The 218,820-nt window shown below is 55.7% G+C and carries 239 protein-coding genes, 2 tRNA genes and 2 pseudogenes (2 of these 243 running past the window's edge); 133 read left to right on the forward strand and 110 right to left on the reverse strand.

Features of this window, described 5'->3' with window-relative positions; genetic code table 11:
• The 4 genes in view from A3L10_RS02690 to A3L10_RS02700 are tightly spaced (at most 5 nt apart) and all read right to left on the reverse strand, a layout consistent with a single transcriptional unit that may run on beyond the window.
• Positions 1-101: the beginning of a DUF4097 family beta strand repeat-containing protein gene (locus A3L10_RS02690; protein ID WP_088866283.1), read on the reverse strand. It extends 553 nt beyond the left edge of the window; only the first 101 of its 654 coding nucleotides appear in the window; its start codon is at positions 99-101; the stop codon falls past the left edge of the window.
• Positions 98-235 carry a hypothetical protein gene (locus A3L10_RS10290; RefSeq protein ID WP_157726873.1) on the reverse strand — a complete coding sequence of 46 codons (138 nt, stop codon included), beginning with the start codon at positions 233-235 and terminating at the stop codon, positions 98-100. Before A3L10_RS10290 ends, A3L10_RS02690 begins: the two co-directional genes overlap by 4 nt.
• A 5-nt stretch (positions 236-240) precedes the next feature.
• On the reverse strand, positions 241-1,542 hold the full coding sequence (locus A3L10_RS02695; RefSeq protein WP_088866284.1) for a hypothetical protein: 1,302 nt from the start codon (positions 1,540-1,542) through the stop codon (positions 241-243).
• A complete protein-coding gene (locus A3L10_RS02700) occupies positions 1,539-1,952 on the reverse strand; it encodes an ArsR/SmtB family transcription factor (protein ID WP_014011957.1) in 414 nt (137 codons plus the stop codon). The genes A3L10_RS02695 and A3L10_RS02700 overlap by 4 nt, the downstream gene beginning before the upstream one ends.
• A 122-nt stretch (positions 1,953-2,074) precedes the next feature.
• On the opposite strand from A3L10_RS02700, the gene A3L10_RS02705 reads away from it, so the two are divergent.
• From A3L10_RS02705 to A3L10_RS02715, 3 genes are all read left to right on the forward strand, one after another.
• A complete protein-coding gene (locus tag A3L10_RS02705) occupies positions 2,075-2,956 on the forward strand; it encodes an AEC family transporter (RefSeq protein ID WP_088866285.1) in 882 nt (293 codons plus the stop codon).
• A 49-nt stretch (positions 2,957-3,005) separates the two neighbouring features.
• Positions 3,006-4,025: a M42 family metallopeptidase gene (locus A3L10_RS02710; protein ID WP_088866286.1), complete on the forward strand. Its 1,020-nt coding sequence runs from the start codon at positions 3,006-3,008 to the stop codon at positions 4,023-4,025.
• A 234-nt stretch (positions 4,026-4,259) separates the two neighbouring features.
• On the forward strand, positions 4,260-5,537 hold the full coding sequence (locus A3L10_RS02715; protein ID WP_088866287.1) for an AAA family ATPase: 1,278 nt from the start codon (positions 4,260-4,262) through the stop codon (positions 5,535-5,537).
• A 12-nt stretch (positions 5,538-5,549) separates the two neighbouring features.
• On the opposite strand, the gene A3L10_RS02720 is transcribed toward A3L10_RS02715, so the two are convergent.
• The 6 genes from A3L10_RS02720 to serK all read right to left on the reverse strand — a co-directional run bounded on the left by A3L10_RS02720 (position 5,550) and on the right by serK (position 10,534).
• A complete protein-coding gene (locus A3L10_RS02720) occupies positions 5,550-6,560 on the reverse strand; it encodes an SPFH domain-containing protein (protein WP_088866288.1) in 1,011 nt (336 codons plus the stop codon).
• On the reverse strand, positions 6,535-7,056 hold the full coding sequence (locus A3L10_RS02725) for a hypothetical protein (RefSeq protein ID WP_088866289.1): 522 nt from the start codon (positions 7,054-7,056) through the stop codon (positions 6,535-6,537). The genes A3L10_RS02720 and A3L10_RS02725 overlap by 26 nt, the downstream gene beginning before the upstream one ends.
• A gap of 10 nt (positions 7,057-7,066) precedes the next feature.
• Positions 7,067-7,960 (reverse strand): hypothetical protein, encoded by an 894-nt coding sequence (locus A3L10_RS02730; protein WP_088866290.1) that lies wholly within the window; start codon positions 7,958-7,960, stop codon positions 7,067-7,069.
• 5 nt (positions 7,961-7,965) lie between these two features.
• Positions 7,966-8,982: a hypothetical protein gene (locus A3L10_RS02735; protein ID WP_088866291.1), complete on the reverse strand. Its 1,017-nt coding sequence runs from the start codon at positions 8,980-8,982 to the stop codon at positions 7,966-7,968.
• A gap of 81 nt (positions 8,983-9,063) precedes the next feature.
• On the reverse strand, positions 9,064-9,717 hold the full coding sequence (locus A3L10_RS02740; RefSeq protein ID WP_088866292.1) for an HAD family hydrolase: 654 nt from the start codon (positions 9,715-9,717) through the stop codon (positions 9,064-9,066).
• An 88-nt stretch (positions 9,718-9,805) separates the two neighbouring features.
• Positions 9,806-10,534 (reverse strand): L-serine kinase SerK, encoded by a 729-nt coding sequence (serK, locus tag A3L10_RS02745; protein WP_088866293.1) that lies wholly within the window; start codon positions 10,532-10,534, stop codon positions 9,806-9,808.
• Between the two features lie 99 nt (positions 10,535-10,633).
• On the opposite strand from serK, the gene A3L10_RS02750 reads away from it, so the two are divergent.
• Positions 10,634-11,779: a DUF763 domain-containing protein gene (locus tag A3L10_RS02750; protein WP_088866294.1), complete on the forward strand. Its 1,146-nt coding sequence runs from the start codon at positions 10,634-10,636 to the stop codon at positions 11,777-11,779.
• A gap of 45 nt (positions 11,780-11,824) precedes the next feature.
• Positions 11,825-12,913 carry an AAA family ATPase gene (locus A3L10_RS02755; protein WP_088866295.1) on the forward strand — a complete coding sequence of 363 codons (1,089 nt, stop codon included), beginning with the start codon at positions 11,825-11,827 and terminating at the stop codon, positions 12,911-12,913.
• Between the two features lie 731 nt (positions 12,914-13,644).
• Here the strand turns inward: A3L10_RS02755 and A3L10_RS02760 are convergent.
• The 5 genes from A3L10_RS02760 to A3L10_RS02780 all read right to left on the reverse strand — a co-directional run bounded on the left by A3L10_RS02760 (position 13,645) and on the right by A3L10_RS02780 (position 17,918).
• A tRNA-Val gene (locus tag A3L10_RS02760) sits at positions 13,645-13,721 on the reverse strand.
• 38 nt (positions 13,722-13,759) lie between these two features.
• Positions 13,760-15,502 carry a tRNA guanosine(15) transglycosylase TgtA gene (tgtA, locus tag A3L10_RS02765; RefSeq protein ID WP_088866296.1) on the reverse strand — a complete coding sequence of 581 codons (1,743 nt, stop codon included), beginning with the start codon at positions 15,500-15,502 and terminating at the stop codon, positions 13,760-13,762.
• A 41-nt stretch (positions 15,503-15,543) separates the two neighbouring features.
• Complete coding sequence (locus tag A3L10_RS02770) at positions 15,544-16,452, reverse strand: inorganic phosphate transporter (RefSeq protein WP_088866297.1); 909 nt, start codon at positions 16,450-16,452, stop codon at positions 15,544-15,546.
• Positions 16,453-16,545: 93 nt separating this feature from the next.
• Entirely contained in the window at positions 16,546-17,595 is a 1,050-nt protein-coding gene (locus tag A3L10_RS02775; RefSeq protein ID WP_088866298.1) for a glycosyltransferase, read from the reverse strand.
• A 44-nt stretch (positions 17,596-17,639) separates the two neighbouring features.
• Positions 17,640-17,918: a hypothetical protein gene (locus A3L10_RS02780; RefSeq protein WP_088866299.1), complete on the reverse strand. Its 279-nt coding sequence runs from the start codon at positions 17,916-17,918 to the stop codon at positions 17,640-17,642.
• Between the two features lie 90 nt (positions 17,919-18,008).
• Between A3L10_RS02780 and A3L10_RS02785 the strand changes: the two genes are divergently transcribed.
• Positions 18,009-20,609 carry an ATP-dependent helicase gene (locus tag A3L10_RS02785; RefSeq protein ID WP_088866300.1) on the forward strand — a complete coding sequence of 867 codons (2,601 nt, stop codon included), beginning with the start codon at positions 18,009-18,011 and terminating at the stop codon, positions 20,607-20,609.
• Here the strand turns inward: A3L10_RS02785 and A3L10_RS02790 are convergent.
• The 6 genes from A3L10_RS02790 to cytX form a co-directional block, all read right to left on the reverse strand.
• A complete protein-coding gene (locus A3L10_RS02790; RefSeq protein WP_088866301.1) occupies positions 20,601-21,305 on the reverse strand; it encodes an RAD55 family ATPase in 705 nt (234 codons plus the stop codon). The two genes, A3L10_RS02785 and A3L10_RS02790, sit on opposite strands and share 9 nt — an antisense overlap.
• A gap of 84 nt (positions 21,306-21,389) precedes the next feature.
• The gene (locus A3L10_RS02795) at positions 21,390-23,234 is read right to left on the reverse strand and encodes a prolyl oligopeptidase family serine peptidase (RefSeq protein WP_088866302.1); all 1,845 of its coding nucleotides are present in this window, start codon (positions 23,232-23,234) and stop codon (positions 21,390-21,392) included.
• Positions 23,235-23,288: 54 nt separating this feature from the next.
• Positions 23,289-24,362, reverse strand: coding sequence for a bifunctional hydroxymethylpyrimidine kinase/phosphomethylpyrimidine kinase (gene thiD / locus A3L10_RS02800; protein ID WP_088866303.1), 1,074 nt, complete (start codon positions 24,360-24,362; stop codon positions 23,289-23,291).
• A gap of 4 nt (positions 24,363-24,366) precedes the next feature.
• Positions 24,367-24,990, reverse strand: a complete 624-nt coding sequence (gene thiE, locus A3L10_RS02805) for a thiamine phosphate synthase (RefSeq protein WP_088866304.1) — start codon at positions 24,988-24,990, stop codon at positions 24,367-24,369.
• Entirely contained in the window at positions 24,980-25,780 is an 801-nt protein-coding gene (gene thiM / locus A3L10_RS02810; protein ID WP_088866305.1) for a hydroxyethylthiazole kinase, read from the reverse strand. The genes thiE and thiM overlap by 11 nt, the downstream gene beginning before the upstream one ends.
• A 4-nt stretch (positions 25,781-25,784) precedes the next feature.
• Positions 25,785-27,068, reverse strand: coding sequence for a putative hydroxymethylpyrimidine transporter CytX (gene cytX / locus A3L10_RS02815; RefSeq protein ID WP_088866306.1), 1,284 nt, complete (start codon positions 27,066-27,068; stop codon positions 25,785-25,787).
• Positions 27,069-27,187: 119 nt separating this feature from the next.
• On the opposite strand from cytX, the gene A3L10_RS02820 reads away from it, so the two are divergent.
• Positions 27,188-29,107 (forward strand): GNAT family N-acetyltransferase, encoded by a 1,920-nt coding sequence (locus A3L10_RS02820; protein WP_088866307.1) that lies wholly within the window; start codon positions 27,188-27,190, stop codon positions 29,105-29,107.
• Here A3L10_RS02820 and A3L10_RS02825 read toward each other — a convergent pair.
• From A3L10_RS02825 to A3L10_RS02835, 3 genes are read right to left on the reverse strand one after another with little or no spacing between them, the layout of a single operon-like run.
• Entirely contained in the window at positions 29,073-29,819 is a 747-nt protein-coding gene (locus tag A3L10_RS02825) for a heparan-alpha-glucosaminide N-acetyltransferase (RefSeq protein ID WP_088866308.1), read from the reverse strand. The genes A3L10_RS02820 and A3L10_RS02825 overlap by 35 nt on opposite strands.
• Positions 29,820-29,857: 38 nt before the next feature.
• Positions 29,858-30,460: a CPBP family archaeomyxosortase MrtA gene (mrtA, locus tag A3L10_RS02830; RefSeq protein WP_088866309.1), complete on the reverse strand. Its 603-nt coding sequence runs from the start codon at positions 30,458-30,460 to the stop codon at positions 29,858-29,860.
• Between the two features lie 33 nt (positions 30,461-30,493).
• Complete coding sequence (locus A3L10_RS02835; protein WP_088866310.1) at positions 30,494-31,549, reverse strand: FKBP-type peptidyl-prolyl cis-trans isomerase; 1,056 nt, start codon at positions 31,547-31,549, stop codon at positions 30,494-30,496.
• Between the two features lie 175 nt (positions 31,550-31,724).
• Here A3L10_RS02835 and cysS point away from each other — a divergent pair, with 175 nt between their 5' ends.
• From cysS to A3L10_RS02850, 3 genes are all read left to right on the forward strand, one after another.
• Positions 31,725-33,155 (forward strand): cysteine--tRNA ligase, encoded by a 1,431-nt coding sequence (gene cysS, locus A3L10_RS02840; protein WP_088866311.1) that lies wholly within the window; start codon positions 31,725-31,727, stop codon positions 33,153-33,155.
• Between the two features lie 90 nt (positions 33,156-33,245).
• Positions 33,246-33,893 (forward strand): phosphoribosyltransferase, encoded by a 648-nt coding sequence (locus A3L10_RS02845; RefSeq protein ID WP_088866312.1) that lies wholly within the window; start codon positions 33,246-33,248, stop codon positions 33,891-33,893.
• A gap of 21 nt (positions 33,894-33,914) precedes the next feature.
• A complete protein-coding gene (locus tag A3L10_RS02850) occupies positions 33,915-34,232 on the forward strand; it encodes a hypothetical protein (RefSeq protein WP_088866313.1) in 318 nt (105 codons plus the stop codon).
• Here the strand turns inward: A3L10_RS02850 and A3L10_RS02855 are convergent.
• Positions 34,211-36,019 (reverse strand): DUF4932 domain-containing protein, encoded by a 1,809-nt coding sequence (locus A3L10_RS02855; RefSeq protein WP_088866314.1) that lies wholly within the window; start codon positions 36,017-36,019, stop codon positions 34,211-34,213. The two genes, A3L10_RS02850 and A3L10_RS02855, sit on opposite strands and share 22 nt — an antisense overlap.
• Before the next feature lie 92 nt (positions 36,020-36,111).
• On the opposite strand from A3L10_RS02855, the gene A3L10_RS02860 reads away from it, so the two are divergent.
• Positions 36,112-37,092, forward strand: coding sequence for a metal ABC transporter solute-binding protein, Zn/Mn family (locus tag A3L10_RS02860; protein ID WP_088866315.1), 981 nt, complete (start codon positions 36,112-36,114; stop codon positions 37,090-37,092).
• A 41-nt stretch (positions 37,093-37,133) separates the two neighbouring features.
• Here the strand turns inward: A3L10_RS02860 and A3L10_RS02865 are convergent, their stop codons facing one another.
• From A3L10_RS02865 to A3L10_RS02880, 4 genes are read right to left on the reverse strand one after another with little or no spacing between them, the layout of a single operon-like run.
• Positions 37,134-38,027 (reverse strand): ABC transporter permease, encoded by an 894-nt coding sequence (locus tag A3L10_RS02865; protein WP_088866316.1) that lies wholly within the window; start codon positions 38,025-38,027, stop codon positions 37,134-37,136.
• Entirely contained in the window at positions 38,024-39,076 is a 1,053-nt protein-coding gene (locus A3L10_RS02870) for an ABC transporter permease (RefSeq protein ID WP_088866317.1), read from the reverse strand. The genes A3L10_RS02865 and A3L10_RS02870 overlap by 4 nt, the downstream gene beginning before the upstream one ends.
• On the reverse strand, positions 39,057-40,595 hold the full coding sequence (locus A3L10_RS02875) for an ABC transporter ATP-binding protein (protein ID WP_088866318.1): 1,539 nt from the start codon (positions 40,593-40,595) through the stop codon (positions 39,057-39,059). The genes A3L10_RS02870 and A3L10_RS02875 overlap by 20 nt, the downstream gene beginning before the upstream one ends.
• A gap of 44 nt (positions 40,596-40,639) precedes the next feature.
• A complete protein-coding gene (locus A3L10_RS02880) occupies positions 40,640-41,869 on the reverse strand; it encodes a BMP family lipoprotein (RefSeq protein WP_088866319.1) in 1,230 nt (409 codons plus the stop codon).
• Between the two features lie 123 nt (positions 41,870-41,992).
• Here A3L10_RS02880 and A3L10_RS02885 point away from each other — a divergent pair, with 123 nt between their 5' ends.
• Both A3L10_RS02885 and ftsY read left to right on the forward strand, forming a co-directional pair.
• Positions 41,993-42,442: a hypothetical protein gene (locus tag A3L10_RS02885; protein WP_088866320.1), complete on the forward strand. Its 450-nt coding sequence runs from the start codon at positions 41,993-41,995 to the stop codon at positions 42,440-42,442.
• Positions 42,443-42,581: 139 nt separating this feature from the next.
• The gene (gene ftsY / locus A3L10_RS02890; protein WP_088180304.1) at positions 42,582-43,487 is read left to right on the forward strand and encodes a signal recognition particle-docking protein FtsY; all 906 of its coding nucleotides are present in this window, start codon (positions 42,582-42,584) and stop codon (positions 43,485-43,487) included.
• Here the strand turns inward: ftsY and surE are convergent.
• On the reverse strand, positions 43,484-44,257 hold the full coding sequence (gene surE, locus A3L10_RS02895; RefSeq protein WP_088866321.1) for a 5'/3'-nucleotidase SurE: 774 nt from the start codon (positions 44,255-44,257) through the stop codon (positions 43,484-43,486). The genes ftsY and surE overlap by 4 nt on opposite strands.
• A 60-nt stretch (positions 44,258-44,317) precedes the next feature.
• Here surE and A3L10_RS02900 point away from each other — a divergent pair, with 60 nt between their 5' ends.
• The 9 genes from A3L10_RS02900 to A3L10_RS02940 all read left to right on the forward strand — a co-directional run bounded on the left by A3L10_RS02900 (position 44,318) and on the right by A3L10_RS02940 (position 51,351).
• Positions 44,318-45,292, forward strand: a complete 975-nt coding sequence (locus A3L10_RS02900; protein ID WP_088866322.1) for an archaeosine biosynthesis radical SAM protein RaSEA — start codon at positions 44,318-44,320, stop codon at positions 45,290-45,292.
• A gap of 150 nt (positions 45,293-45,442) precedes the next feature.
• Complete coding sequence (locus tag A3L10_RS02905) at positions 45,443-45,715, forward strand: 2-oxoglutarate ferredoxin oxidoreductase subunit delta (protein WP_088180301.1); 273 nt, start codon at positions 45,443-45,445, stop codon at positions 45,713-45,715.
• Positions 45,716-45,717: 2 nt separating this feature from the next.
• A complete protein-coding gene (locus A3L10_RS02910; protein WP_088866323.1) occupies positions 45,718-46,908 on the forward strand; it encodes a 2-oxoacid:acceptor oxidoreductase subunit alpha in 1,191 nt (396 codons plus the stop codon).
• Positions 46,908-47,762: a 2-oxoacid:ferredoxin oxidoreductase subunit beta gene (locus A3L10_RS02915; RefSeq protein WP_088866324.1), complete on the forward strand. Its 855-nt coding sequence runs from the start codon at positions 46,908-46,910 to the stop codon at positions 47,760-47,762. The genes A3L10_RS02910 and A3L10_RS02915 overlap by 1 nt, the downstream gene beginning before the upstream one ends.
• Before the next feature lie 5 nt (positions 47,763-47,767).
• A complete protein-coding gene (locus A3L10_RS02920) occupies positions 47,768-48,280 on the forward strand; it encodes a 2-oxoacid:ferredoxin oxidoreductase subunit gamma (protein WP_088866325.1) in 513 nt (170 codons plus the stop codon).
• Positions 48,277-49,425: a 2-oxoacid:acceptor oxidoreductase subunit alpha gene (locus A3L10_RS02925; RefSeq protein ID WP_088866326.1), complete on the forward strand. Its 1,149-nt coding sequence runs from the start codon at positions 48,277-48,279 to the stop codon at positions 49,423-49,425. Before A3L10_RS02920 ends, A3L10_RS02925 begins: the two co-directional genes overlap by 4 nt.
• A complete protein-coding gene (locus A3L10_RS02930; protein WP_088866327.1) occupies positions 49,426-50,271 on the forward strand; it encodes a 2-oxoacid:ferredoxin oxidoreductase subunit beta in 846 nt (281 codons plus the stop codon).
• Positions 50,268-50,828: a 2-oxoacid:ferredoxin oxidoreductase subunit gamma gene (locus A3L10_RS02935; protein WP_088866328.1), complete on the forward strand. Its 561-nt coding sequence runs from the start codon at positions 50,268-50,270 to the stop codon at positions 50,826-50,828. The genes A3L10_RS02930 and A3L10_RS02935 overlap by 4 nt, the downstream gene beginning before the upstream one ends.
• Positions 50,829-50,877: 49 nt before the next feature.
• Positions 50,878-51,351, forward strand: a complete 474-nt coding sequence (locus A3L10_RS02940; RefSeq protein ID WP_088866329.1) for a DUF192 domain-containing protein — start codon at positions 50,878-50,880, stop codon at positions 51,349-51,351.
• Here A3L10_RS02940 and A3L10_RS02945 read toward each other — a convergent pair.
• The 3 genes from A3L10_RS02945 to A3L10_RS02955 are packed head-to-tail and all read right to left on the reverse strand — an operon-like array spanning position 51,348 to position 52,379.
• On the reverse strand, positions 51,348-51,677 hold the full coding sequence (locus tag A3L10_RS02945; RefSeq protein WP_088866330.1) for a HepT-like ribonuclease domain-containing protein: 330 nt from the start codon (positions 51,675-51,677) through the stop codon (positions 51,348-51,350). The genes A3L10_RS02940 and A3L10_RS02945 overlap by 4 nt on opposite strands.
• Positions 51,674-51,973: a type VII toxin-antitoxin system antitoxin protein adenylyltransferase MntA gene (gene mntA / locus A3L10_RS02950; protein ID WP_232461007.1), complete on the reverse strand. Its 300-nt coding sequence runs from the start codon at positions 51,971-51,973 to the stop codon at positions 51,674-51,676. Before mntA ends, A3L10_RS02945 begins: the two co-directional genes overlap by 4 nt.
• 58 nt (positions 51,974-52,031) lie before the next feature.
• Positions 52,032-52,379 (reverse strand): 6-pyruvoyl trahydropterin synthase family protein, encoded by a 348-nt coding sequence (locus A3L10_RS02955; RefSeq protein ID WP_088180293.1) that lies wholly within the window; start codon positions 52,377-52,379, stop codon positions 52,032-52,034.
• Positions 52,380-52,539: 160 nt separating this feature from the next.
• On the opposite strand from A3L10_RS02955, the gene metG reads away from it, so the two are divergent.
• Positions 52,540-54,774, forward strand: a complete 2,235-nt coding sequence (gene metG / locus A3L10_RS02960; protein ID WP_088866332.1) for a methionine--tRNA ligase — start codon at positions 52,540-52,542, stop codon at positions 54,772-54,774.
• Positions 54,775-54,785: 11 nt separating this feature from the next.
• On the opposite strand, the gene A3L10_RS02965 is transcribed toward metG, so the two are convergent.
• From A3L10_RS02965 to A3L10_RS02980, 4 genes are all read right to left on the reverse strand, one after another.
• The gene (locus tag A3L10_RS02965) at positions 54,786-55,625 is read right to left on the reverse strand and encodes a helix-turn-helix transcriptional regulator (protein WP_088866333.1); all 840 of its coding nucleotides are present in this window, start codon (positions 55,623-55,625) and stop codon (positions 54,786-54,788) included.
• A 32-nt stretch (positions 55,626-55,657) separates the two neighbouring features.
• Positions 55,658-56,866 carry a hypothetical protein gene (locus A3L10_RS02970; protein ID WP_088866334.1) on the reverse strand — a complete coding sequence of 403 codons (1,209 nt, stop codon included), beginning with the start codon at positions 56,864-56,866 and terminating at the stop codon, positions 55,658-55,660.
• A gap of 61 nt (positions 56,867-56,927) precedes the next feature.
• Positions 56,928-57,209: a hypothetical protein gene (locus tag A3L10_RS02975; RefSeq protein ID WP_088866335.1), complete on the reverse strand. Its 282-nt coding sequence runs from the start codon at positions 57,207-57,209 to the stop codon at positions 56,928-56,930.
• A gap of 30 nt (positions 57,210-57,239) precedes the next feature.
• Positions 57,240-57,992, reverse strand: a complete 753-nt coding sequence (locus A3L10_RS02980; protein WP_088866336.1) for a sulfite exporter TauE/SafE family protein — start codon at positions 57,990-57,992, stop codon at positions 57,240-57,242.
• A gap of 99 nt (positions 57,993-58,091) precedes the next feature.
• Here A3L10_RS02980 and A3L10_RS02985 point away from each other — a divergent pair, with 99 nt between their 5' ends.
• Positions 58,092-58,652 carry a hypothetical protein gene (locus A3L10_RS02985; protein ID WP_232461008.1) on the forward strand — a complete coding sequence of 187 codons (561 nt, stop codon included), beginning with the start codon at positions 58,092-58,094 and terminating at the stop codon, positions 58,650-58,652.
• Here the strand turns inward: A3L10_RS02985 and A3L10_RS02990 are convergent.
• From A3L10_RS02990 to A3L10_RS03000, 3 genes are all read right to left on the reverse strand, one after another.
• Positions 58,594-59,358, reverse strand: coding sequence for a sulfite exporter TauE/SafE family protein (locus A3L10_RS02990; RefSeq protein WP_088866337.1), 765 nt, complete (start codon positions 59,356-59,358; stop codon positions 58,594-58,596). The two genes, A3L10_RS02985 and A3L10_RS02990, sit on opposite strands and share 59 nt — an antisense overlap.
• Before the next feature lie 240 nt (positions 59,359-59,598).
• The gene (locus A3L10_RS02995) at positions 59,599-60,594 is read right to left on the reverse strand and encodes a M42 family metallopeptidase (RefSeq protein WP_088866338.1); all 996 of its coding nucleotides are present in this window, start codon (positions 60,592-60,594) and stop codon (positions 59,599-59,601) included.
• A gap of 9 nt (positions 60,595-60,603) precedes the next feature.
• Positions 60,604-61,605, reverse strand: coding sequence for a 2-hydroxyacid dehydrogenase (locus A3L10_RS03000; RefSeq protein WP_088866339.1), 1,002 nt, complete (start codon positions 61,603-61,605; stop codon positions 60,604-60,606).
• 124 nt (positions 61,606-61,729) lie between these two features.
• On the opposite strand from A3L10_RS03000, the gene proS reads away from it, so the two are divergent.
• A complete protein-coding gene (gene proS / locus A3L10_RS03005) occupies positions 61,730-63,178 on the forward strand; it encodes a proline--tRNA ligase (RefSeq protein ID WP_088866340.1) in 1,449 nt (482 codons plus the stop codon).
• 50 nt (positions 63,179-63,228) lie between these two features.
• Here the strand turns inward: proS and A3L10_RS03010 are convergent, their stop codons facing one another.
• A complete protein-coding gene (locus tag A3L10_RS03010) occupies positions 63,229-63,624 on the reverse strand; it encodes a pyrolysin (RefSeq protein ID WP_088866341.1) in 396 nt (131 codons plus the stop codon).
• Positions 63,625-63,713: 89 nt separating this feature from the next.
• Between A3L10_RS03010 and A3L10_RS03015 the strand changes: the two genes are divergently transcribed.
• Positions 63,714-65,324, forward strand: coding sequence for a carbamoyltransferase family protein (locus A3L10_RS03015; protein WP_088866342.1), 1,611 nt, complete (start codon positions 63,714-63,716; stop codon positions 65,322-65,324).
• A 1-nt stretch (position 65,325) separates the two neighbouring features.
• On the opposite strand, the gene A3L10_RS03020 is transcribed toward A3L10_RS03015, so the two are convergent.
• Entirely contained in the window at positions 65,326-65,748 is a 423-nt protein-coding gene (locus A3L10_RS03020; RefSeq protein WP_157726875.1) for a hypothetical protein, read from the reverse strand.
• 27 nt (positions 65,749-65,775) lie between these two features.
• On the reverse strand, positions 65,776-66,069 hold the full coding sequence (locus A3L10_RS03025) for a hypothetical protein (RefSeq protein WP_088866344.1): 294 nt from the start codon (positions 66,067-66,069) through the stop codon (positions 65,776-65,778).
• Positions 66,070-66,242: 173 nt separating this feature from the next.
• Between A3L10_RS03025 and A3L10_RS03030 the strand changes: the two genes are divergently transcribed.
• Positions 66,243-67,412 carry a pyridoxal phosphate-dependent aminotransferase gene (locus A3L10_RS03030; protein ID WP_088866345.1) on the forward strand — a complete coding sequence of 390 codons (1,170 nt, stop codon included), beginning with the start codon at positions 66,243-66,245 and terminating at the stop codon, positions 67,410-67,412.
• Here A3L10_RS03030 and A3L10_RS03035 read toward each other — a convergent pair.
• From A3L10_RS03035 to A3L10_RS03045, 3 genes are read right to left on the reverse strand one after another with little or no spacing between them, the layout of a single operon-like run.
• Positions 67,409-68,053 (reverse strand): metallophosphoesterase, encoded by a 645-nt coding sequence (locus tag A3L10_RS03035; protein ID WP_088866346.1) that lies wholly within the window; start codon positions 68,051-68,053, stop codon positions 67,409-67,411. The genes A3L10_RS03030 and A3L10_RS03035 overlap by 4 nt on opposite strands.
• Positions 68,054-68,064: 11 nt before the next feature.
• Positions 68,065-68,925, reverse strand: coding sequence for a M48 family metalloprotease (locus tag A3L10_RS03040; protein ID WP_088866347.1), 861 nt, complete (start codon positions 68,923-68,925; stop codon positions 68,065-68,067).
• Positions 68,926-68,927: 2 nt separating this feature from the next.
• On the reverse strand, positions 68,928-69,470 hold the full coding sequence (locus A3L10_RS03045; protein ID WP_088866348.1) for an adenylate kinase family protein: 543 nt from the start codon (positions 69,468-69,470) through the stop codon (positions 68,928-68,930).
• A gap of 140 nt (positions 69,471-69,610) precedes the next feature.
• Between A3L10_RS03045 and A3L10_RS03050 the strand changes: the two genes are divergently transcribed.
• On the forward strand, positions 69,611-69,826 hold the full coding sequence (locus A3L10_RS03050) for a hypothetical protein (RefSeq protein ID WP_088180276.1): 216 nt from the start codon (positions 69,611-69,613) through the stop codon (positions 69,824-69,826).
• Between the two features lie 33 nt (positions 69,827-69,859).
• On the opposite strand, the gene A3L10_RS03055 is transcribed toward A3L10_RS03050, so the two are convergent.
• On the reverse strand, positions 69,860-71,077 hold the full coding sequence (locus tag A3L10_RS03055; RefSeq protein WP_088866349.1) for a methionine adenosyltransferase: 1,218 nt from the start codon (positions 71,075-71,077) through the stop codon (positions 69,860-69,862).
• Positions 71,078-71,403: 326 nt separating this feature from the next.
• Here A3L10_RS03055 and A3L10_RS03060 point away from each other — a divergent pair, with 326 nt between their 5' ends.
• The 5 genes from A3L10_RS03060 to A3L10_RS03080 are packed head-to-tail and all read left to right on the forward strand — an operon-like array spanning position 71,404 to position 74,029.
• Entirely contained in the window at positions 71,404-72,024 is a 621-nt protein-coding gene (locus A3L10_RS03060) for a translin family protein (protein WP_088866350.1), read from the forward strand.
• A 28-nt stretch (positions 72,025-72,052) separates the two neighbouring features.
• Complete coding sequence (locus tag A3L10_RS03065; protein WP_088866351.1) at positions 72,053-72,628, forward strand: endonuclease V; 576 nt, start codon at positions 72,053-72,055, stop codon at positions 72,626-72,628.
• Positions 72,625-73,263 (forward strand): DUF120 domain-containing protein, encoded by a 639-nt coding sequence (locus tag A3L10_RS03070; protein WP_088866352.1) that lies wholly within the window; start codon positions 72,625-72,627, stop codon positions 73,261-73,263. Before A3L10_RS03065 ends, A3L10_RS03070 begins: the two co-directional genes overlap by 4 nt.
• Positions 73,260-73,778 carry a hypothetical protein gene (locus tag A3L10_RS03075; protein WP_088866353.1) on the forward strand — a complete coding sequence of 173 codons (519 nt, stop codon included), beginning with the start codon at positions 73,260-73,262 and terminating at the stop codon, positions 73,776-73,778. Before A3L10_RS03070 ends, A3L10_RS03075 begins: the two co-directional genes overlap by 4 nt.
• Positions 73,779-73,819: 41 nt before the next feature.
• Positions 73,820-74,029: a PRC-barrel domain-containing protein gene (locus A3L10_RS03080; protein WP_088180270.1), complete on the forward strand. Its 210-nt coding sequence runs from the start codon at positions 73,820-73,822 to the stop codon at positions 74,027-74,029.
• Here the strand turns inward: A3L10_RS03080 and A3L10_RS03085 are convergent, their stop codons facing one another.
• A complete protein-coding gene (locus tag A3L10_RS03085; protein ID WP_088866354.1) occupies positions 74,030-75,493 on the reverse strand; it encodes a DHH family phosphoesterase in 1,464 nt (487 codons plus the stop codon). It abuts the gene before it with no gap.
• A gap of 108 nt (positions 75,494-75,601) precedes the next feature.
• Between A3L10_RS03085 and A3L10_RS03090 the strand changes: the two genes are divergently transcribed.
• Entirely contained in the window at positions 75,602-77,362 is a 1,761-nt protein-coding gene (locus A3L10_RS03090; protein WP_335755144.1) for a hypothetical protein, read from the forward strand.
• 106 nt (positions 77,363-77,468) lie between these two features.
• Here the strand turns inward: A3L10_RS03090 and A3L10_RS03095 are convergent, their stop codons facing one another.
• Positions 77,469-78,209, reverse strand: a complete 741-nt coding sequence (locus A3L10_RS03095; RefSeq protein WP_088866356.1) for an RAD55 family ATPase — start codon at positions 78,207-78,209, stop codon at positions 77,469-77,471.
• Positions 78,210-78,375: 166 nt separating this feature from the next.
• Between A3L10_RS03095 and A3L10_RS03100 the strand changes: the two genes are divergently transcribed.
• The 7 genes from A3L10_RS03100 to A3L10_RS10340 all read left to right on the forward strand — a co-directional run bounded on the left by A3L10_RS03100 (position 78,376) and on the right by A3L10_RS10340 (position 85,345).
• Positions 78,376-79,146 carry a helix-turn-helix transcriptional regulator gene (locus tag A3L10_RS03100; protein ID WP_257789366.1) on the forward strand — a complete coding sequence of 257 codons (771 nt, stop codon included), beginning with the start codon at positions 78,376-78,378 and terminating at the stop codon, positions 79,144-79,146.
• A gap of 19 nt (positions 79,147-79,165) precedes the next feature.
• Positions 79,166-80,089 carry a UbiA family prenyltransferase gene (locus tag A3L10_RS03105; RefSeq protein WP_088866358.1) on the forward strand — a complete coding sequence of 308 codons (924 nt, stop codon included), beginning with the start codon at positions 79,166-79,168 and terminating at the stop codon, positions 80,087-80,089.
• 57 nt (positions 80,090-80,146) lie between these two features.
• Entirely contained in the window at positions 80,147-81,016 is an 870-nt protein-coding gene (locus A3L10_RS03110; RefSeq protein WP_088866359.1) for a DMT family transporter, read from the forward strand.
• A 262-nt stretch (positions 81,017-81,278) separates the two neighbouring features.
• Positions 81,279-81,851 carry a CBS domain-containing protein gene (locus tag A3L10_RS03115; RefSeq protein WP_088180263.1) on the forward strand — a complete coding sequence of 191 codons (573 nt, stop codon included), beginning with the start codon at positions 81,279-81,281 and terminating at the stop codon, positions 81,849-81,851.
• 95 nt (positions 81,852-81,946) lie between these two features.
• On the forward strand, positions 81,947-83,158 hold the full coding sequence (locus A3L10_RS03120; RefSeq protein ID WP_088866360.1) for a hypothetical protein: 1,212 nt from the start codon (positions 81,947-81,949) through the stop codon (positions 83,156-83,158).
• Positions 83,159-83,247: 89 nt separating this feature from the next.
• A complete protein-coding gene (locus tag A3L10_RS03125) occupies positions 83,248-85,113 on the forward strand; it encodes an ABC transporter substrate-binding protein (protein ID WP_335755145.1) in 1,866 nt (621 codons plus the stop codon).
• A gap of 64 nt (positions 85,114-85,177) precedes the next feature.
• Positions 85,178-85,345, forward strand: a complete 168-nt coding sequence (locus A3L10_RS10340; protein ID WP_168169231.1) for a hypothetical protein — start codon at positions 85,178-85,180, stop codon at positions 85,343-85,345.
• Here A3L10_RS10340 and A3L10_RS03130 read toward each other — a convergent pair.
• From A3L10_RS03130 to A3L10_RS03140, 3 genes are read right to left on the reverse strand one after another with little or no spacing between them, the layout of a single operon-like run.
• Entirely contained in the window at positions 85,339-86,052 is a 714-nt protein-coding gene (locus A3L10_RS03130; protein ID WP_088866362.1) for an ABC transporter permease, read from the reverse strand. The genes A3L10_RS10340 and A3L10_RS03130 overlap by 7 nt on opposite strands.
• Positions 86,049-86,990, reverse strand: a complete 942-nt coding sequence (locus tag A3L10_RS03135) for an ABC transporter ATP-binding protein (protein ID WP_232461009.1) — start codon at positions 86,988-86,990, stop codon at positions 86,049-86,051. Before A3L10_RS03135 ends, A3L10_RS03130 begins: the two co-directional genes overlap by 4 nt.
• Entirely contained in the window at positions 86,987-88,132 is a 1,146-nt protein-coding gene (locus tag A3L10_RS03140; protein ID WP_088866363.1) for an outer membrane protein assembly factor BamB family protein, read from the reverse strand. The genes A3L10_RS03135 and A3L10_RS03140 overlap by 4 nt, the downstream gene beginning before the upstream one ends.
• A 267-nt stretch (positions 88,133-88,399) precedes the next feature.
• Here A3L10_RS03140 and hydB point away from each other — a divergent pair, with 267 nt between their 5' ends.
• The 5 genes from hydB to A3L10_RS03165 are packed head-to-tail and all read left to right on the forward strand — an operon-like array spanning position 88,400 to position 92,967.
• A complete protein-coding gene (hydB, locus tag A3L10_RS03145) occupies positions 88,400-89,503 on the forward strand; it encodes an NADPH-dependent hydrogenase/sulfhydrogenase 1 subunit beta (protein ID WP_088866364.1) in 1,104 nt (367 codons plus the stop codon).
• A complete protein-coding gene (gene hydG, locus A3L10_RS03150) occupies positions 89,500-90,384 on the forward strand; it encodes an NADPH-dependent hydrogenase/sulfhydrogenase 1 subunit gamma (protein WP_088180257.1) in 885 nt (294 codons plus the stop codon). Before hydB ends, hydG begins: the two co-directional genes overlap by 4 nt.
• Positions 90,385-90,394: 10 nt before the next feature.
• The gene (gene hydD / locus A3L10_RS03155; RefSeq protein WP_088180256.1) at positions 90,395-91,186 is read left to right on the forward strand and encodes an NADPH-dependent hydrogenase/sulfhydrogenase 1 subunit delta; all 792 of its coding nucleotides are present in this window, start codon (positions 90,395-90,397) and stop codon (positions 91,184-91,186) included.
• Positions 91,183-92,472 (forward strand): NADPH-dependent hydrogenase/sulfhydrogenase 1 subunit alpha, encoded by a 1,290-nt coding sequence (hydA, locus tag A3L10_RS03160; RefSeq protein WP_088866365.1) that lies wholly within the window; start codon positions 91,183-91,185, stop codon positions 92,470-92,472. The genes hydD and hydA overlap by 4 nt, the downstream gene beginning before the upstream one ends.
• A 45-nt stretch (positions 92,473-92,517) precedes the next feature.
• Entirely contained in the window at positions 92,518-92,967 is a 450-nt protein-coding gene (locus A3L10_RS03165; RefSeq protein ID WP_088866366.1) for a hydrogenase maturation protease, read from the forward strand.
• Positions 92,968-92,988: 21 nt separating this feature from the next.
• On the opposite strand, the gene A3L10_RS03170 is transcribed toward A3L10_RS03165, so the two are convergent.
• The 4 genes from A3L10_RS03170 to lonB form a co-directional block, all read right to left on the reverse strand.
• The gene (locus A3L10_RS03170; RefSeq protein ID WP_088866367.1) at positions 92,989-93,282 is read right to left on the reverse strand and encodes a hypothetical protein; all 294 of its coding nucleotides are present in this window, start codon (positions 93,280-93,282) and stop codon (positions 92,989-92,991) included.
• Between the two features lie 111 nt (positions 93,283-93,393).
• Positions 93,394-94,731, reverse strand: coding sequence for an SUF-like minimal system protein SmsB (locus tag A3L10_RS03175; RefSeq protein ID WP_088866368.1), 1,338 nt, complete (start codon positions 94,729-94,731; stop codon positions 93,394-93,396).
• The gene (sufC, locus tag A3L10_RS03180; RefSeq protein WP_088866369.1) at positions 94,724-95,470 is read right to left on the reverse strand and encodes a Fe-S cluster assembly ATPase SufC; all 747 of its coding nucleotides are present in this window, start codon (positions 95,468-95,470) and stop codon (positions 94,724-94,726) included. Before sufC ends, A3L10_RS03175 begins: the two co-directional genes overlap by 8 nt.
• A gap of 104 nt (positions 95,471-95,574) precedes the next feature.
• Positions 95,575-97,482, reverse strand: coding sequence for an ATP-dependent protease LonB (gene lonB, locus A3L10_RS03185; protein ID WP_088866370.1), 1,908 nt, complete (start codon positions 97,480-97,482; stop codon positions 95,575-95,577).
• A 117-nt stretch (positions 97,483-97,599) separates the two neighbouring features.
• Here lonB and A3L10_RS03190 point away from each other — a divergent pair, with 117 nt between their 5' ends.
• The 7 genes from A3L10_RS03190 to A3L10_RS03220 all read left to right on the forward strand — a co-directional run bounded on the left by A3L10_RS03190 (position 97,600) and on the right by A3L10_RS03220 (position 101,419).
• Entirely contained in the window at positions 97,600-98,403 is an 804-nt protein-coding gene (locus A3L10_RS03190) for a DUF2666 family protein (protein WP_088866371.1), read from the forward strand.
• Positions 98,404-98,490: 87 nt separating this feature from the next.
• Positions 98,491-98,874 (forward strand): RidA family protein, encoded by a 384-nt coding sequence (locus tag A3L10_RS03195; RefSeq protein WP_088866372.1) that lies wholly within the window; start codon positions 98,491-98,493, stop codon positions 98,872-98,874.
• 26 nt (positions 98,875-98,900) lie between these two features.
• Entirely contained in the window at positions 98,901-99,272 is a 372-nt protein-coding gene (locus tag A3L10_RS03200; protein WP_088866373.1) for a Mov34/MPN/PAD-1 family protein, read from the forward strand.
• A 57-nt stretch (positions 99,273-99,329) separates the two neighbouring features.
• Positions 99,330-99,707 carry an ArsR/SmtB family transcription factor gene (locus A3L10_RS03205; RefSeq protein WP_088866374.1) on the forward strand — a complete coding sequence of 126 codons (378 nt, stop codon included), beginning with the start codon at positions 99,330-99,332 and terminating at the stop codon, positions 99,705-99,707.
• Between the two features lie 4 nt (positions 99,708-99,711).
• On the forward strand, positions 99,712-100,008 hold the full coding sequence (locus A3L10_RS03210; RefSeq protein ID WP_088866375.1) for a MazG nucleotide pyrophosphohydrolase domain-containing protein: 297 nt from the start codon (positions 99,712-99,714) through the stop codon (positions 100,006-100,008).
• 170 nt (positions 100,009-100,178) lie between these two features.
• Complete coding sequence (locus A3L10_RS03215; protein ID WP_088866376.1) at positions 100,179-100,628, forward strand: Lrp/AsnC family transcriptional regulator; 450 nt, start codon at positions 100,179-100,181, stop codon at positions 100,626-100,628.
• Between the two features lie 77 nt (positions 100,629-100,705).
• Positions 100,706-101,419 carry a DUF92 domain-containing protein gene (locus tag A3L10_RS03220; protein ID WP_088866377.1) on the forward strand — a complete coding sequence of 238 codons (714 nt, stop codon included), beginning with the start codon at positions 100,706-100,708 and terminating at the stop codon, positions 101,417-101,419.
• Positions 101,420-101,548: 129 nt separating this feature from the next.
• Here A3L10_RS03220 and A3L10_RS03225 read toward each other — a convergent pair whose 3' ends face one another.
• From A3L10_RS03225 to A3L10_RS03245, 5 genes are all read right to left on the reverse strand, one after another.
• The gene (locus A3L10_RS03225; RefSeq protein WP_088866378.1) at positions 101,549-102,604 is read right to left on the reverse strand and encodes an SPOUT family RNA methylase; all 1,056 of its coding nucleotides are present in this window, start codon (positions 102,602-102,604) and stop codon (positions 101,549-101,551) included.
• Positions 102,605-102,688: 84 nt separating this feature from the next.
• Positions 102,689-103,291: a 30S ribosomal protein S3ae gene (locus tag A3L10_RS03230; RefSeq protein ID WP_088180240.1), complete on the reverse strand. Its 603-nt coding sequence runs from the start codon at positions 103,289-103,291 to the stop codon at positions 102,689-102,691.
• A 15-nt stretch (positions 103,292-103,306) separates the two neighbouring features.
• The gene (locus A3L10_RS03235; protein ID WP_088180239.1) at positions 103,307-103,567 is read right to left on the reverse strand and encodes a KEOPS complex subunit Pcc1; all 261 of its coding nucleotides are present in this window, start codon (positions 103,565-103,567) and stop codon (positions 103,307-103,309) included.
• Entirely contained in the window at positions 103,557-104,984 is a 1,428-nt protein-coding gene (locus A3L10_RS03240; protein WP_088866379.1) for a DHHA1 domain-containing protein, read from the reverse strand. Before A3L10_RS03240 ends, A3L10_RS03235 begins: the two co-directional genes overlap by 11 nt.
• 28 nt (positions 104,985-105,012) lie before the next feature.
• Positions 105,013-105,468 (reverse strand): 30S ribosomal protein S15, encoded by a 456-nt coding sequence (locus A3L10_RS03245; RefSeq protein ID WP_088180237.1) that lies wholly within the window; start codon positions 105,466-105,468, stop codon positions 105,013-105,015.
• Between the two features lie 135 nt (positions 105,469-105,603).
• Here A3L10_RS03245 and A3L10_RS03250 point away from each other — a divergent pair, with 135 nt between their 5' ends.
• On the forward strand, positions 105,604-106,431 hold the full coding sequence (locus tag A3L10_RS03250) for an LAGLIDADG family homing endonuclease (RefSeq protein ID WP_088866380.1): 828 nt from the start codon (positions 105,604-105,606) through the stop codon (positions 106,429-106,431).
• Between the two features lie 31 nt (positions 106,432-106,462).
• On the opposite strand, the gene A3L10_RS03255 is transcribed toward A3L10_RS03250, so the two are convergent.
• From A3L10_RS03255 to A3L10_RS03265, 3 genes are all read right to left on the reverse strand, one after another.
• Positions 106,463-106,537, reverse strand: a tRNA-Met gene (locus tag A3L10_RS03255).
• 107 nt (positions 106,538-106,644) lie between these two features.
• Positions 106,645-107,352, reverse strand: coding sequence for a hypothetical protein (locus A3L10_RS03260; protein ID WP_088866381.1), 708 nt, complete (start codon positions 107,350-107,352; stop codon positions 106,645-106,647).
• 13 nt (positions 107,353-107,365) lie between these two features.
• Positions 107,366-107,815 (reverse strand): hypothetical protein, encoded by a 450-nt coding sequence (locus tag A3L10_RS03265; RefSeq protein ID WP_157726879.1) that lies wholly within the window; start codon positions 107,813-107,815, stop codon positions 107,366-107,368.
• Positions 107,816-107,959: 144 nt separating this feature from the next.
• Between A3L10_RS03265 and A3L10_RS03270 the strand changes: the two genes are divergently transcribed.
• From A3L10_RS03270 to A3L10_RS03280, 3 genes are read left to right on the forward strand one after another with little or no spacing between them, the layout of a single operon-like run.
• Positions 107,960-109,120, forward strand: coding sequence for an aconitase X catalytic domain-containing protein (locus A3L10_RS03270; protein ID WP_088866383.1), 1,161 nt, complete (start codon positions 107,960-107,962; stop codon positions 109,118-109,120).
• A gap of 9 nt (positions 109,121-109,129) precedes the next feature.
• Positions 109,130-109,522 (forward strand): DUF126 domain-containing protein, encoded by a 393-nt coding sequence (locus tag A3L10_RS03275; RefSeq protein ID WP_088866384.1) that lies wholly within the window; start codon positions 109,130-109,132, stop codon positions 109,520-109,522.
• A gap of 41 nt (positions 109,523-109,563) precedes the next feature.
• Complete coding sequence (locus A3L10_RS03280; protein ID WP_088866385.1) at positions 109,564-110,814, forward strand: site-2 protease family protein; 1,251 nt, start codon at positions 109,564-109,566, stop codon at positions 110,812-110,814.
• Here A3L10_RS03280 and A3L10_RS03285 read toward each other — a convergent pair.
• Positions 110,804-111,229, reverse strand: a complete 426-nt coding sequence (locus A3L10_RS03285; protein ID WP_088866386.1) for an HTH domain-containing protein — start codon at positions 111,227-111,229, stop codon at positions 110,804-110,806. The two genes, A3L10_RS03280 and A3L10_RS03285, sit on opposite strands and share 11 nt — an antisense overlap.
• Positions 111,230-111,487: 258 nt before the next feature.
• On the opposite strand from A3L10_RS03285, the gene A3L10_RS03290 reads away from it, so the two are divergent.
• The 5 genes from A3L10_RS03290 (at position 111,488) to prf1 (ending at position 114,175) form a co-directional block, all read left to right on the forward strand.
• The gene (locus tag A3L10_RS03290; protein ID WP_088866387.1) at positions 111,488-111,661 is read left to right on the forward strand and encodes a class III signal peptide-containing protein; all 174 of its coding nucleotides are present in this window, start codon (positions 111,488-111,490) and stop codon (positions 111,659-111,661) included.
• A 61-nt stretch (positions 111,662-111,722) separates the two neighbouring features.
• Complete coding sequence (locus A3L10_RS03295; protein WP_088866388.1) at positions 111,723-111,911, forward strand: class III signal peptide-containing protein; 189 nt, start codon at positions 111,723-111,725, stop codon at positions 111,909-111,911.
• A gap of 51 nt (positions 111,912-111,962) precedes the next feature.
• On the forward strand, positions 111,963-112,523 hold the full coding sequence (locus A3L10_RS03300) for a HEAT repeat domain-containing protein (protein ID WP_088866389.1): 561 nt from the start codon (positions 111,963-111,965) through the stop codon (positions 112,521-112,523).
• Between the two features lie 92 nt (positions 112,524-112,615).
• Positions 112,616-112,852, forward strand: a complete 237-nt coding sequence (locus A3L10_RS03305; RefSeq protein ID WP_088180226.1) for a pro-sigmaK processing inhibitor BofA family protein — start codon at positions 112,616-112,618, stop codon at positions 112,850-112,852.
• Positions 112,853-112,927: 75 nt separating this feature from the next.
• Positions 112,928-114,175, forward strand: a complete 1,248-nt coding sequence (prf1, locus tag A3L10_RS03310; protein ID WP_088866390.1) for a peptide chain release factor aRF-1 — start codon at positions 112,928-112,930, stop codon at positions 114,173-114,175.
• A 2-nt stretch (positions 114,176-114,177) separates the two neighbouring features.
• Here prf1 and A3L10_RS03315 read toward each other — a convergent pair whose 3' ends face one another.
• Both A3L10_RS03315 and A3L10_RS03320 read right to left on the reverse strand, forming a co-directional pair.
• Positions 114,178-115,059 carry a dihydrodipicolinate synthase family protein gene (locus tag A3L10_RS03315; protein WP_088866391.1) on the reverse strand — a complete coding sequence of 294 codons (882 nt, stop codon included), beginning with the start codon at positions 115,057-115,059 and terminating at the stop codon, positions 114,178-114,180.
• A gap of 96 nt (positions 115,060-115,155) precedes the next feature.
• Positions 115,156-117,084 (reverse strand): arginine--tRNA ligase, encoded by a 1,929-nt coding sequence (locus tag A3L10_RS03320; RefSeq protein WP_088866392.1) that lies wholly within the window; start codon positions 117,082-117,084, stop codon positions 115,156-115,158.
• Between the two features lie 69 nt (positions 117,085-117,153).
• Between A3L10_RS03320 and A3L10_RS03325 the strand changes: the two genes are divergently transcribed.
• Positions 117,154-117,432, forward strand: a complete 279-nt coding sequence (locus A3L10_RS03325; RefSeq protein WP_088866393.1) for a lipoate protein ligase C-terminal domain-containing protein — start codon at positions 117,154-117,156, stop codon at positions 117,430-117,432.
• 10 nt (positions 117,433-117,442) lie between these two features.
• Positions 117,443-118,012, forward strand: coding sequence for a stage II sporulation protein M (locus tag A3L10_RS03330; RefSeq protein WP_088866394.1), 570 nt, complete (start codon positions 117,443-117,445; stop codon positions 118,010-118,012).
• Here the strand turns inward: A3L10_RS03330 and A3L10_RS03335 are convergent.
• A pseudogene (locus tag A3L10_RS03335) lies at positions 117,944-119,079 on the reverse strand (DUF354 domain-containing protein). The gene A3L10_RS03330 and the pseudogene A3L10_RS03335 overlap by 69 nt on opposite strands.
• A gap of 284 nt (positions 119,080-119,363) precedes the next feature.
• Between A3L10_RS03335 and A3L10_RS03340 the strand changes: the two are divergent.
• Positions 119,364-120,650, forward strand: a complete 1,287-nt coding sequence (locus tag A3L10_RS03340) for a UDP-N-acetyl-D-mannosamine dehydrogenase (RefSeq protein ID WP_088866395.1) — start codon at positions 119,364-119,366, stop codon at positions 120,648-120,650.
• Positions 120,647-121,780, forward strand: a complete 1,134-nt coding sequence (gene wecB, locus A3L10_RS03345) for a non-hydrolyzing UDP-N-acetylglucosamine 2-epimerase (RefSeq protein WP_088866396.1) — start codon at positions 120,647-120,649, stop codon at positions 121,778-121,780. Before A3L10_RS03340 ends, wecB begins: the two co-directional genes overlap by 4 nt.
• Here wecB and A3L10_RS03350 read toward each other — a convergent pair.
• Together A3L10_RS03350 and A3L10_RS03355 are read right to left on the reverse strand one after the other, a co-directional pair.
• A complete protein-coding gene (locus A3L10_RS03350) occupies positions 121,777-122,370 on the reverse strand; it encodes a hypothetical protein (RefSeq protein WP_157726881.1) in 594 nt (197 codons plus the stop codon). The two genes, wecB and A3L10_RS03350, sit on opposite strands and share 4 nt — an antisense overlap.
• A gap of 245 nt (positions 122,371-122,615) precedes the next feature.
• Positions 122,616-123,875, reverse strand: coding sequence for a radical SAM protein (locus A3L10_RS03355; RefSeq protein ID WP_088866398.1), 1,260 nt, complete (start codon positions 123,873-123,875; stop codon positions 122,616-122,618).
• Positions 123,876-124,063: 188 nt separating this feature from the next.
• Here A3L10_RS03355 and A3L10_RS03360 point away from each other — a divergent pair, with 188 nt between their 5' ends.
• The 16 genes from A3L10_RS03360 (at position 124,064) to A3L10_RS03435 (ending at position 135,987) form a co-directional block, all read left to right on the forward strand.
• The gene (locus tag A3L10_RS03360) at positions 124,064-124,564 is read left to right on the forward strand and encodes a hypothetical protein (RefSeq protein ID WP_012571457.1); all 501 of its coding nucleotides are present in this window, start codon (positions 124,064-124,066) and stop codon (positions 124,562-124,564) included.
• Positions 124,565-124,831: 267 nt separating this feature from the next.
• Positions 124,832-125,338, forward strand: coding sequence for a Na+/H+ antiporter subunit E (locus A3L10_RS03365; RefSeq protein ID WP_088180214.1), 507 nt, complete (start codon positions 124,832-124,834; stop codon positions 125,336-125,338).
• Positions 125,335-125,589 carry a monovalent cation/H+ antiporter complex subunit F gene (locus tag A3L10_RS03370; protein ID WP_088866399.1) on the forward strand — a complete coding sequence of 85 codons (255 nt, stop codon included), beginning with the start codon at positions 125,335-125,337 and terminating at the stop codon, positions 125,587-125,589. The genes A3L10_RS03365 and A3L10_RS03370 overlap by 4 nt, the downstream gene beginning before the upstream one ends.
• Positions 125,586-125,987, forward strand: coding sequence for a monovalent cation/H(+) antiporter subunit G (gene mnhG / locus A3L10_RS03375; RefSeq protein WP_088866400.1), 402 nt, complete (start codon positions 125,586-125,588; stop codon positions 125,985-125,987). The genes A3L10_RS03370 and mnhG overlap by 4 nt, the downstream gene beginning before the upstream one ends.
• Entirely contained in the window at positions 125,984-126,268 is a 285-nt protein-coding gene (locus tag A3L10_RS03380; RefSeq protein ID WP_088866401.1) for a DUF4040 domain-containing protein, read from the forward strand. Before mnhG ends, A3L10_RS03380 begins: the two co-directional genes overlap by 4 nt.
• A gap of 2 nt (positions 126,269-126,270) precedes the next feature.
• Positions 126,271-126,978: a Na(+)/H(+) antiporter subunit B gene (locus A3L10_RS03385; protein ID WP_088866402.1), complete on the forward strand. Its 708-nt coding sequence runs from the start codon at positions 126,271-126,273 to the stop codon at positions 126,976-126,978.
• Entirely contained in the window at positions 126,975-127,319 is a 345-nt protein-coding gene (locus A3L10_RS03390; RefSeq protein WP_088866403.1) for an NADH-quinone oxidoreductase subunit K, read from the forward strand. The genes A3L10_RS03385 and A3L10_RS03390 overlap by 4 nt, the downstream gene beginning before the upstream one ends.
• Positions 127,316-128,803, forward strand: coding sequence for a proton-conducting transporter transmembrane domain-containing protein (locus A3L10_RS03395; RefSeq protein ID WP_088866404.1), 1,488 nt, complete (start codon positions 127,316-127,318; stop codon positions 128,801-128,803). Before A3L10_RS03390 ends, A3L10_RS03395 begins: the two co-directional genes overlap by 4 nt.
• Positions 128,800-130,644 carry a proton-conducting transporter transmembrane domain-containing protein gene (locus A3L10_RS03400; RefSeq protein WP_088866405.1) on the forward strand — a complete coding sequence of 615 codons (1,845 nt, stop codon included), beginning with the start codon at positions 128,800-128,802 and terminating at the stop codon, positions 130,642-130,644. The genes A3L10_RS03395 and A3L10_RS03400 overlap by 4 nt, the downstream gene beginning before the upstream one ends.
• Positions 130,645-131,538: a respiratory chain complex I subunit 1 family protein gene (locus A3L10_RS03405; protein ID WP_088866406.1), complete on the forward strand. Its 894-nt coding sequence runs from the start codon at positions 130,645-130,647 to the stop codon at positions 131,536-131,538.
• 10 nt (positions 131,539-131,548) lie between these two features.
• Complete coding sequence (locus A3L10_RS03410; RefSeq protein WP_088866407.1) at positions 131,549-132,139, forward strand: NuoB/complex I 20 kDa subunit family protein; 591 nt, start codon at positions 131,549-131,551, stop codon at positions 132,137-132,139.
• Positions 132,130-132,729 (forward strand): NADH-quinone oxidoreductase subunit C, encoded by a 600-nt coding sequence (locus A3L10_RS03415; RefSeq protein WP_088866408.1) that lies wholly within the window; start codon positions 132,130-132,132, stop codon positions 132,727-132,729. The genes A3L10_RS03410 and A3L10_RS03415 overlap by 10 nt, the downstream gene beginning before the upstream one ends.
• Before the next feature lie 10 nt (positions 132,730-132,739).
• Positions 132,740-133,924, forward strand: a complete 1,185-nt coding sequence (locus tag A3L10_RS03420; RefSeq protein ID WP_088866409.1) for an NADH-quinone oxidoreductase subunit D — start codon at positions 132,740-132,742, stop codon at positions 133,922-133,924.
• 5 nt (positions 133,925-133,929) lie between these two features.
• Entirely contained in the window at positions 133,930-134,676 is a 747-nt protein-coding gene (gene nuoI / locus A3L10_RS03425) for an NADH-quinone oxidoreductase subunit NuoI (protein WP_088866410.1), read from the forward strand.
• A gap of 51 nt (positions 134,677-134,727) precedes the next feature.
• Positions 134,728-135,345, forward strand: a complete 618-nt coding sequence (locus tag A3L10_RS03430; protein WP_394335109.1) for a DUF996 domain-containing protein — start codon at positions 134,728-134,730, stop codon at positions 135,343-135,345.
• A 57-nt stretch (positions 135,346-135,402) separates the two neighbouring features.
• On the forward strand, positions 135,403-135,987 hold the full coding sequence (locus tag A3L10_RS03435) for a DUF996 domain-containing protein (protein WP_232461012.1): 585 nt from the start codon (positions 135,403-135,405) through the stop codon (positions 135,985-135,987).
• 42 nt (positions 135,988-136,029) lie between these two features.
• On the opposite strand, the gene A3L10_RS03440 is transcribed toward A3L10_RS03435, so the two are convergent.
• Positions 136,030-137,331 carry a uracil-xanthine permease family protein gene (locus A3L10_RS03440; RefSeq protein WP_088866413.1) on the reverse strand — a complete coding sequence of 434 codons (1,302 nt, stop codon included), beginning with the start codon at positions 137,329-137,331 and terminating at the stop codon, positions 136,030-136,032.
• 76 nt (positions 137,332-137,407) lie between these two features.
• The gene (locus tag A3L10_RS03445; protein WP_088866414.1) at positions 137,408-138,751 is read right to left on the reverse strand and encodes a leucine/methionine racemase; all 1,344 of its coding nucleotides are present in this window, start codon (positions 138,749-138,751) and stop codon (positions 137,408-137,410) included.
• A gap of 117 nt (positions 138,752-138,868) precedes the next feature.
• Here A3L10_RS03445 and A3L10_RS03450 point away from each other — a divergent pair, with 117 nt between their 5' ends.
• Positions 138,869-139,330: an Lrp/AsnC family transcriptional regulator gene (locus tag A3L10_RS03450; protein ID WP_014012145.1), complete on the forward strand. Its 462-nt coding sequence runs from the start codon at positions 138,869-138,871 to the stop codon at positions 139,328-139,330.
• Here A3L10_RS03450 and A3L10_RS03455 read toward each other — a convergent pair.
• Entirely contained in the window at positions 139,327-140,403 is a 1,077-nt protein-coding gene (locus A3L10_RS03455) for a M24 family metallopeptidase (RefSeq protein ID WP_088866415.1), read from the reverse strand. The genes A3L10_RS03450 and A3L10_RS03455 overlap by 4 nt on opposite strands.
• Positions 140,404-140,413: 10 nt before the next feature.
• On the reverse strand, positions 140,414-141,754 hold the full coding sequence (locus A3L10_RS03460; RefSeq protein WP_088866416.1) for a DUF438 domain-containing protein: 1,341 nt from the start codon (positions 141,752-141,754) through the stop codon (positions 140,414-140,416).
• Between the two features lie 159 nt (positions 141,755-141,913).
• On the opposite strand from A3L10_RS03460, the pseudogene A3L10_RS10365 reads away from it, so the two are divergent.
• The 4 genes and pseudogenes from A3L10_RS10365 to A3L10_RS03475 form a co-directional block, all read left to right on the forward strand.
• A pseudogene (locus A3L10_RS10365) lies at positions 141,914-142,006 on the forward strand (DUF1858 domain-containing protein); the annotation flags it as partial.
• A gap of 220 nt (positions 142,007-142,226) precedes the next feature.
• On the forward strand, positions 142,227-142,343 hold the full coding sequence (locus A3L10_RS10370; RefSeq protein ID WP_232461013.1) for a hypothetical protein: 117 nt from the start codon (positions 142,227-142,229) through the stop codon (positions 142,341-142,343).
• A 26-nt stretch (positions 142,344-142,369) separates the two neighbouring features.
• A complete protein-coding gene (locus A3L10_RS03470; protein ID WP_088866417.1) occupies positions 142,370-142,756 on the forward strand; it encodes a transcriptional regulator in 387 nt (128 codons plus the stop codon).
• Between the two features lie 71 nt (positions 142,757-142,827).
• Positions 142,828-143,640: a hypothetical protein gene (locus tag A3L10_RS03475; RefSeq protein WP_088866418.1), complete on the forward strand. Its 813-nt coding sequence runs from the start codon at positions 142,828-142,830 to the stop codon at positions 143,638-143,640.
• A 40-nt stretch (positions 143,641-143,680) separates the two neighbouring features.
• On the opposite strand, the gene A3L10_RS03480 is transcribed toward A3L10_RS03475, so the two are convergent.
• Both A3L10_RS03480 and A3L10_RS03485 read right to left on the reverse strand, forming a co-directional pair.
• Positions 143,681-144,409 (reverse strand): cytochrome C biogenesis protein CcdA, encoded by a 729-nt coding sequence (locus A3L10_RS03480; RefSeq protein ID WP_088866419.1) that lies wholly within the window; start codon positions 144,407-144,409, stop codon positions 143,681-143,683.
• A 61-nt stretch (positions 144,410-144,470) separates the two neighbouring features.
• Positions 144,471-145,052 carry a CGP-CTERM sorting domain-containing protein gene (locus A3L10_RS03485; protein ID WP_088866420.1) on the reverse strand — a complete coding sequence of 194 codons (582 nt, stop codon included), beginning with the start codon at positions 145,050-145,052 and terminating at the stop codon, positions 144,471-144,473.
• A gap of 92 nt (positions 145,053-145,144) precedes the next feature.
• Between A3L10_RS03485 and A3L10_RS03490 the strand changes: the two genes are divergently transcribed.
• Positions 145,145-145,609, forward strand: coding sequence for a hypothetical protein (locus tag A3L10_RS03490; RefSeq protein WP_088866421.1), 465 nt, complete (start codon positions 145,145-145,147; stop codon positions 145,607-145,609).
• A gap of 100 nt (positions 145,610-145,709) precedes the next feature.
• Entirely contained in the window at positions 145,710-145,958 is a 249-nt protein-coding gene (locus A3L10_RS03495; protein ID WP_088180190.1) for a hypothetical protein, read from the forward strand.
• A 3-nt stretch (positions 145,959-145,961) separates the two neighbouring features.
• Here A3L10_RS03495 and A3L10_RS03500 read toward each other — a convergent pair whose 3' ends face one another.
• Complete coding sequence (locus A3L10_RS03500; RefSeq protein ID WP_088866422.1) at positions 145,962-146,429, reverse strand: YbhB/YbcL family Raf kinase inhibitor-like protein; 468 nt, start codon at positions 146,427-146,429, stop codon at positions 145,962-145,964.
• 170 nt (positions 146,430-146,599) lie between these two features.
• Between A3L10_RS03500 and A3L10_RS03505 the strand changes: the two genes are divergently transcribed.
• The 5 genes from A3L10_RS03505 to A3L10_RS03525 are packed head-to-tail and all read left to right on the forward strand — an operon-like array spanning position 146,600 to position 149,755.
• The gene (locus A3L10_RS03505) at positions 146,600-147,328 is read left to right on the forward strand and encodes an SDR family NAD(P)-dependent oxidoreductase (protein WP_232461014.1); all 729 of its coding nucleotides are present in this window, start codon (positions 146,600-146,602) and stop codon (positions 147,326-147,328) included.
• A 36-nt stretch (positions 147,329-147,364) separates the two neighbouring features.
• Positions 147,365-147,826, forward strand: coding sequence for a DUF2284 domain-containing protein (locus A3L10_RS03510; protein ID WP_088866424.1), 462 nt, complete (start codon positions 147,365-147,367; stop codon positions 147,824-147,826).
• 12 nt (positions 147,827-147,838) lie between these two features.
• Positions 147,839-148,294: a hypothetical protein gene (locus A3L10_RS03515; protein WP_088866425.1), complete on the forward strand. Its 456-nt coding sequence runs from the start codon at positions 147,839-147,841 to the stop codon at positions 148,292-148,294.
• Positions 148,288-148,770 (forward strand): hypothetical protein, encoded by a 483-nt coding sequence (locus A3L10_RS03520; protein ID WP_088866426.1) that lies wholly within the window; start codon positions 148,288-148,290, stop codon positions 148,768-148,770. Before A3L10_RS03515 ends, A3L10_RS03520 begins: the two co-directional genes overlap by 7 nt.
• On the forward strand, positions 148,751-149,755 hold the full coding sequence (locus tag A3L10_RS03525) for a PIN domain-containing protein (RefSeq protein WP_394335110.1): 1,005 nt from the start codon (positions 148,751-148,753) through the stop codon (positions 149,753-149,755). The genes A3L10_RS03520 and A3L10_RS03525 overlap by 20 nt, the downstream gene beginning before the upstream one ends.
• 4 nt (positions 149,756-149,759) lie before the next feature.
• Here A3L10_RS03525 and A3L10_RS03530 read toward each other — a convergent pair whose 3' ends face one another.
• The 7 genes from A3L10_RS03530 to A3L10_RS03560 all read right to left on the reverse strand — a co-directional run bounded on the left by A3L10_RS03530 (position 149,760) and on the right by A3L10_RS03560 (position 155,281).
• The gene (locus A3L10_RS03530) at positions 149,760-151,085 is read right to left on the reverse strand and encodes a RuvB-like helicase (protein WP_088866428.1); all 1,326 of its coding nucleotides are present in this window, start codon (positions 151,083-151,085) and stop codon (positions 149,760-149,762) included.
• Between the two features lie 62 nt (positions 151,086-151,147).
• The gene (locus A3L10_RS03535) at positions 151,148-152,095 is read right to left on the reverse strand and encodes a zinc ribbon domain-containing protein (RefSeq protein ID WP_088866429.1); all 948 of its coding nucleotides are present in this window, start codon (positions 152,093-152,095) and stop codon (positions 151,148-151,150) included.
• Entirely contained in the window at positions 152,092-153,123 is a 1,032-nt protein-coding gene (locus A3L10_RS03540; protein ID WP_232461015.1) for a zinc ribbon domain-containing protein, read from the reverse strand. Before A3L10_RS03540 ends, A3L10_RS03535 begins: the two co-directional genes overlap by 4 nt.
• A gap of 122 nt (positions 153,124-153,245) precedes the next feature.
• Positions 153,246-153,686, reverse strand: coding sequence for a hypothetical protein (locus A3L10_RS03545; RefSeq protein ID WP_088866430.1), 441 nt, complete (start codon positions 153,684-153,686; stop codon positions 153,246-153,248).
• Between the two features lie 9 nt (positions 153,687-153,695).
• Complete coding sequence (locus A3L10_RS03550; protein ID WP_088866431.1) at positions 153,696-154,457, reverse strand: 7-carboxy-7-deazaguanine synthase QueE; 762 nt, start codon at positions 154,455-154,457, stop codon at positions 153,696-153,698.
• 9 nt (positions 154,458-154,466) lie between these two features.
• Entirely contained in the window at positions 154,467-154,727 is a 261-nt protein-coding gene (locus tag A3L10_RS03555) for a hypothetical protein (protein WP_088866432.1), read from the reverse strand.
• Positions 154,728-154,780: 53 nt separating this feature from the next.
• On the reverse strand, positions 154,781-155,281 hold the full coding sequence (locus A3L10_RS03560; protein ID WP_088866433.1) for a hypothetical protein: 501 nt from the start codon (positions 155,279-155,281) through the stop codon (positions 154,781-154,783).
• 600 nt (positions 155,282-155,881) lie between these two features.
• Between A3L10_RS03560 and A3L10_RS03565 the strand changes: the two genes are divergently transcribed.
• The 10 genes from A3L10_RS03565 to A3L10_RS03615 all read left to right on the forward strand — a co-directional run bounded on the left by A3L10_RS03565 (position 155,882) and on the right by A3L10_RS03615 (position 161,996).
• Positions 155,882-156,142, forward strand: a complete 261-nt coding sequence (locus tag A3L10_RS03565) for a 50S ribosomal protein L37ae (protein WP_014012168.1) — start codon at positions 155,882-155,884, stop codon at positions 156,140-156,142.
• A gap of 33 nt (positions 156,143-156,175) precedes the next feature.
• Positions 156,176-156,325 (forward strand): DNA-directed RNA polymerase subunit P, encoded by a 150-nt coding sequence (locus A3L10_RS03570; protein WP_012571411.1) that lies wholly within the window; start codon positions 156,176-156,178, stop codon positions 156,323-156,325.
• Between the two features lie 52 nt (positions 156,326-156,377).
• Entirely contained in the window at positions 156,378-157,010 is a 633-nt protein-coding gene (locus A3L10_RS03575; protein WP_088180173.1) for a ribosomal biogenesis protein, read from the forward strand.
• Positions 156,962-157,231 carry a KEOPS complex subunit Pcc1 gene (pcc1, locus tag A3L10_RS03580; RefSeq protein ID WP_088866434.1) on the forward strand — a complete coding sequence of 90 codons (270 nt, stop codon included), beginning with the start codon at positions 156,962-156,964 and terminating at the stop codon, positions 157,229-157,231. The genes A3L10_RS03575 and pcc1 overlap by 49 nt, the downstream gene beginning before the upstream one ends.
• Positions 157,232-157,332: 101 nt before the next feature.
• Complete coding sequence (locus A3L10_RS03585) at positions 157,333-158,118, forward strand: type II CAAX endopeptidase family protein (RefSeq protein WP_088866435.1); 786 nt, start codon at positions 157,333-157,335, stop codon at positions 158,116-158,118.
• 58 nt (positions 158,119-158,176) lie between these two features.
• Positions 158,177-158,527 carry a prefoldin subunit beta gene (locus A3L10_RS03590; protein WP_088180171.1) on the forward strand — a complete coding sequence of 117 codons (351 nt, stop codon included), beginning with the start codon at positions 158,177-158,179 and terminating at the stop codon, positions 158,525-158,527.
• Positions 158,528-158,556: 29 nt separating this feature from the next.
• Complete coding sequence (locus A3L10_RS03595; RefSeq protein ID WP_088866436.1) at positions 158,557-158,889, forward strand: DUF3194 domain-containing protein; 333 nt, start codon at positions 158,557-158,559, stop codon at positions 158,887-158,889.
• Positions 158,867-159,850, forward strand: a complete 984-nt coding sequence (locus A3L10_RS03600) for a DHH family phosphoesterase (RefSeq protein ID WP_088866437.1) — start codon at positions 158,867-158,869, stop codon at positions 159,848-159,850. Before A3L10_RS03595 ends, A3L10_RS03600 begins: the two co-directional genes overlap by 23 nt.
• A gap of 1 nt (position 159,851) precedes the next feature.
• Complete coding sequence (locus A3L10_RS03605) at positions 159,852-160,178, forward strand: hypothetical protein (protein WP_088866438.1); 327 nt, start codon at positions 159,852-159,854, stop codon at positions 160,176-160,178.
• Positions 160,179-161,270: 1,092 nt separating this feature from the next.
• On the forward strand, positions 161,271-161,996 hold the full coding sequence (locus A3L10_RS03615) for a tRNA-binding protein (protein ID WP_088866439.1): 726 nt from the start codon (positions 161,271-161,273) through the stop codon (positions 161,994-161,996).
• Positions 161,997-162,054: 58 nt separating this feature from the next.
• On the opposite strand, the gene A3L10_RS03620 is transcribed toward A3L10_RS03615, so the two are convergent.
• The 4 genes from A3L10_RS03620 to A3L10_RS03635 form a co-directional block, all read right to left on the reverse strand.
• Entirely contained in the window at positions 162,055-163,914 is a 1,860-nt protein-coding gene (locus tag A3L10_RS03620; RefSeq protein WP_088866440.1) for an aldehyde ferredoxin oxidoreductase family protein, read from the reverse strand.
• Entirely contained in the window at positions 163,914-164,738 is an 825-nt protein-coding gene (locus A3L10_RS03625) for an aldo/keto reductase (RefSeq protein WP_088866441.1), read from the reverse strand. The genes A3L10_RS03620 and A3L10_RS03625 overlap by 1 nt, the downstream gene beginning before the upstream one ends.
• A 95-nt stretch (positions 164,739-164,833) precedes the next feature.
• A complete protein-coding gene (locus A3L10_RS03630; protein ID WP_157726883.1) occupies positions 164,834-165,745 on the reverse strand; it encodes a hypothetical protein in 912 nt (303 codons plus the stop codon).
• Between the two features lie 64 nt (positions 165,746-165,809).
• The gene (locus tag A3L10_RS03635; RefSeq protein WP_088866443.1) at positions 165,810-167,045 is read right to left on the reverse strand and encodes a 2,3-bisphosphoglycerate-independent phosphoglycerate mutase; all 1,236 of its coding nucleotides are present in this window, start codon (positions 167,043-167,045) and stop codon (positions 165,810-165,812) included.
• A gap of 128 nt (positions 167,046-167,173) precedes the next feature.
• On the opposite strand from A3L10_RS03635, the gene A3L10_RS03640 reads away from it, so the two are divergent.
• A complete protein-coding gene (locus tag A3L10_RS03640; RefSeq protein ID WP_088866444.1) occupies positions 167,174-167,680 on the forward strand; it encodes an HIT family protein in 507 nt (168 codons plus the stop codon).
• Here A3L10_RS03640 and A3L10_RS03645 read toward each other — a convergent pair.
• The 5 genes from A3L10_RS03645 to A3L10_RS03665 form a co-directional block, all read right to left on the reverse strand.
• Positions 167,667-168,122, reverse strand: coding sequence for a hypothetical protein (locus A3L10_RS03645; RefSeq protein ID WP_232461016.1), 456 nt, complete (start codon positions 168,120-168,122; stop codon positions 167,667-167,669). The genes A3L10_RS03640 and A3L10_RS03645 overlap by 14 nt on opposite strands.
• 329 nt (positions 168,123-168,451) lie before the next feature.
• Positions 168,452-170,080 carry a Na+/H+ antiporter NhaC family protein gene (locus A3L10_RS03650; RefSeq protein WP_088866445.1) on the reverse strand — a complete coding sequence of 543 codons (1,629 nt, stop codon included), beginning with the start codon at positions 170,078-170,080 and terminating at the stop codon, positions 168,452-168,454.
• Positions 170,081-170,313: 233 nt separating this feature from the next.
• Complete coding sequence (gene thyX, locus A3L10_RS03655; RefSeq protein ID WP_088866446.1) at positions 170,314-171,051, reverse strand: FAD-dependent thymidylate synthase; 738 nt, start codon at positions 171,049-171,051, stop codon at positions 170,314-170,316.
• A gap of 92 nt (positions 171,052-171,143) precedes the next feature.
• Positions 171,144-171,818 carry a DUF996 domain-containing protein gene (locus A3L10_RS03660; RefSeq protein WP_157726885.1) on the reverse strand — a complete coding sequence of 225 codons (675 nt, stop codon included), beginning with the start codon at positions 171,816-171,818 and terminating at the stop codon, positions 171,144-171,146.
• A gap of 100 nt (positions 171,819-171,918) precedes the next feature.
• Positions 171,919-172,452, reverse strand: a complete 534-nt coding sequence (locus A3L10_RS03665; protein ID WP_088866447.1) for a DUF996 domain-containing protein — start codon at positions 172,450-172,452, stop codon at positions 171,919-171,921.
• A gap of 233 nt (positions 172,453-172,685) precedes the next feature.
• Between A3L10_RS03665 and argF the strand changes: the two genes are divergently transcribed.
• A complete protein-coding gene (gene argF, locus A3L10_RS03670; RefSeq protein WP_088866448.1) occupies positions 172,686-173,633 on the forward strand; it encodes an ornithine carbamoyltransferase in 948 nt (315 codons plus the stop codon).
• Between the two features lie 69 nt (positions 173,634-173,702).
• Positions 173,703-174,632, forward strand: coding sequence for an NOL1/NOP2/sun family putative RNA methylase (locus A3L10_RS03675; RefSeq protein ID WP_088866449.1), 930 nt, complete (start codon positions 173,703-173,705; stop codon positions 174,630-174,632).
• Here the strand turns inward: A3L10_RS03675 and A3L10_RS03680 are convergent.
• Complete coding sequence (locus tag A3L10_RS03680) at positions 174,629-175,603, reverse strand: hypothetical protein (RefSeq protein WP_088867534.1); 975 nt, start codon at positions 175,601-175,603, stop codon at positions 174,629-174,631. The two genes, A3L10_RS03675 and A3L10_RS03680, sit on opposite strands and share 4 nt — an antisense overlap.
• On the reverse strand, positions 175,603-176,181 hold the full coding sequence (locus tag A3L10_RS03685; RefSeq protein ID WP_088866450.1) for a metallophosphoesterase family protein: 579 nt from the start codon (positions 176,179-176,181) through the stop codon (positions 175,603-175,605). The genes A3L10_RS03680 and A3L10_RS03685 overlap by 1 nt, the downstream gene beginning before the upstream one ends.
• A gap of 23 nt (positions 176,182-176,204) precedes the next feature.
• Between A3L10_RS03685 and A3L10_RS03690 the strand changes: the two genes are divergently transcribed.
• The 4 genes from A3L10_RS03690 (at position 176,205) to A3L10_RS03705 (ending at position 179,933) form a co-directional block, all read left to right on the forward strand.
• Positions 176,205-177,329, forward strand: a complete 1,125-nt coding sequence (locus tag A3L10_RS03690) for a saccharopine dehydrogenase family protein (protein WP_335755148.1) — start codon at positions 176,205-176,207, stop codon at positions 177,327-177,329.
• On the forward strand, positions 177,307-177,966 hold the full coding sequence (locus A3L10_RS03695) for a 16S rRNA methyltransferase (protein WP_088866452.1): 660 nt from the start codon (positions 177,307-177,309) through the stop codon (positions 177,964-177,966). The genes A3L10_RS03690 and A3L10_RS03695 overlap by 23 nt, the downstream gene beginning before the upstream one ends.
• A gap of 103 nt (positions 177,967-178,069) precedes the next feature.
• A complete protein-coding gene (locus A3L10_RS03700; RefSeq protein ID WP_088866453.1) occupies positions 178,070-179,449 on the forward strand; it encodes a sodium-dependent transporter in 1,380 nt (459 codons plus the stop codon).
• Positions 179,450-179,522: 73 nt separating this feature from the next.
• Positions 179,523-179,933: a translation initiation factor IF-5A gene (locus tag A3L10_RS03705; protein WP_088866454.1), complete on the forward strand. Its 411-nt coding sequence runs from the start codon at positions 179,523-179,525 to the stop codon at positions 179,931-179,933.
• Positions 179,934-179,982: 49 nt separating this feature from the next.
• Here A3L10_RS03705 and treT read toward each other — a convergent pair whose 3' ends face one another.
• The 5 genes from treT to A3L10_RS03730 form a co-directional block, all read right to left on the reverse strand.
• Complete coding sequence (gene treT / locus A3L10_RS03710) at positions 179,983-181,221, reverse strand: trehalose synthase (protein WP_088866455.1); 1,239 nt, start codon at positions 181,219-181,221, stop codon at positions 179,983-179,985.
• Positions 181,222-181,284: 63 nt separating this feature from the next.
• Positions 181,285-182,358 (reverse strand): ABC transporter ATP-binding protein, encoded by a 1,074-nt coding sequence (locus tag A3L10_RS03715; protein ID WP_088866456.1) that lies wholly within the window; start codon positions 182,356-182,358, stop codon positions 181,285-181,287.
• Positions 182,358-183,206 carry a carbohydrate ABC transporter permease gene (locus A3L10_RS03720; RefSeq protein WP_088866457.1) on the reverse strand — a complete coding sequence of 283 codons (849 nt, stop codon included), beginning with the start codon at positions 183,204-183,206 and terminating at the stop codon, positions 182,358-182,360. Before A3L10_RS03720 ends, A3L10_RS03715 begins: the two co-directional genes overlap by 1 nt.
• The gene (locus A3L10_RS03725) at positions 183,203-184,144 is read right to left on the reverse strand and encodes a carbohydrate ABC transporter permease (RefSeq protein ID WP_088866458.1); all 942 of its coding nucleotides are present in this window, start codon (positions 184,142-184,144) and stop codon (positions 183,203-183,205) included. The genes A3L10_RS03720 and A3L10_RS03725 overlap by 4 nt, the downstream gene beginning before the upstream one ends.
• Before the next feature lie 9 nt (positions 184,145-184,153).
• A complete protein-coding gene (locus A3L10_RS03730; RefSeq protein ID WP_088866459.1) occupies positions 184,154-185,515 on the reverse strand; it encodes an ABC transporter substrate-binding protein in 1,362 nt (453 codons plus the stop codon).
• A 159-nt stretch (positions 185,516-185,674) separates the two neighbouring features.
• Here A3L10_RS03730 and A3L10_RS03735 point away from each other — a divergent pair, with 159 nt between their 5' ends.
• The 4 genes from A3L10_RS03735 to speB are packed head-to-tail and all read left to right on the forward strand — an operon-like array spanning position 185,675 to position 190,606.
• On the forward strand, positions 185,675-186,733 hold the full coding sequence (locus tag A3L10_RS03735; RefSeq protein WP_088866460.1) for a TrmB family transcriptional regulator: 1,059 nt from the start codon (positions 185,675-185,677) through the stop codon (positions 186,731-186,733).
• Positions 186,734-186,743: 10 nt separating this feature from the next.
• The gene (locus A3L10_RS03740; protein ID WP_088866461.1) at positions 186,744-187,448 is read left to right on the forward strand and encodes an HAD family hydrolase; all 705 of its coding nucleotides are present in this window, start codon (positions 186,744-186,746) and stop codon (positions 187,446-187,448) included.
• Complete coding sequence (locus A3L10_RS03745) at positions 187,445-189,688, forward strand: glycoside hydrolase family 65 protein (RefSeq protein WP_088866462.1); 2,244 nt, start codon at positions 187,445-187,447, stop codon at positions 189,686-189,688. The genes A3L10_RS03740 and A3L10_RS03745 overlap by 4 nt, the downstream gene beginning before the upstream one ends.
• A 51-nt stretch (positions 189,689-189,739) precedes the next feature.
• A complete protein-coding gene (gene speB / locus A3L10_RS03750) occupies positions 189,740-190,606 on the forward strand; it encodes an agmatinase (protein WP_088866463.1) in 867 nt (288 codons plus the stop codon).
• A gap of 5 nt (positions 190,607-190,611) precedes the next feature.
• On the opposite strand, the gene A3L10_RS03755 is transcribed toward speB, so the two are convergent.
• Positions 190,612-191,301 (reverse strand): hypothetical protein, encoded by a 690-nt coding sequence (locus A3L10_RS03755; protein ID WP_088866464.1) that lies wholly within the window; start codon positions 191,299-191,301, stop codon positions 190,612-190,614.
• Positions 191,302-191,598: 297 nt separating this feature from the next.
• On the opposite strand from A3L10_RS03755, the gene A3L10_RS03765 reads away from it, so the two are divergent.
• From A3L10_RS03765 to A3L10_RS03775, 3 genes are all read left to right on the forward strand, one after another.
• The gene (locus A3L10_RS03765; RefSeq protein WP_232461023.1) at positions 191,599-192,099 is read left to right on the forward strand and encodes a CBS domain-containing protein; all 501 of its coding nucleotides are present in this window, start codon (positions 191,599-191,601) and stop codon (positions 192,097-192,099) included.
• Complete coding sequence (locus A3L10_RS03770) at positions 192,087-193,406, forward strand: cation:proton antiporter (RefSeq protein ID WP_088866467.1); 1,320 nt, start codon at positions 192,087-192,089, stop codon at positions 193,404-193,406. The genes A3L10_RS03765 and A3L10_RS03770 overlap by 13 nt, the downstream gene beginning before the upstream one ends.
• Positions 193,407-193,508: 102 nt before the next feature.
• Positions 193,509-195,092, forward strand: a complete 1,584-nt coding sequence (locus tag A3L10_RS03775) for a right-handed parallel beta-helix repeat-containing protein (RefSeq protein ID WP_088866468.1) — start codon at positions 193,509-193,511, stop codon at positions 195,090-195,092.
• A gap of 16 nt (positions 195,093-195,108) precedes the next feature.
• Here A3L10_RS03775 and A3L10_RS03780 read toward each other — a convergent pair whose 3' ends face one another.
• The gene (locus tag A3L10_RS03780; protein WP_088866469.1) at positions 195,109-195,579 is read right to left on the reverse strand and encodes a hypothetical protein; all 471 of its coding nucleotides are present in this window, start codon (positions 195,577-195,579) and stop codon (positions 195,109-195,111) included.
• Between the two features lie 75 nt (positions 195,580-195,654).
• Between A3L10_RS03780 and A3L10_RS03785 the strand changes: the two genes are divergently transcribed.
• Positions 195,655-197,373: a chloride channel protein gene (locus A3L10_RS03785; RefSeq protein WP_088866470.1), complete on the forward strand. Its 1,719-nt coding sequence runs from the start codon at positions 195,655-195,657 to the stop codon at positions 197,371-197,373.
• Between the two features lie 9 nt (positions 197,374-197,382).
• Complete coding sequence (locus tag A3L10_RS03790; RefSeq protein ID WP_088866471.1) at positions 197,383-198,657, forward strand: TIGR00375 family protein; 1,275 nt, start codon at positions 197,383-197,385, stop codon at positions 198,655-198,657.
• On the opposite strand, the gene galT is transcribed toward A3L10_RS03790, so the two are convergent.
• On the reverse strand, positions 198,650-199,633 hold the full coding sequence (galT, locus tag A3L10_RS03795; protein WP_088866472.1) for a galactose-1-phosphate uridylyltransferase: 984 nt from the start codon (positions 199,631-199,633) through the stop codon (positions 198,650-198,652). The two genes, A3L10_RS03790 and galT, sit on opposite strands and share 8 nt — an antisense overlap.
• 88 nt (positions 199,634-199,721) lie before the next feature.
• Here galT and A3L10_RS03800 point away from each other — a divergent pair, with 88 nt between their 5' ends.
• The 8 genes from A3L10_RS03800 to A3L10_RS03835 all read left to right on the forward strand — a co-directional run bounded on the left by A3L10_RS03800 (position 199,722) and on the right by A3L10_RS03835 (position 208,325).
• Positions 199,722-200,687, forward strand: coding sequence for a thiamine-phosphate kinase (locus tag A3L10_RS03800; protein WP_088866473.1), 966 nt, complete (start codon positions 199,722-199,724; stop codon positions 200,685-200,687).
• A gap of 40 nt (positions 200,688-200,727) precedes the next feature.
• Positions 200,728-201,609, forward strand: coding sequence for a lysylphosphatidylglycerol synthase transmembrane domain-containing protein (locus tag A3L10_RS03805; protein ID WP_088866474.1), 882 nt, complete (start codon positions 200,728-200,730; stop codon positions 201,607-201,609).
• Entirely contained in the window at positions 201,585-202,808 is a 1,224-nt protein-coding gene (locus tag A3L10_RS03810) for a glycosyltransferase family 4 protein (protein WP_088866475.1), read from the forward strand. The genes A3L10_RS03805 and A3L10_RS03810 overlap by 25 nt, the downstream gene beginning before the upstream one ends.
• Entirely contained in the window at positions 202,808-203,530 is a 723-nt protein-coding gene (locus tag A3L10_RS03815) for a polysaccharide deacetylase family protein (RefSeq protein ID WP_088867535.1), read from the forward strand. The genes A3L10_RS03810 and A3L10_RS03815 overlap by 1 nt, the downstream gene beginning before the upstream one ends.
• Before the next feature lie 24 nt (positions 203,531-203,554).
• Complete coding sequence (gene amrS / locus A3L10_RS03820) at positions 203,555-204,601, forward strand: AmmeMemoRadiSam system radical SAM enzyme (RefSeq protein ID WP_088866476.1); 1,047 nt, start codon at positions 203,555-203,557, stop codon at positions 204,599-204,601.
• Between the two features lie 2 nt (positions 204,602-204,603).
• Positions 204,604-205,428 carry a hypothetical protein gene (locus tag A3L10_RS03825; protein WP_088866477.1) on the forward strand — a complete coding sequence of 275 codons (825 nt, stop codon included), beginning with the start codon at positions 204,604-204,606 and terminating at the stop codon, positions 205,426-205,428.
• A 200-nt stretch (positions 205,429-205,628) separates the two neighbouring features.
• Entirely contained in the window at positions 205,629-207,500 is a 1,872-nt protein-coding gene (locus A3L10_RS03830) for an S-layer protein (protein WP_088866478.1), read from the forward strand.
• Between the two features lie 45 nt (positions 207,501-207,545).
• Positions 207,546-208,325 carry a hypothetical protein gene (locus A3L10_RS03835; RefSeq protein WP_088866479.1) on the forward strand — a complete coding sequence of 260 codons (780 nt, stop codon included), beginning with the start codon at positions 207,546-207,548 and terminating at the stop codon, positions 208,323-208,325.
• Here A3L10_RS03835 and A3L10_RS03840 read toward each other — a convergent pair.
• Positions 208,315-210,060, reverse strand: a complete 1,746-nt coding sequence (locus tag A3L10_RS03840; protein WP_088866480.1) for a radical SAM protein — start codon at positions 210,058-210,060, stop codon at positions 208,315-208,317. The genes A3L10_RS03835 and A3L10_RS03840 overlap by 11 nt on opposite strands.
• An 86-nt stretch (positions 210,061-210,146) precedes the next feature.
• Here A3L10_RS03840 and A3L10_RS03845 point away from each other — a divergent pair, with 86 nt between their 5' ends.
• Positions 210,147-210,689, forward strand: a complete 543-nt coding sequence (locus tag A3L10_RS03845; RefSeq protein WP_088866481.1) for a ferritin-like domain-containing protein — start codon at positions 210,147-210,149, stop codon at positions 210,687-210,689.
• On the opposite strand, the gene rsmA is transcribed toward A3L10_RS03845, so the two are convergent.
• From rsmA to A3L10_RS03870, 5 genes are all read right to left on the reverse strand, one after another.
• Entirely contained in the window at positions 210,690-211,511 is an 822-nt protein-coding gene (gene rsmA, locus A3L10_RS03850; RefSeq protein WP_088866482.1) for a 16S rRNA (adenine(1518)-N(6)/adenine(1519)-N(6))-dimethyltransferase RsmA, read from the reverse strand.
• Positions 211,508-212,128 (reverse strand): DUF655 domain-containing protein, encoded by a 621-nt coding sequence (locus A3L10_RS03855; protein ID WP_088866483.1) that lies wholly within the window; start codon positions 212,126-212,128, stop codon positions 211,508-211,510. The genes rsmA and A3L10_RS03855 overlap by 4 nt, the downstream gene beginning before the upstream one ends.
• A 69-nt stretch (positions 212,129-212,197) precedes the next feature.
• A complete protein-coding gene (locus tag A3L10_RS03860; RefSeq protein ID WP_088866484.1) occupies positions 212,198-212,560 on the reverse strand; it encodes an RNA polymerase Rpb4 family protein in 363 nt (120 codons plus the stop codon).
• Between the two features lie 2 nt (positions 212,561-212,562).
• Positions 212,563-212,859 carry a 50S ribosomal protein L21e gene (locus A3L10_RS03865; RefSeq protein WP_088866485.1) on the reverse strand — a complete coding sequence of 99 codons (297 nt, stop codon included), beginning with the start codon at positions 212,857-212,859 and terminating at the stop codon, positions 212,563-212,565.
• Between the two features lie 143 nt (positions 212,860-213,002).
• On the reverse strand, positions 213,003-214,163 hold the full coding sequence (locus A3L10_RS03870; protein WP_088866486.1) for a tRNA pseudouridine(54/55) synthase Pus10: 1,161 nt from the start codon (positions 214,161-214,163) through the stop codon (positions 213,003-213,005).
• A gap of 45 nt (positions 214,164-214,208) precedes the next feature.
• On the opposite strand from A3L10_RS03870, the gene A3L10_RS03875 reads away from it, so the two are divergent.
• The 3 genes from A3L10_RS03875 (at position 214,209) to gatE (ending at position 217,815) form a co-directional block, all read left to right on the forward strand.
• On the forward strand, positions 214,209-214,502 hold the full coding sequence (locus A3L10_RS03875; protein ID WP_088180129.1) for a transcriptional regulator: 294 nt from the start codon (positions 214,209-214,211) through the stop codon (positions 214,500-214,502).
• 104 nt (positions 214,503-214,606) lie between these two features.
• Positions 214,607-215,926, forward strand: coding sequence for a Glu-tRNA(Gln) amidotransferase subunit GatD (gene gatD / locus A3L10_RS03880; RefSeq protein ID WP_088866487.1), 1,320 nt, complete (start codon positions 214,607-214,609; stop codon positions 215,924-215,926).
• A 5-nt stretch (positions 215,927-215,931) separates the two neighbouring features.
• Positions 215,932-217,815, forward strand: coding sequence for a Glu-tRNA(Gln) amidotransferase subunit GatE (gatE, locus tag A3L10_RS03885; RefSeq protein WP_394335111.1), 1,884 nt, complete (start codon positions 215,932-215,934; stop codon positions 217,813-217,815).
• A gap of 15 nt (positions 217,816-217,830) precedes the next feature.
• Here gatE and A3L10_RS03890 read toward each other — a convergent pair whose 3' ends face one another.
• Positions 217,831-218,475, reverse strand: coding sequence for a hypothetical protein (locus A3L10_RS03890; protein ID WP_157726887.1), 645 nt, complete (start codon positions 218,473-218,475; stop codon positions 217,831-217,833).
• A gap of 294 nt (positions 218,476-218,769) precedes the next feature.
• Between A3L10_RS03890 and A3L10_RS03895 the strand changes: the two genes are divergently transcribed.
• Positions 218,770-218,820, forward strand: the start of a protein-coding gene (locus A3L10_RS03895; RefSeq protein ID WP_088866489.1) for a hypothetical protein. The gene runs 561 nt beyond the window's last position; only the first 51 of its 612 coding nucleotides appear in the window; its start codon is at positions 218,770-218,772; its stop codon lies off the right edge, out of view.

Here is a 218,820-nt window from a genome sequence, read left to right on the forward strand (position 1 = left end):
ACGGTGTAGTTCACCTCAACGTAGTCGTTTTCCCATCCCTCGATCTCGATCTGGCCGTTGGTGGCCTTTATATCAACTTCCCGGACGTTTTCAAATATCATATCAAACCCTCCAGCGGATGAAATTCAAAATCGAAAAGGGGCCTCTCGTGTCCCACCCTAGTTTCGCGGCCTTCCTCCCGCCCATCGGCGATTGTGATGGTATCGGGAGCCGTTGAGATTGCCGCGGTCTCCATCCCGCTCACCCCAGATAGGCAGTCAGCTCGTCGAGGAGCTCCTTCACGCGCCTGTTGAGCAGGGTTCTGTCTATGCCGAGGCCCTCTATCAGCTCGGCGCTCTGCTCTTCCACTATCTCCTTCGCCTTCCTGACCACCAGCCTGTAGGCGTCGCCGTTCTCTATTGTGTACGTTTTGCCACCGGTCCTTATGCGAACCGTGCCGTCTCTGGCGGAGATTACGACGTCCTCTATGCGTATCTTGGCTCTCCCTCTGCCAACGCTGACCGAGACGTCGCCCGAGCGCAGGGATACAGTCTCGCCAAGGCTGAGGCTCTCGTTTCCGCTCCTGTAGGTTACTCTCTCACCGTCGACCTCGATGGAGTACTCGTCCGTCTGAATCTTCAGCCTGTCCCCAACCCTGGTCAGCTGGAAGCCGTTGCGGAGCTCCCTGATGGTCAGCATGTCCGCTGGGGGCATCTCGGGGTTGCCCTCGCGGAACCTCATCGGGCCTATCTTGACCTCCTCACCGCTGGGCGTCTCTATGACCTCGATGAAGGGCAGCTTCACGTACTCGAAGCCTTCGCCCTCGTAGACCTTGATGAATCCCAGGTCAACCACGCTGTCCCTCTTGCCCTTCTGGTAGAGCCTCTCTGGGTTCACGAGGTCGTTCACCCTTGAGACAAAGCCGGGATCCGCGGAGGTCTTCCGCCCGGCTATCTTCTCCTCGGTCCACACGATGACCGGGCTGAGGAGCCTCTTCGTTATCCTTCCGAGCGGCGTGTCAGCCTCGACCGTTACCTCTCCATCTATCACCCAGGCAACGTTCTTCCTTCCGAACTTCACGGGATAGGCCTTGCCGGTCCCCTTGAGCCTCACCCCGCCGAAATCGGCGCCTTCGAACTCGTATGCCTTGCCTTCAACTTTGATGTCGAGTCTCCTCTCATCGAACTTCGCCAGCAGGATTCCCGCTATGACGAGGACAACTGCGTAAGCGAAGGCCGTTCCCGAGTAGTCGTGAAGAGTCTCGGACATTCCCAGCCACCCTCCGAAAAACAGGAAGACGCTCGTCCAGAAGAAGCCCTTGGCTAGAGCGAAGACTATTCCGCTTATCGTCACCCCGAACCACTTGCCAACCGAGAGCAGCTCAAATGCAAACAGGAGCGCCACGATGGCGTAGACCAGCTGGTCGTTGTAGGCCTCAAGCCTCAGCGGCCCCTTGAACAGCCAGACGATGAGCAGTATCGCCGTGAGGGCTTTGATGTACTCCGCTATCCTGAACCTTGGACCTTCATGAGGAACGGCCCGATACTTCCAACCAAAACTCATTCTTCCACCTCCTCAAGGGCAGTTATTATCTCAAGCAAGCGCAAAAAGAGACGTCCGTCGGGCGATATTTCGTACCTTTCTCCCTTTCTCACCATCCGGGTTTTCACCAGGAGCTTCAGGTGGTGGGAAACGGTGGGGCTTTCCACCCCAAGGGCATCCTTTATCTCTTTGAAGCCCATCGGCCCCTCGGAAAGCATCTTCAGGATCCTTATCCTGTCCGGGTTGGCGAGGGCCTTGAGGGTTTTCGCAGCTCTCTCCTCGTCTATCTCGGGCAGGCTTCCGCCTTCGAGCTTTCTCCTGAGGCGGGCCTTTATCGAGAGCATGACCTCATCAACGGGGTCAATGCTTTCCTCCAGCACCTCCAGCCTCTTTTTCAGCTCTTCGAGCTGAACCTTCAGGTCGTTCTCCATGGTACCACCAGGTACAGATTTTTGTAGTACATTTTTCTGTACCTAACTAGTGCACTAGGTATATAAAAGTTTATCGGTTCGGATGCCAAAAACGTTTTAACGCTTAAACCCCAGTCTACTCCATGAACATCGCCGAGATGCTCGCCCTCATAGCGGTCGGCTACGTCCTCAAGAGGCTGGTTAAATCGGAGAAACCCTTCAACTACCTCCGAATCCTTGTGAACGACTTTCTCCTCGCCCTGTTCATCTTCGGAAACGTGGCGAGCAAGGACCTGAACTACCTCCTGAGCATAAAGACTGTCTTCCTCTACGTCTTCCTGATAATCTCGATAAGCCTCGGGTTTTCGTACATCTACGGCCGTGTCGTCCTTAAGAACGACCCCTGGGCCGGTGCGCTGATGGTTCTCTCAGTCTACCCCAACACGGCCGCCCTCGGCTTTCCGATAGCGAGCCTCTTCCTCGACGACATAACGCCGGCCATACTCTACTCCACGACCAACTCGATGATAGTCATCCCAATCGTCACCTTCATAGCGGCCCACTACTCCAGCGGCGGCGCGAGCGTTAAGGACAGCTTCATCAAGGCCCTCAAGTTCCCGCCGACGGTGGCGAACCTCGTCGCTCTTGCACTTGTCATAGCCGGCGTTCATCTTCCTACCCAAATCCTTGAGCCGATAAGAACCGTCGGCTGGCTCAGCATTCCCCTGCTTATCATCTACTTCGGCTCGCGGATAACGCTGAAGAGTTTCGACTGGCGCAAGCTCGCAGAGGTCGGGGCCTTCAGGATAGCGATTCCATTCACCTTTGTTTTTCTCACCCTCCGGTGGGCGGCCCCGGGCGTCTTCTACTCGGTCCTCGTCGAGGCCTCGATGCCCCCGGCCATAGCGGCCAACGCGATTCTAGCCCAGTACTGCCTGAAGGCCGAGGAGGCTATAAGCGTCACCTTCGTGCTGACCCTGCTCGTCATAGGGCTCTTCATGGTTCTCAGCGCGCTGATGGGCTGAGACCGATGCCCTTTTTAACCCTTCGACCTTTCTTTTAACGGTGGTCACGATGGAAAGGATGATTGAGATTCTCAGGGAAATTTTAGAGATACCGTCCCCAACGGGCTACACGAAAGAGGTTATGGCCTACATAGCTGGACTCCTCAACGAAAACGGCGTGAAAACCTACTTCACCAACAAGGGTGCCCTGATAGCGGGCAACCATCCGGAGCCGGAGCTCGTCATAGCGGCCCACGTTGACACCCTCGGCGCGATGGTTAAGGGGATCCTGTCGAACGGGCACCTGAGCTTCACGAGGGTAGGCGGCCTCCACCTTCCTGCCTTCGAGGGCGAGTACTGCACGATAATCACCCGCTCGGGGAAGAAGTACCGCGGAACGCTTCTCCTCAAGAACCCCAGCGTCCACGTCAACAAGGAGGCCGGAAAGAAGGAGCGCAAGGAGGAGAACATGTACATCCGCCTGGACGAGCTGGTAGAGAAGAAGGAAGACACAGAGAAGCTCGGCATAAGGCCTGGTGACTTCATAGCCTTCGATCCGAAGTTCGAGTACGTCAACGGCTTCGTTAAAGCTCACTTCCTCGACGACAAGGCGAGCGCCGCGGTGATGATAGACCTGATGCTCGATTTAGGTGCCAAGACCCTTGAAAAGCTCCCGGTGGCGTTCTTCTTCTCGCCCTACGAGGAGGTCGGGCACGGCGGTTCGGCAGGCTATCCAAGGAGCATGAAGGAGCTCCTCGTCGTCGACATGGGCGTCGTCGGCGATGGCGTCGCGGGCAAGGAAACCGCGGTATCGATAGCGGCCAAGGATTCGAGCGGTCCGTACGACTACGAGATGACGACTAAACTCATCGAGCTGGCCGAGAAGCACGAGATTCCCCACGTCGTAGACGTCTTCCCCTACTACGGCTCCGACGGCTCGGCAGCGCTCAGGGCAGGCTGGGACGTTCGCGTGGCTTTGATAGGCCAGGGCGTCCACGCAAGCCACGGCATGGAGAGGACGCACGTCAAGGGTATGCTCGCGACGAAGGACCTCATCAGGGCCTACATCGAAGACAGGTTCGGCGTTTGACCTCTTCTTTTTCCTCTAACTGGACCCCTAGAGATTCTTCGGAGAACATATACGAGCAGCCGCTCTTGGGTTTGTATGAGGGTAAAGGGATTAAAAAAAGTGAACGAGAGAGCTCACTCAATCTTCGCACCGCAGTTGGGAAAGACGGAACTATGGAGCATTAGAGTTCAAACCACTAGGGCAAAATGAGCAAAGCCCGAAACCTTTATAACGATTCCTGCAAGAATTATTCTCATGAGAATAATTCCTCGAAGAATTGAACGTGCCCTCCTAAAATACACCGGCTGGAAGATGCTCTATGGAAGGAGAAAGACGGGCAAGACCTTCCTCGTTGAGCACTTCCTCGACTACGACGAGTTCTTCTTCGTGAACAAGGACGGCACTGTCCACGACAGGCTGAGCAACGACAAAATGACCTATCAGGAGTTCATGAGGCTCTTTCCAAGGCTGGTTAAAGAAAAGAGAAGAATCGTCATCGACGAGTTCCACCGCCTTCCCGAGGGCTTCCTCGACCTCCTGCATGCCTACTCCACGGAGCAGGACAGTCAGGTGATACTCGTAACCTCAACCATGTGGCTCGCCCAAAGGCTGCTCTCGATGAGAGAAAGCCCTCTCCTCGGGATAGCTTTCCTCGTGAAAATCGGACTCATAGACGAGCGCGAAATTCTGGTGGAGCTGTCGAAGGAAGTGAAGGGTAAGGAGCTGATAGAGGCGTCCACCTACCTGAGAGAGCCCATGCTCGTGCCTGCCTACAAACCCCCGCTGAGGGACTTTTTAACCGGCTTCTTTTCGTCCTCCGGCTCCTTCGTGAGCGAGCTCGTTGGCGAGACCTTCAATGAAGAAGGCCACGAGCTGACGAGGGTTTACCTCGGGATAATGATGGAAGTCGCCAACGGAAAGGGGACGAGCACTGAGCTTTCTTCAGCGTTGTTTTCCCGCGGCCTGCTGAAGAAGGACAACCCCGGGACGCTCCAGAAGTATCTCACAATCCTCACGAAGATGGGCATCCTGCGCAAGTTCCTGGTTCAGGGCAAGAGACGCAAAAAGTTCGTTTACAGGCACGCCTCACCCCTCCTCGACCTGCACTTCTACCTTGAGGGCAAGTACGCCTACACGGAGCTTGAAACGTCTGTGGAGTTCATAAGAAAGGCGGTAGACTACAAGCTCCCGAGGCACGTTGAGGACTTTATAGCTGACTTACTGGCCAAGGCTTACGGCCTGAGAAGGGTCAGCGTGGAGCTCCCGGAACTTGAGCTTGACGTTGCTTTACAGGGGTTCAACAGGCTCGAACTGGTTGGAGAGGTCAAGTGGAAGGAGCGGGTGAAGAGGGAAGAGCTGCGGAAGATTGAGGAGAAGCTCTCCCGCTTCGACTGCCGCAGAGTGCTCGTGGTTCCGAGCGAAGACGTCCTTGAGCGTGAGCCCGAAGGAATAGAGGTTTTAACCCCTGAAGACCTGGTGGAAATCGCGAGGGAGAGCCTCGAGAAGACGTTAAAATCTGAAGGAGAAGAGTAAAAATTAAAACCCTCACTCAATCTTCGCACCGCAGACGGGGCAGAACTTCGCCCCTTCCGGAACTATGTGCCCGTTGGGGCAGCGCTTTATCTCATGGCCGCAGTAGGGGCAGAACCTCGCCCCCGGTGGAATCGGTTTGCCACAATAAGGACATATCTCCTGTTGCTGTGCCGCAGGAGCCGCCTGCTGGGCTGGTTGCTGTGGGTTCTGATATCCGGCCGGCGGGACGCCTCCACCGGCGTAGGGCTGGGCCGGCTGTGCGGGCTGAGCAGGTTGCTGGAGGAGCTGGGGCATTATCACCATTCCCGTGCCGAGGCCGGCGCCTTCGCTCTTTCCAAGCTCAGCGGCAACCTGCTTTGCCGTGTCCATCTGCATGACAGCCTGAGCGTTGCCGGTCTGCATTATCCAGAAGAGCCTCTGGCGCCACTCGTCGGTGGTGTTGACGCCCTCAATCTTGACATCGACCAGCTCAAGACCGAGCCTGCGGAAGTCCTCCATGAGTTTGACCTTTACCTGCGTGCTGACCATGTCGAGGTTCTGGAAGAGGTCAACTATCGAGTAAGCGCTGAGGTGCTTCATCATGCCCTCGTTGAAGTATGCCCTGATGAACTTGGTGACGTCGCTCGTGTCGTAGAGGCTCTGGCCGCCGACGACCTCGGTGATGAAGAGCACGGGGTCTGCCACTTTAAACCAGTAGACGCCGTAGTACTTGACTGGCGCCAATTCTCTCGTCTGCGTCTCCCCACCGTAGCGCCCCTGGAACTGCTTCATGCTGACGAAGATTACGGTGGCTTTGAATGGACTGTTTGAACCGCCGACGAGCCTGTAGAGGAGGGGTAGGTTCTGCGTAGTCAGCGTATGCCTTCCCGGCCCGAGGACATCGTAGATTTTGCCGTCGCGCATGAAGACGGCAACCTCGTACTCATGGACTATCAGCTGGGCACCCCACTTTATGACCTCGTTGGGGTAGCGCCAGATTATCTCGTCCTCTCCGGGGTTAACCCATTCTATGACCTGAACCATCCCACTCACCCGCCGCGAAGCTCATCCTCTTGCTCAAAATCTCCTCGAAGGAGTTGAGCTTGTCATCAAGGTTCAGAACCGCCATGCCGAGGGCCTGAGGGTTCGCTATCTGACCGTTCAGGGCCTTGACCTCGTTGAGTACCTCCTCCGCCAGCTCTATCATCTTGGCGTCGTACTCCAGGAGCCTGTTTAGCTCCTCCTCCTTGAACTTCACCCTGTCGAAGTAGCCGCGGTAACCGGCTTCCGCGTGCCTTACCCTGCTCTCAAGGGCCATGAGCTTCTTTCTCAGATTGTCTATGGCAACCATCTGGGCGCAGCCCACCATGGCGCACCTCTGAAGGGCACGCTCCATCTCCCTCCTGGCGAGGGCGAGCGTATCTGCCACCTTGCCCCGGACGAGCCTGTCATCCTCCCTTATGAGCTCCTTCTTCTTGTAGCCGTGGAAGCCGGGAATTACGAGCTCAAGCTTCTCAACTATCGAAGTTTCCTTCCCCATAAGCAACACCTCACATAGGCTTGAAATACAGGTTGCCCTTGTTGAGCCTCATAACCTCACTGACCTTTCTCTTCTTGACGGCACCTTTCCGGAATATGCCGAAGGCCCCTGCTCCCCCGGGGATGAGCCCGCCTATGAGCCCCCAGGCGCTCCCGTATACACCGGCCGCAATTATACCAATTACCAGCCCTGCCGCAAGAACCCCTGCTCCCAGGAGGCTGGCCTTCTTTCTGGCACCGCTCATGAGGGGATACTCCGCCTGGACAACCCTCCCATCGGTTCCGTCAATGTATCCCGCGAAGCTCTGCCCCCCGTATTCGTAGTGAACCTCCCAGAGGGGGTAGTGCACGAGCCCCTGGTACTTCACCTCAATCTCAACGCCGCCGAGGGATTTGTCCTCCTGGCTCGCTTCACTTCTGAGGGCGCTCTCCATGATGCTCCTCGCCATCGCTTCGGCCTCCTCTCTGGACATCTTGGGCTCGTAGTACTTGCCCTTTCCGACAACTGCCTCATCGAAGAAGCGCTTGCCCCTTATCGGGAACGGATAGTCCTTGAGCATCCCCTGGAAGGGTGAGCCTGCGGGGATTCCGACGAAGCGAACCTCCTCTATCGTTGACCAGCGTGTGCTCCTACCGTGGAGGTAGAAGAAGTAAACCGGCACCCAGTGGAGCTCCTTTTTCGTTATCTTCGCCCCGGTTATGTCCGCCGGAGCGCCGTACTGCCTGGAGAGAAACTTGAGCAGAACCCCCCCGGCGTCCTTCCTCATCGGCGGGAAGAAGAAGTGTTCGCCTACTTCCTCCCTCGTTTCGAGCTTGAAGGTCGTTCCGCAGTAGGGGCACGTTGCCACGCTCACGGTGTCTGGAACCTTAAACTTGGCCGAGCAGGTTGGGCATTGAACCTCCATGGCGATCACCTCTTAAACGCCCCCGTAAAGTGCCCCATGATGCCGGTGCTCCTCTCGGTTCTCTGTCCCTCCAGGACCAGCGACCCGAAGTAGCCGCTGGCTCCAGCTCCAAGTATCAGCGAGAGCACCGAAACCAGAGCCGAGCCGTTTGCACCGCCGTAGGCGGCTCCAGCCGCTCCTATGATGACGCCAAGGACGACGCCGGCCATGTACTGGGCGCGCCTCCAGATGGGCATGGGCTCGGTGGCGGCAACGTCCCTTCCGTCCCAGCCGGCGAAGACGGCATGGAATATCGAGTTCTCATGCTTGTAATAGACGGTCCACATTGGCAGAAGAATCAGAGAAACGTTCTGGGGCTCATCGGCGGTTATATCAAAACGCTCTATCCTGTCTGCCTTGGCTGAGTAGCGGTCCCTTATGACGTCTATCGCATCCTCGCGCATTATCATCTTCGCTTGAGTCTCGTCTATTTCAGTGTTGAGTATCTCCAGCTTTATCTTTCCCCACTGATCCTCGTCCAGCTCAAGGAGCTTTTTCCCCTTGGGCTTTGCCCTCGAGTAGTGGACGATGATGTCATCAACGCCGAAGCTCTTAATCTGCCTCCTCGCGGAGCCGATGAGGCTCAAAACCTCGTCAACGTAGTCGTGGTAGTGCCTCTCGACGGTATGGCAGTGGGTTTCGCCCTCCGAGTCCGTGTGGCACTCCTCCTCGCGCACCATGTACTCGACGTCACCCTCGACGTGAACGCTGCCCACCCAGTACGGGGCGTAGTGGCCTTCGATGTCAACTATCTCGATTTGCTCCTTCATGCGCTTGAGGTCGAAGTCCCTGTTGACGCGGTCCCAGAAGGCCTTGGCTATGGCGTTTTTATCGATGGTCGGGACGATATAGATGTTCTCCGTCTTCAGGTTTCCACTCACGTGGTTCGGAAAACCGCAGTACGGGCAGATGGCCACGATGGTTTCCGGGGATACTTCGAGGGGCGCACCGCACCTCTCACATTTAAATTCAATGGCCTCCATGAATCACCACAGTGCACATAACTACCTTGGAGTATTTAAGAGTGCCGGAGATTTTTATGAACCGTGGTAATATTGGAGGGCCTACAGCATTTTTCTTACCAGCCCCACAAGCTCCCGGAGGTCACTTACGTAGTAGTCGGCACCCTCGATTTTATCAAAGCGAGTTACGTTAACCACCTTCATGCCGGCGCGCTTTCCAGCGAGCACATCGTGACGGCTGTCGCCTATCATCAGCGCTTCCCTCGGCTTCAGATTGAGGGCTTTCAGGGCCTTTTCAACGAGATAAGGGCTAGGCTTGACGCCGTCCAGATTTGAATAGTCCTTTCCGTAAACAACCTCGAAGTGTTTTCTCAGATCGAAGAGGTTCAAAACGAACTCCGTGCATTCCTGGGAGGCGTTGCTCACTGCGGCGAGCCTCAGACCCATCGCCTTCAGCTCTCCAAGGGCATCAACGTCTGGGAAGGGCCGTATTTTTCCCCGTTCGGCCATCCACCGGCGGTACTCAAGGTTCACGCCGTCGACAATTTTCCAGAACTCCACGTGGTTTATGCCGAAGCTCTCAATGTAGCTCCTCGGCAGCTCGCCGGTTACGGTCTTTCTGTAGGTCTCGTAGTCCAGCTCGATGCCTCGCTCCCGAAGGGCCGGCATAACCCACTTCTCATACCATTCCCTGTGGTCGTAGCCCTCGTAGTAAACAAGGGTCTCGTCAACGTCGAATATCAATCCTTTGAGCATGCCTCGGCCTCCTGGACTGGTCATCATCCTTCAGCCGGTTGATCCTTCGTCATCGGCGTAGAAAGTAGGGAAAAGGAGTTAAAAACCTTCAGAACAGCTCCTCAAGCTTGACGTCGATCTTGTCCGGGTTGAATGGCAGGACGTGCCTGGTGGTCTTCGGGGAGTAGACCTCGCCGCGCTTGACGAGCTCCATGACCTCTTCTTTGCTCGGGGCCTTCCTGATGAAGACGTAGTCGATCTCGCCCTTACCCATGTCCTCCCTGGCGTCTTCCTTGAGGCCGTAGTAGATGAGCTCGATTTTACCCTCGACGCTCATCTCGTCGAGAACCTTGCTGACCTTCTTCTGCTCTTCGAGTCCGCCGGGGATGGAGAAGCTCTTCTCGCCGACGAGGGCAAAGGCTATCTCGCCCCTCTCGGCCTTCTCCTCGGCCTCCGGGTCCTCGATGACCTCGAGCCCCTCGGCCTTGAGCCTCTCGAGAACCTCCTCGAGGCTTCCCTTGAAGGCCGGGTACCAGGTGTAGACCTTGACATCGTCGCTGAAGTAGTCGAGGATGACGGACGGAGCCTTCTTGGCACCGAGCTTCTGGAGGCCGGCCCAGCGGTGGTGACCGTCAACGATGAGATACATGTCCTCACCGGGAACCTTGGCAAGGAGCATGGGCTTCCAGAAGATTCCACTACCGGTAACACTCTCGATGAAGGCCTCAAGCTCCTTCTGAACGAGCTGCTCGTGGGGCTTCATCTTGTCGAGCTCGATAAAAACGTAGTCAACCTTCTTGGTGGGAATGTCGTACTTCGGGACCTTTTCAACTCCCATGAGCATACCTCCCGTGGGTTTACGATGAGGGAAACGCGCCAGGGGATAAAAAGGTTGTGCCGGGCAAAGGTTAAATCGTTTCGAGACCAATAACCAACGATGAGAAACGTAGCGGATTTGCCCCTCCACGGCGGTCACGTTCCGGCGTGGCTGGCCCAGAGGATGAGGAAGCTCACCCGGTTAGTGCTGATTCTGGCGGTCGAGGAGTACGGAACGAAGGGTCTCCTTGAAAGGCTCTCCGACCCGGTCTGGTTCCAGGCCTTCAACAACGTCATCGGAATGGACTGGGACTCCTCGGGTTCAACCACAGTGACGGCTGGCATGATAAAGGACGCCCTCTGGAGGGAGGAGCTGGGGGTTAAAGCTGCAGGCGGGAAGGGCAAAAAGAGCCGGGCAACACCGGAGGAGCTGAAAACCATAGCCGAAGTTTACGAACTCGATCCAGAACCGTACGTGAGAACCTCGAGGCTGGTCGCGAAGGTGGACACCGTCGCCCTCCAGACCGGCTACCAGCTCTACCACCATGTCTTCTTCCTCGATGAGGAGGGCAACTGGGCGGTGATACAGCAGGGCATGAACGAGGCCGAGAGGATGGCAAGGCGCTTCCACTGGTTCGACGCTGAGACCTTCACCCTCGATCCCCACAAGGCCATCTCCGGGCTTAAGAGGGAGTTCGCCCTCAACACGGTCTCGAAGGAGTCGAGGGAGTACCAGAAGACGCTCCTCGACGTGGTGCAGGAAAAGCCGGGAAAGATAGAGCGTGAGCTGGAGAGCCTGAAAGCCATAGCCAAAGGCTACCGTCCGCTCGTTTACTACAAGCCCCGCGACGTCGATGAGGTCTCTCTGCTGAAGCGCTACGAGAGCCTCGGAAGGTTCGAGCTGAACAGAAAAGCCCTGGAATTCGCCCGTGAGCTGAGCGTGAATAACTACGAGGAGTTCCTCCTTCTGAAGGGCCTCGGCCCGAGCACTTTGAGAGCATTATCGCTCGTCCTTGAGCTGGTCTACGACGTCCACCCGAGCTGGAAGGATCCAGTAACTCACCCGCCAGATCCGTTCAAGTTCACCTACGCCGTCGGCGGCAAGGACCGCGTTCCCTTCCCGATAGACAAGCCCGCCTACGATGAACTCATCTCCTTCCTCGAGGAGCTCGTCTCAAGACACCCGGAGGAGAAAGCCCTCGTGAGAAACGTGACGAAGATAACCAAAAACTGGAAGTTCCCGGAGGGGGAGAAGAGGCCAACCTAAATCCTTTTAACTATCGGGGTGATAGTATACTATCGGGGTGGTAGTTTGTACTTCGATGAGAGACCCAAGGCCAGGAGAGAGGACCTATATGACAGGGAGAGGGAGTTAGAAGAGCTACTGAACTCCATAAGCTCACGGAAGCCCCTTATACTGCTCAAAGGGATACGCAGGCTTGGGAAGACCTCCCTCCTAAGGGTGGCCCTCAACGAAGCGAAACTCCCTCACGTTATAGTTGACCTTAGGGGAGTGAACCCCAACTCAAGGCGCGACCTCTACCTCCGCTTTCAGGCGGCACTCAACGAATACCTCTCGAAAAACGCGCCCCTCCTCAAAAGATTGAAGGACAAGATAAGGCTCATAGACGGCGTGAGGATCTCCGGTGTGGGAGTCTCGCTCTCGTGGAAAAACCCCGAAACGTTGTATTCCCTGATTTCTGCCCTTGAAAGCGAGGGGTTTGTAATAGCGTTCGATGAGGTTCAGGAGATTAGAGGGCCGGCTGGAAAGGAGCTGGCTTCATTAATAGCCCATTTCTATGACTACGGAGAGACGAGCTTCATATTGACCGGGAGTGAGATTGGACTGCTCTATGAATTCATAGGTATTGAGGACCCCACTGCTCCCCTCTATGGGAGGGTTTTTCACGAGATAGAGCTTTCACGGTTCTCAAGAGAGCAGAGCATCGATTTTCTACGTAAAGGCTTTGAACAGGCAGGGATAGAAGCCCCCGATGAAATTCTGGAAGATGCAGTCAACAGGCTTGACGGCATAGTTGGATGGCTCGTTAAGTTTGGGATAATCTCCCTCAGAGAAGGACTGGGCAAAAAAACGGTAGATATAGTTCTTGAAGAGGCTTCAAAGATGGCTTTGGGGGAGCTTGACCGCTTCCTTGAGAAGAGACCCCTCGCAAGAAAGCGATATTTGACGATTCTCCATGCAATAGCCCGCGGAAGGAACACTTGGAGCGAGTTGAAGACGGAACTCGAAAAAGCGGAAAAGCGCGAGATAACGGATGCAACCCTTGCAAGACTCCTCGACGCCCTCCTAAAGGCCTCGTTTATAGAGAAAAATGTCAACGGCAGGAATATTACCTACCACATAGCCGACCCCGTACTTGAATTTGCACTGCAGAGATAAAAACTGGTTATTGTGGAAACTGATTCATTGCGTCAAATCGAGCGAAGTTCAACATCATAAACGTGAAGTTTTCGGGGGAGTGAGGGCGTCAGCCCCCCAGCAACCTTTGCTTCGCAAAGCTTGACCAAAATGTCTCGGCCATTCAAAAGAGGGACGTGAGAGTCCGCATGCATCTTGATTGAGCATTTTGGATAGGGTTTACCACACAATCTAACACTTTAGGCGTGTTTTACTCCAAGTCAGCGCCCGAAGGGCGCTAAGAACAAGAAAACACACTCAAAACAGGCAAGTTAAAGTACAAACCCTCGTTAGAACCCGCCACCACAACAAGGCATGCCAACTTTGATGAAACTTTGCGCAGGCAAAGTTTCCTAACGTGGAGCCAAGCCCCACTGCGGGGGTTTGAGAGTACAGGAAACTTTGTCCAGCAAAGTTGCCCGATAGAGTTTATCAAAGTTTGTGATTCTTTTCCCCAAAAGTGTAGCTGGAAATGGTTTGCACTACCAAACTGCCATTTTAAGCTGGAATTCACATTTCACAAGCCTTAAAACAAGGGTTTAAACTCTTAAAGCGCTCCAACGGAGCGCGGGGAAAGTAAACCCACTCAAAAAAGCAACTTAAACTGGAATTACCTTATCAAACTCCCATTCAAAAAGGCAAACCCTCTCAAGGAAGCATATTAGAAGGGAATCACCGACCTTGATCAAACTTCGCGAAGGCGAAGTTTGTATTGGTGGGCCCGCGGGGATTCGAACCCCGGACCTCCACCTTGTAAGGGTGGCGTCATAACCATCTAGACCACGGGCCCGCCCGAAATAGGAGAAGGGGGGGATGTTATAAAATTTTCTACTTCCCGACGCCCCTGCGAACCTTCACGGCGAGGCCGCTCTGGAAGGTCTTCAGCTCCTCGCCGTTGAGGAGAGTCTGACCGGTCGCGAGGAGTTCGTCGTTCTCGTTCACCACCAGAACCTCGTCGTAAGACCGTATAGCCGGGTCGGCATCGACCACGAACTTGGCGAAGACGTTCTTGCCCTTCCTCGCGAAGGGCTCCGCGTCTTCGTTAACCACAACGCGCATCCTCGGGAACGGCAGAACCTCGTGGAGCCTTCCGGCACCTTCGATGCCGAGGGTCAGAAGGCCGTCCTCAGCCCTGAAGGTCGCGAGGTGCTTGCCTTTGGCCTTTATCTGCCTCGGCATGCCAGTCTTCCGGGAAAGCTCGACAAAGGCATCCTTGAACGCTTCTCCGGCACCTTCCCCGAACTGGTACTCCGCTATGGCCATGATGTAGCTCCTCGCTTCTCCCTTGGCGGGCTTGGTTATGGTGAAGTCCTCCTCGCCCTCGCTCTGGGCGAAGGGATAGCTGAGGCTGAGGTACTTCGGAATCTCTCCGAAGATTGGGTGGTTTACTCTCTCCGGGAATTTTTGAGCAACACGCTCGGCCCTCTCTTTGGCGCGCTGGACGATCGGCCAGCTCATCGCTTCCTCGCTCACCTTGAAGAAGGCACTCGCCTTGGTCACCGGCTCGTTCCTCTCAAGGTAGTCCCTGTACTCCAGCAGTCTTTTGTAGGCGGCGAACATCTTCGGGTGGGAGCGGGCACGCTCATCGACGAGCTCCCAGAGTGTTCCCTCCTTTATCGCCTGCTTGACCCGGTTGAGCTCCTCGCGGATCACCCAGAGGTTGTGAAGAGCTAAAAGCCTCGTTCTCTCTTCCTTCGGCATCTCGCGGAGCTCCTGCGGAGTGTAGCGGGAGCAGACCGGGCAGGAGCAGGGAAAGTACTCAAGCTCTTCGAGCCTCTTGGTGCCCTCGGGCGTCAGGTAGCGGTCGTCCTTTGCGTAGAGGGCATAGCTCGCCGAGTCGAAGAGGTCGATTCCCATCGCGACCGCTAAAGCGAAGATCATCGGGTGTCCTGCACCGAAGAGGTGAACCGGTCTGTCGGGCCTTAAACCGAGTTTTGAGGCTATTACAACGTCCACCAAATCGCGATAGCGGTAGCTCTCCATCAGCGGAACGACTGCCCCTACCGGGTGAATCTCGAAGTTCATCTTGCTAAGCTCCCTCGCGGCGTGGGTTCTCAGATCCGGGTACGTTGAACCCTGAACGGCGGCATTCATCGCGATGTTCTTGACCTCTTCGGCTTCCTTCGCCCTTTCGAGGGTTATCCTAAGGTCTTCCTCTGCTTTCTCCCTCGGAGCATCCGGTGGAGTCGGAATGTCGAGGAATGTGCCTATGTCAACGCCAATTCTCTCCTGAAACTCGATAATTTCGCGGTTCGTAACGTCCACGCCGCCGTAGCGCATGAGCTGGAAGGAGCCGGAGTCAACCTCGATTATGCCGTCGTAGTCGAGGAGCCTGTGGATTCCCACATCGAGGGCTTTCTCCCTGAGCTCGGGCGTCTTGTATATGATGTACGAGTTGGTGATCACCATTCCAAAGCCCATCTCCTTGAGTTCCCTCGGCGTCACTATCAGCTGCTTTGGGTTGATGACCGGCATTATCGCCGGTGTCTCTATCGTTTTTCCGTTAACGGTCAGCTTTCCTATCCTTCCGGCGGCGTCTCTCGCCTTGACCTCGAACTTAAACTCGACCATCTCTCAACACCGCTAAGCCCTTCGGTGGGGGGTTTAAAAGCCTAAGCTAAGAACGTTATGAGAACGTAGGATATCGCACCCGCGAAAACCGGCGCGATTACCCAGCCCTTCACGATTCCCACGAGGAGTTTGAGGTTCACGCGCTCGCCCTTGTAGAGGCCCAGACCGCTTATGGCCCCAACTATGGCCTGACCCGAGCTGACGGGCAGGCCTATCAGGTTGGCCGCGCTGACGGCCAGAGATGCCCCGAACTGGCTTGAAAAGGCCGAGGTTGGCCCGAGGGGCGAGATGTCCCTTCCAACCGTCATCATCACGTCGTAACTGAAGGTCAGCGCTCCCAGGGTTAGGGTAAGCGCCAGGAGGAGCTTAAACGGACCGTCTATTCCGAGGCCTTCCATCACTCCGGCCACGTTCGAAAGCTCGTTGGCGCCGAGGTTGAAGGCCGAAAATGCCGCCGCGGTGAAGACGAGCCACTTCTGGGTCAGCTCGAGGTTCCGCAGACACTTTATCCTTCTCAGCAGAGGCTTGTAGAGCCTGTAGACCGCCACCGCGAAGAGAGCGGCGACGATCGGTGAGAGAACCCACGCCGATGCTATTCTGCCAACCGTCCACCAGTCAACTGGCAGTCCGAGGGCGAGGGAAGCTCCGACGAGACCGCCTATTATGGACTGGGTCGTTGAGATCGGCCTTCCCCAGAGGCTCGCGAGGGTTACTGCAGAGGCGGCGCTGAAAAGGACGAGTCCGACCTCGCCCGCGGACATGCCCTCGGCGAGCCCGGAGACCGTTCCGGAAACGCCGGAACCTCCAAGGAAGACCCCTAGAGTGGTGAATATCCCTATGATGAGCACGGCTCTCTTGAAGCCGAGTACGCCTGAGCCAACGGCCGTTCCGACGGCCTTTGCGCTGTCGTTTGCGCCTATCGCCCACGCCATGAAGAGCGCCGTTATCATCGTCATCACTATAGTCTATTTGTTGCCCCATAATCTATATAGTCTATGTAGTACGGAAGTGAGCACTTAAAAGGGTTTCGCCCGGTATCCCCCTCATACCCTCCGGAGGAGCACCGAGAGATAGCCGTAGACGTGGAGAGTAAGGTAAAAGGCCGCCCAGAACCAGAGTATAATCGGAAACAGGAGCGCGTTTATCAGCCTTCCGCCCTCGAAGAGAGTCGGTAAAAGCATCGTGAAGGTCTCGAAGAACCACCAGAGGGCAAAGAGCTCGAACTGGCCGGTGAGCAGGAGAAGCGGGGGAACTATCACATCGAAAAACGCCACAACATCGGAGAGGAGCAGAAAGGCCAAATCCTTCGTGAAGCCTCCCCCGAGGTTTTTCAGGTCGCCGAGAAACCAGCGCTTCCTCTGGCGCCAGAGGACGGCAAGGCTCTTGGGCATCTTCGTCCATACCCTCGCGCGGGGAGCGTAGACAACCTTCCCAAACTCCTTAACGGCCTTCGTCGTGGCATAATCCTCAACGATGTCCTCAACGAAGCCGCCGATTCTCTCAAGGGCCTCCCTGCGGAAGGCAGCTATCGGTCCAGGGGCGAGGCTCAGATCGTCCAGCTCCTTGGCCCTGCGGAACATCGCTATCCGGAGATGTTCCGCGTCCTGCGCCATCTCAAGGAAAGAGCCTCCAGCGACGCGAACCTGGCCGCCGACACCGAGGACTTCATCTGAGTAGAAGCGCCTCACAAGCTCCTTAACCGCATCGGGTTCGAGACGGCTGTCCGCGTCGGTCGTCACTATAACCTCGCCGGAAGCCTTCGAGAGGCCGAAGTTCAAAGCCTTTGCCTTTCCGCCGTGCTCCACCCTGTAAACCTTCAACCTGGCGTTTGTGACAGATGAAGCGGCCTCAAAGGTGTTGTCCTCGCTCCCGTCATCGACCACTATGACCTCAAAGTCAGGGTAATCCTGGGCAAGGGCCGATTCTATGGCTCTGAGAACTCGCTCCCCCTCGTTGTAGGCGGGGATTATAATGGACACCTTGGGCTCCCATTCATTAATCCTGTAATTGCGGAAAAGGCTAATTATGTAATTGAAGAAAAAGTAGCCGTCCCAGAGGAAGATGACGATGAGACCAAGGAGGAGCGGGTTCATGTTGGGAATTCCGGTAGGGAGCTTTTAATCTTTATCCGGGAGTTCTAAGGAGAAGGATTCCCAATCCTGTACCTCACTACGTACCTGCCGTGCTCGAACTCGTCTTCCTCGGCCTCCAAAACCTCCACGGGCTCGATTTCCAGGCCGAAGTCCAAGGCTTCCCACTTGATATCATCGAAGTAGTCATAGAGCCCGCACGTGGCGCAGAAGGAGCCGGAGAACTCGATGATGACCTCGTCCCCATCAACTCGCAATATCCTTGCTTGAGCCTCGCTTCCGTGAAGCCTGTTGAACTCCTCTATGACGCGCCTCAGGGATTCCATGTTCCCACCGATTTTAGTTCTCAATTGGCACTTAAAAAGTTTGTTAAGATAACCGAATAGCTTAAAAATCGAAAACCGAACCAACCTTCGATGAGCGAGGAAAGGATACGCTACGCCGAAAGGGAATACACGGATGAAGAGATATTCGAGATCCTTACTGAGCCGGTTAGGGAGTGGTTTAGGCGGAAGTTTGGAACCTTCACACCGCCGCAGCGCTACGCGGTTATTGAAATTCACAAAGGCGAGAACGTGCTCATCTCATCTCCAACCGGTTCAGGAAAGACGCTCTCGGCCTTTCTCGCGGCCATAAACGAACTGATACTTTTGGCCAAGGCCGGGAAGCTTGAGGATAAAATCTACGTGCTCTACGTCTCCCCCCTGAGGGCGCTCAACAACGACATCAAGAGGAACCTTGAGGGCCCCTTGGCCGAGATAAAGGAGGTGGCAAAGGAACTCGGCTACGAGATTCCGGACATAAGGGTGGGCATAAGGACGAGCGACACATCGAGCTACGAGAAGAGCAAGATGGTGAGGAGGCCGCCGCATATACTAATCACAACCCCCGAGAGCCTTGCCATAGCCCTGAACGCCCCGAAGTTCCGCGAGAGGCTCAAGACGGTCAAATACCTCATCATAGACGAGGTTCACGCGTTAGCTGAGAATAAGAGGGGAACCCACCTCGCGCTCAGCGTTGAGAGACTCGCCAGCTGGTCGGAGAACGAGTTCGTGAGGATAGGTCTGAGCGCGACGATACACCCCCTCGAAGAGGTCGCGAAGTTCGTCTTCGGTTTTGACGACGATGGGAAGCCGAGGCCGGGCCTGATAGTTGACGTCAGCTTCGCCAAGGAGACGAAGATATGGGTCGAGAGCGTGGTTGACGACCTCGTTTACACGGACGCCGGAACACTCAGCAATGCCCTGTACAGCCGCCTGGCGGAGCTCATCAGGGAGCACAGGACAACGCTCATATTCACAAACACGAGGAGCGGCGCTGAGAGGGTCGCCTACAATCTGAAAAAGCGCTATCCGGAGTTCGAGGGGTTGATAGAGGCACATCACTCAAGCCTTTCGAGGGAGGTTCGGTTGGACGTTGAGGAGAAGCTCAAGAGGGGGGAGCTTAAGGCGGTTGTCACCTCGACGAGCCTTGAGCTTGGAATTGACATCGGTACAATTGACCTTGTAATCCTTATCGGTTCGCCAAAGAGCGTCAACAGGGCTCTGCAGCGCATTGGCAGGGCTGGCCACAGACTCCACGACGTCAGCAAAGGAGTGATCCTCGCCCTCGATCGCGACGACCTGGTCGAGGTTATCGTCTTGGCACACAACGCGAGGAACAGAAGGCTCGACCGGATAAGGATTCCCAAGAACCCCCTCGATGTCCTCGTCCAGCATCTCCTCGGGATGGCGCTCAATCAGGTGTGGAACGTTGAAGACGCATACAGGCTTGTGAGGCGCGCTTATCCGTACCGTGACCTGCCCTTTGAAGACTTCATGAGCGTTCTCCGCTATCTCGCCGGGGAGTACGCTGGCTTAGAGGAGAGGAAGGTTTACGCCAAGATATGGTTTGAAGACGGCCGCTTCGGAAGGCGCGGCAAGATGACGAGGGCCATCTACTACATGAACACAGGCACGATACCGGACGAGGCAAAGATCAGGGTTTACACCATGGACAAGCAGATGATCGGAACCGTAGAGGAAGAGTTTGCCGAAAGGCTGATGCCCGGCGACATCTTCGTCCTGGCGGGCAGAACATATGAATTCGTTAAAAGCAGGGGCAACAAGATTTACGTGATTCCCCGCGAGGGGGCGAAACCGACAATTCCTGCCTGGTTTTCGGAGATGCTTCCGCTCAGCTTTGACCTTGCCCTCGACGTGCAGCGCTTTAGGAGAGAGGTTGCCAGCTTAGTGGACAACCGCCGCGCCAAGAGCCTGCTCATGAGGAAGTACGGTATAGACGAGAGGGCCGCTAAGGCGATTTTGACTTATTTCCGCGAGCAGGCAAAGTATTCAACGGTTCCGGACGACGAGACGGTTCTCGTTGAGGAAGTCCTCGGGGAGAAGCGCAACCGCTACTTCTTCCACACACTCATCGGGAGGCGCGCGAACGACGCCCTGAGCAGGGCCTTCGCCTATCTCGTGAGCAAGTGGAAGAACTGCAACGTTGGGATAGCGATAAACGACAACGGCTTCGCCCTGCTCCTTCCGCCCGAGAAGAGGTTGAGCGAAGAGGAGATAAAACAGCTTTTCGAGCTTGAAGACCTCCGTGAGACTCTCAAGAGGGCACTCGACAACACGGAGCTCCTCAAGAGGCGCTTCAGGCACGTCGCCAACCGTGGACTGCTAATACTTAGGAGGTACATTGGAAGGAGCAAGCGCCTCGGCAGACAGCAGGTTATGGCAGTTGCACTGCTCAAAGTGCTCAAGGAGAACCACCCGAACTTTCCGCTACTCAAGGAGGTCTACCGCGAGATAATGGAGGACAAGATGGATGTTGAGGCTGCCGAACTCTTCCTCGGCTGGGTCCGGGAGGGAAGGATAAGGGTGGTGGTCGAGCACAACGAACTCCCAAGTCCATTCGCCTTCAACCTTGAGGTGATAGGCTCAAGCGACGTGGTCCTCATGGAGGACAGAAGGGAGATGATAAAGCAGCTCCACAGAAAGATAATGGCGATGATAGAGGCGTCAGGGTAGTGAAATGACGCGATCGTGGTGGACGACTATTCCCCTGTCGGTTATCTCGTAGGGGCGCATGCTGGAATCGAAGCCGCTTCCCCTGAACTTCAGTATCTTCAGTCCGCGGTAGAGCGTCCCCTGAATGTCAAACATCCTCAGCTCTATCAGCCCGCTGACAAGGTACTCCTCGATGTCGGTCTTCTGGAGCTCGGACGTCATCAGGACGGTGGCCCTCATGCGCATCATTGATTTTATGAACCCCAGGAACGCCTTTCGGTACTCCATCTCGTTGGAGGCGGTGAGCTTCAGCATGGTCACGGGGTCGAGCACGACCCTGGTGTAGTGCCTCTCCCTTATCTGCTCCCTTATCGCGTTTGTCATCTTCTCCAGACTGCCTGCGAACGACTCGAAGAAGTCCTCCACGAGGACGTACCTCTCCGAGGTCGGCGTCGCATCTATCAGAGTGAATCGGCTGTCGTTGATTCTAAAGCCCATCTTGGCCATGTCCGCCCTAAGGTTCTCGGCCGGCTCTTCGAGCGTCACGTAGAGAACGTTCTCACCGTTGGCGATTCCCGCCATTGCGAAGTGCATTGCGAGCGTTGTTTTACCCGTGCCGGGAGCACCTTTTATCAGGTACGTCCTTCCGGGTATTAAACCGCCCCTGAGCATGACATCGAGTCCTGGGATACCCGTTGATATCCTTTTGCCGTACATGATTCCGCCCCTAGTTTATTACTCTCATTCCTAGATATAAGAACTTTTCGAGCTTCACGGAACAAAATGGAAATGGTTGGGATATCAAACCGTCCTGATGACGAAGGCCACGAGGTCGGTCAGCTCCCTCGCCCTCGTTTCGGGTGAGGCACCCATGTGGCCGCTCTTGGTCTCGACGCGGAGGTAGACGGGAGCGCCTACCTCCTTCATCATCATGAAGAACTTGAGCGCGTGCGCAGGGTGAACGCGGTCGTCGTGGAGACCGGTATAGATGAGCGTCGGCGGATACTTGCCGGGCTTTACGTTGTGGTACGGGCTGTACTTAAGCAGGAACTCCCTGTCCTTCGGGTCGTCGGGGTTTCCGTATTCGGGAACCCACACGCTGCCAATGTAGAGCTTGTGGAACCGAAGCATGTCGATGACGGGGTAGCCTATCAGCGCAGCGTCCATGACGTCCGGCCTCTGGGTGAGCGTTGCCGAGACCAAAAGTCCGCCGTTGCTCCTGCCCCACGCGGCAACCCTATAACCTTCGGCCTTGAGCTTGCCGAGAACCGCTATGAAGTCGTCGAAGACGTTCTGCTTGTTCTCCCTCATTCCGGCGCGATGCCACTCCTCACCGTACTCGGAACCGCCGCGGAGGTTGGCCATCGCAAACGTTCCGCCGCGCTTTATGAAGGGTATCGCCTGTGGGAAGAACCTCGGGGTTAGGGCTATGTTGAAACCGCCGTAGCCGAAGACCCACGCCTTCTTCTCGTCCCTCTCACCCTTCACGAGGAAGTAGTGAACCCTCGTCCCGTCCTTTGAGACCACAAAGTCCTCCTCGACTTTGAAGTCCCCTTCAACCTCCTGCCCCTCTACGAGTTTAAGCTTCCCATCGAACTCGTAGAGCCTGTACGGAACCGTGAAGCTCTCGTATCTTATGAGCGCCTTCTTTCCATCGGTATCGAGGGGATGGGCGCTTCCCGGAAGGTCGAACTTCACTTCATCCAGCTTTTCACCGTCCAAGGAATAGATCTCAAGGCGGTAGCTCGCGTGGACGAGCCTGCCGGCGAGTATTTTCCCGTCCACGATGATTGCCCACTCTAGCGGGAATTCACCTTCAGGAATAATCTCGGTAACTTCGCCGTCTCGGACTGCCACGACCTTTCCGAGGCCTTTCCCCTCCCTCGTGAGGACGTAGAGCTTTCCGTCGATTACATCGATCGGCTCGGCGGGCACCTCCGCTGAATATGCCTTCTCCCACCTATCCGGCTCCCCTACCGGCCCGACGTATATCTCCGCCCTGTTCCAGCCGAAGGTCACAGTTACCATCGCCGTTTCCCCGTCGGCGCTCTTCCTCAGCGAGATGAAGTAGCCGGAGCCGAGCCCCTCGCCGAAGACCATCCTCTCCCCACTGCCGTCCTTCCAGAAGAGCCTCACAGCAGGGGCCTTAACCCCGTCAGGCGTTTCACCGTGCCGATAGAAGCGGGAGAAGTAGTAGCCGTCCCCAAGGAAGGTCACGTTCCAGACTGAGGGCTTCATCTCGTCGATGAGCTTTCCGGTTTTGAGGTCTATGATTCGGGTTATCCCCTCGTCGGCGCCGCCTATCGAGAAGCTGTAGGCGAGAAACCTTCCCTTCCCGTCGGCGGTGAAGCCCTGGAGCAGAATCTCGTCGTTGAGCTCCTCCTCAAGGGCTTTGGAGTCAACTATGACATCGCCACCGAGCCATCTGATGAGCTGTCTTTCCCTCTCCTTGTACATCGCTATGATGCCCTTCTCGGTGAGCTTCGCACCGTAGAGCGTCGGCATTGAATAGTACTCCCAGACCTCCGGAAACAGTTCGTCGCTCAGCTCTCCAATGAACTCCCTAAAGCGCTCGTTCTCTTCCTCAACGAGCCTGAGAACCCGCTCATCTTCGAGGTTTTCCATCCAGGCGTAGGGGTCTTTCATGAAAATCACCATTAAGATGGTAGCCTTAACGCTAATAAGGGTATCGGTGGGAATTCACAGCCCTACCTTTTTCACCACCTCCCACGGAGAGGTTCCGAATACCTGTTCTCCATCGTGAATCAGCAGACACCTGAACTCTGACCGTTCCAGCATTCTCCGGAGCAAAATGCCGGCGATGTCCTCCGGAGCGCCGAAGGTTATTTCTCCGTTCCTCAGAACGGCAATGTTTTCCCCCTCGGCACCGTAGGGCAGTGGGAGTGCGCAGACAAGAACCGCGTTCTCAGCGCCGCTTAGGGCATTCCTCACCGAGTTCAGCTCCTCGTAAACCTTCCATTTCAAAGCGGGAACGTCCCTCCACGCGTTCTGGTTTACCGGGCAGTGTCCGCGGCCGAGGCTCACCCCGTACCTGATGCCCATCGTGATGAACCTCTTAGCTTCCCCAACGGCCTCCTCCAGGGGTTTTCCCTTGGCGAGGTTTGCCGCTATTGCAGCCGAGAAGGAGCAGCCGGTTCCGTGGGTGCACCCCTTCACGAACTCCGCCCGGTACTCCCTGAATCTGCCATCGTAATACAGCACGTCAACGGCCTCACCGAGCTTCAGGTGGCCGCCTTTGACCACCGCCGCCCCCGCTCCGAGCTCCTCCACGATAAGCTTGGCCGCCCTTTTAGCGTCCTCGAGTGTTTTTATCTTGATCCCCGTCAGACGCTCCGCCTCTGGAACGTTGGGGGTTACAACGGTGGCGAGGGGAATTATCCGGCTCACGAGGGCATCGATTGCATCCTCCCTGAGCAGAACCGCGCCGCTCTTGGCTATCATCACCGGGTCGACGACGAGCGGAAAGCCGTACCTTTTGACGGTCTTTGCCACGGCCTTTATTATTCCCGCGTTGCTCAACATTCCAGTTTTTGCCGCATCGACCCCGATGTCGTCTGCGACGGCCTCTATCTGGCTCACCACCACCTCGGGCGGGATATCGTGGATCGCCCGCACCTCAAGGGTGTTCTGGGCGGTTACCGATGTTACCGCCACGAGCCCGTGGACACCGAAGGAGGCGAAGGTTTTGAGGTCCGCCTCTATCCCGGCACCTCCTCCGCTGTCGCTTCCGGCTATCGTGAGAGCGGTTCTCATACCATCACCCCAAATATTCGTCTATTATCCTCCTCATCTCAAGGGTGGCGCGCTTAACGTCGGGGGCCCCAACTATGGCTGAGATAACCGCTATCCCATCAACCCCGAGCCTCAAAACCTCCCGGACGTTTTCATGGTTTATTCCCCCTATCGCCACCACGGGGATTTTTACGGTCTCCAAGACTTCCCTAAGGCCATCGAGACCGAGATAGCGTGCGTCCGCCTTTGTCTTCGTTGGGAACACGGCCCCGACACCCAGATAGTCTGCCCCATCTCTCTCGGCTTTCATCGCTTCCTCAAGGCTGTAGACTGACGCTCCTATCAGCAGGTTTGGGGCGATTTCCCTCACCAACTGGACGGGCATGTCGTCCGGCCCCACCTGAACGCCGTCTGCATTCACCGCGAGGGCAACGTCCACCCTGTCGTCCACGAAGAAGAGGGCGCCGTACTCGTCGGTGAGCTTCCTCAGCCGTTTTCCGATCTCGACCATTTCCCTGGTCGGGGCGTCCTTTATGCGCATCTGTATCGCCGTTGCTCCACCTTCCAGAGCAGCCTGCACCGTCGATACCTCATCCCTGAACCGTCTGTCGGTTATGACGTAGAGCCTGAGCCTTTCCCTAAGGCTCAACTTGCCTCACCCTGGCCACTTTTTTCACCAGTTCCCCGTCGATCCGGTAGAGCCAGTCGTAGAGCTTCACGTGGAAGGTTCCGGGATAGGGGGCTTCATCGTAAGCCTTTTCGGCGGCAACTCCGAAGACCACGAGGGCAGATACGGCGGCTCTAAGGGGCTCCTCAACAGCTGCAAAGGCGCCGGTGATGGCCGTCACCATGCATCCCGTCCCGGTAACTCTTCCGAGCATTTCGTGCCCGTTTTCAACGGCGTAGGTTTTTTCTCCGTCGCTCACGTAGTCGACGGGTCCCGTCACGGCAACCACCGTGCCGAATTCCCTTGAGGCCTCGATGGCAAGTTCTCTCGCCTCATCCGGGCTGTACGCCGCGCTGTCAACACCTCTGGTCTTCCCGTGCTCCCCGAGAAGTGCGGCTATCTCCCCGAAGTTGCCCCTCAGAACCGCTATCTCTCCCTCCTCAAGAAGCTGCAACGCCGTCTCGGTTCTGAGCCTCGTCGCACCTGCCCCAACGGGATCGAGAACGACGGGCTTTTTCAGTCTCTTTGCGGTTCTGACGGCTTCCATCATCGAGGCGATCCAGTGCTCGTCAAGCGTGCCGATGTTGACCACCAGTGCATCCGCTATCCCGAGCATCTCCTCAAGCTCTCCCCTAGCGTGGGCCATTACGGGCGAAGCCCCAAGGGCGAGGAGCGCGTTAGCTGTGGTGTTCATCACGACGAAGTTGGTTATGTTCTGCACCAGCGGGCGTTTTTTGCGCATCCTATCCAGACTTTCGGCTATCCACTCCATAGGATCACCTCCTCTCCACCAGGTAGTAAAGCAGGGAGACGAGAAGGAAGGTCGGAATGCTCGAGCCGAGTGCAGAGCCGATTCCGCTCAAGATCGGCACGTGGATTCCTAGCAGCCCCTCAACGGCGAGTCCGATGTAGAATGCAAAACCCAGACCCCAGACGGAGAGGGCCCTCCATCTGTAGCCCGCCAAGGGGCCGCTTTCGTCCAGGAGCTCCTCCGGGTCGTAGCCCTTCCTCACCACGAAGTAGTCCGTCAGCATTATGGCCGTGAGGGAAACGAAGGCTCCGCCGATGAGGATTAGGAACCCCTCATACCTGTCGACCGGGAAGACAAGAGCCAGGAGCGTTCCCAAGGCGCCAACCAGGAGCACCTGCTTTTTGGCATCCGCCCTGGGCGAGATGTTCTTGTAGGTTATTGCCGCCGAATAAACGTCCAGGAACGTGGTGGTCAGCGTTGAGAGTATGATTATCAGCATTGCGGGGATTCCAAGGCCGTAGGCGAGGATTATTCCTATGGGATCGCTCTCCCCAACGGCAACGTTGGTGAGGGCACCGACGAAGTAGAAGAGGCTCGATGCTATGAAGTAGCCGAGGTACGTTCCCCAGAATGCCCCTTTCTTGGTCTTCGCAAACCTTGAGTAGTCCGCCACAAGGGGTGCCCACGAAAGGGGCATTGCTATGACGAGGTCGAGCGCAAGCATGACCCCGACTCCTCCGGTTCCCGGCCTGCTCAGGAGCTCTCCAATGGGGAACTTCTTCACCGTCACGTATGTCAGCCACAGGCTCAGAATGAGGAGCAGAAGCGCCGAGATCTTCTCCAGCGCCTCCCACCTGCGGGGCCCCACGTAAGTCCACAGGGTGACGAGGGTTCCGAGGAGGATTATCCACAGGGGATAACCCTCGAAGCCAAAAGTTGCCGAGAGGGCGTTCATGGCGTTTGCACCGACGATGAGCATGACCGCGGTCCAGCCTATGAGCTGGAGATAGTTGAGAGCCGATGGCAGAATGGAGCCCTTTATTCCGAGAGCCCCTCTCGACAGCACCATCGTTGGAAGCCCCATTTCGTAGCCTTCCACCGCTATCAGGCCCATTACCGCGTTGCCGATGATGTGTCCAACGATTATCACACCCACCGCCGCCCACAGGGAGAGAGCCGGAGTCAGCAGTGCCCCGGCCCAGAATTCGGCGATGCTTATCCCGGCGCCGAACCACACCGCGAACAGCATCAGGAGTGAGAACTTCCGCCTTTCCTTCGCAACGGGAGTTATTTCATACCCCTCCTCCATGGCTCCCACCGGGGGAGGTTCCGTTCAAGCTTTTATAACTCTTTTGTTGAATTCCATAACTCAGTTATTAACGGGCTAACGTTATAACCTTTCGCGACGAATTCATGGAGGTGGTTCTCATGATGATACGCGGGAAAGTTGTCGGAAGCGAAATCCCGCGCTTCAAACACCGCTGGTTTGGAATCCTTGAGGTCGAGAGCGGTGGGGAAAGGCTCAGGCTCTACATGACCGGCACCGTGGCCCAGTGGTTTTTGACGGGCGACGAGGTGGAGGTAGAGGTTCTCAACGAGCCGAAGGAGAGAAACGGGGTCAAAGTCCTTGACTTCGATGATTACCGGCTCTGGAAGTTCTACGAGGGCGATAAGATTCCGGTCTGGCCCCTCTGGGAGAAGGAGCTTGAGGCAAAGCGCTACTCACCGCTCACCGGAGAGCTCCTCTACACCTACAGGCTCAGGGCGAGGGAGGCAAAGTACGAGAGCGATTTTGAAGCCATAGCGGAGCTTGAGCAGTATCACTACGCCAGCCAGAAAGAGAAGGTCGCCCTATGGCGCTGCGAGAACGGGCACATCTTCGAGGCGAACACGAGGGAAGCCTGTCCCGTCTGCGGAAGCGAGGAAGTGCACATACTCGAGATAAAGGGATCGACTCCTGCTTCGAGGTTTCTCATAATCGAACTGGTGGAGAGGGAAGAATATGAGCCGAGGATTCTGAGCTACGTCCGCATTGATCCCCCAATACCCCTCATGCACCGCAGACTGCCCAACGGTGACCTCGAAAGAAACATCCGTGAAAAGGTATTTCCGGAGGACTGGTTCCATCCGGCCTTCTGGCCCGAGAAGATAATGGAAGAGCTCTACGATGAGCTCAAACGGAAGTACAAAAGGAAAATCGCCCGCTCGTACCTCTGGGAAGAGGCCAAATGGAGGGCTTTAGCCGAGACCAACACCTCTGGAGCGAGGATTGCGAGGGTTGTAGTTCACCCAGACTACCGCTCCGACGGCCTCGGTCAGCTGAGCGTTAAATCCGCCCTTGACTGGGTCGCCGAGAGGAGAATCCCCGAGATGAGGAAGAGAAAGCACCTCGTCGAGACCATAGCCCAGATGGCCCGCTACAACCCCTTCTTCGAGAAGGTCGGCTTTAAGTTCCTCTGGGAGACCGCCAGTGGAAGGCCGGTTCTCTTCTATCCGCTGACCGAGGAAGCGAGGGAATACATCGAGAGGTTTCTGAGGGAGGACGCCTACGCGCCGGAGGACGGAAGGCTCTGGAGGCCAAGCTACGGGAAGGTTGAGCCCCTGACCGGGCCGATAAGGTTCATCAACGTGAGCAAGGTCTTCGAGAGCGAGCTCGACATTAAAGGATTGCCTGAGGAGATTCAGGAACTTCTGAAGGCCTTTGGAGTTAGGCATCGCGTCATTCAGAGACCCGTCCTGAGGAACCTCAACTTCGAGATAGAGCCCGGGGAGCTGATAGCGGTCGTAGGTGCAAGCGGTGCAGGAAAGACGACGCTCCTGAGGCTGATCCTCGGAGCGGCCAACGGGTGGTGGGAGGAGAGGTTCCGGCCCACCGGCGGGGAGATAGAGGTTCCAGAGAATGTAAAAGCCTCAGTTCTGATACCCGGCGAGTTCGAGCCTAACTTCGGCTCCGAGAGCATACTGGAGCACGTTTATCGGAAGATTAGGGACATAAACGCCGCGGTGGAGATACTCAACAGGGCTGGCCTGAGCGATGCTGTGCTGTATCGGGCCAAGTTCTCGGAGCTGAGCACCGGACAGAAGGAGAGGGCAAAGATAGCCTCGCTTTTGGCCGAGAAGCCCAACCTCCTTCTGATGGACGAGTTCGCGGCCCACCTAGATACGCTCACTGCAATGAGGGTGGCCAAGAAGGTTGCGGAGATAATAAGGGAAGCGGGCATAACTGCTCTCATAATCACCCACAGGCCTGAGGTTCTAAAAGCGTTGGACCCGGACAAGGTGCTCTTCGTCGGCTACGGGACGGCGAGGATATCTAAACCGGAAGGCCGGGAAGGGGACCGTAAATGAGCCTGAGCAGACCCACGAGGATCGGCTGGTGAACCACGTAAATTAAGAGGGTGTGCCTCCCGGCGAAGGCAACGAAGTGAACCAGCGGATTCGATGAAAGGGCTATCTCCTTTTTTCTCCTCCCGTCCGGATAGAAAACGCTCCCCGCAGTCATCCCGAGGAGGAAGACCCCGAACCAGGGAAATATCGGGAAGTAATCGGGAGCGAAGTAGTTCTCCGGCATGATTCCAATCGGCAGAAGCCAGAGTCCATCGTGGAAGTTTCTAAGGACGAGGTATCCAAGGATAAAGAACGCCGCCCAGAGTGCGTTGAGACGTCCAAACCTGTAAAAAAGCATCCCGAGGAGCGTCGCAAGGCCAAGGAGATGGAGGATTCCAAAATGTATGGTCATTCCCAGTGAATACGTGGTGGCCGTAATCAGCAGGCCTAGCCCAAAGAGCTTGAAAAAGCGCCTGAGGTACTTCCCGTACGGCCTCTGAGTTTTCTCCAGCGTTCTGGAGTAGCTTATCCACATTGAGAGGCCCGAGGCGAAGACGAATACCGTGGCTGTGGTGACGGCAAACGCCATCCAGAAAGTCCGGTGGGAGGAATATCCCAGAAAGAGCTGAAGGTCCGTGACGAAGTTGGAGACCACCATCATCGTTATTCCGACGCCACGGAGCAGGTCTATCTCCCAGTAGCGGCGGTCGGTGTACACCTCGGAGCCGAACATAGGATGGGTTTCCACCTCCTACTAAATAGGGCTTTCGCTCAGAGGAGAACGCAGAGCAGGTCGAAGAGAACCGACCCGAACCAGTGGAGTAGAAAACTGGGGAGGAAGCTCTCGCTCTTGAGGTCGAGCTTGGCGAAGATTATCCCCGCCACGAACGAGTATGGAACCTCTATTCCCGGCTTGCCGATGTGCACGAGCGCGTAGGGGATATCCTGTGCTAGTATGCCGAGCCACTCGTTCTTCCTGGCTAGCGGAAAGAGAATAATCCCGCGGTAGAACGCCTCGTGGGAGAACATTATCACCCCAACGGCCAGCTCCTTGAGGAAGAAATCGCCCCAGCCGGAGTACTCGAATATCGGGTAGTACTCCTTCATCGAGGGTACGTTTGCGCCGTAGAGGCTCAGGGGAATCGTCAGCAGAAACAGTATCAGCGCCCATTTGTAGCCATCTTTCTTTCCAATCCTAATCCCTAGTTCGGAGGGTTTAAATCCAAAGAGCCTCGCGAAGAGCAGGGGCGCAGCGAAGTAGAAGAGGAAGTTGTAGCCTGCCCACCGGAAAATTCCGCCCCCACTGTAGCGGACGATGAGGATGAAGGGCATCAATGCAACGTACAGAATCCAGGGGTTCCTCTTGAGCCTCATGGAGAAAAGTTGGGGGAGGAGAATAAAAGCCTTTCACTCCTCCTTCTTCTCACCGGCTTCTTCGGCCGCCTTGGCCTTCTTCTTGCTGGTGGTTTTCTTGGTCGTCGTTCTCCTGGTCTTCCTGCCCTTGGTGCTCTTCCTGGTGGTCTTCCTCTTGGGCTTCTTCTCCTTCTCAGCCTCTTCTGTCTCCTTGGTCTCCTTCGGTTCTTCGGTCTTCTCCTCGGTGACTTCTTCCGGCTTCTCCTCGACCTTCTCGGCCTTGGGCTCTTCTTTGACCTCTTCAGGCTTCTCCTCGGTCTCCTCCTTCTCCTCAGCCTTCTCCACGAGGGGCTCGCTGACCTCTTCCTCGAGCTCCACGACCTCCTTCTCCTCCTCGGGCGGCTTGAGGAGCTCGTCAACGGAGGGCTTGAAGGTAACCTCCTCGTAGCCTATGAACTTAAGGTCGCTCTCGAGGAGTATCTCGCCGAGGACGAGGGTGTTCTTGTCGACCTCGTTGAGGAGCTGGCCGAAGTCAACGGTAACGTCCTTCTCGCCGACCTCAATGATGACCTTCTCGGTGTCGACCATCGGCATGCGGAGCTCTATGAGGGCCTTGACCTTCTCGATCGGGTCTTCGATCTTCTCGACTATCTCGACCTCGTAGACGAGGTGCTTGCCCGCGTAGGGGTGGTTGAAGTCAACCCTTACTCTACCTCCGCTGACGGTCATGACCTTGCCCTTGAGCTTCCTTCCACTCTCGGTCTCTATCTCAACCGGCATTCCAGGGAACGGGTAGATGCCCTGCCTCCTGAACTGTCCGAGGGTGAAGGTCTTTATGAGCTTGGGGTCGCGCTTTCCGAAGCCCTTCTCGGGCGGGACTATTATCTCGTACTTCTCCCCGACCTCGAGTCCCTCGAGCTGCTCGTCGAGGCCCCCGAGGACGTGGCCCGCTCCAACGGCTATCGGAACCGGACCGTAGATTCCCTTCTCTGAGTATATGCCCGCTTCCTTGGCGACATCCTCAAAGGTGGTGTCGAATATCTCACCGGTCTCCTTGACCTTTCCGGTGTAGTGGAGCCTTATGACGTCTCCCTTCTGAACCTTCATCATCGTAACCTCCTTTCACTGCTCTAACCCCGATTGAAGGGGTCGGTTTTTAAGCTTTTGCCGAGGCGCGGGGGCGGCAAAGGGTTCGGAAACAATCGAAAGCCATGCCCAAATCTGCCCAGAGCGAAGGCGATAACCTAATAAAAGGGCTTTGCAAAGTTCCCCCGGTGGTGAGAAGATGGCCATAAGAGTGTACAACACCCTAACGAAGCAGAAGGAGGAGTTCAGGCCCATTAGAGAAGGCGAGGTCAGGATGTACGTCTGTGGGCCGACGGTTTACGATTACACTCATCTCGGTCACGCCAGGACATACATAGCCTTCGACGTTATCCGGAGATACCTGGAGCACCGCGGCTATACAGTTCTCATGGTCATGAACTTCACGGACATAGACGACAAGATAATCCGGAGAGCCAACGAGACCGGTGAGGACCCGAAGGAGCTGGCCGAGAGGTTCCTCCGCTACTTCCTCGAAGACATGAAAGCTCTCAAGGTCAAGCCGGCCGACATATACCCCCGCGTTACCGAGCACATCGAGGACATCATAGACTTCGTGAGGAAGCTCCAGGAGAAGGGTTACGCCTACGAGGGAAGCGACGGCGTTTACTTCGAGGTCCAGAGGTTTAAGGACTACGGAAAGCTGAGCGGGATAAAGCTCGAGGAACTCAGGAAAGGCGCCCGCGTTGAGCCAGGTGAGGGCAAGAAGAACCCAGAAGACTTCGCCCTCTGGAAGAAGGCCAAGCCAGGAGAGCCAAAATGGGAAAGCCCGTGGGGCGAGGGAAGACCGGGCTGGCACATAGAGTGCTCCACGATGAGCACCAAGTACCTCGGCGAGACCTTTGACATCCACGGGGGCGGCAACGACCTGATATTCCCGCACCACGAGAACGAGATAGCCCAGACGGAGGCATGCACTGGACAGCAGTGGGTTCGCTACTGGCTCCACACCGGCTTCCTGATGGTGAACGGCGAGAAGATGAGCAAGAGCCTCGGCAACTTCGTGACGATAAGGGAGATGCTCGAACGCTACGACCCGGAGGTTATCAGGCTCTTCGTCCTCCAGAGGCACTACCGCTCACCGCTCGACTACACGGAGGAGGGCATGGAACACGCCAAGAACAACCTCGAGAGGCTCTACAACACCCTCGAGAACATCCGCGTGGCCATGGAGAGGGCAGAGATTTCCTTCAAGTGGGATCAGGAGGAGTTCGACGCCTACGAAGCGATAAGGAACGCGAGGGAGAAGTTCTACGAGGCGATGGACGACGACTTCAATACCGCTGAAGCCATGAAGGCAGTCTTCGAGGCCAGCAATGCCGTCAACAGATATCTGACGAAGGTTGAGAAGCCGAAGGAGAGCATCCTCCGCAAGGCGATGGAGTTCTTCAGGATAGTCAGCGAGGTCTTCGGCATCTTCGAGGACTACTTCAGGGAGCAGAGGGCCGGCGAGGAGGAGGCGCTCATCAGACTGCTCATCGACGTCCGCGCCCAGCTCAGAAAGCAGCGCAACTTTACTCTGGCCGACAAGATAAGGGCCGAGCTTAGAGAGATGGGCATCCAGCTCGAGGACACGCCCCAGGGAACGATATGGAAGCGGGCCAGGCTCTGATTTTCCCACTCTCTTTTGTCATCTTCCAGTCAAATCCCAGAGCGTAACGCTTAAATATAACCTTCCCTTTGCTCCGTTAAGGGAAATGCAATGAAGAAGTTTCCGGCTTATCTCGCTTCTTGGGACGACATAGAAAGATGGGCAAAGGAAGGTGCCTGGAAGGTTCTGGAGGACGGATGGAGGCCGGACGTTATAGTCGGCCTCGCGAGGGGCGGCTGGATTGCTGCAAGGCTCTACTGCGACTACCTGGGAGTCAAAGACCTCGTCAGCCTCAAGGTCGAGCACTGGGGCGTTACGGCGACCCCTGACGGAAAGGCCAGGCTCAAGTACGGAAGCAACTACGACCTGGGCGGCAAGAAGGTTCTCATAGTGGACGACATCAGCGACACCGGCGAGAGCCTAACGCTCGCGAAGAACTACGTCGAGGGACAGAAGCCGGCGGAGATAAAGGTCGCGACGCTCCTCACCATAAAGGGCTCGCGCTTCAAACCGGACTATTACGGCGAGGAAATCGACTGGGCCTGGATAGTCTTCCCGTGGAACTTCGTCGAGGACATGATAAACCTCGTTGGCAACCTCTTCGAGGAGAAGGATGCTTTAACCACGGATGAAATCATCGAGCTCTTCAAGGAGCTCCATGGGATGGAAGTCCCGAAGGGCAAGCTCGAGGAAGCCCTCCGCATGGCTGAAAGAAGGAAGGTTTTTAAATTCCGGGAGGGTGCCTGGCGCAGGGCATGATGAAGTCCGGGAAGTGATAGTTTGAATAAGGAGAAAAAGGTCGAGGAGATCAAGAATCACAGCATTTACGCTAGGGAAATCTACGACATGCACAGCGACAGCATAGACAGGGTTCTCGAAGACTACGACGACCTCAAGGAGGACTACCTGAACGACCACTCGCGGGCGAGGATAGTGCGCATAGTCTTCAACGAGGACAACGGCCTTCCGCTGGCGATAGAGTTCAACAGAAAGGACGACAGCTTCAAGGGGTTCACGATAGCCATCGGCAAGCCCCACATCAAGAGCAACGGGAACGGAAAAGAAGAAAACTCCCCTCATGGGGATGCCAGCGGCTGAACATAAAAGCCCATCTCCATCTCTTTTCCTGTAAATATTTCGTAGCTTGACAGGTAGTAGGTCGGATTTCTGAAGAGCCTCGTACCGTAGCGGTCCGCCCCTGCTATCCAAACGATGTAATTCTCGGGGTTGTTGGGGTTTCTCACCGCAAGCAGGAGCGCGGCGGTGAGGTCATCGGACAGATCAAGCTGCCCTTTCAGCACTGGGTCGCTCTCGTTCTCCGTTATTATGAACGAATCGACGCTCCAATTGATGTTGTGGTCAATCACCCAGTAGTCCCCTTCCTTCACAAAGTGCAGCGGAAAGTGCTCCTGCATTTCAGCGACAACCGAGTTCGCCGCCGGACCTCCAACAAGAACAAGGTTCTCCCCAAGCTCATCCTCCGTTACATTCACGTCGGCCTTAACGACTATCTCCACGCTCCCGTTCCACTGGGAGTAGAAGATCTTTAGGTTGTCGGCTATGAGTTCAGCGGTTTCTCTGTCGTATTCCTTTCCCTTCGGGTCGGGATTTTGCGTTCCGTAGACCACCACGACTTTTCCAGTAACGGCGCCCCTGTCAAACGTCCTCAGCGGGGTTACAGGAACGCGCTGCTGGTAGAGAATGGAGGCGTTTTCCTCAGGGATTCTTTCCTTAAGCTCCTCAGCAATATTCTGGATGTACATCCGGATATCCCTGTTGTTCTGAGCTGACTCGTTGGCATATTTTTCGTAGAGCTCTATCATATCATCGATCCAGAACTCCCCCCAGCCCCTCTGCATCCACATAGCGAGTTCGGCGTATTCTGGATCAACGTTCATAATCGCGAAATCCTCCCAACCATCGGCAAAACCCTCGTATATCATCCCGTAGTCGCCCCAGAAGTGAATGTCGTAAACGGCCAGATAGGGCATGTCATCCTCAATGGTGCTCTCAAGGTAGCTGAGCTCCCTCGGAAGGTAATCGTAAAAGTTAAGCGTGGGATTGGATATGTCGTGACCCAGCTCGTGGTAAACCATTCCCAAATAGTTGAGCCTGTCCAGTCCGGGGTTATCGAGGTAGTCCTTGTTGAGGGAGAGTCCAAACATCGTGTCCCTCGCGGTTCTGTAGCTCCACAGCGTTCTCTGGGGAACACGCCTCACAAGAGGTTGAATCCCTGCGAGGCCATAAACACCCCTCGGCCTGTATGCGTGGGCATGAAAAGCGACGAGGTACGAGTGAACGAACCTGAATTCAATCTCCGTTAAGTCCATGTACCTGTCCATGAAATCCTTGGGAGGCAGCAATTCCAGGGCATCCGCATAGAGCTCTATATCTTCTTGGTAGAACTCCTTGTGGGAGTTATAGAATTCCATGAAGTCCGTTTTCTCCGCAAAGTCCTTCAGGGCGGTGAGAAACTCGGACATCCATCCGACGTCGACATCAAGGAAACGGGCAAGGGCCTCAACTTGAGATTGAGAAACGCCCACCTGCATGCCAGCGGGCAAAGAGAGGGCAACCTGATCCAAGTAAAGGAGCTTGTAGTCCCTCTCAGATATTGAATTCGCATCGGCTAAGTATTCCTTCAGCATCTCAACGGCTTTGTGGTTCTGGTATTGACCAAACCACGATTCGACATCATGCAGATACTGACCCCTGTAGATTATAAACGGGTCCTGGGAGCCGTAGGCGAGGTAGTAGAGAACTCCGAGCAACTCGTAGTTGGAGTGCACCACAACGGTGGTCTTTGAATCAATGTCGTAGGAGCTGGCCGGAACTGCCGTACTTACGAGAAAGACCAAAATTATCAATGCCGTCAGTCTCCTCATGACGACACCCAGGAGTGTTAAGTTTTACACTCTTATAAATCTTCCGACAACCTTTAAAGGCTGCCATCCTAACCAGATTAGGGTGACCGAAAATGAAGAGGTTCCTAATCATCGTGATTATCCTGATTGGGACGTTGACACCCCTCACCAGCGCCGCTGAAGAAAAGCCGCTGGTTGTGGCCAGCATCGCACCTCTGGCGGCAATAGTTCAGGATGCGTTCGGTGATTCGGTGAATGTGGTCTACCTGATCCCGCCCGGTGCTGACCCTCACGAGTACCAGCTCACGGCGAGTCAGATAGAGCTCCTGAGGAAGGCAAGCGTCATCGTGACGACTGGCGGCCATCTCCCGGTGGAGAAGAAGATAGCCGAGCTGAAGGCGGAGGGCACCATAACGGGTGAGACGCTCTTTCTTGAGGATTACAAACGCGAGGGCTTCAGGTATCTCCCGGAGTACTGGTACGGGAACAAGGACAATCCCCACGGCGTCTGGCTTGACCCCACGAACGCGCTGGCGATCGCAAGGGCCACCGAAAAAGCCCTGGAGAAAGCAGACCCCCTCAACGCCGAGACGTATCTGGCAGGATACGAAGACTTCGAGGTGAGGGTGAGGACGATAATGGAGGCGTATCGCGTCCTCGTTGATGGGAACCACACCGCGGTGATCCAGATGCCCCCTGACCAGTACGCTCTGGAATGGCTCGGAATCAAGGCAATCGCCTCGATAAAGCCGGAGGAAGAGGTGCCTGCCATAGGCGTGGATGAGCTCGTTCCCACCGCGGCCAAGGCGGACGTTGTGGTCTACGCCGTGGACAGCCCCGACCAGCTCAAAGACGCGGCGAGGGAGCTGTCCTCCAAGAGTGGGAAGCCGTCCGCCGAGATAAGGGTCTTCTGGAAGGACGAGCCGTACACCGAAGTTCTCAGGGAGAACAGCGCCGCGATAATCCGAGCCCTCGGAGGGAAGGCACCTGAGGAGGGGCCTGCGACGAAGACCGATGTGAGCCGCTACGTTGCGGTCTCCCTCGTGGTTGGAATCGTTCTGGGGACGGCGTTGGGCGTAGTTCTCAAGAAGTGACGCTTTTCTTTTTTGCAAAATTCAAAAGGGGAAAAGGGAGATCACTCCCTCTTGTAGGGCCTTCCGTCCCACTTCGGCGGCCTGGCCTTGCCGATGATTCCCGCCACGATGATGATGGTCATTATGTAGGGCAGCATGAGGATGAACTGCCCGGGGATTATGTGCTTCGGTGCCAGCCATGTGGCGAGGGCGTCGAAGAATCCGAAGAGCCAGCCACCTATCAGTGAGACTAGTGGGTTCCAGCCGCTGAAGACCATGTTGGCCAGCGCTATGAAACCCCTGCCTCCGGACATCGTCTTGTGAACCAGCCCGAGCCAGTCAACGCTCATGAAGGCTCCGCCGAGTCCCGCTAGGGCGTGTCCGTAGACCGTTGACCAGAACCTGTACTTCTCGACGTTTATACCCAGCGCATCGGCGGCCTCCGGGTTCTCACCGACGGAGCGGACGCGCAGACCGAGCGGGGTCTTGAAGAGCACCCACCAGGTTACGATGGCTATCACGATGGTCACGAAGACCATCGGGCTCAGCTCGCCGTAGGGGGTCCTGATGTGCCACATCTGCGCATCGTCCGGGAGCTGGTGCTGCCCGGCGGTTCCCCAGTAGGCCAGTATACCGAAGGGAACCACACCAAGGGCCAGGAGGTTGATGCCTATACCCGGGATGACGTGGTCGCCCTTGAGGTAGACGGTGAGGGCGCCGTGGAGCATTCCGAGCAGGACGCCTACGAGTATTCCGCCAATGAGGCCAACGACGGCGTTGTGTGCAAGCTCAGCGAATATCGCGCCGAAGAATGCGCTCATCAGGAGAACGCCCTCGTAGCCGATGCTGACCACACCGGCGCGCTCGCTCCAGGCGGCCCCAACGCTGGTGAGCACTATCGGCACCATGGCCATGAGGGAGGTGAACAGTATAGTGAGGACGTCACCAACGTTCATTGGGCAGCCCCCCTGTGGATGGCTTTTCTAATCAGGTCGTACAGGCTCGGGATGGCAACGGTTATGACTATGATTCCCTGTATGACCTTGATGATTTCGAGCGGAACCTGTGCCTGTGCCTGCATCAGCGCCGTTCCAGCACGGAGCATTCCGAAGAATATTGCCGCGAGGATGATTCCGAGCGGATGGTTCCTGCCGACCAAGGCGACACCGATACCGTCGAAACCGAAGCCGTAGATGTTCGCCCCTCCCTGGCTGATGGCATAGGTTGGACCCTCACCCATTATCTTCATGGCACCGCCCAGTCCGCTGAGCAGGCCACCGATGAGGAACGACCACATGACGGCCATCTTCGGGTTCATTCCGGCGTAGCGTGCGGCTTTCTCGTTCATTCCGCTGGCGCGCATTCCAAATCCCATGGTCGTGTGCCAGAGCAGGAAGTACGTCAGCAGTGCGGCGATTACCGCAATTATGATGGCTATTGAAAGGCCGTAGCCGATTTCGGGGAGTCTAGCTGCCACCGGGATTCTGATGGTCTTGTTGGGGTCGTTGGGGTTGGCGTACGGCCCGACTATGAGCCAGAGCACGAAGAACCAGCCTATCCAGTTGAGCATTATCGTGGATATGACCTCGTGGACGCCGCGGTAGACCTTGAGAACCGCCGCTGGAAGCGCCCAGAGTGCTCCGAGGAGCATGCCCATGACGAGGCCGAAGAGCATATTGTCCCAGATGTTGGTGAATATCACCGCCGCTATGGCGCCGAAGTAGAAGGAGCCCTCAGCACCTATGTTGAATATTCCCGTCCTGGTGCCTATCGCGAAGGTCAGTGCCGTGAGCATTATCGGGGTTGCGTATCTGAGGGTCGAGGCTATTCCGTAGGTGCTTCCGAGGGCGCCCTGGAAGAGCCAGTAGTAGGCCTCGAAGGGGTTGTAGCCGAAAGCCAGGAGGACTATTGCACCTATGAGGAAACCGACGAATATGGCTATAAGGCTCTCGATGAACGGACGGACGTTCAAGGATTTGATGAGCTCACTTCCTGATTTCTTCATAGCGGATACCTCCCATCATCATACCGATCTCTTCCGTGGTGACCTCTTCGGGCTTCACAATGCCCATGAACTCGCCCTCGTAGATTATTCCCATCCTGTCGCTGAGCTGGACAACCTCGTCGAGGTCTGCCGAGACGAGGAGAACGGCTTTGCCTTCGTTTCTGAGCTTCACGAGGTAGTTCCTGATGTATTCGGTTGAGGCGACGTCAACACCCCTCGTGGGCTGGGAAGCCACTATGAGCACGGGCTTCTTGCTGACCTCCCTGGCAACGATGAGCTTCTGCTGGTTGCCGCCGCTGAGGCTCTTGACCGGGGCGTCAACACCGGGGGCGACTATCTCGAACTCCTCTATGAGCCGTCCGGTGTGCTCTCTGGCCTTGTTCCAGTCTATCGTTCCCTTCCAGCGCTGGAACTCTTTCATCCACTGGAGACCGAGTATCGCGTTCTCCGTGACGGTCATGTTGAGTATCAGTCCCATGCGGGTTCTGTCCTCGGGGATGTGAGCCATTCCCGCCTCGTAGAGTTCCTTCGGGCTTCTACCAGTTATCTCCGCCCCATTCAAAATCACATGGCCTTTCTCAGGCCTCCTCAGTCCGGTTATGGCCTCGATGAGTTCCGTCTGACCGTTGCCCTCGACGCCGGCTATTCCGAATATCTCGCCGGCCCTTACCTCGAAGGACAGCCCCCTAACGGCGTCCTCGCCCCTGTCACCCTTGACCCAGAGGTCTTTGATCTCAAGTATAGGCTCCCCTGGCTCCTTGGGCGGCTTCTGTATCCTGAGAACCACATCCCTTCCAACCATCATCCTCGCGAGTAGCTGCGGCGTTGCCTCACTCGTGTTGACGGTTCCTATGACTTCGCCCTTCCTGATGACGGTGACACGATCGGTGAGCTCCATGACCTCGTTGAGCTTGTGGCTGATGAAGATTATCGTCTTCCCCTCGGCCTTCAGCTTCTTGAGAACGGCGAAGAGCTCCTCGACCTCGAGGGGCGTCAGTACCGCCGTCGGCTCGTCGAGTATGAGGACGTCAACGTCCCTGAAGAGCATCTTGAGGATTTCAATCCTCTGCTGGACTCCAACGGGCAGGTCCTCCACCGGGACGTCCAGGGGGACCTTGAAGTTCAGGTCCTCCATGAGCTTCTGAAGCTTCTCGGTGGCCCTATCAACATCAATCTTTGAAAACAGTCCGTGGCCCTCCATGCCAAGGATTATGTTGTGGAGGGCATCGAAAACCTCAACGAGCGTGAAATGCTGATGAACCATACCGATGCCGTGAGCGATGGCATCGGAGGGGCTCTTGAACCTGACCTCCTCGCCCCTTATGAAGATTTTACCCGAGGTCGGATGGAGCATGCCGAAAAGGACCTTCATGAGGGTGGTCTTTCCGGCGCCGTTCTCACCGAGGAGACCCAAAATCTCGCCTTTATACACGGTAAGGTCAACGCCCTTGAGGGCCTTAGTGCCGTCCGGATACACCTTGACGATTCCCTTCATCTCGATTATTGGCGTCCTCTCCATTGCAGCACCCCCTTTTAAGTGGAGAAAAGAAAGGGGTTAAGAGCTCACTTGGCGAGCTCCATCATTTCCTGCCAGGTCTTGGCGGCGCGGACCTTCTCTATGCCTTCCTTGTCCATCGGAGCTGGGACCTTGATCACACCGGTGGTGATCTTGCCCTGAAGCTCCTTGACCGCGTCCCAGATCCAGTCGGGAACCTGGGCCCTGGTGTCCTCGAGGTACTTCTTGAGTTCGTCCTTGCTGTTGAAGCCGAGGTCCTTGAGCTTCTGCTTCTGGGTGTCCTCCGGGAGCGAGTCGAACATGGCCATAACGTCGTCAACGCTGCTTATGCCGACACCGCCCTCCTTGAGGCCGAGCTCGACGATACCGCCCTTGAAGTTGCCCTCAACGGCATCCTTAACTGCGGTGTAGACACCGACGTCAACACGCTTCATCATGCTGGCTATGATAACGCCTGGTTTGATCCAGTCCTGGGCGGAGTCAACACCGATGGCGAAGGGCGGACCCATCTTCTTGCCCTGGGAGTCAAGGACCTCTGAAACGGCGTCGAAGACACCGAGACCGGTTCCACCGGCGACCTGGTAGATGACCCACGCGCCCTGGGCGAGCTGGGCCCTGGCGGCCGCCTTACCCTTGGCGGCGTCGTTGAAGGTTCCGGTGTACTGGTAGATGACGTCTATGCTGACGTCCTTGCCCTCGTGCTTCTTGTAGTAGTCCTCGGCCCACTTGACACCGAAGCGGTAGCCGGCCTCGAACTTGTAGAGAACCGGTATCTCCATACCGAGAACAATGCCGACCTTGTCCTTGCCGCTGTTGGCCGCTATAAGGCCAGCGAGAGCACCGGCAAGGGCAGAACCTTCGTTCTCCTTGAAGAGGATGCTCATGACGTTGTCCTTGTCAGGGATGTAACCGTCGATGATGGCGAACTTCTGGTCCGGGTACTCGTCGGCAACCTGCTTGACGGCATCGGTCATCATGAAGCCGACGGCTATGATAACGAGGTACTTCTTCTGGCTTGCGAGGGTCTCAAGGTTCTTGACGTAGTCGTCCTCGCTGTTGCTCTGAAGTTCAACTAGGTCCAGGTTGAAGTCCTTCGCGGCCTTGGAAGCTCCGAGGTAGGCCATGTCGTTGAAGCTCAGGTCACCCCTGCCACCAACGTCGTAAACGATGGCAATGGCGCCCTTGGTGGATTCGTTCTCACCTGGAGAAATGCAGCCGCTGGCCACTACACCGAGAGCCAAGAGGCCAATTAAAAACAAGCTAAACAGCTTCTTCATGCTAACACCCCGCGAGTTTTCAAAGTTATACCCGTAAAGCGCAATATATACTTTATGGTTCTCTGAAAGCCGAAAATTTGAGAAAGAATTTTAACCTTGGAGTAAAAGTTTTTTGTGATGACCATGCTGAAGAAAATAGCCGAATTAAATTCGGGAGCGGTTTTAATTACCGGCGACGGGAAGAGACTTGCGAGAATATACCTGAACGCATGGGGAAAAGCAGGGAGGCGCATACTTGCTGAGTATCTGCCGTTCCAGGTCGACGGTGACGTTTACATAGGCTCCCCCTTCGAGAGCGACGACTTCGAGGTGTACCTCATAGTCAACCCGCTCTCACGCTCCAAGGCGGAGAGGGAAAAGCTGAAGGACTGGCTGGGGGAGCACAGGGACAAGCTCGTTCTGCTCTATGAGCACAAGTACGTGAAGGACTCCATAACCCGCTATGGGATAAGGGAATTCATCGATTATCTAATCGCTTACAAGAGGGAAACCGTTGGCTTCGAAAGGCTGGACGTCATGCGCCTTGAGAACGGGAGGGTAGTGGAGAGCAAGACCTACGTCCGGAGGTACTGAGTTTATAAGAGATAGAGCGGAGTTAAACCCGCCCGATGACGAGCGGTTTCGGGTCTGAGGTGTGATGACACCAGCTATCGCCGAGGGCACTTCATAATTATTATATAGGCATAAGTCGCTCGCTCATGGGGTGGTAAAGATGCTGGGAAAACTCAAGGAGAAGTTAGGCTCATTCGTGGACAAGGTCTCGCAGACTGAAATAAGCGAGAAGGACGTTGAAAACGCTCTCTGGGATCTGGAGATAGAGCTCCTCGAGGCTGATGTCGCCCTCGAAACCGTTGAGGAACTCAAGGAGAGGATAAAGGAGAAGCTCGTCGGCCAGAAGGTCAAGATAGGAACGAACAAGAAGGCCCTGGTTGAGGAGGCCGTCCGTGAGGCCGTTCTTGAGGTCCTGACACCCGAGAAGAAAATAGACCTCCTTGAGCTGATAAAGTCCAAGGAGGAGAAGCCCTTCGTCATAGCCTTTGTGGGCTTCAACGGCTCCGGAAAGACGACCACCATAGCCAAGCTCGCCCACTGGCTCAAGAAGAACGGTCTCGGCGTCGTTATAGCTGCCAGCGACACATTCCGCGCAGGGGCGATAGAGCAGGTCGAGGAGCACGCAAAGCGCGTCGGCGTCAAGGTCATCAAGCACTCCTACGGTGCCGATCCGGCTGCGGTTGCCTACGACGCGATCCAGCACGCCAAGGCCAGGGGACTTGATGTCGTCCTCATAGACACCGCCGGGAGGAACGAGCTGAACAGGAACCTCATGGACGAGATGAAGAAGATAGCGCGCGTAACCAAGCCCGATCTGGTGATATTCGTCGGCGACAGTTTAGCCGGCAACTCCGTCGTCGAGCAGGCGAAGCAGTTCAACGAGGCGGTGAAGATCGACGGCGTAATCCTCACCAAGCTGGATGCGGACGCAAGGGGCGGCGCCGCTCTGAGCATAAGCCACGCCATCGGCGCGCCGATACTCTTCGTCGGCGTCGGTCAGGGCTACGACGATCTCAAGCCCTTCGACGAGAAGTGGTTCGTGAAGAGTATCTTTGGAGAGGCTTAGAACAGCCTCTCAACTTCCCTTAAATCTACCCTCGCGGTCATGTCTATGTTTATCGGGGTCACACTGACTTTTCTCTCCACCTTCAGGGCGTAGGCATCCGTCCCGGGCTCGAACTCCCTGCATTTTCTGCCGACTATCCAGTAGTACGGGTTGCCCTTGGGGTCTATGCGCTCCTCGATCGTCGGCCGGTACATCCTGTGGGCAAGCCTCGTGACTGCTATCCCAGTCTCCTCGGTGGCATCGTCCGGAACGTTCACGTTGAGCATGTCGACGCCTTCGGGAAGACCATCCCTCAGAACGGCCCGCGCCACCTTCCTCAGGAAGTGAGAGGCTGTGGAGAAGTCAACCTCGCTTCCCTCGCCGAATTTGTACTTCTCCCGGCTGACCTCAAGGCTTATCGCTATGCTCGGAATCCCGTTGGTCGCCGCCTCTATGGCCGCTGAAGCAGTTCCCGAAACGGTTATCTCGGTGCTTAGGTTTTCTCCAAGGTTGATGCCGCTTATGGCCAGATTAAAGTCGGTGAAACGGGCCAGGGCGAATATTACACAGTCAGTTGGCGTTCCATCTATGCCATACGCTACCTTCGCCCCGGGAACGTCAACGAGCTTGGCCCTGAGGGGACGGTGAAGGGTCATGGCCCTTCCGCTGGCACTCCTCTGGAAGAGCGGCGCGACCACGTAAACCTCACCAAGGTCTTTCACGGCCTCGACAGCGGCTCGCAGCCCTTTGGAATAAATCCCGTCATCGTTCGTGATGAGTATCCTCGGCATGGTTCTGGTTAATCCCTCACCTTTAAAAACCCTAACTTCCAGCGAGGCTTAGGTGAGAGAATGACATACTGGACGAGCGAGGACAACGTCGCCGGGGAGCCCGGAACGGCACTTTTCATAATCCTGCCCACGATAGGCTGCTACCGCTTCAGGATCAATCAGGCCTGCTACATGTGCGCCTACCCAACGGCCGCGCCAAAGGTGAAGTGGAGCCAGGACGCCATAGTGAACTACGTCAAAGAGGCCCTCAAGAAAATCGAAGGCAAAAAGGGACCCTTCGCGGTCAGAATGTTCACCTCGGGCTCTTTCCTTGACAACGGAGAGCTTAAGCCCGAGACGAGGAGGAGAATCTTTGAGATTCTGGCCGCTCTGGATGAGGTCAGGGAGATAGTCATCGAGAGCCGGAGCGAGCTGGTCCGCTACGATGCCGTTAGAGAGCTGGCCGAGATAGTCCCGGACAAGCACTTCGAGGTCGCCATCGGCCTTGAGACGGCAAACGACGACATCGCCGATGTCTCAATCAACAAGGGCAACACCTTCGAGGACTTCGTTAGGGCCGCGGAGATAACCCATGAAGCCGGAGCTAAGGTCAAAACCTACCTCCTGCTCAAGCCAATCTTCCTGAGCGAGAGGGACGGGATAAGGGATGCGAAGGAGAGCATAATAAAGGCCGAGCCTTATACCGACACATTCTCGATCAACATAACCGATATTCAGAAGGGGACACTCTATGAGCGGCTCTGGGAGAAAAAGGAGTACCGCCCGCCGTGGCTCTGGAGCGCTGTTGAGGTTCTAATCTGGGCGAAGAAGCGCTTCCCGAACAAGAGGATCCTGAGCGACCCAGTTGGAGCGGGTTCAAAGCGCGGGCCACACAACTGCCTGACCGACTACGACCGGATCATAGGAAGGGCGATAAAGAAGTTCTCGGCGACTCAGGACATCAGTCACATCGAGAACCTCAAGCCCGAGTGCCGTGAGAGGTGGGAGTACATAGTTGAGAACGGCCTCCTCGACTGGCAGCTGGTGACGTGGTGAAGTTATTTCGCTTTTGAAAGAATTTTCATGCTTTCTTTTCGCCGGCCTTATAACGCCTCTCGTGATTCTTTGATGCTCATTTATGGGCCCTCACGAAAGCTTTAAATGTTGACAAACGTAAAAGGGCTTAGCAAATCGCGGGTGATGCTTATGGCAGATGTCGAAGGGAAAACCGTGGTCGAAAGGTCTGACTACCTCGTTACCGGCAAGGCGGAAGGAATCGTTGAAATTGACGTGGACACTTTTCTGTGCAAGGGCTGTGGCATTTGCGTCGAGATGTGCCCGAGAAAAGTCTTTGAATGGAGCAAGGAGCTCAGCGAGAAGGGTGTCCACTACCCCGTCCCGGTTCACGCCGAGAAGTGCGTCAAGTGTAAGCTCTGCGAGCTTCTCTGCCCGGACTTCGCCATAGCCATAAGGTGGTGACCATGATTATTCGTGGAAACGAGCCTGAACAGCTCAGGCTCCTTAGAAAGCTCTACAAACCGGGCAACTACTTCATGCAGGGCAACGAGGCGGTAGCCTACGGCGCGCTCTTCGCCGGGTGCCGCTTCTACGCGGGTTATCCGATAACCCCTTCCAGCGAGATAGCGGAGACGATGGCTCGCGAACTGCCGAAGCTCGGCGGCTACTACCTCCAGATGGAGGATGAGATTGGGAGCATAGCCGCGATGGTCGGCGCCTCATGGACCGGGTTCAAGGTTATGACCGCCACTGCCGGACCCGGGTTCAGCCTTATGCAGGAGAACCTAGGCTACGCCGTGATGACCGAGACCCCTCTCGTTCTGGTCGACGTCCAGAGGAGCGGCCCCTCAACGGGACAGGCCACGAAGGGAGCGCAGGGCGACTTCTTCCAGGCCAGGTGGGGAACGCACGGAGACCATCCGATCGTTGCCGTTTCTCCGACGAGCGGGCAGGACGCCTTCTGGGAGACCATAAGGGCCTTTAACATCGCCGAAAAGCTGAGAACCCCCGTTGTGGTGCTCTTCGATGGAGTGCTCGCCCACACTAGGGAGCAGATAAAGATTCCGGACGTTTCGGAAGTCGAGATAACCTACCGCAAGCTTCCGGAGAATGAGGAAGAGGCAAGACTCCCCTTCGGCGACCCCCACGGGGACGGCGTTCCGCCGATGCCGCTCTTCGGTCACGGCTACTTCACCCACGTCACCGGTTCGACTCACAAGGAGACCGGCCTGAGGGACGTTTACACCCCTGAGGTTCACGATAGGCTTGTGAGGAGAATCCACCGCAAGATTGAGAAGAACCGCGAAGTTTACGAGAAGTACGAGGAGCACTTCACGGACGACGCCGAGATACTCGTCGTCAGCTGGGGCGTTACCGCGAGACCGGCCCTCGGAGCAGTTCTCAGGGCCAGGGAGGAGGGAATAAAGGTCGGCCTCTTCGTGCCGAAGACCGTCCACCCGTTCCCGGCCGAGAGAATGAGGGAGCTTGGAAAGCGCGTTAGAACGATACTCGTCGCCGAGATGAACCTCGGCCAGATGATAATCGAGGTCGAGCGCTACGTTAACGACGACGTCCTCCTCAAGGGCGTGAACAAAATCGGCGGAGTGCCTCTGACCGTTGAGGAGATCCTCCGCGAGATAAGGGGTGTTGCCTGATGGCGAAGAAGATATACTCCACCTATCCGATGGTTAAGTACCTCCGCAAGGAGGCCCTACCCACAGCCCTCTGTCCCGGCTGTGGCGGCGGAACCGTCCTCAACGCCTTCGCGAACGCGATCGACGGCCTCAAGATTGACCCTAAGGACCTCGTCGTCGTCAGCGGTATAGGCTGCTCCGCCTGGATAGCCTCACCGTACTTCCTCGCGGACACGCTCCACACGACCCATGGGAGGGCGATAGCCTTCGCCACCGGTGTCAAGGTGGGCCTCCCCGACAAGAAGGTCGTCGTCATAAGCGGTGACGGTGATCTGGCGAGCATAGGCGGTAACCACCTGCTCCACGCCGCGAGGAGGAACATAGACATAACCGTAATCCTCGTTAACAACTTCATCTACGGAATGACCGGCGGACAGGTCGCCCCCACGACACCTTTCGGCGCTAAAACCACCACCAGCCCGTACAGGAATATAGAGCACCCGCTCCAGATTTCCGAGACTGTTGCCGCCGCCGGAGCAAGCTACGTTGCCAGGTGGACCACCGCTCACGTCTACCAGCTCATCGAGAGCATAAAGAAAGCCCTCCAGGTTAAGGGCTTCTCGCTCGTTGAGGTCATCTCCCAGTGCCCGGTCCAGTTCGGAAGGAGGAACAGGATGAAGGAGCCGGCCGAGATGCTCAGATGGTTCCTCAAGAACTCAGTCCCGGTCAGCAGGGCGAGAAACATGAGCCCGGAGGAGCTTGAGGGCAAGTTCGTCATAGGGGAGTTCGTAAACAGAGAGAGGCCGGAGTTCACCACGGAGCTTAACAAGCTCATAGACGAGGTTCAGGAGCATTTCGGCCTCAAGGAGGAGTGAGAGCCATGCAGGTTAGGTTCGCAGGCATAGGAGGCCAGGGCGTTGTCCTGGCCGGTGTCATACTCGGCGAGGCCGCCGCCATAGAGGGGCTGAACGTCGTCCAGACCCAGGATTACAGCTCCGCGAGCAGGGGCGGTCATTCCATAGCGGACGTGATAATATCCAAGGAGCCGATTTACGACGTCATAGTCACCGAGGCGGACGTTCTCGTCGCACTCGCCCAGCTCGGCTACGACACCGTCAAGGACGAGCTGAGGGAGGATGGACTGCTGATCGTAGACACCGATCTGGTTAAGCCAGATAGGGATTACATAGGCGCCCCGTTCACGCGCCTGGCGGAGGAGAGCACCGGTCTGGCGCTCACCGTTAACATGGTCGCCCTCGGCTACCTCGTGGCGAAAACCGGCGTTGTGAAGAAGGAAAACGTCGAGGAGGCCATAAGGAGGAGGGTTCCCAAGGGAACCGAGGATATAAACATCAAAGCCTTCAGGGTCGGTTACGAGGAGGGATGCAGATGAGATACCCTTTTCCGGTCGGTAAGAGCGATTTCATTCAGGGTGATGAGGCGATAGCAAGGGCGGCGATCCTCGCGGGATGCCGCTTCTACGCGGGTTATCCAATCACGCCCGCGAGCGAGATATTCGAGGCCATGGCCCTCTACATGCCGCTGGTGGACGGTGTAAGTATACAGATGGAAGACGAGCTGGCGAGCATGGCGGCGATAATAGGGGCTTCATGGGCCGGGGCCAAGGCCATGACCGCAACGAGCGGCCCGGGATTCAGCCTCATGCAGGAGAACCTAGGCTACGCGATAATGACGGAAACTCCGGTCGTTGTCGTGGACGTTCAGCGCGGCGGCCCATCAACGGGCCAGCCGACCCTCGCGGCCCAGGGAGACATAATGCAGGCCATCTGGGGAACCCACGGCGACCATTCGCTCATAGTTCTCAGTCCCTCAACCGTCCAGGAGGCCTTTGACTTCACCATAAGGGCCTTCAACCTGGCCGAGAAGTACAGGACGCCGGTGGTTCTTCTCACCGACGCGGAAATAGCCCACATGCGCGAGCGCGTTTACGTCCCCCTACCGGAGGAGATCGAGATAATCAACCGCAAGCTTCCGGCCAACGAGGAGGAGGCGAAGTTCCCGTTCGGCGACATACACGGCGACGGCGTTCCTCCGATGCCGATATTCGGCAGGGGGTACAGGACCTACGTCACAGGCCTTACCCACGACGAGCGCGGAAGGCCGAGGACGGTTGAAGCGGAGGTCCATGAAAAGCTCATACGGAGGATAATCGAGAAGCTGGAGCGCAACAGGGAGGACATAATCTCCTACGACGCCTTTGAGCTCGACGACGCTGAAGTAGCGATAGTGAGCACTGGCATAGTCTCCCGCTCGGCGGTAAGGGCCGTTAAGATACTCCGCGAGAGGGGCGTTAAGGCCGGCCTTCTCAAGCTCAACACGATATGGCCCTTCGACTTCGACATGATCGAGGAGCTCGCCGAGCGCGTGAGGAAGATATACGTCCCGGAGATGAACCTCGGACAGCTCTACCACCTCGTCAAAGAGGGCGCCAACGGAAAGGCGGAGGTCGAGCTGATAGCGAAGATAGGCGGCGAGGTTCACACTCCGATGGAGATAGTCGAGAGGGTGGTGGGCTGAATGTACCTGAAATCCGCTTACGAGATTCGCGACAAGTACCTGAGAAAGGACATGCTCCCGACGATATTCTGTCCGGGCTGTGGAATAGGCTCGGCGCTCCAGTACACGCTCCGCGCGATAGACGACCTCGGCCTCAACCAAGACGAGATAGTCTGGGTCAGCGGAATAGGCTGTTCCTCCCGTGTTCCGGGCTTCGTCAACTTCGACGGCCTCCACACGACCCACGGAAGGGCTTTAGCCTTCGCCACCGGTATAAAGCTCGCCAATCCGGACCTCAAGATAATCGCCTTCATGGGCGACGGAGATGCCGCGGCCATAGGAGGAAACCACCTCATCCATGCCATCAGGAGGAACCTCGACATAACTGTGATACTCATCAACAACTTCACCTACGGAATGACCGGCGGCCAGGTCGCGCCGACCGCCCTGAAGGGCCTGCGCGGAACTACCGCTCCCTACGGTCAGTTCGAGAACCCCTTCGATATAGCCGACCTCGCGGTTTCGGCTGGAGCCAACTACGTGGCAAGGTGGAGCGTCTTCAACTACCTCCAGGGAATCAACAGCATCAAGAAGGCCCTCAACAAGGAAGGATTTACCCTCGTTGAGTTCCTCTCGCCGTGCCCGATAAGCTTCGGAAGGAGGAACAGGATGAAGACCGCTCCGGAACTGCTCCGCTGGTATCAGAAGATAACCGTCCCGCTCGCGAAGGCCAAGAAGATGCCGCCGGAGGAGCTCGAGGGCAAGATAGTCATCGGAGAGTTTGCCGACAGGGACAGGCCGGGTCTCGTGAGGGAGTACGAGGCGTACAAGAAGCGCGCCAAGAAGATGATGGGGTGGGAGGAATGAGGAAGGAGATACTCTTCAGCGGCTTCGGCGGTCAGGGAGTCATCCTGGCGAGCGTCATCCTCGGGAGGGCCGCGGCGGTCTACGAGGGACTCTACGCCGTTCAGACACAGGCCTACGGGCCGGAGTCTAGAGGTGGAGCGAGCAAGGCAGAGGTGGTCATAAGCGACGAGCCCATAGACTACCCCAAGACCCTCAATCCCGACTGTGCCGTCTTCTTCTCCCAGGAGGCCTACAACAAGTACCTCCAGACTGTGAAGAGGGGGGCACGGATAATAGTCGAGGAGGAGCTCGTTCCGCACAGGGACACCGAGTTCGAGAGGGGGCTTGAGGTGGTCTCGCTGCCGCTCACGGAGATAGCCGAGGAAACCACCGGGCTGAGCCTCACCATGAACATCCTCACCCTCGGAATCCTGACGGCGTGGACCAGTGTCGTGAGCAGGGAGGCCATAGAGAAGGCCGTTCTGGATGCGGTCCCCAAAGGCACCGAGGAGATAAACCTCAAGGCGCTTCACAAGGGCTTCGAGCTCGGGGAGAAGGCAAAGGCCGGAGACCTCTAATTCCCTTTCTTTCCCAAAAACTTATCAACTTGCATTTCTATTTCTTACCATGCTCGTCAACGAGACCAAGGAGAGAACATGGCACGGGCATGTGAAGCTGGCGGACAGCTTCTTTAAGCGCTTCAGGGGATTAATGCTGGTTAGAAACGTCAACTATGCCATGGTCTTCGTTCTTCCGGCGGAAACCAAGGCCAACGCGTCAATTCACATGTTCTTCATGCTGAGCGATATAGACGTAATCTGGCTGGACTCCGCGAGACGAGTGGTGGACTTTAAAACTGCCCGGAAATGGCGGTTCTACGCTCCGAAAGAGCCAGCCAAGTACATAATAGAAGGGCCGGTGGGCCTGATAAAAACGCTCGACGTTGAGGAGGGCGATTTGATAAGCTGGACCCCAAGCGAGGAGAAGGAAAGGGCCGTGCCGGTGAAGGTGTCGCTGCCCGATGGTCTCTCCTTCGAGAAGGGAACCAACGGAATGGCGCTCACAGAGAGCGTGAGGGAAGTTAAGGTGAAGGGGAACTAAAGGAGGGTCTCCAGCTTCTTTTTCAGCTGTGGAATGTCCTCGTTGAGGGTTCGCCATACAACCCGGAGATCAACTCCAAAATACGCGTGTATAAGTTTATCCCTCATTCTTGCCATCTCTTTCCAGGGCACTTCCGGGTGTTTCTCCTTGAACTCCTCTGGAATGGCCTTGGCGGCTTCGCCAATTATCTCCAGAGCCCGGATAACTGCAAACTGGGTTTTCTTGTCTCGCTCGAATTCCTCAAATTCCATGTTGGCGGTGAACTCCTCTATCAGCGCTATTGCTTCGATGATATCGTTGATGTAGTCTTCATGCGCTCGCTTCATACGTAGATGACCTCCCTCATCACATATTCGGAAATTTTGGGCTTCAAAGCAGACTTTAGAACAAGGTCAACCCTTACACCGAGGAGTTCCTCGAGATACTCCTCGAGCTCTATGAACCTGAACAGGGAAGGAACCTCGTAGAAGTCGACCAGAATGTCAATATCGCTCGTTTCTTTGGCCTCTCCGCGGACGTAGGAACCGAATATCCCAATCTCCTTTACTCCAAATCTCTCCTTCAGCTCATTTTTGTGGGCCTTCAGGATGGTTTCTATATCCTCCAGGGTCTTCATGGCCATCGATAGTAATAGACAACAAGACGAAAAAAGTCTTGCGGTTTGCAGGGACAATACGTCCTCAGAACTCAAACTCCACCCCGTTCTCTTCTCCTTCCCAGAGGATCACTCTTTTAAGCCTGACGTCACCAGGCAGTTTTTTTCCGACCTCTTCCGCAATCCACAGGGCCACATTCTCGGTCGTCGGGTTCTCGAAGAGCGTGTTTAGGTTTCTGTGGTCGAGCTTCTCAATGATTTCGTTCACGATTCTCCTCAGCTCGAGGAAGTCCATTACGTAGCCGTTCTCCAGGGGGCCTTCAACGGCCACTTCAAGCCTGAACGTGTGGCCGTGTATCTCCTCGGGCTCTCCGTTGATCAGAACGGCATGGGCCGCCTCGAATTTGAAGCGCTCGATGATTCTGGCTTTCATGAGGGTCACCACAGTCCATGGATGCCATCCAAACTAAAACCTTTGGGCAGGGATTATGCATAACTCAACATATTTTGGCCATTTAAAAATAACCCACCGTAATGCTTAAAACCCGCAGGTCTTATAAGGCTCTAAACCCATTGCCGGGACGGTGGTTAAAATGGTCAGGTACATGGTAACATCCGCTCTTCCTTACGCTAATGGTCCGATTCACGCGGGACACCTGGCAGGAGCGTACCTTCCAGCGGACATCTTCGTGCGCTACCTTAGACTTAGGGGCGAGGAAGTCTTGTTCATCTGCGGAACCGACGAGCACGGGACGCCGATAACCTTCCGCGCGCTGAAGGAGGGAAGAAGCCCGAGGGAGATAGTTGACGAGTTCCACGAGCACATAAAGACGACCTTCGAGAGGGCCAAGATAAGCTTCGACTACTTCGGTAGAACCGAGCTTCCGGTTCACTACCGCATAAGCCAGGAGTTCTTCCTCAAGGCGCTTGAGAACGGCCACCTAGTCAAGAAGGTCACCAAACAGGCCTACTGCGAGCACGACAAGATGTTTCTGCCCGACCGATACGTCATAGGCACCTGCCCCTACTGCGGCGCCGAGAACCAGCGCGGTGACCAGTGTGAGGTCTGCGGTCATCCACTGACGCCGGAGAAGCTCATCAACCCGCGCTGTAACATCTGCGGCAACCCGATAACCTTCAAGGACTCGGCCCACTACTACATCCGCATGCAGGACTTCGAGGAGCGGCTGAAGGAGTGGGTTCTCGGCCAGGAGCACTGGAAACCGAACGTCAGGAACACCGTCCTCGGCTGGATTAACGAGGGCCTCGAAGAGAGGGCCATGACGAGGGACCTCAACTGGGGAATACCCGTCCCCCTCGACGACGAGGACGTTAAAGGAAAGGTGCTCTACGTCTGGTTCGAGGCCCCAATAGGCTACATCTCAATCACAATCGAGCACCTGAAGAGGGAGGGGAGGGAAAACGAGTGGAAGAAGTTCTGGCTCAACCTCGACGGCGAGACCAAGGTCATCCACTTCATCGGCAAGGACAACGTGCCCTTCCACGCCATATTCTGGCCGGCCTTCCTGATGGCCTACGGAAAGTACAGGGATGAGGAAGTTGAGGCCGAGTGGAACCTGCCCTACGACATTCCCGCCAACGAGTACCTCAACCTCGAAGGCAAGAAGTTCTCCACCAGCAGGAACTGGGCCATCTGGGTCCACGAGTTCCTCGACGCCTTCCCTGCAGATTACCTGCGCTACTACCTCACCGCCATAATGCCCGAAACTCGCGATAGCGACTTCAGCTTCGCCGACTTCAAGAGCAAGATAAACGAGGAGCTCGTCAACAACCTCGGAAACTTCGTCCACAGGGCGATGACCTTCGCCAACCGCTACTTCGACGGTGTCGTTCCGGAGAGGGGCGAGCTGGACGACCTCGACAGACAGGCCTTCGAGGAAATCGAGAAGGCCTTCGAGGAGACCGGGGAGCTGATAGCCCGCTACAAGTTCAAGGACGCGTTAAAGCGGGTCATGGAGCTCGCCATCTTCGGCAACCGCTACTTCGACTACCAGAAGCCGTGGAAGACCGCCAAAACCGACCGGGCAAGGACGGCAACCACCGTAAACATCTCTCTCCAGATAGTCAAGGCCCTCGGAATCCTGCTGGAGCCGTTCCTCCCCGATGCCAGCGAGAAGATATGGCACCTCCTCAACCTCGAGGAGCTGAAGAGCTGGGAGTTCACCGAGATTCCGGCCGGGCACAGGGTTAGGAAGGCCAGCCCAATGTTCAAGAAGGTAACCGACGAGGACATAATCTACTTCATTGTGAACTACATAGCACGGGGCAACCCCAAGAGCGCCAGGCTGCTCCTCGATAAGTATTACAAGCGGGACGATGTGATGAAGGTTGCCCTCGAGCGCTTCGGGGAGGCCAAACGGGAAGAGGCCATGGCAATCCTTAAGAGCATCTACGGGGATGAAATCGGAGTTAAATCTGAAAAGTCCGGAAAATCCCCGAAGAAGGAGAAGGTGAAGAAAAAAGAGGAAGGTGGTGAAAGCGTGGAGTACATAAGCTTTGATGACTTCCTGAAGCTCGACCTCCGCGTTGGAAAGATAATCGAGGTCAAGGATCACCCGAACGCCGACAGGCTCTACGTGGTCAAGGTTGACCTCGGAGACGAGGTCAGACAGCTCGTTGCCGGGCTGAAGAAGTACTACAAGCCGGAAGAGCTGCTCAACCACTACGTCGTCATCATAGCAAACCTCGAGCCCAAGAAGCTCAGGGGAGTAGAGAGCCAGGGAATGCTCTTAGCGGCTGACGACGGCGAGAACGTGGCTTTGCTCATGCCAGATAAGGAGATAAAACTGGGAGCAGGGATAAGGTGACTAAGGGGAGCTCAGAACCTGAGCTCCACCCAGTTTTCCTTTCTGCCCTTCAGAACCTTCACAAGACCCTTCCTCTCGAGGCGCTTGAACATCCTCCAGGCGGTGGTCTTCGGCAGACCTATCGCCTCCCTAACCTCGGCCTGGCTGGCCTTCCCGCCTTTGTCGAAGATGTAGAGCAGCGCACGCTTCTCCTCCTCGTTGAGGTCGAGGTTCTCAAGCCTGGCCTGGAACTCCTCGCGGGTCGGCATTGAGCTCTGACCCCTTTTCTTTCTCCATAGGGCATAGGCGGAGCCTCCGACTACCGCAAGACCTCCCAAGAGGGCGAGATACGGCAAACTGCCCGCCCCGCTCTCCCCTCCGACCCCTCTGCCGTTGAGCGTGTAGGAAACGCTCTGGTTTCCAGGGGGCATGGTTATCGAGTTCCCCGCTATCTCAAGCGGTATGTCGCTCAGGTCAACCACTATGGCGTTTTCGGGCAGCACAACTGTGAAGGAATCGTTGGTCGCAACGTGAAGCGTCCACACCATGCCCTCCTTCGCGGTCAGGTCAGGGGTGTAGTAGGAGACCTTGACTATCCCGGCATCCCCGGAATAGATGAGGAGACTTCCGTTCTCAAGCAGGAAGTTCAAGGGATTTCCGTCCTCGTCCTCAACGATGACGTTTTCGTAATGGTCTCCTATGAGAGGAAGTTCAATCTGGGAGGCGTACTCCGCGGGCAGGATTTCATATTCAACCTTGACGTAGCCGTCATCGTAAACCGTCAAAACCAGAGACGAGACGGTATACGCACTAACCCAAGGCAGAAGGATGAGCGTTGCCATCAGGAAGACTGCAACTTGCCTGAGTCTCATTTAAGCATCCCTCCGTAATGAAAAAGGAAAGGTCAAGAGTGGGCGAGTATGAACTCGTCTACCCGGTGGAGCATCTCTAGGGCTATCGCGAAGTGGGCCTTGGCCTGTAGGGGCTTCTTTGCCCTGAGAAGCCCGACGCCTATCCTGAGCTCTTGGACGGCAATCTTTAGCTGAACCTCCGCCCTGGTGGTGTCGACGCCCCTGCTCTTAAGCTCGCGGAGCGCCTTTGAGTCCTTCTGAATCCTGTCGTTCATCTCCCTGAGGAAAGCGCGGATGTCCTTCAGCTTTTCCTCGAGCTCCCTCTCGTGAACTTTTCTCAGTATAAACTCAACGGCATTGTGGAACTCAACTATGGTTTCCCTGTTATCCTTCATGACGGTCAGAGCGTCCTCCCACTTGCCCTCGTCCGCGAGAGCCTTGACCTGATCGTAAACCTCCGAGAAAGCATCGAGCCTCTCCTGGAGCTCCGTCACGTTGTAACCGTTCTGCTCCCCGACTTCGATTGCCTTCTGAGCTATCTCCATTCCCTTCTCGCCCTTGATCAGGAAGTCCTTGACGATCTTGTCGGCGTTTGCATAGGCGAGCTCCTCGCGGACCTTTCTCAGCTCCTCGTCGAGGAGAGCTTTCTTCTCCTTGGCGGCGTCATAGTCTGCCTTCGCCTTTTCGTAGTCCCCGGCCTTAAGGTCATCCAGTACAACCTTGTAGGCATCTCTGGTCTCGTTGTAGAGTGCGGTGAGGTTGCTCACGTCTATCCCTTGGTTCTGGGCGATGTTTATTGTCTTCTCAACGAACCTGAAGTACTCCGTCATGCGCTCGATTTCCATTTTGATGTGTTCCCTTACATCCTGGACCTTCTCCTTGGCCTCCTTAAGCGCTGAGAGTGCAACCTTGTAGTGGTGCATGGCAGTGAGGCTGTCCAGTATCGAGTTGTAGTAGTCGCCGGCCTCGTATTCACTCATCGCCTTTTCCTTGTAGTCCTCTGCGAGCTCGTAGTGGGTTAATATCGTCGAGTTCTCGGGCAGCTTGTCCTTTATGGGTTCTATCTTGTCCTCGGCGAACTTGCTCAGCCTCTGAAGCTGGTCAATCAGCTGACCCGCTATCACCATCTCCCTGGTGCTGTTGTCCATTGCCACTCCAGTGTACGATTCGGTGGTGTTGTTGCCCTCCGCAAGACCGAGGGGCAGTATACTCCCAACCAGCAATATTGCCAGGGCCAGTGCAAAGCCCTTCATTCCCTTCATGGGCATCACCGATGAAGGCTAGGCGCCCAACCTATTTGAGGACTCCGACGGAACGAACGTTTCAGAGCGTTCCATTCTTCTCAAGTTCCCTTATATGGAGCGCTGTAACACATATTCCCTCCATCACGTTCGTAAAATGCGGAATCTCCCCGAACTGGGCGTACAGGCTTCCGTAGTTCGGGTGCCACGCATCGACCTGCTCGCGTCCCCTAGCGGTGATGATGTACACCACCCACCCCCTATCCTTGAGGGTCTCAACGAGCTTCCATGCGTTCGTCATGTCGTTTTCATCCTCTATCTCGACTCCGTACTCGGCCTTGATTTTCTCGAACACTTCTTTCATGTTCTCCCCCAGAGGAACTAGTCAAGGAGATTAAAAACCTTTGAGTGACTTGAGGAGGAGCCTCACCGCGACCATTATCAGAAGCACCGAGAACAGTATCTTAAACCGCCTTGGATGAAGCTTCGGAACCAGCCTGGCCCCCACGGCAGCCCCTATTATGAGACCCGGGGACAGCAGGAGCGCCGTTTGAAGGTCCACCTGCCCGAGTCCGATGTGGGTGGCCGTTCCCACCAGGGCCGTGAAGAACAGGGCGAGGCTGGACGTTCCAACAGCGTAGTTCACGGGGAGACCCGCGAGGGTGTGGAAGAGGGGGACGTTCAATACCCCTCCACTGACCCCCAGGAGTCCGGAAGTCAGGCCGGAGAGGGCACCGATCAGCGGAACCTTCCGATAATTTATCCTCAGTGCCTCCCCGCGGTTTCTTACATCGTTTCGTTTGACGAAGACGTAGGCAACGTAGATTAGGAGAAGGCCGAATACCACCTCCAGGACGTTTGAGTTCAGCATTCCCGAGAGGTACGCGCCTATAACCGCGGCAGGGATTGAAAAGACCTCCTTCAGAAAAGCCACCCGGTAGAGAACCCTGCCTGCCCGGATGTGGGCGTATGCGGAGGAGAGTGAGCTTATCGTTATGCACGCGAGGCTGGTTCCGATAGCCATGTGAATGGGCAGTCCAAGGAACACCAGCGAGGGAACTATGAGGAACCCGCCTCCGACTCCAAACAGACCCGCTATAGTGCCTATGAGGGTACCGATTAAAACGGCCATCGCAGGGTTAAGCATTCCGCATCGGCCCGGTATCCCCGGGAAGGTTTATATAATTTAGCCGGATGATTACACTTCGGCCAAAAATTTTTGAACTTTGGAGCCTTAGGAATCTAGATGGAAATGGGGTGGAAAAAGTACTGGCTGATGGTGCTTCTCGTCTTTGTGATAACCCAGCCGGGCTCGATAACCTTCGCCAACTGGGACGCACCCTACGGCTTTTACAAGGACCTCTCGGTCTGGCTCGGCTCCGCCGCTGGGGGATTGCTGCTGGTGCTCACCTACGACCTGTACGAGTGGAGGAATGGAAAGCTGAGCTCCGTGAATCTTCTTCTGGTTGGGGTTATCCTCGTCCTAACGGCCATAATCGGCTATCGCGCTGAGCTTGCGCTCGGAGGTGAGATGGGCTACGGAAGCGGGAACATAGTGCTTTTTGTTATTGGGGGGCTCATTGGGTTCACATTGTCCGTAATGCTGCTTATAGTCTCTCTACTGCACATCCTGACGGGAGAGCTCTATTATCCCTATGATAGGCCTCTGGTGATTGCGTGGCTGGTCATGATGGTTACAACGCTCCTCCTTGGGGCGGCTTATCTGAAGGAAAGAAGGAGAGGAGAACTCACGGAACAGGAAGGCCGAGACCCTTCAGAATCATCCTCAGAGCCAAGAGGGCCATGACGACCGCGAAGGCCTTCTTAAGACTGTCCGCCCTCGTTCTCTTCGCTATTCTCGCACCGAGCTGGGCGCCTATGATGAGGCCTGGCACGAGGAGAACCAGCCACTGGGTCTCCACATTGCCCATGGCGTAGTGCTTGAGAGCTCCAGCCGTTGCCGTGAAGACTATCGCAAAGCTTGAAGTTGCCACCGCGTAGTGTATCGGCAGGCCGAGGTAAGTCAGGAAGGGCACGTTGATTATGCCCCCACCTACGCCGAGGAGGCCGCTGGCTATCCCCGCGAAGAAGCCTCCAAGTGGAACCAGCTTGTAGTTAACCTCAACGTCCTCGAGCCTGACTTCACTCGGTTCGGCCGTTTTCTTGCGGTATATCCTCACCGCGACCATAATCAGCGCGAGACCGAAGATTACCTTCAGCTGGGCAGCACTTATAAAAGAAGTCAGCCACGCGCCGATGTAGGCACCGATTACGGCCGTTGAGGCCAGCAGAAGGCCGGCCTTGTAATGTATCCTCCTCTGCCTTGAGTACGCTACCGCCGAGCTGAGGGATGTAAAGACGACAGCCGCGCTCGATGTGCCCACCGCGTGGTGTATCTCGACGCCGAGGAAGTTCAGCGTCGGAACTATCAGGAACCCACCCCCGAGGCCAAAGAGCGCCGCGAGTATGCCGATGAATATCCCAACTGCGAAGTAGCCGACGTATTTTAGCACCAAATCACCCCCAGAGCCCTTTGCTACGCAAAGCGCTCGCGGAAAGTCTTTTAACTGTCAGACCTTGATTTCTCCTGAGATAGGGTGCTTCTTCATCTGTAACTCTCCCATTGTTCGCTCCATTTAGCATGCCCAACGGCGAATGAGTGCGAACCTCCCCAAAGGTACTCATCTCTTGGACACCCTCCCTAAGAGGCTTCTTAGGGTTCTCTTGTCGTTCCTGGCGAGAACCCCTGACCCTCAAAGTTCAAACGCTATCGCCTCTATGAGTTTTATCAGGGCCTCGAGGTCGGCCAGATGAAGGGTCTCGACCTCGCTGTGGAGGTACCTTATCGGAACGCTCAAAGCGAGAACCTCGCTCTTATGCTGGAAGGCCGATGCATCCGTTCCGCCGCCTGTGACACCTATCTGAAGGGGAACCTCGTTCCTCGACGCTATCTCGGCAACCTTTCTGGCGAGCTCCCTCGTGTAAATCGCGGAGTTATCAACAGCCCTTATCACCGCTCCCCCGCCGAGCTTCACATCACCGGTCAGGTCACCGCAGCAGGCAAAGGAGTCTACAGCAAAGGCGTACTTTGGAGTGTAATGCTCGGCCAGGAACTTTGCTCCTTTGAGGCCAATCTCCTCCTGCACGGTGAAGGCAAAAATCCACCTTCCGTCCAAATCGTGGTCCACCAGGTCCTTTATTGCCTCAATTAAAGCGACGACGCCGAAGCGGTCATCCAGCGAGCGGGTTGAAACGTAGCGGTGGTTGAGAACCGCAAAATGCTTCTTGAAGACCGCGTAATCAAGCGCCTTGACCCCAAGGGCTTCCGCCTCCCTCTTGCTCTCGGCACCGATGTCTATGACCAGCTCCCTCCAGGGAACCGTGTCGAACTTTCTTTCGAGGTTGAGGTGCACCGGAAGGGCACCTATGACGCCGTCGAGCTTTCCGTTCTCGGTTATAACATCAAAATGCCTCCCGTAGAGAAGCCTGTCGTCTATTCCTCCGATTTTCCTGAAGGTGAGCTTTCCGTCCGGCCTTATTCCAGTGATTAGAAGGCCTATCTCGTCCATGTGGGCCATGAAGATGCCCTTAAGTTCGCCCTCGCCGAGCTCGACTATGAGATTCCCAATGGTATCAACCGCATAGTCGGCGTAGGGTTCAATCCATTCCTTTATCTTCTCCCTCACCCTCTCCTCGTAGCCCGAAATTCCGGGAATCTGCGTTATCTCCCTCAGCTCTTCAACGAGCATGATATCACCTCAGAGCATCCTCACCTTCTCCGGCGGACAGATTTCGACCACTTCACGGTTCACCAGGGTGTCCGGAACCTCGCCGCGGAGAATCGCGAGGAGATTCTTAACCGCCTGGAATCCCATATCCTCCATGGCCTCCTTTGAGAGACCTGCGTAGTGGGGCGTTAGGACGGTCTCCCACTCGTGCTTGAACAGCTCGTGCTCCTGAATCGGCTCGTTCTCGAAGACGTCGCTCGCGTAGCCCTTCAGCTTTCCTTCCTCGATGGCCTCCACGAGGGCCTTCTCGTCCACGAGGGTTCCGCGTCCGATGTTGACGAGGTACTTGCCTTCGAGGAGCTTTAGTCTCTCCGCGTTGATTATGTGGTAGGTCTCTGGAAGGGCGGGAAGGGCCAAAATCACGATATCGCTCTCCCTCAGGACGTCGTCGAGGGGAAGGTATCTCGCGTTTACTTCTTCCTCTATATCGGGCTTCCGAGAGCGGGACCAGTAGAGTATCTCCGTCCCCATCGCCTTCATTCTTCGTGCTATGGCCTTTCCTATGGCGCCCATCCCGAGGATTCCAACCTTTTTCCCATAAACGGTCTCTATACCCTTGAAGCCGCCCCATATCGTCCGGTGGGAGTCCCACTTGCCGGCGCGGATGAACCTGTCGGAGTAGGCTATCTTCCTGAGGAGTGCTATGGTCAGGCCAACGGCGAACTCAGCGACGGCCTCGCTCAGAACACCGGAAACCTTGGTGACGTATATTCCCCTTTCGGTTGCAGCTTTAACGTCAACGTGGTCGTAACCGGCGGAATGGCAGCTTATCACCCTCAGCCTGTCGGCCCTCTCGATAACCTCACGGGGGAACGGGTTCAGTGGAGAGAGTATCACCGCGTCGAATTCTCCTATTCGCTCCTTCAGTTCATCAACGTCGGGATACAGGATGAACTCGACGTCCGCGTATTTCCTGAGTTCCTCAACGGGTTTGCTCTTCATCTTAAAGAGAACGGCCACCTTTGGCCTCATAGTATCACCTTAAGATGCTTATCGAAACGAGCCTAAAAGGTTTTTGCATGGAATTCCTCAAAATTCCGGCCCGGCACCGGGAAAACTTAAAAACTTTTCCGGTTTCTCCCTTTAGGTGGTGTAGATGGGTAAGGTGGAGAGGAAGAAGTGGAGCGAGGAGTTCAGCGAGTGGTACAACGAGCTGATTGAAACGGCCGGAATCCAGGACAAGCGCTATCCGGTCAAGGGGATGAACATCTGGCTCCCGTACGGGCTGAAAATCATGAGGAACATTGAGAGGTTCATACACTCCGAGATGGAGAGGACCGGGCACGATGAGGTTCTGTTCCCGGCGCTCATCCCTGAAACCGAGTTCCAGAAGGAGGCCGAGCACATAGCCGGCTTCGAGGGCGAGGTATTCTGGGTCACCCATGCCGGTCACGACCCCCTCGACGTTAGGCTCATCCTTCGCCCGACGAGTGAAACCGCTATGTACTCGATGTTTTCCCTGTGGATCCGCTCCCACGCGGATCTGCCCTTCAAAATCTACCAGATAGTTAACGTTTACCGCTACGAGACCAAGCACACGAGGCCATTAATCCGCGTCAGGGAGATAAGCCGCTTTTTCGAGTCGCACACCGCCCACGACAGCTTTGAGGACGCGGAGAGGCAGATAAAGGAGGACCTCGAGATATTCGACAGGCTTGCAAGGTTCCTAGCCCTGCCCTACATAGTCTCCAAGAGGCCCGACTGGGACAAGTTCCCCGGTGCCTACTACTCCCTCGGGGCAGAGGTCATGATGCCCGACGGCAGGACTCTCCAGATCGGAACCATGCACAACTACCGCCAGAACTTCGCGAAGGCCTACAACATCCAGTACGAGACGGAGAGTGGAGACCACGAGTACGTCCACCAGACCACCTTCGGAATGAGCGAGCGCCTTCTCGCGGCTGTCATAGCCATACACGGCGACGACAGGGGAATGGTTCTGCCTCCGACGGTGGCCCCGATACAGGTCGTGATCGTGCCGATTCCTAAGAAGGACGCCGAGGCCGACGTCTTCGCCTACGCCCGCGAGATAGCGGAGGAGCTTAGGACGGGGGGTCTCAGAGTCCACGTTGACGAGCGTGACATAAGGCCGGGAAGGAAGTTCTACGATTGGGAGCTCAAGGGAGTCCCCCTCCGTGTGGAGGTCGGTCCGAGGGACGTTGCGGGCAGAAAAGCCGTTATAGCCAGGCGCGACACCCTTGAGAAGGTCACGGTTGAGCGCGATACCATCGTTGATGAGGTTAGGAAAACCCTCGATGCGATTCATGAGAACCTGTACGTCCGTGCCAGGGAGTTCCTTGAGAGCCACATAAAGCGCGTCGAGACCATAGAGGAAGCCAAGGCCGTCTTCGAGGACAGGCGCGGAATAGTGGAGATAGCATGGTGCGGCGAGGAGAGCTGTGGACTTGAGATGGAGGAGATACTCGACGCCAAGATGCTTGGAACGCCCTACCCCGAGGAGAAGGCCAAAGCTCCAGAGGGCAAGAAGTGCCCGGTCTGTGGCAGGGAGGCAAAATTTGTGGCGAGGTTCGCAAGAACCTACTGATCTCTTTTTTCAGCTTTACTTTTGACGTTCAAAGGAATAAAGAAGAGGAATCAGGCGGTCTGATTCTCAAGGGAGGCGAGCGCCTCTTCGAGGACCTCAACGGCCTGGCTCATGTAGAGGTAGGCCTTCCTTATGTGGACGCTGAAGACGACCCAGCTGAGGGTGCGGCTTCCCTGGGGGATGCCGTAGGTGAGGGCCTGGTTGTACTCGGCGCTCGCGTTGTTGTAAAGCTCCATGGCAAGGGAAAGGGTCTCGTTGCTGACGTTCATCTGAGCGCTGAGGTTGTAGAGCTCGTTGAACTTGTGCTCATCGCTCTGGTACAGGTAGTACCAGGCCATTGACTGCTTGATGAAGCTCTCATAGCTCCACGTTGCAGCGCTCACCGCCCCGGCGAAGGGGACGAGCACCAGGAGGAAAAGGGCCAGGATTGCAGCAACCTTCTTCATGGTTTCACCTCCAATACCTATTAATCCGTCCGGATTTTTAAATTCTTCCCTTCCCCAACGTTTAAAAAAGGGAGGTGGAATGCACCACCATGATTCTGGGAATCCACGACGGTCACGACGCGGGTGCGGCGCTCATTGACAGGGGTAGGGTATTCGCCGTCAACGAGGAGAGGCTCAACAGGGTCAAGAAGTACAGGGGCTTTCCGGTCCTGAGCGTGCGGAAAGTCCTGGAGATGGCGGGAGCTGGTCCAGAAGACGTTGAAATCATAGCCGTTGCGGGCATATTCCGGAAGCAGAAACGACTTCTTGAGCTTGAGGGGAACCTCCGCGCACTCTTCGGGCCCGAGTTTAAACGGAAGATCCTTTTCGTTGAGCATCACCTAGCCCATTCGGCATCGGCCTACTACACCTCTGGCTGGAGAGATGCTCTCGCCGTAAGCATTGATGCCGCTGGAGACGGACTGAGCTCCTCGATTTACGTCGCGAGAGATGGGGAGATGGTCAGGATAGCCCAGAGCACCTACCTCGACTCCCTGGGGGATTTCTACGCCTCCGTTACCGAGCTTCTGGGCTTCAAACCGATGCGCCACGAGGGCAAGGTAATGAGTCTCGCCGCCTACGGGAGGCCAACCTACGATTTAAGCTCGATCATAGAGCTCAACGGGCTAAGCTTCGACAATCATCTCGGGCTCATCGGGATCGAAGCAACGAGGAAGCTCGCCGAGTTCTTTGGCTATCCCCTTTCGAAGGCAAAGGAAACTGCCATGGAAATGAAGCGCGGAAAGCTTGAGGGTAAGCTCCAGAAAAAGGCCATGGAGATAGCGGCAAGCGCTCAGGCCCATCTGGAGAGGCTGATTGAGGAGCTGGGAGTTAAACTAACGGATAGAGGCCTTCCCATTGCCTACGCTGGGGGAGTTGCCCAGAACGTCAAGGCGAACGCGGTTCTGAGGAAAATCTTTGGAGACGATAACCTCTGGGTCTTCCCGGCGATGGACGACGGAGGCCTGGCCTTCGGAGCGGCGGTTTTTGCGAAGGCACAGATGGATAGGCTTGACGGAAGATGGAGACCGTTCAGGCTGGAGCACGTTTACCTCGGCCCGGATTATTCCAGCGAACAGGTTGAGGAATTCCTGAGGAACGGGGGCGTTGAGTTCGAGGAGGTTGACGTTTCCGGTTTCGTGTCGGACGCCTTGGCCGAGGGCAAGCTGGTCGGTTTCTTCCAGGGCAGTATGGAGTTCGGGCCGAGGGCTTTGGGAAACCGCTCGATTTTAGCCGACCCGAGGGATGAGACCGTTAAGGAGAGGCTCAACGTTGCCCTGAAGCGCGACGTCTTCCAGCCATTCGCGCCTTCGCTGCTGTGGGAGAAGGCTGAGGAGTACCTCGAAGACCTCAACGGAAGGCCCAACGAGTTCATGACCATGAGCTACACCGCGAGCGAAAGCTTCAGGGAGCTCGCTCCAGCCGTCGTTCACGTGGACGGCACAACGAGGCCGCAGGCTGTGAGAGAGGAAATCAACCCGACTTACTACGGGATAATCAAAGCCTTCGAGCGGAAGACCGGCATGGGCGCGGTGCTGAACACAAGCTTCAACATGCACGGAGAGCCCATAGTCTGCTCGCCGGAGGACGCGCTGAGAACGTTCAGGAACGCGGGACTCGATGTGCTGGTCATCGAGGGCTTCGCCGTCCATGGGCGCTGAGTTAGAGCAGTGCCCTAAGGAAGGCTAGGGACAGCCTCACCATCTGCAGCTTGCCCCTCACCTCAATGTTTTTCAGGCCGAAGATTGTCGGATTGGCCTTGAACCCCATCACCATGACTTCCTGCCCCTGGTACATGAGGAACACAGTTTTCCCTTCCTCGTCCAGCCTGTTCGCCACCTCCTCAAGGCCCTTCAGCTGCTTCAGAACCTCCAGCTTCCCGGTGATGCCCCCTTCCCCTTCCCTCATCTTCATGAGTGGGGAGGCCACCTCGAGCAACTTCCCGGCGTCGATTATGTCGACCACCACGTCATCCCTGGTGATCCGAATGAGAACCCCCTCTGCCGAAACCTCGAGCGAACCGCTGACTATAAGGTTCTGGAGCTTCAGGGCGCTCTCAAGCAGGCTCCCAGCGTCCACGGGCACCACCGGCACGGGATAAAAGGAGATGCCTCACTCCTTCCTGAGAGGCACTATCTTCAGGGTTATCTCGCCGTCCAGGGTTAGCTTGGTGAACTTCAGGTGAATTTCCGTCTCGGTTCCCTGAACCGCATCGAAGACCTTCCCCATGTCGACCTTTGGGAGGAGTGCCTGCTTCACCTCCACGAGGGTGGCTATAATCTCGTCTATCTGGGCCGCGGATATCCCTGGCACCTGCTCCTTCAGTTCCTTGAGTTCGTCAACGGCCTTTCCCAGCTTCTCAATCGACTCCTCATCGACGGGAGGTTCCCTCTTTTCCTCGGGCATGTGATCACCCCTTGCAACACTGGTTAATGTTGGTTCTCATGGTATTTACCCTTTTTCGGTTTACTATTACGTGCCCCACTTCAGACATCAGTGAACCTTTAAGCACTTCGATGAACATCTTTTCGTTGAGGTAAAGTTATAAACATTGCTCCCAAACTCCTTCGGTGATGCTTATGGCGCTGAGCGACAGGCTGGAACTCGTCAACCCTTCTGAGATTAGGAAGCTCTTTGACCTTGCCCAGGGTGTTGAGGGTCTCATCTCACTCGGAATTGGTGAACCAGACTTCGACACCCCTGAACATATCAAGGAGTATGCGAAGGAAGCCCTCGACAGGGGGATGACCCACTACGGGCCGAACGCGGGTTTAATGATGCTCAGGGAGGCCCTCGCGTGGAAGCTGAAGGAGCAGAACGACATCGAGGTTGATCCGAAGACCCAGATCATGGTGACCGTCGGGGCGAACCAGGCTTTTCTGATGGGATTCGCGGCCTTTCTGAAGGACGGGGAGGAGGTTCTCATCCCGAGCCCGATGTTCGTCAGCTACGCCCCAACGGTTCTCCTTGCGGGCGGAAAGCCCGTTGAAGTCCCAACCTACGAGGAGAACGAGTTCAGGCTTAGCGTTGACGACCTCGAGAAGCACGTTACGGACAAAACAAGGGCCATCATAATAAACAGCCCAAACAATCCGACCGGTGCTGTCCTCACCAAGAAGGACCTCGAGGAGATAGCGGACTTCGCCGTTGAGCACGACCTCATAGTCTTCAGCGACGAGGTCTACGAACACTTCGTCTACGACGGCGTTAAGAACCACAGCATAGCCTCCCTCGACGGCATGTTTGAGCGCACTCTCACCATCAACGGTTTCTCCAAGACCTTTGCCATGACCGGCTGGCGCCTCGGATTCGTGGCCGCCCCCGAGTGGATAATCGAGAGGATGACCCGCTTCCAGATGTACAACGCCACTTGTCCGGTTACGTTCGCCCAGTACGCGGCGGCGAAGGCCCTGAAGGACGAACGCAGCTGGAAAGCCGTCGAAGAGATGCGGAAAGAGTACGACAGGAGAAGGCACCTCGTCTGGAAGCGCCTGAACGAGATGGGACTTCCGACGGTCAAGCCCAAGGGAGCGTTCTACATCTTCCCGCGCGTGAGGGACACCGGCCTGACCAGCAAGGAGTTCAGCAAGCTGATGCTCCTGGAGGCCAAGGTCGCCGTCGTCCCGGGTTCGGCTTTCGGAAGCGCCGGGGAGGGTTACATCAGGATAAGCTACGCGACGGCCTACGAGCAGCTCGAAGAGGCCATGGACAGGATGGAAAAAGTGCTGAAGGAGAAGAAGCTCGTTTAAAGCTTCTTCAGCTCCACCTTTATCTCTTCTTCGAGTTCTATCACGGCGTAATACTTCCTGAAGAGCGGGCCGGGGTTCACCACTATGGTCTCCCCAATCCGGTCGATTCCCCTCCCCTCGTGTATGTGACCGCAGACAACCAGCGGGGGCTGCCTCTCCTCTATGAACTCCCTGAGTGCTCTGCTACCAACGTGATGGCCGAAGTGGACCCTGTCGGCGACCGTTCCATGGGGTGGAACGTGGGAGAGGATTATGTCCCCCTCGCGGTAGTTTCGCTCGAGTATCCCTCCAATCTCATCCTCCGTCAGCTCCCATATGGTGTGGAACGGCGTGATGTTGGAGCCCCCGATTCCAACTATGCCAACTCCACCGACCTCAACCCGCCTGTTGTGGGCGTTTATCCCCAGTTCCGTCAGGAGTTCCGGGACGTCTCTGCCGTCGCAGTTGCCGTGTACCGCCACCAGGGGCATCCCAAGCTCAAGCATTGGTGCCAGGACTTCCCTCGCCTTCTCGGAACCGCTGAAATGCGTGAGGTCTCCTGCCACCAGGAGGGCGTCAAATTCCCCGCTCCTCAGCACCTCGGCAAGCTGACAGGCCCTCTTGGCGTTTCCATGGATGTCGGTAACCGCTACGAACCTCACGGAACCGCCCCCTACGTGTAGATACCCATCTCTTCAGCGAGCTTCAGGAGCCTCTCTGCCCTATCCTTCGTTGGAGGGTGCGTGGAGACCATGTCCGCGAGGTCGCCCCGGAACGGGTTGACTATAAAGATGGCTGATGTCGCGAGGTTCCCTCCCCGCATCGGGCGGAAGGAGATTGCCTTTTCGAGCTTGAGAAGGGCGCTGGCCAGGGCGAGCGGTTTCCCGCTTATCCTCGCGCCGTGCTCATCCGCGAAGTACTCGCGCGAGGGACTGAGGCCAACGTGAAGGAAAATCCCCGCTATCGGCGTGAGAATCCTCAGAAGGAGGCCATCGTTGGGGTTGCTCCTCTTCCTGGTGCGGGAGGGCGGGTTTATCAAGCGGTCGATGGAATAGGCCACGCCAAGGAGAGAGCCACCGATCACGGAGACGAGGGTCTGAAGGGGTGTGTCGTTGTTGATTATGTGGGCAATCTCGTGGGCAATGGCGCCCTCTATTTCCTCGGGGTCCAGAACCCTGAGAAGGCCATAGGTCAGAACTATCGTGCTGCTCCCGGGCCCCTTACCGGCGGAGAATATGTTGGGGGTTCCAACCGGGGCCAGGGCCAGCCTGGGAACCGGAATCCCGGCGCTGGAGGCGAGCTTTCTCAGCACGGCGTACAGGTAGGGATAGTCACTCTCCCCAACGAGCCTTGCCCTGTACCATCTCATCAGAATCCGGTCACCGTACCAGTAAACCAGGAAGTACGCGATGAGAACCACAACGATGGCCGCAGTGAGGCCCCTTCTCTCCCACAGGAGATACCCAATAATGATCGGGATAATCGCAACGAGGAGTATCGTGAGCAGAAACCTGAGCCATTTGAGGGCCCCCATATTTAATCCCCTCCGAGCATTAGATACTGAACGACGTCATCGTAGGCCCAGCTCCAGTCGACTATTCCAACCCTCCTCTTCACCCCACTATTCAGGAGGGATAGAATCTCGTCGACCACTTCATCGGGAGTTTTGCCTGTGGTGTCCACCTCTATGACGTTTTCATTCTCCTCGATGGCCTCGACGAGAATAACGTCCACGAGCTCTGCCTCGACGTTCTCGGCAAGCTTTTTGCGGGGATAGCCCCTGGATTCGAGCCTCTCGGCCACCATCTTGGGATGCAGGCGGAGAACCACGACAACATCGGCTGGAACCAGGTGACTCAGGTGACCGTCTATCACAACATCCCTCCCGGAGAACTCCTCTCCAACTGCCCGGGAGAGCTCGTCAACGTCTATCTCGATTTCATCCCCTACCTTCTCCCCGATGCCCTTTGCCAGGGCGAAGTCCTTTATGCTCACGTATTCATACCCAAGCCTTTCGCTCAGGATTTTGGAGACCGTGGTTTTACCGACTCCGGGAGTACCACTCACGGCGATTATCATCGATTTACCCCCGAGAACTCACTCTATTTTGTTACCGGAAGTTTATATGCTTGTTCCTCGTTAATCGTCGAATGTACATGTAGCATTCAGCGAAAACCTTTTAAGGACTATAGTTTCTATATAGACGCAGGTGACACGGAATGGAGAGGCTAAAATTACTTCAGAGGAAGTTGCACGTTGTGAAGAAGCAGAAGGAGCTCCTCATGCTTGAGGAGGCCAAACTCATAAGGGTGGCCCGTCAGAAAAAGGTGGCCGCCAAGAAGCTCGCCAAAGTCAAGAAGGAGAAAGTTGCCCTCGCCCTTGAAGAGGCGAGGCTCGTCAGGGTTCTCAAGCAGAACGGCTATCCCGCCGTCTGAGTTTTTTCAAAACTTTTAGAAAAGGAGAAAAGCTCAGAAGACGTTGAGCTTGTCCTCCAGTATCATCTTCTGTATCTTCGTTATGTCCGCGAGCCATGCATCCGCTATCTCGTAGGCCGGCTTCTGGATGGTCTCGAGGTGGTAGCCCTTCTTCGGGATAACCTGAACGCTCGCGACGAGCGGCTCGTCGATGGGCTTGCCTATCTGGCTGAGTATCCTGACGTAGACCTCCTCGACGCCCTCGACCTGTTCGGCGATGTCGTTGGCGATGAGCATCGAGAGGAGGTTGTAAATCTTTCCGACGTGGCTGACCGGGTTCTTTCCGGCAGCGGCCTCCATGCTCATGTGTCTGTTCGGGGTGATGAGGCCGTTAACACGGTTACCCCTTCCAACGCTACCGTCGTCGCCGGCCTCGGCGCTGGTTCCGGTGACGGTGATGTAGTAGATGCCCTTCTCCGGGTCGTCGGCGGTGTTGACGTAGATGTTGACCTTCCTCTCGGTGTGCTCCTCCGCAACCGAGCGGGCGGCCTCGTAGATGGCGTCCTTAACGGCCAGGTAGTCCTCGGGGGTCTGAACCTCGCTGTCAACTATCGCAGCGGCTATGGTGAGGTCTATCTCGTCGCCCTTCCTGAGGCCCATGACCTTGATGTCCTCACCGACGGCAGGATACTTCCTCTTGAACTCGTCGCTGTTGAGGAGCCTCTCGGTCTCGAGGACTATCCTCTCGGTCTCGCTGAGGGGAGCGTAGCCGACTCCAAAGCTGGTGTCGTTGGCGAGCGGAATCGGGTTCTCCTTGGCCTTGTTGAAGACTCCAACGAGGTCAACGCTTCCCTGACCTATGCGGGAGTCTATGACGACGTGGTTCTCGAGGTCCAGGTGGCGAACGGCCTTCTTGAGGTAGTCCTTGGCGGCCCTGATGGCTATCTCGTGAACCGGGAAGAACTCGCGGTCAACCATCTCGACGGCCCTTCCGGAGAGGAGGATGTATATCGGCTTGATGACCTCACCGCCCCCGAACTTCGGGTAGGCCCTTCCGCCGACGACCTCAACCTGGTCGGTGTTGTGGTGGAGTATGATTCCATACCTCTTGATGTACTCTCTGCTGAGCGCCCTGCTGACGGCCTCTGCTATTCCATCGGCTATGCTGTCCGGGTGGCCGATTCCCTTCCTTTCAACGAGCTCAACCTTCTGCATCTCAACCGGAGTCCTCATGAGCTCCTCAACCACTATGTTTCTAACCTTCTCAGCCATGATCGTCACCCCTCAAGGTCTGTATGGACGGCTCTGTTCATCACTTTATATATTTTTCGGCATGAATTCGGGAGCCGAATATTCCTGAGAGTTATCAACACCAAAATCCTTAAAATTTTTCCCGAAAATTCTCCATACGGCATCCGACGACGCCCGGTGGCCCGGTCCCCGGAGCGTTCGGGCAGCGATGAAGGGGTGCGACGATGCCGGGCGGACAGGGCTTGGTCTCCGGACCGCCCGAGGGTGCCGTCGAGCTGCCGATGATGGTGGGGGATGGCCAAGCCCACATTTTTAACCGGTTCTTCCTAACATCCCCCGGTGAGAGCATGGAGCTAAAGACTATCATAGATGAGATACGAACCGTGCTGGATGAGAAGGACGCCCTGAGGGAGGAGGCTCTGAGACTCACGAGGGAGATAGTTCGCCTGAGTGGGGATGCCATAAAGGCCCTCCACCGCGGCGAAGCCGAGAAAGCCTCCGACCGTCTCAAACTTGCCGGTGAGAGGGTAAAGAGCCTGAGGGAGAAGCTCAGAGAGCATCCCGACATATACTTCACGGGCTACGTTCAGAGCGCCCACCAGGAGTTCGTGGAGGCAAGCCTGTTCTTCGCGTACATCACGGGCGGGAGATTCCCGTCACCATCCGAACTGGGGGTTCCGCACGCGGACTACGCGCTGGGAATAGGCGACTTCATAGGGGAGCTGAGGAGGCGCTTCCTGATACTGCTCCTGGAGGGAGATATCGGGGGTGCCGAGGAGGTCTACCGTTTCATGGAGGCTATCTACGAGGAGCTCATGACTCTCGAGTATCCGAAGGGGCTCGTGAACATCAGGGGCAAGCAGGATCAGGCCAGGCACATCCTTGAGAGAACCCTCGAGGACCTGACGAGGGCAAAGCTGAGCAGGAAGCTAGAGGAGAAGCTGGAGACCGCGATTGGGAAAGAATGATGGCATAATTACATAATTCGGTGATTATGTGATTAATGAATTCGATGAAAAACTCCGGAAAATCGAGAGGATCCAGGAAAAGCTGGCATTGAGGGTAGAGGAGAGACCGCTCAGACCGGAGGAGGTAAAAACCGTCGCGGCGGTCGATGTCTCTTACCGAGGGGACACCGCCAGGGGTGCCTTCGTTCTCTGTTCTTATCCCGACTGCGAAGTCTTGAGGACGAAGGTCGTTGAGACCGAGGTTTCGTTCCCCTACATACCCACATTCTTTTTCCTGCGCGAGACCAGGCCCATCCTGCTGGCCCTCAGAGGAGAGGAATTCGACCTCCTCTTGGTGGAGGGGCACGGGAAGGCACATCCCAGGGGATACGGACTGGCCTGCCACATCGGCCTGCTCATCGAAAGGCCCGTGATAGGGGTCGCCAAGAGGCCCTTGAAGGGAGTCGCGGAGAAAGACTTCAGGAAGGTGGGAAAAGCTTATGTAAGCGTCGGCCATTTAGTCGACTTAGAATCTGCGGTGAGGCTCATCGAGCCCCTGCTTGAGGGAGGCTATCCAAAGCCGCTCAGGCTCGCCGACAGGCTATCGAAGAGGGGAGGCCTATGAAGAGGATAGAGATGCTCATACTGCTCGCCAGAAGAGGGGCGCTTGGAAAGAAGATAAAGATCACCCTTAGGGAACTCGCCAACGAGCTGGGAATCTCTCCCCAGTCGGTTCTCAGGCTCCTCGAGGAGATGGAGGAAGAGGGGCTCGTGGACAAGGAGGTAGTGGGAAGGAAAACGTACGTGGAGATCAGCCATGAGGGCCTGACCTTCCTTGAGAACCTGTGCGACGCCATTTCGGAGGCCCTCTACAACGGCATAATAATCGGCGAGGTAATCTCGGGAATAGGCGAGGGCGCGTACTACGTCAGGCAATACGCCCACCTGATGAGGGAGTATCTGGGATTCGAACCGTACCCCGGAACGCTCAACATTAGGGTGCTGTTTCCAAAGACCGTGTTCGATGCGTTCTGTGGCGTTAGACCCGTGATCCTTCCGGGTTTCGTGAAGGATGGAAGAACCTTCGGTGACGTCAAGGCCTACCGCGTTCAGATAGAGGACGTGGAAGGGGCGATAGTAATCCCGTCGAGGACCGTCCATCCCCCCAAGATAGCCGAGATAGTTGCCCCCGTCTGCCTGAGGGAAACCCTCGGGCTGAGAGACGGAGACAGGATAACCGTGAGGGTCGTGAAAGGATGAACTGGAAGTCGGTTCTCACTTGGGCGGGGGTTGGCTCCTTCGCTGGATTTGCGATAGCCGTTGCCATGTACTCCCCCAGAGGAAACGAAAACTTCGTGTACCTGATATACGCGGGCATGCTCCTTGGCGCCCTCCTCGGGGTGAGGTACCCCATCGAGAGCAGGGCGTCGGCGTACGCTTTCCCGCTGGGCTTCGCCGCCACGTCGCTCCTCGCGGGTCTATGGATGGTAAAACCGGTGGCGTCCAACGACATCTACACGTTCCTCGCCATCGTGATGGCGGCCATGATACTCGTAGGAGCCAGCGGGTTCTTCGACATGTTCCTCGTGCCCCTGACCTACTTCGGCGGCTTTGCCGTCGCCATGCTAACCTTCAAGGGTTATCAGCCCCTTCAGGGGACGGAGGGAGCTGTCGTCGGCCTATTCACGGTGGGGGTCATGGGGGCAATACTCGCGTTCTTTGCGGTCTTCGGAAGGTGGGCCTTCACCGCGGCCAGAAACATTCCCAGGAGGTAACGTTTAAATACGTTCACCGATAACCTAATTCGGTGATTAAAATGGTGATGCGCCTCTCAAGGCTCTACGGGAAGCAGATATACAACACCAAGGGCTACTACATCGGCTACGTTGACGAGATACTGATCGAGATCGATAGGGGGCAGGCCAGGATACTCGCCCTAGGCCTTCCTGGGGAGAAGGTGGGCGTGCCCTACGACAGGGTCACCGCGATTGGGGATATAATACTGGTAAAGGCAAGGGAAGAATGATCAACCCTCTTTAACTTTTAGCGCGTCCAGGAACTTTTCGGTTATGGCCTCTTCTGCCAGCCTCAGCAGCGAGCTCTTGTCCTTCGCGAGCTTGAATATTCCAAGCGGAATTCTGGCACCGCCGGACTGCGTGTGTCCGCCGCCGCTACCTATGTCGCCGAAAGCCTCCCTGAGAACGGTCCCGATGTTGACCCTAACATCGCGGGTTCTCGCGGATATCTCTATCCTGTCGTCAACGATTCCAAACACCAGAACGGTCGTTATGCCCTCCAGCCGGAGGAGGAAGTCGGCCGACTCGGCTATGGCGTCGCGGTTGGTGATGAAGCCAACGTTGCTGACGACGACGTTCTTGTATATGCGGCGGTTCATTATGGCCTTGGCCAGTATCTCGGCCGTCTCAGTGCTTATGTCGGGGTGCTCTATCTTATCGAGGAGCTCGTAATCAACCTTGCCCGCCAAGAACTCGATGGCCTTGAGGTCAACGTGGCTCAGCTTGGAGAACTTCTTGGTGTCTATGTAGATGCCGTAGAAGAGGGCCGTCCCGAGAGTCGGTGTGACCGATATGTTGAGGGTACGGAGGTATTCGGCCAGTATGGCGGACGATGAGTTCACCTCGGGCCTTATATCGAGGAAGGCATCGTCGGGGAGGAGTTCCTGAAGGTGCTGGAGTATCTGGTGGTGGTCTATGAGTATCTTTATCTTTTCGTAGTCGTTGCCCTCCAGTATCGTCAGGTTCCCGTTGGGCTGGCAGTCCACGAGGGCTATCACTGGGTAGCGCTTGAGCTCGTAGGAACCGCGGGAAATCTTCCTTATGTCAACGCCGAGGAGGTTGACGAAGGCCCTGTTCTCATGGTGCGTTATCTCGCCCCCGTAGACTATCTGGGTCTTGAAGCCGAGCGTCTGGGCTATGACACTGAGTGCCGTCGCGCTGGCTATGGCATCCGGGTCCGGATTATCGTGCATGACTATAAGAAGGGAGTCGTTCTTGGACTTGAGCTCCTTGAGCTTCCTTACGAGAAGGTTTGCGTTCTTCCTCTCGCCCAGCATCATTACGGTCTTTACCATGACGTCCTTGAGGGCGCTCCTCGGGGAAATCGCGTAGTCAACCTTAACCTCTGCCTCAAACTCCTCGTTTATCTGCGAGACGAGCTCGTCGAGGCTCACCTCGTCGGGGAGAACCGTTAGAATGGGAACCTCCTTGTTGTTGGTTCTTATGACGTAAACAGTCTTCTTTATTGTGTCAACGTCCATCGTGGCGATTATAACGAGTTCTGCTTTGTCTATACCGGCCTTCAGCAGGGTCGCGGTGTAGGAAAAATCACCCTGAACAACCTGAAAACCGCTATCCTCAAGGGCCTTTGCGCGGAGTTGATCCTTCTCGATGATTATAACCTCAAACTCCCCTTTGAGGGAGTCTGCTATCGAGCGGCCGATTGCGCCACCTCCGAGTATCAGCACCCGCATGTTTCTCACCTTTTTGCACAATAATGTTTAAATACAAGCGCCGATATACTAAGACGGTGAACTCCTTTCGGGATTTCTTTGATAGAGGGATATATATAGCTAATGGTGATGAGCATGCAGCTGCCGGACAAGCAACCGCTCATTGAGAACGTGGTAGTGACGTCGGCGGGGGAGCTGAAGGGCCTCGTTGAAGAGGGCCTCTCAAAGGGCAACGGAGCGTTTCTAAAGATATTCGCCAAGGATTCAAGCGGTAAATACTACCTGACCATACTCCTCGACAGGTCCAAGATTCTAGCCGCGGAGTGCCTCCTCGTGGACAAGAAACAGGACCTCAGCGGGGAAGAGGCAATCAGCGTGTTGAAGTCACTCATTGGTAAACCCATGGTCATTGACGTTTATGACCTTGACGAGCTGGAGATCAAGCTTTCAATAGCGGATAACGTTGATGTTTACGTCCAGACCCCAAAGATACCGCTAGAGGAACTCCTCGGAAAGGCGGAGGAAGGGCCGCCGGCCAAGGAGGAGATGAAGGCAACGACAACCGCAGCGGTGGCCAAAAGTGAGGTTCCAGCGACGCTCCCGGTGGTCGAGAAGATAAAGGCTGAAGCGAAGGTCGAGGAGACCGCCGAAGAGAAACCCGAGGCAGTGCCAGAACCAAAACCCGCTCCGGCGCCCGTGGAGGAGAAGAAGCCAGCCCCCGCCGGAAAGCCCGAGGTTGTTGTCAACCTTAGTGGGGGAAGCGTTCCCGAGAAGGCCTTCCAGGTCTACGCCGAAGACCTGCTCAAGGAGGCCAAGAGGATCAAGGGACTGAGGATCAACAAGATTGAGTTCGATGCAAACGTCGGTGAGGGAGTGGTCTACCTCAACGTTCACATCTACGGAAACTCCGATGGCAGCGCCAGGGACATAGAGATAGCGGAGAAGAGAATGCTCCACGCGGTTAGCAAGTACGCGCCGGTTCTCCTGAGGGAGGCGGAGGTTAAACCGATAGTCAAGGACGTCAGCGTCGTCATAGACGGCCAGGAAGTGAAGCCCCAGGAGATAGTGGATAGGGACAAAAAGAAGACGGGCAACGTGACGAAGGACGGCAGGATAAGCCTCGCGGTTCTGGAGGATGTATGGCCCTACTTCAGCGCGTACGCCAGAACGGTCGTCACGGAGATAGAGAGCGCGGGAATTCGGGTCAAGAAGGCCTACTTCGACGTGAAGGGAAGGAGGGAGTTCGAGATAAACCTCTCGATGGTCGCGGAGGCCGGGATGACCAAGGAGGCCGTCGAGAGAATAGCCCGGGACGTCCTCACCAGGCATGCCAGGGAGCTCGGAAGGTCCCTCAAGCGCTACATAACCGTGCACAACATCGACGTTGAGATCCTCGCGCCTGCGGTCACCTCCAAGACCACCAAAGAAACTGCAGTGACGACGTCGAGCAAAGCCGCCGAGGTTCTGGCAAAGAAGGAACTCCTCGAGAAGGAGGTCGAGCAGCTCCTGAAGCAGGCGGGAATAGATGAACTCGCCCCGTTCACCGAGGAAAAGAAGAAGGAAGCCGAGGAAGCCATGCTGAAGGGGCGCATCGAGCCGGCCATCGAGACGCTGAAGACCAGGATACACGCCGAGATGAAGATGATTCCAAGGGTCACGTTCAAGTGGCTCAAGCTGAACCACGAGATCAAGGATTCGACGATTCAGCTCGATATAGAGGCCAGCTTCCTGAGGGAGGAAACGGGGGGACTCTTCGGCTCGTTCTCGGGAGTCTCGGATAGCAAGATCAAGAAGGACATCGAGGACGCCATAAGGCGCATCCTGAAGGAAGTTTCAAAGGAGTACAGCATAAGGATAGAGCTGAGGAGGCTCAACATTATCATCCGCTGATTTCTTTTTATTCAATCAGCACTCAAGATCGTCATCATCCTGACGTCAGTTCTGCCGAGGTCATCACATACTTGGTTCGTGTCCGAGGATTTATAATCCTGCCCCCTCAGCCCCGTGGAGCAGCGAGCGGCATGATGTTCTGGTGTTTGATATCGTACCTGTAAGCCTTGGGTTCAAACTTAGCCAGAGGAGACTTGAGGACGTACATCTGCTCGGAGATTCCATAGTCACCTTTCTTGCTTGAGAATTCAAGCACGTAATCGTTGAACTCAATGTTCCATGAGAGGAACCCTCTGGAAACCCTATCGGCTCCGAGGAGGTACAGTGAAAAGAGGTGCCTGCCGTTTATGATGCGGTTGGAGAGGAGACGCTTGATGAGCTTTATGCTTCTGTCCTCATCGATTTCGAAGGCCATTCCATCGAGCGAGAACACGAAATCAACGACCTCCGTCTTGTCGGTTTTTCTGAATATCTCCCTGTATATCTGCTCAAGCTTCGGAATGTAGGTCTCGGGGTTGAAGCCCTCTATCCTGTAAACGTATTCCTCTTGGTGATGGAATCCGTATCTCGAGCCGAAAACGTCAATTATGACGAGGTTTCCCTTCTCACCTTCCTCCTCTATGTCAAGGCCCGCGGAGTTGGCGCGCAGGATCAGCCTCGGAAGGGGAAGGTTGTAGTTTATGATGATTCCCAGGGCTCCGTTGGATATCTGGTGCTTCAGTATCTCAAAGGGCAACGCCCAGCCTAGAGAGAAAGAGTCATAAATGACCAGCAAGCTGGAATTCTTCACGATTCCACCGCCAACGGCGGCATCAATGTAGTCTATTCCAGACGTTACCACCTTCATGTGTTTCACGCCACCTCATTTGTACGTTTGGGTATATAACGTTTTTGCTCTCCAACAACAAAATTGTTCTGGTTGAACAAAAATTCCGGGTTCGAGAAAAGTTTATTAGGAGGATAACCAAAAAAGAACGGGAGGAGAAGCCATGAATCCTGAAAACGTGCTCAAAATGGTTATAACCTCCAGCGTGCGCCATAAAGTGTTGCTCGCTCTCTCGGAAGGGCCAAAAACTCTCGGGGAGATTCACGGCCAGGTGGGCTCGACCAAATCCACAATCTCACATGCACTCAGCGATCTTATGGATGAGATGCTCATAATTCAAGAGCCCGAGACCAAGCAGTACCAGCTCACCAACCTAGGCTACCTCGTGTCCCTTCAGATGAAGAACATAATGGGGGCGCTGGAGAGCATCAGGAAGTTTGAGGAGTTCTGGCTATCCCACGATTTGAGCGGCATCCCCGAGGAGCTTCTGCTGAGGATAGGTGACCTAAGGGATTCGGAGCTCCATACCACGACGCCGGAGTATCTGAAGCTGCCCCACGAAATCTACATGGAGCTCATAAGGACGTCCAAATGGATTAAGGGGGTCTCCCCGATACTGTTCGCCGATTATCCCGAGGAGTTTCTGGAGCTGGCGTTTGGAGAGGAGGTGGACATCGAGATAATAACGACCAGAACCGTGTACGAGAAGCTGGTTGAGCTATCGGCCCCAGAGGCCGTTGAGAAGGTCCGAAACCTTCCGAACGTCAGGCTGTACGTTATAGACGAGAACCCGAAGGTCGCTTTCACGGTGACCAACAACTTCCTGTCCCTGGGCCTGTTCCTTCCCAACGGAACCTACGATATGATGAACGACCTGATCAGCACCAGCGAGCGGGCCAAGAAGTGGGGAATAGAACTCTTCGAGCACTACAAGAGGAGGGCCGAGAGGGTTATCTGACCGGTTTAATCACAGATTAATGAAGGGTATGAGACTGTCATTTGATTACACCAGGTACTCGCAAGGGGGCGGCGTTGGGAACACCGTCGGCTCAGGCTTTGGGTTAATTTTGAGTCTGTTCAATTTCCTCATCTCCACGTCGGTGTTTCTGGCCGCAAGCGGCGTGTTTAAACTGTGTCTCTCCTTTCTGCTCTACGGTGTGGCTCCCCAATGGAACCTTCTAGCGGCCACGTTCCTCCTCGTCTTCAGCGTCTACGGCATCAACAAGCTGACCGACATCAAGGAGGACGAGGTCAACAATCCTGAGAGGGTCGGTTACGTGAAGAGGGTTGCCAAAGCTCTCAAGTACGCGGTGGTGCTGTCCCTCGTTCTGGCCGTTTTATTGAGCGCCCTCACGAGCCCGCTGGCTGTTCTGGTCGTTCTGTTCCCCATAGTTGCGGGCGCCCTTTACAGCATCAGGCTGATCCCAGGTTATCCGAGGCTCAAGGACATCACGGGGGTCAAGAACCTGATAATAGCCGTCACCTGGGCGAACGGAACGGCGTTCCTCCCGTACCTGGTTGCCAGCGGGGTTGCACTCCAAAAGGTCGCCCTCATCTACTACTTCTTCTTCATGAAGAGCATGATAAACACTATACTCTTCGACGTCAGGGACATCGAGGGGGACAGGATAAACGGCATACAGACGATCCCCGTGAAGCTGGGGCTGGAAAAGAGCAGGGCGCTGCTGCTCCTGCTGAACTCGACGTTCATACCCTGGATCATAGCGGCCCACAGCCTTGGATACTTTGGAAAGTACATGTCCGTGCTGGCCTTCGCGATTCTGAACGGCTACGCCTACATCCTGTATTTCGCCCGGAGGAACTACAGGCCCGGCAAGGTTCTCGACGTCTGGGTTGACGGGGAGTGGTTCTACACCCTGTCCCTGGCAATGGTCATATGAATTCTTCGTTCTCCATCGAAACGCTAAGTTTTTAAGCTAAACGTCACCGGTTCTCACATGGACGGCGTAATCCTCGGTGTTCTGGCTGCATTGGGCTCTGCGGTTTCATGGGCGGCCTCCACCATACTGATAAAAGTCGGCATGAGGAACAAAAGCCCCGTTGCAGCCAACATATTCCGGCTCTACGCCGTCGCGGTGATGTTCGCCGTTGTGTTCTGGATAAACGGTACTTTCTCCCAGATAGCCCATCTCACCCCGACCCTCCTGGCGGTCGCCTTCGTTTCGGGTCTCTTCGGCTTCGTTATTGGCGATTACTTCTACCTGAACGCCCTGAAGATGATGGGCGTTTCCAGAACGGTTCCGATAACCTCCACGTACCCTCTCTGGGCGATACTGTGGGCGTTCCTTTTTCTAGGCAGGAGGATAAGCCCCCAGGTGATAATCGGGGCCGTTCTCGTCGTCACGGCCATAGTGGTTGTCCGGCGGGCGGAGGAGGAAGAGAGGATTGACCCCAAGGGTTTCGTATTCGCGCTCCTCGCCCCGCTCTCATGGAGCTTTGCGATCCTGACGATGGACTGGCTGACTACCAGCATAGACGTCCTCCCGCTGGCTGGAATAAGGATGATGTTCGCGGCGGTTGGAGTCTCCCTCTTCCTGCCCAAGTACGGGGCGGAGGTTAGGAGGATAACCCTCAGGGAGGCCCTTCTCCTCATCGGCGCGGCACTCACGGGCCTAATGCTCGGCCAGTACCTCTTCGTCTACTCGATAAACCAGGTTGGCTCCCAGATAGCCGCCCCGGTATCTGCGGTGAACCCGATAATAGCCTCCGCCCTCGCTATAGTCCTCCTGAAGGAGCCGCCGAACAAGAAGATACTTGAGGGCCTTATCCTCGCGGTTCTCGGAGTGATACTCATCTCGACGGCATGAGGCGCAGGTTTTTAAGTTCTCACTCATATATTTAATCGCCGACAGTGAGGGGACAATGCGTCTCCTCATGGGCTCGGTTTACCCGCCTCCGCGAGGTATCGGGTTCCGTGAGCGGAGCGTGCTCACGCCGAGCCCACAGGGCCGGGAGCATCCACCCGCGCGAGCGAATGAACGCGGGCCTCTGTACCCGGCCCACACTTCGACGCCCTTCTGAGGAAGACTTATAACTTCCGGGACTGAAGTAAATAACTGGTGGTTATGTATGGTGATAATCCCCCGCCCGATAGACCCGAGGGAGATAAGGCGAATCAGGAAGGAACTCGACATAACCCAGGAGGAGCTCGCGGAAAAGGCAGGCGTGACCCAAGCTTACATCGCCAAACTTGAGGCGGGGAAGGTTGACCCCAGGCTCTCGACCTTCAATCGGATTCTCCAGGCCCTGTTGGAATGCAAGAAGGCCCAGCTCAAGGCGAAGGACGTCATGTCCTCCCCGGTCATCTCGGTCAAGCCCTATGAGCTCGTCGAAAACGTCATCAAGATAATGAACGAGCACAACATCTCCCAGATTCCAGTCATAGCGGGCAACAAGGTCGTCGGCTCGGTGACGGAGCGAACGCTGGTCAGGCAAAGCCTTGAGTACGAGGACATCTACGACCGAAAGGTCATGGAGGTAATGGAGGAGCCCTTCCCCATAGTCAACGAGGACGAAGACCTCGAGGTCGTCAAGTATCTGCTGGAGGAACACCCGGCCGTTCTCGTTCAGAACAGGGAGGGGAAAGTTGAAGGCATCATAACCCGAGTGGACATATTCAGGATTGGAAAGGGGAAGGAGTAATATTCTTCCCACGGTCTTATCCAATTTTGGAAACGTTTTTATCGTTTACCACCCCAGTAGTTTTAAAGGACGAATAAGACGCGGGGGAATGGCCGATGAGGAAGCTGCCAATCACGTTGATTCTTTTCGTCGTTCTCTTGTCCCAGTACGTCAGTGCCACAAGCATAGCGGTTGACGTTTCACACAATGAGGGAACGGTCGCGCTCGTCTCACCGATAGTCGACCCAACAACCGGGCGAATCGTTGCAGAGGGCATCATACCGACCCTATCGTGGTACGAGTGGGGCTACATAGGATACAGCCCGGAGCTGAGGAAGGCAAAGGTCGTCCATCTGGGGAGCACCATAACCTACGACGCCCTGAAAAACGTGGACGTCCTGGTGATCGGACAGCTGTGGGAGGGTCTCTCACAGGATGAGATAGCCGCCATCGTGAGATGGTTCTCCGAGGGAGGAAAGGTCCTGTGGGTCTCCGGAGACTGCGACAGGAAGGAGAGCGCCTACGTACAGCGCAACGCCAACGAACTCCTCTCCGCTATACCCGGGGTAAAGCTCAGAATAGACTACGCCACGGCAAAGGATACGTTCAGCAACGCTGGAAAGAGCGCCTACGTTTCCGGCTTCGTGAGGGTTGACCTTGAAACCCCCGACGCGAACGTTCTCAACAGGGGATACCAGGGGGAGATTGGCAAGGTCCTCTTCCACGAACCCGGCGTCCTGGCGTGGGTGGACGGCGATGGCAAATGGCACCCCCTAGTGGCGGGGGAGATTCCGGATGGCGTCTATAGGATAGTCACGACCAGCGGCAACGGAGTGATAGAGGACGACTATCCCCCAGAGGCAAGGACGTACAAGGCATGGGAGCAGGGACTGTTCACGCTCCTAGCGGCGGAGTTCGTAAAGCTTCCCAATGGGGCGGAGAGCATTCTCATAGTCAGCGCCGAAAGTCCCTACGGCAGCCCGGTGCCGATATGGGTCAACAGGTACGGCAGCTACCTCTTCGACGGCCAGCAGTTCGTTACAAACCTTCTCCAGTGGGCGACCCTCGAGGCCTCCAGGATGAAGCCCGCGGTGGAGACAACGACGACAACCACCTCTTCAAAAACGACGACAACAACCACTACAACTCACAGCACGTCCAGCGTCACAACCACCACAACAACCACCACGCAGGAGAGTGCTACTGCGGACGTCACCACCACGACAACGTCGACCTCCGGGGGAACGCCCCTCTGGATCATAGGGGTCATCATTGTCCTGCTCATAGGAACCGCTGCCCTGGTGTTCCTGCTCATCAAGAGGCCGTGAGGCCGTCTCTTCTTTTTCCTTGATGGCAAAAATATCCAACAACTTTATATACCTTCGGCCAAATCAGTGATGGACAAATAATCCAGGTGATGCATATGAAGAAGACCGCCGTCTTGCTCATGATTCTCATGCTGGGCGCGGTTATGGCCGCGGGTTGTATCGGCGGAAATGCCACCACAACCACGGGCAGTGGAAGCCCCAGCGAGAGCCACTCGCCGCTGACCACAACGACGTCCAGCGCCTCTGAATTCGAAACAACCACATCCTCCGTGGAGAGCCACTATCCCATCACCGTCACGGATTTTGTGAACAGAACGGTCACGATAGAATCCGAGCCCAAGCGCGTCGTCACCATCGCCCCGAGCATAACTGAGGACCTCTACTACCTCGGTCTCTTCGACCGGGTTGTCGGGGTCACCGACTTTGACGACTTTCCTCCAGGAGTTGCGAACGTTACGAGGATAGGCGGCTACGGGAAGTACGCGAACCTTGAGGTCATAGCGTCGCTTAACCCCGACCTGATACTCGTTGACAGCTTTTCGATGGCCATCCTCGGCGACCTTGAAAAGATAGCCCCGGTAGTAGTCGTTGACCCTCACAGCGTGAACGACATCCCGAGGGCGCTTGAGCTCCTTGGGGGGGTCTTCAACGTACGGGAGAGCGCCAAGAAGGCCACTGCCGAGTTCCAGGAAGGGATAAAGGCGATAAGTTCGATGGTCGCAGGGGAGCCCAAGGTTGAAGTCTTCTACGTCGTCTGGAGCAACCCGCTCATGACGGCTGGAGGAGGAACCTTCATCAGCGACATTATCGAGCTAGCCGGCGGGGAGAACATCTTCAGCGACACCACGGGCTGGCCGACGGTGAGCCCCGAACAGGTGCTGGAGCGCGACCCGGAGGTAATACTGCTCACCCCACACTGCGGCATGACCGTTCAGGACGTCTACAAAGGGCCGCTGGCGAACACGAAGGCCGCCAGGGAGGGCAGGGTCTACGTGATTGAGAACGAGAACGACCTTATACACCCCAGCCCCCGCGTTGTTATGGGACTTGAGGCCGTGGCAAAGCTCCTTCATCCCGACGCCTTCCAGGTGAGTTATCCCATCACCGTCATCGACTTTGCCGGGAGGAAGGTCACCCTCGAGAGCGAGCCCCAGAGGATAGTCTCGCTCGCACCCAGCATAACTGAGAGCCTGTTCTACATAGGCGCGGGAGATAAGGTCGTTGGCGTGACCGACTACGACGACTTCCCGCCGGCGGTGAAGAACATCACCAGGGTCGGCGGCTACGGCAAATACGCCAACCTGGAAACCATAGCATCTCTCCAGCCGGACCTCATACTCGCGGACGGCTTTTCCACTGACATCCTCGACAGCCTGGAGAGGATAGCTCCGGTTATCATAGTCGACCCCAAGAACATCACGGATATTTACAACGCCCTCGAGTTGCTCGGCAGGGTAACCAACCGTGAGGAGGGGGCGAGGTCTGTTGCAGCCGAGATGAAGGCGGAGGTGAGCTACGTCTCCGCGATGGTCGCCGGGAAGCCAAAAGTCAGGACGTTCTTCATCCTCAGCTACTACAACGGCTACTGGACGGCCGGAGCGGGAACCTTCGTCAACGACCTCATAACCCTCGCCGGCGGAGAGAACATCTTCGACGATGTAAGCGGCTGGGGAGCGGCGAGCGAGGAGCAGATAATCGCAAGAAACCCGGAGGTCATCATAATCTCACCGAACGCGGGGATAAAGCCCGAGGACCTCTGTTCGGGCCCGCTCTCCGAGGTTGATGCGGTCAAGAACGGGCACGTTTACGTCCTCAGCGATGAGAACCTCGTGGTCAGGCCCGGTCCGAGGATAGTCCACGGCCTCGAGGAGATAGCGGAATACCTGCATCCAGACGTCTTCAACTACCAGCCCCAGCCGCTCGCGTGCAACGCCACCGCTTCGGCTGGAGGCTGAGCCTTTGTTTTCACTTTTCGGGCAATCGTTAAAAAGCCCGTTTCCAACTTTTCTTGGTGGGAACATGGAGCGAAAGACGTTCTACAGAATCCTGCTCGTCATTGTCATCATCCTCACGGTCATCTACACCCTCGGAATAATGGGCCTTATACCCTTCCAGTGGAGCTACTACATCACGATATTCATGATAATCCTCTTCTTGGCCCTCAGGATAGAGAAAAGACGTCAGTAGAGGGCCTTTAGCCTCCTCACGGAGAGGGTGATAAAGACCAGACCGATCAGAAGGAGCGCCAGAAGGGCGTAGAGCGGTGCCACGATGTCGTAGTAGTACAGCATCGAGTACCTGAGCCCCTCAACCGAGTACGTCATGGGCGTTAAGAGACCCACCGCAACGAACCACTTCGGAAAGAGGGTCAGTGACGCCAACGCCCCGCTGGTGAATATCATCGGGAGCCTGAGCAGGTTGAGCCATGTCATGACGTTTATCGGGTTCTCAACGGCGAGGGATACGTAGACGCCGAAGGAGGAGAAGGCCACGTTGGCCAGGATGAGGAAGAGGGCCGTCAGCGGCCAGTTCCAGACCGGATACACCATGAAGTACCTCACAAGGAGTAGGGTCACGAGGCTAACCATGAGGCCGAAGAGCGAGCCGACGAGAACCTTGGCGATGACTATTTCCCCGTATCTGATGGGGGCCAGAAGAAGGCGCTCGAACGTCTTCAGCCGCCTTTCGAAGATCAGCGACGATGAGACGAAGGACGTGGTCGCGAAGAGGGATGAGATGCTGATCAAGCCGGGGGCGAGGTGGTCAACGTCCCCGAAGCGGACGATGAAGGCGAGGGTGAATACCAGGGGAAATATAAGTCCCCAGCTGATTGAACCCGGCTTCAGAAGGTACTCCTTGAGCTCCTTGTTCACTATGACGAGAACCCTTTTCATATCGGGCACCCCCCGCAGGTCGCCGGGCGGATCCGCTCCTCGTTCTCATCCGTGAGCTCGAGAAAGACCTCCTCTATGCTCGGAAGCTCCGTGGAGACGTGCCTCACAACGAGTCCGAGCTCGTCTTTGACTTCCCAGAACTCCCCAAGGAATTTGTCCGGGTCTTCGACAGTTACCACGATCGAATCCTCGTCAAACGTGGGGTTGTAGGGCTCCAGGAACTTTAAAAGCCTGTTGCTGATGGGCTCTACCTTGAGCCTGACCCTCACCCCAGCCCCCACGAGCTTCCTCAGCTCGTTCCTCTTTCCCAGGGCGACTATTTTTCCCCGGTTGATTATCGCTATCCTGTGTGGGAGAACCTCGGCCTCCGCCATGTTGTGGGTCGTCAGGAATATGGTCTTCCCCATCTTGTTGAGCGCCAGTATCATCTCCCTGACGAGCTTGGCGGACTGAACATCCAGGGCCACTGTTGGTTCGTCCATGAAGAGCACCGGCGGTTCGTGGATGAGTGCCGCCGCGATGGTTGCCCTCCGCCTATAACCGGAGCTGAGCTTTCCGAACTTTCTCTTCGGGGGAAGGTTGAAGTCCTTTATCAGGCGGGAGACGTTTTCCAGCGGGGCGTCGTAGAGCCTCGCCAGGAAGCGGAGGTTCTCCTCAACCGTCAGCTCATCGTACAGGTTGGAAACGTCTGGAACCACGCCGATGCTGCGCTTAACGTCCAGCCGCTGGGTTCTAACGTCGTACCCGTTCACGTAGGCTTCGCCCGCCGTTATGGATGTCAGCGTTGAGAGCATCCTCACGGTGGTCGTTTTTCCCGCCCCGTTGGGGCCCAGGAAGCCAAATATCTCCCCCTTTTTAACATCGAAGCTTATCCCATCGACGGCAGTGAAGTCGCCGTACATCTTCGTGAGTTCCCTCGCCTCTATAACCGGCCTCACTCTCTCATCTCCCTCCAAAGGAGTGCGATTACCAGAAGGACGAGCGCACCCAGTCCGACCGCCACGAGGGGACTTCCGAGTTCCCTCCTGAGCGGCGTTTCAGGGGGTTGGGTGGAAAGACTCTCCCCGAGGCTCATGAAGTCAACGTTTGCCTCGCAGATGTCCTTGCCGTGGAACCTGCGCGAGAGCGCTAGATACCTCGCTCCAGGGGATATCGCGACCTTCTCAACGGTCTCGTTGGGGGAGTAGTCCCAGAGGATCGTCCCGTTCGGGGCCACGAAGATGGCCTCATCGCCGCCGGTGGCGAGGGTATAACCCTCGGCGGTCGCCACATCGGTGATGAGGAGGTAGAACGGAACCGAATAAACCTGATTGCCGTCCCTGTCGAGGAGAACGACCTCGTTAAGGTTGCCTCCCAGGGCTATCCCGTTTCCATCGAACTCCATGTCCCTGATGAGACCATCGAACTTCCTCTCCCAGAGCTTCTCTCCCTTCCAGCTGAAGGCGTAAATGGAACTCCATGTTTCGTCCGGGGAAACCACGAGGGCAACGACCATCTCTCCATCTCCAGCGACTTTCTTCACATCCCCCGGAAGGGTGAGGTTGAAAATGGGCGTTCCGTCATCCCGGAAGGCGACAGACCTACCCCCATCGCCCCCGACGAGTATTCTATTCCCCACGAGGTCGACGCTCCAGAGGTACGAGCCTATGTTCCTCTTCCACACCGGCTTCATGTCCCTGAAGAAGTATACGAAGCCATCAACGTTTCCCGCTACCGCAGTTCTCCCGTCCCGGGAGATGTCCACACTGTAAACGACGTTTTCGGTCTTGTACTCCTTCAAAAGCTTCCCGTGAGGGTCAAAGAACTGGACCCAGTTGCCGTCGGTTCCGACGATGACGGTTCCGTTCTCACTAACCGCGACCGAATAGGCAAAGCCCCTCACAGGGGCCTTGAACTCCCTGCTCCCGTTGGGCTGAAGGAGTATGGCGTCGTAACCAAAGCCGAGGGCAAGGTCGCCTCTATCGTTGAAGGCCATGGAAAACACTATGCATTCGTCATGGTACGTCCAGTCCCAGCTGGGCTGGGCGCTCACGGGCATCAGAGTGATGAGAATCAGGATGAGAGGTAGGGGCCATCTCATTGTTTCACCCCTCAAAAGTCGCCCCCGGGTTTTAAATGGTTAGTGGTTCATCGTTCTAACGGCGGAATGGTCTCAGAATGGGGAAAGCTCCCCGGGTGTGGGGGTGCAATTTTCTCCGAAGAACCGCGTGTTAGGCTCAACGAACTCTTCTCAACCTTTGGTTTAGAATTTTCGGGTTTAAAAACGCTTTTTTAACCTCCGGAGAAGCCTCAATTGAGGGGACAAAGATGAGCACATGCATAGTTATGTTCATTGGAGGTGGTTGGGTTGAGATACGTTAAGCTCCCGAAGGAGAACACCTACGCGTTCCTTGAAAGGTTGAAGGAGTGGGGCAAACTCTACGCCCCGGTTAAGATATCCGAGAAGTTCTACGACTTCAGGGAAATAGACGACGTCAGGAAGGTCGAGTTCAACTACAACAGGACCATAATGCCGCCGAAGAAGTTCTTCTTCCTGCCCAGGGAGAAGCTCTTTGAGTTCAACCTGGCGAAGGCCGAGTACAGGGAGGTCATAGAGGACGTCGAGCCGTTCATACTCTTCGGCCTTCACGCCTGTGACATCTTCGGCCTCAAGGTGCTCGACACAGTTTACCTCGACGAGCTCCCCGACAAGTACTACAGGGTCCGCAGGGAGAAGGGCATAATCATAGGCATCAGCTGCATGCCCGACGAGTACTGCTTCTGCAACCTGCGCGAGACGGATTTTGCCGACGACGGCTTTGACCTGTTCCTGCACGAGTTGCCCGACGGCTGGCTCGTCCGCGTCGGAACGCCTATCGGCCACCGCATAGTCGACAAGAACATCAAGCTCTTCGAGGAGGTCACCACTGAGGACATCTGCAACTTCAGAGAGTTTGAGAACAGGCGCTCCAGGTCGTTCAAGTACCACGAGGACTGGAGCAACCTCCGCTACCTCCTCGAGCTCGAGATGGAGCACCCGATGTGGGACGAGCAGGCCGACATCTGCCTCGCCTGCGGCAACTGCAACACCACCTGCCCGACGTGCCGTTGCTACGAGGTGCAGGACATAGTCAGCCTCGATGGCGAAACCGGCTATCGCGAGAGGCGCTGGGACTCCTGCCAGCTCAGGAGCCACGGCCTCGTTGCAGGGAACCACAACTTCAGACCGACCAAGAAGGACCGCTTCCGCAACAGGTACCTCTGTAAGAACTCCTACAACGAGAAGCTCGGCATAAGCTTCTGTGTCGGCTGCGGAAGGTGCACCTACTTCTGCCCGGCGGGCATAAGCTTCGTGAAGAACCTGCGCACGATCATGGGACTTGAGGAGAAGACGTGCCCAGGGGAGATAAGTGAGGAGATCCCGAAGAGGGGATTCGCCTACGCTTCGGAGATAAGGGGTGAGGACATATGAGCGAGGTAGTTCCCAAGGAGATTATGATGCCGGACGAGAACCCCTACGCGCTCCACAAGGTCAAGGTTCTCAAGGTCTATCAGCTCACCGAGAAGGAGAAGCTGTTCCTCTTCAGGTTCGAGGATCCGGAGCTGGCCGAGAAGTGGACCTTCAAGCCCGGCCAGTTCGTTCAGCTGACGATTCCGGGAGTTGGAGAGGTTCCAATAAGCATATGCTCCTCCGCGATGAGGAAGGGATTCTTCGAGCTCTGCATCAGGAAGGCCGGAAGGGTCACCACGGTCATACACAAGCTCCAGCCAGGTGACACCGTCCTCGTTCGCGGCCCCTACGGAAACGGATTCCCCGTTGACGAGTGGGAGGGCATGGACCTGCTCCTCATAGCTGCCGGTCTCGGAACCGCCCCGCTCAGGAGCGTCTTCCTCTACGCCATGGACAACCGCTGGAAGTACGGCAACATAACCTTCATCAACACGGCCCGCTACGGAAAGGACCTCCTGTTCTACAAGGAGCTCGAGGCCATGAAGGACCTCGCCGAGGCCGAGAACGTCAAGATAATCCAGAGCGTTACGCGCGACCCCGAGTGGCCGGGACTCCACGGGAGGCCCCAGAACTTCATCATCGAGGCCAACACCAACCCGAAGAACACTGCAGTTGCCATCTGCGGCCCGCCGAGGATGTACAAGGCCGTCTTCGAGTCCCTCATCAACTATGGCTACCGCCCGGAGAACATATTCGTCACGCTGGAGAGGAAGATGAAGTGCGGGATAGGAAAGTGCGGCCACTGCAACGTCGGAACGAGCACGAGCTGGAAGTACATCTGTAAGGACGGCCCGGTCTTCACGTACTTTGACATAGTATCAACGCCTGGCTTACTGGACTGAGGTGGTGGAGATGGAAGGGAAGGTCAGAATCGGATTTTACGCTCTCACCTCATGCTACGGCTGTCAGCTCCAGCTGGCCATGATGGACGAGATACTCCAGCTGCTCCCGCACGCGGAAATCGTCTGCTGGTTCATGCTTGAGCGCGACAGCTACGAGGACGAGCCGGTGGACATAGCCTTCATCGAGGGAAGCGTCTCCACCGAGGAGGAGGTCGAGCTCGTCAAGAAGATACGCGAGAACGCGAAGATAGTGGTTGCCGTTGGCTCCTGTGCAGTCCACGGCGGCGTGCAGAGCTGGGAGAAGGACAAGAGCCTCGAGGAGCTCTGGAAGACCGTCTACGGCGATGGGAAGGTCAAGTTCGAGCCGAAGATGGCCGAGCCGGTAGAGAACTACATCAAGGTTGACTACCGCATCTACGGCTGCCCGCCGGAGAAGAAGGACTTCCTCTACGCCCTCGGTACCTTCCTCGTCGGCTCGTGGCCGGAGGACATAGACTACCCTGTCTGCGTCGAGTGCAGGCTGAAGGGACACCCGTGCATACTCATAGAGAAGGGTGAGCCGTGCCTTGGACCGATAACGAGGGCCGGCTGCGACGCGAGGTGCCCAGGATTCGGAGTGGCGTGCATCGGCTGCAGGGGAGCGATAGGCTACGATGTGGCGTGGTTCGACTCACTCGCCAGGACGTTCAAGGAGAAGGGAATCAGCAAGGAGGAGATACTCCAGCGCATGAAGATGTTCAACGCCCACAACCCGAAGCTCGAAGAGATGGTTGAGAAGATATTCCAGGGGGTGGAAGAATGAAGAACCTCTACCTTCCCATCACCGTTGATCACATAGCGCGCGTTGAGGGCAAGGGCGGCGTTGAGATAGTCGTCGGCGACGATGGCGTCAAGGAGGTCAGGCTCAACATCATAGAGGGCCCGAGGTTCTTCGAGGCCATAACGGTAGGCAAGAAGCTCGACGAGGCCCTGGCAGTCTACCCGAGGATATGCTCATTCTGTTCGGCCGCCCACAAGCTCACCGCGGTTGAAGCTGCTGAGAAGGCGATAGGCTTCACCCCGCGCGAGGAAATCCAGGCCCTCAGGGAGGTCCTCTACATCGGCGACATGATAGAGAGCCACGCACTCCACCTGTACCTCCTAGTTTTGCCGGACTACCTCGGCTACTCCAACCCGCTCAAGATGGTGAACGAGTACAAGAAGGAGATAGGCATAGCCCTCGACCTAAAGAACCTCGGAAGCTGGATGATGGACGAACTCGGAGCGAGGGCAATACACCAGGAGAACGTCGTCCTCGGAGGCTTCGGCAAGCTGCCCGACAAGGCCACCCTCGAGACCATGAAGAAGCGCCTCAGCGAAGCACTTCCGAAGGCGGAGTACACCTTCGAGCTGTTCTCCAAGCTCGAGCAGTACGAGGAGGTCGAGGGGCCGATAATCCACGTGGCGGTAAAGCCGAGGGGAGATGTCTACGGCATCTACGGCGACTACATCAAGGTGAGCGACGGCTTCGAGTTCCCGGTCGAGGACTACAAGAAGCACATCGTCGAGAAGGTCGTCGAGCACAGCTTCGCCAAGCACAGCTTCTACAACGGCGAGAAGCCCTTCATGGTCGGTGCGCTTCCAAGGCTGGTCAACAACGCGGAGACACTCTACGGAAGGGCCAGAGAGCTCTACGAGAGCCACAAGGACCTGCTCAGGCCGACCAACCCCTTCGCGAACAACCTCGCCCAGGCGCTTGAGCTGGTCTACTTCATCGAGCGCGGCATAGACCTCATAGACGAGGCCCTCGCCAAGTGGCCGATAGCGCCGAGGGACAGGGTTGAGGTGAAGGACGGCTTCGGCGTCAGCACCACCGAGGCCCCGCGCGGAATCGTCACCTACGCCCTCGAGGTCAAGGACGGAAGGGTTGCCTACGCGGACATAATCACTCCGACGGCATACAACTTCGCCATGATGGAAGTCCACGTCAGGATGATGGCGGAGAAGCACTACAACGACGACCCGGAGAGGCTCAAGTACCTCACCGAGATGGTCGTTCGCGCCTACGACCCGTGCATCTCCTGTTCGGTGCACGTGGCGAGGCTTTAGACAACTTTTTATTCTTCCGCCCTATTCTTTCCAGGAGGTCCACAAATGAGGACATTGATTCTCGCACTCGGCAACGAACTGATGAAGGACGATGGAATCGGACTGAAGGCCGGCAGAATACTCGCGGAGAAGGGGTACAACGTCCTCGACGTTGGCACGGACATATTCATGCTCTCCGCCCACTACAAAGACGAGGAGCGGTTGATAATCATAGACGCCATCCTGAGTGAGAAGTTCCGGCCGGGCGAGATAATTCACCTGAGCGGCGAGGAGGTCTTTGAGAAGCTGAAGGCCGAGATAAGGAGCGCCCACTTCATGGGGGCGATAGACGGGCTCAAACTCCTGATGGCGATGGACGAACGCCTCGCCAAGGCGGATATACACTTCATCGGCGTCGTGGCCAAGGAGATAGACCTCGGGATGGAGCTCACCGATGACGTTGAAAGGGCCCTGCCGAGGGTCGTCGAGCTGGTTGAGGAACTATGCAAAAAATGAATTGAAGAATTGAATAAAAAATCAGCCGAGGAGCATCTCAAGCTCCTTTCTCATTATGCCCCTGTTCATGAGCAGGTGAAGGATTATGAGGAACATCATGATGATGCCGTAGCGGGCGCGGAGCTTGAGGAAGTCGAGCTGAGTCATCCCCAGAAAACTGCCGTTTTTGCTGGCGATCACCGTTCCAACCGTTATGAATATCACGCCCAGGAACATCACGAACAGTAGCATTGAGAAAGCGGCCTTTACCTTAAGTCTCTTCCTCATTTTGGGATTCTTTTTAGCCTCTTCGAAGGCCTTTGCCATCGGATCCATGCTATCACCTTAAAATGAGAGGACGGAGTGGTTATAACACTTCGTTAGGAGTCTCCGACGAAAAATCGGGAAAAATTAGGGGCACGATATAACAAAAGAAAGATTTTTCAATCACATGCCCCCACTCACGGCGAGCTCGATTATCTTCCTTATCTCCACGAGGAACTCCATCGGTATGTCCTTGAGCATCGGCTCGAGGAAGCCCTTGACGATTAGCTGGGTCGCCTTCTCCTCGCTCAGACCGCGTGACATCAGGTAGAACAGCTCCTCCTCGCGTATCTTGCCTATCGCAGCCTCGTGGCTGAGCTCGGCGTCGTCAACCTTGCTGACGAGTCCGGGGTAGGTCTCCATCGTGGCCCTATCGCTCATCAACAGTGCGTCGCAGCTTATGTGTCCCTTGGCCCTCGGCGCCTCCGCCCGTATGATGCCCCTGGTTATCACAGTGCTGTCGTCCATTATGACCGACTTGCTGGCGTTTATTCCAGCGGCACCCCTGCCCTGGAGGTACATCTCGCCGCCAAGGTCAACGTACCAGTCCTTCTGACCGAGGATTATGCCGTTCAGCTCAACGTAGCCGTTCTTGTCCACCCAGTACTTGGGGTTGGTTATGTTGCTCCTTCCGGTTCCGAGGCCAACGGTGGTGTTGATGAAGCGGGCCCCCTTACCGATTCTCGCCCGGGTCATCGGCCTCGTGTGAACGTACTCCGGCCAGTTCTGGAGAACCGTCAGCTGGGCCTTGGCCCCGTCGCGGATGTACGCCTCGGTCATGTCGAGGTGCAGGGAATGCTTGACGAGCACCGGGGCGGTGCATCCCTCTATGAGGTGGAACTCGCTGTTCGGCTCGGCTATTATGATTATGTGCGGCGCCTGAGCCAGTGCGCTCTCCTGGATGAGGAAGAACAGATGAAGCGGGAACGGGACCTTTAGCCCTTCCTTGACGTAGAGGAAGATTCCGCCGTTCCACACCGCCGTGTGATAAGCTGTAAGCTTGCTCTCGTCAGTCCGGAACATCTGGAGGAAGTGTTGTTTAACGACATCGGGGTATCTCTTGACTGCCTCTTCCATCGGCAGAACGATGAGCCCCTTCTTTTCCCACTCCTTGAGGAACTCGTTGTAGATTACCCCGGTATCGGTCTGAACCGCCAGGCCGGCTATGTACTTCTGCTCGACCTCACTAATGCCGAGTCTGTCGAGAAGGGCCTTCATCTCCGGGGGCAGGTCGTCGAGGCTCTCGATGTTCTCGGGAACGCCGGCTATCTCGGGCTTGGCTATGAACCTCAGGAGTTCGTCCTCGCTGATTATAGGATCCCTGTGAGGGGCCCTCTCGAAGGCCTCCAGAGCTTTGTACCTTATCCTCGTCATCCACTCTGGCTCTTTGTTCCTCCTGGCGAGGTTCTCTATCTCCGCCGCTATTATCTCCTTGGCCTCCTGAACGGTTATCTCACTCATTGCAGCCACACTCCTCGAATATCTTCTGGAAGCCCTTCTCCTCAATTTCCTTAACGAACTCGCCGCCCCTCTCAAGCACTATCCTTCCCTCGCGCATGACGTGAACCCTGAACCTGCTGGGATCGAGGTGCCCGAGTATCCTGCCGTAGTGGGTTATCAGGAGAACGGCCGTTCCCTTCTCATGGAGTTCCTCTATCTTCCTGCTGATGACGCTGAGAGAGTCAACGTCAACGCCGCTGTCCGGCTCGTCCAGGATGAGGAGCTTAGGCTCAAGCAGGAGAGCCTGGAGGATTTCAAACCTCTTTCTCTCGCCCCCGGAGAAGCCGACGTTGACGTACCTCATCAGATCCTCCTCTTTGAACCAGAGCTCCTTGGCCGTCTCAACTATGCGGTCGTAGGCCTCCACCATGTCCATGCCCTTGACCTCCGCCAGAACCTGCTGAAGGAACTCCATTATCCTGACTCCCTCGACCTCTTCTGGGTGCTGGAACGCCAGCATTATGCCGCGCTTGACGCGCTCGTCCGGCGGGAGCTCGGTTATGTCCTCGCCGTTGAATGTTATTCTTCCCTTTTTGATTTCATACCTCGGGTGGCCCGCGATGGTCAGGGCCAGGGTGGACTTCCCGGAACCGTTCGGCCCCATTATGACGTGAAACTCGCCAGTGCCCACCGAGAGGTCCACGCCCCGGAGAATCTCCCTATCCCCAACAGTGACAATGAGGTTCTCAACATTGAGCACTCGCTTCACCTCCAGCCTTACCTCGACTGTCCGTTTTTTAAGCATTTCTGGACAAAGGTGTAGAAGACTATGAAGCAGATGTTCCCGGGAAAAGTTAAAAAAGCTCAGAGAGAAAGCGGGAGAGCCTCCCTTATGCGCCTGAGAAGCTCCCTCTTCTTCTCGCTCTCCTCGAGGGCTATCTCGAGCACCTCGTCTATGGTCTCAACCGGGAATATCTGCACCTTTTCCGCCTTGTCCTTGCTGAGGAACACATCCTTCTCGTTGCTCTTGGGGATTATCACCGTCGTTATGCCCGCCTCTATGGCGGCCTCTATCTTCGGCGTCGCACCGCCTATCGGGAGCACCTCACCGCGAACGCTGAGCGAACCGGTCATCGCCACGTCCTGCCGTATGGGTATCTCCTCGAGGGCGGAAATGACGGCGGTGGCAACGCTTATGCTCGCCGAATCGCCCTCCACGCCCTCGTAGGTCTGGAGGAACTGGACGTGGATGTCGTATCTGCTTATGTCCTCACCCTTATAGCGCTTGATTATCGCCGAGACGTTCTGCACGGCTTCCTTGGCTATCTCGCCGAGCTTTCCGGTGACTATAATCTTGCCCTCCTCCTTGCTCGCTGCCGGGGCAACGACGGCCTCAATCGGGAGCACTATACCGCTCTGCTCGCCTATCACTGCAAGGCCATTGACCCTTCCAATCTCGCTCCCTTCGGTCTTGATGACCTGATACTCCTTCTTGCGCTCGATGTACCAGTCCGCGAGCTGCTTCTCGAGCGGCTTCGCCATCCTGACGGCCTCAAGAACGTCCTCACGGTCAACGTACTTCTTGCCCTTCTTGACCGCTATGTCCCCAGCGGCCCTCACGATACCGCCGAGGTCGCGCAGGCGTAGGGTCAGGTGCCCCTTCCTGCCGGCGCGCTTCTGTGCCTCCCTGACTATCTCCTCAACGGCGTCGCGCGTGAAGTGGGGTATCTTGCCGTCGCGTATGACCTCTTGGGCAACGAACTGGATGAGCTTGCGCCTGTTCTCTATGGTGTCCGGCATCGTGGTGCGCATGTAGACCTCGTAACCGTAGCCCCTGATACGGGAGCGCAGAGCCGGATGCATCTTGTCAACGGTGTCGAGGTTTCCGGCCGCGACGAGGACGAAGTCACACGGGACCGGCTCGGTCCTGACCATGGCACCGCTCGACATCTCGCTCTGGCCGGTTATCGGGAACTTCTTCTCCTGCATCGCCGTGAGGAGGTTCTGCTGCATCTTGAGGCTCAGCGTCGCCACCTCATCTATGAACAGGACGCCCCTGTGGGCGCGGTGTATCATTCCCGGCTCAACGCGCTCGTGGGCGGGCGTTCCCAGACCGCCGCTCTGGAACGGGTCGTGGCGCACGTCACCGAGGAGCGCTCCGGCGTGGGCACCGGTCGCGTCTATGAACGGTGCCTTGTTCCTTCCGCAGTTGTCAACGAGTAGCTTGGGAACGAGGACTGAGCCCTTGAGGCGCATGTTCGAGAGCGCCATTATCGTGAGTATTACAACGAAGAGGCCCATGAGGAGCGTGGTCGCGCTGAAGTCTATAAACAGGGCGAGCATGACCGTGAACATGACGAACAGAAGGATGTAGGATTTTATACTCTCCTGCCCCTTGGCCTTCTCGCGGTACTTCTCGACTATCCGCCGCCCCTGGCAGGCGGGGACGGTCTTTATCTTGGGCATGTTCTCGTCTTCAGGGTTTGGAAAGACGAGTATGTCCTCCAGGTTCTCCGTGGGCAACAGCTCCGCCATCGCCTGACCGAGCATTGACTTGCCGGTACCCGGCTCACCTATGAGAAGAACGTGCCTTTTTTGGTTCGCCGCGGTTCTGATGACTTCAACCGCGTGCTCCTGTCCTATGACCTGGTCAATGAGCTTCTCGGGAACCTTGACCTCCTCGGTCGTGCTGAACTCCATGCCTAGCTCAAGCCTCTCTCCATATTCCCTGGGGGCCAGGGCTTCCCTATTGACCTTCTCGTCTTCCCCCATTTTGCTTCCCTCTTCCACTCTCTCAAATTGGAATGCTCGGGGCGATTTATAACTTTTTTGAGAAGGTCAAGAAAAAGCTAAAATAGGCCTTGCCATCCATAACCCTTGGTGGAAGCGATGAAGGTTGAGGATCAGATTGTGTTCACGGCGCATCATGGGAGCTGGAAGGTGGCCGACAGGCTGATCGACATGGAAGACGAGAAGGTGGCCCACTTCTTGGCCAGCATCTCCAACACGGTCAACGCCAAGATACCCGAGTACCTGACGGAGGTCATGAACGTCGCGGGGATAATGAGCCTCGCGGAGGAAATCGGAAAGAAGGATTTGAGCGATGCCATTGTCGCCCTCAAGTCGCCCGGAACGGCAAGGAAGCTCGGTGCCCTAGTCTTCGAGGAGGACAAAAAGCTCAGGAAGCACCTCGTTGACGTGGCCAAGGCCATCCTCGTGAGGGAAGTGCTCTCGAAGAAGGTCCCCGTGGAGTATCCGGAAGAGCCCCTGAGAGAGGTCAGGATAGTCTTTCCGTACAACGAGGACCACGTGAACTTCACGGCATTCCATCTCAGCGCGGAGCACGGCAAGTGGAGGGCCGTTAGAAGGCTCATAATCGATGACAAAACGCCGATGGCAGACGTCGCGCGGCTTTTGGCGAGCATAAACGAGAGCATCACGCTCAAGCTCCCGGTCTATGCGGGCATCGACCTCAAAGGCATAGACGCCTGGTTCGGCGAGTTCAAGAAGGTTAAGAAGGCCGAAATCCCGGCCGTTGTGGAGAAGTACAAGCACTTCCCTGCCGAGAACTATGCCCCCGGCCCGTTCCAGGAGCATGCAAAAGTTTACGCCCTGAGGAAGGCCCTTGAGAAGATAGGCCTCTCCCTGGACGTCCCGGCCAAGAGCCTTGAGAAGTACCTGGAGAAGAAATGAACCGCCGTGATGAGGCCGAGGACACCCGAGGGGAACCGATGAGGAGTCTTCGCTTCGCTGATTTCCATTCCCTCTGGAGGTGAAAGCATGAGGAAGGAGACGGTTCTCACCGAAAGGGCCCCGAAGCCGATAGGGCCGTACAGCCAGGGAATAATCGCGGAAGGAAGGTTCCTCTTCGTCTCGGGGCAGATACCAATAAACCCCGAAACCGGGGAACTCGTTACCGGCGACATCGAGAAGCAGGCGGAACAGGCGCTCAAAAACCTCCTGGCGGTCGTCGAGGCCGCTGGTGGAAGGGCCGAGAACGTGGTGAAGGTGACGGTGTACATCAGGGACATGGGCAACTACGCCAGATTCAACGAGGTCTACAACCACTACTTCTCCGAATCCAAGCCCGCCAGGGCAGTCGTTGAAGTTTCAAACCTTCCAAAAGGCGTTGACGTGGAGATAGAAGCCATAGCGGTCCTTTGAATTTTTAACATTTTTCGGTGAGCGAAATGGAAGCGGTAAGGATCAGACGCGAGCTCCTGGAGTACCTGCTGGAGCTCGCCCGCGACTTCTATCCCAACGAGTTCGCGGGCTTTCTGCGGGAGAGGGACGGGGTATTTGAGGAGGTTTTGATAGCCCCAAACCCACATTTCGGGAGTAGCTCCGCGTTCTTTGACACATGGATGCTGCCCTACGACGAGAGCATCAAGGGCACCGTTCATTCCCACCCTGGCCCGAGTCCCTGGCCGTCCCAGGCGGATTTGAACTTCTTCTCAAAATTCGGGGGAGTTCACATGATAATCGCCTATCCATTTACCGAGGACAGCGTAAGGGCGTACCGCAGCGACGGAAGCAGACTCGGGATTGAGGTTGTAGAATAACATCATGTGAAAATTCTTAAAAGGAAACCAGCCATAATTCAGTTACAGGTGTTGCCCATGAAGATTAAGGACCTTCTGGACGGGCTGAACGAGAAGCAGAAGAGAACAGTCCTGCAGTGCGCGGAAACCTGTGGAATCCCTGACCTGGACAGGGAAGTTGACCTCCAGGTGGAAAGCGACGCGATAAAGTTCCTGAAGGCTATTTCGAATCCACTCCGTCTCAGAATACTCAAGCTCCTGAGGGACAACTGGCTGTGCGTGTGCCTTATCTCAATGATACTCGAGAAGGACCAGACCCTCATAAGCCACCACCTACGCACGCTCAAGAGCCTTGGACTGATCGAGGAGAGGAAAGAAGGCAAGATGCACTTCTACAGGACCAACACCGAGGCCCTTAAGAGGTACCTCGACATGATCAGCATTGAGCTGGTGTAAGGCCATGAACGACCTCCAGCGGGAAGTTGACAGAATCGTCATGGAGTTCGGGGGGTACTGGAAGCCGTTTGAGATGCTCGCTGCCCTGATGGAGGAGATCGGGGAACTTGCGGACGAGCTGCTGAAGGTGGAGGGCGTCAAGGGCTCAGGGGACAGGGAGCGCCTGAAAGAAGAGCTCGGCGACGTTGCCTTTGCACTCTCCTGCATCGCCAATTACTATGATGTGGACATCACGGAGGCCATCAGGGAGACCATAGAGAAGTACAGGGAACGGGACAGGGACCGCTGGAACAACGTATGAAATCTACATTAAGTGTGCCGTGAATTTGTAACACAATGAACTACCATATAATTGGGTTATACGAGGGCGTGGAGGCACGAGTTACTAAGTGGTTAGAAATCTTCCAACTTATCGAAACATTTTTATAATCGGGCGCTCAATTTCCACCATAATTCGGGGGAGGTGGAGACATGGCTGATAAAATAAACGGAATAGATGTAAAGATTTTGAAGCTCCTCGCCAAGAACGCCCGCCTTACCTACAAGGAGCTTGCCGAAATTCTCGGCACCACTAGGCAGAGGATATCCCGCAGGATGGATCGTCTGGAGAGAAACGGCATCATAAAGAAGTACACCGTGATACCCAACTACGACGCCCTCGGTTACGTTCACGTAATCCTCGGAATCACAGTCAAGCCCTCGGTCAACGTAGACGAGATAATCCCCGCCCTCGTTGAGGATGAGAACATCAAGATAATAGAGCGTGCGCTCGGTTCCCACACCCTTGTAATCCACATCGTTGGGCCCAAGGATATGAAGGAGCTTGAGAAGATCATAAACGAGGTCTCCAAGAAGATACCGGGCATTGACAAGCTCGACATAACCTTCGTGACCGAGACCGTTAAGTTCGAGGTTCTTTAATTCCCTTTATTTCCTTCGTCAACCGCCGAGGGAAAGAATAATAAAGCCCCCGCCTGCACTTCTCCCAGGTGGCAGAGATGTTTGAGAGAGCGGCAGTGGACATTGCAGTGGTTGCAGGGCTCGGCTTTGGTTCCTATAGGTTCAAGGCACTTGACGCTAAGGGGGCCGTTGCAGCGGCACTCCTCGGGCTCTCGGTTATCGAGCTGGGGGGAGTGTACCCATTCGCCGCGCTTCTGACCTTCGTGGTTCTCGGCGTTCTGGCCACCAAGTACAAATTCAGGGAGAAGGCCAAGCTCGGTGCCGCCCAGAGCAGGAATGGAATAAGGAGCTGGGGCAACGTCCTCGGCAACGGGCTGGCGGCGCTCATTTTCCTCGCCTTCGAGTACTTCTCCCATATGGACGTTTTCTGGGCCGCCAGTTTCGCCGCGATTGCAACCGCTAACGGCGATACCCTCGCCAGTGAGCTCGGTAAAATCTTCGGAAAGAGCCCGAAGCTTATCACGACACTAAGACCCGCGAAACCCGGTACCAACGGTGCCGTCTCATGGGCGGGAGAGCTGTTCGCACTCGCAGGCGCCCTCATAATGGGCCTCTTTGCGCTCCCCGTGACGGCTGAAAAGGCCACGATGCTCCTCGCGGTTACCCTCGGAGGATTCATCGGAGTCAACCTGGACAGCCTCATAGGGGCAACCCTTGAGAACGAGGGGATAACGGACAACAACTCAACGAACTTCCTCGCGAGTCTCCTCGGAGGATTCATCGGCGCCGGACTCCTCTACCTCCTCGCGTGAAGTTTTAAAATCACCGCGAGAACTTTTCTCGGCGGATGATGACTACGGCGGATTCCCGAGCAGTGAGGAGGACCTTAGGGTCTGACGCCTCATCAAACATAATTCGAGAATTGAAGAATTAAAGAAAAATTAGGCCTTTTCCTCCCGCTTCCTTGCGTACTCCTCGTAAACCTCCCAGAGCGAGACGAGTGCGGCCGGAATGCCGTGCTCCGTGGCGAACGTCATGTACGGTGCGAGGTCAACCACGTAGTCGGCGAACCTGAAAAGGCCGCGCGGGATGCCCTCACGGGAGCCGACGAAGATTACGACTTCCTTCGCGTAGAACATGTCCTTGGCGAGCTTCTCCTTTACCTCTGCAAGGGTCGGCCCCTTGGGGTCGGTGATGATGAGCAGCCTCTTGCCCCGTCTCTTGTCCCTGACGACCTGATAGAGGTCCCAGACGCTCACCGGAACCTTTTCCACCTTCCAAGGATAGGCCTCGCGCTGTATCTGGTATCTGCTCTCCTGACCGATTCTGACCCCCTTTATGAACTCCGCCAGCTCGAAGGCGTCCATCTTCTCCTTGGGGGCGATGATCAATTCCTCCACCTCAAAGGCCTGCGCAGCCCTTCCAATCTTCTCACCGAAGGATCGGCAGGCCTTATAGTCTCCCCAGTAGGGCATCTGAACGAGTGTAACCTTGCGGAAAAGTTTTCTCGCGTCTATCTTATCGGGCGTGAACTTCCTGAACTCCTCACCCGGGACCACGGAGATGTAAGCTTTGTCACCGATTATCTCAACCTGAACAACCTTGTCCGGCCAGCTGAGGTTTACATCGGCATTCGTGAGCTCCCGTATTCTAGCGCCCAGTTCGCGGTTAACGTCCATGCTGGTGAACCCGTGCTTTCCGCGCCTCTTGGTCTTCACGGCGAAGGTCTCGCTCTCCTTGATCATAGGGGCGAGTTTCTCGGCGCTTTCGACTATTTTTTCAAGCTCGGCCGGAACCTCAACGATGACCGGAATCAGCCTCTCGACCTCCGGTATCTCCAGTATCTCCTCAGCGGCCTTTTCCCCGTCCGTCTCGACGATGACCAGACCGTAATAGCCCATTGGGGACGCCCAAACGCGGGCATCAGGTAAGATTTCCCTGATGTAGTTGGCGGCGACACTCTCCATTCCTCGCTGGGTCTTGACTATGAACTTCATAACCGCACCTCCGGGAGAAGAAGCGGTCGGGTGCTTAAAAGTCTGCCGAGTAGCCGAACGACGGGAGAATAGAATTGGGAGGCATCAAGCCTCCGGCTCGGCGAGAACCTTGATCTTCCTGATCTCGGCCCTCTTGATCGGGTATATCTTGCGCGCCTCCTTGGCCATCTCGGCGCCCATCTTGCCGCTGACGGCCTCGAGGATGAAGTCCTTGTAGTTGAGCTCCTCGGCCTTCTTGTAGATGATCTCCTTGATGATCTCCCTTATTGCCCTCTCTTGGCTGGTCTGGATGCGCCTGTAGGCTATGACCATACCCATGACGCGGAGCTTGTAGCCGTCCTTGGTAGTGACGTTGAATATGCCGTCAACCCTGGTGGTTCTTCTCCTGACGAGCGAGCGGATGTAGCTCCTCGCGAGGGTGTGGCCCTTGAACTTGGTGTAGGCATTCTGACCCTTGACGTCGTAGATCTGGAAGTAGAGCTTGACCTGGCCCTTGGTGAAGTCGCCGGTGAGGTCCTTGAGGGTGGTCTCGATGACCCTTCCGATGACCTTCTCGGGGTCGTCGGCGGGGGTGAGGCCGATCTCCTTGCTTCCGAAGAAGTCCGGAGCGTAAACTATGTACCACTCTTTCATCTTCCACTTATCCTTGGTAGCAGCAGCCCTCTTCCTTGGGTTACCCTTTGCCATCTCAACACCTCCAGTTCACACCTTTTCGGTAACATCTTCGGCGATTTTGATTGAAAACACCAAATCGTCCAGCGCTTTGATGAGTGTCTCAATCTCACCCGAGTATTTAACCTTTGTTATAACGTCCCCATCTTCCCATCGGGTTAGCACATTTAAACTTTTCTTTAGGCTCTCAGGAAGGCCCACGTTGTCCACTTCGAGTGCCTCGGCTATCGCCTCGGCCCTTCCAGGGTCGCCGTAGTGCCAGACTATCTCCGCCCTGGCCTCAATCTTCACTGCCCTTTCCCTCCACCTGCTTTCCAAGCGCCTCGTTGAAGAGCCTTATGAACTCGTCCAGCCTGTCCTTCGGGAAGCGGATTCCAGCGGCTATTGCGTGTCCTCCGCCCTCACCGCCAAGCTTCTCCGCGACCTCTCTGAGCGCCTCTCCAAGGTGATATCCCTTCGCCAGGGCTTTCTCGGTTGTTCTTGCGGAACCCTTCACGAGGTTCTCATCCTCATCGCTGTCCGCTATAACGACCACCGGCTTCTCCGGGTCGGCGAGGCCGGCGTTTATCGCTATGTTGGCGGCTATTCCAACGAGCGTGTCCCTGATGTTTTTGCCGGCGTAGAAGACGTAGGCATGCTCCCCCTCGTCGGCCATGCTCCAGTTCTGGATGAGGAACTTCCTGGCCTCTATCTGCTCCCTCTTGTAGTCCTCCAGCATCTTTCTGGCGCGCTTGTAGGCATCCTCGTCGCCGAGGCATATGGCAACGCCCAGGGTCCCGGCGTTTAAGCGACCGGTGGCGTTGAGGAGCGTCGCAAACTCCCTCGCCTCGTGTCTGGGATCGCCCTCAGGGTAGAGTGGACTTATCACCACGTCGCCGATGAGCCGGTCTATTGCCTCCTTTGGGGCACCATGCTTGATGAGGTGTATCACCAGCGCATCGTGGAGCTTCCTCTTCTCCTCCTCGCGGAGCTGCCAGTACCTCATGTCTGGGTCAAAGCCCCTGGCACGGAGCCACTCTATTGCCTTCCTCTCGTCCCCGGTGACCTCTGGAATCTCCGGATGGGTGGCGTAAGCGAGCATCTGATAGAGCGGCCGGCTCTCCCTTCCAAAGAGGCGGAGCTCCTTCCTAACCTCCAGGATATCCAGCTTCTTCCCGTCTTCGAGTATGTCGTTGTTGAGCCCATGGAAGGTTCCGTCTATCTCCTGCATGTCACCAACGGCGCCGACGATGGCAACGTACGCCATGTCCATGTTCCTCTCGTTCATCTCCTTGGCGACGAAGTAGGCGACGCCAGAACCACTGAGGTCCCGAACGCTGTTGGCGCCGAATGGAACGGGATTCACCAGCACGTGAGAATCCGTGGAGAACTCGTCCTTCTCGGGGGGATGATGGTCGGCAACGACGACGGTTGCCCCCTCGAGGTGCTTCTCGATCAGGCTTATTGAGCCGCTCCCAAGGTCGCTGAAGACGTATATCCTGTGCTTCTCCGAGGCGAGCTCCTGAACGAGCTCCTCACTGAGCTGCTTGACTATACTGAGCTGGAAGGTCCCACCCTCACGGGCAACGGCCCTGGCCAGAACGGCACCGGCGGTTATCCCATCGGCGTCACGGTGGGAGATTATCCTGATAGTGTGCCCTAGCTCGATGTGCATCTTGATTAGCTCTGCTCCCTCGCGGGCCTTCTCCAAGAAAGCGCCCCGGTCCATTTTACCACCTTATAAGAAGGAAAGGGGATCAGCGAACCAGGAGCTTGGCCTGCTCCGGATCGTAGCGCCACTTGGCGGGCAGCTTGCCGGTTCTCCTGTAGTACTTGACGAGGCGCCTGATCTTGCTCTCGGTGAGCTGAAGGCCCCTCCTGGAGTGCTTGTCCTTCGGGTGCTGTTCGAGGTGCTTCCTGAGCTTAACCGCCTTCCTGATGAGGGACATGAGGTCCTCCGGAAGCTGCGGTGCGAGGCCATTCTCCTCGAGGATCTTGGTTATCTTCTTGCCGGTGATGAGCTTGACGCTCGGGATGCCGTACTGGTCCCTGAGGATGGTTCCTATCATAGCAGCGCTGTAGCCTTCCTTCCTGAGCTTAATAACGAGCCCCTCGACCTCCTCCGCCGTGTACTCCACCCACGTCGGCGGAGCGGTCCTCGGAGGCCTCTTAGAACCTGATTTACCCCTCTTTCTCGCGTGTATTCTTGCCATATCATACACCTCCCGGTGACGGCCAGCTCCCGCCAGCCGCCCCTTCGCGTTGGGAATTGAGGAGAGGTTTAAAAAGGTTTGCCCGCAGTGTTTACGAGGCAAAAAAGTTTTAAGTAAACGAGTTAAAATAGTTATATGCGGACATTAAGGGGCCTCCTGCCCTCAGAAGTGGAAAGAATACAGGAACGTGCGCTCCAACTCCGTGAGTCAGGAATGAGCTACCTAAAGATCACACAAGAATTGGCTGAAGAGTTCAACGTTTCAGTCTCAAAGGCAACAGTTTTACGGTGGTGCAAGGGAACTCACAACACGTTTAACAAAACCAAGCGTGTCAATCTAGAACCCTCTCCAGAACTGGCCTACATCGTTGGGGCCTATCTTGGCGATGCCTCCGTCAGCGAGAGAAACTATCAGTACAGAATCCGCCTGAAGGTCATCGACAGGGATTTCGCCCAGAATTTCGAGAAGGCTTTGAGAGCCATTGGAGCAAATCCGAGAGCGGGCTTTGAGCACAACCGCAGCAGAGCCAACAGGTGGTGGGTCGAGGTTACCAACAAGGAACTGTTCATGTTCTTGAAAGGGCCGAAAGAGAAGCTTTTCGAAGTTGCCAGAGCATATCCAAAGGAGTTCCTGAGGGGATTCTTTGACAGTGAGGGCACGGTAATCTTTTCTAAGAAGTCTAAAATGCTATACGTAAGCGCATCAAACTACGATACTGAAGTTCTCAGATTATGCCAGGATCTTTTGGATGGACTCAAAATACACTCAAAGATCTATCTTCATCAAAAGAAAGGAACTCCCGTAAATATTCGGGGCAAAATCTACCATTACAGCAACGATCTGTACGAGATAAGAATTCACCGCAGGGATAGCGTGCTCAAATACCTCCAAAACATTGGATTCTCGATTTCAAGAAAACAAGCCAAACTGGAAAATGGCTTAAGGGAACTGGGAAGGCTGTAGAGAACGTACAAATGTACACATTCGAACAAAATAGCGGGGGGAGGATTTGAACCTCCGACCTCCGGGTTATGAGCCCGGCGGGCACTCCTAGCTGCCCCACCCCGCTGCTCGACCCGTAGTTAGTGAACCGTGCAGGGTTTATAAATTTTGCGGGAGTGAACGGAACGATGGGATTGCAAGGAATAAAAGAGTAAAAAGGGGTTGCCGTGCTCCTCATCCCATGGGCGTTATGTGGACGACGATCTTTGAATCCTCCGTCTCGAACTCAAACCTGCGCGGAACGCCGCTGGAGTCGACGAAGACGTGCCAGGTCTTGCCCGATTTCGTGGTGAACTCGTACTCAAAGAGCTTCTCCTTGAGACCCAGTCCCATCAGTATCCTGTCAGATAGGGAAACTGAGCTCTTAACCTTCCTGAGGTCGCGGGAGTTGAGGAGCGCATCCCTGAAGGCCAGTGTGGGAAGGCTTCCCCGTATCATGTCCACCGCCGTGTCGCTGTCTACCCCGTAATACTTCTCCCAGAGCTCCTTAACGTCCATGGTGGTTCCATCCGCAAGGGTTACGGTTCCCGAAACATCGCCCGTGAGCAGGTTGACGGTTATCTGGCCATGCATCGCCAACGAGCCGTTGATGTAATACTCCTCCGACTCCGTAACAACGCCCCGTACCATGTCAACTGCCCCCGTCGTCACGACTTTGCCGTGGTACTCAAAGTCCTTCTTGAGGACGTTTGAGCCCCCGTTGTTAACCACGTAAACCCTGTACTGGTCGAAGTCAATCTCACGGACGAACTGGTACTTGTTCATGCTTCCCATTGCAGAGGCGAGTGCCTTCTGTGAGGGCGGCTGCGAAACGGCATAGGCTGCTCCCAGCATCCCTCCAAGGAGAACCAACACGAACAGCAGGACGAGATACCTCCTCATTCACATCACCCCCTCAGTAGGAACCCAAATCCCCCACGAATTCATAGTGCCACTTCATGGTCAGCTTGGAGCTTGGACCGCCGTCAGCGTCGCTGAGGTACGGGTAGTAGAAGTTGCAGGTGAAACTGCCCTGGTGGTAGGTCCAGGACCTGTAAAAGCCGGCGCTGTTGCTGAGGCGAACGTAGGCGTAGTCCAGAGAGTAGAGCCCCACGAAGGGAAACGATATCTGCGAGTATCCGGAGCCGGAGTACCAAGAGGTCGAGTACGATATCACTTTACCCTGCATCTTGAAGGTGTATGTGAACGGCCATATGCCCACATTCTTGGTGGCGTAGAACGTTGGTCCGCTGTCCGACAGCACGACGTCGTAGGTGTCGGCCCCGTAGACCATCGCGGGAGTCGCTAGTACACTACAGAGAACCAAAAACAAAACAATTGCCAGTTTTCTAACACTAAGTCTCATCATGGGCACCTCCCGATAGTTGGGCATTACTTATTGTCTTCAAAATACTATAAAAATTTCTGAGTAATTTTGATATCACCCTGACTTCTGAAAGTGGAAGAAGGGCTTATAAGCAACAAAGCGTCGAACCAAATAGGTGGTGACATGTATCTAACGAAGGAGGAGGAGCTCATACTCGCCGGGGAGTACGGCTACGCACTCCAGAAGGCCATGGAGATACTGGTCGCCCTCGGTGAAATCTACGGTGCGGAGAGACTCATTCCGATCAAAAGCGCCCAAATCGCGGGTGTTTCCTACAAGAACATCGGCGATGCCGGAATGGAGTTTCTGAGGGATTTCGCCGATGCTGGGGCAAAGGTTTCCGTTTACACAACGCTCAATCCAGCCGGCATAGGCGACGACGAGTTCATGGAGAAACAGATGGAAGTTCTCGAACTCTACAGAAGGATGGGCATCGAGATTACCTCCACCTGCACGCCTTACTACGGCGCAAACCTTCCAAAGTTCGGTGACCACCTGGCCTGGAGCGAGAGTTCCGCGGTAAGTTTTGCAAACTCCATACTTGGGGCAAGGACGAATCGCGAAGGTGGCCCGTCAAGCCTGGCCGCAGCTATAGTGGGCAAAACCCCGAACTATGGCTTCCATCTGGACGAGAACCGAAAAGCCACGGTTGTGATTACTGTCGATGCCAGGGTAGAAACCTTCGTAGACTACTCAGCTCTCGGCTACCACCTCGGTAAAGTCCTCGGCAACGATGTCCCCTACTTCAAGGGACTCAGACCATCGAACGTCGAGTACCTCAAGGAGATGGGTGCAGCGATGGCCGCGAGTGGCTCGATAGCGCTCTACCACGTTGAGGGAGAGACCCCGGAGTATCGCTGGGCCATTGCCGATAAACTCGAAACGATAGCGGTGGAGGAGGGCGACATACGGGCTGTAAAAGAGGCTTTCTCAGACGACTGGAGTGAGATAGACATGATACTCATCGGCTGCCCCCACGCCTCCCTTGCGGAGATAAAAGAGGTGGCGGAGCTTCTGAGAATCCGCGGGAAACCCCTGAAGATTCCGCTGTTCATCACGGCGGGCAGGGCGGTCAAGGCTCTGGCCGATGCGCTCGGATACACAGAAACGATAGAACGCTACAACGGTCGCATTATTCCGGACGTCTGCTTCGTCGTGTCCCCAATCAAGGGATGGTACAATGGGGTAGCCACCAACAGCGGTAAATCGGCGTTCTACTTCCGCTCCTTTGGATTCAGCGTGAGGCTCGACGATGCCGAGAACCTGATAATGGAGGCGCCGTGAGGTGGTAGCATGAGGCTCCAGGGAAGGAAGATAGTCGGGGGAAAGGCCGAGGGGGAGCTGGTAGTCTCCCAGAAACCTCTATCGTTCCTCGGTGGTGTTGACCCCGAGACGGGAATCGTGACGGACGCGGAGAGCGACATCAGGGGGCAGAGCATCGCGGGCAAGATACTGGCGTTTCCAAGGGGAAAGGGCTCAACCGTTGGTTCTTATGTTATCTATGCACTCAAGAAGAACGGCAAGGCGCCTAAGGCTATAATCGTCGGCGAAGCGGAGACCATAGTCGCGACAGGGGCCATAATAGCCGGAATTCCAATGGTGGATGGGGTGGACGTCTCGAAGCTCAGGAGCGGGAAGAGAGTCACCGTTAACGCCGACGAGGGACTGGTCGAAATTGAGGAATAGCCTTTTTAAGCCTTCAGTCAATTCCTTTTCAGGGAGTCAAAATGCCGAGGGGAGTCTACGAGTGCATCAACTGCGGGCACAGGGAGGTGCTGGATTCCACGGAGCCCCTCATCGAGAAAGGCTGTCCTAAATGCGGCGGGGACATGGTTCTAGTGGAGTTCCAAACGGAACCAGAAGAGCTGACGCTTCCCCTTCACCACGATGTCCCATTCCTTCCTGAGGCCGTTGAGAGGAAAGTTAAGGAATTTTACGATGCAGAGCTTGAGAGAATAGACGGAAGGGTTTTCGTGTTTAAGGTTCGTGAGATTCGGGAGGAGAACTTTGAGAGAGTTCTGAGTGAACTGGAGGAGCTCGGCTACTGGGCGGCGCTCAAAAAGCGCGGTGGTGATATTCTACTGTTCGTGTTCCCTGCCCAGGGGATAAAGGAGGACAATCGGTGGCTCCCGTGGATTTTTCTGATAGCCACAATATTCACGACACTGTTCGCGGGCTACTACCTCTCATCCCTCTACATCCAGCTGCTCGATTACTACAACCTTCCCGGGATAAGGAATCCCTACGTTAACGCAGTGGCGTTTTCCATAAGCGTAATGGCCATACTCGGAACCCACGAGCTGGGCCACAAGATCGCCGCGGCCTACCACGGCGTCAGGGCAACGATGCCCTACTTCATACCGTTCCCCAGCATGCTGGGAACCCTTGGAGCGGTCATAAGGGTCAAATCCCCCCTACCAACTAGGAACGCCGCCATAGACCTCGGCGTCAGCGGCCCCATAGCCGGCTTTCTGGTCGCTATACCCGTGAGTATAATAGGGCTGAAGCTCTCAGTGCCGATACCCCAGCACCTTGTTCCCCCCACAGAGGGAGGGATAGTCTTCGGCGAGAACCTCTTTTTCATGTTAATTGAGAAGTACGTGGTGACGTTCCCCGAGAACAGCGTCGTGTTCCTTCATCCGGTCGCCATCGCGGGATGGGTCGGGATTCTGGTGACCTTCCTTAACCTCATCCCGGCGGCCCAGCTCGATGGAGGGCATATAGCGCGCTCCTTCCTCGGGGAGAAGGCCCACAGGTATTTAACAATGGTCGTCGGACTCGTCCTCATAGGAATGAGCTTCCTCTGGATTGGATGGCTCATCTGGGGAATGCTGGTTCTTCTAATGGGCTCGGTTGGAAACCCCGGGGCGCTTGATGAGGTCTCCCCGATATCCAGAAAGAGACTCCTCCTGGCCATTATTGCGATGGCAATATTCGTTATCTCGGCGACGCCACGGCCGCTGTGGGTCAGCGGCTGATCTTCTTCCCCTCCTTGAGTATCTGCTCGATGTCGTAGTATATGGAATCCCTCGAAACGCCGAACATCCTCGCTATCTCAGATATGTTGAGGACCTTGGGGTTGTAGTTGAAATCCCTGAGAACCTTGGCAAGGAGCTCGCGCCGCTCCTTGATGGTGTACTCATCAAAGGCTTTGACCTCGAGGGGTGCGTTGTAGACCGCGACGGCGACCGCGTAGGTTCTCCTGGTAACGGGTGTTGTATAAGTTCCAATCTCAAAATCAACGATCTTGGCATTCTGCGGGAGGGCCCGGTTGAGCTTTTCCAGCACTTTTTGAATCGCATCCTCCTTGTGCTTGCCGGGAGAGTAATCGGCCAGGACGCCCTTTCGCGCGTTACCATGGGGATCGAGTAGAAGAGTTACCGTAAGGTTCATAAAAGCTCCGAAAGTAAGATGGATCTTTGAAGAATATATAACGCCTCCCCGATCGGATAGTAGATCTCTCGACTTTACCACCACATCCTTTACACAATCTTCAATGTTAACAGACTCCGATTGAATTGCCAATAATTCCACGCGACCACCCCTGGGCTTTCTGCAGTATTGGGGAGATTTGACTTAAATTTGAGGAGAAAGCTATATAAGCTTTTTTAGTGCATTAATGTATGAAGTAATCCTTCGGGGGTGAATAACATGAAGAGGAAAGCCCAAGGTGCCATCGAGTACCTGTTTATGATTGCAGCTGCCCTGATAATAATCCTGATTGTGGTCAGGCAGCTGAGGGGTAGGACCAGCACTGCGGAGTCCACAATCTCAAGCGCGGAAGGAGATATAAACAGCACGTTTGAGAACATGAGTGGTAGTTGAACTTGTTTTAATGCTTCTTTTTAATTTTGCTCTGGATTAAGTTAATCTTGGAGGTTCAAAAATGGCTAAACGAGCTCAAGGTTCTTTAGAATATCTCTTGATGGTTGCTGCAGGTATAATAATAGCTGCTGTAGTGGTACTTCACCTCATTGGAATCAAGGGCCTTGCCAGATGGGCGGGATCGCAGATGAACAGCACCGGTGAAGAGATATCAGAGAACCTTCAGAACCTGAGTAACGCCACGGAGTGACAAGGTAAACTTTTTAGGGTGTCACCTTTAGCTTTATTCTAGGTGATGAGTATGGGTTTCCTATCCTTCGGTTCAAAGAAAGATAAAATAAAAAAGCTCATAGAAGAGGAATGCTTTGATGAGATAGTTTCAATGGCAGTAAGGGACAAAAAAGCCCTGAACGCGCTCATAGAACTTCTGGACGACAACGCACCCGGTATCAGAGGAGACGCGCTCCTGATAATTGGAATGGTAGTCGAGCAGAGGGGAGACGTCATCGAGCCACATCTGGACAAGGTATTTCCAAAAGCCATCGAGCTGACCAAAAACAGGAACCCCTACGTGAAGGAAAACGCGATGATTCTTTCGTACGAGCTCGCCCGCAGATTCCCTGACAAAATTATGGGGCTGAAGGGCACCATTGTTGAGGATCTCATAGAAGAGCTCAAAGAAGGTGACAAGAACACCAAAGGCTTTGCATTGATGCTCTTGGGCGAGCTGGGAGCCAGCGAGGCGAAGGAATACGTTGAAGAGCTCGTCAACGTTGAGGACAAGGTGATACTCCCATTCGAGGGCAAAAAGTGGGTCCCGCTGGGAGAGATAGCCAAGGAGACCCTCGAAAAACTTTCGTGATTTGAAATCCCATTGATTTATTTTCGCTTTCGTTCCAGTTTCTGCGAAAGGTTAATAAGGATGGTTCAGTATTAACTACTTCAGGTGATACCATGATATCGGAGCTACTGTTCCTGTTTTTCCTGTTCCTGGCCATCCTGCTGGTGGTCAAGGTCGGCTTCGGCATAATCAAGTACCTAGTGGCCAACGCGATAATCGGCCTGATAATACTGTGGTTCACGAACTGGATAGGAATATCGGACGTGCCACTGACTGCACTTAACGTGCTCGTGGTGGCCATTGGCGGCATACTGGGAGTTATAGCACTCATAATAGTCTACTGGTTCTAGCCGCTTCTTCCTAAACTTTTATAAATTCCTCGCGTTTTCTTCGTCCGGGAGAGAATTCTCAGGGGAGTGATGCTCATGTCTCACAAGTCAGCTGAAATGTACGAACTCAAGAAGAAGGTCGATGAGCTGAAGAGCTATCGAGGTCGGGCAACCGAGCTGGTTAGTCTATATATTCCCGCCGGATACGACATAAACAAGGTCATGCAGCAGCTGCGAGAGGAGTACGGAACGGCGCAGAACATCAAGTCCAAATCAACTCGAAAGAACGTTCTCGGCGCCCTTGAGAGGGCCATGCAGCACCTCAAGCTCTACCGCAAGACGCCCGAGACGGGTTTGGCCCTCTTCGTTGGCAACGTCAGCGAGCAGGAGGGCGTCAGCGACATAAAGCTCTGGGCGATAGTCCCACCCGAGCCGCTGAAGGTCAGGCTCTATCGATGTGACCAGACCTTTATAACCGAACCCCTTGAGGAGATGCTCCGCGTAAAGGACGCCTACGGCCTCATCACCGTCGAGAAGAACGAAGCGACGATAGGCCTCCTCAGAGGAAAGCGCATTGACGTCATCGACGAGCTGACTTCAAACGTTCCCGGAAAGACCCGCGCCGGTGGTCAGTCGGCGAGGCGTTACGAGAGGATTCGCGAGCAGGAGACTCACGAGTTCATGAAGCGCATTGGCGAGCATGCCAACAAGGCCTTTCTCCCGCTCCTTGAGAAGGGCGAGCTCAGAGGAATAATCATCGGCGGCCCTGGGCCGACCAAGGAGGAGTTCGTTGATGGGGACTACCTCCACCACGAGCTTCGAAAGAAGGTCATCGGTGTCGTGGATATCAGCTACCACGGCGAGTACGGTCTGAGGGAGCTCGTCGAGAAGGCCAGCGACATACTCAAGGACCACGAGGCGGTCAAGGAGAGGCACCTTATACAGGACTTCTTCAGGCACCTCGTCAAGGACACCGGGATGATAACCTACGGTGAGAAGGAGGTAAGGAAGGCCCTTGAGCTCGGTGCCGTTGACACGCTCCTGCTCAGCGAGGGCTACGACAAGGTTCGCGTTAGGGCAAAGTGCAACAACTGCGGCTGGCAGGAAGAGAAGACCATGAGCGAGCAGGAGTTCCACGTCTACAGGAAGAAGCTCACCCACTGCCCCAAGTGCGGCAGTCAGAACATAAGCTTTGAGAAGTGGGACGTTGCAGAGGAGTTCATAAAAATGGCGGAGGAGAGCGGCTCCGAAGTCGAGATAATATCCCTCGACACGGACGAGGGCCAGCAGTTCTACAAGGCCTTCGGAGGCCTCGGAGCCTTCCTCAGGTACAAGATTCAGTGAGCTCAGCCCAGCACCTCGGCGAGTAGCTTTCTTATTCCCTCTTTTACGTCCTCCCCATCCATCAGATACGGGGGTCTGAGGACCGGCTTTATCGAGAATCCCCTGAGCGACATTGCGAGCTTTATCGCGGAGCCGAAGGATGAGGCGAGGTCGTAGACCATCGACAGCTTTGCCAGTCTTCTCGCGTGCTCGAAGGCTTCTTCGAACCTCTTTTCCTGAAAGGCCTTGTAGAGGGCCAGATGAACCTCCGGAGCGAAGTTGGCACATGCCATTATTCCCCCGTCCCCGCCGAGGACGAGCGTGTTCAGGAAGTGCTGGTCGAGGCCGGTGAAGACCTTGAAGTCCTTTCTCTCCCCCTTCACCTCGAGTATTACGTCACGAACGTGGTTGACACTGTCAATGGTCTCCTTGACGCCGGAGATGTTCGAGTACTCTAAAGCGAGGCGTTTGATTAGGGAAACACTGAGCGGGTTGGCGCAGGCAGGGATGTTGTAGAGTATAATAGGAATATCGGTTCTCTCGGCGACCATCGAGTAGTGTGTAAACAGGGCCTCGTCGTTCAGGGGGCAGTAGTAGGGGGGTGCTATGACGACGTAGTCCGCTCCGATGTCCTGGGCGTGCTTCGTAAGCTCAACGACCTCAAAGGTGTTGGAGGACGCGGTTCCCACGAGGTAGAACGACGCGTTAACGAGCTCCCTGCCCTTCTCGGCCAGGAACTTTCTTTCCTCGACGCTGAGACTCGTGAACTCCCCTGTTGTCGCGTTGATGAATATCCCATGAACGCCAACCTTCTGGAGAAACTCGAGGTGCTCCTCTAGGGCCTGGACGTCGATGGAGTAGTCCTCGTTGAAAGGGGTTACAAGGGGCACTATAACACCGCGCATGAGACCACCGAAGATTTTTGGGAGAGGGAGTATTTTAGGGTTCCGGGAGTTTGAGAGGTATCGGTACCGATACAAAATAAAATTAGAAACGCCAAATCACATTTTCTCAGGCGCCTCTATGCCGAGCAGTTCCAGCCCGTTCCTGAGAACCTGCTTTACCGCAAGCACGAGGAGCAGCCTCTCCTCCACTATACCTTCCTCCGCCTTGAGCACCGGGTGGTCCATGTAGAACTTGTTGAAGAGCGAAGCGAGTTCGTTGACGTACCACGGAATCAGGTGGGGCTTAACGTCCTTTCCTGCAACTTCCACAATCTCAGGGAATTTGGCGAGGAGCTTCACCAGTTCTTTCTCCCTGTTGGTAAGCTTTGAGAAGTCGGCCCTCTCAAGGAGCGCCTTCCAGTCAGTCTCTATGCCCCTCTCCCCGGCCTTCCGGAGGATCGAGGCACAGCGCGCGTGGGCGTACTGGACGTAGGGGGCGCTCTCCCCCTCGAAGTTGAGGACGTCCTCCCACCGGAAGGTTATCACTTTGTCCGGGCTGTACTTGACGAGGTTGAAGCGAACCGCGCCGACGCCGACGGCTTCCGCGATGTTATCCTTCTCCGCGTCGCTCAGACTTGGGTTCTTCTCCTCCACAAGTTCCCTAGCCCTCTGAACGGCCTCGTTGAGAACCTCGTCAACCGTGAAGCCGACCCAAGTTCCCTTCCTGCCCGAGAACTTGCCCTCCGGCCTGACCACGTGCTCGTAAGCCAGGTGGTGGAAGTTCTCCGCGCTCTCCTCGAAGCCGAGGAGCTGAAGGGCGTACTTTATCGCCATCTGCGGGTGCTTCTGCTCGGCACCGATGACGTTGATGACTATATCCGCGTTTCCAAACCTTCCAGCCATCTCCTCCCCGTCAGGGGCGGTCGTCCAGGTCTCGTGGTCTTCATGACTATCCCAGGGCTTGTAGAGCATGTCCGCGCTGACCTTTCCGAACTTCCAGAGATGGTAGGCGATGTCCTTGCCGGTGTAGGTGGCAGTCCCATCGCTCCTCTTGAGGACGAGGAAGGGGTTCTTCATGTCCGGGAAGAGCCTCCTCAAATCCATCACGAAGGCACCCTTGTACTTGCCTTCCGTGGCCCAGAAGAAGTTCTCGTTGGCCTCGATGAGTTCGTAGGCCTCCTCAAAGATTCCGCTCCTCATTATGTCGCTCTCCCAGCTGAGGAGGTCGTAGGTGATGCCCATGCGGTAGGTTGTCAGCATCTGGGCCTTGACAACGCGCTCGGCGAGCTTCCTGCCGATTTCTGCTATCTCGTTGCCTCCCTCTTCGAGCTTTTTCATCAGCTCGCGAACTTCCTTCTCAACCTCCGGGTTCTCCTCTATGCGCTTGTTCACTTCGACGTAGAGCAGTCCCATAACGTGATCGATGAAGTCCTCCTTCAGGCCCTTCTCCCTCAGCTCGGCCTCAAGCCTCTCGAACTCGTCCTTCAGATGGAGATAGCCCCAGAGAACCTGGGCAAACTGGACGCCGAGGTCGTCTATGTAGTTCTGAACCTCGACGGCGTAGCCGAGCTTCCTCATTATCCGAGCCATAGTATCGCCGAGGACGGCGTTCCTCGCGTGTCCCATGTGAAACGGCTTCGTCGGGTTCACGGAGGTGTGCTCCACGATGACCTTCTTTCCAGTCCCAATCTTGCCCTCTCCGTAGGCGTTCCCTTCCTCAAGTATCTCGCGGACGAGGGCTTTGCCGAAGACGTCGTAGTTGAGATAGAAGTTGATGTAGCCGTTGACGGCCCTGACGTCGGCAATTTCCTCGGGTAACTTCTCCATAAGCCTCTCAACGACCTCCTCTGCGATGAGCTTTGGCGCCTTCCTGAAAACCCTCGCCAGCTGGAAGGAAACCGTCGTTGCGAAGTCGCCAAGCTCGATGCTCGGGGTGTCGTCGAAGGTTATCTCACCTTCCCACTCTTTTCCTGCCTCATCCAGCATTTCCTTCAGAGTTTCCTGGAGGATGAGCCTGATATTCTCCTTAACCTGAGCGTATCCCATTCCCACCACCGCAACCACTTATACCCAACCTTTAAAAAGTTCTCCGAGGGATTTACTTTGGGGATGGGTATGAAGCACCACGTCGGAGAGCACAAGGCCAAGAAGGGACTGATAAGGATAGAATTCGACGAGAGAGAGGGTATTGCTGAGCACGTCAAGATTACGGGAGACTTCTTCATGCACCCCGAGGAGACCGTCCAGGAGCTCGAAAGGGAGCTTGAAGGACACAAACTCGAAGAGCTGGAGCAGATTATAGACGAATTCTTCGCGGTTAGGATGGACGTGGAGATGCCCTACGTCAACGTCGAGGACTTCAAAATCGCCTTGAAGAACGCCCTCAGGGAGTGAGGTGAGCCCCTTGCTCAAACTTGGCTTGGAGGTTCCCAAAAGGACCCTCGGATACCTTTTAATCGTTTTCCTCGCGGCATCTTTTCTCGGTTACGCTTTCGCCATTGGAAACCCCGATGCCGCTATGGAGGCCGTTAAAAGGCTTGCCGAGCAGATAGGACCGATATCCGACTCCAGCTTTGAGAACTTCGTCAAGATATTCACCAACAACTCGATGGTGGCCCTTTTCATGCTCCTCTCCGGCCTCTTCTTCGGCCTCGGCCCATGGCTCATAATGGCCTTCAACGGCTTCGTGGTTGGCCTCGTCGTCAGGGCCGTTCAGGAGAGCGGAGAGCTTTCGTTCCCCCAGATAATCCTCGGATTGATACCCCACGGAATCATTGAGATACCGGCGATAGCACTCGCGGGAGTCTCGGGGATAGTCTGGTACCGCGAGATAGTGAGGGGAGAAGGAGAAACTGGAGAGAGGTTCAGGAGGGGAGCGGAAAAGGCTTTGAAGCTCTTCGCGGTTTCAGTGCTGCTCCTCCTTGTGGCTGCCTTCATTGAGGCCTACGTAACCCCGCGCGTTGCCGGGGTCTGATGATTCTTCCACCTTCATCGTCATGAACGTTCCGAACTCCTCGTAGGTCTCTATCTCGCGCAGGATTACGTCCATGGGGTTCTCGAAACCGCTCACAACGCTCCGTATGTAAGCGCGGTAGCCGCCGTTCATCTCCATCATGCGCTCCGCCATCATGGCGACCTTCACCGGGTCGGTTGAGTGGAACTTCACACCCTTCTCCACGAGCCACTTGGTGACCGCCAGTAGCCTTCCAGGATAGGTTGAGATCGTCGGGGTTCCAAGGGCTATGGCCTCTCTGTTCATCGTTCCCCCGGCACCTATCATAAGCTTGGCATAGTAGAGAAGGCTGAGGCTGTCAACTGGCCTTTCGGGCATTACCACGTTTTCAAAGTGCTCAAAGCGTTTCCTCTGCTCCTCCGTCCTGGGGAAGAGCACTATGGGAACCTCGGGGAGGAGCGGAATAACGTCCTCGAGCACACTCTTCGGAGGTCCGTTGAAGTAGTTGGCCTTTATCGGCTCCGTGCGCATGACGATGTACTCCCCGCGCCTCAAGCCCAGCTCGTTCAGGACTTCCCTGTCCGGAATGAAGCCGTAGAGATGCGCCAGCTCCGAAAAGCCCTTGACCGGGCGCATTCCGTTCGCGGATCGGCGCCGCACCTGAGGAGCTCGTAGGCGTCTATGGCGGTTGGGTAGAGAAGGAGCGTGGTGTATGGGAGTATCAGCTTGTTCTGGGCAACGGCCGTCTCGTTGTCGACGAAGCCTATGGCGGGTATCTGGAGGCCGAAGGCAACCCTCGGTGCCTCGGCGGAATGCTTGTAAATCGCCAAGTCGGGCTTCTCCTCGATTATGAGCTTGGACAGCTTGTACATCCTCTCGGTGCCCGCTAGGAGCTTGCCCTCGAGGGTTGCACCGCCGTGCTTTCCGACCACGTAGTAATCAAATCCAAACATGTCGAGGATTCCAGTGAGACCATCAAACTCGCGGGTTGTGACCAGAACCTCGTGTCCGGCCTTCTCCAGCTCCTTTATTACACCTTTGAAAAAGTGAACGTGAGGGGCGTTCGTGATGTCAATCCATACCTTCATTTTACCACCCATTTACTGGACAACTCTGTTCAATATAAGGCTTTCCCAAAAACGATTGTGAAGCGTTCTTTTCAAAGTTTTGCCACACCGTGTTAAGGCCAACAAACGTTTAAAACGCTTTCTTTCGCTGAAACTGAAAAAGTCACGCGATATCCACCGGGAAGAAAAACGGTGGATGGACAAAGAGGGCCCCAAACCTTGCAAGTGAAGGAAATCCGTCCGGAAATCGTTTTTTGGAAAAGGCTTTTATTCGAGGATGGAGTTAGGGGTAGTGGGTGGAAAGCATGCTGGACAGGATAGAGGACAGAAGCGCAGAGATAGCTGTGATAGGTCTCGGTTACATAGGCCTCCCGACGGCAATAATGTTCGCCAACGCGGGTTTTAGGGTCACGGGGTATGAGATAAGGAGAAACGTCGTCGAGAGCATAAACTCTGGGAAGGCCCACATAGTGGAACCAGAGATAGACGATCTCCTCAAAAAGGCCATCGAAAACGGCACCCTGCGGGCGACCTCCGATCCAAACGATATCAAGGGAAAAGACGTCTACATAATCTGCGTTCAGACACCCCTCAGGGAGGATAAGACCCCCAACCTAGAATTCCTGCGGAGTGCCGTTGAGACCGTCGCAAAGGTCATGAAAAAAGGTTCGCTGGTCATAATCGAGAGCACCGTTCCGCCGCTCACGACAGTTAAGATGGCGGAGCTCATAGAGGAACTCAGGGGATTCCGGGCGGGGAAGGACTTCTACATGGTCCACGCCCCGGAGAGGGTGATGCCGGGCAGGATATTCAAGGAGCTGGTTTACAACTCCCGCATTTTTGGGGGAATAACTCCGGAGAGCGCGGAGCTGGCTGAGAAGCTGTACCGTTCCTTCGTCAGGGGGCAGACCTTTAAGACCAGCTCAACCGTCAGCGAGGTTGTCAAGCTCATGGAGAACACCTTCCGCGACGTCAACATCGCCCTAGCCAACGAGTTCGCGCTCCTCGCACACCAGTACGGGATAGACGTCTTCGAGGCGATAGAGCTCGCCAACACCCATCCGAGGGTCAAGATTCACGTTCCAGGCATCGGCGTCGGCGGCCACTGCCTTCCAAAGGACCCCCATCTGCTCGTCTGGCCCGCCGAGAGGGATTTTGGACTGATACGGCTTGCCAGGGAGATAAACGACTCGATGCCTCTGCTCACGAGGGAACTCCTGTTCAACGCTCTTGGAGAGGTCAACGTCCCGCCAAACGACGCCGTCGTGACAATTCTCGGCCTCGCGTACAAGGGAAACAGCGATGACACGAGAAACTCCCCCGCGTTTGCGCTCATTGATGCCATCAAAGATGATGTGGCGGAGGTCAGGACCTACGACCCGTTTGTCGGCGGAACCCATCAAAACCTGGAGGAGGCCCTCAACGGAGCGGATGCAGCCGTCATAGCAACCGATCACACCGCCTTCAAGTCCCTCGACTGGGAGGGGCTCGGTAAGCTCATGAGAACGAGAATCCTCGTGGATGGAAGGCACGTTGTTGAGAAACCGCCCCGCGGGTTCGTCTTCAGGGGAGTTGGGAGGGGAGAGTATTGAAGCCGGCCTTCGTCTTCGGAACGAGGCCAGAGATAATAAAGCTGGCACCGGTCATAAGGGCGTTTGAGGAGAGGGGCGTCAAGCCGCTCCTCATCCACACGGGGCAGCACTACGACTACGAGATGAGCAGGGTCTTTTTGGAGGAACTTGAGCTCGACGGGATAGACTACCACCTGGAGGTCGGCTCCGGCACCCAGGCGGAGCAAACGGGAACCGCGATGATAAAGATCGAGAGGGTCCTGATGGATGAAAGGCCGGACGTGACCCTCGTGCAGGGAGACACCAACACGGTTCTGGCCGGGGCCATAGCGAGCGTTAAGCTGAAGATACCGGTCGCCCACGTCGAGGCTGGACTGAGGAGCTTCGACAGGACGATGCCGGAGGAGATAAACAGAATCCTGGCCGACCATGCGAGTGAGGTTCTCTTCGCCCCAACGGAGGAGGCGAGGAGGAACCTTGAGAGGGAAGGGATAACCGAGAACGTTTACGTCGTTGGCAACACGGTGGTCGACGCCGTTCTTCAGAACGCGGAGATAGCGGAAAAGAAGAGCGACATCCTCGAAAGGTTCGGCCTCAAACCTAAGGAATACGTCCTGATAACCGCCCACAGGGCCGAGAACACGGACAGCAGGGAAAACCTGACAAAGTTCGTTGAGATACTTGAGGCCCTTCCGATAAAGGCCATCTATCCCATGCACCCCCGCACGAGGAACAGACTGAAGGAATTCGGCCTGTGGAAAAGGATAAGCTCGATCGAGAACCTGATTATAACCAAGCCCCTCGGCTACCTTGACTTCCTCAAGCTGGAGAAGAACGCCTTCGCAATAATGACCGACTCCGGAGGAATACAGGAGGAGAGCATAATCCTCAACGTGCCCTGCCTTACCCTCCGCTACAACACCGAGAGGCCGGAAACAGTCACTGCTGGCGGCAACGTCCTCGTTGGCCTGGAGAAGGAGCGGGCTCTGGGGTACCTCCAAAGACTCCTGAAGGACGGGGAGTTCTACCGGAAAATGGCCGAGGCACCGAATCCCTTCGGCGACGGAAGGGCCGGGGAAAGGATAGCGCAAATACTGCTGGAGCTTCACGAAAAGGGAGAGCTGAAGGTCCGGAGCTCAAGGTTTATTTAATCCGAGCCTTCCTTCATCTTCCCCTCCAGCTCAAATCTTTCTGCCTGGTCGGCGACGGCCTTCGCCGCCTGCCTCAGGAGATAGTCCTGGTAGCCCTTGAGGGCGATGAAGCCCTCTGATTCGTCAGAAACATCGATGATGATGTAGGCCTGGAACTGGGGCTTTTTGGTCCTTTCAAACTCTACCAGTGCCCTCCTCTTATCTGTGGCGTTCTTGTACTTGAGGTAGTGGCTCAGATCGCCGACGCTCGAGTAGACAGCGATTACCCGTACGTGCCCCTTTGAGAGTACCGGAGAATAGCTGACGTTGAACCACTCCACCCAGACCGCCAGAAACTGACCGTCGCATTCCACCGGGGCGGAGAGTGTCAGAACCTTGTGCCCCCTTGCCCTCAGTTCAGCGGCAACTAAGTTTCCGAAAGAGGAATCCGGATACACGCAGAAGCCCTCGTTGAATGTGGCGTTGGCATTTCTCAGGCCTCCAATTTGAGCACTCGCATGGGTCTCGGACCTGGCCAGAGCAAAGTCCCCGAAGTAGAATGTGAGGGTCAGGATCATCACCGCTATACCAACTAGGTATACCTTTTTCATTTTCTTTCCCAATGAAGTAACACCCTCATGTGATTTAAACTTTTTGGAGTTAAATTTGAACGATGTTCAAAAAATTTATAAATTCGACATCGGAGTGGTGATGGGTAAGAGGCATGAAGTACAGCGAGCTGGTGCTCGTACTCTACACTGCCCTGTGGTGGTGACGCTGGCGGTTGCGTGGAAGGGGTACTATTCTTCATCGTGCTCGCACTGCTGATGCCGTTCATCGAGAAAAAGGTGCGTAGTTAGATCGGCGTGCCGATGTAGATGCCGTGCCTGGTACGGACTATCCTTATTTTTATCCTGTCTCCTATCTCGGCGTCCGTGTTTATGACCTCGATGAGTCTGTTCCTAGCTTTTGCCAGCATCTCGCCCTTTATTCTCCCCGGGAGAACTATCTCTGCCTTGACGATTTCCCCCGGTCGGAAGGATAGGGGGATGAACTCACGCTTTTCCATGCCGAAGTGCTTCGGCTTCAGGACGAGCGGCCTCATTCCGGTCTTCTCCTCAAGTTTTCTGAGCCATGCGTAGAAGTCCTTGAAGGGAACGAGCTTTGCTATCGTCGGGTTCCTGCCGAACTTGTAGGGTATGTAGTTCTGGAAGCCGAGGGCAGGCCAGCGCTTTCCGGCACCTATCTTCCTGGCGAATTCTATGAAGGCCTCGGCCTCGTCGTCGTTTACCCCGAAGATTATGACCGGGGCGAGGAGGACGTCTATTCCGGCGTTGACTAAAGCCTCCGCCATGTCCAGAACGTGCTCAAGGTCGTAGCTCTTCATTCCCATGAGCATCCTCGCCTTGTCCGGGTCGAGGGAGTGGATGGAGAGGTTAACCCTATCGAGGCCCGCCTCCGCCAGCTCCTCAACGAGCCTATCGTTCAGAAGCGTTCCGTTGCTCTGCATTGAGATGATAGAAACGTGGGGATGCTCCCGAAGGGCCTGAACGAGCTCGACACGGAAGGGATAGATAAGGGGTTCGCCCTGCCCGTCCAGGTGGGCCTCAAGGCCCCTGCCCTTTATCCTCGCAACCTCGTCGAACCACTTCATGAGGTAGTCAACGTCAACCACGTAGTCGAGCTTCCTCGTTCTCGAGTAAGGCCCCTCGTCCACCGAGCAGAACACGCAGCTGAGGTTGCAGCCACTCACGCCGCGGACCTGAATGAGGTTGGTCCCCCTGTCGATCAGACCGAAGGCGTTGTAGCCAAGGAGCGGAACGTCCATACCCTCATGGATGTAGATGACCTTTCTTCCCGTGTACCGGTTTCTCAAGAGAGCACCGAGGTTGTTCTGGATGTAGATAGCTATGTACTTCTCAACGTCGGGATAATCGGTGTCCACTAGGAGGGCACCGTCCCTCGCGGTTATGGCTGGTTTCACGCGATATTTCCTTTTAATCACTCTCGCAAGCTCGTCCTTCTCAAAGTCAGCGTAGAGCGTCTCGCGCCAGACCAGCCTGATGCTCTCACCGGTGTCTTCAAAATGAGTATGAGGAAGCCTTACCTCGATCATGTTTCCGGGTTTCGCAGAGATTTTAAAAATCCGCCGATGGATAAAACATCCGTTCCACGGTGGTGGGTTCCAGACATCCGCGCCCAAAGATTTTTAAGGAAAGACCTTTTGCCATCATGCGAACATGGAAACATTTTAATATTATTGAATTAAACAGTCTAGTGATGAACTAGTGTGGGTGATAGGTAATGTGGGGAAAGATCGAGCATTACTTTGACGAGTATCCCGTGAGGAAGCAGATCGCCAAGACGCTCCTCAAGTACGGCCTCAGGGTTTCCGATGACATGAAGATCAAGGCCGGTGACATAGAGGTTCCGTACACCAAGATCGCGAAGGCCCTCGACGTTGACCGGCGCGTCGTCAAAGAAACCGTTGGGATGATACTCAAGATACCCGAGCTGAAGGAGATATACACCAACCTTGAGCCGACCGTTCACATGAAGTACGTTGGAAGGCACGTCGGCTACGGCGTCATAGAGATCGAGCCCGAACCCAGGGCGATAGGAATACTTGCCAAGATCGCCCAGAAGATAGCCGAGAGGGACATAAACATCATCCAGGTCGTTGCCGAGGACCCCGAACTCTATCCCGAGGCCACCCTCACGATAATCACCGAGAAGCCGATTCCCGGCGACCTCATCAACGAGCTCTCCAAGCTTGAGGGCGTCAAGAGGATATCTATCTACTGAGGGGTTTCCTCATTTTTGATTGAAATTTTCATCACTTTTTTATAACATTCTGTAAACAAATTTGGGAACTTCATGGCTCCTCTAAAGTCATGCGCCATGAGGAACCCTTTCTAACATCAGAGAACAAGTCTGATGCCCTTATTTTAACCAAACGTTTTAAACCTTTGTTATTCGCAGGTAAGGTTTATAAGCCATTGTTTAAAACCAAAAATTAGCTTCGCTTAACTCTATTGGGAGCACTTCCATCAACCTGCGGAGGGTTGTCGAATGGGAGAAGCAAGCAGGATAAGTCGCTACCTGTACACGGTTATCGTACTGTTCCTGATATGGCTGTTTCTAACGGCCAGTTTGGACCCACAGGAACTGGAAATCGGCCTACTACTGTCGCTCATCGTCGGTGCGTTCACCTACGAGATATTCACAACGAACGGCCTCGCAAACCTCAACCCCAAGAGGATAGCATACGCAATAGCCTACATCCCCTACTTCCTGTGGGCGATGATAATGGCAAACCTCGACGTCGCATACAGGGTTCTGCACCCCAAGAGACCGATAAACCCGGGAATCGTCGAGTGCAGGACCGTTCTCGAAAGCGACGTTGGGAAGCTCAGCTTGGCAAACTCCATCACCCTGACTCCGGGAACCATAACCCTCGACGTGGACGGTGACAAGTACTTCATCCACTGGATAGACGTCAAGGACGATTCTGTTGAAGGTGCCTCCAAGAACATAACCCAACCCTTTGAAAAGTTCCTGAAGGTGATCTTCGGATGATAGGGATAAACATTTATCTCGCGCTCATAGCCGTAGCGACGCTGCTCAGCATGTACAGGGTCTTCAGAGGACCGACCACCGTTGACAGGCTCGTCGCCGTTGACATCATGACCACCATAACCACGGGGCTCATGGTTCTCTTCGCGCTCTACTACCAGAGGATGATATTCCTCGACGTTGCCCTGGTCTACGCGATACTCGCCTTCGGTGGAGTCATAGCCTTCGCGCGCTACATGGAGGGAGGTCTATGAACGCGCTCACTGCCATCGGTGAAATCCTCGTGCTGCTGGGAACGTTCTTCTACTTCCTGTCGGCACTAGGTCTTATCAGAATGCCGGACGTCTACAACAGGATGCAGACCTCGACCAAGAGCGCGACGCTTGGAAGCCTCGGTGTCCTGGTGGGCGTCGGCATCTGGGCGCTCGGCACTGACTTCGGAAGCATCCCCTGGCTCACGAAGACCATCGTCATCGCGGTCTTTCTGCTGCTCACCAACCCGATAAGCGCCCACGCGCTCATAAGGGCGGCCTACAAGAGCGGCATACCCCTCTGGGAGGGCAGCGTCGTTGACAAGTACAGGGAGCACCTGGAGGCCAAGGAGAGGGAGGAAGTTGAAGAAACACCCGCTGAGGAGGGTGGTGAGGAATGAACTGCATAACCTGCATCGAGTACATCATAGTAGGCGTCATGATAATATCCGCGGTTCTCGCGGTGGAGTGGAGAGACCTCCTAGCGGCGGCCGTTGGAACGGCTGCGGTCAGTCTATTCGCCTCGCTGCTGTTCTTCATGCTGCAGGCGCCGGACGTCGCAATGACAGAGGCAGCCATAGGCGCAGCGCTCAGCGGTGCGATATTCATCTTCGCCATCAAGAGAACTCAGCGCTTTGAGACGGAGGAGGAAGAGAAGCCCGGCTGGTGGGTGAGGTGGTGAAAATGCTCAAGCGCGCGCTCGCTATAATCCTGCTCCTCATCGTGGGTTACTGGCTCGCCCAGGGCCTCGCGGGAGTTCCCTTTGGGCAGGATAGGATGCTCGTTGCCCAGTACTACCTCGACAACGTGAAGCAGCAGACCGGAGCCGTCAACGCGGTCACCGCCGTCGTCGTCAACTACCGTGGATTCGATACCCTCGGTGAGGTCACCGTTCTGTTCATAGCATCAACCGGAGTCGGCGCACTCCTCTGGAGGAAAAAGAAGAAGAGAACCGCCAAGACCGAGGGTTCGATAGTCCTTACAACCGGAACCAGGCTTCTGGTGCCCTTCGTCATGCTCTTCGGTGCCTACATCTTCATCCACGGACACCTCACACCGGGAGGAGGATTCCCGGGCGGAGCCACCATCGCCACCGCATTCCTGCTGCTCTACCTGGCGTTCATAACCTACGAGATACCCCACAAGGGCTTCGAGAAGACAGAGGGGCTCGCGGGAATGAGTTACGTTCTCGTTGGCCTCATCGGTCTCTCCATAGGCGGCTACTTCCTCTTCGACTGGATATGGCAGACCTGGAACTTCGGCACGGAGAACGTTGGAAGGCTCCTCAGCGGCGGATTCATACCGATAATCTACACCATCATCGGCCTGAAGGTCGGCACTGAGCTCAGCGGCATCATCGACAACATGCTCAAGGAGGAGGTGAGCGAATGATCAGCGTCTACTACTTCGGCGCCATAGCCCTCATCCTCGTGGGCCTCTACGCGATACTCGTCAAGAAGAACCTGCTCAAGATACTCATCGGACTCAGCATAATGGAAACCGGCGTGAACCTGCTCCTCATCAGCGTTGGCTACGTCTCCGGAAGGAGCGCACCCATACTGAGCGAGGGAATCGGCCCGAACCAGGCCGTTGACCCAATCCCTCAGGCCCTCGTGCTCACCGCGATAGTTATAGGCGTTGCCACCACCGCCATGGCCCTTAGCGTCGCCATGCTGATCTACGAGAAGTACGGAACCCTTAACATCGAGGAGATAAGGAGGTTGAGAGGATGAACGGGCAGTACGCCGCTCTGCTCATAGCGCTACCCCTCATCAGCGCGTTCTTCGTGCCCCTGCTGAAGGGCGCCGGAAAGAACGCAATCAGGTACTTCCTCATAGCTGTCACCGCACTTCAGACCGGAATAGCCGCGTGGGTGTTCCAGTGGGTTTACTCCACGGGCCAGCCGATAATCGTCATCGCAGGTGGCTGGAGGCCGCCTGTTGGAATCAACCTGTACTTCGGCCACTTCGCGGCGCTCTTCGTGCTCATCGTCGCGGCAATCAGCTTCCTCATGGCTGTCTTCAGCCTCAGGGCAATCGAAGTCGAGCCCATAGACAAGTACGCCATGCTCTTCCTGCTCCTCATGCTCGGAGCCACCGGCATGATAGCGACGGGGGACATATTCAACCTCTTCGTATTCATGGAGATAACCGCAATCAGCGCCTACGCTCTAACCGCCTACAACAAGACCGGTGAGGCGGCCGAGGCCTCGATGAAGTACATCGTCCTCGGTGGAATCGGTTCCAGCTTCTTCCTCATCGGCATAGCGCTCATCTACGGTTCCCTCGGAACCCTCAACATGGCACAGATAGCGCAGCTGGCCGCAACAATGGACCCGACCGTCGCACAGGTGGGACTGGCGCTGATAATATTCGGCTTAGCCGTTGAAGCGGAGCTCTTCCCGCTCAACGCCTGGGCCCCCGATGCATACCAGGCCGCCCCGCACCCGGTGACCGTCATGTTCTCGGCCTTCGTCGTCAAGGCGGGCCTCTACGCCATGGCCAGGATTCTCTACCTGATGCAGGACGTCGGAAGCTGGGGTTCGGTTCTAAAGCTCCTCGTCGTGCTGGCGACGCTCACGGTAATCATTGCGGAGCTCGCCGCGCTCAGGCAGAGGAACGTCAAGAGGATGATAGCCTACTCCAGTATAGCCCAGATAGGCCTCATCGCGCTCGCCCTCGCCCTCGGAACCCAGAGCGGTGTTGACGCCGGCGTCTTCCACATGATAAACCACGCCATCGTGAAGGCCATGCTGTTCCTCGCGGTCGGCTACGTTGCGATGACCCTCGGAGGAGCAGAGATTGAGAACTTCAGGGGACTTGGAAGGAGGATGCCGCTGACTGCCTTCGCGATTTCAGTGGGCGCCATAGCCACCGTCGGAATACCGCTGTTCAACATATTCTGGAGCAAAATCAGGATAATACTCGCCACCCTCCAGGTGGGCTACACTTGGGCGGCTGTCTTGGTGCTCACCGCAAGCGTCGTGGAGGCCGTCTATTACTTCAGGCTGCTCCACACGATCTGGTTCGAGGGAGACGGAGAGAGGATAGACGAGAACATCGTTATCGGCCTCATGGTACTGTTCCTCGCGGCCCTCGTGGTCGTGATAGGAATCTACCCGGACTACGCCTGGAACCTCGCCCAGAAGGCCGGAAACGACCTCTTCAACGTTGCCCAGTACGTTAAGAACGTGCCACTGATGGGGGTGGGAGCATGATCAACGAACTCCTCATCATAATCTTTGCGCCCCTGATAGCTGGAGTCATAGCGTGGGCGCTTGATATAAAGGGCGTGAGGGAGGCTATAGGCCTCATAGGCGCGGCGATACCCCTCGCGTACCTCGCCAAGCTTTACTCCACCGTCCTGAACGAGGCGGTAAACTACTCGGTTACGGTTAGCGGGTTCACCCTGCAGTTCCAGCTCAACACCATGAGCTGGTACTTCGCGGCGGTGGCCTCGCTGGTGGGCCTTGCGATGGCCCTCGGAATGGCATCAACCTCGAAGAGCTCCTACGACTGGCTCTTCGCCCTGATGAGCTACACGGGAGTGCTCGGTGTCTTCCTGAGCCAGGATTTCGTGGGATTCTTCCTGCTCTGGGAGATGATGACCTTCGCCAGCTTCATGATGGTCATCAGGAGGAACAAGCACGAGTCCCTCAAGTACTTCGTGCTGAGCGTTATCGGAGCCTACGCGATGCTGATAGCGATAGGCATCCTCTACGCCAAGACAGGAGCGCTCGACTTCGCCACCATAAGGCAGGCCCTCTACATTGACGCAAGCCTCGGAGCGATAAGCACCGCCGAGACGGTCCTAATATTCGGGCTGTTCCTGACGGCGTTCGGCGTTAAGGCCGGTGCCGTTCCGCTCCACGTCTGGGCGCCCGGAGCTTACAGCGAGACCGACCAGAGCTACACGACCTTCTTCAGCGGTGCCCTCAGTAAGGCGGGAGCCTATGGATTCCTCCTGCTCTACATCCTCATGGGCTACAAGCTCTACGCGGCCCTTGGAACCTTCCACGGGCACCTGACCTTCGCATACATAATCGCGTGGATAGGGGCGATAACCGTAGTCGTTGCAGGCTTCCTAGCTGTCCTCCAGGAGGACATCAGGAAGCTCTTCGCCTACTCGTCGGTCAGCCAGGTCGGCTACATACTGCTCGCCTTCGGACTCGGTAGCAGCCTCGGATTTGCCGGAGGTCTCTTCCACGTGCTCAGCCATGCAGTCTTCAAAGGCCTCTTCTGGCTCGTGACCGCTGCCATAATCCTCCAGACAGGCAAGACCCAGTTCAAGGACATGGGAGGCCTCGCTGAGAAGATGCCCTTCACCTTCGCGATGGGTCTGATAGCGGTGCTGAGCCTCGCGGGAATCCCGCCGATGGCCGGCTTTGCCAGCAAGTGGCTCATCTACGAGGCAGCCATAAGCGCCCACATGCCCCTCGTTGCAGGCGCCATATTCCTCGGAAGCGGCATAGCGTTCGCCTACGTGGTCAGGTTCCTCTACGCGGTTTGGTTCGGCCAGAGGCCGAGCGACCTTGAGGACGTTAAGGAGGCACCGCTCCCGCTCCTCATAGGAATGGCTCTACTGGCGATCCCCAACCTGCTCTTCGGTGTGGCACCGGGCATAGTCACCAAGTACCTCAACAGGATGCTCGGAGGGGAAATCGTCGGCGGTGACTACTACAAGCTCGTTACTCCGACGGGAACCTACAACGCCCTGCTCGTGACGATAGCCCTCACAATCGGCCTGGTCATAGCCGGGCTGGTGTACCTCTACGGCGCCAAGGTGAGGAAGATAAAGGTGACAAACACCTACCAGTCGGGTAACCCCGTCACTGAGGAGTTCAACCTCAGCATCAGAAAGAACTTCTACAGACCGCTGGCAGAGGCCCTGGAGTTCTGGCTCAAGTACAGCTGGGACAGGTTCTACGAGCGCCTGGCGGGCATAGCGGAGGACTTCGCCGACTCGATCAGACAGTCCCTGTACAACGGCAACGTCCAGAGCTACTCGTGGTACCTGGCGATAGTGCTGCTCATACTCGCACTGTGGGGGGTGTTGTGAATGATTGACTGGAAGCTCATCTTGGAAGTCATCGGAATGCTGATATACGCCACCTTCATGGGCTTCATATTCATGGGCATAGAGAGGAAGGCCATGGCAAGGATTCAGCGCCGCGTTGGACCGCCGATATATCAGCCGATAATAGACACCCTCAAGCTACTGGGCAAGAAGGAGAGCGTCACCCATGGATTCATCTACGACTTCGGCCCGATATTCGCCCTTGGAGCCAGCATCGCAGCGCTGCTCTTCATCCCCCTCGCAGGCTTCCGCCTCTTCAGCGTCAACGCCGACCTCATCGTCGTTGCATATCTCCTTGAGGTGCCGATGCTCGGCATAATGCTCGGTGCGATGAGCTCAGGAAACCCCTACTCAGCGGTCGGTGTCCAGCGTGGACTGCTCACCATGGTGGCCATGCAGCTGCCATACGGTCTCGCGCTGATAGCCGTCATCCAGCACTGGGGAACCTTCAAGCTGAACGAGCTGGTGTCCCTCCAGCAGGCCCACGGATGGAGCATCCTCGTCCCGGCGCTCTTCGTTGCAATGATAGTCTTCGACATAGTCTTCCAGGCGATGCTCGGTCTTGAGCCCTTCGACATAATCACCGCCCCGGCGGAAATCTCGATGGGTCCCATGGTCGAGTACGGCGGCAAGCACGCGGCGTTGCTCTTTACCCAGCACGCGGTTCAGCTCTTCGCGGAGACGGCATTCTTTGCGGTAATCTTCCTCGGAGGAGCCAGCAACCTGCTCGAGCTGCTCATCAAGCAGATAGCGGTGCTCTTCATAGCGATATTCGTGGCCAGCATCTACCCGAGGTTCACCATAGACCAGGCGGCCAAGTTCTTCTGGAAGTGGCCGACCATACTGGGAATAATAGCCGTGCTCCTGACGATGTGAGGTGATGTGGATGAGCGAGAGAAAGAATGACGATTTCATAAGCTACGAGCTCCAGGAGTTCAAGCTCTTCGAGCCCCTGTTCAAGTGGGCCAGGAAGAAGAGCCTCTGGATAGTGGCCTTCTGTACAGGCTGTGGCGGTATCGAGATGCCGCCGCTGGCCACCGCCAGGTACGACTTCGAGCGCTTCGGAATAATGCCAAACCCGGCACCGAGGATGGGTGACCTCTTCCTCATCACGGGCTACGTCACCCCGAAGACTCTCAAGAGGATAATCATAACCTACGAGATGATGCAGGACCCCAAGTACGTATTGATGCACGGCTCATGCCCGATAAACGGCGGAGTCTACTGGGACTCTTACAATGTCGTCAAGCAACTCGACAAGTACCTGCCGGTCGACGTGGCCATAGCCGGCTGCATGCCTAGGGCCGAGGCAGTCATGGACGGAATAATGGAGATAATGCGCAAGATAGAGGACGGAACCGCCGACGGCTGGAAGCGCTATAGGGAGAACTACGAGTACTACAGGAAGAATCAGGACGAGCTGTTTGGAGAAGGATGGCGCGAGAAGGACGCCAGGAGGTGGCTGGCATGGATATGAACGAGAAGCCCAAGGTCGAGGAGAAGGTTGAGGAGCAGAAAACCAAGGAGGTTCCGGAAGTGGAGGCTCCAAAGCTCCCCGACACCAAGGAGGGGAAGCTGGTCGCGGAGGTGCTTGAGAAGGCACCCTACGCCGAGGGCAACGTCAGGCGCGAGAGGCGCGTTGAGTTCAAAGTCCCCGCGGACAGGATAAAGGAGTTCCTCGAGCTCGCGAGTGAGAAGTTCGAGATGCTCATTCAGATAAGCGTCGTCGACTGGCTCAAGGAGGGTGAGTTCGAGCTAGTCTATCAGCTCTGGAGCGTCAGTGAAAGCGTCCACGCCTTCGTGAGGACGAGGATACCCAGGGAGAACGCAAAGATGCCCACCGCGATGGACATCTGGCCGGTTGCCGAGACCTACGAGAGGGAGGCACACGAGTTCTTCGGCATAATATTCGAGGGCAACCCGAGGCTCGGTCCGTTCATCCTCGAGCCGAGGGAGTACGAGAAGCACCCGCTCAGAAAGGACTTCAACACGCTCGGCTACGTCAAGACGATCTACGGCGAGGATTTCGACAGATACGACGAGAGCAAGACCAATTACGTGATATGAGGTGATGATCATGGCGAATTTGGAAGTCCCGAAGGAACTTAAGGAAGAGGCAAAGGCCCACGACATGTACCTTCACCCCATAGACAAGGACACCTACGAGCTGTTCTTCGGTCCGCAGCACATGGCCACCGAGAACTTCAGCATAATCCTGAAAATGGACGGAAGCAGAATTGAGAAGGCCATAGTCAACCCCGGATTCCTCCACCGCGGTTTCGAGAAGCTCGCAGAGCAGAGGCCCTACTTCACCAACATCGCCCTGCTCCTCCGTATATGTGTTCCCGAGAGCGACGTGCCGGAGAACATCTACTCCATGGCGGTTGACGAGATAGTCGGCTGGGAGGTTCCGGAGAGGGCCCAGTGGATAAGGACGGTAGTCCTCGAGATGGCCAGGATGAGCGCATGGATGTTCTGGATTATGGGCTTTGGAAACGAGATAGGTCTCTACACAGCGGGCCAGTGGGCTGCTGCCTACCGTGAGAGGTTCATGCGCCTCTTCGAGGAGCTCACGGGAGGAAGGGTTTATCACATCTACACCGTGCCCGGAGGAGTCAGGAGGGACATACCCAGCGACAAGTGGCTCCGCCAGCTCAGGGACACCGTCGAGTACCTCAAGGGCAAGATGAAGGACTTCGACGAGATACTCTTCGACAACTACATCACCTTCGAGAGGACTGAGGGAGTCGGTGTAATGGACAAGCGCTTTGCACTCAAGCACGCCGTCACCGGTCCGAACCTCAGAGCTGTTGGCGTTCCCTACGACGTCAGGAAGGACGACCCGTACCTGTTCTACCCGGAGCTGGAGTTCGAGGTTCCAGTCCTGAGGGAGGGCGACAGCTTGGCCAGGGTCCTCGTCAGGAGGTACGAGATGGAGCAGGATCTCTACATCCTCGAGCAGCTCCTCGACATGGGGCCGCCGAGCGGACCGTACATGGTCAAGGATGCCAGGCTCAAGGCCCTACCGAGATTCAAACCGCCGAAGGGAGACGCCTACGCCCACGTTGAGAGCACGAAGGGAGACTTTGGCGCCTACGTCGTCAGCGACGGAACCCACAAGCCCTACCGCGTCCACGTCAGGGGCCCGAGCCAGAGCCACGGTGTTACCGTGCTTGAAGAACTCCTAAGGGGAGCCCGCCTTGCGGACGTGCCGGTCATCCTGAAGACCCTTGACAACTGCCCGCCGGACATAGACAGGTGATGAAGATGGAGAGCGTTGAGAAGCCAAAGGTTAGGGTCGTCGGCGAGGAGAAGGTCAAGCTCAAGAAGTCATTCGTCAAGCCATGGCTGGGCATCAAGTACCTCTTCAAGAAGCCGGTCACGATAAAGATACCCTTCGAGAAGATAGAGCCGGCACCGAAGTATAGGGGATTTCACACGCTGAACTGGAAGACCTGCGTCGGCTGTAACTTCTGCGGCCAGATATGTCCCGCCAGGGCCATAGAGATGACCTGGATAGAAGTGGACGGCAAGATGGAGAAGAGGCCACACCCGAAGGTGGACTACGGCAGGTGTACCTTCTGCCAGTTCTGTGTGGACGTCTGCCCGACCGGTGCCCTTGACTTCACCGAGAACTACTACCTCACCACCGGCGGCCTGGAGGAGGACCTGGAGCTCTACGACTGGGTGCCCATAGACCCGAAGAAGGTCAAGGAGCTCAACGAGAAGTTCAGGGACTACCGCTTCCCGGTGGTCAAGATCGAGAAGCTGGAGGACGGTACCCACATCTACCACCTCCGCGACGGCGACAAGATAGAGTTCAAGATACTCGGCTACGGTCTGAGGCCGCCCAAGAAGCCGACGCCGGCCAAGCCACCTGCGAAGCCTGCCAAGGCCCCGGAGAAGAAAGAGGCCGCCAAACCAGCCGAGAAGAAGGAAGAGAAGCCTGCCGAGAAGGCCCCAGAGAAGGCCGAGGAAAAGGCCCAGGCCAAGCCCGAGGAGAAGAAGGAGTGACCCTTTCTCTTTTCTCTTCCAATCGTAAACTTTTTTAAGTCTCGCGGTGTTATGCATACGGTGGTGTCAGTGGGTGTTGATATAAAAAGCGAGAAGACCCTCGGTCTCGTTGGATCCGTACTGGCAATCGTGGGCGGTTTTACCGGCGTCATACCCTACGTGGGGGTGTTCATGGGGACCGTCTCCCTGGTGGGTGCGATACTGGTTCTGGTGGCTTTGAAGGGAATAGGTGACAAGGTGGGTGACGACAGACCCTTCAAGTACTACCTGTACTCCATCGTGGTGGCATTCGTCGGTTCGGTAATAGCCGTGATATTCATCGTTGTGGGTGCTCTGTCCCTATCGAACGCGACCATCGCGGGCATGAGGGCCTTTGAGCATCCCTGGGGCATCTTTGGGACCGGCATGCTGATATTCGGCTTCCTCGCTTTCATCGCGGTGCTTATACTGGGGGTATACTTCGCGAAGCAGGCGTGGGAAGCGATGTACGAGATAACGGGCGTTGATGAGTTCCAGAGTACGGCAAAATGGCTCTGGTGGGGTGCGCTGACGGCCATAATCCTGGTGGGATTCATACTGCTCCTCGTGGCCGCGGTATACCAGATAATAGGCTTCGCAAACCTGCCGGAGGAGCTTGAAACCGCAACCCCGGCAAACGTGGCACCGTGAGCCCATCTTCTCACTCTTTTGGGTAACGTTTTTAAGCTTAGGGTTGATTTTCATACGGTGGTTTCGGTGGCCGTTGTTAACGTTAGCAGCGAAAAGAACATGGGAATGTGGGGCGCAATCCTCAGCCTCATCGGCGGTTTTATACCGTACATCGGCAGTGTGGTATCGCTGATCGGCTTCATCCTGATACTGCTGGCCCTGAAGGGAATAAGCGATGCCGTAGGCGACGAGAGGCCCTTTAAGAACTACCTCTACGGCGTCATCTTTGCTATAGGCGGTCTGATAGTCATCCTCGCCCTGCTGTTCGGAACCTTTGCCCTCGTTCCAGCGGGATGGCACCTCAGCGAATCGGCCGGGATAGGCCTGGCGATCCTGCTCTTCATACTGTTCGTGGCCCTGATAATCGGCGCTGCCTACTTCCAGAAGAGGGCCTGGCTTGCGATGTACGAGATAACCGACACCAAGGAGTTCAAGGACGCCGCCACGTGGGTGTGGTGGGGCGCACTTACCGCCATAATCCTCGTTGGATTCCTGCTGCTCCTGATCGCGCGCGTCTTCGTCATAATAGCCTTCAACAAGATGCCCGCGGAGCTTGGAGAGGAGCCGGAGCCAGCCCCAGCGGAAGAAGAGGTAATCTGGTGACCCCTTCTCTTTTGTCTTTTTGTGTTGTAAAAAAAGAAGAACTCAGAGGAGCCTGTCGAGCACTATCGCCGTAAGCGCCCCAACAGCCATCCCGGACTCAAGGATGCTGGCGACTATCTTCGGGAAGGCCGTCAGGAACTCCGCCGGGAGCTGGGGTGCGCCGAGGCCGGCTATCAGCGCGGCGGCCAGTATCAGCGTGTTCCTGTCGTTGAACTCGACCCTCTCCTTTATCAGCCTAAGCCCGGTGACGCTTATCATTCCGTACAGCGCCAGAGTCAGGCCGCCGAGAACCGGCGCGGGCATTGATGCCAGAACTCCCCCAAACTTCGGAACCAGCGAGAGGAGGATCAGAATAACCGCCCCTATCTGCACCACGTACCTGCTGCCAACCTTCGTGAGGGCCACGACACCTATGTTCTCCGAGTAGCTCGTCGTTCCACACGCGCCGAGGAGGCCCGCTATCGAGCAGGCCAGGCCCTCGCTGCCGATTCCCCTCGCTATGTGCTTGCCCGTTATGCCCGAGCCCGTGACGGTGGCTATCGCGTGGTAGTCCCCGACGCTCTCTATGATGCTCACCATGAAGGCGAAGAGGAGCAGGACTATCGCCGTTGTGTCGAAGGCCGGCTCGCCCCACGGGAAGGGCCTTGGGATGCTCACAACCGGCAGGCTCTTTACGAGCCCGAAGTCCGTGAGGCCGAGGGGAACGCTCACAAGGTATCCAACCGCAGCGCCCACAACGACAGGCATTGCCTTCAGGCTTCCCTTCGCCCTTAGGGCGACCATAACGGTCGTGAGGAAAGTTATGACCGCCACCAGGGTTGCCCTGGCGATGCTCCCCCCTGACGGGTCCGCGTAGAAGTTGAAGAAGTTCTTGACGGCAACGTCTGCGAGACTGAATCCGATGAGGGTTATCGTAACCCCCGTGACCAGCGGGGTGAAGAGCTTCCTGACCTTCCCGATTATCCCGAGCCATCCAATGGCTGCCTCTATCAGGCCTCCAACGATCAGCGCACCCTGGACCGCGGCCATTCCGAAGCTTGAGCCAATCGCTATGAGGCCCGGGATGAAGGCGAAGCTTGAGCCCTGCACTATCGGGTACCTGGAGCCTATCGTCGTCTGGAGCAGCGTTGCGATGCCCATCGCCAGCAGAACCGCCTGTATCATGAGGGCAATCTCGGAGCCGCTCAGACCAACTGCACCCCCGACGACCAGGGGCACGGTGACGGTGGCACCGAACATCGCGAGAACATGCTGAAGGCCAAAAACCAAAGCCTTTGAAGGTTCAACCTTATCCTCGATTCCAACCTTGAGTACCGGTCCTTTAATCGTCTCAAGGGTTTCCATTGAAGCCCGCTCAACCTGTGTAAAGGTTTGTTTAAAAAGCTTTCGGAAGCAGGGAAAATAAACAGAAAAATGTCAATCACCAGCCTTGAACCTTCGTCAGAACCTCGTCCGGAACCCTGCCCTCCTCGACGTCCGCTATGGCCCGCTCCAGCCTGTTGAGACCCTCCTCTAGGAGCTCCTCCTCTATCGTGAGGGGCGGCTGAATCCTCAGCACGTTACCCTGGAGGAACGCGAGAACTAAACCCAGCTCGTAGGCGCGCCAGACGACCTTCCTGGCCTCCTCGTAGGCCCTCTCCTTGGTCTCCCTGTCCTTCACAAGGTCAACGCCGAGCATCAGGCCGAGGCCGCGAACGTCGCCGATGAGCTCGTGCTCCTCCTTCATCTTCTCGAGCCTCTTTCTGGTGTACTCTCCGAGCTTCTCCGCCCTCTTGAGCAGGTCCTTCTCCTCTATCTCCTCGATAACCGCCAAAGCAGCTCTGCTCGTCACGGGATTGCCGCTGAGGGTGAAGGTGTGTCCAAGCGACGGAAGGGAGTCCATAACCTTGGAGCGCCCTATTATCGCGCTTATGGGCAGTCCACCGCCGAGGGGTTTGGCTATCGTTATGACATCGGGGGTGACCCCGAAGTGCTCTATCGCGAACCATCTGCCCGTCCTCCCCATGCCGCTCTGAACCTCGTCCACAACCAGGAGGATATCGTGTTCATCGAGGATTCTCTTCACCTTTTTGAAGTAATCCTGCGGCGGAACGACCATTCCGGCGTCGCCCTGTATCGGCTCGGCGAAGAGGGCCGCGACGCCGTCGGCGTAGACCTCCCCCTCGAACTTCTCCTTGATGTAGGAAACGCACTCCATTTTGCAGGTCTTTGGGTCCTTCCCGAAGGGGCAGCGGTAGCAGTTGGGGTACGGGATGTAGTGAATACCGCTCAGCTCACCTACTATGGAGCGAACCTCGAAGTCGAGGCCCGTTATACTCATCGCGCCGTAGGTTGCCCCGTAATAGCTCCTGAGATAGCTGAGTATCGTTCTCCTCCGCGTGTAGGCCCTCGCGAGCTTTATCGCCCCATCGTTGGCATCGCTCCCGCTCATCCCGAAGCCCACCTTCGGGCTCTCGATGGGCGATATCTCGGCGAGCTTCTCAGCCAGGAGGAGCGGCTCAACCGGGAAACCGTAGATGAAGGTGAAGTGTATCAGCCTCTCCGCTTGCTCCCTTATCGCGTTCACAACCCTGGGGTTGTTGTGCCCAACGTTCTGAACGGCGGCGTCGCTCAGGAAGTCTATGTACTCCCTGCCCTCGATGTCCCAGACACGGGCGTTCTCAGCCTTGACGCCCACTATTGGCGCGTAGGTGACGCGAGCCGACCTCGGAAAAACCCGTGAATAGCGCTCCACAACCTCCTCCTTGTTCCGGGGGTAGTCCATGCTCTCACCGTACTGCTATATGCGTTTGAAATTAATAGCAATTTCGCCCAGATTTTACTAATTTCGCAGAAAAAATTAAAAAGATAGCAAAATATTGACAAAAATTGAGGTGAGAAAATGCGAACTAGTGAGCATCTTGACGAACTGGACAGAATGATACTCCACATCCTCCAGGAGGACGGGCGGGCCAGCTACTCCGAGATAGCAAGACGCCTCAAGGTGCCGGAATCGACTGTCAGGCTCAGGGTGAAGAAGCTCGTCGAGAGGGGCGTCATAAGGAAGTTCTCGGCGCTCATAAATCCATTCAAGGCGGGCTACTCGATAGTCGCGTTCATAGCGGTCGACGTTGAGCCGAGCAGGGTGAAGAAGGCCGCGGAGGAGCTGAGCAAGCTGCCAGAAGTGGACGTTCTGGGCATAGCGACCGGGGCGCACGATATACTCATGCAGGTAACCGTTAAGGACCTTCAGGAGCTCGAGAGCTTCCTCATAGAAAAGCTGGGAAGAATAGAGGGGCTGAGGAGCACGGAAACGTCAATCCTCACGAGCGTAAGGAAATGGGGCTACGCGAGGGTGTTCTAAGTCACCCTCTCGAGCCCATCCTTTTTGACGATGTACGTGTCCTCGTGCTTTATCGCCCCCTCCGGAATCATCAGCGGCGAATGGATAACCGCTAGGACCATGTTCTCCTGAACCTTCGCGGCCCTCTGCGGGACGACTATGGTGGAAATGGGGGGCTCCTCTATGAGCAGGCCAACGCCGTGGGTGTAGCCGGCTATGTAAGCCTCGCCGAATCCCCTCTCCCGGAAGAAGTTTGCGAGCTTCTTCTCGACGGTGTTCAGTGCAACACCCACTCTCGTCTCCTCAAGCGCGATTCTGTAGGCCTCTTCCTTGGTCTCAATGGCCCTCCCGACCCTCTCGCCCGGCTCGCCGACCACAAAGGTTCTCGCCACGTTGGCGTAGTAGTTGTTCCAGTCTGCACCGATGACGACTGTAACGACACCGTTTCCGGGGACTTTCAGGTCGCGGAAGGGCTCGGCGTGCGCCCTCGGCGTCGTTGAAACGTAGACCTTCGGGTCTTCGCTGCCGCTCAGCATGAGCTCCCTCACAACTTCAGCCGCTATCTCCAGCTCGCTGAGGCCAGGTTTTATAACCTCCTCGGCGACCTTCATACCGCGCCCTGCGATTTTCCCGGCTTTCCTGATGTTGTCGAGCTCCCATTCTTCCTTTATCATCCTCAGTCCCATCGTGAGGTCGAGGATGTCCACTATCTCCATGGTCGGGTTGAGGCGCTCGAATATCTTGAGGAATATAAGGTAGGCGTCGCGCTCTATGCCGAATTCGAGTCCAACGCGGCTCATCCCGTTGCGGTGTATCCAGCCCACAACGCCGGCCATCAGGTCCTCCACCTTCTGGAACTCCACGACGTTCTCAATCCAGCTCTTCTCCCTGAAAAGCCCGGCTTCGCCCTTGACGACGTAGACCACCGGCTCGCCCTCGGCAGGAATGAGGAGGCTCGGACGAAGCCACTTGGTTCCGGTGAAGTAAATGAAGCTGGAGAGGGTTCTTATCACCGCCCCGTCTATCTCGTTCTCCCTCAACAGCTCCTGAAAGCGCTCCACCCTTCTTCTGAATATCTCCCTGTCCCCGCGCACATAAATCACCTCAATCCTTCCAGTCCAGCAGTCTCTTCTCGCCCTCAATCCTTTTATATGGCTCGATGTCCATCGTCATCTCAAGGGTGCCGAGGTACTCGCCGTCCCTCCCGAACAGCGGGACGTACCTGATGTAGACGTACTTCGGCCCGAGCCGGAGCCAGAAGGCTGCCTCCTTCTTCCTGCCCTCCTTGAAGGCCTTGAGGATTTTGTTCACTATGTGGACGCTCTTCGGGGGATGGCAGAGCTGGACGGGCCTTCCGAGCACGGACGGGGTTCTCGCGAATATCCTCTCCCCCGGCGAGAAGAAGCGAACCCTGTCGTCTCTGTCTATAAAGGTCACGTCCACCGGAAGGGCCTCGAATATCGCCTTTAGTTCCTCAATGCTCACGTAGCCGGTTCCAAGGTCTATATCGCCCTCGCGTTCGAGTTCTGACTTGTCAAACTCCAGAGGCTGGCCCTTCAATGTCTGCTGGATCTCCCTCGGAAGGTTCAGCAGTTCCTCAGCGCTCAGCTCTGGGTCGATCTCCCACGGATGGAGCGGCTCAACGTCCTCTCCCGGGTCCCACGCTGGCGGATTAACCTTGTAATAGCCGAACTCGTCTTCCTGCATCCTTATTGCCTTCCACTCCCCATCGCTCAGCAGGGCCTTTAGGGTGGGGTAGTAGATGTTGTTCTCCCTGAAGACCATGTCACTCAGCGCGAATGAAGCCCCGCCCGCCTTTTCCTTAAAGCGCTCAACGAACTCCTCCCAGGGCATCTCGCCCCTTTTCCTCAAAAGCTCGGCCAGGTGCTTTACCATGAACCTTATCTCATCGTGCTTTGTCCAGAGAACTGTCGCTATCGCGGTCAAACCGCGGCGCTCGATGTAGGGGAAGGTGAGCATCTCCTCGCGGTTGTAGTGGGTGAAACCGACCTTCCTGAGGTTGCCCACTATCTCCTCCAGAACGCCGAGGATTTCCTCCCTCATGCGCTCGTCCCTGGTGGTTGCCAGAGTCCTCGCGTAGAGGTTGAGCATCTCGGAGTCCTTCATTATCTCCTTGTTCTCGAGGTAGAGCGTCTTGAGCGGGTGCCCGTCGGGTAGTTCCCTCTCTTCCAGCTCATCGGTCCCCTTCACAGCCTCCCTGAACAGCTCAACGTGAAGGTCGCACATCTTCGCTATGTCCTTGGCAGAGACTCCCTCCCTCACCAGCTCCTGCTCTATGATTGGAATCTCCAGAGGGGAGATACCGCTCAACACGACCCTGAACTCTTCCTTGAGTTCGTTAACGTCCTCCCCCTCATGAATCCGGAGAAGGAGCCTCTTCAACTGCTCCTTCTTGTATTCGCGATCCTTCAGCAATTCAGTCATCTTTACCACCTTCATGACAAGTGTCATATAAAACGTTTATAAGCATTCCTGGGCATATCTGCCCAACAAGGTTTATATGCCGCGCGTCATATAAGGATAACGGTGGAAAACATGATACTCGATGTTCGTGGATTGCAGCCCCCGCAACCGGCTGTTATGATGGTGGAAGCCCTCGCCAAGCTCAAAGCGGGAGAAACTCTGGAGGTAATCGGCGACAAGCCTTTCGTTGACATGATAGGGAAGCTTGAGGAGGCCGGTTACAGGATTGAGTTGAAGGAAATCGGTGAAGCCTTCGTGCTCAGGATAACCAAAACCGAGAACTCGAGAGAGCTCACGATGGAACTCAAGGAGTGTGACGATAAGCTGGACGAGATAACCGAGGAAACCAACGTGGCCCAGCTCCTCAAAGTCTACCCGGAGTCCCTTAAGATACTTCGTGAAGTACGGCTTCTCACCCCTCGAGAATCCGGAGATGAGGAGAACCCTCGCCAAGACGATAACCCTGAAGGATGCCAAGAGCCTCCTCGGAATGAGCGACGAGAAGTTCGAAAAGATGATGGAAGAGCTTAAGGAACTGGAAAAGGCTTAAATATTCCGCGCGTCATAGTGGTACCCATGAAGACGAACGCCTTTGACGTCGCAGCAAGGTACGTGTATCCCTCCCTGCGGAGAAGACTCGTTGAAATCCTTCGCGGAAAGGGCCTCAAGCAGACCGAGATAGGGGAGCTCCTGTACATCACTCAGTCCGCCGTCTCGCGCTATCTGAGGATGGACAGAGGGGCCCTGATAGACGTCTCGAAGTTCCCGGACATAGATGCCAGGGTGATGGCGCTGGCCGAGAGAATAGTCAGGGAGAGCCCGACAGAGTACGAGATTCATTCAGAGCTCGTCCGGATATCCCTCGAGATGCTCGGCAGGGGTTACGTCTGTTCCCTCCATTCACAGCTTGACCCGGAGGTCGATCCCGCCAAGTGCAGGGTCTGCCTGGAACTTTTCGGCTGAACTAAGGCTTCTAGGGCGCTCTAAGGGAAGGTTTAATACCTTTCGACGCCTATTTTAGCCCGGTGATATCCGTGAAAAGGGCACTCGTAACTCTCACACCCCCCGAGAGCAAGAGGCTGATAGCCAGGGCGGTCGTGGCCATGCCGGAAGTTCAACACGCACTGAAGCACGGCTTCGTCTACATAGCCACCGGAACTACCGCTGCATACATAGCCGAGGAGATTCTAGGGGAGAAGATAGAGAAGGAGAAGTGGACCGTTGGCATAATAAGCAAGGGGCGGACGTGCGTCACGCCCAAGCAGACGTGGCCCAAGCACCTCGTCCTCTACAGGGGCGAACCGTTTGATGATCCACTGGAGGCCCTCAAGCGGATGGGCCCAGAAGATGTTTTCATCAAGGGCGCCAACGCGATAGACATCAACTGGAACGTTGCAGTTTTTGCAGCGGCTCCTGACGGTGGGACGATAGGCAAGACCTTCGGCTGGACGATAACGAAGGGTGTCTTCACGATAACGCCGGTGAGCCTTGAGAAGTTCGTGCCGACACCGGTTGAGGAGAGCGCCAAGTTAACCGGCATCTACTCATTCGACTGGGGAACCGGGCTTTACTCGGCCCTCGTGCCGATACCGCATTCACATCCCGTCACCGAGGTCGAGGCGTACAGAATACTCGCGGGAGTCGAGGCGATTCCGATAGCGGCAGGCGGCGCCGGCGGAGCTGAAGGAAGCGTCACCCTCGTCCTTGAGGGCGATGATGAGGCCATGGAAACGGCGAAGGAGATAACGAAGGCAGTTAAGGGTGAGCCGTATCTCGAGCCCTACACCGAGGACTGCTCGATATGTCCGTTCGCAAACATCTGTGGCCTTGGAAGCGGCACTTTTTGAGCCGTGTCAATTCTTCCTCCTTATAAAACCGCATCGAGCATCAAAGCGAAGCACCGGTTAGAACCCAGACCCCTATCGCGATCAGCAGAATCCCCGCAACGACCGAAAGCTCCCGGCTCCTCCTCACCATGGCCTGGGAGAAGCGCTTGCTCTCCGTGACACTGCCCATGGCAAGCAGTATGATCACCAGCGGCAGCACGAACACCAGGTTGTAGAGGGCCAGAAGGAGGAAGGCGAGGGCCTCCCCTGCCTTCGAGATTATTATCGCGTAGACCAGGTAGCTCCCTGCAGAGCATGGAAGGAGCGTGGTGGAGACTATGATGCCCAGGGTGAAGGCCCCCACGGCTGTGGCATCGCTGCTGAATATCCTCTTCTTGACGCCCTTCTTGTCGGCTATGCGCGACTTCTCCATCAGCCCGGTGGCTATGGTGTAGGCCCCAAAGATTATCGCGGCAACCCCCGCGACCCAGAGGGGCAGATAACCGGCGAAGTAAAGCAGACCGACTCCAAGGAGGTAGTAGGATATGTACACCGCGGCTATGAAAGCGGCACCTATGAGGTAGAGCCGCCTCTTGGAAATCTCCCTGACCGAGAGGGCTATGAGGAGCATGGTGTATATGACGAACGTGCACGGGTTTATGGAGTCCGTCATCGCAAGGGTGAAGAACTGGGGGATGAAACCGCTCATGCCCAGTGCCCACAGCGCCAGGGAGCTTATCCCGAAGGATGCGAGGACTATGAGCGCCAGACCCTTTATCTCACTCCTCATGGTAGAAAGTTATCGCGGGGCTTTTTGTGGCTTTCTAAAACAAAAAGTTGAGAACGAAAGGTCAGCGCCTCCGTTTGAGGAGAACCAGGGGAATAACCGCAAGGGCAACCAGTATTCCCGGCCCGCAGATTCCACTGTTGCCCGGCGTGGTCGTGGTTGTGGTCGTCGTTACCGGCTCATCCGGATTCCTGTGCTCAACGTAGATAACCTGGAGCTTCTGGATTATGGTTTCGTTTTTTATTATGTACGCTTTTCCCCCGGTTACAAGGATCAGACCGCCGTTGTCCATCGCAGCCTTTACTATCTCCGGGGCCATTGAGACGTTAAACTCCCCCTCAACTATGGCCTCAAGTTTACCGTCGTAGGCTATGCCTATGGCCGGAACTCCCGCTATGCCCGTGTACTGGTACTGGACGCCGAAGAGGGCCTGGTTCTCGGTATTGTCCACCAGCTCATAGTAAGTGAAGCTGTCGTTCCCGTAGACCCTCGGTATCTCCTCCTTCATCTTGCGGCAGTGGGGGCAGGTCTTCGCACCGTACATGTAGAAGTGGAGTTTATCCGGATTCACCTGGGCCTCCGCGACGGCGTATGATACCGTCGAGATAAACAGCAGCCCTATGATAATTAAAACCAACTTTTTCATCTTCTCACCTGAACCTTATTCCCGTGGGAAGTTATAAACCTTGGCCGCGGAAAGCTTAAATCCTCCGAGTTGCAAAATTCTTGGGGATGATCATGCAGGAGTGGTACCGCTCCAGGGCACTGTACGAGGCGGTTCTTAAACTCGTCAACTCTGGAAAGACCGAGGAAGCGCTTCAGATGGCGGATGGGATACCCGACAGGGTGATTCGCTCCAAGGCATTCTCGCATATAGCCATTGAAGTCGCACGAAAGGGCCGGGACTACGGGGAGGCCCTGGAGAGGGCGGTGAAGGCTGCCCTCGATATAGAAAACCACGAGGAGAGCACAAAGGCGCTCATGAGCCTGGCCTTCGAGTTCCTGAACCTCGGAAAGCCCGACGAGGCCATGAGGATATCCAAGTACATAACCGACCTCTCGAACAGATCCAAGGTTGAGGCCGAAGTTGCCCTGACCCTAGCCAAGGCAGGGAAGATTTCAGAGGCGATGGAGATAATCAACGGCATAATGGACGATGACGTTAAGACGTGGGCGATGTCCAGACTAGCCAGCCAGCTTTAGCTCAAATTTGCCTATTTTCCCGTGACATTTTTAAAAATTTAACACGCAACAATCCACAAGGCTTTTTTAGGCTCTCCCGTTTCCCGTCCGGGTGAGAAAAATGAACGGTGGAGAGATAATAGGACTCTTGGGAATGCTACTCCTCGTGGGCTCGTGGGTTCCTCAGACAGTGGAGACGATAAGGAAAAGGCACTGCCCGCTGAACCTGGAGTTCATCCTGATCTACGTCCTGGCGGCCAGCTTCCTGACTGTCTACTCGTACATAATACGGGACTGGATATTCTTCACCCTGAACTTCCTCTCCGCGTTCCAGAGCGCGGTGAACCTCTTCGTCAAGCTCCGCTACTGAGCCTCAGTCCCGCCTGTACAGGCCGACGAGTTCGCCCCACTGGACGACGTGGCCCTTCATGGCCTCTTCCAATTCCCTTCTTCCGGAGCCGGGCCTGAGGTTGAGCGTCGTGTCGAGGCCGTAAACCTTGAAGTGATAGTGGTGTATCCCGTGGCCCCTCGGCGGGCACGGACCGCCGTAGCCTACCATTCCGAAATCGTTGCGTCCCTGAATCACGTGAACAGGGGCATCAACCTCCGCCTGTTTTGGAACCCCCTTGGGTATCTCGCCCAGGGGTGGAATGTTCCACGCTATCCAGTGGGTGAAGGTTCCACCGGGGGCATCGGGGTCGTCCATGATGATGACTAGGCTCTTGACATCGGGGTCTATGTGCCCTATGAATATCGGGGGGTTAACGTTCTCCCCATCGCACGTGAACTCAACGGGTATGTACTCCCCGTTGTGAAACACCGAACCTATCTCAAGGTCCATACTCACACCTCCTTCGGGTTTTTCATGGGATGTGCATCCTGCGATGCACACCCCCAAAATCAAAACCAGTACTACCGCGAATCCCTTCATGTTAATAAGTCCTTTTTCAAACGTAAAAATATTTCGGCCTTAGGCTTTATTAAGTTCAGCCGACAAAATAGTACCCGGTGATGGCTGTGGAGCTGGCCGGGAAGGTTGCCCTCGTCACCGGTGCCGGGAGGGGAATCGGTCGGGCGATAGCCGTTGCCCTGGCGGCGAAGGGAGTGAACGTCGCCGTAAACTACGCCCACAGCAGGGAGAAGGCTGAAGAGACTGCCAAGCTCTGCCGCTCCCACGGCGTCGAGGCGATAACGGTGAAGGCCGACGTGAGCAGTCGCGAAGAGGTCAGAAAGATGGTTGAAGAGGTCATCGACCACTTCGGAAGGATAGACATCCTCGTGAACAACGCCGGAATCCTCGGAAAGACCCTGAAGCCGATGGAGGTCACCGACGATGACTGGGACGCCGTTCTAGGTGTCAACCTCAAGGGGGCCTTCATAGTCACCCAGGAAGTCCTCAGATACATGAAGAGGGGCAAGATAGTCAACATCGCCTCGATAGCCGGGAAGGACGGGGGAACGGTCGGTCCTCACTACGCGGCCTCGAAGGGCGGACTGATAGCCCTCACATTCAACCTCGCAAGGCATCTCGCCCCGGACATCCTCGTCAACGCAATAGCGCCTGGACCAGTTGACACCGAGCTGATAGGCCCTGAGATAAAGGAGAGGCTCCGCTCGCTCTCCCTGACTGGCGAGATAGCTAAACCCGAGGAGATAGCCCACGCGGTGATTTTTCTCCTCGAAAACGACCACATAACCGGTGAACTCATAGACGTCAACGGCGGCAGGCTGATGGATTGATTTTTAAGCTCCTTCCCCATCTTTTCTTGATGCCCCATGAAGGTGCTGTGGGAGAGGGAGATTCCAGCGGATGAGATAGTCGTCTCGCCCAGACCGGTCTGGAAGTGCCGCTCCTGCCCGATGTACGGCAAGAGGCCGAGCTGTCCGCCCCACGTCCCGAACTGGAGGGAAGCGAGGGAGTGGGTGCGGCACTTCAAGAGGGCCCTGATAGTGAAGTTCGAGATAGACATGGAGCGCTTTGAGGATGAGAAAAGGGAGACCCTGCTGTACCTCCTGAAGAGGGAGGAAGAGTTCTTCAAGAAGGGGAAGATGTACGCAATGGCGCTGTTTCCCGGTTCCTGCAACCTCTGCGACGACTGTCCATTCGAGAGGGGCGAGCCGTGCAGGATGCCGACCACGGTCAGACCGAGCATAGACGCGGTGGGCATCGAGATTGGAAAACTCGTGGAAATCAACTTCTCCGAAAGCGTTTTGTACGGGATGGTGCTAATTGAATAACGGTGCGAACGGATGAAGGAAAACGTCTCCCCCGCCGGGACGAAGTGGGGAATCTCACTTATCATGACGCTCGTATACGCCTTCGGGGCCGCGTGGTTCTACTACCTGCCGGGGAAGGGGGAGCCCGGCGTTGAGGTGGAGTTCTGGCAGCTACTGCTCCACTTCCTCCTCCTCAGCTTCCTCTTTTGGATAGTTCTAGTTCCAGAGAGGAAATCGAGCAAATCTCCCGACGTTCTCATGTTCACCGTTTTAACGGTTCCCGCCGGAGTGCTCGCCGCACTCCTCTTTCTCTTCGCCGCCGGGGGAGTTGGAGTTCACGAAACCTACGGTCTCGAATACATCGTAATGGCACTGGTGCCGTTCCTGATCGCCCACAAGACCGTTAAGGGGCGGATTTCAGCGGTTCCATTCGTTTTGGCGCTGGTTTATGGAGTCATAGCGTACATCTGGGGGAGTAGATTATGGTGAAGGTTGCGTACATAACCCTTCTCGGCCGCTCGCCGTGGGCGGTCGTTAACACCTACTACAAGCTCCTCACACGGGGAGGGAAGGCCGAGAAGATATACATATTCACGGAGGAGCGCTACCGCCACAACCTGCCCAAGGTCGTCGAGGCGATTAGAGCGATTTCAGAGGCGTATAACCTCAATCCAACAATAGAAACCGAAGTCGTTCCGGACTACGGCTTCTTCGTCGCCGACAGAAAGTTCAGGGAGCTGTTCTCCAAGCTGGAGCGCGAGGGCTACAGGATGGGTCTGGACATAACCTCAGGAAGGAAGGCCCTCGTTGCCGCCGCGATAGTTCAGATAAGGAAGTTCCCCGTGGCGTTCATAGTTTACATGGGGCTCCTCGATCTGGACTTCCCGGACAGGCCCTACATGATGATCCCAACCCACATGCAGCCGATAAAGAACTTCCTGGGTGATGAGAGTGAGGGAGACTAGCGAGGTTATAGAGAAGCCGGAGCTCCAGATACTCCTCAACGTTCTGGGGGACATCAGGGTGAGCTATCCGCTCTACGGGCTGCCCCTGCTGAGGGCAAAGCCTGTGGAAACCGGCTACCGCGTTGAGCTCACTGTGAACAGGCGGGAGTTCAACGAGCACGTTCCAGAGTATCTCTCCCATGAACTTCCCACCTGGACGGACTTCTACGAGTGCTTCATCTCCGCGGGCATCGTAAGGTACGCGAACATCGATGAGTTCATCCAGAACCTAGAGCTCTACGAGAGGCTCAAGAAGGGCGTGGCCTTCGCCCCGGACACCAACCTCTTCTACCACCGCTTCATCTCGGGCTTCAGGCCCCTTGACCGGTATCAAATAGTTGTAGCCGAGGGCGTGAAGAAGGAGATAGAGAACGCCATGAACTACAAGTACCGGCACAGGGAGCTGGAGGAAATCAGGCGCGAGGTTAGAAACGGAAGCCTCCTCCGGGAGTTCAGCAACAGGCGGACGAAGAGGAGCAGGAAGGCCGCGTACATAGCCCTCAAGGAGTTCGAAAGGCTGAAGGACAGGATAATCATAGCCGAGAGCGTCAAAGAACCGGCCCACAACAACGACGAGATAATAGTCAAGTCCCTCAAGCACTACGACAACATGACTCCCACGCTCCTCGTCTTCCTCACGGCGGACATAGCGATAACCGATGTGGCTGAGATGGAGGGGCTGGAATACTTCCTCTTCAAGTACCCGCGCCAGGAGATTGGTCGGCACGATGTTACGGCCTATCAACTCAGGACGCTCCTCTTCAACCTCGCGGCGGTTTTCGGCGTCATAGAGGTGAATGGAATAACGATTTTCGGCGAGTTCGGAGGCAAGGGCGGGCTGAACGAGCTCAAGCTGATCTTTCCAACCGAGAACAGGGCCTATCACGAGTTCGAGTTCCACCTGAAGCTCAGCAGGAAGCTGATGAGGATAATGGGGGAGAAATAAAAACTCACTGAAGCATGCCCTCCAGCCTCTCCACGAAATCCATGCTCCTCCTGAGGTCCGCGAAGTACTCCTTCGCCCTCTCGATGTGCTCCTTCTCCACCCTTCCGCCCTTCGCCAGGACGCTGGCCGGAGCCAGGAGCTGCACCGCGTAGCGCAGGCTGGTCTTCTCGCCGAGCTCCGCGAGGTACTCTATCGCCTCCTCACTGACCTCGATCTTCTCCTCCTTTGCCCTTATCTTGACAATCTCTCGAATCTCATCCTTCTTATAGGGCTCGGTGTTGATTATGAGCAGCCTGTCGAGCATGTCGATGGGTATCCCGTGCGGAGCCTCGATCTCGGTGCCCCTTATCTTCGTCCTTCCGCGGTTCGTCGCGAGGATAAGGATCGGCGCCAGCTCGCTCTCCATCGCCCTCGCGAGGAAGGAGAACGCCTCGATGTCGAGCATGTGAACCTCGTCTATGAAGAGAACCCCCGGCACGAGGCTGGCCTTCCCCTCCTCGATCCACTTCTTGACGGTCTCATCAACGCGCCCCCTTATCTCGTCGCTTATCTCCGCCCCAGTGCTGAAGAGTAGGCCGAAGATGTTTCCGCGGGCGTTGGCAACGTCGAGATCGTGGAGGGTTACCGTGTAGGTGAACTCCTTTATCTTGAGAACCGGTCCGCTCGGTAGGTTCACCTTGCGCTTGAAGAACAGCCCCTCTTCCTCCTTCGTGGTTCCTATCTTCGAAATCCTTCCGGTTTCGGCGTCAATCTGTATGACGTCGCCCTCCTCAACGCCCATCTCCATGAGCTGATAGGCTATCTCCCTGCCGGCCCTGATGGTCTTCTCATCGTCCTTGGTGCGGAGGGTTATGACGACGCTCTCGGGAATCTCGACGTAGGGATTGAACGGATGCCTGGTGCGGTTTATCCTTATCTCCCTGACCTCGCCCTCGTAGACCTTCCTCTCTTCGCTTATCCTCACTCCTATGGCCCTCCTCAGGGCCTCCTTCAGGAACTCCGTCTTCTTGACCTCGGCGGAATAAATCTCGCTTCCCGCTATCTGGACGAAGGGAACGTCCTCACCGAGTTCCCTTGCTATGCCCATAGCTATGGCCGTTTTACCGCTTCCCGTCGGGCCGACGAGAAGGATTCCCTTTCCGGCGAGCTTGCCGCGCTTGATGAGTTCAACCGCTATTCCCGCCGCTTCCCTCGCCTTAACCTGTCCGACCATTCCGTCGGCCATGAACTTCGCCTTTCCATTCTCGTCGAGACCGAGCCCCTTGATGTGGGAGTGGCTTCCAATCCTCTCGAAGCTCCTCGGTGCGGTCACTTCCTCTATAACTGGCATGGCACCACCCCCTTAATCTTTCCAGGGGTTACTAAAAGAGGGGAGATTTAAAAATTTGACGCTCACATGTGGGCTTTCCAGAAGCGCCTTATCGTCCCGAAGGCCTCCTCCTCTGGGGCGTAGTCCTCGGCTATCTCGGCCAGGAGCCGGTGTTCGCTGGCTCTTCCGCGGAGGGTGAATGCGCGCCTCAGCGACGGGAAGGAAGCGGCAACGGCGGCACCCATTGAACCAATGATCGATGTAAATCCATGGGGGAAGAGCAGTTTTCCAACGAAAAAGCCCGAAGCCAAAAGCAGTGAGCCAAGGGTAAAATTGACGAACCTCTTGGGCAGGGCTATCGGGAATTCGGCGTAGGGAATCCTTCCATCAGCGCCGTCCACGTAGGCCCTGTGTGTGAGAAAGCCGTACCTGTAACTGAGACGCCATATTGGGTAGTATACGAGGCCGTCCAGGGTCACCTCAAAGCCCGTCTCGTCCAGCCCGACCCTGCCCCAGTGAAAGTAGTGCCTGGCTTCCTCCTTCAGGAGCTTCCCCACCGCCAATCTGAGCTTTTCCCTCGCCTCATCCTCGCTCAGCGTTTTCTCCACGAGCTTTCCCTTAACCCTGCCGTCGAAGTACCTCCTCCCCCTAGTGGGCAGGGGATAGTTCATCAGCTCGTTGAAGCCATTCGCCGCGGGGACGGTAAGATAGTTGAAGAACTCGACGTTGCCGGCCCCCTCTGGAGAGAACGTCCCCGTGTAGGTCATGCCGGTGGCCTTTACGAAGAACACGTAAAAGGGTATGTAGAGCAGTTCTCGCCCAATGAGCTGAGCCTTCCACTCGACGTCGTTGGGGGAAAGGCGCTGGAGCCTTATGAAGGACATCAGGGGCTTCCAGGGATCCTCAACTCTAAGTGGATACGTGAACGTCTTCACCTCGCCGAGCCGTATCTGGAATCCGCAGTAGGGGCAAGTCACAAGTCCCTCTTCCGCCTCGAACTCGGCACCGCAGTTGGGGCATCTGACCTTCATCTTTCGACCCTCACGTCACGCGCCATCTTTCTTCCGTAGCCCTTCGCGAGCCCGAACCCGAAGTAGGCGAGCAGAGCCGGGATTATCAGGGCCAGGAGAGCCCCCTGTCTGGCGTGGGCGACGAGGTCCCAGTATTCCACGTTGCCGTATGGGGTCGTGAAGAACGCTGCCACCCCCACTCCCACCAGCGCCGCAAGGGCGTACGCCACCTTGCGCCAGACCCTTACCGGCTCAAGAGCGAGCACTTCCTTTCCTTTGTGGCCGTCGTATGCGATGAAATAGGTTCCGCCCTCGATGTCGTAGTACACCTTCCAGAGGGGGTAGAACACGAGGGCAAAGTCCTCGACCTCACCGCTGAACCAGAACGCCCTCATCTCCTTGTCCTTTGGAACGTGGACTTCCTTGGCCCTGTCCGATGCCCTGTCCAGAAGCGCCGCCTTTGCCTGCTCCCTTCCGAAATCGGTGTTCAGGAAGTCCGGCTCGAGTTCCTCCCACTTCTCGGGAGTGAGTTCGGATATTGGCCTTGGCTCCATAATCCTGGAGAGGGCGCGGCTTATCTCCCCCGACGCGATGTAAGCCCTCCGTTCCATCTTCCTGGCAAGCTCCTCAACAGCCACGTCGTAGACGCTCCTCCTCGCAGGGACGCAGACAATGGATTTCTCCTCAAAATTTCGGGATCTGACAACTCGCTTTGTCTTATTGCCCTCTTTGATTTTGTCCACGTACCGAACGTATCCATTTCCCTTTACCTTGCCGAACCATATCGGAACGTAGAAGCCCTCAACCTTCGCAATCTCGATCTTCCCGCGGAGGCCCAGGTAGTCCTTGTCCCTCCTCACGCGCTCCCAGAAGAGGCGCAGGATTTCCTTCTTTGGGAGGCTCTCAACAAAGAAAACGTTCTTCTCGGTGAAAATTTTGTCGTAGGAGTTGGGATAGCCGCAGTAGGGGCAGACAACTATTATATCCTCCGGCGTGGTCTCGAGGGGCGCACCGCACCGCTCGCACCTGAGGACCTCGATGATTACCACCACTGATTGGGAGGAAGTTAAAGGTTAAAAGTTTTTGGCTCAGGCCGTCGATCCCGGGCATCCTTCACCCCAAAGGCCAATGTCATCATCGCCGTATTCACTTCGGAGAATCCCTTAAAAGCTCACCTGTATCTCAGCCAGAAGTACAGCGACGCGCTCCCCACGATGATGGAAACCGCGAGCAGGAAAGCGCCGACGAACCTGGCCACGTACGAATTCTCTCCGATGGCCAGCCGCCCCATTATCAATCCAGCCGGGATCAAAAGGAGAACCGCCTTTTCCGACTTCCAAAAGAAGGCGGGAATCAGAAAAGCCCCTCCCAGAAGGTAAAGCGGATTTCCATAGTTCAGGAACAGCAGGATCGGGAGGAGAACGCCGAGAACGAGGTAGGCCTCTCCAGAACGCTTTGAGGGCCTTGAACGGTTGAGTACATGGACGCCGGCAAAGAGCACTGCAAACGCCGCCAGAAGGAGCATAAAAGAAAGCTTCCCCCCGGAATCCTGAAAGTATGCCGAGAGGCCAACGAGGACGAGGGAGAGCGCAATAAGCGCCTCACCCTTCACGCTCTCACCTCAGAGGACGTTGAGGTACTTGTGAACCTGGAAGCTCAGGCCGACGTTCTTTCGGCCCATGATGAGCGAAGCCTCGCGGTAGAACTCCATAAGCCTCGCCTGACTAATCTCAATCGGCTCCCTCGGCTGAATTACGAGTGGGGCCAGGCCTTTCAGTAGCTCCGCATACCAGCGGACGTTCTCGATTTTCGTTTCCGACGTAACGACGAGCTTGGCGTAAACTTTGGCCCCGGCTTCCTTCAGAATCCTTATGCTCTCCACCTCGCGGAGAACCAGAGCCCTCCAGTCCTCCGTGGCCTTAGCCGTCTCGTCCTTTATGTCAACGCTGGCGTAGTCTGTGAGGTCGGCAACCTCTTTAATCAGCTCCGGCAAACCGCCGTGGGTTTCAAGGAAGTTGTCGAAGCCGAGGCTCCTCATCTCCTCCATGAGAGCTGTGAGCGGTTTTATCTGGAGCGTCGGCTCGCCGCCGGTGTAGCTTATCGAGTGAAGGTCGCCGGTATCGAGGCGCAGAATGGCATCAACAACATCGTCGAGCTCCGCTGGATTCGGTCGGTACTCGAACTTCCCGGTGAACGGCTCGACTTCATAGCGCCAGCGTGAAACCCGGGAGGCGTCTATGTACTCCCTGGAGTCGCACCAGACGCAGTTAAGGTCGCACCCGGCGAAGCGGACGAAAATCTGCCTCCTGCCAAAGGTAGAACCCTCGACGCTTCCCCCCTCCCCCTGCCAGCTGTTAAAGACTTCGGCCATTACGAGTCTCATGCCAACACCTCACAGCTCATCCACATCAACGCCCTTCACGTGCTCGCTCACGTAGCCCTCGAGAATCTCAACCTTTACGCTCCGGTCCTCACCAGTCATGTCGGCCATCAGCTGAACTCCCCTCGCATAGTCCCAGAGGCGCCTCTTTGCCTCGTCCGTGACCCTCTCCGCCATGACGATTATCTCCCTCTCGTCGGGCCTCTCGCTCACGATCTCGATGACCCTCCTAGCATCTTCCTCGGTGAAGGTTCCCCTCTTCTTGAAGAGCACGGCCACCACCTCCAGCTTTAATTAAATAATCCTGTAATTCGGTGATTACATAATCAGATGTATCTCATCAGCAGTTCAACGGCTTCCTCGAATATCTCCCTGTCCCTTCCATCGAGAACGCTCTCCAGATAGTGTAGGCTGACGAGGTTAAGGATTATGTAGGCGGTGTTCCTGTCCAGACCAAGGTCATAGGCCTCGTAGTAGACGATCTCCCTGCCCAAGGCATCGTTGAGCATCTCCACGAAATAGGCGATGTCTTCCACGCGGAGCTCGTCCCATTTGCTCTCCATCTCGTCGAAGTAGCGCTCCATGACCCTGAGCGTTTCAAGGTCAACCTTCAACGTTCCCTCAAAGTAGGGGAACTCACCCACGCGGAAAATCTTGACGCCCTCCTCGTCCTGGACGCCTATGTAGTCCCACAGGAGAATACCCTCTACTGGATTGTGGCCGTATTTGCTCGCCAGGTAGGAGAAGCGTTCCATTATCTCGGTCATGTCATCGAGAAACTCCTCTTCGTCGCGGAAGTGTATTATCTTGCTTATCGTTCCGGCCATGTTCTGCACCTATGGGTGAGTTAGCCCAACCGTTATAAGGTTTTGTGCATAGGAAGAATTGCCCGACGAGTATTGGGTTGCGATGACGTCGGGACCCCCAGGGGGGCGACATCTCCACTGCCCCCCTTACAAACTTTTCTGGTGAAAAGTTTGATCAAATAATTCTGACTGTTCATGAGGCGGGTTTTATAGTCTGTGCACTTTAAGGCAGGTAAGTTTTGTTGTTGGTTTGTTTTACAATTATGATTTAACAGTGGTTCACTCTCAAGAAAGGCGTCCAACGGACGCCAGAATGGGAGTGAACCCTTGTAAAAAGTCCAGCTTAATGTTAAACCTCCTTTTCCTATAGCAAATTTTAGAGCGCACGCATTATCCTCTGCCAGTTCGACAGGAAAAGAACTTTTTGGTGAAACTTTGCTGGACAAAGTTTCAACGTCCAGATAAATTTTATAAGGGAATCTTCTATCAATCGGCGGGTTTAAAGGAACCGCGAACTTTGATGAAACTTTGCCATGCAAAGCTTCCAGGCAAAGGTTTATAAAACGTCCCCGGAAACACTCTCCAGTCGTGAAAATCGGTTGATAATTAGAGGTGATGCTCATGGGAAGGACTACTAAGGTTGGTTCAGCCGGAAGATACGGTCCAAGGTACGGTCTCAAGATTAGAAGAAGGGTCGCGGCCGTTGAGGCCAAGATGAAGCAGAAGCACGTCTGCCCGGTCTGCGGAAGGAAGGCCGTTAGGAGGATTAGCACGGGCATATGGCAGTGCCAGAAGTGCGGCGCCACCTTCGCCGGCGGTGCCTACCTGCCGACCACTCCGGCCGGAAAGGTCGCCAAGCGTGTCACGGCCTCCAAGGCCTGACCCCTTTCCTTTGCTTAGTTTAGGGTGATAACCATGGTGATGGCCGTTTACCGTTGCGCAAAATGTGGAAAGGAGGTCGAGCTCGACCTCGAAAACACCAGGGAAGTCCGCTGCCCCTACTGCGGCAGCAAGATACTCTACAAGCCCAGGCCCAGGGTGGCCAGGCGCGTAAAGGCGATCTGATTCTTTCGTTTCGAAAGCCTTTTATCGCTTAAACGAATTTTGAGTGAGGGCTATGATGCTGATAACGACTTCCCACAGACCCACAAGGAGGACGAGGAGCTTCGGCCACGACCTAGAGAAGGTCTTCCCCAACTCGCTCTACCTGACCAGGGGAAAGAAGACCATCCAGGACCTGCTCATGGAGGCCTACGACAGGAACTACGAGAGGCTCTTGATAGTCAACGTCTGGAAGGGGAACCCGCTCAAGATGACCTTTATCAAAGTTGACCCCGAGGACTGGGGCTACCTCGGCTACCTGTACCTCCACGGCATCAAGCTCCAGCGCGAGATCGGTTTTAGGGATATAAGGCCCATACGCGAGGAGATGCCACTTGTTGTAACTACCGCAAAGCGCGTCGGCCTCGACCACGTTGCCTTCGCCCAGGTTTTCGCCGAGCTGACCGGCGGAAAGTTCGTCCCGAGAAAGGAGCGCTCGCTCCTCGGGATAGCCGACAGGTACAACACCGACGTGCTGAGCGTCATCGAGAGGCACCCGCGCGGAATGGCGGTCAACTTCTACCGCCTGGACGTCAATAAGGAGAAGGCCGTTGGCCCGCTCATAAGCGTCAAGATATGGATAATGGAGGACGGGCGGAGATGGGACTACAAGGAAGCGATTCTGAAGCGTGGCCCATCGAAGGAGTGATCGAGCTCTCCTTTCCCGATGAGGAGACCGCGAGAATAGTTTACGAGAGCGTTCTGTACGAGCACGAGAGCGTGCCTTATCGGAGGAGCAGAATAGAGTTCCTCCGCGAGGGGAACAGGGTGATAATCAGGTTCCTCGCCCGGGACAACTCCGCCCTGAGGGGCACGCTGAACTCCTATCTGAGATGGATTAAGGTTGCCATCGATGCCATAGAACCTTGATTCTAGACGACCCTTGATGGTTGAATTTTCCTGCATCCGGGGGCAGGTTTATATAATTCTAAAACGCAGATTGAATTATTACAGATGATGAAGGTGTCAACATGAAGTTTAGCAAAAACTTCGAACTCCCAGTGTTTTTCCTGCTGACGTTCGCTTGGTCGTGGGGCTTCTGGAGTTTGGGAGGATACACCAAAATAGCCCTCCTTCTGGCACCCTTCGGGCCCACACTCATGGCTTTCCTCCTCACCTACCTCACATCCGGAAAAGGAGGCGTAAAGGACCTTCTGAGAAAGGGTCTTAGTCTCAAATTTCCCAAGGTTTGGCTGATCCCGGCACTCCTCCTGATGCCGGCCATAATCGGGCTGTCGCTGTTGATTGCAGTTATGAGTGGAGAGCCCCTTCCCGAGACGCCACTTACTGGGAATCCCCTAACGCTTATTGTAGCGTTTTTCTATATCTTAGTCCTGGGAGGCCCCCTGGCCGAGGAGTTTGGGTGGAGAGGCTTTGCCCTCGGGAGACTGCAGACAAAGTACAGCGCTCTGGTGGCGAGTCTGATTCTAGGGGTGATATGGGGACTGTGGCATCTTCCATTATTCTACGCTGCCAATGAACTATACAAGAACGTTCCTTTCCCAGGCTTCGTCGCGGGGACAATCCTCTTTTCCATACTCTTCACATGGATATTCAACAACACCAACGGAAGCGTTTTGACCGCAATACTGCTCCACACCAGTGGGAACTGGGGCCACTTCGCCTTTCCAATAACGGCAACCCAGTGGGGAAGCCTGTACTCCTTGATAATAAACTTCGCCGTGGTTCTTGTGATCCTCGCGGTGTGGGGAACGAAAAGCATGAAGCGAGAATCTACTCCTAGCGCAGGCCCATAACCTTCTTAAACTCCCCCCCTTATTCTAACCCGGCATTACGATTACGGAGGTGTGTGTCATGCAGAACATTCCGCCCCAGGTTCAAGCCATGCTCGGCCAGCTTGAGAGCTATCAGCAGCAGCTCCAGCTCGTCATCCAGCAGAAGCAGAAAGTTCAGCTCGAGCTCACCGAGGCAAAGAAGGCCCTGGAAGAACTTGAGAAGGTCGAGGATGGAACGGTTATCTACAAGACCGTCGGAACGCTCATCGTCAAGACCGACAAGGCCAAGGCCGTCGAGGAGCTGAAGGAGAAGGTCGAGACCCTCGAGGTCCGCCTGAACGCCCTCGAGAGGCAGGAGAAGAAGCTCAACGAGAAGCTCAAGGAGCTCACCGCGAAGATACAGTCCGCCCTCAGGCCCACCGCGGGCTGACCTCTTCTCTTCCATTTGGAGGGATAGCAATGGACGAGAGTGCCAGCGAGAGAAGGGTTATCCACATCGGCCTGCCGGAGCTGAGCGAGGAGCAGCTTATAGAGGTAGGCGAGATCGCGCAGGAGACGATAATCAAGCACGTCTTCGACGTCCTCAACAGGAGCGACGTGAAGGATATAGAGGTCACGATGAGGATAAACCGCGACGAGACCCTTGACCTTGAGGTTGAGGTATACCTTGAGGTACCCGTTTTCGTGAAGGTGGACGTTGAGAGTCTCATAGATGAGGCCGTTGAGGAGGCCTACGCGGCCGTTGAGAGAAAACTGAGGGAGATTGCGGATGAGGGGAAAAATAAGGCTTAAACGCTTCCTGCAACGCTCACGGGATAAATCCTTCCTTCTCCTCTGCCACCACAACGCGGACCCGGATTCCCTCGGCTCGGCGATAGCCTTCGCTATCTACCTCAAATCGATCGGCGTTGAGAACGTGAGAATAGGCGTCGCCCAGAGCGTTTCTTCCTACGCGAAGAGGCTGCTCACCTTCTCACCCGTTCCGCTCGAAAAGGATCCTTCCGTTGAGGAAGAGGTCGTCGTAATCTTTGACACCTCTTCCCTCGAACAGCTCGAACCCATCGAGATCCCGCGCGGTAAGACCGTTATTGTCATCGACCACCATGCCGAGAAGGAGAGACCCATCAGAGCTGATATAGCCGTCGTCGATTCATCGCGCACCTCCACGGCCGAGATAGTCTGGGAGCTTTTCAAATATCTCGGCTTCTACGATGAGAAAGCCGTTAAGGCCCTTCTCGCCGGAATAGTCACCGACACCGCAAACTTCCGCTTCGCGAACTCGAAGACCTTCAAGGCCGTAAGCGAGATGTTGGAGCGCTTTCCAATTCAGATGGGGGAGATTTTCCAGCTAGTTGCCCCCGTCAGCGACGAGAACATCGATCAGGCAAAGCGCATGGCCATCCTCAAGGCCTGCCAGAGGATGGAGATAAGGAAGTTCAGGAGGTATATCATAGCGGTCTCCAAGGTCTCTGCCTACGAGTCCCTCGCCTGCAAAACGTTCCTGAACCTCGGCGCAGACATAGCCGTCGTGGGGAGCGAGAAGAAGGGTGTCAGGATTTCCGCGAGGGCAAAGGAGAGCATCGTGAAGAAGGGCCTGCACCTCGGCAAAATCATGGAGAAGGTTGGACCTGTAATAGACGGCGCAGGTGGGGGCCATGCCGGAGCCGCTGGGGCGAACGGAAGGAAGAACCTTGACGAAGCGATAAAGCTCATCCTGAAGGAGATTGAGAGGTTTTTGAGGGAGGTTGATTGAGATGGCAAAGTGCCCGCTCTGCGGCAGTTCCCTCGACTGGGCAGGATTGATAGAACAGATGCTCGCCATTGAGAACGCTGATGAGGTTTTCCGGGACCGCGAAAAGTTCATGGAGGCCTTTGAAGACTTCGTCTTCAAGTGCCCCCACTGCGGTGAGGAGTTCTACGGGAGGAACCTTCCGGCGAAGGAGGCCGAGAAGGTGTTTGAGCTGCTCAACGAGTTCAAGGGCTCCATAGACTGGGAGAACCGGAAGGTTCGCCTCAGGCTGAACAGCCTCTTGGCGCTCGACACGATGCTCGAGAACTGGGACAAAAAGGTCAAGGGTTAGCGATAGCCTTTTTTACTTTCGTTCCCTACTCCTAGCGGTTGGTGGTTCTCGTGGAGGCCGTGGAGCTTTACCTATCAAAGGGGGACTATAAAAACGCACTGAGGAATGCGCTGGAGATTGAAGACCAGATAAAACGCCTGATAGCCCTGACCGAAGTCCTGACGGCCTTTCCGCGGGACGAGGTTTTAAGCCACATGCTGGAGACGCTCGAATCCGTAAGCGGAACACCGGAGAAAGCTTTGGCGTATTCGATCCTCGGCAGGGCGCTCTACGTACTCGACCGGGACAGGGACGCGGAGGCCTACTTTGAAAACGCCATAGGCATCGCTAGGAGCATAGACTCCCCAAGGGTTAGGGGAGAGGTTCTGGCGGGGATAGCGAGAAACCTCGTTCTCTCAGACCGATATAAGGACGGATTGGAGCTTTTCAGAGAGGCCGTCGAGCTCCTGCAGGCCTCGAGGGGACTGTCATCGGCGGCAACGTCGTCCCTTATAAAGGTCGCTCGATTGATTGAGAAGAGCGCCGACGAGATACCCAACGAGATAGCCCTTGAGTTTTACGAACTGGCCCGGGACGTTTACGCCTCGATATTCTTCAAGCTCCAGGCAAAGTACCTCGAGGACAAGATGGAGCTGATAAATGACGTCCTGAAGAGGGGCAAGATAGCCGTGGAGGAGCTTCTAGAGAAAGGGGAGGTCGAGCCCGCGATTTCAATGATGCGCTTCCTCCCGCTGGAGGGCAGGGCGATATCGATGCTCGAGCTGGCCTACTGGCTCTACCTCCACGAGCAGCCGAGGCTCGGAAGAAGGGTCTTCGATGACGCCCTCGAGATAGTCTTCGTCGGAAAGTTCAAACCAACGGACGGTGAGCTGGACAGGATAGCGAGGCGCTTCCTGCGCATAGGCTTTCTGGAGGAGCCGCTTATCCTTGCCGGCGTTATCAGGGACGATGGGATAGCGTCGGAGCTCCTCGGGGAGGTGGCTTTGGCCTACGCCCGCTGGGGCGATAAGACCAGAGCCCGCTCGATAGCCGAGGGAATAAGGGACGAAAGCGTTAAGAACCGCGTTTTAGAGGCACTGGAGGGTGAGAGTTATGTGGGACACGAGCAAGGATTACCGCTTACTGGTGGCGGAGAAGGCGGTGGAGCTGTTCCTGAAGACGGTGGAGCACGCGAAGTTCAAGGGGAAGTGGAACAAGAAGGGAGCGATTCAGCTGGCGAAGGAGATGATTCCAGAGATACAGGCGATGAGGTACAGCTACGTGGAGCCGAAGGAGCTGATTGAGACACCGCAGATGAAGGCGCTGAAGGAGAAGGCTTTGGGCATAATCGAAGCTTTGGGCGGCGAGGACTGGCACCACAAGTTCATCAGCCTGGCAGATAAGAGCGAGCGCGAGAAGGTCGAAGAGCAGGTCGCGAAGGTCCGCTTCTTCCTCAACACAATCCTCGGCCTTGACAGGAGGCTGGCCCTCGGAAAGATAAACGACCCGGTTATAGCCGTTGATATAAAGGTCGGAGAGGTCATGAGCGTCGGCAAGCACCCGAACGCCGACAGGCTTCTAGTTACCAACGTGAACATCGGCGACAGGGCGATAACCGTCGTCACCAACGACCTGGGCGTTAAGGAAGGAAACCGTGTTGCCGTTGCCCTGCTACCGCCGGCCAACTTCCGCGGAATCGTCAGCGAGGGAATGTTCCTCGGCGCCGGAGAGGGAGTCCTCAAGGACGTGAAGGGAGAAATAGGCGGCCTGCCCAAGGGAGTCCCGCTCGAGGCCTTCAACGAGACGAGGAACCTGGTCGAGGCGTTTTTGAAGGGCTGACCTATTCTTTTCCCTTCTGAAAACGCTACAGCCAAGGAAAAGAAGGGGAGGAGGAAGTTCAGATAAGCCCCATCCTCTTCTTCACGACCTCCAAAGCCCTCTCCGCATCATCCTTGAACTCCGGATAGCCGAGCTCCTCCATCGTCTCCGGCAGCGGGACGCCGAGCTCCTCGTGCCAGCCCCTCAGCCGGTAGAATTCTTTCCTCGCTTCAAGGAAGTCGTTGTAGTCTATGAAGGCCGCGTTGCCCTCCGCAGGCCCGTCTGGCTCGGGCTCCCACCAGCGCGGTGGAATCGTATCGTCGAGCGGAGGAGTAACCCAGTCGAGGGCATCGTGTATCCTTGCTATGCTCTCAACTGCCTGCGCGACCTTCCTGAGCTTCTCTACCGTCCACTCCTCGCCGGTTGCTAGGGAGTAGAACCTCGCCAGATCCTCCATCTTGTAGGAAACGAACTTGCACGTTCCAAGCATGTCCGTTATGTAGCTCTCGTCCCTGCCCTCTATCATCGACGGGACGAGTTCCCTAGCAGGCCCCTGGTTGGGCAGCTGGTGCGGCCTCGGCCAGCCCCTCAGGTGGCTCGCCCCAACGTCGGCAGTGGCGTAGCTGAGGGCGTAGGTCCTCCTTCCGCGCGGGTCCCAAGCGGGGCTTTCCATGCCCTTCACGTGAACTGCCAGTTCGCAGCCCCTGCCGAGCCTCTCGCAGGCCCTCTTAACGCCGTCCGCTAAAATCGCCCCAATTCCCCTCCTCTCGGCCATCAGCTTGATGAGCCTCTCCTCCGCTTCCTCGTCACCGAAGCCTTTAACCGGGAAGCCTATTTCATCCTCCGTGATTAAGCCCCTCTCCACTATCTCAAAGAGCCAGCCGATGGTCGCTCCGGTCGCTATGCTATCCAAGCCGAGGTTGTTGACGAGCCAGTTGAAGTACGCCACCGCCGGGAAGTTGAACACTCCGGTCGCGGCTCCGAGCATGGCAATGCTCTCGTATTCAGGCTTGACGCGGATTTTTCTGCCCTTGTACTCGACCTCCACATAGCGGGCGCACTTTATCGGACAGCTCTTGCCGTGGACGAACCATTCCGGCTCGACCTCGTACTTCTTGACTTCGTCTCCAGCCAATTTGCTCGCTAACTCATCGGGTATGTGGGGCCTTGAGAAGTTGTACGCAGGACTCATTCCAAGGGAAGCCGAGCTCCTCAGCCCATCGCTCGTGCCGTAGTTTCTACTGTGCTCGTACTTCGGATCGGTGGCGAAGTGGTCGTAGAACTCCTGCCAGAGTCTCTGGAACTCCTCGGGGTTGGCAACAGGGGGCTTCTCACCGGGTTCGACGACGACCGCCTTAACCCGCTTGCTCCCAAGAACGGCCCCAAGGCCGCCCCTTCCGCTCGCCCTCTCCGTGTCGTAGATGACGTTGGCTATCCTGCTCAGCTTCTCTCCGGCCGGCCCGATGAGTGCCACGCTCGAAGTAGGGTGCTCCCTCCAGAGTTCTCTGGCGACCTCGTAGTTTCCTTTACCCCAGAGATGCTTTGCGTTCCTAATCTCGACCTTTCCATCATGGACGTAGAGGTAAACCGGCTCCTCAGCTTTACCTTCGATTATCAGGGCGTCGAAGTGCCCCTTGAGCTTCGGCCCGAAGGCGTCTCCGCCGCTGGAGTCGCTTATGAGCCCCGTCTCTGGGCTCTTGCTGACGGCTATGACCTTGCTCGAGCCGGGTATGAGGCCCGTCAGTCCACCCGGCGCAAAGATGAACTTGTTGGCCGGGCTTAACGGGTCGGTTCCGGGCGGAACCTCCCGGTAAATCAGGTAGTAGCCGAGCCCCTTCCCGCCGATGAACTTCCTTATCATCTCGTCGGGCAGTTCCTCATACGTCACCCTTCCAGTACTCAGGTTAACCCGGGCTATCCTGTTATGGTAGCCGTACATTAGACGCACCCCCTCGCCTTCTCCCTATCATCCTTCGTGAGCCTCCAGCCCATCGCACCGGCGTTCTCTTCGATATGGGCCTTGCTGCCCGCCTTGGGAATGGCTACAACGTTGTCCTCCCAGATGAGGTAGTTCAAAGCCACCTGCGCTGCGGTTTTGTCGTAGGATTTTCCAATCTCGGCCAGACATTGGTTTCTCGCGAGCGAGCCCTTCTCCAGTGGAGTGTAGGCTATGAGTGCCATCTTTTCGCGCTTCATGTAATCTAGAAGCCCGCTCGTCTCGGGCCACCTGTCGCGGAGCGAGTACTTCACCTCGTTGGCAACTATCTCGTACTTCCTCATAGCTTCCTGGGAGCGCTTGAGAAGCTCGAGGTCGAAGTTGCTGACGCCTATGTAGCGAATGAGTCCCTCATCCACAAGCTCCTCCAAGGCGTGAAGCGTTTCCTCGATTCTTCCCCACTCTGTGCCGGGCCAGTGGAGAAGGTAGAGGTCTATGTACGTGCCGAGCCTCTTCGCACTCGCCCTTGCGGCCCTCTTTGCACTCTCGCGGCCGAAGTGGGTTGGCCACACCTTGCTGATGATGAAAATCTCTTCGCGCTCGAAGCCCCTAATCGCTTCCCCGACGAGCTCCTCGCTGTGACCGGCTCCGTAGAACTCGGCCGTGTCAATGAGGTTAATCCCCAGCTCCAGACCGTATCTCAGGGCCTCGATGTTTTCCTTATCGCGAGAATAATCGGGGCTCTCGTAGCCCCCTATGCCCCACGTGCCCATGCCAATGGCGGTGACCTTATCAGAACCGATAATCTTCAAATCCTTAGGCACCATAACCCATCACCACGTCGGTAGAATTAGGAAACCGAACTTAATTAAGGTTTCCATCTGAACGCTAAGATAAAGGGACAAAAATGGATAAAGGATTGTTAGTCCCTTGATGTTTTTGCTTGAATTTTTTCAATCAGCAAATAAACTTCCTCAATTGCGTGGATAGATTCTACAAATATCCTCTCAGCTTCGTTTATCTCGAACACTTTATCAGGATGCTCTGCACTATTACGTATTTCTCTCAAAAAATCCAAATATCCCTCCAATCGCTTAGATCTGATTTTGCGATATTCTAACTGCTTTTGGATTTCAGAAAGAGCATAATTCCATGTGGGGTAAGAATCTACTTCGTTAACGTCTTCATTTGTTAATTTGAAATACAGGTCCCTAATTGCAGCCTCTACCGCTCTCAATGATATCATTACAGAGGCCGTGGGAAGATCAAACAGCAATGCCTTAAAAGACTCCAGTAAATCATGCGATACTATTTCAGGAATGTGGTTAACCACTATCTCTGGGTATGAGAACAATGGCTGTAATCCGGTGGATAGCAGGTTTTCGTAATCTAAGATGCCCTTATGAACTTCAATCTCAATAGTTTTCCTTTTTGAGAGTTCCTGTTGTAAGAGAGTTATTATGATTTCAACAGTCCGCCTAAGAGCTCTTAAGTCATTTTCATCGATGTTCCTTGGAGTAGACTCAAGTTCGGAAGCATATTTCTGGTGAAGGTATGAAATCAACTCATCCAATTCGCTGTATTGAATTATATGCTCTAACCCCTTTCTTTTCAAGAAATCTTGAATCAGGTACAATGTCCACAATATATATCCTTTGCCTTTTTGATCGCTAACTTCTCCAGAAGGCAAAACAACTAAATCCTCAGGTCTAGCTAGTCGTATGTATTCTGTCCAAGTTCCAATTGTATACGCGTCAATTAAGTCTATCGGCTCTACAACAGGTTCAGAAGTTTGTTGGGGCAAAGTCCCATTCTCATCTTCCATTGTGTCCACCCACTAACAATAAACGTAACTAGTGGTATAAAAAAGTTTGGTCTAATAGAATATTGAGAAAAAATTAAGCCCCAAACTTCTCGGAGCGGTTCATGAGGTCCATCATTATCGGCACTATGTCGTGGCCCTTTATCCTGCCGAGGCCGCCGCGCATGCACTCGCGCTCGCCGAAGCTCTCCGTGTAGTCGGGCCTAACGCCACCACCAGCTATGAGAACCGGAACAGGGTCGCCGCTGTGGTTCATGACCTCACAGGGCGTTGAATGGTCGCCGGTTATCGCTATGACGACGTCCTCAAGGTCAACCTTGTCAACTATGTATCCTATCATCCTGTCGGCCTTCTCTATCATCTCGACCTTGAGCCTCGGGTTGTTGTCGTGGCCCGCTGCATCGGTCGGCTTGAAGTGCAGGAAGACGAAGTCGTACTCATTGAGGAGCTCGACCACTTTCCTCGCCTTCGCCATCTCGTCGGTGTTGTACTCGCCGGTGGCCCCCTCGGGGGTGTATATGTCGAAGCCTATCGCCCTTGCGACGCCCTTGACGAGGGAAACCGCAACGACCGCCGCTGCCTTTACCTTCCACTGCTCGGTGAACTTCATCGGTATGTCCGGATAGGTGCCGGCGCCCCTCACCAGGAGGTAGTTGGCCACGGGCTTACCCGCCTTTCTGCGCTCCTCGTTGACGGGATGCCTTTCGAGAACCTTGTGTGCCTGTCTGACGAACTCGTTGAGTATCTCGGCAACGCGCCTGCTCTCCTCATCCTCCCAGGTGAACTCGTGGGGCGGCTTTCCGGCCTCGTGCGGGTCGTTCTCGCCGACTTTATAGCCAGCCGCCATGCCCTTGAGAACGAGAACCGCCCTGTGGCCGGTCGCTCCAACGAAGATGAAGTCAACGGGGAGCTTAACGTTCTCCTGGATGGCCTTCGCCAGCTCGTGGGCTTCCTCCGTGCTTATCCTTCCGGCGCGCCTGTCTGTTATGACACCGTTCTCGATGGTCGCGAAGTTTACGCGGAAAGCCAAGTCGTCCTCATCGAGGTCTAGACCGACGCCGAGGGCCTCAAGGAAGCCCCTTCCGCGGTAGACCTTGTAGGGGTCGTAGCCGAAGATGCTCAGATGAGCGGTGTCGCTGCCAGCCGGCTGTCCGGGCTTTATCGGATCCTGCTGGCCGAGGAGCCCCCATCTCGCAAGCCCATCCATGTTTGGGGTGTTTGCGTACTCAAGCGGAGTTTTTCCGCCGAGCTCCTTTATCGGCCTGTCCCCAAGGCCATCAAGGATTATGAGAAGTCCCTTCCTCTGCTTCATACCTATCACCTGGAGTGAGTAGCGGCATGGAGTTAAAAGCTTTGTTGACCGGATTTGAACCGCTTCATCACCCGGAGTTTCAAAAAAGCTTTTAACCCCTCCCCCTTTCTCCCACTGGAGGTGAGGGAATGAAGATAATGTGGGCACCGTGGCGCATCGAGTACATACGCTCACCGAAGCACGATGGCTGCATATTCTGCGATTTCCCGAAGGAGAACCGCGATAAGGAGAGGCTCATCCTCTACCGTGGGAAGCACTGCTTCATAATCATGAACAACTACCCCTACAATCCAGGTCACGTTATGATAGCCCCCTACCGGCACGTTGGGCGGTGGGAGGATTTAACCGATTACGAGCTTCTTGAGATGATGCAGCTCTCCCAGCTCATGATAAAGGCCCTGAAGAAGACGATGAAGCCGCAGGGCTTCAATATGGGCGTGAACCTCGGCCGCGTTGCCGGAGCGGGCATAGACGACCACGTGCACCTCCACATAGTGCCGAGGTGGAACGGGGACACGAACTTCATGCCGGTCATAGCCGACACCAAGGTTATCCCGGAGTCGCTTGAGGAAGCCTACGACGAGCTGAAGAAGGCGATAGATGAGATAGTGGAGGAGACCGCTAAATCCTCCTGACCTTTATCTTAAGCGTATCATCCAAAGGCAGACCCTCAAAGAGCTCCGGGCCCACCTCCAGCACCGAGAGGTCTGCCTCGATCACCGTTTCTTTGTTCTGGGAATTCCTCACCGTAAGCCGGACGAACCTCCCTCCCCTGACCGTTGCTGAGATTCTGACACCATTCTCGGACACGCCTTCAAGCATGAAGTCCTTGCCCCTGAGCTCCCAGATGATCCTCTTTATGAGCGCTGGGGCACTCTCTGGGGTTACGTGATGCACGACGCCTTCGTCCGACTCCAGTTCCAGCACCGGGCAGGTCGCTTGAGCGCTGCAGAAGTCCTTTATCGCTTCAGCTATTCCTCTGGCGAAGTTCTCCAGAGGCTTGCCCATGAGGAGTTCACCGAATCCAGACCAGCTGGCCGTCACTTTAAGCCTGTTTTCCCGCATTTCAAACGTCACCGTGAGTACTCCCTTTTCCCCGGTGAAAGTGTATACTGCAGCGTTCCTTCTGAATCCCAGGGCCAGCGTGAACTCGTAACCGAAGTCAAATATGAACCTGGGATGTTAAACCTCACCGTATCACCATGTAAACTTTCGAAGTACGGAAAGAACGGAAGGGTCTTCTCCGGCTCGCTGAGGATTACCTGGAGACCTTCCCATGAATGGGGCAGTTCTACCTCGTAGCTTCTAGTTTTCACCTTTACTCGCCGAGAATTTGTAAAAAAGGCCATGTAAAAAGCGTTTCTTAAACCGTTGGGTTGGAACCCCTCCAAAAGAAAAAGAGGGAGTCAGCCCTCCACAACGTAGATGGGAACCTTCCCGTGCGGGATTCCGGTTCTTTTGCCGTACCATTTGCTGAGGAGGCGGTGGAGCACAACGAGCAGCGGTACCGCGATGGCGAGCAGTACCCAGCCGTTCTTCAGGCCCGCGGCGAAGAGCAGGAGCATGAGGGCGCCAACGAATCCCGCGGTGAGGGCGTAGGGTATCTGGGTGTTCACGTGGTCAAGGTGGTCGCAGCCCGAGAACATGGAACTCATAATGGTCGTGTCGCTGATCGGTGAGCAGTGGTCGCCGAAGACTCCACCCGCGAAGACGGAGGCGATGCTGGCGTAGACGACCGGTCCAAAGCTCCCGCTGAGTCCGTAGGAGAGGGGAACCGCTATCGGCATCATTATGGCGAAGGTTCCCCAGCTCGTTCCCGTCGTGAAGGAGATGAATGCCGCCACCACGAAGACCACGAAGGGCACCAGTCCAGGCGAGAGGACGTTCGATGCGACGCTAACTATGTAGTCTGCCGTGCCAACCGCGTCGCAGGCGCTCTTGATGCTCCACGCGAGGATGAGTATCATCATGGCGAAGTGCATCTGCTTCATTCCGGCAACAAGGGTGTGCTCGACCTCCTCTAGGCTCATTATCCTCATCGCCAGAACGAGGGCCATTGCGACGATGACCATGGAGAAAGAACCCCAGACGAGGGCCCACGTTGAGTCCGCGTTGGACAGGACCTCCTGGAATCCGCCCTTCGCGTAAGCGGCGCTGCCTCCGCCGGTAACCCACAGGCCGAGGAAGGTCATGAAGACAAGGGCCGCAACGGGCAGTATAAACACCCAGACGCTTTCCTTGCCCTCCAGGGGCATTCCAACGTCCACTTCCGTCGTCATCATCGGCTGCGCCCCGTCGCGCATCACCTTGCCTTCGGTCCTGGCGCGGTACTCAGCGCGAAGCATCGGGCCGTAGTGCCTGTGGGTGATTGCAACGAGGTAGACGAGGATGACCGCCAGGATGGGGTAGAACCTGTAGGGCCAGCTTGAGAACCAGGCGGAGTAGGCGCTTATGTTCGCACCGACGCTCGCTATCGCGTCCTTAAGGAGGCCGAGCTCGTAGCCAATCCATGTGGAGACGACCGCCAGAACCGCCACAGGAGCGGCGGTGGAATCGTCGGCGTAAGCTAAGAACTCCCTTGAAACCCTCGCCCTGTCGGTTATCGGCCTCATGGTGTTGCCGACTATGATGGTGTTGGTGTAATCGTCGAAGAATATTATCGTCCCGAAGATGGCCGCCATGAGGGAAGCGGCGCGGCTGGTTTTAATCTTCCGCGTTACCGCCTTCGCTATGGCGTTCATGCCTCCTGCTTTGTATATCAGCGCCACCCCTGCACCTATGAGCGCATCAAAGAGGAGAATCCTCGTGTTCCAGAGGTCGGTCATGATCTGTCCGTTTTCTTCCCAGGCGGATGCTATGTTGAAGGCTATCCACTTCAGCGTTTCGGTAGTGGCACCTATTGGGTTCCCTCCTGCCACCAGCAGTCCTCCGACCCATACTCCAAAAAACAAAGCGAACAGCACCCTCTTTGTTAAAATGGCCAGCCCAATGGCCACCAGTGGGGGAAGCAGTGACAGAATCCCGAAGTCACTCATGGTTCAACCACCCGATATTGTACTATTGGGAGCACGTCACCAATAGGTATCAAGGGTACAATATAAAAGCCTTTTTAGAACTTTTGTGGCTATTCTGTGGAGTATTCTGGCAAGTTTACCCCAGAATAGCTAACAAAGAATAACAAAATGCATAGAAGCTCTTCAATAAACCTTCCTACCCAAATATTATTTTGATGTATTGAACATTGAACCAAAAATTTATGAAAGTTTATTCATATCCGGGCAACCTTTGCCCACTTTTCCTTCGTCCTCTTCCAGCAGCCCGGCGGCATAAGCTCGCCCTCTGGACAGTAGCCGAGCTGAACGCACCTGGGCCCGAGCTTCGCCCACTTGATAATCGGCCTCAGGTCATCGTTCTTGGCTATCTCCTCCAGCATCTTCCAGGCCACTTCCCTTATCTCCCACTGGGCCCTCTCGCACGCCCTTAGACCGAAGAAGTGCTTCAGCTCGCGGAGGTTCATGGTCATGACGAGCTTAGTCCTAACTGCCTGGGGGAGTATAAAGCGCGCGTCCTCCTGATGGCTTCCCCGCTCGATGGTCTTCTTGTACAGCTCCATCGAACGCTTCATGAGCTCTTTCCATTCGGCAAGGAGTTCTGGATCGTTCTTTACGGACTCCGGGATAACGAAGGTCTCCTCGACGTCTTCGGGATTCAGCACGATGTAGCGCTGGCTCTGCTGCGTGTAGCTCGCTATTCTGTGCCTTATGAGCTGGTGACTGCAAACGCGAGAACAGCCCTCGATCGCAAAGGTCAAAACAGCGTGTTCCAGTATTGACTCGTGGCCGTAGCCTAGAACCCGGGGCAGATGCATCCGAACGTCCTCTTCGCCCATGCGCTCGAATGCTTCCGTCTCCCATTCATCCCAGTAGCTTATGAGCGCCGCCCAAGTGACAGTTTCGAGAGGTTTTTTCGTATAATTGACAAGGGTAACCCTGATCCCATCCCCCATTCGTGCCACCGGAGATAGAAGAGGCCCAGGTTTATTAGGTTTACCTTGGAGTCAAAAATAGATGGAGGGAACCGGGTTCCCCACAAAAGAGTCTAATCTTGCGGGGTTTCCTCAGAGGGTTCCTTGCTGGCCTCGGCAGATTCCTCCTCGGGAGTCGTGGGCTCCTCGGAGGGTTCAGCACTCTCAGTCTCCACGGTTTCTTCGGGTGCCGGCTCGGGGACTGGTTTCTCATCGGGCGCAGGCGTCTCACTTACCGCCCCGGGAAGCTCCTCCGGGAGGGCGAAGAACGCCATGATCTCGAGTATGGCGCCGACCAGGATGAAGAAGTAGCCCACCATAAGGAGCATAAGTATCGAGCCGATGAGGTAGAAGAGCGCTGCCGTGTGGAACGTTCCAACGCCCGTTTCTTGGGCTATTGCGTCGTAGCTCTTCTTCATGAACCAGACACCTATTATCATGAGCACTACCGATATGAAGCTCCAGACGCCAAAAGCCGACATGAGCTCGGCGACCTGCTCTGGGTCGTGAATGACGTCCGCCATTTTGTCCCACATGTCGTAGAAGGCCCACGAGAGCACCAGGCTGGCGACTATGTTAAGCATCGCCGCCCAGACGTAGTCCTTGAATATCTTCTCCTTCTTAGTGGCCTCGGCTATCTCCTTCACTGCAAAAAGCTTCATGATGAAGCCCACGAGATAGGTCACGTAGAACAGGCTGAAGATTGCGCCGATGCCACCCCATGTTCGTGCGGTTTTCAAACTTCCCATGTTATCACCCGTAACCGGTACGATTTTCGTATATAAAAGTGTTTTCCCATAAATGGAGAAACGTCGAATTCGCAACAAAGACAAAGGGAAACGGAGAAAATCATTCCTCGAACGAAACGGGCACCTGCTCCTCAGCCGTCTGGGCAACCTCGTCGGGCAGGGAGAAGAAGGCCACTATCTCGAGTACTGCCGCCACGAGGAGGATTACCAGCCCCAGCCCAACGGGAACCAGAATGGCACCGGCTAGGTACAGTAGCGCCGTTGTGTGGAAGGTCCCAACGCCGGTCTCCTCGGAGATTATGTCGTAGCTCTGCTTCATGAACCACACTCCGATGAACATTATTATGGCCGCTATGAGGCCGCCCATGCCCATGGCACCGATGATGCCCTCCGGGGACTCGGAGAAGCCCATCGCAAACATCGTGCCCCAGATGGTCGCCACAAGAATCAATGCCGCTATGATGTTCAGTATCGCCGCCCAGAGGTACTTGCTGAATATCTCGCCCCTGCCGGTGGCCTCGGCGATGTCCTTGACCGCAAAGAGCTTCAGTATGAAGCCCACAAAGCCAAGCCCCACCAGTGTGAGGATCGCACCTATACCTCCCAAGAGCTTGGCGTTCTTCAATTCGCTCACGTTACATCACCCCGTTAATGTTGGACGGCGATTTATAAAAGGCTTTTCACCACAAACCATAAAATTTAGGACACAGTTCCGTCGGAATTGCATCAGTGGAACAAAGGATGCACCAATGCCCATTACGTTTGGAAAGTTCAAGAACGCTGATGCTCAAAAGATTTCAGCCGGGAGCAGGTTTATCCGACGAAAGGGTTATTAAAAGGGAGCGCCAGCATTAATCGGTGATGCACATGGTGGTTAGCCTTGCAGGAAGGGATGTTCTCTGCCTTCAGGACTTCACGAGGGAGGAGATTGAGACTATTCTCAAAACTGCCGAAATGATGAAGATATGGAACAAGATAGGCAAGCCGCACCGCGTTCTTGAGGGTAAGACCCTGGCCATGATTTTCCAGAAACCCTCGACTAGGACGAGAATCTCATTTGAGGTTGGAATCTATCAGCTCGGCGGCTACGGCCTCTACCTCAACGCTCAGGACCTGCAGCTCAGGCGTGGCGAGACCATCGCCGACACCGCGCGCGTTCTCAGTAGGTACGTCGACGGAATAATGGCCCGCGTTTATGCCCACAAGGACGTTGAAGACCTCGCCAAGTACGCGAGCGTTCCGGTCATCAACGGTCTGAGCGACTTCTCCCACCCGTGCCAGGCTCTGGCCGACTACCAGACCATCCTTGAGAAGAAGGGCCGCATAGCCGGTCTCAAGGTCGTCTACGTCGGTGACGGAAACAACGTCGCCCACTCGCTCATGATAGCTGGAACCAAGCTCGGTGCAAACGTTGTCGTTGCAACTCCAGAGGGCTACGAGCCGGACGAGAAGGTCATCAAGTGGGCGGAGCAGAACGCGGCCGAAAGCGGCGGTTCATTCGAGCTCCTCCACGATCCGATCAAGGCCGTCAAGGACGCCGACGTCATCTACACCGACGTTTGGGCGAGCATGGGTCAGGAGGCCGAAGCCGAGGAGAGGAGGAAGATATTCCAGCCGTTCCAGGTCAACAAGGACCTCGTCAAGCACGCCAAGCCGGACTACATCTTCATGCACTGCCTCCCGGCCCACCGCGGCGAGGAGGTCACCGACGACGTCGTTGACTCTCCGAACAGCGTCGTCTTCGACGAGGCCGAGAACAGGCTGCACGCCCAGAAGGCGGTGATGGCCCTCATCATGGGCGGGATAAAGGTTTGAATGCCTTTTTCTTAACCCTTTAATTCTCGGGACAAAGAACCTTTTAAACCTCTTTTCATATCTCCCTCCATGCTCGAGAGGTTGTTTTCCCTCGGCTACTCCAAGACATTCGCGGAGAGGTATTATGCCCTCTGGGGCGATAGGGCATTAGCTATAGCCGAGGCCATGGAAAAACCCCTGCCGAGGTGTTTCCGCGTAAACACGCTCAGGATAGAGGTTCAAAAGCTCACCAAGCTCCTCAACAAGAAAGGCTTCCAGTTTAAACGAGTCCCCTGGGCGAGAGAAGGCTTCTGCCTAACTCGCGAGCCATTCTCGATAACCTCCACGCCGGAATACCTTGGTGGCCTCCTCTACATCCAGGAGGCCAGCTCGATGTACCCGCCGGTGGCGCTCGAACCAAAGGTCGGTGAAACCGTTGCCGATATGGCGGCGGCACCTGGGGGCAAAACTTCCTACCTCGCCCAGCTGATGGGGAACGAGGGGATAATCTACGCCTTCGACGTCGGTGAAGAACGCTTAAAGGAAACTCGTCTGAACCTTTCCCGCCTCGGCGTTACGAATACGGTCCTCATCCACAAGTCCTCGCTCCACATGGCCGAGCTCGGCGTCGAGTTCGATAAAATCCTCCTGGATGCCCCCTGCACCGGCTCGGGCACCATACACAAGAATCCCGAGCGGAAGGCCAACAGGACAATGGAGGATGTGAAGTTCTGCCAGGGGCTGCAGATGCGGATGATTAAGGTCGCCCTTGAGAACCTCAAGCCCGGCGGGATACTCGTCTACTCGACCTGCTCGCTCGAGCCGGAGGAGAACGAGTTCGTTATCCAATGGGTTCTTGATAACTTCGACGTTGAACTGCTCCCGCTCCGCTACGGCGAGCCGGCTTTAACCAATCCCTTCGGAATTGAACTTAGCGATGAGATAAGAAAGGCGAGGCGCTTCTACCCCGACAGGCACGGGACGAGCGGCTTCTTCGTTGCGAAGATTAAAAAGCTCTAATCCTCGGATTCTGCAACCAGGACTTCCTCTATTTTTCTAAGCCTCTCCAAGACGTCCTCGCTGAGGTTCCTCTCCAGCTCCTCACGGGCGGCCTTGGCAAGCTCGAACTTCGAGTCGTACTTCCCGAGGGCCGTCCAGTGAATCTTCTTGCCCTCCAGAAAAACATCTATGTCGCAGAGGCGCTTGTATCCAACGTACTCGATGCCCTTCAGCAGAAACTTAACGCGCACCGGGTCCTCCCACGTCAGCAGCTTGAGCTTGTACACCGGAACGCGCATGAAGGGCCTCGGATAGTCCCAGTCCCAGCCCTCACCGACGACGAAGCCAAGGTCGAGGTCCTCTATGACCATCATCAGCCGCTCTATGTTCTCATCGTAGCGCTTGTCGGTGTCGTAGATTTTGATGGTTATCTCCTTCCATTCGGGCATCAGCCGGAGGAGAAGCACCGGAACGTCAATCGTTAATTCATGGTAGACGCTCAGAAAGTCCCTGCGTATCAGAACCGCCCCCGAGATTTCATCCGGCCCGATGGGGGCGCTGAGCTTCTTCGTCGTTACGCCGATTATCGTGTCCCCGGCTTCGCCCTCGTCGAAGGCCGTTCTGATGTCCATGATTTCGCCGCCGTACTTCTCGGCCAGCAGCTTGAGCCCGTCCTCAACGTTGGTGGGTATCCTCAGGAGGATTAGGGTGCTCTCAACGTGCACCTTCTCCACGGGGAGGTTTCGGTTGACGACCTCGCTGAGAACGACTGGGGCGTGGGCCCCTATCAGGAAAGCCGTCTCCGGCGGGATGGTCTCCTTCTTCCATTCCTCCGTTACGAAGACGACGGTTTCAAACTCGTTGCTGAGTTTGATTGCCTCATCCGTCGGCAGTTCTTTGACACCAAATGCCTCAGAAACGGCCTTTTTCACCAACTCCGCGTCCTTGGCTCTGAGGAAGATTATAGACGGACCAAATCGGAGAACCTTCATCATATTCCCCTCCACATCTTGTAACCCCTATCAAAATCCGTTCCGCCGGGGTATTTAACGCGATAGGTCTGCCTGCTCGGCAGAAGAACGAAGTTGACGCCGAGAACGCCGTTTAGACCCCTCTCGATGAGCTTGAAGTTGTGGCCGTACAGCCTAAAATCGGCGTCCAGGTTAGCCACGTCCCTCCACGTATGGCCCAGGGCAAACCTCGCACCCTCTATCTCGATGACGGTCCCGGGCTCAACGACGGCATCACCGAAGAACTCCCTGACCAGCTCCGGGTCGTCCTCGTTTCCTGGAACGACGTAGAGTTTCACCCCGTAGCCCTTGAGAACGTGGGCGAGCTTCCTTATTGCGCCCTGGTAGCGGGGCCTGAGCTCGGGCCGTCTCTCCAGCTTTACGTTGTCGGCTAGGTCGCCGGTATGGATGACGTAATCCGGATCGGTTTTTTCTATGAGCTCACCGATGAAGCGGTAGACGCTCTCGGGAGTATCGCTTACGTGCATGACCTTCGTCTCATCGGAGGATGCGAGCACTTCTAGGACCTTTTTCCGGAAGATGGGAAGCTTGAACGGCATTGGAGAGACTAGGAGCAGGGCTTATATATACCTTGCCACAACTCCCATGGGGTGTTGAGATGAAGGTTCTCGTTCTCGGTGCCGGAAACGTTGGAAGGGCGATAGCCTGGGATTTGAGGGATGAGTTTGATGTTCACGTGGGGGACGTCAGCGATGAGAGACTGAAAGCCGTCTCTGAATTCGCCACGCCCCTGAAAGTTGATGCGTCCAGCTTCGATTCCCTCGTTGAGGCCATGAAGGGCTTTGAGCTTGTGGTGGGTGCCCTGCCAGGGAGGTTCGGCTATCAGGCAGTTAGGGCCGCGATAAAGGCGGGCGTTGACATGGTCGACGTCTCGTTCATGCCGGAGAACCCGCTGGAGCTTCGCGATGAAGCAGAGAAGGCGCAGGTGACGGTTATATTCGACGCCGGCTTTGCCCCCGGGCTGAGCCACATCCTGATGGGCAGGATATGGCAGGAGATGGACGAGCTGAGGGAGGGCTACATCTACGTCGGCGGCCTCCCGAAGGAGCCCAGGCCACCACTCTATTACAGAATTACATGGTCCCCTAAGGATTTAATTGAGGAGTACACGAGGCCGGCGCGCGTGATAAGGGGCGGTGAGGTTAAGGCGGTTGACCCCTTCGAGAGGATTGAACGGGTCTCCATCGGGGACTTCGAGTTCGAGGCCTTCGTGAGCGACGGCCTGAGGAGCCTCCTGGAGAGCGTTAGGGCGGAGAGACTTGAGGAGTGGACGCTCCGCTGGCCGGGACACCTGGAGAAGATGAGGGTTTTGAGGGAACTCGGCTTCTTCAGGCCGGAGCACGTTGATAAGACGCTCGAGGTCATAGCCCCGCTCATGACCTACGAGAGCCCGGACTTCTCGATAATGCAGGTGGTCGGAAGGGGAACTCTGGACGGCGAGGAAAAGGAGATAGGCTACCTCCTGTACGACGAGGAGAAAGAGGGCTTCACCTCGATGGCCCGCGTCACGGGATTCACCGCGGCCATAATAGCGAGGCTCGTGGCCGAGAAGGGTTGCATCTTCGGAGTTATCCCGCCAGAGATACTCGGGATGCGCATAGACACCTTCGAGAGAATCGCTGGTGAGATTGCCGAAAGGGGCATAAGGCTCGAGAGGTGGGAGAATGCTCCACCTGGTGATAGCTGAGGCGGAGCTTGAGCTCGTCCCGAAGGCGATACTTGACCATCCGGCCATTGTGAACCACGCCAGGAGGAGGGGAAAGAGGCCCGACGAGATACTGCTGGACGGCACATACCACCACGCGGCCATCAAAAAGCTCCCGGACGGCGAGAGGCGCGGGCGGCCGGACATAGTCCACGTCTGCCTCCTCAACGCCCTCGAGAGCATTGCCAACAAGGAAGGCCTGCTGAGGGTCTATGTCCACACCAGGAACGACGAAGTGATTTACATTAAGCCGGAGACGAGGATTCCGAGGAACTACAACCGCTTCGTTGGGCTGATGGAGAGCCTCTTCAAGAACCGTGCGGTTCCGAGGGACCTGGAACTGCTCCGCATTGAGGAGAAATCCCTCGAAGAGCTCGTGGAGGAGCTGAACCCCGACGGAGTCTTCGTGATGCACGAGAATGGAGAGCCAGCAAAACCGTCGGAATTCGGAAAAACCCTTTCGGAGCTCCGCGAGCCCACGGTAATCGTTGGTGGTTTTCCACACGGCGATTTCAGAGCAGAACCCCCGGGAAAGAAAATAAGTCTCTACAACGCTCCGCTGATGGCATGGACAGTTGTGAACGAGGTAATCATCAGCTTTGAGCACTGGATTCTCTGAAAACGCCCGCGGGGGCATAACGTTTTTATATTACCTCCTGTTTAATTCCCCGTAAGCTTCCTGGAATAACGGGCTAGAAACATCTCCACGGGGGTGTGAATCGATGAGAAAAATAAGCTTCCTGATGGCGTTTTTGATAACCGGGTACATCCTTGGAATCTGGAACTTCCTGGTTCTGCCCAAGTACTACATAAACTTCGGGCTGAAGGGATTCCTGATATCGCTGATACCGATGCTCGTAGCGCTGTTCCTGATATACAGTGAGGCGGAGAGCACCAAACGCACCAGATACCTGATATACGAGCTGTTCTTCAAGATATCGCGCACCCCGGCGCTGATATTCGTGCTCATCATGTTCCTGCTCGTGATCCTCGGAATAACGACCTACTACTCCTCGTACAGCCTCATATACATCTTTGGCATCGGACCCAAGTACGTCCCGGCCATCGCCCTTGGAACGATACTCCTCTCCATAATCCTTCTCCTGCTCGCCAAAGGCAAGACCCTCGAGGTCATCTCAGTGCTGTCAGTGCTCTTCGTGCTCTTCGCAATCCTCTCGGCCATCATAGTCAGGAACCAGGCTCTCAGTGCCGTCACCGCGCCGCAGGCCGTTCACTACATGAACAACGCGGTCTCGGCGATAACGTCCTTCGACCAGCCGCTCTCCATCAAGGGAATCCTCTACATGCTCATATCGGTCCTCGTTTCCTTTGGACTCGGTGCGGGCGTTTACTACGTGGTCGGGAGCTTCACCCCGGAGGAGCTTGACCTCAGGAAGGTCCTCGCGGCGGTTTTCATCCTCCAGATAATACTCAGCTTCGCGGCGGCTTTCACCGTCGCCTACTCCCTCGGCGCGGCATATCAGGGATTCGGAAAAGCCTTCCACAACCCCAACATCCCCGCGGAGGAGTCCATGAAGCTCTACCTCGGCTTCCAGAACCTCAAGGAGTACGCCACCAACAGCGAGAAGAGCCCGATGGACTCGATTGAAGTGTTCTACTCGATTCCCTACGTTCTCAGGGGCAACATTGCCAACGCCGACAGGTTGGTATACCTGCTCATGCTCTCGCTCTACTTCGCCGGGCTGACCACCATCATAGTCCTCATCGAGATGGGCAGCCAGATACTCTCCGAGGTCATGCAGCTCGGGAGGAGCAAGAGCCTGACGCTGGTGGCGTTCCTGGGCCTCGTGCTCTCCGCAACGATGGTCGTAAGCGACATCAGAACCATGTTCGTCGTCGTGCCCTTCAGCGTCGGTGCCCTCATAGCGGCGGTGGAGGCCTACCCGCTCCTCTCAGGTGAGCTTGCACACAACAGGGGAATCGTCGGGGGCATAATTGTACTGCTCCTCCTGGCCGGCATCGTGAGCCTCTACTTCACCCTCAGGGCCCCGGCAACACCGATCAAGATTGGGGCACTGCTCGGTCTCGTCCTCTTCGTGCCGGTGCTCATGAACAGCATGCTGATGAAGACCCGCCGCTGAACTTTTCCATTTTCAAAAATTTTTTAAAGACCCTTCCCAATCGGTTTTAGAACGCTTATGGGAGGTCTGAAAAATGGGAGACAAGACCAAGGTTCAGGTTAGCAAGCTCAAGCCGGGAAGGTACATCCTTATCGACGGTGAGCCCTGCAGGATTGGCAACATAACCGTTTCCTCGCCTGGCAAGCACGGCTCCGCCAAGGCCAGGATCGAGGCCGTTGGAATCTTCGACGGCAAGGTCAGGAGCATCGTCAAGCCCACCAGCGCGGAGGTTGACGTTCCGATCATCGACAAGAGAACCGCCCAGATCATCGCCATGACCCCGGACACCGTCCAGATCATGGACATGGAGACCTACGAGCTCTACGACGTCCCGATCGAGGGCGGCGTCGCCGACGACATCAAGGACCAGCTCAAGGAAGGCATCAACGTCGAGTACTGGGAGACCCTCGGCAGGATCAAGATAATGAAGCTCAAGGGCGAGTGAGCCCCCTTCTACCTCTTTAAACCAAACTTTTCTCGGAAAGTTAAAAAAGCTAGAGGGAATTCAGGAGGTCCAGATACCTCTCCAGGTGCCCGGTAATTAAAAAGTTCTCCAGCACCCTTTTTCTTGCCTTCATGCCCATGAGGTCTGTTTCTTCCGGGTGTTTCAGCAGATAGATGGTCTTCTCGACGGCATCTTCCACCCCCTTCACGAGAAAGCCGGTTTCACCGTCAACCACTTGGAACTTGATTCCTCCAACGGCCCTGCCAACCACAGGCTTACCCTTCCACATGGCCTCAGTCACAGTTAATCCAAAACCCTCCCTGATAGACATTTGCAAGACCACATCACTAGCCCGCTGGAAGGCGTTGACCTCACGAGCGTGAACTCCAGTCAAATTCGTCAAAACCTTCACGTCGTAATCCTCGCCAATCTTCCTCAGGGTCTTCTCAAAGTAAACCCAGCCTTCCGGATCGTCAGCAGCCATGACGCCGACGAGGAGAAGCTGAACCCCTGGAATCTTCTCCTTCACTTTCCGGTAAACGTCAATGACGTCAAATACTCCCTTCCAGGGGTCGAAGCGGGCGACTTGAGTGATTATCGGCCTGTCAGGGTCAACGTCGAACCTTTCGAGCGTTTTGAGAACCTCGGACTCGCTTAACTCCATGTTCTTCTCGCTTAACGGATCGATTGATGGAGGCATTATGACGGTTTTCCTTGGGTCCAGATCACTCTGAACGTATTCTGGAAGGTGAAAGATGTACCTATCGTATTTCTGAACGTATTGTCTTAAGAATTCCCAGAATTCCCTGTTTGGATCGCTCAAGTCGATGTGGCAGCGCCATATCCAGGGCTGTCTCTTCTCGTAAAACTCTATCAATGCTGCTGGCTGTGGGTCGTGGACGAGGACGTAATCGAATTCAGTCAAGTCGGTTTTTTGGGCGTTCTCCTCGTTGGTTTTGATGTAGAGGTTTTTCATTTCCTCGGTGAGTTTGAGGTTTTTGTTGCCCTGGAGGGCGTTGTGGAAACTTTTAGTGACGTTGAAGAACTCGTCCGAGCCTTGAATGACGAACCATTTGGCGTCGAGTCCTGAGTCCCTCATGAGGGGCACGAGATTGTGGAGTATCTCCGCAACGCCCCCGCCAAAGGACGTCGAGTTGACGTGGGCGAAGCTCTTTCCCTCCAACTTTTCCGCCTTGACTCTTATCCTTTCAACGGTCTCCTCTCCGATTATTCCGCTGTAATCCTCCAGGCCTTTACCGGCCCCTGTGAAGTCCCTAACCTCCAGCATCACATCACCCCCTCACTTTCGGTAAGAAGAGAAAGGGCTGATTTGAGGCAGTCAGCGCAGTAATCAGCCGTACAGCAGTTTTCCACTCTTGGGGTCGAAGATGTACATCCTATCCATCCTCGGCCTCCAGTAAACCTCCTCCCTGCCCGTCTCCACTCCTTCAGGAAGCCTGAGTATGAGCTCCACACCACCGTAGGCAATGTGGCCGTAGCTCTCCACACCGAGCTTCTCAACACCGAGGAGTCTGCCCTTCACAAAGCCCTCCTTCGGTTCGGAGCTGACTTCAACGTGCTGAGGCCTGAAGCCGAGAACCGCGGTGCCGCGGATGTCTATGCTGGCAGGAAGTTCCAGCATGAATTCCCCTGCATCGAAGAGCACTTTTCCATCCTTCTCCTCAACATCTCCTTTCACGAGGTTCATTGGTGGGCTTCCCACGAACGTTGCAACGAAGGTGTTGGCGGGTTTGTAGAAAATCTCATCCGGCGTGCCAACCTGCTGGAGAACGCCCTTGTCCATGACCGCTATCCTGTCGGCCATCGTCATAGCCTCAACCTGGTCGTGGGTGACGTAGATGGTGGTTATTCCGAGGTCGTAGCTGAGGAGCTTTTTGAGTTCAAAGCGCATCTGGGTTCTTATCTTGGCGTCGAGGTTGCTCAGCGGCTCGTCGAGGAGGAAAACCTCGGGTTCTCTCACCAGCGCCCTAGCCAAGGCCACACGCTGCTGCTGACCACCGCTCAGTTCGCTTGGCTTTCGGTTGAGAAGGTCGGCTATCCCAAGGAACTCGGCTACCTCCTTAACGCGTCGTATCCTCTCCTGCTTCGGAACCTTCCACATCCTCAGCGGAAATTCTATGTTGCCGAAAACCGTCATGTGTGGATAGAGCGCGTAGCTCTGGAAGACCATGGCGGTGTTCCTTTTGGTGGGGTCTATCTCGTTGACCAGCTGGTCGCCTATCCATATTTCGCCTTCGGTGGGTGTTTCGAGGCCGGCTATCATTCTGAGTGTCGTCGATTTTCCACACCCGCTTGGTCCGAGGAGCACCATGAACTCCCCATCCCTGATCTCAAGGTTCAGTTTGTTGACCGCAACCACTTCACCAAACTTCTTGGTAACGTCCTTAAGCAGAACCCTCGCCATCAGCCTTTCCCTCCTGTAATGACTATACCCCTAATGAGATACCTGTTCAGCACGAGGAAGAGCAGTATCGTGGGTGCCGAGGCCACCAGCGAGCCCGCTATGATGGGGGTGTACTCCGTCCACATGCTCCTCTGGAAGGCAAAGCTGAGACCAACCGGCAGCGTGAAGTTTTCCGGCGAACGGAGGAAGATGAGCGGCCCGATGAAGGCGTTCCAAGAGCCGAGGAACTGGTAAACGGCAACCGCACCAAGGGCAGGTTTGGCCAGCGGCAGAGCTATGTAAAAGAACGCCTTTATCGGACCGCACCCATCTAGGCGGGCGGCTTCGAATATCTCGTTGGAAAGTGAGGTGAAGTACTGCCTCATGAGGAAGATGCTCGACACGTTCACTATTCCCAGCAGTGCGAGGCCGAAGATGTTGTCTATGAGGCCGAGCTTGTACATGATGATGTAGTTCGGAACCAGCGTAACGAACATTGGGATCATGAGGAGCGAGAGCAGCGCGGAGAAGATTACGTCCTTCCCCGGGAATTTGAGTCTGGCGAAGGCGTAGCCAGCCATGCTGGTGAATAGCACGTTGCCGGCAACGATTAGCCCAGCGTAAAGCGCGGTGTTACGAATCCAGCGCGGAAACAGGTCAAGTCTGAAGAGCTTCTGATAGTTCTCAAGCGTGAATGGATTGGGGATCCACTCCGGGGGATAGGCTGAAGCCTGCGCCCACGTCATGAACGAAGCGACCAGCGACCTGATGAAGGGCATTAGATAAACCAGCGCAAAGGTTATCAGCACGGCGTAGGTTATGACAATCCATATACGGCGGATGAGTCTCTCCCTCTCCCGCGGAGTCATCGCATAGCCCTCCCGTACTTCTTCTGGAACAGGTAGGTGGTCGTGAATATTATCGCGAACAGGAACCAGCTCTTGGCCGCGGCAACGCCGGGACGTATCCTGGTGAACGCTTCGTTATAGATGTCCAGCGCGACGGTATAGCCTGCCCCTCCCGGGCCGCCATTGGCCCCTGCCATTATCCACGCGAGGTCGAACATCTGGAGGGCTCCTATGAGTCCCATGACCACCACGTAGACGACCATCGGCCTGAGCATCGGGATTGTTATGAAGAAGAACCTCCTTATCGGCCCGGCGCCGTCAAGCATTGCCGCCTCGTATATCTCCCTGGGAATGGCCTGCATCGCCGCCAGGAAGGATACCATGAAGTGGCCGCTGGTTCCCCAGATGGCGACAGTGGCTATGGCAAACAGAAGGTAGTCCTTGTTGTTTATCCAGTCCACCGGCTCGAAGCCCGGGATCACGTGGGTCAGGACGTAGTTTATGTAGCCATTTTTCATGAAGAGCCATATGAATATCAGCGCCACGATGACCGAGGAAGTCGTCGCGGGCAGGAAATAGGAAACCTTGAAGAACTGCTGGCCGCGAATCTTCTGGTTGGCGAAGGAAGCCAGGACTATTGCCAGGAAGGTTTGGATGGGCACGACGATCAGTGTGTAGAGCAGGATGTTCTTCAGGCCGGTGTAGAATGGGACGAGAAGATAGGGAGCTCCGTGAAGTCCCCTGATAAGATCCCTTATCACAATCTCAAAGTTTTGAAGCCCTACAAACTGCATCTCGCCTATATAATCCCATTTGAAGAAGCTCAGATAGAAGGCAAAGAACATCGCGAAGTAACCAAAAACCAGATTCAAAATAACGGCAATCGAGATGAGAGTTAGCCCGGCCACAATCTCCTTATTCCTAGACTTCTCGTAAAAGGAAGAAAAAGACGAAAACATGTTCTCACCTCAGCTGCTCAGCTCTTCCTGAACGACCTGTTTCATAACCTCAATGGCCTCGTCCGCACTCATCTCGCCCCTCATCGCCGCTGCCATGGCGTCGCTGAACTTGCTCTCAATCGGTCCCGACTTCGGACCCCAGAGGAAGACTATCATCTTGTCGTACTTGAAGGAGAGGGTCTTCTTGTGCTGCGGCCACATGTCCGGATCGTTCTCAAAGCCCTTTATGCTGGGCAGGGTCTGGCCACCCTTGACGACAAGCTCCTTCTGTCCCTCCGGTCCGAGGAGGAACTTAACGAACTTCCATGCCTCCTGAGGGTGCTCGGTTTTGGCGTTTATTCCCAGAATGACGGTGTAGACCATGGTCACCCTTCCTTCTTTTCCGGCCGGGACGGGGGCGATGTCCCAGTCCTCACCGTATTTGAAGTCGGGGAACTGGTCGGCGAGGAAAGGAATCATCCAGTTTCCGCTGATGACCATTCCAACCTCCTGCTGGCCGAAGGCGTCACCGAGCCAGCCGGCTCCGACGTCACTCGGCTGGACAACGTACGGGGTAAGTCCCTGGTTCTCCCTCTCTATCTTACCCTTCCTGTAGAGGTCGATGTACCAGGTGAGGGTCTCCTTAACCACGGGGTTGTCGAACCAGGAGGCATCCTCGGGCTTCTCGAACCAGGGCTTGGGAGCACCGTTGCTGACCGCCACGGGGACGTATCTGTTAAATCCGCCCAGATATATGGCCAGTCCGGGCTTTCCGGTCTTGTCAGCTATTATCTTGGCGTACTCCTCAAGCTCCTCCCAGGTTTCGGGCGGCCTGGTGAGGCCAGCCTGTTCGAAGAGCTTTTTGTTGTAGAAGAGGGCCAGCATGCTCCAGTCCTTCGGCAGGCCGTAGAGCTTTCCATCCTTCATGAACGGCTCCAGCAGGAACGGATAGAACTGGTCAATGAAGCTCTGGTCGGCAAGGTCGGATATGGGATAGAGGGCGCCCTTGTCGATGAAGATTGGAGCCCAGGCACTGTCAACGTAGAAGACATCGGGGGCAACTCCAGCACCGTAGGATGCCAGAATGTTCTCGTGGAACATCTGAGTGATGACCTCATACTTGATGCCGATGTTGGGGTTCTGCTCTTCGAAGGCTTTAATCATCTTCTCGTAGTTCTTCATCTCGGTTTCTCCGGCACTCCAACCGGCGAACCTTACGAAAACCTTCTCCTGCACCTGCGTCTCAACCTTGGTCTCAGTTTTAACTTTGGTCTCCGTGACGGTTGCCGAGGTTTGGGTTCCGGTCTGCTCTCCGCCGCCGATGCATCCGGCAGCTACTACCGCCAAAAGCAGAACAAAAACCAAAAGACCACCAGCAAGGACTTTTTTCATACCTCCTCACCCCTCGAGATACGTGCATGAAATAATATGGGCATTCAATGTTTATACTACAATACTATTATATAAACCTTACTGAATTAGTATCCAATATATTTAAATAGTATTGAAGCTCAAAAATACGTAGTAGCAGTGACCTGTGGAGGGGTGCAGATGGAAAATTATGCTTTTTTGATTGAAAAATTGCAGGAACTCGGGCTCACCAAAAGGGAGGCTGAAGTTTATCTGACGATTCTCATAAAGGATGGAGCTACCGTGAAGGAGCTTCTTGAGGCCCTTGACATTCACCAGCCCCAGCTCTACAACATAATCCAGAGCCTGATACGGAAGGGATTCATAAGAGCTTCCGCCGGAAGGCCGAGGGTTTACACTGCGAGCGATATAGGGGCCCTAATCGACATTCAGAAGATGAAGTTCGATCTCCTCCGGAGCGTCCTTCAGGAGGAGCTTATGAAGATTAAGGGGAGAACCGGGGAAGAGGGACCCTATATCTCGCTTGTGAGAAGCCTAGAAGGTGTCCTGGCGAGTGTTATCGAAATAATAAACTCCGCGGAAGTCGAGATTAGAGCCGAGCTCCCCTATCCTGTTTTCAAAGAGCTCAAACCCTATCTGCTGGGAGCCCTTCAGAGGGGGGTGAACCTGTACCTCCTGGTTTATCCCAGCATAGGCACTCCAGAGGAGTTCGAGAGGTTCAGGGATCAGGTTAAAATACGGACCTTTGAGCTTGGAAACTTCCTCCTCGTTATATCTGACCTCTCAAGTGCGGTTTACTCAAAACGGCGCTTTTTCAGCGTCCACAAGCTTCCAATTTCCAGCAACGAGATCTACGGATACGTGATACAGGAAAAAGACCTTCTCCTTAGACTCCTCAACATCCACAACAACCTCTGGCTCAAGTCAAAGGAGGTCATGGGCTGGATTTCTAGGCCCGAGCTGTATCCCAAGGTGTTCATAGAGTTCTCGATGGCGCTTAACGAGCTTGAGACCCTGCTAAAGCTCGGCTACACTCCGGTGGTGACCGTGGAGGGCAGGGACGTTAAGAGCGGCTACCCAGTGAGCATCACCGGAAATGTGCGCTCGATAAACCGCTTTGGAATAGTCAGCAACTTCGTCCTCGAAAGCGAGAACGGAACCTTTACCGTCGGGGGTTTCGATGCGGAAGTAGAGGACATCGAGGCGCAGAGGGTCGTCATCAAGGAGATAAAGAAATAAGGTGGCAGCGATGGCCAGGATAGCACTGATATGGGACTTCGATGGGGTCCTCGTTTACACGCCCCACGAGGAAGCCTGGCGAAAGGCCACGGAAATATATGGGGCTAAAATCGACCACGAATTCTACGTGAGGTACGTCTCAGGAAAGCCGCGCTACGAGGGTGCGCACAACATACTGGAGCTGACGGGTATCTACGAGCGTCATGGTGCGGACACCGAGGAAAAAAGGAAAAAACTCCTCACGGAGTTCGCCGAGTTCAAGAACAGAATGGTCAACGAGATGTTCGACAGGGGAGAGTACGAGGTTAACCGAGGGGCAATAGAGTTCCTGATGAAGGCAAGGGAGCGGGGAATACCGAGCGCTCTGGCTTCTGCCTCAAAGAACGCCCCGAAGCTGGCGGCCAAGGTCAGGGTGGGAGAGAAGAGACTGATAGACCTTTTCGATGTTGACGTCAGTGGTATGGCCCCCAGCAAGAAGGAGGTATTCCGGCTGGCTAGGAAAAAGCTCATGGAGATGTTCCCGGAGGTGGAGTCGTTTTTTGTCGTTGAAGATGCCCCCGCGGGCGTAAAGGCTGCCAGAGAGCTCGGAATGCTTGTTCTTGGATACGAAAGAGAGGCGGAACTTGATGAGGCAGATCTGAGGTTCAGGGACTTTGGGGAGGTCTCCATCGAGCGACTGTTGATGCTGAGCGAAGGTAAGGAGGGGGACGAATGAGGTTTCGGTTTAGGCTTTCCCGGTATTCACCCGAGGAGGAGGCAGTCTACGGGACGATACTAACCCTGGGAAACGGGCATCTCGGTGTTCGGGGCGAAGTTGAGCTTGAGCCAACGATATACGGCACGACCATAGCCGGTGTTTATGATGATGCCCCTTACTTTTACCGCGAAATTGTCAACGCTCCCCGGGTCGTGGGTCTGCAGCTGATGTTTAATGGTGAGCCCCTAAACCTGAGCACGCACAAAATTCTGCGCTACGAGAGGGAGCTGGACATAGAAAAAGGAACCCTAACAACGTGGGTGGAGCTTGAAACCAAAAAAGGAGCCAGAATTAACTACGAGAGCACGCGAATAGTCCACGGAAAGAGAAAAAACCTCGTTATTATGAGGTTCAGGTTTAGGGCCAGTCAGGACGGCCTCCTCACGATACTGAACCCGATAGAACTCGACACAGCCAATCCATCCTACAGGGAAGAGATACTCGTCAGGCACTATTCCGTGGAGGAGCTGGACTGCGATGGGGAGGCGGTATATGCCCACGTCAGGACGCTGGACGGGAGGTACCACGTGGGCATAGCGAGCTCAATTTTCACCCCCTGGAACCACGAGAGAAACACCGTAAAGAGCACCAGGCTCCTAGGAGAAGTCCTGACACTGAACGTTGAGAGCGGGAAGGAGTACGAGTTTGTGAAATACGTTGTAGTGTCCTCAAGCGGCGGAAGCGACATGAAAAGTGCCGTTCTTGAGGAACTCCGGGAGAACAAAAGGACGGGGTTTGAGGGGCTGTACGAGGAACACGTGGAGCACTGGGAGAAAATCTGGGAGAGGGCAGGGATAGAAATAGAAGGCGACGAAGACGCCGAGAGGGGACTTGCATTCAGCCTCTTCCATCTGGTGCAGTCACTTCCCCACGACAGTCGCATATCCCTAACCGCGAGGGGGATACACGGCTTTGGCTACCGCGGGCACGTCTTCTGGGACACAGAAATCTATGCACTCCCGTTCTTCATGGCAACGATGCCGGAGGAAGCCCGCAGAATGCTAGTTTACAGGTACAATAACCTCAACGCGGCCAGAGAAAATGCGAGGCTCAACGGCTACGAGGGCGCACAGTTCCCATGGGAATCGGCCGACGATGGCAGAGAAGCAACGCCTCCCCTTGTGCCGCTCGACATGAGGGGGGAGAAGATGGTCAGGATATACACCGGCGAGGAGGAGCACCACATAACGGCCGACATAGCCTACACCGTTGACCTATACTACCGCCTTACGGGGGATGAGGAGTTCATAATTCGCCACGGCCTCGAGATTATCCTGGAAACGGCGCGCTTCTGGGCGAGCCGGGTGAGGTACGACGATAAGAAGGGCTACGTGATAGAAAAGGTGATCGGACCGGACGAGTACCACGAGCACGTTAACAACAGCTTCTTCACCAACCTGATGGCCAGGCACAACCTGCTCCTCGGGGTCTCATATTTCAGAGAAGGCCTTGGGAAGAGCCAGTGGAGGGAGGTCATTGAGAGAACCGGGGTGACCGAAAGGGAGGCCCAGAGATGGCTTGAGATAGCCGAGGGCCTGTACCTTCCACCGCAGAGGGATAACGGAGTTTACGAGGAGTTCGACGGATATTTCGAGCTGATGGACTACACAGTTGACCCTTACGGCCTAGGCGAGGGGAGACTGCCGGAGGAGATAAGGGAAAACCTCGGAAAAACCCGGCTCATCAAGCAGGCGGACGTTATAGCCGCCCAGTACCTCCTGAAGGACTGGTTTGACCTGGATACCATCAGAAGGAACTTCGAGTACTATATCGTCAGAACCACCCACGCATCCTCACTCTCAATGCCAACCTACGCCATAGTCGCATCGTGGCTCGGGGACCTGGAACTCGCGTACGACTACTTCATGAAATGCGCCTACATAGACCTGAAGAACATTTACGGAAACACCGCGGAGGGATTTCACCTGGCAACCGCCGGCGGTCTGTGGCAGATACTCTTCAGGGGCTTTTGCGGTGTTGATTTCAAGGGAAATGAGCTGGAAATCAAGCCGAACCTCCCGGAAAAATGGAAGTCGGTGAGGCTGAGGTTCTTCTTCAGAGGGTCGCGGCTTGAGCTGAGGGTGAAGCACGGCGAAGTTCACATAAAGATGCTGGAGGGCACGAAACCGATAGGTGTGGAAGCCTTCGGAAGTGAGGCGATTCTTCAGCCGGGGGGAGAGGTCGTACTCCGGCCTTAGCCCCCACAAAGGTTTTTAATCGTGCCCTCAGAAATCTCCTCGGTGGGAGAGATGGACTTCCTGTACACCTACGAGACACTCAAGCTGGAGTTTCCCCTCATTGAACCGGAGGAGGCAAGGTTTGCAATCATGGGCGTCCCCTTCGATGGAACGACCAGCTTCAAGCCCGGCGCGAGGTTCGGCCCGACGCTCATCAGGCACGCGACGCTCAACCTCGAGAGCTACATCATTGACTACGACGTTGACATAGCGGAACTTCCCATAGCGGACATTGGGGACGTCGCCGTTGTAGCTGGCGATCCCCGTAAGACCGCTGACCGGGTTAGGGAGACCGTTGAGGAGCTCAAGCGCGCCAATCCCAACGTTATCCCGATACTCCTCGGCGGCGAGCACTCCCAGACCCTTGGAGCCGTTGAGGCGCTTAAGCCTGCCAGCTACGTCGTCTTCGATGCCCACCTCGACCTGCGCGAGAGTTACGAGGACAACCCATACAACCACGCCTGTGTGGCGAGGAGAATACACGAGCTGGGAGTCAGGGAAGCCATGTTCGGGATAAGGAGCGGCACGAGGGAGGAGGTCGAGTACGCGGAGAGGGAAGGTATAGCGTGGGTGCACGCGAGGGACTACGACTTTGATGCATTCGTCGAGCTGGTGAAGCCCCTCCCTGAGCCGGTCTACCTCTCGGTTGACATAGACGCGTTTGACCTCTCACTGGTTCCGTCAACGGGAACCCCTGAAGCCGGTGGTTTGAGGTTCTGGGAAGTCGTCGAAGCCATGGAGTGGCTCGTGGAGAACAAGAGAATAGCCGGCTTTGACATAATGGAGGTTGCGGGGAGTGAACTCGGCGACGTAACGGCTCTAACGGCGGCAAAGCTGCTGTTCCATTTCATAGGGGCGATGGGAAAAGAGAAACCATGAACATTTCATTCTTTCACATGCTCCGGCGGGGGAAGTATGTCAACGGACGTGGCCCCAAACCGCACGGGGGCGTTTTCTAAGGGCTTCTTCATGGAGTACGGGTACTCCCACTTGAGGACCATTGCTATTCCCGTCCCGAAACCGAGCAGCTCCATAACGACGTCCTGGATCTTGTTCCTCATGCTCTCGTGGAGCCAGGGCATGTTCGGCTGAAGAACAACCTCGAAGAACTCCCAGGCGACTCCAACGAGGACGAGGGCAAAAAGGCTTATGGAGATTATTTTCAAGGGGCTCCAGTGGAGGTTGTAGGTTCTCGACGACTCCAGAACGACCTCGTTGAATATGACCCACGTCACGAGGCCACCAAGGTAGTGGCTCGGTATGTCCGCACCCTTCCAGAACTGGTTGTACAGGTCGAGGTGGATGAAGGGGACGTTGAGAAACGTTATATGGGCCGCCATGAATATCGCAAAGAGGGCGTAGACGCTGTCGTTGTAGAACGGACTCACCCACGGCCAGATTTTTCGGCTTGGCTTGGGATAAATCCACCGGACGAAGCTGGGGACGAAGAGTGATACAAAGCCTGCGGCGGCTGCGTAGATTTGATCAAACTTTCCGTACATCAAAGCGCTGATAAGGCCCAGAAAAACGATAGCCCTGGCGCCCATTATCACTCCTTTCTCCCACGTCCGCATTCAAACCACCTAAGCTCCCTCCACGTGATTCCATAATCCGTCGGGCTTTATATACTTGTCGGCCAAAAATGGGCAATATCCGAACTGAAATGAGCCGAAACAAAAACCAAGTTGGTGATAAGGGTTGAAGGGAGAATTAGAAAGATACTTGTAAATGTCCTTGTCTCCCTTTTGATACCTCATCTCGAGCAGGCTCCTATCGCTGCCCTTTTGGTACAATGTTCTAAACGTTGCCCCAGTGTCGCGTTCAGCCCACAAAGCCTTAAATAGAACTTTTTTCATCAGTCAGAATTGGTGATGGCCGTGGAAGTCGAGTCCGCCCTCGAGAGATTCCACTCACTTAAACTGGCCGATATAATGCCGAGATTCGAAACGATGCCCGTGGTAACGGCCGATTCCGACCTCCTCAACGTCCTCAAGATACTCAGAACCAGACACCACGTTTGGGTGGTTGACAGCAGGGAGAACATGAAGTTAGTGGGAGTCATCAGGTACATAGACGTCATAGACGTCCTCCTGCCGCCGGAGGCCCACAGATTCAAGCTGGGAATGACGAGCAAAACCATGCGCTCGATGCTCGGTGGTGCCACGAAGGCGGAGGACGTTGCCGAGAGGCACGTGCTGACGGTGGAGGAAGACGCAACGGTTCTCGACGCACTGATGAAGATGCGCAAGTACAGGATTCAAGTGCTGGCGGTCGTAAAGGATGGCAAGCTGGTGGGAGAGGTGAGTCTCCGCATACTGATAGACGAGCTGCTTAGACTGCTGCGGGTGGGTGGTGCCCAATGGAGAGCGTAACGTGGCTTCTCTTCGCCCTTGGACTCTCGCTAATCCTCGCGAAGATAGGGGACAGCATCATTGAACGCTACGAGCTCCCGGGAGTCCTCGGAGAGCTGCTGATGGGAATGATACTCGGGAACCTGGTCTACTTCGGCATAGTCGCGCCCCAGTACCTCCCGATAGTCAGCGGGGAGGCCTTCACCACGGACATGACGGTGGTGGCCAACTTCCTCGCCAAGCTGGGCATAATATTCCTCCTGTTTCTCGGTGCCCTCGATGCCGACCTTGAACAGCTCAAGAAGACGGGCCTCACGGCCACCGTCTCGACGGTTCTCGGTGTCTTCGTCCCCCTCGTCCTCGGCTGGTTTGCCCTTATGGAGATGGGCTATCCTAGCAGGGAGGCCTTCGCGGGCGGCGTTCTCCTCACCGCGACCAGCATCGGCCTGACCGTCAGGGTGATGATGGATCTGGGGGTTCTCAAAAGTGAGGTTGGCGCGGCCTCCCTGAGTGCGAGCGTTATGGACGACTTTCTGGGCATAGCCCTCGTCATCTTCGCCGTCGGAAGCGGCGGCCTTCTGGAGCTCTCGGTTAAAATCGTGGCGTTCTTCATTCTCACCGGTGTCATCTGGTGGTTCCTCGTCGATTATTATATAAAGTTCGCCGAGAGGCTTCACGTGGAGAAGGGAATCCTCGGAGCGGTTCTCGGGATGATGTTCCTCTTCGCGGCTTTGGCTGAAGGCTGGTTCGCTGCGGCCATCGAGGGTGCGTTCATGATGGGCCTCGTCCTCTCGAAGCTCCCCGAAGGAAAGCGTATCATGGAGGACGTGAAGGCCATCGGTTACGGCCTGCTTATACCGTTCTTCTTCGTCCACACGGGGGCGATGCTAAACCTCACGGTCTTCGAGAACGCCAACGCCCTGATCCTCGCTGCCGTCCTCACCGCTGTCGCCGTTTTCGGAAAGGTCCTTGGAAGGGGATTTGGAGCATGGATAACCGCCTGGGGACGTGGAAGGGACTTCCTCTTCACAAAGAAGAACTTCCAGATGTCGCTCCAGATGGGCATCGGTTCGGTTCCGAGGACTGAAGTTGCGCTCGTTGACCTGATGGTGGCAATCCACGGGGGCGCGATAAGTCCCGAGCACGCCCCGGAGTTCATAGCGGCGACCCTGATATTCATAACAATCTCGGTGCTGATAACCCCACCGCTCCTCAAGTGGGCGTTCAGGGAAGAGATAGAGGCAACAAGGGCGCAGAGGACCAGTGCAAAGGTCGAGAGGATAGAGAGCACGAAGAAGAGGATAAAAGAACTAAAGGAAGCCCAATAGCCCACTTTTCACTTTCCCTAGCATTTTAGCAACACTTGGCCATTTTTATCGGGAAACATTTATACACTTTTGTAGACATAGTGCAACACAGTGGTGAGCTTTATGAGGGCAAAGCTCGGAATTGCGATCATGATGACGGTTCTGGTTTTGATATCTTTTCCAGACTTTTTGGAGGCAAACTCCGCGGGCACTGTTACCCCAATCCCCGTGAACTCATGCATCATCATAAACCAGTCCGGATACTACATCCTCACAGAGGACATAACCGAAAGCGGGGATATGACGTGTATTCTGATAACCGCCAGCAACGTTGTTTTTGACGGCATGGGCCATAGAGTCGGCGGATTGGGAAACTATCACACGGTCGGTGTTTATGCTCAAGGTTCAGACACCTTGGTCAACGTCACCGTTAGGAACTTGGTAGTCTCCGAATGGTTCCATGGAATATACTACAAAAACGTCAGGACTGGGAAAATCGAGAACAACACAGTAACATCGACCTATGGGGTGGGGATATTCCTGTGGGACTCCACCGGACTAACAGTGAGGAATAACACCGTAAGCTCAAACTATGCCGAGGGTATATTTCTCCACAATTCCAGCCACAGCGTTGTGGTAAACAACAGTGCGAGCTTCGATTACGATGGGATAATCCTCAGCGCCCTGAGTAACTTCAACATCGTTTCGGGAAACAACGCAAGCTCAAACACCAACAAAGGCATCTCCATAGACGGTTCAAGCAACAACACCTTAACCCGCAACTATGTGGGTGGAAATGGATACGTGGGCATATTCCTCCAGAGGGCAATGGGGAACAGGATAGCTGAGAACAAGATAATCTCCAACCGCGATCACGGGATTCAGCTCACATCCAGCCGGAACAACTCAATCGTCGGCAACGACGTGAGGCTGAACGGTAGGGACGGAATTTGTCTCGAGTTATCCACCCACAATTCAATCTCGGAGAACAGAGTTACCGAGAACCTCTTCCGTGGAGTCTCCCTCTGGAGGTCCAGTGGGTACAACACGGTGGCCAACAACACGATAAGAACTAACAATGAGGCGGGAATATCGATTGATTCATCCAATGGAAACACTATTGTGCACAACAACGTGAGCTCCAACAAATACGGGATTAACATCATCTTCTCCGAAGATAATCTAATCTACGACAACTACTTCAACAACCCAAAGAACGCACAAGCGGATAGACAAAACCGGTGGAACATAGAAAAGACAGCCGGCACAAATATAATCGGCGGCCCCTGCCTTGGAGGCAATTACTGGAGCGACTACTCCGGTAGGGATACTGACGGGGATGGCTTTGGGGACACCATGCTGCCGTACACCTCCGGGGGAAACATTCTGCGCGGTGGAGACTACCTGCCCCTTGTTCCGGTGACTGGAACCGCATCCTGCACCCCTGCCACGACCACATCAACAACCTCTCCTTCATCAACGGCTTCATCCACGACTACCACCTCCTCTACGAGCACAGTTAGTCCCTCGACCACAACACCACCAACGTCAACCCCCCCAATTAGCAGTTCAACGACGACTTCGGAGGAAAGTGGAAGCACAACCCAGAGCACCAGTGGAAAAGCGCCGACCATATGCGGTCCCGTCTTACTGTCGGGATTGGCACTAATCCCCATCATCTTCGGAAAACTGAAACAGAAGAAGTAAAAATAGAGGCCAGGCCTCAGCCGAAGAAGGCGCCCATCATGTCCATCTGCTCCTCGCTCATGGACTTTATTTTGAACTCGGGCATCTCGGGGAGCAGTTTCTCGTATTCTTCCTTTGTAATCTCCTCGGCCTGCCCGTTCTTGACGTGGTAGAATATGCCGTAATCCGGGTCGCGGTATGCAACGAGGAACTCATCGACCTCGATGTCGTCGAAGTCCACGAAGATGACGTTTCCGCCGGTGTAGGGGCGCTTGCACTTGAAGGGGAAGCTTGAGGAGTTGAGCATCGCATCGCCGAGGGCCTGGTTGGCCTTCTCGCCGTTTATCTCGGTCCAGAACTTCCTGCCCTCAAAGTCACCCTCAACGACGATGAGAAACCTCTTCCCATCGAGCTCGGCGACCGGGGCGCCTTTTTCCGCGAGTATCTTGAACAGCCCGCCGATCGTCTCGGCGTTCCTGAGGGAAGCAACGAATCCTTCAACCTTCATGGTCCCACCAGAATCCCTTCTCGCGGAGGACTATAAAAGCTTAAGCTTTTTATTGGTGACATCAAACCTCCCTTGATGGTGTCGAAACGGCAGTACCTCAAAAAGTGGGGAATTGTCATAGCTTTTTCAATTCTGGCCGGCCTAGTTGGCGGCTTGGGGGCGATAGTCTTCAGGCTGGCCATAGGCCTAGTTCACGGCTTCTTCTTCGGATGGCTCCTTCCGAACGTTTCCTACGAGGTGGGCGGCGTCAACCTCGGCTACATACTCCTGCCAACGCTCGGTGCGCTGGTGGTTACGCTCTTCGTTATCGAGTGCCCCGAGATTAAGGGAAACGGCATCCCCGAGGTTATAGAGGCGGTTATATTCAAGGGCGGCAACATACCTGGGAGGTTCGCGGTTTTGAAGACGATAGCCACCGCGATAACCATAGGCTCCGGCGGCAGCGTGGGACGTGAGGGGCCGATAGGATTCATCGGGGCTTCCCTGACCTCCATTCTGGCACGCTGGTTCAACCTATCGAGGGAGATGAAAAAACTCCTGGTCACCTGCGGTCTGGCGGCAGGCATAGCCGGCACCTTCAACACCCCGCTCGCGGGGGCGATGTTTGCCCTGGAGGTCGTCTACATGGGGGCTTTCTCGATAAACCTCGTGCCCATATTCATCGCCGCCGTCACAGGAAACGCCCTGACGCTCGCCGTCCTCAACAGGGCGGTGGAGATAGACATCCCCGGAAACATCGGACATACACTCCCAGAACTCCCCCTCTTCTTTCTCCTTGGGCTGGGTCTCGGCCTTCTGGCGGCGTTCTACGCGCGGTTCCTCTACCGCATGGTTGACGGTTTCTCCGAGTCCAAGATACCCGAAACCCTGAAGCCCGCGATAGGCGGCTTCGGAGTCGGCGTTCTTGGAATGCTGTTCCCCATCTACGGTATATTCGGGATAGGCTACGAAGGCATGAGGATGGCGTTCTACGGTGAGCTGGCGATTGGACTGCTCGTGACCCTCGGGCTGGTTAAGATGCTGGCCACCGCCCTGACGATAGGCTCAGGCCAGAGCGGCGGTGTCTTCGCCCCGAGCCTCTACATAGGAACGATGTTTGGAGCTGCCTTTGGGGAGGTCGTGAGGTTCCTTTTCCCCGGCCTCGGCTCGAACCCTGCCGTCTACGCCCTGGCTGGAATGGCGGCCTTCTTCAGCGGCATGACGCAGGCCCCAATCACCCAGATACTCATGGTAACGGAACTCACTAGGAGCTACGCCGTTCTCCCCCCGGTGATGACCTCCGCCACTATAGGCTTTCTAACGGCCAGGTTCTTCCTCAAGGGGGAGTCCATCTACACCCTCAAGCTCATCAGAAAGGGCTACCACGTGAAAACCGGAAAGCCCGTCATCCTCGAAACCATATCCGTCGGCGAGATAATGAGCCGCGAGCCGGTTTACGTCACCGAGAACCAGACGCTCTTTGACGTGGAGCATCTGATAGGCGAAACCGGCCATGACTGCTTCCCTGTGGTCAACGAGAAAATGGAGGTAGTGGGCATAGTCGGCATAAAGGACATCCTGAAAAAATCTCCGAGCGTTAAGCGGATGCCTGTGAAGCGGTTTATCCGCCGGCCCTACGGGGTTACGTACCCGACGGAGACGGCCGAGGATGCCTTCGAGAAGCTCATGGCCTACGACCAGAACCTCCTCCCCGTGGTCGAGAGCCCCGAGAACAGGAGGCTCATCGGAGTCGTGACCAAAAGGGACATATACCGCGCCTACTACCGCGGTCTGGAGGGAATGTACATCGAATGAGGTGATCCCATGCAGGTTGATGCCGACCTCCACATACACTCGCGCTACTCGAAGGCGGTCTCAAAAGCCATGACGATACCGAACCTCGCCGAGAACGCGAGATTCAAGGGGCTCGGGATAGTCGGAACGGGCGATATACTCAACCCGAAGTGGGAGGAGGAGCTGCTTAGGTACACCGAGAAGGTGGACGAGGGGACCTACGAGAGAAACGGAATCCGCTTTCTTCTCACCGCAGAGGTTGAGGATAATCGGCGCATTCACCACGTCCTGATTTTTCCGAGCATCTCCACCGTCCGGGAGATGAGGGAGGAGCTGAGGAAGTACTCGGGGGATATAGACACCGAAGGAAGGCCGAGGGTTAACCTTCCCGCGTCGGAGATAGCTGACATAGCGAACGAGCTCGGCGTCTTGATAGGACCGGCACACGCCTTCACACCCTGGACGGCCCTTTACAAAGAGTACAACAGCCTCAGAGAAGCCTACCAGGGGGCAAAGGTCCAGTTCCTTGAGCTCGGTCTTTCGGCGGATTCGGAGATGGCCGACAGAATCAAGGCCCACCACTCGCTGACCTACCTCAGCAACAGCGATGCCCATTCCCCGATGCCCCACCGCCTCGGAAGGGAGTTCAATCGCTTTGAAGTGGAGGACGCGACATTCGAGGAGATACGGAAGGCCATTCTGAAGAGGGGAGGTAGAAAAATCGTCCTCAACGCCGGCCTAGACCCCAGACTGGGCAAGTACCACCTCACGGCATGCTCACGCTGTTATGCAAAGTATTCGCCAGAGGAGGCGCGGGCATTCAAGTGGAAGTGCCCGAAGTGCGGCGGCAGGATAAAGAAGGGCGTTCACGACAGAATCCTCGAACTGGCCGACACGGAGGAGAGACCGAAGGACAGGCCGCCCTACCTCCGCCTAGCCCCCTTGGCGGAGATAATCGCGATGGTGGTAGGGAAAGGAGTCGAGACGAAGGCAGTCCGCGTGATTTGGGAGCGCTTTTTGAAGGAGTTCGGGAGCGAGATAAGGGTTCTCGTCGACGTCCCGCTGGAGGGTCTGGCGGAGGTTCACGAGGAGGTTGCGAAGGCCATCTGGGCCTACAGGGAGGGCAAGCTGATAGTAATCCCCGGCGGTGGCGGAAAGTACGGCGAGATTAAGCTGCCGGAGGAGATAAGAAGGGCCAGAATAGAGGACCTCGAAGCCCTTGAGGTCGAAGTTCCAAAGGAGGAATACCGGCCGAAGCAGACGAGCCTCATGAAGTTCCTCGGGGGAAGCCCCGGGGCTAAGTGAAGCACCTTCCCCTCGCGCCAGTTCTTTTTATCACCTTTCTGCAGGCATCCTTCAGCTTCTCTGCATTCTCCTCGGGAATTCCATCATAGGTAAAGTCCCAAGTTCCCATCTCTATCCCCGCGGCGTACTTGATTCTGCCGTTCTCCCGCAGGATTGGGTAGAACTCGATGTGGAGGTGGTAGAAATTGTAATTTCCCTTGAACGGCGCCTGGTAGAGCATCATGGTGTAGGGCATGTCCCTTCCCAGGACGGTGTTGAGGGTTCCGGTCGCAGTTCTGAGCGCGTCGGCCAAATCCTTGAGCTCTTCCTCCGTCAGCTGGGTGAGCCACTGAACGTGTCTTTTGGGGTAGATGTGAACCTCAAAGGGCCAGTTCGCGAAGAAGGGCAGGAAGATTGCAAAGCTTTCGTTCTCGTATATCGCCCTCTCACTTTCCAGCTCCTCGCGCAGAATCCTGCAGAAGAGGCACTCGCCGGTACGTTTGAAGTATCCCCTCGAGTTCTCGATTTTGAGGCGAACCTTGAGGGGTATGAAGGGTGTCGCGTAGAGCTGGCCATGGGGGTGGATCAGGCTAACGCCGATTTCTTTCCCCTTGTTTCGGAAGATTGAGACGTAGGCAACGCGGGGATTTTTCTTCAGTTCTGCGGTTATGTTTTTCCATAATTCAACAACCAGGGTCATGGCATCGAGGGACAGCTCGTCGAGGTCTCCAAGGTCGTGCTCAGGGGTTTCGACGATAACACTGCACTGGCCGAGCGCCCTTGCCTTCCTGTAGAACCCATCTCGCTCGGGCCTGGGGGCATCGAAGGACAGCATCGGAAACCTGTTCGGGAGGAGGAGAACCTCCCAGCCGTAACCGGTTTCCTCGTTTCCGGGACAGAAGGGGCAGAAGTTCCTCGGCCTCCAGGGGCGTTTTCTCCTCACCGCCGAGACCATGACCCACTGACCGGTCAGGGGATTGTATCTCAGCTCCCGCATCTCCACCACTAACTTGGATTAGCGGAAGAACATAAAAGCTTGGCGAAGGCTTTAAATCCCATGACCCAACTGGAAGTGAGGGATACGGGTGGAGAGGGAGATAATCGAGCTCTTCAAAAGGCACCTCAAGCTCCAGGGCGACCTGCCGCTGGGGGACGATGCAGGCGCGATCCGACTCGGTGACGAATGGGTAGTCGCCACCAACGACATGCTAGTGAGAAAAACGGACGTGCCGGATATAATGACGCCCGAGCAGGTGGGCTTCAAGGTCGTCACCATGAACGTGAGCGACATCGCGGCTATGGGAGCGAGACCGGTGGGGTTTCTCTTCTCACTGGGCGTTCCGCAGGATATTGAGATGGAATATCTAGAGGGCGTTGCGGAGGGGATAGGAAAGGCCCTCGAGTTCTATGAAGTCCCCGTTCTCAGCGCCGATACGAACGAGGCGGACGATTTGATAATAGACGGAATCGCCCTCGGAAGGACGAAGAGACTCCTCACCCGGAGCGGGGCAAAGCCTGGCGACCTGGTCTGCGTGACCGGTGATATCGGCAGAGCCCTAGCGGGGCTTCTCGTGTGGAGACGCGGCCTCGACGTGCCGGAAAAGATAAGGGAACCCATCTATGAGAAGCTCCTTGAACCGAGGGCGAGGGTTCAGGAGGGAATCGAACTGAGCGGGGTTGCAAACGCGGCGATTGACATAAGCGACGGCCTGAGCAAGGAACTGCACCTCCTAGCCGAGATGAGCGGGGTGAGAATAGAGGTCGAAGCCCAGAAGCTGCCGATTCGGGATGAGGTGGGGGCGGTGGCCGAGGCCCTGGGGCTGGACCCGATTGAGATGGCCCTCGCGAGCGGGGAGGAGTTCGAGCTGATTTTCACCATCCCCGCAAGCCTGCTGGACGAATGCCCCGTGCGATGCACCGTCATTGGAAGGGTCCTTGAAGGGGCGGGAGTTTACATTACCATCGATGGAAAAAGACAGGAGATGCCCGTTCTGGGCTGGGAACACCTTAACTGGGGTGTAAAAGGGACGTATAGAACGATGTTCCGATAACGTTTTAAAATCCTAGGCAGACTTAGGTTAGGTTGTGACTATGCTAGAGAGCCTTGCGACGTCAGCACAGCAGTATTTTTCAGTGGTCGTTAGCGCGTCCCTCAAGTACCTCATCTTAGCCTTTCTCACGTACTACGTGAGCGTCGTTCTCTACGGCATCCGCTGGAAGCTCGTTCTGAGGGGCGTCGGTAGGGACGCACCCCTCCATGAGCTCGTCAAGGCCATACTCGCCTCGATTTTCATGAACAACGTCACCCCCATGAGCCGGAGTGGCGGGGAGCTGCTCAGGATGGCGTGGGTTTCCAAAAAGGCGAACATCCCCACTGGAGTTTCGGCGGTCAGCATAGTCTACGAGCGCATACTGGAGACCATTCCGATATTCGCCCTCTTCCTTGTTGGCATGATGTACTTCTCATCCGGGGAGCCCCTCCCGTTCATAATCCTCGGCATAGCCGGCGTGATTCTGGTATGGATTAAGTGGGACGCCTTTGTGAGGCTCTCACTCCGCATCTTCAGAACCCCCGTGACCGATGAGGAGATGAAAAAGATAACCGCACTCCGGAGCATGCACAGCCTCAACATGGCGGCGGTGCTGCTCAGCTCCACAGTCTGGCTCCTCGACGTCGTCAGACTGAAGCTCATAGCCCTTGCATTCGGCCTTGACTTGGCATGGAGCTTCATAGCGGTGATTTCAATCGCGAACCTCCTCTTTGGCCTTGTCGCATTCACTCCAGGGGGCGTGGGAATAATCGAAGGGGGTCTTGTTGGAACACTCACGTACTTCGGTATTCCGATGGCGCTCGCGGTTTCAATAACCCTCCTGGAGCGCTTTGTCTCGTACGTCGCCAGCAGTCTAGTGGGACTAGCGGTTCTCCTGACGTCCGGAGGGGTCGAGATATGGAAAGCCTTAAGATCGCAATAGCAAGCGACTGGTTCTACCCTAAAATCGGGGGAATAGAGTCCCACATCGATGAACTGGCCCGCAACCTCGTTCTCATGGGGCACGAGCCCTACGTCCTGACCCACGACTACAGGTACATGAAACCCTACGTTGACAGCTTCCCCTATCACGTTGTTAGGTTCCCCGCGACGCTTTACTTCAAGAAATACCACTCTAGCGTGGGATTTTCACAGTTCTGGAAGATAAACGAGTTCTATAAGGAGATTGGATTCGACATAACCCACGTTCACAGCATATACTCTCCCCTGGCAGTGGCGGTGTCAAAAATATCGAGGGGAATTCGAAACGTTCCAGTGGTCGCCACCAACCACTCCTTCTACGGCAGGCCTTCCCTGGACTTCCTGATCGGGCCGTTCATCAGACACCACCTCAAACGAATAGACACCTTCGTTGCCGTCAGCACGCCCGTCGCCGAGGATACCAGAAACCTGCTGGGGAATAAGCTCAACGGCCGTCCCGTCCTCGTGGTTCCGAACGGAATAGACGTTAAAAAATGGCGCCCGCCGGAGCCGGAGGAAAGGGAAAAGGCCAGAAGGGACCTCGGGGTGAGGGACGAGATAGTGGTTCTGTACCTCGGAAGGATGACCGAGCGCAAGCAGGCCCACAGGATACCGATGATGATGAGGGAAGCACTCAAATGGAGCGGGGTTCCGAAAAACAAGGTGAGGCTCGTAATGATAGGGAACGGCCCGATGCGCCCGGTGCTGGAGAGAAACCTCAGGGAAACCGGCATCGGAGAGATAACCGAGCTGTACGACTTCATGGAGAGGGGAAGACTTCTCCCACTGTATTGGGCGGCGGACCTGGTTCTCATGCCCGGTATCCTTGAGGCCTTTCCCGTTGTGGGGCTTGAGGCCATGGCCACCGGGAATCCCGTAATAGGACGGAACGAGAGTGGACTATCGGACATGGTTCTCAATGGAATCACGGGGCTCCTCGCGGTGAGTGAGGAGGGAATGGCAAAGAACCTCGCTGAAGCCTTTCAGAACAGGGAAAAACTAATAGCTATGGGAGTTGAGGCCAGAAGAAGGGCCGAGAAAGAATTCTCATGGGACGTTGTGCTGCGGCGGCTTATGCGGGTGTACCGCTGCACCATGGAGATGGGGGAGAGTGTTGACAGGCTGTACCTGCTGTACAAGGCGATGAGGAGGCTGGGATGATGCTCGTTTCAATAACGTTTGACGTTGAACACGACTGCCCGCCGTACCTCACGACGACGCGAGGGATGGAGGAGGGGCTTCCGAAGCTGCTGGACCTGATGGCCGAGAAGAAGGTGAGAGCGACGTTCTTCTTCACGGCGGAGATGGCGAAGCGCTTTCCGGAGCTTGTTAAACGGGTCATCGATGAGGGGCACGAGCTGGGAAGCCACAACTACAACCACGAGCGGCTGGATAAGCTCACCAAGGACGAGGGCGAGAGGGCCATCGTGAAGTCCCTTGAGGTACTGCGGGAGTTCGGAGATGTAGTTTCATTCCGCGCCCCAAACCTGCAGTTCCCTAGTTACTATTATGATATACTGGCAAAAAACGGAATCCTCGTTGACTCATCCAAGGCAACCTACAAGGGCTACCGTGAGGGCGTGAGGTTTTTCGGCGATGTTCTTGAGGTTCCGGCCTCGACGACCTCGTCCGTTATAAGGCTGCCATGGAAGGTACAGAAGCTCGTCCATGCCCGCCTGAAGGAGCCCCGCGTCTACTTCGCCCACCCCTGGGAGTTCGTTCCCATGCAGAGGGAAAAAATCCGATGGGACTGCAAGTTCAACACCGGGGACAAGGCCATTGAGCTGCTCGAAATGCTGATAGACCACTACCGGCGCCAAGGGGCGGAGTTCCTGACGATGCGTGATTACTACGAAGTATACCAAAAACTTAAACGGGAGTGAGCCTACTACAATGCGGTGAGAAGCATGCGCGAGGCTATGTACTGGGAGCCGCTAGAGGGCGGAAAGGTGAGGTGCAGACTGTGTCCCCTCAACTGCATAATAAACGAAGGGCAGCGCGGCTCCTGCAGGGTGAGAAAGAACATCAATGGAAAGCTCTACACGTTCAACTACGGTAAGGTCTCGGCGATAGGAACGGACCCCGTTGAGAAAAAACCGCTCTTCCATTTCTGGCCGGGCTCCTGTGCGCTCTCGATAAGCACCGTTGGCTGCAACATGCACTGCAAGCACTGCCAGAACTGGGAGATAAGCCAGGCCGACGAGAACTTTCCGTACCTCCACGACGCGACCCCGGAGGGAATAGTGGCCCTGGCGAGAAAGTACGACTGCGAGAGCATAGCCTACACGTATAACGAGCCCGTGATATGGTACGAGTTCGTTCTCGATACCGCGAAGCTCGCCAAGGAGGTAGGTATATACAACCTCCTCATAACCAACGGCTACATAAACGAGGAGCCGTTCAGGGAGCTGGCACCGTACATAGACGCCATGAACATAGACATCAAGGCGTTCGATGACACCTTCTACATGAAAATAGCAGGCGTTCCGAGCGGTGAGCCGAGCAGAAGGACGGCGGAGATAGCCAAAAAGGAGTTCGGAATCCACGTCGAGCTGACGTACTTAATCATCCCGACGCTCAACGACAAAGAGGAGGAGATTAGAACCTTCGCCAGATGGGTGGTCGAGAACCTCGGAGACGACACACCGGTTCACTTCTCACGCTTCTTCCCGCACTACAAGATGACCCACCTCCCCCCAACGCCGGTTGAGACCGTCGAAATGGCCTACCGCGTTGCCAGGGAGGAGGGACTCAAATTCGTCTACGTCGGCAACGTGCCCGGACACGAGGGGGAGAACACCTACTGCCCCAACTGCGGCAAACCTTTAATAGTGCGCTGGGGATTCAAAATCACCGAGTACCACATCAAGGATGGGAAGTGCGAGTACTGCGGCGAACCCATCCCCGTAGTGGGCACGTACAAGAAAAAGCGATATAACTGGATGTGGTGGTGAAATTGGCCGAAATCGAGGTTATTTTTTACATCGAAGGCATAGGGAACGACAAGAAAGTTTTAGAAAGGGCCCTGAAGGAGACCGCGAAGAACCTCCGAGAGGAGAAGGGCGTCAAAATCAAGTACGTAAAACTGGAAGATGTCATAGAGAGCCCAGAGGAAGAGCTGCTCAAGTATTCCGGGGTCATAGAGGCCCAGGTAGCCGGAGAACTCGGGGATATAGTTCGCCTAACCCTCAGATATTCCCCCGCGGTGGTCGAGGTTCTCAAGCCGGGGAAACTGGAGATAGAGGCCAAGGACCTCATGAAAACCCTAGGGGAGGTATCCCTCTTCATGGGGAAGCTCATGAAGCAGTTTGGCGGCCTGGCAGTTTACCCAAAGCTCGATGACCTCCCCGAGCCCACGATGGGATATTCCAGGGAAGAGATAGAGGAGCTGATCGTGGAGGACAGAAACATCCTGTATCGCTTCGTTATAGAGGTTTTCGGGGAGAGTGAGGAGGCTATCAAAACCACCATGGGGAAGGCCCTCAGCCTTGAGGGGTGCCGGATAAACAAGCTCGTCGTCCAGGGACAGATGGAGGGGGAGAACTTCAAGGGACTCCTCGCTGCGGAGCTCCTTTCCCCGTTCGAGACGCTCTTCCAGCTTACGGCCAAGTACGCGCCGGTTGCGATCTCAATCCTGGAGCCAGAGATTATAGACATAACCGCCAACGAACTTCAGAATACACTGACGGACCTCGGTGGCTTCGTCAACGAGCTGGTTACAAGGCCTGTGAAAAGGCAGCTCATGGAGAAGAAGAACACGGAGTTCAAATTGAACCCTTGATATTATCGGCAAAAGGCGAAAAGCCTATAGGCATTTAATTAAGCTTCCTTTCATTTTTACGGCAATGAGCGAGCTTCTTTTAAGCGGAGAAAGGGTCTGAAAGCGAAAAGTATATATACCCTAACCGGGTAGAAAGTCATTGACAATACATATTAGACCATCCCAGGGCGTAAGCCCAAGATTAAGGAGGTGTTGGGAAAATGAAAGTGAAGAAGATCGCGGCCCTTGCAATTGGTGCCGCAATGGTTGGAGCCACCATGGGCTTTGCCAGCGCTCAGCCGACCGTTCCGAACATACCGAAGGACTTCTTCGTTAACGCCGATGGAACCCCGAACGTTAAAATCGTCGTTGGAAGTACCGCTGCTGCTATGGACGTTGCCAGCGCTGCTGACATCGCCGTTGCCCTCGGCAGCATGCTCTACACTACCGAGCAGGCCGAGGTTCAGAACGGCTACGTCAAGGTCAAGGCCGAGTACGAGCCCGAAGATGTTCAGGGTTCTCCGTGGACCATTTACAAGTACAACTATGACACCATAAGGAACCAAACCGCCTGGGCCACTAGCTACGACGACCTTCCGGGCGACTACTGGTGGAACGGTGCCGGTGGTTACGACGCCACTTACGGCGGATGGAAGAGCGTGTTTGAAGTTACCCCAGAGATACCCGACATGGATAAGATCGTGTTTGAAGTTACCCCAGAGATACCCGACATGGATAAGATCGGTGATGAGCAGCTTATTGACTGGGCTATAACCATCAAGAACATCGAACTCAAGTCCAAGGATCCAAGTGACTGGGACCAGAGCCACCCACCCAAGGACGCTGACCTCGTTATCACCCAAGGCAACGTCACCGTCTTCGTTGACTACAAGCTCTACAACTACACTTACACAGAGACCTCCACGGTCAGGGACGCCTACCCCGAGTGGGGCGTTCCTTCAGAGGATGAGACTGTAACCAAGTGGGTAATTGGAGACGCCGACGACGTTCCTGCCAACCTCGTCAGCAGCGAGGTTTACAGCGAGGGAGTCGGCGAAGGTGACACCTTCACCGTGTTCGGACAGACCTTCTACGTCCTCAGCGTTGGAAACGACACCTTCACCGCGGGTCTCGACAAGGGCGAGGCCTGGTACCAGGTCGGCCAGCCGCAGGCCATCGAGGGCACCGACTGGATAGTCACCGTCCTCGATATAAGCATCATCGACCAGAGGGCCCTTGTCGTCGTTAAGAACGCCGTCACCGGCCAGGAGAGCGACCAGAAGATCCTCGAGGAAGGCCAGGATGTTGACATATTCGAGGATGGAAGCGTCGTCCTCACCCTGCTCGACACCTTCGTCGGTATCGACGGCCACCTCATAGCCAGCATCGCTGCCAGGGTCGACGTCGTTGACTGGTCCAGCGGAAAGACCATCACCTACGACGGCAAGGAGTGGGAGATGACTATCAACACAGCCAACATCAGCAACAAGTGGTACATAACCAACATAACCCTCACCAACAAGGACACCCTCGAGGGCAACCCGGTCGACATCTTCGGCACCTACAACCTGTTCTACAAGTTCGAGATGAAGAAGCTCAACGAGAAGTGGCTCAGCGACCAGGGCTACTCAGACACCCACGCCGACATCGACGGTGACGGCACCATCGAGGACAAGGACTTCATCGTCGCCTACGCCTACATCTGCCTCAAGGAGAAGGAGGGCAAGGTTGTCGAGAAGGAGCTCAAGGTCGGCGACGACGTCCTCGACACCGACTACAAGGTCGCGGGCATCTACGGTGACGTGGTCACCCTCAAGCCGATCACCAGCCCGATAACCGTTATGGACTACGAGGTCGACATGGAGGACCCCGGAGCGAACCTCATCCTCATCGGCGGTCCTGTTGCCAACAGCCTCACCAAGTACCTCGTCGAGCAGAACATCAGCCAGGTCGACTGGTACAACAGCCCAGGCGACATCGAGTACATCCAGGACGCCCTTGGCGGCTACGACGTCGTCATCGTCGCTGGTGCCACCAGGGACGAGACCAAGGTCGCCGCTGAGGCCCTTATGGAGTACCTCGCTGGCCTCTGAAGGCCTTTCATTCTCTTTTAATTCCCTTTTCTGGGGGTTTTGGCCTTGGATCAAAAGAGACTCGCAGTGGTTCTTGTAGTTCTCTTGGTGGTCGTTGCTCCAATCAGCTACGTACTCTACTTGTATCATGGCTTTGGCGCAGTGATAAATCCAGGGGCCCCCAAGGCATCCACGCAGTATGTCATGATTTACACACCCTCGGGACAGTTCTACGCCCTTACCGCAGAGCAGTACCAGAAGCTAATTGAAGAGGGTACAAGACCTCCCGCTGGCTCAAAACTCTTCAACGTCACGATAGACAGCTACATAACGGGAAGCCCCGAGGTTGACCTCAACCTGACGGTCAGGAGCTTCTACGAATACTTCACCATAGTGATGGGCAACCCCTCGGTCACCAACTGCAAAGACGCGCCCCAGCTGTACATCGGGGACTGCAAGTACAGAACACTGGCCGTCTCGGAGATATCGGGGGTTGTCTCCAACATATTCACGACCAACTACTACATAAAAGGGCTACAGATGGGCTACGATAATGCCACGGCCAAGCAGTACGCCTTCAACCAGACGTGGCTCAGATACAGAAAGGTCTACCTGAACTTCTGGACAAAGGTGGACATAGGCCGCGGCAAACTCGGAAACGAGAATCATCTAGCAGTAATACTCATCGGACCGGCGGAGGGTGCAACGGAGAACAGAATATTCGCCCCCCGGAAGGGCACGCTGGTGATAGAGGGAACCACCGACGAAACACTGAGGGCAGAGGTTGTGCTGATAGAGAACATCATAGGGTTCTCCTGGCCGGAGAACAGCACGGCTACACGGTGATCAGTCCGTCCAGCATCTCTCTTTTATCTTCCCCCACCGTGAGGAAGAACTCGTTCTTGTCCCTGAAGGGCCGCTTTGAAAGGATCCTCACCACGTTCTTCTTCCCGATGCCCGGCAGGTACTGAAGGACCTTGGGCGTCTCGGTGTTCACGTTTATAGGAACCGGAACGCCAGTGATGCTCCTGAAGCCGTGTCCAACGATGAGAACGTTGTAGAACCTGTTAAGCTCGATTTCCTTTGGGATACCCACGATGAGCGGATAACTCCCTATCTGCCTTCCGTAGGTGAGACCGTTCTCGAAGACCTCGGCACGAACGTCCCTGAGAACGGTCCCCACCGGAACGAGGCGTTTCAGCATTGGAAGGTCAATCTCGTGCCGTATCTTGTACTTGTAGTGCTGGATGAGCTTCTTGTGCTTCTCGGTCTTGACCCTGTCCCTCATGTGCCATAGCGGCGTGCCCGGGAATACGACAACCTGACGGATGTTTATCCTGCGAACCATCAGCCCGTCATCCAGAAGGCGCTTAAGAAACTGAAACGTCAGCTCGTAGCTCTTCTTGGTCTCCCCCGGCAGGCCAAAGATGATGTTGATTCCAGGAAGGAGCCACGGCATGCCGTTTGGGCCTCTCTTCCCCCCAACCTCGTTGAGGAGCCTAACGGCTTCATAGGTTTCTTCCGCTGTAGCGTTCAGGTTGTTCAGCTTGGCAACCTTCGGATCGGCACTTTCGAGGCCGAAAGCAACGACGTTTCCGGACGTTCCGTATTTTATGAGGGCCTTTGCGATCCTGGTGCTCTCATTGGGATAGTTGGCTATCACGGCGGGATTGGCGTTGTCAACGTGGAGAGTCCTCAGATCAGGAGCCAGGGAACGGATTCCGGCAAAGAGTTTCTCGATGGCCTCTGGATTGGGAACTGGAACGCGGCCGTCCGGCCTTGCCATGTATGAGAAGATGCAGCTCTGTCTCCCAACGCGAAAGTGCCTGACGCCGAGCCGGTAGAGAGCCCCTACTTCCTCAATGATGTCCCCCACCGGCCGGTTCTCCACCACCCTATAGCGCACGGGCTCGGTGCAGAAAGAGCAACCCCCAATCCCCATGGCCTTTGGACAACCTCGCTGGGTTTCAATCTCCACTATAACAAAATCCGGATAATCCGGGAACTGTCTGACTACCTCCGCCCCGAGAATCGCATAGTCCCTGAGTTCATCGTACCTCCTGAAGCGGAAGGGATCAGCATCATGGGGATTCTTCAGGAAATCGTGGAGAAACGCCTCAAGATCGCCGTAAACTATGTGATCAAAAACCGTCTCGGCCATCATCAGTTCACGGGAGCTTATCCTTGTACCCCCTGCATGGGCTGACCCCATGAAAGCAGGTCCGCCGAGGATTTTAATTCCCAGGAGGGGCTTCAGAAACTTGGCCACCTCCTCAACCTGGGAGGGCACGGCCGAGAGGTACTTGCCGGGTGTGTGCAGACCGCCGATGTAGACGATGAGGTCGGCCTTTTGAAGGATTTCCCGCGCTTTTGGAAAGTTTGGAGTCTTGTTTTTGGTGGCTATCCCTTTCTCACCCTCAAAAGTGGCCCGAAGGTCGTCTATAGTTAGGTAAAAAATTGCGGCATCCTTGCGCGCTTTTTTTATGGCTCCGTAGGCGTAGCGGGGGTATATCCCCAGGTAAGGGGGAACACCGAGTCCCGCGGGTTCATCGGTGTAGCCGTCAATGATGGCGATTATCATGTTCTGGAGTTCGTGGGGCCTTTTAAAAATCAATCGCCGGCGAAAAGTATAAACACGAGAAACCCGTAACATACCCGGGGATGGTTATGAATGCATCTCGATACAAGACCGAAGAGGAGAAGGCCAAATTTAGGGAGATATTGGCGGCCATCTCCAAACTGAACCACAAGGAGCTGCTAGCCTACTGGATGGATCAGGAAGTGAAGGAAGCGGAGATGTACCACAAACTCCACCAGCTCAGCAGAGACGTCAACTGGGACGAGCGTGTATCCAAGCTGTTCCTCCAGCTCTACAAGGAGAGCCTGGGACACGCGGAGGCCCTGCTAAAGATGTTCAAGGAAATGTTTCCAAATGAAAGTCCACCGAAGGTCAACCTGCCCGCCCTGGAGGTGGAGCTCTCCGAGGAGCGGCTGAGGGACATGGTCTACCACGGTGACCTGAAGGACATTCTGGAGTACCTGATGGGAACCGAGAAGCTGGCCCACGACGTTTACCAGTACCTGGCAGAGAGGACCGAGGACGAGAACTCCAAGGCAACGCTGATATGGCTCGCCAACATAGAGAACGGCCACTACCAGAAACTGAGAAACCTGTACGTTACCCTGTTTGGAACCGAGCCGGAGGAGTGATCAGCCCAGAATCTTCTCCGCAACGAGAAACTCCTCGATATCTTTAACTTCCATTGGAGTGAGTTGAAAGACTCTTTTTTTAGCATGGGGCATCGTGGAGAGAACATCCCTGGCCCTCTTGAATTCATCCTTGTCAAGGCCAAGCATGTGGTGGGATTTCTTCAGGGCGGCCAAAACAGTGCTCCTCCTATGCTGAAAGAGCGCCCTCACGAGGTCTTCGTTGAGTTCTATCCGCTCGTCTTTCGGCTTGGGCTCTAGCACCACAACGGCGGAGTCCACCTTGGGCCTCGGCCAGAAAGCGCCCCTGCCGATGCGCTCCACGAGCTCAGCGTATGCTTTCGCCCGAACCATCAACGAGAGGCGGGAGTAGTTCTTATCCCCCGGCTCCGCCACCATCCTCTGGGCGAACTCCAGCTGGTATATGAGAACGGCCCTCTCGAACTCATACCTCAAAAAGCGGAAGGTTATGGGAGACGAAATCTGATAGGGGAGGTTGGAGACTATCTTGTTGAACTCTGGAAACTCAACCCTCAGTGCGTCGCCCTCTATTATCTCAACGTTCGGCCAGTCATACTCCTTCCGGAGTATCTCGACGAGGCGAGGGTCCTTCTCGATGGCGTAGACCTTCCCGGCGCGCTTGCTCAGGGCATCGGTGAGGACCCCAAGGCCCGGACCAACTTCGAGAACGGTGTCGTCCTTATTCAGTCCGGCCCTCTCGACGTTCCGTTCGATTATATCCGGCACTACCAGAAAATTCTGTCCAAGGTCAGAACTTGCCTTCAGATTGTACTTGGAAATGAGAGAAAAGAGGCGCTCCCTCATACGCGGAATATCCTCCTGGATCCGACGAAGAGCCTGTACCTGTCCTTGCCCTCAAGCTCATCGACGACGCGCTTGGCTATCATCTTTGCCGGGTCGGGGAGTCCCTTAACGCGATGGCGGAGGTCATCGAAGCTCTTGAAAGGCTCCTTCTTGCGTTCATCCAGTATCTCCCACATGTGCTTCTTCCCTATTCCAGGCAGCAGTTCCAGGCTGTGGAGCCTGTTGGTTATTGGCGGGGCCATGTTGAAGAACTGCACGAAGCGCTCCTCGTTGTTCTTAACTATCTCCTCAACAACGTAGGGAAGCTCGGCCTTGGCCGTGGCCGTTAGCTCATCGTAGTGAATCTTCTTGTTTATCATGAGAATCTTGTCCCTCTGTCCCTTACCTATGAAAACTCTCTCGTACAGCATGAGGTCTTCCTTGGGGGCCACCTCAAGGAGCGTGAATGCCTTTTCACCTACAACCTGCGCAACGGGCTTCCCGGTCCTTCTACCGGTCCTCAAATCGGTGTAACCCTCGGGCAGATAGTCCAGCACGTATGCGTACTCCTCATACTCAACGTTCCGCCTCTTCTTTTCGAGGCTTTCCCTGTAAGAATGTCTCCGGTACCTATCCATTGTCTCTCCCCCAGAAATTATACCCTCCCGGAGTTTTTATACTTTGTCTAGGAAAAGGAAAAGAAGAGGTCACTCCCTGTAGTCGTCGAGGAGCTTTATTATTTCCTCTGCTTCCTCTTTGGTGGGCATGTAGTCCTCCTTGCTGAAGATCACCCGTATGTCGAAGTAGTCCTCGGGCATCAGGTCGACGAGCTTCGCGGCGAGCCTCTCGTCCATCCAATCGAAGAGCTCCATGAGCCTCCCCTTCAGCTCGACCGCCTGCTCGGGCTTGAGCTTCGCAAAGCGCTCGGCATGCTCAAGGCTAACCCTAGCCTCGTAGAACATCGGCTCCTCGGGGTTCTCCTCCATCCCCTCTGCCTTGCGCCTCTCGAGGAGCTCCTTGGTTTCGGCTATCGTAAGGTACCGCTCCTCGAGCTTCTTTCTCCCGATCATGCTCATCCCTTCTGGGCCCTGAGGTGAACCGGGTGAATGAAGAAGGTCTTAACCTTGCCACCGTCCTTAATCTGGACGACGTAGGCGTCGCCGCGCTTACCAACGACGGTTCCGGTTCTTCCGTGGAACCTCGGGTCGGGCATTCCCCTGTGGTAGCTCGGCTCGATGACTATGTGTACCCTCTGCCCGGTCTCAAACTCCTGAAGGAACCTGGTGAGAGGCGGAAGCCCCCTCCTCCTGGGGCTCTTGCTGAGCTTCCCGCGGGTCTTCCTCCTAAAGCTGTGGGCCTTTTTGACCATTCCTATCACCTCACGGATTTTTATCCATCGCGCAACGGACGCAAAGGCGTATCCAGTTTTCAGGAAATTCCAGCCTTTTCGGCATATCAACTAAGCCTGTTATGGCTTCGCTATCCAATCGGCGAGAACCGTTTATAAAGTTTTCAGTCATCGAGGATGTTCAGCACGTCCAGCCTTTCACACCAGGCGGACTTTCCAAGGAGGTGGCTCACCGAGGGCTTCGTGCGGCCTTTGTCCCCCGATACAAGCTCCTTGATGTACAGGCCCCCATCGGTAACGAGGCGAAGCTCGAAGTGCTTTTCATCGAGCCACCTTGCCTCCGCCTCGTGAACCCTCTTGACCCTGACCCTGTCAGCCCTCGCATTCCTCACGCGCCAGGGGGTTCTCTGGTGAATCTCAAGTCCCTTGAGCTTCCTGGCAACATCCTCTGCCTCCTCCGGCGTTACCCCATCGTCAACACGGACGAGGGCGAGGTATTCCTTCCGGTGATTCCGCGTGAGGACTTCTTCGGCCTCCTTCGGTGAAACGAAGCGCAGGTTCAGAACCTCTACCTTTCCGCTCGCGTTTATCTCCCTCGCTATCGCGTCGAGGTCGAGTCTCCTCCGTTTAGGACGTTTGATTTCAACTATGAACGGCCGCCCGTTGCCGAGCATCCGAACGTCAACGTCCTCCCTTCCAGCTCCCTTAAAAACGCACTTTCCGCCGAATGCCCTCGAAAACGCGCGGCAGATTATCGAGGCGATGCTGTCCTCAAAGTCAGGCAGCGGTGTCTGCGGAATGCCACGCAAAAGCTTCCGGTAACGGCCGTAGACGTAGAGGGGGTTTATCTGGACCTCAATTTTACCGGAATACGGTTCGACGATGAAAACCACGTCTGGGTTCTTGGCTGTATCCTTTCCCGTTGCCCTTCCAAAGGCCTTTCCAAGCTCGCGGTTGAACTCACGGTTTATCGGCTCAGCGGTATCGATTCCAAATTCCTTCCAGATGGCCTCTTCCTTTTCGCGTATCTCCCCCGGAAAGCGAGAACCGACGAGAAACGTCTCGAACTCGATGCCTGAAGCGGCACTTTTCATGCCCTCAATGAGTTCGGGGATTCTTTCAAAGACGTTGCCGCACAGCTCGCACGTTTCGGGCTCTTCAATCGGCGGCAGGCCTCGCTTGGAGCGCTCCATGTTGAGAACGAACCTTATCGCTCTTCCGCGCTCCTCGTTCGTCCCCCTGCCGAGCTTCGCGAATAGCCTCCCCAGGCAATGGTCACAGAGCCTGTGAGACTCAAGCACCCTTTCGGCGTTCTCAATTATCATGCTCCCACCCTAAGATTTATATCTCGCCAGTCAGAGCTTCTCGCGATGATGACTCGTAGGCAGCGCATAATAAAGCTTTTGGAGGAGAGGGACTACTCGCCGGGAGAGCTCGCACTGGCCCTTGAGCTGAGGGGCAGGGGGGCGAAGAAGGTCATCATCGAGGATCTGAAGGCCATCCAGAAAACCCTCAAGCGCGAGGGGAAAGTGCTCCTCATAAAGCCCGCCGAGTGCAGGAAGTGCGGCTTCGTCTTCCGGCCAGAAATCCACGTTCCCTCCCGCTGTCCCCGGTGCAAGTCCGAGTGGATAGAGGAGCCGAGGTTTAAGATCGAGGCCAGGTAGTTGTCACTTCGACGAAATTTATAGGGAATTCCGGCTGATTTTTGCCACTTGTCCAGCCCGAAGGTTTATATTGGATTGAGCGCACTATCCCCGGAGGGAGAGCTATGCGCAAAGTTGAGAGGTTTATGAAGGATAAGAATCTAGAAGTCGGAGATTACGTTCGGATAATCGAAAAGGAGAACGGAAACACGAGCGTCTATGAGGGCATCGTGATGAACCCCTACGAGCTCTCCAGCGGCGAAACCCTCACGCTGAAGCTCGACAACGGCTACAACATAGGAATACTGGTTGATCAGATAGTATCCGTTGAAATCATAGAGAAGGCAGCCCCCGGGGAAGAGCTGAAGTTTGAAGAGGTCTTCCCCAAGAAGCCGGGCCTTCCAAGCGTTGCGATAATAGGAACCGGCGGAACCATAGCGAGCAGGATCGACTACAAGACCGGTGCCGTTCACGCGGCCTTCACCGCCGAGGAGCTCGCCAAGGCCGTTCCCGAGATATTCGACATAGCGAACATAACGCCGAAGCTGCTCTTCAACATAATGAGCGAGGACATGCGCCCCGAGTACTGGATCAGGATAGCCCACGAGGTCGCTGGAATGCTGAACAACGGCGAAGACGGTGTCGTTATCGCCCACGGAACGGACACGATGGCCTACACCGCCTCGGCGCTCAGCTTCATGCTCCGCGATCTTGGAAAACCGGTCATCCTCGTAGGCTCCCAGAGGAGCTCCGACAGGCCGAGCAGCGACGCGGCGATGAACCTCATCTGCTCCGTCCGGATGGCGACTGCAGACTTCGGAGAGGTCGCCATCGTCATGCATGGCGAGACCGGCGACACCTACTGCCTGGCCCATCGCGGAACCAAGGCCAGGAAGATGCACACGAGCAGAAGGGACGCCTTCAGGAGCATAAACGATGTTCCACTTGCAAAGATATGGCCGACGGGCAAAATCGAGTTCCTCAGGGACGACTACAGGGGGAGAACCGAGAGCGAGGTCTGGGTGGACGACGAGATGGAGGAGCGCGTAGCCCTCGTCAAAGCGTTCCCCGGAATCCAGCCAGAGGTCATAGACTTCTTCGTTGATAAGGGCTACAAGGGACTCGTCATCGAGGGGACGGGCCTCGGACACGTGCCAACGTACCTCATCGACTCGATAAAGCGCGCCACGGAGGAAGGCCTCACCGTCTGCATGACCAGCCAGTGCCTCTACGGCAGGGTGAACCTCAACGTCTACTCAACCGGAAGGAGACTCCTAAAGGCCGGCGTCATACCGTGCGAGGACATGCTTCCGGAGACGGCATACGTCAAGCTCATGTGGGTTCTCGGCCACACCGACGACCCGAAGGAAGTGCGCGAGATGATGCTGACCAACTACGCCGGGGAAATAACGCCGTACACGAGGTTTGACACTTTCCTGAGGTGATAACGATGGCGTACGATTACGAAAAGCTCGGTCTCAAGGTCGGTCTTGAAATCCACAGGCAGCTGGACACCAAAAAGCTGTTCTCACCCGTCCCGAGTGAGCTCAGCGACGAGGTTGAGTTCACCTTCCAGCGGAGGCTCAGGCCCACGATAAGTGAGCTGGGCGAGATAGACCCGGCTGCGCTGGAGGAGTTCAAGAAGGGTAAGAGCTACATCTACGAGGGCAACCACCTGCTGGCGGACCTTGTCTACATAGACGAAGAGCCGCCCCACATGCCCGACGAGGAGGCGCTCAGGGTTTCCCTCCAGATAAGCTACCTCTCCAACGCCACCCCTGTTGACGAGGTTCACTTCATGCGCAAGATAGTCATAGACGGCTCCAACGTCTCCGGCTTCCAGAGGACCGCGATAATTGCTATGAACGGAAAGGTCGACACCCCCTGGGGGAGCGTCGGCATTCCGACGATCTGTCTGGAGGAGGACGCGTGCCGTATCGTCGAGAGGAGGGAGAAGGAGGTAATCTACCGCCTCGACCGCCTGGGAATCCCGCTCGTTGAGATAGCAACAACGCCGGACATACACCACCCGGAGCAGGCGAAGGTCGTGGCCAAGTACATAGGCGACGCGCTGAGAGCCACGAGAAAGGTCAAGCGCGGTCTCGGAACCATCAGGCAGGACCTCAACGTCTCCATCAGAGGGGGAGCGAGGGTCGAGATCAAAGGTGTGCAGGAGCTGGACATGATACCGGTCATCATCGAACGCGAGATTGAGAGGCAACTGAGTCTGCTCGAAATCAGGGACGAGCTCAAAAGGAGGGGAGTCAACCCCGAGGACATAAAGGAAGAGTTCCACGACGTTACGGATATATTCGAGAACACCGGCTCGAAGATAATAGCGAGGACGATAAAGAGGGGCGGAAAGGTTCTGGCCGTTAAGCTCCCCAAGTTCCGTGGGCTTATAGGGAAGGAGATACAGCCCGGAAGAAGGCTCGGCACCGAGATGGCCGACAGGGCCAAAAAGTACGTGAAGGGCATCTTCCACATCGATGAATTACCGAACTATGGAATTAGGGAAGAAGAGGTCAAGGCCGTCGTCGAGAGACTCGGCCTCGGAGAGGAGGATGCCTTCGTTCTCGTTGCCGCGGAGGAGGCGACCGCGAAGAACGCTCTCCGGGAGGTTCTTCAGCGCGCGAGGGAGGCCATCGAGGGAGTGCCAGAAGAGACTAGAAGGGCCCTGCCGGACGGAAACACCCAGTACATGCGCCCGCTCCCGGGCAAGGCCAGGATGTATCCGGAAACAGACATACCGCCGATATTGATAACCAACGAGATGAAGGACGAGATACTAGCGAATCTGCCGGAGCTGCCGCAGGAACGCGTTGAGCGCTACGTGAAGGAGTACGGAATAGACAGAAGCCTTGCCGAGACCCTCGTCAACGACGAGCGCGATGAGCTCTTCGAGGAGCTGATAACCAAGGGCGTCAAGCCGTCCCTGGCGGCCTCGATACTCGTGGTGGTCCTCAAGGGGCTCAAGAAAGAAGTTCCCATCGAGAACATCACCGATGAGCACATCAAGGAAACCTTCGACCTCTACCTGAAAGGGAAGATAGCCAAAGAGGCCTTCGAGGAGATATTCAAGGAGCTGGCAAAGAACCCGAAGAAGAGCGCCGCCCAAGTGGCGGAGGAGAAGGGCCTGACACTCCTGAGCGAGGAAGAGGTCGAGAGGATAATAGACGAGGTCGTTCAGGCGAACATCGAGGTCATCAAGGCCAAGGGAATGGGCGCAATGGGCATGATCATGGGCAGGGCAATGGCGAAGCTCCGTGGAAGGGCGGACGGGAAGCTCGTCAGCTCACTCGTGAGGAAGAAGATTCAGGAGGCCGCTTCCTGAGCCCCTCTTTTTTCATTAAACTCCCAGGAACTTGCGGACTTTGAATTTTAGATAACCAAAAAACGCACTATTGAGGTAGGAGTCCGTCGAATGGGTGTAGAGCGTTCTTGCTATCCTGTGATCTTTGAAGTGGAGAAACGCCAGCTCCCGGAGATCCTTTTTATCAAACAGCAGAATCGTGTTGGCAAGCACCCGGGCCCCAAAAGCGTCCAGCGGGTCATAACGTATCCTAGCGAGCTTCCGCGGGGTTCCTATTTTAATCCGCCTGTAGTTTCTGGCGATTATCTCGTCGATAAGTGTGAAAGTCCCCTTTCTAAATCCTGCAGGATGGTCTTTGATCTCGATCTTTGTTGGCTGAACCACCTTATCGAGCACGTAATACTCCGGGAACAGCTTTTCGCGGATTTTAACCAGCTCAAGAAGATTGAAAAGTGCGGTCAGATACGTCTCGATAACGGTTTCGGGGATTATATCCAGGTAGTAGAACTCGTCCAGCAGGGCCCCCTTTCCCTCCGGACATTCCATTCGCAGAAGCTTTGTTCCGTGGGAATCCACGATGTAAAGACCGCTATCGAGGAGAAAGCTCTTGTAGGTAGGGAACTGGATAACCGCGTCCGCGAACAGTAGCTCAAACAGCTTCGAAGTCGAACTTACGAGCATCGATTTGCACTTATGTCCCCCTATTTCAACCGGGATCATTGGAGACTCCCCAACGTGTATTGGAAAATCCCCTAAATTAACCTTTCTTCGACCCAATGTCGAAAAATCAGTAGAAATGCCAACAAAAGTGGGCAACTGAAAATTCAAAACCCAAAAATGGTTACAGAGGGAACCCGCTAAAATAGGGGTTTCGGAATCACGGGACCGTTGAACCAAGGTGAAAGTTTTAAACTCTGAAGAGTATTCAGTACGATGGGCACCGCGGGGAGATTCCAGTCGATTCTCCATGGGTGGATGGGATCGAAGAAGTCCCTCAAGTACATGAGGGTTAGGTGTGATATTCTA

The sequence above is a fragment of the Thermococcus radiotolerans genome (assembly GCF_002214565.1).
In the GTDB taxonomy this organism is placed as follows: domain Archaea; phylum Methanobacteriota_B; class Thermococci; order Thermococcales; family Thermococcaceae; genus Thermococcus; species Thermococcus radiotolerans.

What these genes read in the sequence shown, in the direction of transcription:
- A3L10_RS03585 (WP_088866435.1), top strand. Translation starts at nt 157,333, where the DNA reads ATGAAGTTTAGCAAAAACTTCGAACTCCCAGTGTTTTTCCTGCTGACG.
- A3L10_RS03285 (WP_088866386.1), bottom strand. Translation starts at nt 111,229, where the DNA reads ATGAACCTTACGGTAACTCTTCTACTCGATCCCCATGGTAACGCGCGA.
- A3L10_RS02880 (WP_088866319.1), bottom strand. Translation starts at nt 41,869, where the DNA reads ATGAAGAAGCTGTTTAGCTTGTTTTTAATTGGCCTCTTGGCTCTCGGT.
- A3L10_RS03220 (WP_088866377.1), top strand. Translation starts at nt 100,706, where the DNA reads ATGTTTGAGAGAGCGGCAGTGGACATTGCAGTGGTTGCAGGGCTCGGC.
- hydA (WP_088866365.1), top strand. Translation starts at nt 91,183, where the DNA reads ATGAAGAACCTCTACCTTCCCATCACCGTTGATCACATAGCGCGCGTT.
- ftsY (WP_088180304.1), top strand. Translation starts at nt 42,582, where the DNA reads ATGCTGGGAAAACTCAAGGAGAAGTTAGGCTCATTCGTGGACAAGGTC.
- A3L10_RS02915 (WP_088866324.1), top strand. Translation starts at nt 46,908, where the DNA reads ATGGCGAAGAAGATATACTCCACCTATCCGATGGTTAAGTACCTCCGC.
- A3L10_RS03495 (WP_088180190.1), top strand. Translation starts at nt 145,710, where the DNA reads ATGAACGGTGGAGAGATAATAGGACTCTTGGGAATGCTACTCCTCGTG.
- A3L10_RS03075 (WP_088866353.1), top strand. Translation starts at nt 73,260, where the DNA reads ATGAACTGGAAGTCGGTTCTCACTTGGGCGGGGGTTGGCTCCTTCGCT.
- A3L10_RS03100 (WP_257789366.1), top strand. Translation starts at nt 78,376, where the DNA reads ATGGTTATAACCTCCAGCGTGCGCCATAAAGTGTTGCTCGCTCTCTCG.
- proS (WP_088866340.1), top strand. Translation starts at nt 61,730, where the DNA reads ATGGGTAAGGTGGAGAGGAAGAAGTGGAGCGAGGAGTTCAGCGAGTGG.
- A3L10_RS02775 (WP_088866298.1), bottom strand. Translation starts at nt 17,595, where the DNA reads ATGAACCCGCTCCTCCTTGGTCTCATCGTCATCTTCCTCTGGGACGGC.
- A3L10_RS03790 (WP_088866471.1), top strand. Translation starts at nt 197,383, where the DNA reads ATGCAGGTTGATGCCGACCTCCACATACACTCGCGCTACTCGAAGGCG.
- A3L10_RS02920 (WP_088866325.1), top strand. Translation starts at nt 47,768, where the DNA reads ATGCAGGTTAGGTTCGCAGGCATAGGAGGCCAGGGCGTTGTCCTGGCC.
- A3L10_RS03230 (WP_088180240.1), bottom strand. Translation starts at nt 103,291, where the DNA reads ATGGCAAAGGGTAACCCAAGGAAGAGGGCTGCTGCTACCAAGGATAAG.
- A3L10_RS02845 (WP_088866312.1), top strand. Translation starts at nt 33,246, where the DNA reads ATGAAGAAGTTTCCGGCTTATCTCGCTTCTTGGGACGACATAGAAAGA.
- A3L10_RS03735 (WP_088866460.1), top strand. Translation starts at nt 185,675, where the DNA reads ATGGAAAATTATGCTTTTTTGATTGAAAAATTGCAGGAACTCGGGCTC.
- A3L10_RS02785 (WP_088866300.1), top strand. Translation starts at nt 18,009, where the DNA reads ATGAGCGAGGAAAGGATACGCTACGCCGAAAGGGAATACACGGATGAA.
- A3L10_RS03240 (WP_088866379.1), bottom strand. Translation starts at nt 104,984, where the DNA reads ATGGACCGGGGCGCTTTCTTGGAGAAGGCCCGCGAGGGAGCAGAGCTA.
- A3L10_RS03260 (WP_088866381.1), bottom strand. Translation starts at nt 107,352, where the DNA reads ATGAGGAGGTATCTCGTCCTGCTGTTCGTGTTGGTTCTCCTTGGAGGG.
- A3L10_RS03810 (WP_088866475.1), top strand. Translation starts at nt 201,585, where the DNA reads ATGGAAAGCCTTAAGATCGCAATAGCAAGCGACTGGTTCTACCCTAAA.
- A3L10_RS03175 (WP_088866368.1), bottom strand. Translation starts at nt 94,731, where the DNA reads ATGAGTGAGATAACCGTTCAGGAGGCCAAGGAGATAATAGCGGCGGAG.
- A3L10_RS03700 (WP_088866453.1), top strand. Translation starts at nt 178,070, where the DNA reads ATGAGAAAAATAAGCTTCCTGATGGCGTTTTTGATAACCGGGTACATC.
- A3L10_RS03805 (WP_088866474.1), top strand. Translation starts at nt 200,728, where the DNA reads ATGCTAGAGAGCCTTGCGACGTCAGCACAGCAGTATTTTTCAGTGGTC.
- A3L10_RS03290 (WP_088866387.1), top strand. Translation starts at nt 111,488, where the DNA reads ATGAAGAGGAAAGCCCAAGGTGCCATCGAGTACCTGTTTATGATTGCA.
- A3L10_RS03845 (WP_088866481.1), top strand. Translation starts at nt 210,147, where the DNA reads ATGAATGCATCTCGATACAAGACCGAAGAGGAGAAGGCCAAATTTAGG.
- nuoI (WP_088866410.1), top strand. Translation starts at nt 133,930, where the DNA reads ATGGAGAGCGTTGAGAAGCCAAAGGTTAGGGTCGTCGGCGAGGAGAAG.
- A3L10_RS02980 (WP_088866336.1), bottom strand. Translation starts at nt 57,992, where the DNA reads ATGCTTAACCCTGCGATGGCCGTTTTAATCGGTACCCTCATAGGCACT.
- A3L10_RS03360 (WP_012571457.1), top strand. Translation starts at nt 124,064, where the DNA reads ATGTGGGGAAAGATCGAGCATTACTTTGACGAGTATCCCGTGAGGAAG.
- A3L10_RS03320 (WP_088866392.1), bottom strand. Translation starts at nt 117,084, where the DNA reads ATGGGATACGCTCAGGTTAAGGAGAATATCAGGCTCATCCTCCAGGAA.
- A3L10_RS03245 (WP_088180237.1), bottom strand. Translation starts at nt 105,468, where the DNA reads ATGGCAAGAATACACGCGAGAAAGAGGGGTAAATCAGGTTCTAAGAGG.
- cytX (WP_088866306.1), bottom strand. Translation starts at nt 27,068, where the DNA reads ATGGAGGAGGGGTATGAAATAACTCCCGTTGCGAAGGAAAGGCGGAAG.
- A3L10_RS03420 (WP_088866409.1), top strand. Translation starts at nt 132,740, where the DNA reads ATGGCGAATTTGGAAGTCCCGAAGGAACTTAAGGAAGAGGCAAAGGCC.
- A3L10_RS03640 (WP_088866444.1), top strand. Translation starts at nt 167,174, where the DNA reads ATGAAGATAATGTGGGCACCGTGGCGCATCGAGTACATACGCTCACCG.
- metG (WP_088866332.1), top strand. Translation starts at nt 52,540, where the DNA reads ATGGTCAGGTACATGGTAACATCCGCTCTTCCTTACGCTAATGGTCCG.
- A3L10_RS03530 (WP_088866428.1), bottom strand. Translation starts at nt 151,085, where the DNA reads ATGCCAGTTATAGAGGAAGTGACCGCACCGAGGAGCTTCGAGAGGATT.
- A3L10_RS03400 (WP_088866405.1), top strand. Translation starts at nt 128,800, where the DNA reads ATGATCAACGAACTCCTCATCATAATCTTTGCGCCCCTGATAGCTGGA.
- A3L10_RS03170 (WP_088866367.1), bottom strand. Translation starts at nt 93,282, where the DNA reads ATGGATCCGATGGCAAAGGCCTTCGAAGAGGCTAAAAAGAATCCCAAA.
- A3L10_RS03560 (WP_088866433.1), bottom strand. Translation starts at nt 155,281, where the DNA reads ATGGCCGGAACGATAAGCAAGATAATACACTTCCGCGACGAAGAGGAG.
- A3L10_RS02780 (WP_088866299.1), bottom strand. Translation starts at nt 17,918, where the DNA reads ATGGAATCCCTGAGGCGCGTCATAGAGGAGTTCAACAGGCTTCACGGA.
- A3L10_RS03200 (WP_088866373.1), top strand. Translation starts at nt 98,901, where the DNA reads ATGGAAGCGGTAAGGATCAGACGCGAGCTCCTGGAGTACCTGCTGGAG.
- A3L10_RS03280 (WP_088866385.1), top strand. Translation starts at nt 109,564, where the DNA reads ATGCCGAGGGGAGTCTACGAGTGCATCAACTGCGGGCACAGGGAGGTG.
- A3L10_RS02730 (WP_088866290.1), bottom strand. Translation starts at nt 7,960, where the DNA reads ATGGAGGTTCAATGCCCAACCTGCTCGGCCAAGTTTAAGGTTCCAGAC.
- A3L10_RS03520 (WP_088866426.1), top strand. Translation starts at nt 148,288, where the DNA reads ATGGTGAAGGTTGCGTACATAACCCTTCTCGGCCGCTCGCCGTGGGCG.
- A3L10_RS03590 (WP_088180171.1), top strand. Translation starts at nt 158,177, where the DNA reads ATGCAGAACATTCCGCCCCAGGTTCAAGCCATGCTCGGCCAGCTTGAG.
- A3L10_RS03840 (WP_088866480.1), bottom strand. Translation starts at nt 210,060, where the DNA reads ATGATAATCGCCATCATTGACGGCTACACCGATGAACCCGCGGGACTC.
- A3L10_RS03405 (WP_088866406.1), top strand. Translation starts at nt 130,645, where the DNA reads ATGATTGACTGGAAGCTCATCTTGGAAGTCATCGGAATGCTGATATAC.
- A3L10_RS02975 (WP_088866335.1), bottom strand. Translation starts at nt 57,209, where the DNA reads ATGAAAGAAGTGTTCGAGAAAATCAAGGCCGAGTACGGAGTCGAGATA.
- A3L10_RS03890 (WP_157726887.1), bottom strand. Translation starts at nt 218,475, where the DNA reads ATGCTCGTAAGTTCGACTTCGAAGCTGTTTGAGCTACTGTTCGCGGAC.
- A3L10_RS02930 (WP_088866327.1), top strand. Translation starts at nt 49,426, where the DNA reads ATGTACCTGAAATCCGCTTACGAGATTCGCGACAAGTACCTGAGAAAG.
- thiM (WP_088866305.1), bottom strand. Translation starts at nt 25,780, where the DNA reads ATGGAGTGGATAGCCGAAAGTCTGGATAGGATGCGCAAAAAACGCCCG.
- A3L10_RS03110 (WP_088866359.1), top strand. Translation starts at nt 80,147, where the DNA reads ATGGACGGCGTAATCCTCGGTGTTCTGGCTGCATTGGGCTCTGCGGTT.
- A3L10_RS03775 (WP_088866468.1), top strand. Translation starts at nt 193,509, where the DNA reads ATGAGGGCAAAGCTCGGAATTGCGATCATGATGACGGTTCTGGTTTTG.
- A3L10_RS03060 (WP_088866350.1), top strand. Translation starts at nt 71,404, where the DNA reads ATGGAGCTAAAGACTATCATAGATGAGATACGAACCGTGCTGGATGAG.
- A3L10_RS03090 (WP_335755144.1), top strand. Translation starts at nt 75,602, where the DNA reads ATGAGCATGCAGCTGCCGGACAAGCAACCGCTCATTGAGAACGTGGTA.
- A3L10_RS03120 (WP_088866360.1), top strand. Translation starts at nt 81,947, where the DNA reads ATGAGGAAGCTGCCAATCACGTTGATTCTTTTCGTCGTTCTCTTGTCC.
- A3L10_RS02855 (WP_088866314.1), bottom strand. Translation starts at nt 36,019, where the DNA reads ATGAGGAGACTGACGGCATTGATAATTTTGGTCTTTCTCGTAAGTACG.
- A3L10_RS03815 (WP_088867535.1), top strand. Translation starts at nt 202,808, where the DNA reads ATGCTCGTTTCAATAACGTTTGACGTTGAACACGACTGCCCGCCGTAC.
- A3L10_RS03865 (WP_088866485.1), bottom strand. Translation starts at nt 212,859, where the DNA reads ATGGTCAAAAAGGCCCACAGCTTTAGGAGGAAGACCCGCGGGAAGCTC.
- A3L10_RS02710 (WP_088866286.1), top strand. Translation starts at nt 3,006, where the DNA reads ATGGAAAGGATGATTGAGATTCTCAGGGAAATTTTAGAGATACCGTCC.
- A3L10_RS02735 (WP_088866291.1), bottom strand. Translation starts at nt 8,982, where the DNA reads ATGGAGGCCATTGAATTTAAATGTGAGAGGTGCGGTGCGCCCCTCGAA.
- A3L10_RS03025 (WP_088866344.1), bottom strand. Translation starts at nt 66,069, where the DNA reads ATGCCCGAGGAAAAGAGGGAACCTCCCGTCGATGAGGAGTCGATTGAG.
- A3L10_RS03755 (WP_088866464.1), bottom strand. Translation starts at nt 191,301, where the DNA reads ATGCGGACGTGGGAGAAAGGAGTGATAATGGGCGCCAGGGCTATCGTT.
- A3L10_RS03765 (WP_232461023.1), top strand. Translation starts at nt 191,599, where the DNA reads ATGGCCGTGGAAGTCGAGTCCGCCCTCGAGAGATTCCACTCACTTAAA.
- A3L10_RS03000 (WP_088866339.1), bottom strand. Translation starts at nt 61,605, where the DNA reads ATGAGGCCAAAGGTGGCCGTTCTCTTTAAGATGAAGAGCAAACCCGTT.
- A3L10_RS03415 (WP_088866408.1), top strand. Translation starts at nt 132,130, where the DNA reads ATGGATATGAACGAGAAGCCCAAGGTCGAGGAGAAGGTTGAGGAGCAG.
- A3L10_RS03340 (WP_088866395.1), top strand. Translation starts at nt 119,364, where the DNA reads ATGCTGGACAGGATAGAGGACAGAAGCGCAGAGATAGCTGTGATAGGT.
- A3L10_RS03010 (WP_088866341.1), bottom strand. Translation starts at nt 63,624, where the DNA reads ATGAAGAAGGTTGCTGCAATCCTGGCCCTTTTCCTCCTGGTGCTCGTC.
- gatD (WP_088866487.1), top strand. Translation starts at nt 214,607, where the DNA reads ATGCGCAAAGTTGAGAGGTTTATGAAGGATAAGAATCTAGAAGTCGGA.
- A3L10_RS03480 (WP_088866419.1), bottom strand. Translation starts at nt 144,409, where the DNA reads ATGAGGAGTGAGATAAAGGGTCTGGCGCTCATAGTCCTCGCATCCTTC.
- A3L10_RS03370 (WP_088866399.1), top strand. Translation starts at nt 125,335, where the DNA reads ATGATAGGGATAAACATTTATCTCGCGCTCATAGCCGTAGCGACGCTG.
- prf1 (WP_088866390.1), top strand. Translation starts at nt 112,928, where the DNA reads ATGTCTCACAAGTCAGCTGAAATGTACGAACTCAAGAAGAAGGTCGAT.
- cysS (WP_088866311.1), top strand. Translation starts at nt 31,725, where the DNA reads ATGGCCATAAGAGTGTACAACACCCTAACGAAGCAGAAGGAGGAGTTC.
- A3L10_RS03490 (WP_088866421.1), top strand. Translation starts at nt 145,145, where the DNA reads ATGCAGGAGTGGTACCGCTCCAGGGCACTGTACGAGGCGGTTCTTAAA.
- amrS (WP_088866476.1), top strand. Translation starts at nt 203,555, where the DNA reads ATGCGCGAGGCTATGTACTGGGAGCCGCTAGAGGGCGGAAAGGTGAGG.
- A3L10_RS03565 (WP_014012168.1), top strand. Translation starts at nt 155,882, where the DNA reads ATGGGAAGGACTACTAAGGTTGGTTCAGCCGGAAGATACGGTCCAAGG.
- A3L10_RS03625 (WP_088866441.1), bottom strand. Translation starts at nt 164,738, where the DNA reads ATGGTGCCTAAGGATTTGAAGATTATCGGTTCTGATAAGGTCACCGCC.
- A3L10_RS02965 (WP_088866333.1), bottom strand. Translation starts at nt 55,625, where the DNA reads ATGAGACTCAGGCAAGTTGCAGTCTTCCTGATGGCAACGCTCATCCTT.
- A3L10_RS03680 (WP_088867534.1), bottom strand. Translation starts at nt 175,603, where the DNA reads ATGAAGGTTCTCCGATTTGGTCCGTCTATAATCTTCCTCAGAGCCAAG.
- A3L10_RS03395 (WP_088866404.1), top strand. Translation starts at nt 127,316, where the DNA reads ATGAACGGGCAGTACGCCGCTCTGCTCATAGCGCTACCCCTCATCAGC.
- A3L10_RS03300 (WP_088866389.1), top strand. Translation starts at nt 111,963, where the DNA reads ATGGGTTTCCTATCCTTCGGTTCAAAGAAAGATAAAATAAAAAAGCTC.
- A3L10_RS03505 (WP_232461014.1), top strand. Translation starts at nt 146,600, where the DNA reads ATGGCTGTGGAGCTGGCCGGGAAGGTTGCCCTCGTCACCGGTGCCGGG.
- A3L10_RS02955 (WP_088180293.1), bottom strand. Translation starts at nt 52,379, where the DNA reads ATGAAAGCCAGAATCATCGAGCGCTTCAAATTCGAGGCGGCCCATGCC.
- A3L10_RS03860 (WP_088866484.1), bottom strand. Translation starts at nt 212,560, where the DNA reads ATGATCGGGAGAAAGAAGCTCGAGGAGCGGTACCTTACGATAGCCGAA.
- A3L10_RS03085 (WP_088866354.1), bottom strand. Translation starts at nt 75,493, where the DNA reads ATGCGGGTGCTGATACTCGGAGGTGGCGCAATCGGCCGCTCGATAGCA.
- A3L10_RS03605 (WP_088866438.1), top strand. Translation starts at nt 159,852, where the DNA reads ATGGCAAAGTGCCCGCTCTGCGGCAGTTCCCTCGACTGGGCAGGATTG.
- A3L10_RS03045 (WP_088866348.1), bottom strand. Translation starts at nt 69,470, where the DNA reads ATGATAATCGCCGTGAGTGGTACTCCCGGAGTCGGTAAAACCACGGTC.
- gatE (WP_394335111.1), top strand. Translation starts at nt 215,932, where the DNA reads ATGGCGTACGATTACGAAAAGCTCGGTCTCAAGGTCGGTCTTGAAATC.
- A3L10_RS03715 (WP_088866456.1), bottom strand. Translation starts at nt 182,358, where the DNA reads ATGGCGAGGGTTCTGCTTAAGGACGTTACCAAGAAGTTTGGTGAAGTG.
- speB (WP_088866463.1), top strand. Translation starts at nt 189,740, where the DNA reads ATGGACTTCCTGTACACCTACGAGACACTCAAGCTGGAGTTTCCCCTC.
- A3L10_RS03305 (WP_088180226.1), top strand. Translation starts at nt 112,616, where the DNA reads ATGATATCGGAGCTACTGTTCCTGTTTTTCCTGTTCCTGGCCATCCTG.
- A3L10_RS03410 (WP_088866407.1), top strand. Translation starts at nt 131,549, where the DNA reads ATGAGCGAGAGAAAGAATGACGATTTCATAAGCTACGAGCTCCAGGAG.
- A3L10_RS10290 (WP_157726873.1), bottom strand. Translation starts at nt 235, where the DNA reads ATGGAGACCGCGGCAATCTCAACGGCTCCCGATACCATCACAATCGCC.
- A3L10_RS03190 (WP_088866371.1), top strand. Translation starts at nt 97,600, where the DNA reads ATGAAGGTTGAGGATCAGATTGTGTTCACGGCGCATCATGGGAGCTGG.
- A3L10_RS03460 (WP_088866416.1), bottom strand. Translation starts at nt 141,754, where the DNA reads ATGACTGAATTGCTGAAGGATCGCGAATACAAGAAGGAGCAGTTGAAG.
- A3L10_RS03830 (WP_088866478.1), top strand. Translation starts at nt 205,629, where the DNA reads ATGAAAGTGAAGAAGATCGCGGCCCTTGCAATTGGTGCCGCAATGGTT.
- A3L10_RS03440 (WP_088866413.1), bottom strand. Translation starts at nt 137,331, where the DNA reads ATGGAAACCCTTGAGACGATTAAAGGACCGGTACTCAAGGTTGGAATC.
- A3L10_RS02860 (WP_088866315.1), top strand. Translation starts at nt 36,112, where the DNA reads ATGAAGAGGTTCCTAATCATCGTGATTATCCTGATTGGGACGTTGACA.
- A3L10_RS03095 (WP_088866356.1), bottom strand. Translation starts at nt 78,209, where the DNA reads ATGAAGGTGGTAACGTCTGGAATAGACTACATTGATGCCGCCGTTGGC.
- A3L10_RS03725 (WP_088866458.1), bottom strand. Translation starts at nt 184,144, where the DNA reads ATGTTTTCGTCTTTTTCTTCCTTTTACGAGAAGTCTAGGAATAAGGAG.
- A3L10_RS03875 (WP_088180129.1), top strand. Translation starts at nt 214,209, where the DNA reads ATGATGACTCGTAGGCAGCGCATAATAAAGCTTTTGGAGGAGAGGGAC.
- A3L10_RS03740 (WP_088866461.1), top strand. Translation starts at nt 186,744, where the DNA reads ATGGCCAGGATAGCACTGATATGGGACTTCGATGGGGTCCTCGTTTAC.
- A3L10_RS02985 (WP_232461008.1), top strand. Translation starts at nt 58,092, where the DNA reads ATGGAAATGGGGTGGAAAAAGTACTGGCTGATGGTGCTTCTCGTCTTT.
- A3L10_RS02945 (WP_088866330.1), bottom strand. Translation starts at nt 51,677, where the DNA reads ATGAAGCGAGCGCATGAAGACTACATCAACGATATCATCGAAGCAATA.
- A3L10_RS03470 (WP_088866417.1), top strand. Translation starts at nt 142,370, where the DNA reads ATGAAGACGAACGCCTTTGACGTCGCAGCAAGGTACGTGTATCCCTCC.
- A3L10_RS02720 (WP_088866288.1), bottom strand. Translation starts at nt 6,560, where the DNA reads ATGGTTCAGGTCATAGAATGGGTTAACCCCGGAGAGGACGAGATAATC.
- A3L10_RS03510 (WP_088866424.1), top strand. Translation starts at nt 147,365, where the DNA reads ATGAAGGTGCTGTGGGAGAGGGAGATTCCAGCGGATGAGATAGTCGTC.
- A3L10_RS02790 (WP_088866301.1), bottom strand. Translation starts at nt 21,305, where the DNA reads ATGTACGGCAAAAGGATATCAACGGGTATCCCAGGACTCGATGTCATG.
- argF (WP_088866448.1), top strand. Translation starts at nt 172,686, where the DNA reads ATGGTGGTTAGCCTTGCAGGAAGGGATGTTCTCTGCCTTCAGGACTTC.
- A3L10_RS03705 (WP_088866454.1), top strand. Translation starts at nt 179,523, where the DNA reads ATGGGAGACAAGACCAAGGTTCAGGTTAGCAAGCTCAAGCCGGGAAGG.
- rsmA (WP_088866482.1), bottom strand. Translation starts at nt 211,511, where the DNA reads ATGAGGGAGCGCCTCTTTTCTCTCATTTCCAAGTACAATCTGAAGGCA.
- A3L10_RS03635 (WP_088866443.1), bottom strand. Translation starts at nt 167,045, where the DNA reads ATGAAGCAGAGGAAGGGACTTCTCATAATCCTTGATGGCCTTGGGGAC.
- hydG (WP_088180257.1), top strand. Translation starts at nt 89,500, where the DNA reads ATGAGCGAGGTAGTTCCCAAGGAGATTATGATGCCGGACGAGAACCCC.
- A3L10_RS03265 (WP_157726879.1), bottom strand. Translation starts at nt 107,815, where the DNA reads ATGAGACTTAGTGTTAGAAAACTGGCAATTGTTTTGTTTTTGGTTCTC.
- A3L10_RS02925 (WP_088866326.1), top strand. Translation starts at nt 48,277, where the DNA reads ATGAGATACCCTTTTCCGGTCGGTAAGAGCGATTTCATTCAGGGTGAT.
- A3L10_RS03030 (WP_088866345.1), top strand. Translation starts at nt 66,243, where the DNA reads ATGGCGCTGAGCGACAGGCTGGAACTCGTCAACCCTTCTGAGATTAGG.
- A3L10_RS02865 (WP_088866316.1), bottom strand. Translation starts at nt 38,027, where the DNA reads ATGAACGTTGGTGACGTCCTCACTATACTGTTCACCTCCCTCATGGCC.
- A3L10_RS03105 (WP_088866358.1), top strand. Translation starts at nt 79,166, where the DNA reads ATGAAGGGTATGAGACTGTCATTTGATTACACCAGGTACTCGCAAGGG.
- A3L10_RS02970 (WP_088866334.1), bottom strand. Translation starts at nt 56,866, where the DNA reads ATGAAGGGAATGAAGGGCTTTGCACTGGCCCTGGCAATATTGCTGGTT.
- A3L10_RS03615 (WP_088866439.1), top strand. Translation starts at nt 161,271, where the DNA reads ATGTGGGACACGAGCAAGGATTACCGCTTACTGGTGGCGGAGAAGGCG.
- A3L10_RS03385 (WP_088866402.1), top strand. Translation starts at nt 126,271, where the DNA reads ATGCTCAAGCGCGCGCTCGCTATAATCCTGCTCCTCATCGTGGGTTAC.
- surE (WP_088866321.1), bottom strand. Translation starts at nt 44,257, where the DNA reads ATGCCGAGGATACTCATCACGAACGATGACGGGATTTATTCCAAAGGG.
- A3L10_RS03450 (WP_014012145.1), top strand. Translation starts at nt 138,869, where the DNA reads ATGCGAACTAGTGAGCATCTTGACGAACTGGACAGAATGATACTCCAC.
- A3L10_RS03575 (WP_088180173.1), top strand. Translation starts at nt 156,378, where the DNA reads ATGATGCTGATAACGACTTCCCACAGACCCACAAGGAGGACGAGGAGC.
- A3L10_RS03620 (WP_088866440.1), bottom strand. Translation starts at nt 163,914, where the DNA reads ATGTACGGCTACCATAACAGGATAGCCCGGGTTAACCTGAGTACTGGA.
- lonB (WP_088866370.1), bottom strand. Translation starts at nt 97,482, where the DNA reads ATGGGGGAAGACGAGAAGGTCAATAGGGAAGCCCTGGCCCCCAGGGAA.
- A3L10_RS03380 (WP_088866401.1), top strand. Translation starts at nt 125,984, where the DNA reads ATGAACTGCATAACCTGCATCGAGTACATCATAGTAGGCGTCATGATA.
- A3L10_RS03055 (WP_088866349.1), bottom strand. Translation starts at nt 71,077, where the DNA reads ATGGCTGAGAAGGTTAGAAACATAGTGGTTGAGGAGCTCATGAGGACT.
- hydD (WP_088180256.1), top strand. Translation starts at nt 90,395, where the DNA reads ATGGAAGGGAAGGTCAGAATCGGATTTTACGCTCTCACCTCATGCTAC.
- A3L10_RS03535 (WP_088866429.1), bottom strand. Translation starts at nt 152,095, where the DNA reads ATGAAGGTCAGATGCCCCAACTGCGGTGCCGAGTTCGAGGCGGAAGAG.
- A3L10_RS03785 (WP_088866470.1), top strand. Translation starts at nt 195,655, where the DNA reads ATGGTGTCGAAACGGCAGTACCTCAAAAAGTGGGGAATTGTCATAGCT.
- A3L10_RS02725 (WP_088866289.1), bottom strand. Translation starts at nt 7,056, where the DNA reads ATGGGGAAGGAAACTTCGATAGTTGAGAAGCTTGAGCTCGTAATTCCC.
- A3L10_RS03140 (WP_088866363.1), bottom strand. Translation starts at nt 88,132, where the DNA reads ATGAGATGGCCCCTACCTCTCATCCTGATTCTCATCACTCTGATGCCC.
- A3L10_RS03515 (WP_088866425.1), top strand. Translation starts at nt 147,839, where the DNA reads ATGAAGGAAAACGTCTCCCCCGCCGGGACGAAGTGGGGAATCTCACTT.
- A3L10_RS03595 (WP_088866436.1), top strand. Translation starts at nt 158,557, where the DNA reads ATGGACGAGAGTGCCAGCGAGAGAAGGGTTATCCACATCGGCCTGCCG.
- A3L10_RS03365 (WP_088180214.1), top strand. Translation starts at nt 124,832, where the DNA reads ATGGGAGAAGCAAGCAGGATAAGTCGCTACCTGTACACGGTTATCGTA.
- A3L10_RS02715 (WP_088866287.1), top strand. Translation starts at nt 4,260, where the DNA reads ATGAGAATAATTCCTCGAAGAATTGAACGTGCCCTCCTAAAATACACC.
- A3L10_RS03430 (WP_394335109.1), top strand. Translation starts at nt 134,728, where the DNA reads ATGCATACGGTGGTGTCAGTGGGTGTTGATATAAAAAGCGAGAAGACC.
- treT (WP_088866455.1), bottom strand. Translation starts at nt 181,221, where the DNA reads ATGCTGGAGGTTAGGGACTTCACAGGGGCCGGTAAAGGCCTGGAGGAT.
- A3L10_RS02820 (WP_088866307.1), top strand. Translation starts at nt 27,188, where the DNA reads ATGATGATACGCGGGAAAGTTGTCGGAAGCGAAATCCCGCGCTTCAAA.
- A3L10_RS03225 (WP_088866378.1), bottom strand. Translation starts at nt 102,604, where the DNA reads ATGAAGTTCATAGTCAAGACCCAGCGAGGAATGGAGAGTGTCGCCGCC.
- A3L10_RS03650 (WP_088866445.1), bottom strand. Translation starts at nt 170,080, where the DNA reads ATGAGTGACTTCGGGATTCTGTCACTGCTTCCCCCACTGGTGGCCATT.
- A3L10_RS03040 (WP_088866347.1), bottom strand. Translation starts at nt 68,925, where the DNA reads ATGGGGGCCCTCAAATGGCTCAGGTTTCTGCTCACGATACTCCTCGTT.
- A3L10_RS03855 (WP_088866483.1), bottom strand. Translation starts at nt 212,128, where the DNA reads ATGGATAGGTACCGGAGACATTCTTACAGGGAAAGCCTCGAAAAGAAG.
- A3L10_RS10340 (WP_168169231.1), top strand. Translation starts at nt 85,178, where the DNA reads ATGGAGCGAAAGACGTTCTACAGAATCCTGCTCGTCATTGTCATCATC.
- A3L10_RS03275 (WP_088866384.1), top strand. Translation starts at nt 109,130, where the DNA reads ATGAGGCTCCAGGGAAGGAAGATAGTCGGGGGAAAGGCCGAGGGGGAG.
- A3L10_RS02875 (WP_088866318.1), bottom strand. Translation starts at nt 40,595, where the DNA reads ATGGAGAGGACGCCAATAATCGAGATGAAGGGAATCGTCAAGGTGTAT.
- A3L10_RS02750 (WP_088866294.1), top strand. Translation starts at nt 10,634, where the DNA reads ATGAGAAACGTAGCGGATTTGCCCCTCCACGGCGGTCACGTTCCGGCG.
- A3L10_RS02940 (WP_088866329.1), top strand. Translation starts at nt 50,878, where the DNA reads ATGCTCGTCAACGAGACCAAGGAGAGAACATGGCACGGGCATGTGAAG.
- thiD (WP_088866303.1), bottom strand. Translation starts at nt 24,362, where the DNA reads ATGAGAACCGCTCTCACGATAGCCGGAAGCGACAGCGGAGGAGGTGCC.
- A3L10_RS03745 (WP_088866462.1), top strand. Translation starts at nt 187,445, where the DNA reads ATGAGGTTTCGGTTTAGGCTTTCCCGGTATTCACCCGAGGAGGAGGCA.
- A3L10_RS02700 (WP_014011957.1), bottom strand. Translation starts at nt 1,952, where the DNA reads ATGGAGAACGACCTGAAGGTTCAGCTCGAAGAGCTGAAAAAGAGGCTG.
- A3L10_RS03210 (WP_088866375.1), top strand. Translation starts at nt 99,712, where the DNA reads ATGAACGACCTCCAGCGGGAAGTTGACAGAATCGTCATGGAGTTCGGG.
- A3L10_RS03125 (WP_335755145.1), top strand. Translation starts at nt 83,248, where the DNA reads ATGCATATGAAGAAGACCGCCGTCTTGCTCATGATTCTCATGCTGGGC.
- A3L10_RS03215 (WP_088866376.1), top strand. Translation starts at nt 100,179, where the DNA reads ATGGCTGATAAAATAAACGGAATAGATGTAAAGATTTTGAAGCTCCTC.
- A3L10_RS02835 (WP_088866310.1), bottom strand. Translation starts at nt 31,549, where the DNA reads ATGATGAAGGTTCAGAAGGGAGACGTCATAAGGCTCCACTACACCGGA.
- A3L10_RS10370 (WP_232461013.1), top strand. Translation starts at nt 142,227, where the DNA reads ATGAGGAGAACCCTCGCCAAGACGATAACCCTGAAGGATGCCAAGAGC.
- A3L10_RS02935 (WP_088866328.1), top strand. Translation starts at nt 50,268, where the DNA reads ATGAGGAAGGAGATACTCTTCAGCGGCTTCGGCGGTCAGGGAGTCATC.
- A3L10_RS02885 (WP_088866320.1), top strand. Translation starts at nt 41,993, where the DNA reads ATGCTGAAGAAAATAGCCGAATTAAATTCGGGAGCGGTTTTAATTACC.
- thyX (WP_088866446.1), bottom strand. Translation starts at nt 171,051, where the DNA reads ATGGGGGATGGGATCAGGGTTACCCTTGTCAATTATACGAAAAAACCT.
- A3L10_RS03720 (WP_088866457.1), bottom strand. Translation starts at nt 183,206, where the DNA reads ATGACTCCGCGGGAGAGGGAGAGACTCATCCGCCGTATATGGATTGTC.
- A3L10_RS03660 (WP_157726885.1), bottom strand. Translation starts at nt 171,818, where the DNA reads ATGGGAAGTTTGAAAACCGCACGAACATGGGGTGGCATCGGCGCAATC.
- A3L10_RS03130 (WP_088866362.1), bottom strand. Translation starts at nt 86,052, where the DNA reads ATGAAAAGGGTTCTCGTCATAGTGAACAAGGAGCTCAAGGAGTACCTT.
- mrtA (WP_088866309.1), bottom strand. Translation starts at nt 30,460, where the DNA reads ATGAGGCTCAAGAGGAACCCCTGGATTCTGTACGTTGCATTGATGCCC.
- A3L10_RS03355 (WP_088866398.1), bottom strand. Translation starts at nt 123,875, where the DNA reads ATGATCGAGGTAAGGCTTCCTCATACTCATTTTGAAGACACCGGTGAG.
- A3L10_RS03080 (WP_088180270.1), top strand. Translation starts at nt 73,820, where the DNA reads ATGGTGATGCGCCTCTCAAGGCTCTACGGGAAGCAGATATACAACACC.
- A3L10_RS03770 (WP_088866467.1), top strand. Translation starts at nt 192,087, where the DNA reads ATGGAGAGCGTAACGTGGCTTCTCTTCGCCCTTGGACTCTCGCTAATC.
- A3L10_RS03195 (WP_088866372.1), top strand. Translation starts at nt 98,491, where the DNA reads ATGAGGAAGGAGACGGTTCTCACCGAAAGGGCCCCGAAGCCGATAGGG.
- A3L10_RS03390 (WP_088866403.1), top strand. Translation starts at nt 126,975, where the DNA reads ATGATCAGCGTCTACTACTTCGGCGCCATAGCCCTCATCCTCGTGGGC.
- A3L10_RS02905 (WP_088180301.1), top strand. Translation starts at nt 45,443, where the DNA reads ATGGCAGATGTCGAAGGGAAAACCGTGGTCGAAAGGTCTGACTACCTC.
- A3L10_RS03570 (WP_012571411.1), top strand. Translation starts at nt 156,176, where the DNA reads ATGGTGATGGCCGTTTACCGTTGCGCAAAATGTGGAAAGGAGGTCGAG.
- A3L10_RS03780 (WP_088866469.1), bottom strand. Translation starts at nt 195,579, where the DNA reads ATGAAGGTTGAAGGATTCGTTGCTTCCCTCAGGAACGCCGAGACGATC.
- A3L10_RS03115 (WP_088180263.1), top strand. Translation starts at nt 81,279, where the DNA reads ATGGTGATAATCCCCCGCCCGATAGACCCGAGGGAGATAAGGCGAATC.
- A3L10_RS03205 (WP_088866374.1), top strand. Translation starts at nt 99,330, where the DNA reads ATGAAGATTAAGGACCTTCTGGACGGGCTGAACGAGAAGCAGAAGAGA.
- A3L10_RS03165 (WP_088866366.1), top strand. Translation starts at nt 92,518, where the DNA reads ATGAGGACATTGATTCTCGCACTCGGCAACGAACTGATGAAGGACGAT.
- A3L10_RS02825 (WP_088866308.1), bottom strand. Translation starts at nt 29,819, where the DNA reads ATGTTCGGCTCCGAGGTGTACACCGACCGCCGCTACTGGGAGATAGAC.
- A3L10_RS03070 (WP_088866352.1), top strand. Translation starts at nt 72,625, where the DNA reads ATGAAGAGGATAGAGATGCTCATACTGCTCGCCAGAAGAGGGGCGCTT.
- A3L10_RS02870 (WP_088866317.1), bottom strand. Translation starts at nt 39,076, where the DNA reads ATGAAGAAATCAGGAAGTGAGCTCATCAAATCCTTGAACGTCCGTCCG.
- serK (WP_088866293.1), bottom strand. Translation starts at nt 10,534, where the DNA reads ATGGGAGTTGAAAAGGTCCCGAAGTACGACATTCCCACCAAGAAGGTT.
- A3L10_RS02695 (WP_088866284.1), bottom strand. Translation starts at nt 1,542, where the DNA reads ATGAGTTTTGGTTGGAAGTATCGGGCCGTTCCTCATGAAGGTCCAAGG.
- A3L10_RS02770 (WP_088866297.1), bottom strand. Translation starts at nt 16,452, where the DNA reads ATGATAACGGCGCTCTTCATGGCGTGGGCGATAGGCGCAAACGACAGC.
- mntA (WP_232461007.1), bottom strand. Translation starts at nt 51,973, where the DNA reads ATGGCCATGAAGACCCTGGAGGATATAGAAACCATCCTGAAGGCCCAC.
- A3L10_RS03325 (WP_088866393.1), top strand. Translation starts at nt 117,154, where the DNA reads ATGAAGCACCACGTCGGAGAGCACAAGGCCAAGAAGGGACTGATAAGG.
- A3L10_RS03550 (WP_088866431.1), bottom strand. Translation starts at nt 154,457, where the DNA reads ATGAGACTCGTAATGGCCGAAGTCTTTAACAGCTGGCAGGGGGAGGGG.
- A3L10_RS03270 (WP_088866383.1), top strand. Translation starts at nt 107,960, where the DNA reads ATGTATCTAACGAAGGAGGAGGAGCTCATACTCGCCGGGGAGTACGGC.
- A3L10_RS03485 (WP_088866420.1), bottom strand. Translation starts at nt 145,052, where the DNA reads ATGAAAAAGTTGGTTTTAATTATCATAGGGCTGCTGTTTATCTCGACG.
- A3L10_RS03050 (WP_088180276.1), top strand. Translation starts at nt 69,611, where the DNA reads ATGGAGAGGCTAAAATTACTTCAGAGGAAGTTGCACGTTGTGAAGAAG.
- A3L10_RS03675 (WP_088866449.1), top strand. Translation starts at nt 173,703, where the DNA reads ATGCTCGAGAGGTTGTTTTCCCTCGGCTACTCCAAGACATTCGCGGAG.
- A3L10_RS02900 (WP_088866322.1), top strand. Translation starts at nt 44,318, where the DNA reads ATGACATACTGGACGAGCGAGGACAACGTCGCCGGGGAGCCCGGAACG.
- A3L10_RS03445 (WP_088866414.1), bottom strand. Translation starts at nt 138,751, where the DNA reads ATGGACTACCCCCGGAACAAGGAGGAGGTTGTGGAGCGCTATTCACGG.
- A3L10_RS03500 (WP_088866422.1), bottom strand. Translation starts at nt 146,429, where the DNA reads ATGGACCTTGAGATAGGTTCGGTGTTTCACAACGGGGAGTACATACCC.
- A3L10_RS03870 (WP_088866486.1), bottom strand. Translation starts at nt 214,163, where the DNA reads ATGATAATTGAGAACGCCGAAAGGGTGCTTGAGTCTCACAGGCTCTGT.
- A3L10_RS03315 (WP_088866391.1), bottom strand. Translation starts at nt 115,059, where the DNA reads ATGCGCGGTGTTATAGTGCCCCTTGTAACCCCTTTCAACGAGGACTAC.
- A3L10_RS03730 (WP_088866459.1), bottom strand. Translation starts at nt 185,515, where the DNA reads ATGAAAAAAGTCCTTGCTGGTGGTCTTTTGGTTTTTGTTCTGCTTTTG.
- A3L10_RS03250 (WP_088866380.1), top strand. Translation starts at nt 105,604, where the DNA reads ATGCGGACATTAAGGGGCCTCCTGCCCTCAGAAGTGGAAAGAATACAG.
- A3L10_RS03350 (WP_157726881.1), bottom strand. Translation starts at nt 122,370, where the DNA reads ATGAAAAAGGTATACCTAGTTGGTATAGCGGTGATGATCCTGACCCTC.
- pcc1 (WP_088866434.1), top strand. Translation starts at nt 156,962, where the DNA reads ATGGGACTACAAGGAAGCGATTCTGAAGCGTGGCCCATCGAAGGAGTG.
- A3L10_RS03685 (WP_088866450.1), bottom strand. Translation starts at nt 176,181, where the DNA reads ATGCCGTTCAAGCTTCCCATCTTCCGGAAAAAGGTCCTAGAAGTGCTC.
- A3L10_RS02910 (WP_088866323.1), top strand. Translation starts at nt 45,718, where the DNA reads ATGATTATTCGTGGAAACGAGCCTGAACAGCTCAGGCTCCTTAGAAAG.
- A3L10_RS03295 (WP_088866388.1), top strand. Translation starts at nt 111,723, where the DNA reads ATGGCTAAACGAGCTCAAGGTTCTTTAGAATATCTCTTGATGGTTGCT.
- A3L10_RS02705 (WP_088866285.1), top strand. Translation starts at nt 2,075, where the DNA reads ATGAACATCGCCGAGATGCTCGCCCTCATAGCGGTCGGCTACGTCCTC.
- A3L10_RS03015 (WP_088866342.1), top strand. Translation starts at nt 63,714, where the DNA reads ATGATTCTGGGAATCCACGACGGTCACGACGCGGGTGCGGCGCTCATT.
- A3L10_RS03600 (WP_088866437.1), top strand. Translation starts at nt 158,867, where the DNA reads ATGAGGGGAAAAATAAGGCTTAAACGCTTCCTGCAACGCTCACGGGAT.
- galT (WP_088866472.1), bottom strand. Translation starts at nt 199,633, where the DNA reads ATGCGGGAGCTGAGATACAATCCCCTGACCGGTCAGTGGGTCATGGTC.
- A3L10_RS02795 (WP_088866302.1), bottom strand. Translation starts at nt 23,234, where the DNA reads ATGAAAGACCCCTACGCCTGGATGGAAAACCTCGAAGATGAGCGGGTT.
- A3L10_RS02740 (WP_088866292.1), bottom strand. Translation starts at nt 9,717, where the DNA reads ATGCTCAAAGGATTGATATTCGACGTTGACGAGACCCTTGTTTACTAC.
- A3L10_RS03695 (WP_088866452.1), top strand. Translation starts at nt 177,307, where the DNA reads ATGCTCCACCTGGTGATAGCTGAGGCGGAGCTTGAGCTCGTCCCGAAG.
- A3L10_RS02995 (WP_088866338.1), bottom strand. Translation starts at nt 60,594, where the DNA reads ATGCTCGTTGAAGAGCTGAGGGAGATAACGCAGATTCCCGGAATTTCG.
- mnhG (WP_088866400.1), top strand. Translation starts at nt 125,586, where the DNA reads ATGAACGCGCTCACTGCCATCGGTGAAATCCTCGTGCTGCTGGGAACG.
- tgtA (WP_088866296.1), bottom strand. Translation starts at nt 15,502, where the DNA reads ATGGTCGAGTTTAAGTTCGAGGTCAAGGCGAGAGACGCCGCCGGAAGG.
- A3L10_RS03525 (WP_394335110.1), top strand. Translation starts at nt 148,751, where the DNA reads ATGAGAGTGAGGGAGACTAGCGAGGTTATAGAGAAGCCGGAGCTCCAG.